The organism is Psychrobacter sp. YP14 (assembly GCF_003209315.1).
GTDB classification, from domain to species: domain Bacteria; phylum Pseudomonadota; class Gammaproteobacteria; order Pseudomonadales; family Moraxellaceae; genus Psychrobacter; species Psychrobacter raelei.
On sequence record NZ_CP029789.1, the window covers coordinates 230,687 to 461,372 of the forward strand.

At 44.8% G+C, this 230,686-nt stretch carries 188 protein-coding genes, 5 tRNA genes, 1 other RNA gene and 1 pseudogene (2 of these 195 cut by a window edge); 112 read left to right on the forward strand and 83 right to left on the reverse strand.

All coding sequences use genetic code 11. The features are described 5' to 3' along the window. The 12 genes from DLE54_RS00975 to DLE54_RS01030 all read left to right on the forward strand — a co-directional run. On the forward strand, nucleotides 1-471 hold the 3' portion of the coding sequence (locus DLE54_RS00975; protein ID WP_110815950.1) for a metal ABC transporter substrate-binding protein. The gene continues 510 nt to the left of window position 1, outside the view; only the last 471 of its 981 coding nucleotides appear in the window; its start codon lies beyond the left edge, outside the window; it ends in the stop codon at nucleotides 469-471. Between the two features lie 154 nt (nucleotides 472-625). Further along, a complete protein-coding gene (locus DLE54_RS00980; protein WP_227535360.1) occupies nucleotides 626-1,075 on the forward strand; it encodes an ATP synthase subunit I in 450 nt (149 codons plus the stop codon). A gap of 355 nt (nucleotides 1,076-1,430) precedes the next feature. Next, the gene (gene atpB, locus DLE54_RS00985) at nucleotides 1,431-2,297 is read left to right on the forward strand and encodes a F0F1 ATP synthase subunit A (RefSeq protein ID WP_110815952.1); all 867 of its coding nucleotides are present in this window, start codon (nucleotides 1,431-1,433) and stop codon (nucleotides 2,295-2,297) included. Between the two features lie 34 nt (nucleotides 2,298-2,331). After that, the gene (atpE, locus tag DLE54_RS00990) at nucleotides 2,332-2,577 is read left to right on the forward strand and encodes a F0F1 ATP synthase subunit C (RefSeq protein WP_007394515.1); all 246 of its coding nucleotides are present in this window, start codon (nucleotides 2,332-2,334) and stop codon (nucleotides 2,575-2,577) included. A gap of 104 nt (nucleotides 2,578-2,681) precedes the next feature. Beyond that, nucleotides 2,682-3,152 (forward strand): F0F1 ATP synthase subunit B, encoded by a 471-nt coding sequence (locus DLE54_RS00995; RefSeq protein WP_011959482.1) that lies wholly within the window; start codon nucleotides 2,682-2,684, stop codon nucleotides 3,150-3,152. 214 nt (nucleotides 3,153-3,366) lie between these two features. After that, a complete protein-coding gene (locus DLE54_RS01000) occupies nucleotides 3,367-3,996 on the forward strand; it encodes a F0F1 ATP synthase subunit delta (protein WP_110815953.1) in 630 nt (209 codons plus the stop codon). 163 nt (nucleotides 3,997-4,159) lie between these two features. After that, entirely contained in the window at nucleotides 4,160-5,704 is a 1,545-nt protein-coding gene (gene atpA / locus DLE54_RS01005) for a F0F1 ATP synthase subunit alpha (RefSeq protein ID WP_011959484.1), read from the forward strand. Between the two features lie 95 nt (nucleotides 5,705-5,799). After that, nucleotides 5,800-6,681, forward strand: a complete 882-nt coding sequence (gene atpG / locus DLE54_RS01010) for a F0F1 ATP synthase subunit gamma (RefSeq protein ID WP_011959485.1) — start codon at nucleotides 5,800-5,802, stop codon at nucleotides 6,679-6,681. Nucleotides 6,682-6,719: 38 nt separating this feature from the next. Beyond that, a complete protein-coding gene (atpD, locus tag DLE54_RS01015; RefSeq protein ID WP_011959486.1) occupies nucleotides 6,720-8,147 on the forward strand; it encodes a F0F1 ATP synthase subunit beta in 1,428 nt (475 codons plus the stop codon). 130 nt (nucleotides 8,148-8,277) lie between these two features. Continuing rightward, nucleotides 8,278-8,694 (forward strand): F0F1 ATP synthase subunit epsilon, encoded by a 417-nt coding sequence (locus DLE54_RS01020; protein ID WP_011959487.1) that lies wholly within the window; start codon nucleotides 8,278-8,280, stop codon nucleotides 8,692-8,694. A 340-nt stretch (nucleotides 8,695-9,034) separates the two neighbouring features. Then, complete coding sequence (locus DLE54_RS01025; RefSeq protein WP_110815954.1) at nucleotides 9,035-9,751, forward strand: response regulator; 717 nt, start codon at nucleotides 9,035-9,037, stop codon at nucleotides 9,749-9,751. A gap of 489 nt (nucleotides 9,752-10,240) precedes the next feature. After that, the gene (locus DLE54_RS01030; RefSeq protein ID WP_110815955.1) at nucleotides 10,241-11,932 is read left to right on the forward strand and encodes an ATP-binding protein; all 1,692 of its coding nucleotides are present in this window, start codon (nucleotides 10,241-10,243) and stop codon (nucleotides 11,930-11,932) included. 56 nt (nucleotides 11,933-11,988) lie between these two features. Here the strand turns inward: DLE54_RS01030 and DLE54_RS01035 are convergent, their stop codons facing one another. Continuing rightward, the gene (locus DLE54_RS01035; protein ID WP_110815956.1) at nucleotides 11,989-13,449 is read right to left on the reverse strand and encodes an ATP-binding protein; all 1,461 of its coding nucleotides are present in this window, start codon (nucleotides 13,447-13,449) and stop codon (nucleotides 11,989-11,991) included. A 121-nt stretch (nucleotides 13,450-13,570) separates the two neighbouring features. Here DLE54_RS01035 and rpsP point away from each other — a divergent pair, with 121 nt between their 5' ends. The 6 genes from rpsP to uvrC all read left to right on the forward strand — a co-directional run bounded on the left by rpsP (nucleotide 13,571) and on the right by uvrC (nucleotide 19,785). Beyond that, on the forward strand, nucleotides 13,571-13,834 hold the full coding sequence (gene rpsP / locus DLE54_RS01040) for a 30S ribosomal protein S16 (protein ID WP_011959493.1): 264 nt from the start codon (nucleotides 13,571-13,573) through the stop codon (nucleotides 13,832-13,834). 89 nt (nucleotides 13,835-13,923) lie between these two features. Then, nucleotides 13,924-14,454: a ribosome maturation factor RimM gene (gene rimM / locus DLE54_RS01045; RefSeq protein WP_110815957.1), complete on the forward strand. Its 531-nt coding sequence runs from the start codon at nucleotides 13,924-13,926 to the stop codon at nucleotides 14,452-14,454. 90 nt (nucleotides 14,455-14,544) lie between these two features. Beyond that, nucleotides 14,545-15,306 carry a tRNA (guanosine(37)-N1)-methyltransferase TrmD gene (gene trmD / locus DLE54_RS01050; protein ID WP_011959495.1) on the forward strand — a complete coding sequence of 254 codons (762 nt, stop codon included), beginning with the start codon at nucleotides 14,545-14,547 and terminating at the stop codon, nucleotides 15,304-15,306. A 273-nt stretch (nucleotides 15,307-15,579) separates the two neighbouring features. Further along, the gene (gene rplS, locus DLE54_RS01055) at nucleotides 15,580-15,996 is read left to right on the forward strand and encodes a 50S ribosomal protein L19 (protein WP_011959496.1); all 417 of its coding nucleotides are present in this window, start codon (nucleotides 15,580-15,582) and stop codon (nucleotides 15,994-15,996) included. 286 nt (nucleotides 15,997-16,282) lie between these two features. Next, the gene (locus DLE54_RS01060; protein WP_011959497.1) at nucleotides 16,283-17,797 is read left to right on the forward strand and encodes a DUF3360 family protein; all 1,515 of its coding nucleotides are present in this window, start codon (nucleotides 16,283-16,285) and stop codon (nucleotides 17,795-17,797) included. A gap of 143 nt (nucleotides 17,798-17,940) precedes the next feature. Continuing rightward, on the forward strand, nucleotides 17,941-19,785 hold the full coding sequence (gene uvrC / locus DLE54_RS01065; RefSeq protein WP_110815958.1) for an excinuclease ABC subunit UvrC: 1,845 nt from the start codon (nucleotides 17,941-17,943) through the stop codon (nucleotides 19,783-19,785). Nucleotides 19,786-19,867: 82 nt separating this feature from the next. On the opposite strand, the gene DLE54_RS01070 is transcribed toward uvrC, so the two are convergent. From DLE54_RS01070 to DLE54_RS01095, 6 genes are all read right to left on the reverse strand, one after another. Then, a complete protein-coding gene (locus DLE54_RS01070; RefSeq protein WP_110815959.1) occupies nucleotides 19,868-20,674 on the reverse strand; it encodes a hypothetical protein in 807 nt (268 codons plus the stop codon). Between the two features lie 68 nt (nucleotides 20,675-20,742). Then, the gene (gene fabF / locus DLE54_RS01075; RefSeq protein WP_011959501.1) at nucleotides 20,743-22,074 is read right to left on the reverse strand and encodes a beta-ketoacyl-ACP synthase II; all 1,332 of its coding nucleotides are present in this window, start codon (nucleotides 22,072-22,074) and stop codon (nucleotides 20,743-20,745) included. 72 nt (nucleotides 22,075-22,146) lie between these two features. Then, on the reverse strand, nucleotides 22,147-22,557 hold the full coding sequence (locus DLE54_RS01080) for a hypothetical protein (protein WP_110815960.1): 411 nt from the start codon (nucleotides 22,555-22,557) through the stop codon (nucleotides 22,147-22,149). A 70-nt stretch (nucleotides 22,558-22,627) separates the two neighbouring features. Next, on the reverse strand, nucleotides 22,628-22,987 hold the full coding sequence (locus DLE54_RS01085) for a SirB2 family protein (protein ID WP_011959503.1): 360 nt from the start codon (nucleotides 22,985-22,987) through the stop codon (nucleotides 22,628-22,630). A gap of 64 nt (nucleotides 22,988-23,051) precedes the next feature. Beyond that, nucleotides 23,052-23,384 carry a BolA family protein gene (locus tag DLE54_RS01090; protein ID WP_110815961.1) on the reverse strand — a complete coding sequence of 111 codons (333 nt, stop codon included), beginning with the start codon at nucleotides 23,382-23,384 and terminating at the stop codon, nucleotides 23,052-23,054. A 221-nt stretch (nucleotides 23,385-23,605) separates the two neighbouring features. Then, a complete protein-coding gene (locus DLE54_RS01095) occupies nucleotides 23,606-24,409 on the reverse strand; it encodes a M48 family metallopeptidase (RefSeq protein WP_110815962.1) in 804 nt (267 codons plus the stop codon). A gap of 285 nt (nucleotides 24,410-24,694) precedes the next feature. On the opposite strand from DLE54_RS01095, the gene DLE54_RS01100 reads away from it, so the two are divergent. From DLE54_RS01100 to DLE54_RS01160, 13 genes are all read left to right on the forward strand, one after another. Next, nucleotides 24,695-24,770: transfer RNA gene (locus DLE54_RS01100), tRNA-Gly, on the forward strand. A 136-nt stretch (nucleotides 24,771-24,906) separates the two neighbouring features. Then, nucleotides 24,907-24,982, forward strand: a tRNA-Gly gene (locus DLE54_RS01105). 954 nt (nucleotides 24,983-25,936) lie between these two features. Then, on the forward strand, nucleotides 25,937-26,089 hold the full coding sequence (locus tag DLE54_RS01110) for a periplasmic nitrate reductase, NapE protein (RefSeq protein WP_083757354.1): 153 nt from the start codon (nucleotides 25,937-25,939) through the stop codon (nucleotides 26,087-26,089). 154 nt (nucleotides 26,090-26,243) lie between these two features. Continuing rightward, nucleotides 26,244-27,479, forward strand: a complete 1,236-nt coding sequence (gene torC, locus DLE54_RS01115) for a pentaheme c-type cytochrome TorC (protein WP_011959506.1) — start codon at nucleotides 26,244-26,246, stop codon at nucleotides 27,477-27,479. Nucleotides 27,480-27,535: 56 nt separating this feature from the next. Beyond that, the gene (gene torA / locus DLE54_RS01120) at nucleotides 27,536-30,058 is read left to right on the forward strand and encodes a trimethylamine-N-oxide reductase TorA (protein ID WP_110815963.1); all 2,523 of its coding nucleotides are present in this window, start codon (nucleotides 27,536-27,538) and stop codon (nucleotides 30,056-30,058) included. A gap of 120 nt (nucleotides 30,059-30,178) precedes the next feature. Next, nucleotides 30,179-30,844 (forward strand): molecular chaperone TorD, encoded by a 666-nt coding sequence (torD, locus tag DLE54_RS01125; RefSeq protein WP_110815964.1) that lies wholly within the window; start codon nucleotides 30,179-30,181, stop codon nucleotides 30,842-30,844. 66 nt (nucleotides 30,845-30,910) lie between these two features. Continuing rightward, the gene (gene glp, locus DLE54_RS01130) at nucleotides 30,911-32,221 is read left to right on the forward strand and encodes a gephyrin-like molybdotransferase Glp (protein ID WP_110815965.1); all 1,311 of its coding nucleotides are present in this window, start codon (nucleotides 30,911-30,913) and stop codon (nucleotides 32,219-32,221) included. A gap of 316 nt (nucleotides 32,222-32,537) precedes the next feature. After that, a complete protein-coding gene (gene moaA / locus DLE54_RS01135; protein ID WP_110815966.1) occupies nucleotides 32,538-33,845 on the forward strand; it encodes a GTP 3',8-cyclase MoaA in 1,308 nt (435 codons plus the stop codon). An 85-nt stretch (nucleotides 33,846-33,930) separates the two neighbouring features. Then, nucleotides 33,931-34,458 (forward strand): molybdenum cofactor biosynthesis protein B, encoded by a 528-nt coding sequence (gene moaB, locus DLE54_RS01140; RefSeq protein WP_110815967.1) that lies wholly within the window; start codon nucleotides 33,931-33,933, stop codon nucleotides 34,456-34,458. 4 nt (nucleotides 34,459-34,462) lie between these two features. Then, nucleotides 34,463-35,275 carry a molybdenum cofactor guanylyltransferase gene (locus tag DLE54_RS01145; protein ID WP_110815968.1) on the forward strand — a complete coding sequence of 271 codons (813 nt, stop codon included), beginning with the start codon at nucleotides 34,463-34,465 and terminating at the stop codon, nucleotides 35,273-35,275. 191 nt (nucleotides 35,276-35,466) lie between these two features. After that, entirely contained in the window at nucleotides 35,467-36,033 is a 567-nt protein-coding gene (gene moaC / locus DLE54_RS01150; RefSeq protein WP_110815969.1) for a cyclic pyranopterin monophosphate synthase MoaC, read from the forward strand. A gap of 223 nt (nucleotides 36,034-36,256) precedes the next feature. Next, entirely contained in the window at nucleotides 36,257-36,499 is a 243-nt protein-coding gene (gene moaD / locus DLE54_RS01155; protein ID WP_011959514.1) for a molybdopterin converting factor subunit 1, read from the forward strand. A 31-nt stretch (nucleotides 36,500-36,530) separates the two neighbouring features. Then, on the forward strand, nucleotides 36,531-37,046 hold the full coding sequence (locus tag DLE54_RS01160; protein ID WP_110815970.1) for a molybdenum cofactor biosynthesis protein MoaE: 516 nt from the start codon (nucleotides 36,531-36,533) through the stop codon (nucleotides 37,044-37,046). Nucleotides 37,047-37,257: 211 nt separating this feature from the next. Here the strand turns inward: DLE54_RS01160 and modB are convergent, their stop codons facing one another. The 3 genes from modB to DLE54_RS01175 all read right to left on the reverse strand — a co-directional run bounded on the left by modB (nucleotide 37,258) and on the right by DLE54_RS01175 (nucleotide 40,513). Beyond that, complete coding sequence (gene modB / locus DLE54_RS01165) at nucleotides 37,258-38,016, reverse strand: molybdate ABC transporter permease subunit (protein ID WP_110815971.1); 759 nt, start codon at nucleotides 38,014-38,016, stop codon at nucleotides 37,258-37,260. Nucleotides 38,017-38,216: 200 nt separating this feature from the next. Further along, nucleotides 38,217-39,143 (reverse strand): molybdate ABC transporter substrate-binding protein, encoded by a 927-nt coding sequence (modA, locus tag DLE54_RS01170; protein WP_110815972.1) that lies wholly within the window; start codon nucleotides 39,141-39,143, stop codon nucleotides 38,217-38,219. A 173-nt stretch (nucleotides 39,144-39,316) separates the two neighbouring features. Continuing rightward, nucleotides 39,317-40,513, reverse strand: coding sequence for an aromatic amino acid transaminase (locus tag DLE54_RS01175; protein WP_110815973.1), 1,197 nt, complete (start codon nucleotides 40,511-40,513; stop codon nucleotides 39,317-39,319). Between the two features lie 331 nt (nucleotides 40,514-40,844). Between DLE54_RS01175 and DLE54_RS01180 the strand changes: the two genes are divergently transcribed. Continuing rightward, nucleotides 40,845-42,188: a Na+/H+ antiporter NhaC family protein gene (locus DLE54_RS01180; RefSeq protein ID WP_110817264.1), complete on the forward strand. Its 1,344-nt coding sequence runs from the start codon at nucleotides 40,845-40,847 to the stop codon at nucleotides 42,186-42,188. A gap of 56 nt (nucleotides 42,189-42,244) precedes the next feature. Further along, on the forward strand, nucleotides 42,245-43,303 hold the full coding sequence (gene galE / locus DLE54_RS01185) for a UDP-glucose 4-epimerase GalE (RefSeq protein WP_110815974.1): 1,059 nt from the start codon (nucleotides 42,245-42,247) through the stop codon (nucleotides 43,301-43,303). An 87-nt stretch (nucleotides 43,304-43,390) separates the two neighbouring features. Here the strand turns inward: galE and DLE54_RS01190 are convergent, their stop codons facing one another. From DLE54_RS01190 to DLE54_RS01285, 20 genes and pseudogenes are all read right to left on the reverse strand, one after another. After that, complete coding sequence (locus DLE54_RS01190; protein WP_110815975.1) at nucleotides 43,391-44,419, reverse strand: hypothetical protein; 1,029 nt, start codon at nucleotides 44,417-44,419, stop codon at nucleotides 43,391-43,393. A gap of 13 nt (nucleotides 44,420-44,432) precedes the next feature. Beyond that, entirely contained in the window at nucleotides 44,433-45,929 is a 1,497-nt protein-coding gene (locus tag DLE54_RS01195) for a capsule assembly Wzi family protein (protein WP_110815976.1), read from the reverse strand. Between the two features lie 60 nt (nucleotides 45,930-45,989). After that, nucleotides 45,990-46,589 (reverse strand): sugar transferase, encoded by a 600-nt coding sequence (locus DLE54_RS01200; RefSeq protein WP_110815977.1) that lies wholly within the window; start codon nucleotides 46,587-46,589, stop codon nucleotides 45,990-45,992. A 152-nt stretch (nucleotides 46,590-46,741) separates the two neighbouring features. Further along, nucleotides 46,742-47,899 (reverse strand): DegT/DnrJ/EryC1/StrS family aminotransferase, encoded by a 1,158-nt coding sequence (locus DLE54_RS01205; protein WP_110815978.1) that lies wholly within the window; start codon nucleotides 47,897-47,899, stop codon nucleotides 46,742-46,744. 53 nt (nucleotides 47,900-47,952) lie between these two features. Beyond that, on the reverse strand, nucleotides 47,953-48,741 hold the full coding sequence (locus DLE54_RS01210; protein WP_110815979.1) for a glycosyltransferase family 2 protein: 789 nt from the start codon (nucleotides 48,739-48,741) through the stop codon (nucleotides 47,953-47,955). 31 nt (nucleotides 48,742-48,772) lie between these two features. Next, the gene (locus DLE54_RS01215; protein WP_110815980.1) at nucleotides 48,773-49,939 is read right to left on the reverse strand and encodes a nucleotide sugar dehydrogenase; all 1,167 of its coding nucleotides are present in this window, start codon (nucleotides 49,937-49,939) and stop codon (nucleotides 48,773-48,775) included. A gap of 181 nt (nucleotides 49,940-50,120) precedes the next feature. After that, a protein-coding gene (locus DLE54_RS01220) for an IS5 family transposase (protein WP_110815981.1) occupies nucleotides 50,121-50,869 on the reverse strand; the annotation gives its coding sequence in 2 pieces (ribosomal slippage) (nucleotides 50,121-50,539 and nucleotides 50,539-50,869; 750 coding nt in all). Between the two features lie 88 nt (nucleotides 50,870-50,957). Then, a complete protein-coding gene (locus tag DLE54_RS01225) occupies nucleotides 50,958-51,977 on the reverse strand; it encodes a glycosyltransferase family 4 protein (protein ID WP_110815982.1) in 1,020 nt (339 codons plus the stop codon). Between the two features lie 57 nt (nucleotides 51,978-52,034). Continuing rightward, on the reverse strand, nucleotides 52,035-53,144 hold the full coding sequence (locus DLE54_RS01230) for a glycosyltransferase family 4 protein (RefSeq protein ID WP_110815983.1): 1,110 nt from the start codon (nucleotides 53,142-53,144) through the stop codon (nucleotides 52,035-52,037). 29 nt (nucleotides 53,145-53,173) lie between these two features. After that, nucleotides 53,174-54,637 carry an O-antigen polymerase gene (locus tag DLE54_RS01235; protein WP_110815984.1) on the reverse strand — a complete coding sequence of 488 codons (1,464 nt, stop codon included), beginning with the start codon at nucleotides 54,635-54,637 and terminating at the stop codon, nucleotides 53,174-53,176. Nucleotides 54,638-54,667: 30 nt separating this feature from the next. Beyond that, nucleotides 54,668-55,924 (reverse strand): oligosaccharide flippase family protein, encoded by a 1,257-nt coding sequence (locus DLE54_RS01240; protein ID WP_110815985.1) that lies wholly within the window; start codon nucleotides 55,922-55,924, stop codon nucleotides 54,668-54,670. Nucleotides 55,925-56,050: 126 nt separating this feature from the next. Beyond that, a pseudogene (locus DLE54_RS01245) lies at nucleotides 56,051-57,187 on the reverse strand (IS3 family transposase). A gap of 190 nt (nucleotides 57,188-57,377) precedes the next feature. Next, the gene (locus DLE54_RS01250; protein WP_110815986.1) at nucleotides 57,378-59,351 is read right to left on the reverse strand and encodes a polysaccharide biosynthesis protein; all 1,974 of its coding nucleotides are present in this window, start codon (nucleotides 59,349-59,351) and stop codon (nucleotides 57,378-57,380) included. Between the two features lie 58 nt (nucleotides 59,352-59,409). Then, nucleotides 59,410-61,665: a polysaccharide biosynthesis tyrosine autokinase gene (locus DLE54_RS01255; protein WP_110815987.1), complete on the reverse strand. Its 2,256-nt coding sequence runs from the start codon at nucleotides 61,663-61,665 to the stop codon at nucleotides 59,410-59,412. Nucleotides 61,666-61,776: 111 nt separating this feature from the next. After that, a complete protein-coding gene (locus DLE54_RS01260) occupies nucleotides 61,777-62,208 on the reverse strand; it encodes a low molecular weight protein-tyrosine-phosphatase (protein WP_110815988.1) in 432 nt (143 codons plus the stop codon). A 72-nt stretch (nucleotides 62,209-62,280) separates the two neighbouring features. Next, nucleotides 62,281-63,429: a polysaccharide biosynthesis/export family protein gene (locus tag DLE54_RS01265; RefSeq protein ID WP_110815989.1), complete on the reverse strand. Its 1,149-nt coding sequence runs from the start codon at nucleotides 63,427-63,429 to the stop codon at nucleotides 62,281-62,283. Nucleotides 63,430-63,647: 218 nt separating this feature from the next. Continuing rightward, complete coding sequence (locus DLE54_RS01270) at nucleotides 63,648-65,861, reverse strand: ATP-dependent helicase (RefSeq protein ID WP_110815990.1); 2,214 nt, start codon at nucleotides 65,859-65,861, stop codon at nucleotides 63,648-63,650. 93 nt (nucleotides 65,862-65,954) lie between these two features. Further along, on the reverse strand, nucleotides 65,955-67,163 hold the full coding sequence (locus DLE54_RS01275) for an alpha/beta fold hydrolase (protein WP_110817265.1): 1,209 nt from the start codon (nucleotides 67,161-67,163) through the stop codon (nucleotides 65,955-65,957). Nucleotides 67,164-67,203: 40 nt separating this feature from the next. Continuing rightward, nucleotides 67,204-68,322: a bifunctional 3,4-dihydroxy-2-butanone-4-phosphate synthase/GTP cyclohydrolase II gene (gene ribBA / locus DLE54_RS01280; protein ID WP_110815991.1), complete on the reverse strand. Its 1,119-nt coding sequence runs from the start codon at nucleotides 68,320-68,322 to the stop codon at nucleotides 67,204-67,206. Nucleotides 68,323-68,524: 202 nt separating this feature from the next. Beyond that, on the reverse strand, nucleotides 68,525-69,844 hold the full coding sequence (locus DLE54_RS01285) for a replication-associated recombination protein A (RefSeq protein ID WP_110815992.1): 1,320 nt from the start codon (nucleotides 69,842-69,844) through the stop codon (nucleotides 68,525-68,527). 411 nt (nucleotides 69,845-70,255) lie between these two features. On the opposite strand from DLE54_RS01285, the gene DLE54_RS12230 reads away from it, so the two are divergent. Beyond that, entirely contained in the window at nucleotides 70,256-70,936 is a 681-nt protein-coding gene (locus DLE54_RS12230; RefSeq protein WP_110815993.1) for a hypothetical protein, read from the forward strand. Further along, entirely contained in the window at nucleotides 70,933-71,991 is a 1,059-nt protein-coding gene (locus DLE54_RS01295) for a hypothetical protein (protein WP_110815994.1), read from the forward strand. The genes DLE54_RS12230 and DLE54_RS01295 overlap by 4 nt, the downstream gene beginning before the upstream one ends. 113 nt (nucleotides 71,992-72,104) lie before the next feature. Here DLE54_RS01295 and gltA read toward each other — a convergent pair whose 3' ends face one another. Further along, nucleotides 72,105-73,385 carry a citrate synthase gene (gene gltA, locus DLE54_RS01300; protein WP_110815995.1) on the reverse strand — a complete coding sequence of 427 codons (1,281 nt, stop codon included), beginning with the start codon at nucleotides 73,383-73,385 and terminating at the stop codon, nucleotides 72,105-72,107. Between the two features lie 1,528 nt (nucleotides 73,386-74,913). On the opposite strand from gltA, the gene sdhC reads away from it, so the two are divergent. The 12 genes from sdhC (at nucleotide 74,914) to DLE54_RS01360 (ending at nucleotide 91,988) form a co-directional block, all read left to right on the forward strand. Further along, nucleotides 74,914-75,291, forward strand: a complete 378-nt coding sequence (sdhC, locus tag DLE54_RS01305) for a succinate dehydrogenase, cytochrome b556 subunit (RefSeq protein WP_011959550.1) — start codon at nucleotides 74,914-74,916, stop codon at nucleotides 75,289-75,291. Beyond that, entirely contained in the window at nucleotides 75,291-75,674 is a 384-nt protein-coding gene (gene sdhD, locus DLE54_RS01310) for a succinate dehydrogenase, hydrophobic membrane anchor protein (RefSeq protein ID WP_011959551.1), read from the forward strand. Before sdhC ends, sdhD begins: the two co-directional genes overlap by 1 nt. Nucleotides 75,675-75,880: 206 nt before the next feature. After that, nucleotides 75,881-77,731, forward strand: coding sequence for a succinate dehydrogenase flavoprotein subunit (gene sdhA, locus DLE54_RS01315; protein ID WP_110815996.1), 1,851 nt, complete (start codon nucleotides 75,881-75,883; stop codon nucleotides 77,729-77,731). 128 nt (nucleotides 77,732-77,859) lie between these two features. Continuing rightward, nucleotides 77,860-78,570: a succinate dehydrogenase iron-sulfur subunit gene (locus tag DLE54_RS01320; protein WP_011959553.1), complete on the forward strand. Its 711-nt coding sequence runs from the start codon at nucleotides 77,860-77,862 to the stop codon at nucleotides 78,568-78,570. Nucleotides 78,571-79,330: 760 nt separating this feature from the next. After that, nucleotides 79,331-82,207: a 2-oxoglutarate dehydrogenase E1 component gene (locus DLE54_RS01325; RefSeq protein ID WP_110815997.1), complete on the forward strand. Its 2,877-nt coding sequence runs from the start codon at nucleotides 79,331-79,333 to the stop codon at nucleotides 82,205-82,207. A gap of 207 nt (nucleotides 82,208-82,414) precedes the next feature. Then, nucleotides 82,415-83,644, forward strand: a complete 1,230-nt coding sequence (gene odhB, locus DLE54_RS01330) for a 2-oxoglutarate dehydrogenase complex dihydrolipoyllysine-residue succinyltransferase (RefSeq protein WP_011959556.1) — start codon at nucleotides 82,415-82,417, stop codon at nucleotides 83,642-83,644. A 221-nt stretch (nucleotides 83,645-83,865) separates the two neighbouring features. Continuing rightward, on the forward strand, nucleotides 83,866-85,323 hold the full coding sequence (gene lpdA, locus DLE54_RS01335) for a dihydrolipoyl dehydrogenase (RefSeq protein WP_011959557.1): 1,458 nt from the start codon (nucleotides 83,866-83,868) through the stop codon (nucleotides 85,321-85,323). Nucleotides 85,324-85,538: 215 nt separating this feature from the next. After that, nucleotides 85,539-86,708 (forward strand): ADP-forming succinate--CoA ligase subunit beta, encoded by a 1,170-nt coding sequence (gene sucC / locus DLE54_RS01340; RefSeq protein WP_011959558.1) that lies wholly within the window; start codon nucleotides 85,539-85,541, stop codon nucleotides 86,706-86,708. Between the two features lie 57 nt (nucleotides 86,709-86,765). Next, a complete protein-coding gene (sucD, locus tag DLE54_RS01345; RefSeq protein WP_011959559.1) occupies nucleotides 86,766-87,641 on the forward strand; it encodes a succinate--CoA ligase subunit alpha in 876 nt (291 codons plus the stop codon). Between the two features lie 207 nt (nucleotides 87,642-87,848). Beyond that, entirely contained in the window at nucleotides 87,849-88,727 is an 879-nt protein-coding gene (locus DLE54_RS01350) for a UTP--glucose-1-phosphate uridylyltransferase (RefSeq protein ID WP_110815998.1), read from the forward strand. A 136-nt stretch (nucleotides 88,728-88,863) separates the two neighbouring features. Continuing rightward, nucleotides 88,864-90,555 (forward strand): glucose-6-phosphate isomerase, encoded by a 1,692-nt coding sequence (pgi, locus tag DLE54_RS01355; protein ID WP_110815999.1) that lies wholly within the window; start codon nucleotides 88,864-88,866, stop codon nucleotides 90,553-90,555. 92 nt (nucleotides 90,556-90,647) lie between these two features. Continuing rightward, nucleotides 90,648-91,988 (forward strand): UDP-glucose/GDP-mannose dehydrogenase family protein, encoded by a 1,341-nt coding sequence (locus DLE54_RS01360; RefSeq protein WP_110816000.1) that lies wholly within the window; start codon nucleotides 90,648-90,650, stop codon nucleotides 91,986-91,988. A 145-nt stretch (nucleotides 91,989-92,133) separates the two neighbouring features. Here DLE54_RS01360 and DLE54_RS01365 read toward each other — a convergent pair whose 3' ends face one another. Both DLE54_RS01365 and DLE54_RS01370 read right to left on the reverse strand, forming a co-directional pair. Beyond that, nucleotides 92,134-93,597 (reverse strand): phosphomannomutase CpsG, encoded by a 1,464-nt coding sequence (locus tag DLE54_RS01365; protein WP_110816001.1) that lies wholly within the window; start codon nucleotides 93,595-93,597, stop codon nucleotides 92,134-92,136. 91 nt (nucleotides 93,598-93,688) lie between these two features. Beyond that, on the reverse strand, nucleotides 93,689-94,957 hold the full coding sequence (locus tag DLE54_RS01370) for a nucleotide sugar dehydrogenase (protein ID WP_110816002.1): 1,269 nt from the start codon (nucleotides 94,955-94,957) through the stop codon (nucleotides 93,689-93,691). 179 nt (nucleotides 94,958-95,136) lie between these two features. Between DLE54_RS01370 and mazG the strand changes: the two genes are divergently transcribed. After that, nucleotides 95,137-95,988, forward strand: a complete 852-nt coding sequence (mazG, locus tag DLE54_RS01375) for a nucleoside triphosphate pyrophosphohydrolase (protein WP_197708896.1) — start codon at nucleotides 95,137-95,139, stop codon at nucleotides 95,986-95,988. Continuing rightward, nucleotides 95,981-96,334, forward strand: coding sequence for a ComEA family DNA-binding protein (locus DLE54_RS01380; RefSeq protein WP_227535364.1), 354 nt, complete (start codon nucleotides 95,981-95,983; stop codon nucleotides 96,332-96,334). Before mazG ends, DLE54_RS01380 begins: the two co-directional genes overlap by 8 nt. A 73-nt stretch (nucleotides 96,335-96,407) precedes the next feature. Here the strand turns inward: DLE54_RS01380 and DLE54_RS01385 are convergent, their stop codons facing one another. The 3 genes from DLE54_RS01385 to DLE54_RS01395 all read right to left on the reverse strand — a co-directional run bounded on the left by DLE54_RS01385 (nucleotide 96,408) and on the right by DLE54_RS01395 (nucleotide 99,294). Then, nucleotides 96,408-96,938 (reverse strand): hypothetical protein, encoded by a 531-nt coding sequence (locus DLE54_RS01385; RefSeq protein ID WP_110816005.1) that lies wholly within the window; start codon nucleotides 96,936-96,938, stop codon nucleotides 96,408-96,410. A 222-nt stretch (nucleotides 96,939-97,160) separates the two neighbouring features. Then, nucleotides 97,161-99,029, reverse strand: coding sequence for a sodium:solute symporter family protein (locus tag DLE54_RS01390; RefSeq protein WP_110816006.1), 1,869 nt, complete (start codon nucleotides 99,027-99,029; stop codon nucleotides 97,161-97,163). Between the two features lie 4 nt (nucleotides 99,030-99,033). Beyond that, nucleotides 99,034-99,294 (reverse strand): DUF4212 domain-containing protein, encoded by a 261-nt coding sequence (locus DLE54_RS01395; RefSeq protein ID WP_011959569.1) that lies wholly within the window; start codon nucleotides 99,292-99,294, stop codon nucleotides 99,034-99,036. 618 nt (nucleotides 99,295-99,912) lie between these two features. Here DLE54_RS01395 and DLE54_RS01400 point away from each other — a divergent pair. Beyond that, a complete protein-coding gene (locus DLE54_RS01400) occupies nucleotides 99,913-101,421 on the forward strand; it encodes an alanine/glycine:cation symporter family protein (protein WP_110816007.1) in 1,509 nt (502 codons plus the stop codon). A gap of 109 nt (nucleotides 101,422-101,530) precedes the next feature. On the opposite strand, the gene DLE54_RS01405 is transcribed toward DLE54_RS01400, so the two are convergent. Then, nucleotides 101,531-103,198 carry an electron transfer flavoprotein-ubiquinone oxidoreductase gene (locus DLE54_RS01405; protein ID WP_011959571.1) on the reverse strand — a complete coding sequence of 556 codons (1,668 nt, stop codon included), beginning with the start codon at nucleotides 103,196-103,198 and terminating at the stop codon, nucleotides 101,531-101,533. Between the two features lie 450 nt (nucleotides 103,199-103,648). Between DLE54_RS01405 and DLE54_RS01410 the strand changes: the two genes are divergently transcribed. The 3 genes from DLE54_RS01410 (at nucleotide 103,649) to DLE54_RS01420 (ending at nucleotide 105,873) form a co-directional block, all read left to right on the forward strand. Next, complete coding sequence (locus tag DLE54_RS01410) at nucleotides 103,649-104,299, forward strand: DUF1285 domain-containing protein (RefSeq protein ID WP_110816008.1); 651 nt, start codon at nucleotides 103,649-103,651, stop codon at nucleotides 104,297-104,299. Nucleotides 104,300-104,371: 72 nt separating this feature from the next. Further along, entirely contained in the window at nucleotides 104,372-105,394 is a 1,023-nt protein-coding gene (gene murI / locus DLE54_RS01415) for a glutamate racemase (RefSeq protein WP_110816009.1), read from the forward strand. 188 nt (nucleotides 105,395-105,582) lie between these two features. Next, entirely contained in the window at nucleotides 105,583-105,873 is a 291-nt protein-coding gene (locus DLE54_RS01420; protein WP_110816010.1) for a hypothetical protein, read from the forward strand. 99 nt (nucleotides 105,874-105,972) lie between these two features. On the opposite strand, the gene DLE54_RS01425 is transcribed toward DLE54_RS01420, so the two are convergent. The 4 genes from DLE54_RS01425 to msrA all read right to left on the reverse strand — a co-directional run bounded on the left by DLE54_RS01425 (nucleotide 105,973) and on the right by msrA (nucleotide 110,118). Further along, nucleotides 105,973-107,397, reverse strand: a complete 1,425-nt coding sequence (locus DLE54_RS01425; protein WP_110816011.1) for a lytic murein transglycosylase — start codon at nucleotides 107,395-107,397, stop codon at nucleotides 105,973-105,975. Nucleotides 107,398-107,705: 308 nt separating this feature from the next. Beyond that, nucleotides 107,706-108,671 carry a D-hexose-6-phosphate mutarotase gene (locus DLE54_RS01430; protein WP_110816012.1) on the reverse strand — a complete coding sequence of 322 codons (966 nt, stop codon included), beginning with the start codon at nucleotides 108,669-108,671 and terminating at the stop codon, nucleotides 107,706-107,708. 70 nt (nucleotides 108,672-108,741) lie between these two features. Then, nucleotides 108,742-109,434 carry a thiopurine S-methyltransferase gene (locus DLE54_RS01435; protein WP_110816013.1) on the reverse strand — a complete coding sequence of 231 codons (693 nt, stop codon included), beginning with the start codon at nucleotides 109,432-109,434 and terminating at the stop codon, nucleotides 108,742-108,744. A gap of 156 nt (nucleotides 109,435-109,590) precedes the next feature. After that, complete coding sequence (msrA, locus tag DLE54_RS01440) at nucleotides 109,591-110,118, reverse strand: peptide-methionine (S)-S-oxide reductase MsrA (protein ID WP_011959578.1); 528 nt, start codon at nucleotides 110,116-110,118, stop codon at nucleotides 109,591-109,593. Between the two features lie 151 nt (nucleotides 110,119-110,269). Between msrA and cmoA the strand changes: the two genes are divergently transcribed. The 5 genes from cmoA to DLE54_RS01465 all read left to right on the forward strand — a co-directional run bounded on the left by cmoA (nucleotide 110,270) and on the right by DLE54_RS01465 (nucleotide 114,798). Continuing rightward, complete coding sequence (gene cmoA / locus DLE54_RS01445) at nucleotides 110,270-111,094, forward strand: carboxy-S-adenosyl-L-methionine synthase CmoA (protein WP_110816014.1); 825 nt, start codon at nucleotides 110,270-110,272, stop codon at nucleotides 111,092-111,094. A 12-nt stretch (nucleotides 111,095-111,106) separates the two neighbouring features. After that, on the forward strand, nucleotides 111,107-111,673 hold the full coding sequence (locus tag DLE54_RS01450; protein ID WP_110816015.1) for a bifunctional adenosylcobinamide kinase/adenosylcobinamide-phosphate guanylyltransferase: 567 nt from the start codon (nucleotides 111,107-111,109) through the stop codon (nucleotides 111,671-111,673). A gap of 25 nt (nucleotides 111,674-111,698) precedes the next feature. Further along, a complete protein-coding gene (locus DLE54_RS01455) occupies nucleotides 111,699-112,274 on the forward strand; it encodes a hypothetical protein (RefSeq protein ID WP_110816016.1) in 576 nt (191 codons plus the stop codon). A 162-nt stretch (nucleotides 112,275-112,436) separates the two neighbouring features. Continuing rightward, nucleotides 112,437-113,498 carry a tRNA 5-methoxyuridine(34)/uridine 5-oxyacetic acid(34) synthase CmoB gene (gene cmoB / locus DLE54_RS01460; protein ID WP_110816017.1) on the forward strand — a complete coding sequence of 354 codons (1,062 nt, stop codon included), beginning with the start codon at nucleotides 112,437-112,439 and terminating at the stop codon, nucleotides 113,496-113,498. A gap of 127 nt (nucleotides 113,499-113,625) precedes the next feature. Beyond that, nucleotides 113,626-114,798 carry a DUF1176 domain-containing protein gene (locus tag DLE54_RS01465; RefSeq protein WP_110816018.1) on the forward strand — a complete coding sequence of 391 codons (1,173 nt, stop codon included), beginning with the start codon at nucleotides 113,626-113,628 and terminating at the stop codon, nucleotides 114,796-114,798. A gap of 34 nt (nucleotides 114,799-114,832) precedes the next feature. On the opposite strand, the gene DLE54_RS01470 is transcribed toward DLE54_RS01465, so the two are convergent. Next, a complete protein-coding gene (locus tag DLE54_RS01470) occupies nucleotides 114,833-115,063 on the reverse strand; it encodes a DUF2788 domain-containing protein (RefSeq protein WP_011959582.1) in 231 nt (76 codons plus the stop codon). 284 nt (nucleotides 115,064-115,347) lie between these two features. Here DLE54_RS01470 and argS point away from each other — a divergent pair, with 284 nt between their 5' ends. The 3 genes from argS to DLE54_RS01485 all read left to right on the forward strand — a co-directional run bounded on the left by argS (nucleotide 115,348) and on the right by DLE54_RS01485 (nucleotide 118,998). Next, nucleotides 115,348-117,177 (forward strand): arginine--tRNA ligase, encoded by a 1,830-nt coding sequence (gene argS / locus DLE54_RS01475; protein ID WP_011959583.1) that lies wholly within the window; start codon nucleotides 115,348-115,350, stop codon nucleotides 117,175-117,177. Nucleotides 117,178-117,324: 147 nt separating this feature from the next. Then, nucleotides 117,325-118,152 (forward strand): SPOR domain-containing protein, encoded by an 828-nt coding sequence (locus DLE54_RS01480; protein ID WP_110816019.1) that lies wholly within the window; start codon nucleotides 117,325-117,327, stop codon nucleotides 118,150-118,152. Between the two features lie 87 nt (nucleotides 118,153-118,239). Beyond that, nucleotides 118,240-118,998, forward strand: coding sequence for an IclR family transcriptional regulator (locus DLE54_RS01485; RefSeq protein ID WP_011959585.1), 759 nt, complete (start codon nucleotides 118,240-118,242; stop codon nucleotides 118,996-118,998). Between the two features lie 93 nt (nucleotides 118,999-119,091). On the opposite strand, the gene mmsB is transcribed toward DLE54_RS01485, so the two are convergent. From mmsB to rdgB, 13 genes are all read right to left on the reverse strand, one after another. After that, nucleotides 119,092-120,033, reverse strand: coding sequence for a 3-hydroxyisobutyrate dehydrogenase (gene mmsB, locus DLE54_RS01490; protein ID WP_110816020.1), 942 nt, complete (start codon nucleotides 120,031-120,033; stop codon nucleotides 119,092-119,094). 113 nt (nucleotides 120,034-120,146) lie between these two features. After that, nucleotides 120,147-121,430: an enoyl-CoA hydratase/isomerase family protein gene (locus DLE54_RS01495; protein WP_110816021.1), complete on the reverse strand. Its 1,284-nt coding sequence runs from the start codon at nucleotides 121,428-121,430 to the stop codon at nucleotides 120,147-120,149. Between the two features lie 49 nt (nucleotides 121,431-121,479). After that, nucleotides 121,480-122,262: an enoyl-CoA hydratase gene (locus DLE54_RS01500; protein WP_110816022.1), complete on the reverse strand. Its 783-nt coding sequence runs from the start codon at nucleotides 122,260-122,262 to the stop codon at nucleotides 121,480-121,482. 191 nt (nucleotides 122,263-122,453) lie between these two features. Further along, nucleotides 122,454-123,620: an acyl-CoA dehydrogenase family protein gene (locus DLE54_RS01505; protein ID WP_110816023.1), complete on the reverse strand. Its 1,167-nt coding sequence runs from the start codon at nucleotides 123,618-123,620 to the stop codon at nucleotides 122,454-122,456. Nucleotides 123,621-123,863: 243 nt separating this feature from the next. Beyond that, entirely contained in the window at nucleotides 123,864-125,351 is a 1,488-nt protein-coding gene (locus DLE54_RS01510) for a CoA-acylating methylmalonate-semialdehyde dehydrogenase (RefSeq protein WP_110816024.1), read from the reverse strand. Nucleotides 125,352-125,501: 150 nt separating this feature from the next. Then, nucleotides 125,502-126,890: a GntP family permease gene (locus tag DLE54_RS01515; RefSeq protein ID WP_110816025.1), complete on the reverse strand. Its 1,389-nt coding sequence runs from the start codon at nucleotides 126,888-126,890 to the stop codon at nucleotides 125,502-125,504. A gap of 127 nt (nucleotides 126,891-127,017) precedes the next feature. Beyond that, complete coding sequence (locus tag DLE54_RS01520) at nucleotides 127,018-129,030, reverse strand: propionate--CoA ligase (protein WP_110816026.1); 2,013 nt, start codon at nucleotides 129,028-129,030, stop codon at nucleotides 127,018-127,020. A 225-nt stretch (nucleotides 129,031-129,255) separates the two neighbouring features. Then, entirely contained in the window at nucleotides 129,256-130,464 is a 1,209-nt protein-coding gene (locus DLE54_RS01525) for an MFS transporter (protein WP_227535373.1), read from the reverse strand. 198 nt (nucleotides 130,465-130,662) lie between these two features. Further along, entirely contained in the window at nucleotides 130,663-131,592 is a 930-nt protein-coding gene (locus DLE54_RS01530; protein WP_110817267.1) for an SDR family NAD(P)-dependent oxidoreductase, read from the reverse strand. A 358-nt stretch (nucleotides 131,593-131,950) separates the two neighbouring features. Next, nucleotides 131,951-133,228: an ATP-dependent protease ATP-binding subunit ClpX gene (gene clpX, locus DLE54_RS01540; protein ID WP_011959594.1), complete on the reverse strand. Its 1,278-nt coding sequence runs from the start codon at nucleotides 133,226-133,228 to the stop codon at nucleotides 131,951-131,953. 204 nt (nucleotides 133,229-133,432) lie between these two features. Next, the gene (gene clpP / locus DLE54_RS01545; protein ID WP_041773439.1) at nucleotides 133,433-134,059 is read right to left on the reverse strand and encodes an ATP-dependent Clp endopeptidase proteolytic subunit ClpP; all 627 of its coding nucleotides are present in this window, start codon (nucleotides 134,057-134,059) and stop codon (nucleotides 133,433-133,435) included. A gap of 548 nt (nucleotides 134,060-134,607) precedes the next feature. Next, entirely contained in the window at nucleotides 134,608-135,945 is a 1,338-nt protein-coding gene (tig, locus tag DLE54_RS01550; protein ID WP_110816029.1) for a trigger factor, read from the reverse strand. Nucleotides 135,946-136,344: 399 nt separating this feature from the next. Beyond that, on the reverse strand, nucleotides 136,345-136,989 hold the full coding sequence (rdgB, locus tag DLE54_RS01555; protein ID WP_110816030.1) for an RdgB/HAM1 family non-canonical purine NTP pyrophosphatase: 645 nt from the start codon (nucleotides 136,987-136,989) through the stop codon (nucleotides 136,345-136,347). A gap of 682 nt (nucleotides 136,990-137,671) precedes the next feature. Between rdgB and DLE54_RS01560 the strand changes: the two genes are divergently transcribed. Next, nucleotides 137,672-138,301: a superoxide dismutase gene (locus DLE54_RS01560; protein WP_011959598.1), complete on the forward strand. Its 630-nt coding sequence runs from the start codon at nucleotides 137,672-137,674 to the stop codon at nucleotides 138,299-138,301. A gap of 98 nt (nucleotides 138,302-138,399) precedes the next feature. Here the strand turns inward: DLE54_RS01560 and DLE54_RS01565 are convergent, their stop codons facing one another. Then, nucleotides 138,400-139,239, reverse strand: coding sequence for a DUF72 domain-containing protein (locus DLE54_RS01565; RefSeq protein ID WP_011959599.1), 840 nt, complete (start codon nucleotides 139,237-139,239; stop codon nucleotides 138,400-138,402). 345 nt (nucleotides 139,240-139,584) lie between these two features. Between DLE54_RS01565 and hemA the strand changes: the two genes are divergently transcribed. Continuing rightward, on the forward strand, nucleotides 139,585-140,940 hold the full coding sequence (hemA, locus tag DLE54_RS01570; protein WP_110816031.1) for a glutamyl-tRNA reductase: 1,356 nt from the start codon (nucleotides 139,585-139,587) through the stop codon (nucleotides 140,938-140,940). Between the two features lie 165 nt (nucleotides 140,941-141,105). Here hemA and DLE54_RS01575 read toward each other — a convergent pair whose 3' ends face one another. After that, nucleotides 141,106-141,726 (reverse strand): rhomboid family intramembrane serine protease, encoded by a 621-nt coding sequence (locus DLE54_RS01575; protein WP_110816032.1) that lies wholly within the window; start codon nucleotides 141,724-141,726, stop codon nucleotides 141,106-141,108. Between the two features lie 445 nt (nucleotides 141,727-142,171). Here DLE54_RS01575 and DLE54_RS01580 point away from each other — a divergent pair, with 445 nt between their 5' ends. Then, entirely contained in the window at nucleotides 142,172-143,785 is a 1,614-nt protein-coding gene (locus DLE54_RS01580) for an OmpA family protein (RefSeq protein ID WP_110816033.1), read from the forward strand. A gap of 163 nt (nucleotides 143,786-143,948) precedes the next feature. Here DLE54_RS01580 and nagZ read toward each other — a convergent pair whose 3' ends face one another. Continuing rightward, a complete protein-coding gene (gene nagZ, locus DLE54_RS01585) occupies nucleotides 143,949-145,019 on the reverse strand; it encodes a beta-N-acetylhexosaminidase (RefSeq protein ID WP_110816034.1) in 1,071 nt (356 codons plus the stop codon). Nucleotides 145,020-145,249: 230 nt separating this feature from the next. Here nagZ and DLE54_RS01590 point away from each other — a divergent pair, with 230 nt between their 5' ends. Next, entirely contained in the window at nucleotides 145,250-147,457 is a 2,208-nt protein-coding gene (locus tag DLE54_RS01590; RefSeq protein ID WP_110816035.1) for a carboxy terminal-processing peptidase, read from the forward strand. Nucleotides 147,458-148,326: 869 nt separating this feature from the next. On the opposite strand, the gene DLE54_RS01595 is transcribed toward DLE54_RS01590, so the two are convergent. From DLE54_RS01595 to DLE54_RS01605, 3 genes are all read right to left on the reverse strand, one after another. Beyond that, nucleotides 148,327-148,530, reverse strand: coding sequence for a CsbD family protein (locus DLE54_RS01595; protein WP_011959605.1), 204 nt, complete (start codon nucleotides 148,528-148,530; stop codon nucleotides 148,327-148,329). 1,305 nt (nucleotides 148,531-149,835) lie between these two features. Further along, on the reverse strand, nucleotides 149,836-151,482 hold the full coding sequence (locus DLE54_RS01600) for a sensor histidine kinase (RefSeq protein ID WP_110816036.1): 1,647 nt from the start codon (nucleotides 151,480-151,482) through the stop codon (nucleotides 149,836-149,838). A gap of 113 nt (nucleotides 151,483-151,595) precedes the next feature. After that, entirely contained in the window at nucleotides 151,596-152,267 is a 672-nt protein-coding gene (locus DLE54_RS01605) for a response regulator transcription factor (RefSeq protein ID WP_110816037.1), read from the reverse strand. 346 nt (nucleotides 152,268-152,613) lie between these two features. On the opposite strand from DLE54_RS01605, the gene DLE54_RS01610 reads away from it, so the two are divergent. Further along, a complete protein-coding gene (locus DLE54_RS01610; protein ID WP_110816038.1) occupies nucleotides 152,614-153,171 on the forward strand; it encodes a Spy/CpxP family protein refolding chaperone in 558 nt (185 codons plus the stop codon). A gap of 152 nt (nucleotides 153,172-153,323) precedes the next feature. Here DLE54_RS01610 and DLE54_RS01615 read toward each other — a convergent pair whose 3' ends face one another. Continuing rightward, nucleotides 153,324-154,067: a YgfZ/GcvT domain-containing protein gene (locus DLE54_RS01615; protein WP_110816039.1), complete on the reverse strand. Its 744-nt coding sequence runs from the start codon at nucleotides 154,065-154,067 to the stop codon at nucleotides 153,324-153,326. Between the two features lie 245 nt (nucleotides 154,068-154,312). Here DLE54_RS01615 and DLE54_RS01620 point away from each other — a divergent pair, with 245 nt between their 5' ends. Further along, nucleotides 154,313-154,663, forward strand: a complete 351-nt coding sequence (locus DLE54_RS01620; RefSeq protein WP_110816040.1) for a zinc ribbon domain-containing protein YjdM — start codon at nucleotides 154,313-154,315, stop codon at nucleotides 154,661-154,663. Between the two features lie 151 nt (nucleotides 154,664-154,814). Here DLE54_RS01620 and DLE54_RS01625 read toward each other — a convergent pair whose 3' ends face one another. Further along, entirely contained in the window at nucleotides 154,815-155,699 is an 885-nt protein-coding gene (locus DLE54_RS01625) for a DegV family protein (RefSeq protein ID WP_110816041.1), read from the reverse strand. 325 nt (nucleotides 155,700-156,024) lie between these two features. On the opposite strand from DLE54_RS01625, the gene ppk2 reads away from it, so the two are divergent. Then, nucleotides 156,025-157,134 carry a polyphosphate kinase 2 gene (gene ppk2 / locus DLE54_RS01630; protein WP_011959613.1) on the forward strand — a complete coding sequence of 370 codons (1,110 nt, stop codon included), beginning with the start codon at nucleotides 156,025-156,027 and terminating at the stop codon, nucleotides 157,132-157,134. A 135-nt stretch (nucleotides 157,135-157,269) separates the two neighbouring features. Here the strand turns inward: ppk2 and DLE54_RS01635 are convergent, their stop codons facing one another. Next, on the reverse strand, nucleotides 157,270-159,084 hold the full coding sequence (locus DLE54_RS01635; protein ID WP_110816042.1) for an amino acid ABC transporter ATP-binding/permease protein: 1,815 nt from the start codon (nucleotides 159,082-159,084) through the stop codon (nucleotides 157,270-157,272). After that, complete coding sequence (gene cydD / locus DLE54_RS01640) at nucleotides 159,077-160,915, reverse strand: thiol reductant ABC exporter subunit CydD (protein WP_110816043.1); 1,839 nt, start codon at nucleotides 160,913-160,915, stop codon at nucleotides 159,077-159,079. Before cydD ends, DLE54_RS01635 begins: the two co-directional genes overlap by 8 nt. Nucleotides 160,916-161,572: 657 nt before the next feature. Between cydD and DLE54_RS01645 the strand changes: the two genes are divergently transcribed. The 17 genes from DLE54_RS01645 to DLE54_RS01730 all read left to right on the forward strand — a co-directional run bounded on the left by DLE54_RS01645 (nucleotide 161,573) and on the right by DLE54_RS01730 (nucleotide 180,231). Next, a complete protein-coding gene (locus DLE54_RS01645) occupies nucleotides 161,573-163,171 on the forward strand; it encodes a cytochrome ubiquinol oxidase subunit I (protein ID WP_011959616.1) in 1,599 nt (532 codons plus the stop codon). After that, nucleotides 163,161-164,300, forward strand: coding sequence for a cytochrome d ubiquinol oxidase subunit II (cydB, locus tag DLE54_RS01650; RefSeq protein ID WP_110816044.1), 1,140 nt, complete (start codon nucleotides 163,161-163,163; stop codon nucleotides 164,298-164,300). The genes DLE54_RS01645 and cydB overlap by 11 nt, the downstream gene beginning before the upstream one ends. A gap of 26 nt (nucleotides 164,301-164,326) precedes the next feature. After that, entirely contained in the window at nucleotides 164,327-164,482 is a 156-nt protein-coding gene (gene cydX / locus DLE54_RS01655; RefSeq protein WP_011959618.1) for a cytochrome bd-I oxidase subunit CydX, read from the forward strand. Nucleotides 164,483-164,696: 214 nt separating this feature from the next. Next, on the forward strand, nucleotides 164,697-166,001 hold the full coding sequence (gene hemL, locus DLE54_RS01660) for a glutamate-1-semialdehyde 2,1-aminomutase (protein WP_110817268.1): 1,305 nt from the start codon (nucleotides 164,697-164,699) through the stop codon (nucleotides 165,999-166,001). Nucleotides 166,002-166,320: 319 nt separating this feature from the next. After that, nucleotides 166,321-167,841 carry an exopolyphosphatase gene (gene ppx, locus DLE54_RS01670; RefSeq protein WP_110816046.1) on the forward strand — a complete coding sequence of 507 codons (1,521 nt, stop codon included), beginning with the start codon at nucleotides 166,321-166,323 and terminating at the stop codon, nucleotides 167,839-167,841. A 52-nt stretch (nucleotides 167,842-167,893) separates the two neighbouring features. After that, complete coding sequence (locus DLE54_RS01675) at nucleotides 167,894-168,700, forward strand: acetyl-CoA carboxylase carboxyltransferase subunit alpha (protein WP_011959621.1); 807 nt, start codon at nucleotides 167,894-167,896, stop codon at nucleotides 168,698-168,700. Between the two features lie 425 nt (nucleotides 168,701-169,125). After that, nucleotides 169,126-169,335 carry a cold-shock protein gene (locus DLE54_RS01680; protein ID WP_011959622.1) on the forward strand — a complete coding sequence of 70 codons (210 nt, stop codon included), beginning with the start codon at nucleotides 169,126-169,128 and terminating at the stop codon, nucleotides 169,333-169,335. 310 nt (nucleotides 169,336-169,645) lie between these two features. After that, nucleotides 169,646-171,982, forward strand: coding sequence for an FdhF/YdeP family oxidoreductase (locus DLE54_RS01685; protein WP_110816047.1), 2,337 nt, complete (start codon nucleotides 169,646-169,648; stop codon nucleotides 171,980-171,982). Between the two features lie 31 nt (nucleotides 171,983-172,013). After that, a complete protein-coding gene (locus DLE54_RS01690; RefSeq protein ID WP_110816048.1) occupies nucleotides 172,014-173,153 on the forward strand; it encodes a formate dehydrogenase accessory sulfurtransferase FdhD in 1,140 nt (379 codons plus the stop codon). Between the two features lie 112 nt (nucleotides 173,154-173,265). Continuing rightward, the gene (gene tilS / locus DLE54_RS01695) at nucleotides 173,266-174,843 is read left to right on the forward strand and encodes a tRNA lysidine(34) synthetase TilS (RefSeq protein WP_110816049.1); all 1,578 of its coding nucleotides are present in this window, start codon (nucleotides 173,266-173,268) and stop codon (nucleotides 174,841-174,843) included. Between the two features lie 296 nt (nucleotides 174,844-175,139). After that, nucleotides 175,140-175,988, forward strand: coding sequence for a pyrroline-5-carboxylate reductase (proC, locus tag DLE54_RS01700; RefSeq protein ID WP_110816050.1), 849 nt, complete (start codon nucleotides 175,140-175,142; stop codon nucleotides 175,986-175,988). Nucleotides 175,989-176,101: 113 nt separating this feature from the next. Beyond that, a complete protein-coding gene (locus DLE54_RS01705) occupies nucleotides 176,102-176,668 on the forward strand; it encodes a YggT family protein (protein WP_011959627.1) in 567 nt (188 codons plus the stop codon). Nucleotides 176,669-176,904: 236 nt separating this feature from the next. Beyond that, nucleotides 176,905-176,994, forward strand: a tRNA-Ser gene (locus DLE54_RS01710). Between the two features lie 139 nt (nucleotides 176,995-177,133). Next, a tRNA-Arg gene (locus DLE54_RS01715) sits at nucleotides 177,134-177,210 on the forward strand. 238 nt (nucleotides 177,211-177,448) lie between these two features. Next, nucleotides 177,449-178,111 (forward strand): RDD family protein, encoded by a 663-nt coding sequence (locus tag DLE54_RS01720; protein WP_110816051.1) that lies wholly within the window; start codon nucleotides 177,449-177,451, stop codon nucleotides 178,109-178,111. A 237-nt stretch (nucleotides 178,112-178,348) separates the two neighbouring features. Next, the gene (locus DLE54_RS01725; RefSeq protein WP_110816052.1) at nucleotides 178,349-178,828 is read left to right on the forward strand and encodes a hemerythrin domain-containing protein; all 480 of its coding nucleotides are present in this window, start codon (nucleotides 178,349-178,351) and stop codon (nucleotides 178,826-178,828) included. A gap of 302 nt (nucleotides 178,829-179,130) precedes the next feature. Beyond that, nucleotides 179,131-180,231 (forward strand): alkene reductase, encoded by a 1,101-nt coding sequence (locus DLE54_RS01730; RefSeq protein ID WP_011959630.1) that lies wholly within the window; start codon nucleotides 179,131-179,133, stop codon nucleotides 180,229-180,231. Nucleotides 180,232-180,348: 117 nt separating this feature from the next. Here DLE54_RS01730 and DLE54_RS01735 read toward each other — a convergent pair whose 3' ends face one another. The 5 genes from DLE54_RS01735 to DLE54_RS01755 all read right to left on the reverse strand — a co-directional run bounded on the left by DLE54_RS01735 (nucleotide 180,349) and on the right by DLE54_RS01755 (nucleotide 186,499). After that, nucleotides 180,349-181,086 carry a pantothenate kinase gene (locus DLE54_RS01735; protein WP_011959631.1) on the reverse strand — a complete coding sequence of 246 codons (738 nt, stop codon included), beginning with the start codon at nucleotides 181,084-181,086 and terminating at the stop codon, nucleotides 180,349-180,351. Nucleotides 181,087-181,313: 227 nt separating this feature from the next. Then, nucleotides 181,314-181,688, reverse strand: coding sequence for a ribosome silencing factor (gene rsfS / locus DLE54_RS01740; protein WP_413775364.1), 375 nt, complete (start codon nucleotides 181,686-181,688; stop codon nucleotides 181,314-181,316). 195 nt (nucleotides 181,689-181,883) lie between these two features. Further along, nucleotides 181,884-182,699, reverse strand: coding sequence for a nicotinate (nicotinamide) nucleotide adenylyltransferase (nadD, locus tag DLE54_RS01745; RefSeq protein WP_110816053.1), 816 nt, complete (start codon nucleotides 182,697-182,699; stop codon nucleotides 181,884-181,886). Between the two features lie 325 nt (nucleotides 182,700-183,024). Then, complete coding sequence (pta, locus tag DLE54_RS01750; RefSeq protein ID WP_011959634.1) at nucleotides 183,025-185,172, reverse strand: phosphate acetyltransferase; 2,148 nt, start codon at nucleotides 185,170-185,172, stop codon at nucleotides 183,025-183,027. Between the two features lie 124 nt (nucleotides 185,173-185,296). Beyond that, nucleotides 185,297-186,499 (reverse strand): acetate/propionate family kinase, encoded by a 1,203-nt coding sequence (locus DLE54_RS01755; protein WP_011959635.1) that lies wholly within the window; start codon nucleotides 186,497-186,499, stop codon nucleotides 185,297-185,299. 423 nt (nucleotides 186,500-186,922) lie between these two features. Between DLE54_RS01755 and lptM the strand changes: the two genes are divergently transcribed. The 4 genes from lptM to DLE54_RS01780 all read left to right on the forward strand — a co-directional run bounded on the left by lptM (nucleotide 186,923) and on the right by DLE54_RS01780 (nucleotide 190,912). Beyond that, nucleotides 186,923-187,267: an LPS translocon maturation chaperone LptM gene (gene lptM, locus DLE54_RS01760; protein ID WP_011959636.1), complete on the forward strand. Its 345-nt coding sequence runs from the start codon at nucleotides 186,923-186,925 to the stop codon at nucleotides 187,265-187,267. A gap of 107 nt (nucleotides 187,268-187,374) precedes the next feature. Further along, nucleotides 187,375-188,712 (forward strand): diaminopimelate decarboxylase, encoded by a 1,338-nt coding sequence (gene lysA, locus DLE54_RS01765; protein ID WP_110816054.1) that lies wholly within the window; start codon nucleotides 187,375-187,377, stop codon nucleotides 188,710-188,712. A gap of 281 nt (nucleotides 188,713-188,993) precedes the next feature. Further along, nucleotides 188,994-189,875 (forward strand): diaminopimelate epimerase, encoded by an 882-nt coding sequence (dapF, locus tag DLE54_RS01775; protein WP_011959638.1) that lies wholly within the window; start codon nucleotides 188,994-188,996, stop codon nucleotides 189,873-189,875. A 29-nt stretch (nucleotides 189,876-189,904) separates the two neighbouring features. Continuing rightward, the gene (locus tag DLE54_RS01780) at nucleotides 189,905-190,912 is read left to right on the forward strand and encodes a tyrosine recombinase XerC (RefSeq protein WP_110816056.1); all 1,008 of its coding nucleotides are present in this window, start codon (nucleotides 189,905-189,907) and stop codon (nucleotides 190,910-190,912) included. Between the two features lie 106 nt (nucleotides 190,913-191,018). Here the strand turns inward: DLE54_RS01780 and DLE54_RS01785 are convergent, their stop codons facing one another. Then, nucleotides 191,019-191,903 (reverse strand): nitrilase-related carbon-nitrogen hydrolase, encoded by an 885-nt coding sequence (locus tag DLE54_RS01785; RefSeq protein WP_110816057.1) that lies wholly within the window; start codon nucleotides 191,901-191,903, stop codon nucleotides 191,019-191,021. 506 nt (nucleotides 191,904-192,409) lie between these two features. On the opposite strand from DLE54_RS01785, the gene rpoN reads away from it, so the two are divergent. Next, nucleotides 192,410-194,155: an RNA polymerase factor sigma-54 gene (gene rpoN / locus DLE54_RS01790; RefSeq protein ID WP_110816058.1), complete on the forward strand. Its 1,746-nt coding sequence runs from the start codon at nucleotides 192,410-192,412 to the stop codon at nucleotides 194,153-194,155. Between the two features lie 494 nt (nucleotides 194,156-194,649). Further along, a complete protein-coding gene (gene hpf / locus DLE54_RS01795) occupies nucleotides 194,650-195,048 on the forward strand; it encodes a ribosome hibernation-promoting factor, HPF/YfiA family (protein ID WP_110816059.1) in 399 nt (132 codons plus the stop codon). Nucleotides 195,049-195,284: 236 nt separating this feature from the next. On the opposite strand, the gene thiS is transcribed toward hpf, so the two are convergent. The 4 genes from thiS to DLE54_RS01815 form a co-directional block, all read right to left on the reverse strand. Beyond that, on the reverse strand, nucleotides 195,285-195,485 hold the full coding sequence (gene thiS / locus DLE54_RS01800) for a sulfur carrier protein ThiS (protein WP_011959643.1): 201 nt from the start codon (nucleotides 195,483-195,485) through the stop codon (nucleotides 195,285-195,287). A gap of 50 nt (nucleotides 195,486-195,535) precedes the next feature. Beyond that, nucleotides 195,536-195,901 (reverse strand): DUF423 domain-containing protein, encoded by a 366-nt coding sequence (locus DLE54_RS01805; protein ID WP_197708897.1) that lies wholly within the window; start codon nucleotides 195,899-195,901, stop codon nucleotides 195,536-195,538. A gap of 158 nt (nucleotides 195,902-196,059) precedes the next feature. Continuing rightward, entirely contained in the window at nucleotides 196,060-196,926 is an 867-nt protein-coding gene (rpoH, locus tag DLE54_RS01810; protein WP_197708920.1) for an RNA polymerase sigma factor RpoH, read from the reverse strand. 308 nt (nucleotides 196,927-197,234) lie between these two features. Beyond that, nucleotides 197,235-197,609 carry a sulfurtransferase TusA family protein gene (locus tag DLE54_RS01815; RefSeq protein WP_011959646.1) on the reverse strand — a complete coding sequence of 125 codons (375 nt, stop codon included), beginning with the start codon at nucleotides 197,607-197,609 and terminating at the stop codon, nucleotides 197,235-197,237. A gap of 363 nt (nucleotides 197,610-197,972) precedes the next feature. Between DLE54_RS01815 and DLE54_RS01820 the strand changes: the two genes are divergently transcribed. After that, the gene (locus tag DLE54_RS01820; RefSeq protein WP_227535393.1) at nucleotides 197,973-199,655 is read left to right on the forward strand and encodes a M48 family metalloprotease; all 1,683 of its coding nucleotides are present in this window, start codon (nucleotides 197,973-197,975) and stop codon (nucleotides 199,653-199,655) included. Between the two features lie 35 nt (nucleotides 199,656-199,690). Here the strand turns inward: DLE54_RS01820 and DLE54_RS01825 are convergent, their stop codons facing one another. Both DLE54_RS01825 and rpsU read right to left on the reverse strand, forming a co-directional pair. After that, nucleotides 199,691-200,140 (reverse strand): GatB/YqeY domain-containing protein, encoded by a 450-nt coding sequence (locus tag DLE54_RS01825; RefSeq protein WP_011959648.1) that lies wholly within the window; start codon nucleotides 200,138-200,140, stop codon nucleotides 199,691-199,693. A 284-nt stretch (nucleotides 200,141-200,424) separates the two neighbouring features. Next, a complete protein-coding gene (gene rpsU / locus DLE54_RS01830) occupies nucleotides 200,425-200,640 on the reverse strand; it encodes a 30S ribosomal protein S21 (RefSeq protein ID WP_007394316.1) in 216 nt (71 codons plus the stop codon). Nucleotides 200,641-201,305: 665 nt separating this feature from the next. On the opposite strand from rpsU, the gene DLE54_RS01835 reads away from it, so the two are divergent. From DLE54_RS01835 to crcB, 4 genes are all read left to right on the forward strand, one after another. After that, complete coding sequence (locus tag DLE54_RS01835; RefSeq protein WP_110816062.1) at nucleotides 201,306-201,731, forward strand: hypothetical protein; 426 nt, start codon at nucleotides 201,306-201,308, stop codon at nucleotides 201,729-201,731. 160 nt (nucleotides 201,732-201,891) lie between these two features. Further along, complete coding sequence (locus DLE54_RS01840) at nucleotides 201,892-202,479, forward strand: c-type cytochrome (RefSeq protein WP_110816063.1); 588 nt, start codon at nucleotides 201,892-201,894, stop codon at nucleotides 202,477-202,479. Between the two features lie 292 nt (nucleotides 202,480-202,771). After that, on the forward strand, nucleotides 202,772-203,815 hold the full coding sequence (gene tsaD / locus DLE54_RS01845; RefSeq protein WP_011959651.1) for a tRNA (adenosine(37)-N6)-threonylcarbamoyltransferase complex transferase subunit TsaD: 1,044 nt from the start codon (nucleotides 202,772-202,774) through the stop codon (nucleotides 203,813-203,815). Between the two features lie 13 nt (nucleotides 203,816-203,828). After that, nucleotides 203,829-204,200, forward strand: coding sequence for a fluoride efflux transporter CrcB (gene crcB / locus DLE54_RS01850; RefSeq protein WP_011959652.1), 372 nt, complete (start codon nucleotides 203,829-203,831; stop codon nucleotides 204,198-204,200). A gap of 18 nt (nucleotides 204,201-204,218) precedes the next feature. Here crcB and DLE54_RS01855 read toward each other — a convergent pair whose 3' ends face one another. Continuing rightward, on the reverse strand, nucleotides 204,219-205,178 hold the full coding sequence (locus DLE54_RS01855; RefSeq protein WP_011959653.1) for a LysR family transcriptional regulator: 960 nt from the start codon (nucleotides 205,176-205,178) through the stop codon (nucleotides 204,219-204,221). A gap of 514 nt (nucleotides 205,179-205,692) precedes the next feature. Between DLE54_RS01855 and DLE54_RS01860 the strand changes: the two genes are divergently transcribed. Both DLE54_RS01860 and DLE54_RS01865 read left to right on the forward strand, forming a co-directional pair. After that, a complete protein-coding gene (locus tag DLE54_RS01860; RefSeq protein ID WP_110816064.1) occupies nucleotides 205,693-207,066 on the forward strand; it encodes a dicarboxylate/amino acid:cation symporter in 1,374 nt (457 codons plus the stop codon). Between the two features lie 210 nt (nucleotides 207,067-207,276). Next, on the forward strand, nucleotides 207,277-208,383 hold the full coding sequence (locus DLE54_RS01865; RefSeq protein WP_110816065.1) for an RNA-guided endonuclease InsQ/TnpB family protein: 1,107 nt from the start codon (nucleotides 207,277-207,279) through the stop codon (nucleotides 208,381-208,383). A 13-nt stretch (nucleotides 208,384-208,396) separates the two neighbouring features. On the opposite strand, the gene DLE54_RS01870 is transcribed toward DLE54_RS01865, so the two are convergent. Beyond that, complete coding sequence (locus DLE54_RS01870) at nucleotides 208,397-209,152, reverse strand: TSUP family transporter (protein ID WP_041773267.1); 756 nt, start codon at nucleotides 209,150-209,152, stop codon at nucleotides 208,397-208,399. Nucleotides 209,153-209,552: 400 nt separating this feature from the next. On the opposite strand from DLE54_RS01870, the gene nhaA reads away from it, so the two are divergent. From nhaA to pdxJ, 11 genes are all read left to right on the forward strand, one after another. Then, entirely contained in the window at nucleotides 209,553-210,752 is a 1,200-nt protein-coding gene (gene nhaA, locus DLE54_RS01875; RefSeq protein WP_110816066.1) for a Na+/H+ antiporter NhaA, read from the forward strand. 141 nt (nucleotides 210,753-210,893) lie between these two features. Continuing rightward, complete coding sequence (locus DLE54_RS01880) at nucleotides 210,894-211,466, forward strand: DUF2799 domain-containing protein (protein WP_227535396.1); 573 nt, start codon at nucleotides 210,894-210,896, stop codon at nucleotides 211,464-211,466. Nucleotides 211,467-211,777: 311 nt separating this feature from the next. Beyond that, nucleotides 211,778-212,167, forward strand: a complete 390-nt coding sequence (locus DLE54_RS01885; protein WP_011959659.1) for an MliC family protein — start codon at nucleotides 211,778-211,780, stop codon at nucleotides 212,165-212,167. A gap of 92 nt (nucleotides 212,168-212,259) precedes the next feature. Then, nucleotides 212,260-212,663, forward strand: an RNA gene (gene rnpB / locus DLE54_RS01890) — RNase P RNA component class A. 138 nt (nucleotides 212,664-212,801) lie between these two features. Further along, nucleotides 212,802-212,878, forward strand: a tRNA-Met gene (locus DLE54_RS01895). 345 nt (nucleotides 212,879-213,223) lie between these two features. After that, nucleotides 213,224-215,026, forward strand: a complete 1,803-nt coding sequence (lepA, locus tag DLE54_RS01900) for a translation elongation factor 4 (protein WP_011959660.1) — start codon at nucleotides 213,224-213,226, stop codon at nucleotides 215,024-215,026. A 158-nt stretch (nucleotides 215,027-215,184) separates the two neighbouring features. Beyond that, complete coding sequence (gene lepB, locus DLE54_RS01905) at nucleotides 215,185-216,330, forward strand: signal peptidase I (protein WP_110816068.1); 1,146 nt, start codon at nucleotides 215,185-215,187, stop codon at nucleotides 216,328-216,330. A gap of 146 nt (nucleotides 216,331-216,476) precedes the next feature. Then, nucleotides 216,477-217,298: a ribonuclease III gene (gene rnc / locus DLE54_RS01910; protein ID WP_110816069.1), complete on the forward strand. Its 822-nt coding sequence runs from the start codon at nucleotides 216,477-216,479 to the stop codon at nucleotides 217,296-217,298. Nucleotides 217,299-217,435: 137 nt separating this feature from the next. Next, nucleotides 217,436-218,455 (forward strand): GTPase Era, encoded by a 1,020-nt coding sequence (gene era, locus DLE54_RS01915; protein WP_011959663.1) that lies wholly within the window; start codon nucleotides 217,436-217,438, stop codon nucleotides 218,453-218,455. A gap of 87 nt (nucleotides 218,456-218,542) precedes the next feature. Further along, on the forward strand, nucleotides 218,543-219,250 hold the full coding sequence (gene recO, locus DLE54_RS01920) for a DNA repair protein RecO (RefSeq protein ID WP_011959664.1): 708 nt from the start codon (nucleotides 218,543-218,545) through the stop codon (nucleotides 219,248-219,250). 100 nt (nucleotides 219,251-219,350) lie between these two features. After that, a complete protein-coding gene (gene pdxJ, locus DLE54_RS01925) occupies nucleotides 219,351-220,118 on the forward strand; it encodes a pyridoxine 5'-phosphate synthase (protein WP_110816070.1) in 768 nt (255 codons plus the stop codon). A gap of 53 nt (nucleotides 220,119-220,171) precedes the next feature. Here pdxJ and DLE54_RS01930 read toward each other — a convergent pair whose 3' ends face one another. After that, on the reverse strand, nucleotides 220,172-220,771 hold the full coding sequence (locus DLE54_RS01930; protein WP_227535398.1) for a Tfp pilus assembly protein FimT/FimU: 600 nt from the start codon (nucleotides 220,769-220,771) through the stop codon (nucleotides 220,172-220,174). A gap of 485 nt (nucleotides 220,772-221,256) precedes the next feature. On the opposite strand from DLE54_RS01930, the gene DLE54_RS01935 reads away from it, so the two are divergent. The 3 genes from DLE54_RS01935 (at nucleotide 221,257) to mscL (ending at nucleotide 225,288) form a co-directional block, all read left to right on the forward strand. Further along, nucleotides 221,257-222,468, forward strand: a complete 1,212-nt coding sequence (locus DLE54_RS01935; RefSeq protein WP_110816072.1) for an OmpA family protein — start codon at nucleotides 221,257-221,259, stop codon at nucleotides 222,466-222,468. A 200-nt stretch (nucleotides 222,469-222,668) separates the two neighbouring features. Continuing rightward, nucleotides 222,669-224,516 carry a translational GTPase TypA gene (gene typA, locus DLE54_RS01940; protein ID WP_011959668.1) on the forward strand — a complete coding sequence of 616 codons (1,848 nt, stop codon included), beginning with the start codon at nucleotides 222,669-222,671 and terminating at the stop codon, nucleotides 224,514-224,516. A gap of 340 nt (nucleotides 224,517-224,856) precedes the next feature. After that, complete coding sequence (mscL, locus tag DLE54_RS01945; RefSeq protein ID WP_011959669.1) at nucleotides 224,857-225,288, forward strand: large conductance mechanosensitive channel protein MscL; 432 nt, start codon at nucleotides 224,857-224,859, stop codon at nucleotides 225,286-225,288. 102 nt (nucleotides 225,289-225,390) lie between these two features. Here the strand turns inward: mscL and mutM are convergent, their stop codons facing one another. The 3 genes from mutM to rlmD all read right to left on the reverse strand — a co-directional run. Beyond that, a complete protein-coding gene (gene mutM / locus DLE54_RS01950) occupies nucleotides 225,391-226,314 on the reverse strand; it encodes a bifunctional DNA-formamidopyrimidine glycosylase/DNA-(apurinic or apyrimidinic site) lyase (protein WP_110816073.1) in 924 nt (307 codons plus the stop codon). 2 nt (nucleotides 226,315-226,316) lie between these two features. Then, a complete protein-coding gene (locus DLE54_RS01955; protein WP_413775365.1) occupies nucleotides 226,317-229,010 on the reverse strand; it encodes a RelA/SpoT family protein in 2,694 nt (897 codons plus the stop codon). 243 nt (nucleotides 229,011-229,253) lie between these two features. Continuing rightward, on the reverse strand, nucleotides 229,254-230,686 hold the 3' portion of the coding sequence (gene rlmD, locus DLE54_RS01960) for a 23S rRNA (uracil(1939)-C(5))-methyltransferase RlmD (RefSeq protein WP_197708898.1). 118 nt of this gene lie beyond the right edge of the window; only the last 1,433 of its 1,551 coding nucleotides appear in the window; the start codon falls outside the window, past its right edge; its stop codon occupies nucleotides 229,254-229,256.

Here is a 230,686-nt window from a genome sequence, read left to right on the forward strand (position 1 = left end):
CACATTTGGCTAGACCCCAATAATGCCAAAGCCATTACCCGAGCACTGGGCGCAATTTACAGTCGTGCCAATCCAGAGTACAAAGCGATTTATGCCGCCAACGTGCAACGCTTCGCACAGCAAATGGACAGAGCAGTACAACAGGCTTTCGTCAGCAGCAAATCGCCTCGACCTTATTGGGCGTATCATGATGCCTTTCACTATATAGAGCCGGCCCTTAATTTACGCTTAGCAGGGGCGCTTACCTCAGACCATCACCTACCACCCAAAGCCAGTCAATTTCATTGGTTAAAACAAAATCGCCCCAAGCCTACCATGTGTATGCTGTTGCAAGCAGACAGTAATCAAGGCGTGCTCAGCAAACTAAAACCTATTAATAGTACAGTGCAACAAGAAGACATGAGCGGCGCCACTGACTTTATCTCAGGCTGGCAAGCTTTGGCCAAAGACATCAATACGTGTATTGGCTAGAGCGGTATAAGCTGACGTTGAGTATTGTTAAGGTTGCTGTTAAATATTGCTTACAGTGTTGTATAAAAAAAGTATTTGACAAAACGATATTTTTTCCTTGCTTTAGGGAAAAGCGCTCTCTATAATAGTCGGCGTTTTGTATTACAGAAAAGCCATGTCAATTCAATCAAAAGCGCCACTACGCGCATCGCAAAGAAAAGAGCTGCAACGCCAAAAACTACGACGACAAGCTCGGCTTAGAGCCCTCGTTCTTCTAGTGATTATTGGTGCTGCCTGGATAATTGACTTTGCTTTTTTTAATAATACGACAAGCAATAACAGCGCTTATGCGTTTATTATCGCCAAAAGCGTGGCTTTAGGGGCGTTATTAAACTGGGTTGCCCAAACAGTCTTTGCTTGGTTTGTATTTCGCTATAGCGGTGCTCAAGCCAGACAAAATATAGTAGGCAGTTTATATTTTGGTCAAATTGTTAAATGGGTGATCGTTATTGCTGGATTTAGTCTTATTTTTATGACTATTAAGTCGCTTTCAGCCGCTGCTATCGTCGTGGGATTTATGACCATGCAGATAGGGCAGTTTTTAACCTTATGGAAAATCCGTTAGGGTCTGTGTATTCAAAGCATTCACCGCTGTCTAAACTTTGTAATCAAAGAGAAGGTGAGCAAGCTTAATACAGTTAAGCTTAAATTAGTGCTTAGCATTATCTGCTTTTAAACTGTCAATTAAAGGCGTAAATAGTGTATGATACGCTGGCAGTTTTGAGTAAGATAAAGTAACAGGTTTACAATCTGGAAATATTTATTAAATAAAATAAACGTTTTCTTTACACTTTTACCTCTCTACTTTAATATAAGTAGTGATTTTTTGAGCGCCGAAATTTAATTAGCAAAGAGTTCGAAATTACTATTTTTTGCTAATTAAATTAAAGGTTAACACACACTTATAAGAAGCTAAGATTATGGCAGCTGAAATAACCTCGACTGATTATATTGCTCACCATTTGACCAACTGGACTTATGGCTACTTGCCTGGCGAAGGCTGGAAAGTAGCTCATACTGCAAAAGAAGCCGGTGAGATGGGCTTTATGGCCATCCATTTGGATTCAATGCTTTGGTCAATTGGTCTGGGTATCGTGTTTTGCGCATTATTTTGGTTGGTTGCTAAAAAGGCGACCGCAGGTGTTCCTGGCAAGCTACAATCAGCGATCGAGATGATTGTTGAGTTTGTTGACACCAACGTTCGCGATTCTTATAACGGCACATCAAAGTTAATTGCGCCATTAGCATTAACAATCTTTGTGTGGATCTTCTTGATGAACTTGATGGACTTAATGCCCATCGACTACATTCCAGTACTTGCCCAAAAAGTGGGTGCTGCTATGGGCCATGATCCCCATCATGTGTTCTTTAAAATCGTACCAACTACTGATCCGAACATCACTTTAGGTATGTCGTTCTCAGTTTTTGCATTGATTATTTATTACAGCATCAAAGAAAAAGGTCTAGGCGGTTTTGTTGGTGAACTAACCCTTCATCCTTTCAGCGCTAAAAACCCAATTGCAAAGATTATTTTAATCCCAATCAACTTCATCCTAGAATTTGTTACTCTAATTGCCAAACCAATTTCACTTGGTCTACGTTTATTCGGTAACATGTACGCAGGTGAGCTGATCTTCGTATTGATTGCCTTAATGCCATTTTGGATTCAGTGGGCACTATCAGTACCTTGGGCAATTTTCCATATATTAATTATTACCCTTCAGGCGTTCGTATTTATGATGTTAACGATAGTTTATCTATCACTAGCGTCACAAACCGAACATTAATTAAAGTTTTTCTTAGGTAAATGAGGATACATCAATGGATCCAGTATTAGGTGGTTACACAGTTATCGCAGTTGCATTACTAATCGGTTTTGGTGCTCTAGGCACAGGCATTGGTTTTGCTATCTTAGGTGGTAAGTTTCTAGAAGGCGTAGCACGTCAGCCTGAGCTTGGCTCACAGTTGCAAACTCGCATGTTCATTGTAGCCGGTCTTCTAGATGCGGTACCAATGATTGGTGTTGGTATTGCGATGTTATTATTATTCGCAAACCCTCTAGCTTAATTTAAACATCAGTGACCCCTGTTGACCATTCGAAGTAATTTTGAATTTTTATCAGATACCGAGTGGTCAATGATACTGATTTTTATTAATAAAGAGGTGATCGTGTGAATATTAATCTTACCCTAATCGGTCAGTCCATAGCGTTTGCAATTTTTGTTCTGTTTTGCATGAAGTTCATTTGGCCCGCTCTTATGGGTGCTATTAGTGAGCGTCAGCAAAAGATAGCTGATGGTCTTAATGCAGCCGAGAAGGCAAAAGCAGACTTAGCAAGTGCTGAACAATCAGTTGAGCAAGAACTTGCGACAGCGAAAGCGAAAGCTGCTGCACTGATTGAGCAAGCGAACAAAAGCGCTAACCAGCTTATCGAAGAAGCAAAAGCGCAAGCCCAAGTGGAAGGCGAACGTATTCGTCAACAAGCCCGTGAATCAATCGATCTTGAGATCAATCAAGCACGTGAAAGTTTACGTACTCAGGTTTCTGAGCTTGCCGTACTTGGTGCTGAGCAAATTCTAAAAGAAAAAGTTGATCAGCAAACGCACGCCAATATGCTTAATGAATTGGCTGCTAAGCTATAATTGATAGAGTTAAATTAAAAGCACTATTGTTCTTTCAGTTGATGTCAATCGGCTGAGCTAAGCGCTAATAATGCTGCAGTTTGCCACAGCGATGTTGTTGACTGTTCGTTATCACCTTAGTCCACAGTAGGGGTTAACTCTTATCAATAATCAATTTCTCATACCTGGTTTGTTTTATATAAAGTTTTACATAAAATATGGCTAAGAGGACATAATGGCTGAATTATCTACACTAGCGAGACCCTACGCCAAAGCAGCATTTGACTATGCCCATGAAAACTCAGTCATTGGTGAGTGGGAAGATTTCTTGTTTATCGCAAGCAGCGTGGTTGGTGATTCTGCCTTTGTGCAAATGCTAGAAAACCCCGCTATTACTGCTGAGCAAAAAGCTGACATGTTAGTTAGCATCTATGACGAGCAAGTAACCTCAACTGAGGAGACACCGCTTAAGTCTTTGCTTCTTAGCACTCAAAGTCATAAAGATGAGGCGCAGTCTAACCAAGCTCTTCCGGCCGCAACCCCTCAAATCAAAAACTTTGTGCACCAATTGGCCGAGCAAGAACGTTTGAGCTTAATACCTCAGGTATATGAGCAATTTCGCTTGCATCGTGCTCAAGCACTCAAACAAGTCAACGCATATGTGACGTCTGCTTATCCGCTAAGTGAGACACAGCGTGTCATGATTCAAAAGCGCTTAGAAGAATCTTTAAAAGCATCTGTTATTATTCATGAAGATGTAGATCCTAGTTTATTAGCGGGTGCCACTGTTAAAATTGGCGACAAGCTTGTTGATGACTCGGTGCGTGGAAAATTAAAACAGTTAAAAACACAGCTAACTGCTTAACGCATAATTAAAAATAATAATAGTGGCCCAACACGGCTTACTGTATACATACAGGCTATTATTAAAGTACTTATAACAGTAACTTTTGCCTAATAATAACAGTTACTAAGTACTAATAAACCGGCGAGTAAGCAGGCAATCACAAATTAAAGGAAACAAGGCAATGCAACAATTGAATCCAGCAGAAATCAGTCAACTGATTAAGCAGCGTATTCAAGACCTTGATACGAGTGCAACCGCTAAAAATGAAGGCACTATTGTCAAAGTATCTGATGGTATTGTTCAGATTCATGGTCTTGAAGATGCGATGTACGGTGAGATGATTGAGTTTGAAGGCGATGTCTATGGTATGGCATTGAACCTTGAACAAGACTCCGTCGGTGCGGTTGTTTTGGGTGATTACCTAGGTCTTCAAGAAGGTCAAAAAGCTTACTGTACTGGCCGTATTTTAGAAGTACCAGTAGGTCCTGAATTATTAGGCCGCGTGGTTGACGCCTTAGGTAACCCTATTGATGGTAAAGGCCCAATCAACGCTAAGCTAACTGATAAAGTTGAAAAAATCGCCCCTGGTGTTATCGCTCGTCAATCTGTTGATGAGCCAGTAATGACCGGTTATAAAGCGGTTGATACCATGATTCCAATCGGTCGTGGTCAGCGTGAGCTTATCATTGGTGACCGTCAGACCGGTAAAACTGCTATGGCCATCGACGCCATTATTGCTCAGAAAAACTCTGGCATTAAGTGTGTGTACGTAGCCATCGGTCAAAAACGCTCAACCATCGCAAACGTAGTACGTAAGCTTGAAGAAACTGGCGCTTTAGCCTACACAACTGTGGTTGTGGCTTCAGCTTCTGAGCCTGCAGCACTTCAGTACATCGCGCCATACTCTGGCTGTACTATGGGTGAATACTTCCGTGACCGTGGTGAAGACGCGCTAATCGTTTATGATGATTTATCAAAACAAGCGGTAGCTTATCGTCAGATTTCGCTACTACTACGTCGTCCACCAGGTCGTGAAGCTTATCCAGGTGACGTTTTCTATCTTCACTCACGCCTATTAGAGCGCGCATCACGCGTAAACGCAGCGTATGTTGAAGAGTTCACTAACGGTGAAGTAAAAGGTCAGACCGGTTCTTTAACCGCACTACCTATTATTGAAACTCAAGCAGGTGACGTATCTGCATTCGTACCAACCAACGTAATTTCTATTACTGATGGTCAGATCTTCTTAGAATCAAGTCTATTTAACTCAGGTATTCGTCCTGCAGTTAACGCCGGTATCTCTGTATCACGTGTTGGTGGTGCCGCTCAGACTAAGATCATTAAGAAATTATCTGGTGGTATTCGTACTGCATTGGCTCAGTATCGTGAATTGGCAGCGTTTGCTCAGTTTGCATCTGACCTTGATGACGCGACCAAGCAACAGCTTGATCACGGTGAGCGTGTTACCGAATTAATGAAGCAGAAGCAGTATCAACCAATGTCAATTGCGGAACAAGCCGCGGTTATCTTCGCCTCGAACGAAGGTTACTTAAGCGCTATTCCTGTTGAGAAAATTGGTGCATGGGAAGAGGCTTACCTACGTTACATGTATGACGAGCAAGCTGACTTGATGCAAGAGATTAACGACACTGCAAACTATAATGATGATATTGCGGGCCGATTAAAATCTTCAGTTGAAACGTTTTTACAAAACCACACTTTCTAAGTAACAAGGGTGCGATCAGCTTAGCTGGTCGCACTATTTGAAGTGTGACGTTTCAAGATTAATCCTCATTTAAACCCCGCCGAATTGGAAATGTTATGGCAAGTTTAAAAGAAATTCGTGCTAAGGTTACCAGCATCAAGAGTACGCAGAAGATTACGCGTGCGATGCAGATGGTAGCCGCCAGTAAAATGCGCCGTGCCCAAGAGCGTATGGAAGTTGGTCGTCCTTATGCTGAAAGTATGCGCCGTGTGGTCTCACACTTAGTGAATGCTTCTTCAGATTATAAGCATCCTTATATGACTAACCGTTCGGTAAATCGTGTTGGCTATATTCTAGTGACTTCTGATCGTGGTTTGGCAGGTGGGTTAAACATTAACTTGTTTAAAAAGTTAATGCACCACGTTCAAGAATTTCAAAATCAGTCTGTTGAAGCTGAGTTTGCTGTAATTGGCTCTAAAGGCGTCAGCTTCTTTAAGAGCTTTGGCGGTAAAGTAACTTCAGCAGTCACTGATTATGGCGATAATCCAACATTTGAGCAGTTAAATGCTCCTGTTCAAGCCATGCTTGATGATTATGCTAATGGTCGTCTAGATCGTATTTACATGGTTTACAATAAGTTTGTTAACGCGATGACGCAACAACCTATTGTTACCCAATTGGTTCCTCTACCAGACAGTGCTATTGACTCTGCAGATGCTGGCATCAATACAGAGCTTAGCTGGGACTATATCTACGAGCCTGATGTGAAGACATTGATTGATGGTTTGCTTAATCGTTATATCGAATCAATTGTTTATCAAGCGGTCATGGAAAATATTGCCTCTGAGCAGTCGGCACGTATGGTTGCGATGAAAGCAGCAACTGATAACGCTGGTGACCTAATTAATGATTTACAGTTAGTTTATAACAAGCTGCGTCAAGCGGCAATTACCCGAGAGATTTCGGAGATTGTCGGCGGTGCTGCTGCTGTTTCCTAATTGACATACCTATATTTTAGAAGTTCAAGGAGAACGCCATGAGTAGCGGTCGTATAGTACAAATTATTGGCGCAGTTATTGACGTCGAGTTTAACCGCACTGACGTGCCTCAAGTATATGATGCATTAGTCGTTGATGGTACTGATACCACACTAGAAGTTCAGCAACAGCTGGGTGACGGTGTTGTACGTACTATTGCAATGGGATCGACAGAAGGCCTTAAACGCGGTCTACCAGTAACCAATACTGGTGCCCCTATTACCGTACCTGTGGGTGAAGCCACCTTAGGTCGTATTATGGACGTATTGGGTCGCCCCATTGATGAGCAAGGCCCAGTTAATTCTGAAGACAAGTGGTCTATCCACCGTCAAGCGCCATCATATGATGAGCAAGCTAACAGCACTGACCTTTTAGAAACGGGTATTAAAGTAATTGACTTACTTTGCCCATTTGCTAAAGGTGGTAAAGTTGGTCTGTTCGGTGGTGCCGGTGTTGGTAAAACCGTAAACATGATGGAATTAATTAACAACATCGCGCTTAAGCACTCAGGTCTATCAGTATTCGCTGGTGTGGGTGAGCGTACTCGTGAAGGTAACGACTTCTACCACGAGATGCAAGAAGCGGGCGTTGTTGATGTTGAAAACTTCACCAACTCTAAAGTTGCGATGGTTTACGGTCAGATGAATGAGCCACCAGGTAACCGTCTACGTGTTGCACTAACTGGTCTAACCATGGCTGAATACTTCCGTGATCAAAAAGATGAAAACGGTAAAGGTAAAGACGTTCTATTATTCGTTGATAACATCTACCGCTATACACTAGCCGGTACTGAAGTATCAGCACTATTAGGTCGTATGCCATCAGCGGTAGGTTATCAGCCGACACTAGCTGAAGAGATGGGTGTACTACAAGAGCGTATTACATCAACTCAAACGGGTTCTATTACCTCTATCCAAGCGGTATACGTACCTGCGGATGACTTGACCGATCCATCACCAGCAACGACGTTCGCTCACTTAGACGCGACAGTGGTACTAAGCCGTGATATCGCCTCTCAAGGTATTTACCCTGCGATTGATCCACTAGACTCAACTTCTCGTCAGCTAGATCCACTGGTTATCGGTGAAGAGCACTATAACGTTGCTCGTGGTGTTCAGGAAGTTCTACAGCGCTATAAAGAGCTTAAAGACATCATCGCCATTCTTGGTATGGATGAGCTTTCAGAAGATGACAAAATGGTGGTATACCGCGCTCGTAAGATCCAGCGCTTCTTATCACAGCCTTTCCACGTGGCAGAAGTATTCACCGGCGCACCTGGTAAATATGTCACGCTACGTGAAACCATCTCAAGCTTCCGTGATATCTTAGACGGTAAGTATGACAACCTTCCAGAACAAGCGTTCTACATGGCAGGTGGCATCGATGAAGTGGTTGCTAAAGCTGAGAAAATGAAGTCTGCAGCTTAATGAGATAGTGCTAAACAGGGTGTGGCATATTTCATATAAAGTATGTCACACTCAGATTAGCGATCAGCTATCGCAATTTAAGACATTTATATCAAATTAGTAAGTTAATGAGTGAATAACGGAGAGTCGCATGGCAACCTTACAGTGCCGAGTAGTCAGTGCTCGTGAAGAGATATATGCTGGTGAAATCAGTATGTTAATTGCGACGGGTAGTGAAGGTGAAGTTGGTATATTAGCAGGTCATACCCCGCTCATCACACTATTAAAACCGGGCTCAATGCGCATTCAAACACCTGATGGCAATGAAGAAGTCATCTATGTGTCTGGCGGTGTTCTTGAGGTTCAGCCTAAGCTTGTGACCGTACTTGCAGATACTGCAGTGCGTGCCCATGACTTAGATGAAGCTAAGATTGTTGAAGCTCGTAAAAAAGCGGAGCAAATGCTGGCTAATCAGACTGAGACTTTACAGACCAATGCGGCATTGGCCTCTTTGGCAGAATCTGTTGCCCAGCTACAAACGATTAGAAAATATCGTAACCGTGCTTAAGGCTTATACTGCCTAGTAGTGTATACATATTAAATACTTATTAAAATAAAAAAACAGCCTATACTAGGCTGTTTTTTTATGTGTTAAGATTAAGTCGATAACTATTAGTTTGTTTATTAATAAAGCTCACGCGCTGAAGTGGCATTAGTATTTGAATAGACTAAGGTATGAATAAATAGGCTTTTGGGCTAACATAATAAACTCAAGCCTGATTAATAAAGGCTTTTATGGCTATACTGATTGATGACAATATAGTTAATCTATATACTAAATGTAATGCATACTTTTAAGTAGAGAAGGCAATCACAATAAACATTGATAACTGTTTTGAGGAAGAATAATGTCTAATATTGAAGAAGAACAAACCCCACGGATTTTAATTGTAGAAGATGATGAACGTCTTGCTATGTTAACCCAAGATTACTTGGTTAAAAACGGCATGGATGTCGCCATCGAAACTGACGGTAACCGTGCTATCCGCCGCATTATCAATGAACAGCCTGATTTGGTTGTATTAGATGTGATGTTGCCAGGTAGCGATGGTCTAACCGTTTGCCGTGAAGTACGTCCACATTACCACAGCCCAATTTTGATGCTGACTGCGCGTACAGAAGACATGGACCAAGTCTTGGGTCTTGAGATGGGTGCTGACGATTATGTCGCTAAGCCTGCTCAGCCTCGCGTATTATTGGCTCGTATCCGCGCTTTATTACGCCGCTCAGAGAATGCACCTTCAGAAGAAGTACCACAGCGCTTAGAGTTTGGTGAGCTGGTTATCGACAATGGTGGCCGCTCAGTAACCCTAAATGGCGAATTGGTTGACTTCACCAGTGCTGAATATGACTTACTATGGCTGTTGGCCTCAAATGCAGGTCGCATCTTATCACGTGAAGACATCTTTGAGCGTCTGCGTGGTATTGAGTATGATGGTCAAGACCGTTCAATTGACGTACGTATCTCACGTATTCGTCCAAAAATCGGTGATGATCCAGAAAATCCAAAACGCATCAAAACAGTACGCAGTAAAGGCTACTTGTTCGTTAAAGAAGGCAACTAATTTTTACCTAAATAGTTGCTGCAGATGGTGTTGCTCATGCGGTGATATAAAGCTGACATAGGCCTAACTGCTATCTGCTGTCTGATTAGCTTTGATTTATCACAAAGCCGGCTATAATAGCTGGCTTTTTTGTGTTTGGCTTTTGATTGATCTTTAGCATAGCGGTCGTGTTCGACTGGTTTTTGTGTACTTTGTGCTAATTAATGGCCTATTTTGACAGTTTTTTTACAAAACTTGTGCCCTGACAACAAAATTTCAAACCATAGTAGTCGGAACTGGCCTTATAATTGAGTATCATTTCCTCCTAAGCGACCTCTTAACGCCAACCGATTATTTTTTAAGTCTTTACCCACTCATTTATGTTGTTAACTACCAATATTAACTCATAAACGGGTAGCTTTAGTAGACACTGGTAGCAGCTTGGTCATCGGTAGGTTAAAAATCCAAATTAGGGTAAACTAGGATAAAATTAATTTTATTAGATGTCATATGCCAATATTCTCATCCTTAAAACATAGTATTTTTCTGCGCATCTATGCCGGCTTATTATTGGTTTGTCTTTTTGTTGCCTTATTTGCCCAGCTGTTGGTGGACACCATCAATAAAGAGCGTATTCAAACCTATAGAGAAAACGTGGCCACAGGCGCTTTGTATTTGGTCAGTTCGGGTCTAAAGCAGCAAGCTTCTGAGACCCAGCGCGAATATTGGCTTAATGATATCAGTCAATTATTTGGTAATAATTTTAGTATTCAGCCAGAGTCAAGTATCGACTTTAAGGCCAGTGAGCTTAAGCGTTTAGAGCAACAAAAAACAGTGGTACGTTATGTCGCTCAGCCGGCCTATGCCGACATTTTTCATCCTATCGAGGGTGAAGATAATGTCATTACTGTGCGTATTAGCAAAGTCACTGAGCAACAAGTGCGTGCCATGGCAGTGCTGCTTTTAAATGATTTGTCCTACTTTCCTGACCTTGAAAGCAAGCGTCAGCGTCTTAGTGAAATTTCAGAAAAATTCGCGTTTCCACTTAGCATTGAAAATGTTGATAAGCTTGAACTAGATGATGATCAACTGCGCCGGCTAGAGCGTGATGAAGTGGTCATGCTATTTCGTGACAGTACCCGCTCTGATGACTCCTCTATTAAGATTATAGCGCCCTCTGAGCTTGAGAATATGGCGTTGGTTATTGGGCCGGTTAGTCTGTTTAAGTGGTTCCCCTTTAATCTGATTATCAGTGTGGTGCTTATTAGCATGTTCCTTATTAGTTTGGGAGTGTATGCACTGATTTTCCCACTTGAGCGCAAATTGCAACTGATTCAGTCCGGTGTTAATGAAGTCGGCGATGGTAATTTAGATACCCGCGTGCAGGTGGTGGGTCAAGATGAGATTGCTCGATTGGCCGCCACCTTCAATGCCATGACTGAGCACATCAAGCGCCTTATTGAGTCACAGCGGGAGCTAACCAGAGCGGTGTCACATGAGCTGCGCACCCCTGTGGCACGTATTCGCTTTGCGGTAGATATGTTGGCCGATACTGAAGATCAAGAATCTCGAGAGATGCAACGCGACTATATCGATGAAGATATTGAGTCGTTAAATGGTCTTATTGATGAGATTTTAACTTACGCTAAGTTAGAAGAAGGCTCGCCTAAGCTAGACCTTGAGCCGGTGAGCTTAAAAGAGCTGGTCGATCAGATTGTGCGTGAGACCAATGCGTTAGGTAAGCCTATTGAGATAGTGGGTATAGCACCGACAGCCAAGGTGACTGCGGTGGCAGACAGACGCTACCTACACCGTGTGGTGCAGAACTTGGCGGGTAATGCCTTGCGTTATGCTGAGTCGAAGATTGTTATTAGCGCCGGCGTACGTAAAGGCGAGGCTTTTGTGTCGGTAGAAGATGATGGCCACGGTATTCCAGAAGAAGATCGCGATAAGGTATTCGTGCCTTTTGCGCGCTTAGATGACAGTCGCACGCGCGCTTCAGGGGGCTATGGCCTCGGGCTGTCTATCGTGTCACGTATTGCGTTTTGGTTTAATGGCACCATGTCTGTGGATGAAAGTCCGAAATTGGGCGGCGCTCGCTTTACCATGAATTGGCCGATTAAGCCGTTAACCCAGACCATTTCAGCCGATCAATTAACGCAAGAAAAAGGCGCTCGTAAACTGATAGACAGCGACAGCTAATTCATTAGCTGTCCTATTGTCTGGTCTTACTCATACTGGTCTTGCTCATGCGGACCTTATTCATGATAGGCTTCTACGTCATCCTCATCGTTAGGCTCCCAGTCCGTAGGCTGGGTCTGAGATAGCAGTGGGATACGCACACATACTTGCAATCCGCCTTCAGGATGATTGATGGCTTCTACCGTGCCATGATGTAGCCCTGTAATGCGCTGTACGATGGCAAGACCCAGTCCGCTACCTTGAGTCGTCCGAGCCGATTCTCCACGCTCAAAGGGCTGCATAATGCGCTCTAATTGATCATTTGCTACCCCAGGGCCGCAGTCGCGCACACAAATGATTAATTGCTCCTTAGCCTTGCGTACCATACCTGGCGTGGACACTGAGGTTTCGTCATCTGGATCCACCTGTTGCGAATTAAAGGTTGGGGTAATGGTAGCGGTCAAATAAATGGGCGGCTTACCATAGCGCTGAGCGTTTACGATTAAATTAATAATAAGACGCTTGATAGACATGGGTCTGACCGCCACCTCGCGCAGTCCATCGGATTGATAGATGAATTCAAGGGGTGCAAATTGCACCATCACCTCTTTAAAAATACTGTCCAAATTGGTCAAGCTGACCGCCTCATCGGAGCCATCTTTCATAAAGGAGATGAACTGCTCTAAAATGGCATCCATGTCTTCGATATCGTAAATCAGCCCTTCTCGAAAAAACTCATCGGGCAGCATCTCAGCGGTAAGCCGCATTCGAGTCAGGGGCGTGCGCAAGTCATGTGAAATACCGGCAAGCATAATGGTACGCTCTTTTTGAGCCTGATTTAGTGTCGTAAATAGGCGGTTAAAGGCCATGTTTACGCGGCGAATCTCAGTGGTGCCTGTATTGGTGGGTAGGGTCGTGGCGCTGCCCAAACTGATATAGTTGGTCGCCGCTTGTTGTAGCTTACGCAGCGGACGGTTTAATTGACGTACCAATAATAAAATGGTCACCAATGCCAATAGCGGAATGCCCAGTAAGAAGAAAATCAGCGAACTTGGGCTATACTGTGCATAAAATATAACAGGTTCACGTATCCAAAACTCCGGTGATGCTGTATCCTGAACCCAGAGCTGCGGCGTGGGTTTAAACTTAAAATAAACCACACTGTCACGGCCTAGCTGCTGGCTGATTTCTTGCTGAATAACATCGGTAAAAAACTCAACCACAGCTTTATCTGAAACATCAGGAAACTGACTGGGATCTTCAACCACCGCAATATGATTGTGGGCGAAAATCCAGCGGCTAACCTCCTCATTGTCTGCCCAATCCTGACGCGTTGCATTGACGAGCTTCAACTCAGTGGTTAGGTAACGAGCATGGTTTTTTAGCTCGGGCAAATACAAACTGCGCCAAAAAAACCAGATTGAAACCGCCACACTGACGGTCACTACCAGCATCACAGCAAGGGTGGTCTGCCAAGTGTTGGAATAAGGCTTCAGTCTAAAACGTGAGCGTATGGAACGAGAGGCTGAGTGGGTCATTGGGATATCGCTTAGTAGTTTATTGTTGGTTACAGTTTTAATTAAGGTAAAGGTTTCCAAGTCATTAGTATTCTGATATAATTATGCCCTTTTTGGTATACCTACGGAAGAGAGAACTCAAATGGTTGTTATTCGTTTAGCACGGGGCGGTGCCAAAAAACGCCCATTCTATCAAGTTGTTGTAGCTGATCAACGTCGTTCACGCGATGGCCGTTACATCGAAAACTTAGGTTTTTACAACCCACTAGCGAAAGGTCAAGAAGTTGAACTTCGTCTAGACATGGACGCTTACAATGCTTGGATCGAAAAAGGCGCACAGCCTTCAGATCGCGTTAAAGCATTGGCTAAAGGTTATAAGCCAACAACTGAAGAAGCAACTGCTTAAGACATCATTTGCCTTGCAATGGGAGTGTATCTCATTGCAACCAAGTTTTGAGTAATTGTTTTTTTATTAATTGTGGCTGAGCAAGTCTTATGACCAAACCAAACGCTGACAGTCTTATGAAAATAGGACAACTAAAAAAACCATACGGCATTAAAGGCTGGTTATGGGTTTTTAGTGAAACTGAGGAACGAGAAGCTATTTTTAGTTATTCGCCTTGGTGGATGAAAACGGCTACAGGCTTTAAACCCCTGACCGTGACTCAGTGGCGCCGACAAGGCACAGGTATTGTGGCTCAATTTGAGCAAGTCCCTGATCGCAATGTCGCCGAAACGATGAACGGGGTTAGTATTTGGATTGATAAAGACAGCTTACCTGGCACTGAAGAGGACGAGTACTACTGGTCTGATTTGGTGGGCTTAAGTGTCATTAATAAGCAAGATGAGTGCCTAGGCACAGTCAAAGAGCTGTTCGAAACTGGCGCACACCCGATTATGAAGGTAGTGCCGAGTCAAGACAGTATCGATGATGAGCCGCGCATGATTCCTTGGCACAAACAAACTGTCGATGTGGTTGATTTGGCTGCCGGACGGATGGTTGTAGATTGGGAACGTGATTTTTAAGCCCATAATTTAGATTAAGGCTTAACAATGATTCCTAGTTATTCAACGATTGTCTGTATTTTGACGCATTAATAAGATGGAGGTGACCTAATGTATTTCGCTGTCATCACCATTTTACCTGAGATGTTTACCGCGATAAGTGAGTATGGCATCACCGGTAGAGCGGTTCAAAATAAGCAAGTGGTTATCGACTGCATAAATCCTCGCGATTTTACGACAGACAATTATCGCCGTATCGATGAGCGCCCTTTTGGTGGTGGTCCGGGTATGGTGATGATGGCAGAACCTTTGGCAAAAGCCATAGCGTATGCCAAGTCGCAAGCAAGCTTACACGGCTGTATCACAGATTCAGAGCACTGTCCGGTTGTCTATCTGTCTCCGCAAGGCGATAAATTAGATGAAGCTGCAGTGGTTTCTATGCGTCATTATGAGGCTATGATTCTGTTGTGTGGTCGCTATGAAGGCATTGATGAGCGACTGTTAGCGCGTTATGTTGATATGGAGATCTCTATTGGAGATTTTGTATTGACCGGTGGTGAGCTACCTGCGATGGTATTGATGGACAGTGTCATACGCCGATTGCCCGATGTTATGGGTGATGCAAAGTCGGCTGAGCAAGACTCCTTTGTTGAAGGGTTGCTAGATTGTCCGCACTATACCAAGCCTCATGACTTTGAGGGGCTACAAGTGCCAGAGGTGTTATTATCTGGACACCATGCCAATATCGCAACGTGGCGGTTTATGCAGCAAGTTGAGCGCACCAAACAAAGGCGTCCTGACTTGTGGCAATCCTTTACCCCAAACGCCGAGCAAGCCCGCTTGCTCAAAAAAGTTAACAAAACGATGAAGTAGAGAGCCGATAGAACTTTCAATATGCTTTGTCTAAGTGCTAACTTTACTGTTTTTTATTATCCCAGATTCTAAACTAGCTGGCTAAACCCGATGATAAACCAACTTAATATCATGGCCTAAGCCGTTAGGGTTATTGGTTCAATATCAATAACAATCGAAAACCGATTTCTTATTCCTGTTTCCCCAGTCCGCTCGTATTGAGCTTAAGGGGTGATTATTATAAACGGGTGGTATGCGTGTTAGCCTATGCCGTCCCATGTGAGGAGCAATCTCATGAGTAATGTACATCCATTAGTACAAGCAGTTGAAAATTCACAACTACTTGAGCGTCCTAACTTCTCTGCTGGTGATACAGTTGTTGTTCAAGTAAAAGTTCGTGAAGGTGACCGTGAGCGTCTTCAGGCTTTTGAAGGTGTGGTAATCGCTAAGCGTAACCGTGGTCTTAACTCTGCATTTACCGTTCGTAAAATCTCAAGCGGTATCGGTGTTGAGCGTGCTTTCCAATTACATTCACCAATCATTCATAGCATTGAAGTGAAGCGTCGTGGTGCTGTACGTCGTGCGAAACTTTACTACTTACGTGAGCGTTCTGGTAAATCTGCACGTATCCGTGAGAAATTATCTGCACGCGTTCAGACTAAAACTAGCGCGAACGTTCCAGAAGCAGTAGAAACTGCACCAGGCATCTAAGCTGATCCTACTTTAGGTTAAAGCATTAATTAGTTGTATACCAAAAAGAGCTAATGGCCCTTAACAGCCATTAGGAAAAAGCCCCAGTCTTAATTGATTGGGGCTTTTTCATTTGACTAGACAATTTTTATTCTATAAATCAGTGATTTAGCGATAAATAGCACTCGTATTATTTGTGCAGTTAGAATACAATAAGCTTACACATGTACTGTATGAATTTATACATCTATTCCTTTTAACATCCTAAGCGTACGGAAGATATTTTTTATTAGTATAAGGAGATACTATGAGTAATGACTCATTGCCTAATTCAGGACACGACTCTATCACTGATGAGGGTCCTGTTTTAACCGGTACTTATGAGCAGCTGCACAAGCCCAGTTCAAGTTTCGCCAGTCGCGATGACTACCTTAATCACGAATTACAAATCATGCAGCCTAAGCGCTGGAAACCCAACTTGCCGTTTCGTGATTATCGCTTTGAATTCGAAGATACCATTCCTGCTTTAGCAGCCACCATTGGTAAAGTGGTCATGGTGGGCGCCATTGCCGCGACTTTCGCCGGTGCTCTTAATTTGGGTGATGCCTTTATTCTAGAAAACGTGCGTTATGAGTTACTTATTGTCTCGTTTTTTGTGGTGCTATTCTCCGGATTTATTCTTCCTACCGCCAACTTGGCCGGTACCCATGGCCCCTTAATTCCGCTTATTCCTATTGTGGTATTGGCAGGCGGTCACCCGATGGCCTTTGGTCTGTTAATTGGTCTGTTTGGTATCTTGCTCGCCATTAGTAAAGGGGGGAGTCTGCTGGCCAACTTGACCAGTAAAGGGGTGTGTGGCGGTCTGCTATTGTACTTGGGCTTTATTGGTACCACCTCTCAGGTGACCAAGCTGCTTAACTGGTCCAAAGACATCAATATGCCGCACATTGCCTTTGTGGTAATTTTGAGCACCATTGTGTTGTATGCGGTACTGGAAAACTACAATAAGCGCTGGCTTGCGGTTCCTTTGAGCTGCTTATTGGGCGGCGGTGTTGCTTTCTTACTGGGTGCGCCTTTTGCATTTGAGACTGCGCCAGGTATGCCGCATATGAGTCCGATGTACTGGTGGGGTGAAAACACAGGATGGATGTTGGGTCTGCCCAATTTAGAGAGCTTCATGGTGGTACTGCCATTCGCGGTACTGGCAGTAGCCATGTGGTCACCTGACTTCTTAGGCCATCAGGTGTTCCAAAAAATCAGCTATCCCAAGCGCACGGAGCGTGTGGTGATGAACATTGATGACACCATGACCAGTGCCTCTATCCGTCAGGTAGTGGGCTCGGTATTAGGCGGCGCAAACTTTACCTCATCTTGGGGAACTTATATTGTGCCTGCAGCAATTGCGAAGCGTCCTATCCCAGCAGGCGCTATTTTGACCGCTGTTTTTTGTGTGATCGCAGCGATTTGGGGCTATCCTATGGATTTGGCCATCTGGGAGCCTGTGATGTGTGTGGCGCTGATTGTGGGCGTATTCATTCCGCTACTTGAGGCGGGCATGGAGATGACACGTGAGGGCAAAACCACTCAATCTGCAGCCATCGTAGTATTCGCCTCTGCCTTGGTAAACCCAGCCTTTGGTTGGTCTTTAACTATGCTACTAGACAACTTAGGGCTTATTGGCTCAAAAGAGCGCAGCGCAGGCCTAAGTAAAATGAGCCGCTGGATTATTCCCGCCTTTATGTTCGTACTATTAACGGTGGTTATGGCCATGGTAGGTATGTTGCCAGGTATCCCTGCATTGATGCCAAGCTTTAGACACTAAGCTCTCACCATAAGTCTAAGCCTCACGTATAGCAAAAAGGTTGTAAAAAGCTGGCGTTATGCCAGCTTTTTTTTGTGCTTGCAATAATGCCCCAAAAGCCCCATAAATAAAGGTATCTTTAATAATTTTTGGTTTAATACGTTATGGTGACTCCGTCGTTAACGGCTCAAGCCGATGACAAGCAAGCCCGTCTAAAGCATCTGATAAAAAGACTGCCTAATTTACCAGGGGTGTATAAGATGCTGGGTAAAAACGGTGATATTTTGTATGTCGGTAAAGCCAAATCGCTTAAAAGCCGCGTCAATAGCTATTTTGCCAAAACCATTGACCACCCTAAGACCCGTGCGCTGGTGTCTCGTATTCATGACATCGAGACCATCATTACCCGCAGTGAGACTGAAGCGTTATTGCTTGAGCAAAACCTGATTAAAGAGCATCGTCCGCCTTATAACGTGCTGCTGCGTGATGACAAATCCTATCTGTATGTGTTTATCTCCGCTGACCAGCCTTATCCGCGTCTGGCTTATGGCCGCGGTAAGGCCAAGCATCAAAAGGGCAAGTTTTTTGGACCCTTCCCCTCAGCACACGCTGCCAAAGAAACCTTGGTGCTGATGCAAAAGATGTTTCAGATGCGCCAATGTACCAATACCTTTTTTCGTCAGCGCAAACGCCCCTGCCTTGAGTATCAGATTAAGCGGTGCCGCGCCCCATGCGTCGGCTTGGTGTCTGCTGAAGAGTACGCAGCCGATGTACAAAACACCATCCGCTTTTTAAAGGGGGACTCAAGCGACATTCACACCACCTTGATTGAGAAGATGGAACACTCTGCTGAAGCGCTAGACTTCGAAAAAGCAGCCTTTTATCGTGATCAACTCTCCATGCTGCGTGAAGTACAATCACGCCAAGCGGTATATACAGTGCAAGGGGAGGCCGATGTTATCTCCATTGCCAGTCAAGCAGGTATGACCTGCGTTAATGTGCTAACCGTGCGTGGCGGGCGGGTATTGGGCGGCAAAAACTACTTCCCCGATGTCGATAGCAATGAGCCGATCAATGACAACTTATCTGCCTTTATCACCTCATTTTATTTTCAAGTTACCGATGATTTGCCAGCAGAGATTATCATTAGCCACGAGCTGCCGGATCAGATGGCACTGCAAGAGGCGCTAAGCACCCACTTTGAGGCTAAGACGGTCATCAAAACCAATGTGCGCGAGCACCGTGCAGAGTGGCTGGATTTGGCCAAACTAAATGCGCACAATGCATTAAAGACCAAGCTTGGCGATTATCTGGAGCTGCATGCCAGATTTGCTGCGTTAAAAGAGGTGCTCGAGCCGGTCAGCCAAAGCAGCATAGACACCATAGAGTGCTTTGATATCTCGCATACCATGGGTGAGGCGACCATTGCCAGCTGTGTGGTGTTCGATCAAGGCGGCGCCCGTAAACGTGATTATCGACAATACGCCATTCATGGGGTGCAAGATGGCGATGACTATGCTGCTATGGCGCAGGCCATTACCCGTCGTTATAAGAAGCATCCTTTGCCAGATGTACTGCTCATCGATGGGGGTAAGGGTCAGCTGTCTATGGCCAAAAATGTGCTTACTGAGCTTGGCCTTTTAAATGACACCTTGCTGATTGGGGTAGCCAAAGGCGAGGGACGTAAAGCGGGTCTTGAGGTGCTGCACTTTATTGAGCATGAACCGCTCGACTTACCGATGGACTCTAAGGCGCTGCATTTAATTATGAATATTCGTGATGAGGCGCACCGCTTTGCCATCACGGCGCATCGCAAAAAACGCGATAAACGCCGCTCATCATCGGTACTTGAAGCCATTCCAGGTCTGGGAGAGAAGCGCCGCCGTGATTTACTCAACCACTTTGGCGGGCTGCAACAGCTACTGGGCGCATCGCAGCAAGAGCTTGAAGGGGTAAACGGTATTGGTAAAGTGATGGCCAACACCATTTATAAAGTGTTGCACGAGTAGACTGAGCAGCAACAAACAACAAAGCGGTAGGCTTGAGGCCTACCGCTTTGTTGTCTGTGCTGTGCTGTGCTGTGATTAAGACTTACTTGCTGCTTAAACGGTGCATGATTTGATCACGCAGCCAAGCTTTTAAATTCTCTGACATATCGGCCAACTGCTCACTTAAGTAGTCATCGATATGCGCCTCAAGACCTTTGATAAACTCCTCATCAAGCTCGCCTTTGAGCGCCGCAAATTCAAAAGCGGGCGGGGTGCTGGTATCGGGGGCAGTGACGTGCTTGCTCGTTTCACCCTTATCGGTTGCTGCCGTGTCAGCTGCAACCGGGCTTGCTACCTCCGCCGCTTGCTGATACGCCTCGGTTTCAATCTCGCTCTGATCTAGCTTGCTCTGGTTTAAGGCTTCTTGATCCAAGTCAGAGAGGGTATCGAGGGTATCAGCTGTGCTGTCAGCAGCTAGGCTAGACTCTGAGGCGGTGTCTAATAAGCGGCTTTCGGCTAAGTTATCTGCTGAATGGTCTTGCTCAATCTGTGCTTCGGCAGCCTGCTCAGCCTGTTGCTGACTTAAAGCGTGCTGCTTAGCTGCCTGTGCTTCAAACGCTAAGCGCTCAGTTTCAAGCTTTTCATATTCTAGTCTCTCAGCTTCTAGACGCTCAGCTTCTAACTGCTCTGCCTGCAGGCGAGCTGCGGCATGCTCAGCTTCGACCTCGGCATAAATGGCTTCAATATGCTCATGCAAATCCGGCACAGTAAACTCAAAGCTGTCTAAGTCGGTCTCAGCCTCTAACAGACGGACGATATCATCAAACTCTTGAAATAAGGCCTCTTTCACAGGCTGAGGCGCATTGCTCCAGCGGTGTGAAAATTGATGCGAGAACGCGACTTGTGACATGCTAACAGGTCTCCTGTTGGATTAGACAATAAGGGTAAATCAAGCCATTAAGCAGCAGGCGTGTAAAGCTACTCTGACCAGCGCCCGAAGATTAATGTACCATTGGTACCACCAAAGCCAAAGCTATTGGACATGGTGTAATTAAGATCTGTGACAGAGCGGGCTTTGTGCGCTACATAGTCCAGACGGCACTGCTCATCGACATTATCAAGGTTAATGGTGGGCGGCACCTCTTGCTCTAATAGAGCCTTAACACTAAATACCGCTTCAATAGCACCGGCGGCGCCCAGTAGATGTCCGGTCATAGACTTAGTGGAGCTGACCAAGATGCTGTCTTTACAGGCTTCAAAGACGGTCTCGATGGCTTGAGACTCAGCGATATCACCGGCTGGGGTACTGGTACCGTGCGCATTGATATAGCCAATGTCACAGGGCTTAATACCCGCATCATTGATGGCCATAACCATAGAGCGGGCAGCACCGTTACCATCGGTCGGCGGCGCAGTGATATGATGCGCATCATCGCTCATACCGAAGCCCACAAGCTCTGCTAAGATTTTAGCGCCGCGTGCTTTGGCATGGGCCAAGCTTTCTAACACCAGTACCCCTGAGCCATCACCCAATACGAAGCCATCACGGTCCTTATCAAATGGACGGCTGGCACGAGTTGGCTCATCATTGCGGGTAGACAAAGCGCCCATTGCAGCAAAACCTGCCATACCCAGCGGGCTTGAGCCTTTTTCGCTACCGCCAGCGAGCATCACATCACAGTCGCCATAAGCGATAAGACGGGCGGCCAGACCAATGGCGTGCGAGGCTGAGGTACATGCAGTGGCAGTGGCTAAGTTTGGGCCACGTAAGTTGTGCTTAATGGCCACCATACCTGAGGCCATATTGATAATGGTGCCTGGCAAGCAAAACGGAGACACACGGCGCACGCCTTGATTGGCCAGCGCATCGCGGTTGTCCTCGATAATCTGGATACCACCGATACCTGAGCCAATGATGGCACCGAAGCGATCAGGGTCTACGTTTTGAACTGGAGCAGGCTCAGCAGACAGGGTATCGATAAAGCCGGCTTGTTTTAAGGCCATGCCCGCTGCCGCTACGCCGTAGTGGACGAAGCTGTCATAACGGCGTGCTTCTTTTACGGCCATATATTGGCTGACATCGAAGCCTTCAATAGTGCCGGCAAATTGTGAGCGATAAGTAGACGCATCAAAATGGGTAATGGGCTTAATACCACTTTCACCCGCAATGAGGCGCTGCCAAGTGCTGTCCACATCCAGGGCAAGAGGCGTGATGGCGCCCATGCCTGTGATGACCACACGTTGATGGTCGCTGCGCTCATAATGGGGGGCTTTTGTTGTTGGATTATTATTATTTATAGGTAGACTCATGATGGTATCGCCTTATCCTTAGCTTTGGCTTTGTTGTTTATTTATTGCCTAGTTTTTGTTTAATGTTGGTGTTTATTCACCATACACCTTTAATTTGGCCGCAAAGGCACAGTTTTTGATACGGGCAGATTGTACGACCGCATCGCTTTCGCCATAAAGACGAGAGAGCTTGGCATCACGGGCAGCATTGTTATTGCTTTTGCCCAGGCCGATATTTATGTTGGGTGAAATGCCCCAGCGTCCTGCCGATACACCGACGCCCACACCTGTGGTGGTGATGCCCGAAGCGCTGGATTTTTCATTATTAATATAAGAGTTGATTCGATTGTATTCTTGAGACAAGCTTGCACAGTCATAGTTTTGATAGGTGCTGGGCGGAATGTACTGCGGGGTGACATTGCCGGTGCTGGCACAGCCGGTTAATACCAAGGTGCCGAGCAGAGCACTTGAGGCCAGTAGCGCATTAAGAGTAAGTTTTGGCATAAGGGTTCCTAGATTTGCTGTTGGGTTCGTCGTGGGGTAACCATTGTGTTAACGGCTAATGTGTTAACGGCTAAAAAAAGTTACCCGGTTTTACGAAAGCTAAGGTAACAATACCGATATAAGCCACTAAGGCAATGAAGATGCCCGCCTTACTTTGTGCAACTGTCGCTGTGGCTCTAAAGGCCTTAATACTAGCACTTATTGCCGCAAGGAGTAATATAATTTTGGCCGCCACCCACTGTAATGGCGCCCCAGTAGACAGAAGTGGCATCACCGTGATTGCGCCTGAAATAATCAATAACGTGTAGACAATGTGAGTGGCAATTTTGCCTTTTTTATCGAAACGCTCACCTTTGGCCAACACCAAATAACTTTGCCACAAAAATAATGCAATGGTTATAAAGGCCATCAACATGTGCATGTGTTTCATAAGTTCCTCAAGCCGATGGGTATGGGACGGTATAGATAATTAGATTTAAGCCAAAATAAAGACGCTAACCTTTGTTTTGTCCTGCACACAAGGGGCTAGCAGGTACAGATTGCTGCTCTTGTAATAAGCTATCCCACTCTTCAGGGGTATACGCATGAATCGCTAGGGCATGAATGCTGCCGCCTTGAGAGGTCATTAACTCACCGGCCTGTGCATAGATGAGCTGGTGACGTGCCACGGCTCTTTTTGACACAAACTCAGGGCTGACTATGGTAAGTTTAAAGTGGCTTTCTTTGCCTTCAAAATAGCCGGCATGATTCATAGACTCGTTAACCAGATCGACATGCGTAGGGCTAAGTGCGTTAAGACGTTCAATAAGCTGATTATGAACTTGCAAAGTATATCTCCTAAACGATACGGCCTATAACTGTGGTCATTAATTTAAGTGTGCACAGTTTTAATATGCCTATATTAGCAGTTAATGGGTCTTATACTCCAGTGTACAAGTGCAAACAAATTGCTACGAGTTTATCACTGAGGCGTTATTTGGACAAAAAAACAGCCAATGCAAGGCAGTTGGCTGTGGTTATAATAAGCGTAGCAGGGTAGGTTAAGCGCTTACTTTTTGTAGTAAGGCATCACTTGGGGAATAAGCGCTTGCAAGGTAGCAATACGGCTAGAGCTTGAAGGGTGAGTGCTTAAGAATTGTGGTGGCTCGCCTTGGCTGGCTGCCTGCATTTTTTTCCATAGGCTGATGGCCGCATTTGGATCATAGCCAGCTTTGGCCATCAGCACCAGACCGATCTGATCCGCTTCTGACTCTTGGGTGCGGCTGTGCGGACGGGCAATACCTAGGTCACCGGCAATATTGGCCAGCTCAGCTTGACCTTGTGATAGGCCAAAGATACTGGCGGCAAGGCCAATGCCGGTCTGGGTAGCATATTGACTCGACATACGCTCACGGGCATGTTCACGTAAGGCGTGTGCCATTTCGTGGCCCATAATGGCGGCAATCTCAGCATCAGTCAGCTTTAGCTTATCGATAATGCCTGAGTAAAACATGATTTTACCACCGGGTAATACAAAAGCGTTCAACTCAGGTGAGTTAATGGTATGCACTTCCCACTGCCAATTTTTGGCATCACCGCGGTAAGCTTCTGCTTGTGGAATGAGCTTACGTGCAATGCTGTTTAGGCGGGCAAGCTGGGCGGCATTGGTATCGAGTACTTTTTGTTTGCTTGCTTTTTGTAGCAGCTGATTGTAACTTTGCGCTGACATTTGTAGTACTTGATCGCTTGAGACCAATAACAGCTGCTGACGGTCACTGCCGATAAGGCCTGAATTGGTGGTTGAGCTACAGCCGGTTAATGCCATAACCGATAAAGAGGCGGCAAGGGTGCTGCGAATTAAAAAGTTTTTCATTATTATCCTCTCAATAAGGAAAGTACTGCGCAAGCCATTAATAGCCAAGGCGCAATGAGTATCCAAGTCATCAATATTGTCGCTATAGTAACGAAATTTTATGTCTGGTAAGGTAATAAAACAGCGGTTTATTGTAAATGTAGAGTTACGGTTTGACAGAATTTTTCGCGCTTCGAACGAAAAAATGCGATAAACCAAAAAAAAGTGTTGACACTGTACAAAATTAATCTATAATAGCCCACCTATCAAGACGCAGCAATGACTATGGTCTAAGCGACTGATTAAGCGGGAATAGCTCAGCTGGTAGAGCACGACCTTGCCAAGGTCGGGGTCGCGAGTTCGAATCTCGTTTCCCGCTCCAATTTGCTTTAATATGATTACCTATTTAGTAATACGTTATTTTAGCTTTAAGCGCACGTTTCAAACGGCCGGTATTGACAGATTCTATTTTTAATCTATAATACCTGTCTTAGCTAGTCAGCACGATCTTACCAAATGCGGGAATAGCTCAGCTGGTAGAGCACGACCTTGCCAAGGTCGGGGTCGCGAGTTCGAATCTCGTTTCCCGCTCCAAATTCGCTCTTAGAGCAAAAAAAGCCCCACATATTCACTATGTGGGGCTTTTTTTATGCCCAGTTTTTGAGCCTGTCTGATCCGATCTACTACTCATACCCAGTTTATTCGATATTTTTTAATCACGTATCTCTTTCTATCCTACTCTCTATCTATCTATCTTACTCTCCATCTATCTCATTTTATCTACCTACTCACACACCTAACCGTCCATACCTGTAACCACCCATATACCTACTCATCCATACATCTACTCATCCATACAACAACGCTGCCTGACGGGCTGTGTTTATAGCAGTTTTGCGAAATACACACGATGTGCAATACAACCTTAGTATTTCGTTCACAAATTAGAAATATTTATGCTTGGTGTTTTTCTATAAAAATTAAGCAGCTTTTCACAAAAATGGCAAAATTTGGTGGCTATTTACTATTACCTTAATTATAATAAGGATATTATCAAATTGTATATATATTTTATAACTATATGCGGTCAGGGCACAAAAAATAAGTGATTATCAGACAAGCCAAATAAATTGGATGACTGTCATAGCGTAATCGAGTTTTATGATAGGCCATTAGCATTGCTTTAATATATCTAAACTTATATTAATCGTAGGTTAAGTTTAGTTTAAAATTAAAGATTACATAAAGTAACATTTATAGTTTTTAAACTTTATGTGGTCACAGCGCATTCGCAAGGACTGTGCTTAGCGCGCCTTAAAGCCTTCTGCTCCAATACCGCGCCTCATTTATTGGCTAAGCAATGTTACCTCCAACGGCAATTGCTATCTGCCGTCACAGTAAGCCTTCTCGCGCTTATGAATTATTAACACTGACGGGTCGTTATCTTTGACCTTATCGGTTAGCCACTATCAGACAGCCATTAGCAAGTCAGCAGTCATTATCGACAACAAACATTATCGAAAATAAAGAAACAAAAAGGGGAGTTGTATGCAATCAAAAGAGCAACCCATCAAGCGTGAGTGGCTTACCGCGCTACTTATGTCTTTTATCGCCTTGCCATTTTTGGCCATATTATTTGTCTGTGCGTATGGCTTTATTGTGTGGTTTGGCCAGATGTTTTTTTGGGGACCACCCACGTAAACTCAGCCAGTTTATTGAGATAAATGGGCTATCAATGAGCGCGTATCGGCTTTGGCCAATGCGCATTACTGATTATTAAAAGGCATCAAGCACCTAATCAGCGAGTGAGCTATTTACGGATAGCAATTGATGCAAACAATGGCAAGGAATCATCATGAACGCAATTAAACGCCTATTTGGTTGGCTGCGTCAGCTTCTATTTAAACCGGCTGCAAAAATTGGGCTTGGTGTATTGATTATCATCGGCTTCGTAGGCGGGGTATGGTTTTGGGCAGGCTTTAACTCAGCGTTAGAAGCGACAAATAGCGAAGAGTTCTGTTTGTCTTGTCATACCATGAAAGACAACATGCTGCCTGAGCTACAAAAAACAGTGCATTGGCAAAACCGCACTGGGGTGCGTGCTGAGTGTCAAGATTGTCACGTGCCACACCAGTTCACCGATAAGATTGCCCGTAAGATGCAAGCCTCGCGTGAAGTGTTGTCACACGTTATGGGCGATATCGGTACACGCGATAAGTTCTTGGCACACCGCGGGGTATTGGCGCAGCGTGAATGGGCTCGGTTTAAGGCGAATAACTCAAAAGAGTGCCGCGCTTGTCACGACTATGACAGCATGGACTTTAGCAAAATGCGCGTGACCTCACAGATGATTATGCGTAGCGCCGCTGAGCGTGATGCCAGCTGTGTTGACTGTCACAAAGGGATTGCGCACGAATTACCAGTTATGGAAGGCATGCACAACCCCGCGTTCGACTCTTTGGTATCTGAGGCGGGCAGCACCAAGATTAATGTGGGCGAAACTTACTATAACATCGTGCCGCAACCTTTATATTTAGATGCTGAAAAAACCAAGCAAGCGGGCACCATTGAAGTGGCGGCGCCTGCAAAAGTTATTGCCCACGAAAAAGGCATGACTCAAATTGAGCTGGATATGTGGCGTAAGAACAAGGGCTTCGGCCGAGTTTGGTACACTCACTTTGGCCTAAACATTGTCGATGCCGTCATTGAAAAAGATCTGTCTCGTGATGAGAGTATTGTGAAGGTAAAAGAGTCCAAAGAGGATCCTTTAACCGGTCTTGAATGGCAAAAAGTCAGCGGTACTTTCTGGGTAGAAGATGGCCTATTAATGAAGAGTCTAGAGCCTGCTTGGGACATCGCCGGACAGACTTATGCAGAGAACTGTAGTGTGTGTCACCGTCAACCAAACCCAGCCTCGCATGATGCCAACCAATGGCCAGGGCTATGGAGTGGTATGGTTGGATTTACCAACCTTGACGCAGATACCGGCGGCTTAGTACTCAAATACCTACAGCTGAACTCATCTGACTTTGCGGGTGCCAAAAATGCCCCAGGCTCACCTGAGAATACGCCTCAGATGGCTCGTCCATAAGGCACCATGCGCATAATAAGACACACAAGAATAGGCAGAATAATAAGGGTTATATTATGAAAAATATCAATCGCAGGGGCTTTTTAAAATCGCTGGCGGCTTTGTCGGGTACGGCGCTACTCCCTACGCCGCTGTTGGCCGATGACAGCGTATTGACCTCAGCCACAGGCGACAAACCGCAGGACTTTAGTGGCTGGAAAATGTCCGGCGCACACTGGGGCGCTTTTCGTGCTCGAGTCGAGGCGGACAAGCTGGTGGAAATCAAACCATTTGAGTTTGATCAATATCCCACTAAGATTTTAGATGGCGTACCGGGCATTATTTACAGCCCTTCACGGGTACGCTATCCGATGATTCGCGTCGACTGGTACAAAAACCGTCAAAACAGCGACACCTCACAGCGCGGCGACAACCGCTTTGTGCGTGTCAGCTGGGATGAGGCGTTAGACATCTTGTATCAAGAGCTTGAGCGCATTCAAAAAGACTACGGGCCTTGGGCACTACACACCGCGAACGTGGGCTGGCGCTCGGTAGGTAACGTGCACAGCTGTGGTAACCATATGCTGCGTGCCATTGCCATGCACGGCCACAGTGTAGGGACAGCAGGGGATTACTCAACTGGCGCCGGTCAGATGATTTTGCCATATATCTTAGGCTCCACTGAGGTGTATTCACAAGGGACGTCTTGGCCACTGATTTTAGAAAATGCCAAAGTGATTATCTTCTGGGCCAACGACCCGATCAAAAACTTACAGGTCGGCTGGAACACTGAGACCCATGAAGCTTATGAATACTACGAGATCTTGCGTGACAAGGTTCGCAACAAAGAGATCGAAGTCATCTGTATCGATCCGGTAAAGAGCAAGACGCAAAACTACCTAGAGTGTGAGCATCAATTCGTCAACCCTATGACAGACGTGGCATTTATGCTGGGTCTGGCGCACACGTTATACACCGAGAATCTGTATGACAAAAAGTTCATCGACATGTATGCGTTGGGGCTAGAAGAATTCACCCCTTACTTGATGGGTAAGACCGAAGACAAGGTGGAGAAGACCCCTGAGTGGGCTGAGAAAATCTGCGGCGTAAAAGCCGATAGAATTCGCGAATTGGCACGTAAAATGGCCAAAAACCGTACTCAGCTTTGCTTTGGTTGGGCCATTCAGCGTCAGCAGCACGGTGAGCAGCCGTATTGGATGGGGGCGATTATCGCAGCGATGCTGGGTCAAATAGGTCTGCCAGGCGGCGGTATCAGTTATTCACACCACTACAGCTCTGTGGGTGTGCCGACCTCTGGCGCCTCTATGCCAGGCGCGTTCCCACTAAACTTAGACACTGGCCGTAAGCCTAAATATGACAATAACAATTACAATGGCTATAGCTCTGTCATTCCGGTTGCGCGTATGGTGGATTGTCTGCTTGAGCCTGGTAAGAAGATTAACTTTAATGGCCATGAAGTGACCCTACCACCGCTGAAAATGGGGATCTTTACGGGCAGTAACCAGTGGCACCGTCACCAAGATCGCAACCGCATGAAAAAAGGCTATCGCAATATGGAGACCGTGGTATCCGTTGATTATAACTGGACCGCCACCTGCCGTTTCGCTGATATCGTATTGCCGGCCTGTACCCCTTATGAGCGTAACGACATTGACGCTTATGGCTCGTACAGTAACCGAGGCGTGATTGCGATGCACAAGCTGGTAGACCCCTTGTATCACTCTAAGTCTGACTTTGAAATCTGGTATGAGTTTACCAAGCGTATGGGCCGCGAGCTTGAGTATAGCCGGGCGATGAATGAGATGCAGTGGATTGAGCAGATTTATGAAGACTGCCGTGCTGAGAACCTAAAAAAAGACTTCTTTATGCCGGAGTTCAAAGAGTTCTGGGAAAAAGGCTATGTGTTGTTCCCAGAAGGGGAGAACTGGGTACGTCACGCAGACTTCCGTGAAGACCCTGAGGTCAACGCACTGGGTACGCCATCAGGCTTTATTGAGATCAGCAGCCGCAAGATAGCCAGCTACGGCTATGCAGACTGTAAAGGTCATCCTATTTGGATGGAAAAAGCCGAGCGCTCACACGGTGGCCCAGGCTCAGATAAGTATCCGTTATGGCTACAATCGGTGCACCCAGACACCCGCTTGCACTCACAGACCTGTGAGTCTGAGGAGCGCCGTGCTACGTATACCGTTCAAGACCGTGAGCCCTGCTATATCGGCCCTGAAGATGCCAGAGCAAGAGGGATTAGCGATGGTGACTTAGTCCGTGTGTTTAATGACCGAGGGCAGCTGCTTGCAGGCGCCGTCATCTCTGATAACTTCCCACCTGGCGTCATTCGTATTCAAGAAGGCGCTTGGTATGGCCCGACCGGCCCTGAAATTGGCGCCCTGGATACCTATGGAGATCCCAATACCTTGACCTTAGATATCGGGACTTCGATGTTGGCGCAGGGCCCAAGTGCCAATACCTGCTTGGTTGAGATTGAAAAATTCGTCGGCAAAGCGCCAGCGGTGACCTCGTTTGGTGGTCCCACTTATGTCAATCCAGACGGCACGCCAGCGGCAGAAGACAAAGGCTAGTCGCTGATATAAGCGGTTCATGCTTACAAGGGCTTTGCTTAAGCGCTAAGCAGGGCCCTTACTTTGTGGTTATGCCGCTTGTTGCGACCACCCATAACTCTTTAGTGTAATGGAATTAAAATGAATAATAGTCAACAATGGCAGGCAGCCAATACTGCCCGTGCTACGCTTTATCGCTGGTTTGCCGAGCTGTTCGCCCGTGAGTTAACTAAGACCAATTTAACGCAGCTGCAAGCCCAATACCCAAGCCTGCATGCCGCTTTTAGTGATCTTAATCTTGAGCCGCAAAGCGCGGCGCTACAAACAACACTGGAGAACCTGCAAGTTATCCCAGCGCCAGATAGAGCATTAGAGCTCGCTGCAGACTTTGCCCACCTGTTTTTGTTAAGTGGTCATCAAAGTGCGCCGCCGTACGCTTCTTATTATCTTGAGTCCGATCAGATGCTTTATGGCAAGCCGGCGCAGCAAATGAGTGAGTTTTTGGCCAGTCATAAGCTCGACTTACACCCTGAGTTTCGTGAGCCCAAAGATCATTTAAGTATTTATTTGCAAGTGATGAGCCTGTGGATTAAAAGCAGCGTCGATGAGCAGGTGAACCTTATCGAGATGGCTGTACAGCAACAGCATTTTTTAGATGATGCGCTGCTCAGTTGGCTGCCTAAGTTTGCAGCGCGTTGCCAACACATTCGGGTAAAAACCCAAGTGTATCCCGCCATCATTGACTTGCTGCTGCATTTTGTACAAGAAGACAGACAAGCCTTGGAAGACATGGCCGAGGCCGAGTAGAATGGGGTATGATGTTAGGACTTATTAAGCCTGTGAATAACCCGATTAATCAAAGAGAGCGTATTTATGATCACTGTTGCTGAGCTACAAGCTGCCATTACTAAGCGTATTAATAGTTACAATCAAACCGATTCAAGCTTGACGCAGCGCACCACTGAGCGCCGTGATCTATTGGCCAGTCAGCATCATATTTTAGCGACCGATATCATCTCGCCCTTTGATGTGCCGCGTCAGAATTTATCGGCCATGGACGGCTATGCGCTTGCCGGTGGCAGTACTCTTGACGCGGGCAGTTACATTGAGATTGTGGGCGAGTCACAAGCCGGCGCGCCTTTTAGCGGCAGTAGTGTAACTGGTGAGGCACAATTACAGCCAGGCCAAGGCGTGCGTATTTTTACCGGCGCAGTCGTGCCCAGCGACTGTGATACCGTGGTGATGCAAGAGAACACCAATTTTGCGGCTATCAAAGACAGCATTGATAAATCCCAAAGCTATCAGATTCAGCTCACCAAAACGGCGGTGGCCGGCAATAATATCCGCCGCCAAGGCGAGGAGATTGAATACGGTGAGGTGGTGCTACACGCTGGCAAACGCTTGAACCCTGCTGATATTAGCCTACTTGCCAATTTGGGCGTGGCCCAAGTCGAGGTGTATCAGCCGCTAACTGTGGGTATCTTAGCCACAGGAGATGAGCTGGTCGCAGTCGGTGAGCCGCTACAAAGCTTGGCACAGATTTACAACTCTAATACGCCAACCCTCAAGAGTATGCTTGCGCATTTGCCCGTACAGATTCATGATTATGGCATCATCCCCGATGACTTAGAGAGCACCAAGCAGGCGGTATTAACGGCGATGCAAGAGTGTGATGTGGTGATCTCAACCGCTGGGGTGTCGGTGGGCGATTATGACTTTTTAACCACCGTGATTGAAGACTTAGGTCAGATTAACCATTATAAAGTGACGATGAAGCCGGGCAAGCCTTTTGTGTTTGGTGAATTAAACAAAGACCTTTCGGTGCCAGTATTATACTTTGGACTGCCCGGTAATCCGTTATCGTCTGTGGTGGGCAGTTTGCAATTTATCATTCCTGCCCTATGGCGCTTGTCGGGTATCGATGTGGCAGACATGCCGCTGCCATTGACCGTTACTGCTACTTTGTCTAGCGATGTCAAAAAGTCGCCAGGCCGCGCCGATTTTCAGCGCGGTATTGTCAGTCAAAATGAGGCAGGGGAGTATGTGGTGACCCCTGCTGGCAAACAAGATTCGCACCGCATCAAGCAGTTAAGCCATGCTAATTGTCTGATTGTGTTGCCCCAGCAGTCGGGCAGTATGAGCGCCGGTGAACAGGTGACGGTGCAGCTGTTTCCTTGGAGTTAATGGGCTTGAAGGAACTGGCTGTGCGCTATATAAGCGCTATCTAGCTGCTATATATGCCCTAGCTAGGCGCTATGCTTGGTCATAGCGCTTATCTAATGTTGGTTTATTACAAATAGCTGTCACCATCATAAATAACGGTCACTATCAGAAATACCTTTAACCGTCATCAATACTCCTAAAGAGGTATCTGGTCTTAAGCAGGGCTTCCTTTAGGGTAAGTATCTATTAGGCCGTAACCTGTTATAATGACGTTATCGCAACTTTTTTAAGTTTTCATTCACAACCTGAGGCAACGCTTAGAGCACATTCACTACTAATGACTACGGTACCCCATATGACCCTTCTTAATTCCAACCTAGGGAAAGCTAGGCTATACACACCTTCCCCCAATTCAGTTATGTTTGATGGTCATGTTCCGCTGTCATCTGCTCATGCGCTCTTGCATCCTACTGTTAACTCTATCAATGCGCTTACCCATTCTACTATACCCTCTGCTGCAAGCGCCTCTTTTGCCTGGCCGAAAGCGATAAAGCCGGCTGACTTGATGTCGCCATTTACCCAGCTTGCGCGCAGTACCTTGACCACACTAAGACCTACCAAAGGCGCAGCGGCTGCCTCTGTGAGCAGTCATGTGCCCCAAACTAATGACAATCTATTGACCGATGGCTTCTCAAGGCGCTTGACCTATTTGCGCCTATCGATTACTGATTTTTGTAATTTTCGCTGTGGCTATTGTCTGCCCAATGGCTATCAAGGCAAGCGTCCGGACAATGAGCTGACTTTGCAAGAGATTGAGGTATTGATTAAGGCTTTTGCTCAAGTGGGCACAAAAAAGGTGCGTTTAACCGGTGGCGAGCCGTCTATCCGAAAAGATGTCACTCAAATTATTGAGCAAGTCAAAGCCACGCCCGGCATCCAAACTGTGGCGATGACCAGCAATGGCTATAAACTGGGCAAGCACATCGCCAATTGGCAACAAGCCGGCCTTGATCAATTAAACATCAGTGTCGATAGCTTTGATCCGGCCACGTTTAAGCAAATGACTGGTTTTGATATGTTGCCGCAGCTGCTACAGGACATGGATACGCTGCTAGAGACGACTGATATTAAGCTAAAGCTCAATGGCATCTTGATGGAAGAGACCGCTTACGACAGTCTGCTTGCGGCCCTAGACTATGTCAAAACGCGTCCGGTCACCTACCGCTTTATTGAGTTTATGCAGACCACCGACAACAGTGATCTATTTTTTGCGCAGCATGCACAGTCAGCGCTGATCACTGATTATTTGCTAAGTCATGGCTGGCAAGCGCAGGATAGAGGCCAAAATGATGGCCCAGCCATAGAGTACACTCACCCCGATTATGTGGGCCGTATTGGTATGATTGCCCCCTATGCGGCGCACTTTTGTGACAGCTGTAATCGACTGCGGGTCAGCAGCCTGGGTAAGGTGCATTTGTGCTTATTTGATCAAGGTAACTACGATATCCGTCAGTATTTACAGCAGCAAGATGTGGCGGGTCTGGTACAAAAACTCCATGAATTTATGCCGATAAAACCTGAGCACCATCACTTGGCAGAATCCAACAGCGGCATTATGCACAACTTGTCGATGATTGGTGGTTAACAGGATTGACGGCTAAGCCAAAAGGTACGTTTCCAAGCCATCTGTTTAAATCTTAATTGTTTTCCCTGTTATTTAAGGCGCTTTTATGTCAAAAGAAAAAGTATTTACTCCGTTAAATGTGGCGGTATTGACCGTCTCTGATAGCCGTACGTTAGAGCAAGATACATCAGGTCAGTATCTGGTGTACTCGCTGCAAGAAGCGGGACACAACCTGGCTGATCGTCAGTTAATCACCGATGATATTTACAAAATCCGAGCCGTGATCAGTGGCTGGATTGCTGATCCTGAGGTGCATGCGGTGATGACCACGGGCGGCACGGGGTTTTATATCCGTGATAGCATGCCTGAAGCGGTCAGCGTGTTATTTGACAAAAAAATCGATGGCTTTGGTGAGATGTTCCGTTTGATCTCCAAGGATGAAATTGGCATGTCAACGGTGCAATCGCGCGCCATTGCTGGTATGGCCAACAACACAGTGATTTTTTGTCTACCAGGCTCATCAGGTGCCTGCCGTACCGGTTGGACCAAGATTATCAAAGATCAGTTAGACAGCCGCACGGGCCCTTGTAACTTTGTGCCGCATTTAATGCGCGTTAACCCAGGCCACGATTAGTTATATGACAGACGCCTTGCTGCGCAGACTGGACGCAAAGCCTTTAGCTTTAGCGGGGGTGGTTATCCTCGCCGGCGGCTTATCGACGCGTATGGGCGCACCTAAGGCGCTATTAAAGCTGCCTTGTGGTGACACCTTGCTACAGTATCATGTGCGCAGTGCGTCGCAGCTTGGGGTGCCAATTTTAATCGCTGATAATGGGCAGGGGTTTGCTACGCACATACAGGCCGAGCACAATATTTTTGATGAGCACAGTGTTGCTAATAACGAGGGCGGTAATAAAGAGGGCGGTATTCGTCATATTGCCGATTATCAGCCGAGCAGCCGCTCGTTACAGGCCAATGCCAATGAGAAACATTCAGCAGGGCCACTGGGCGCTATCTTGGCTGGCATGCAGCAGCTGTTGCAAGATAACCAGACGAATAGTCGCTTTGCTGATATCCATAGCCACTCTGACGCTGGGTCACAATGGATGCTGGTGGTCAGCTGTGATAGCTTAGTAAATGGCGTTGATATTTGGCAGTATCTGACTGAAAAAAAGGCTCAAAGCGTATCAAGCAGTGTTGATGCCGTTAATGAGGATAATGCACCGCCGCAAATGTATTGTCTGGCCGATAACGAGCGAGACTATCCGTTATTGGGCTTGTATCAGTTAAGTCTGCTTGCATCACTAAAGTCTTATTTAGACAGCGGAGAGCGCCGAGTGATGCGCTTTATTTACCCCATCAGCCAGTCGCTGCCCATGCCGCAAGCTTGGTACACGCGCTCTAATTTAAATACCCCGCAGCAGTTTCAATTGGCTTGTCAGCAGTTATAAATAAAGCTCGTACGGTTATCGACTATTAAATGTTAAATGCCGAATATTAAATGTTGAATATTGAAACCAGCCAAGGTTATTTAAAGCCAAGGTTATTCAAAGCTCAGGTTATTCAAAGCTGTTGCAAGCTATTGCCACTTTCTCAATAAAATTTAACCCAGTTAAGCTGAACATTTTAGGTCAAAGCTCTTATGTCACTATCAAACTCTGAATCAAGCTCAGAATTAACTTCTGAACAAAGCACGCCAGATTTAGCAAGTAACTCTGTGCAAACGCATGCCCACAAGCTATCGCACTTAGATGCCGATGGTGATATTCATATGGTGGATGTGGGTCATAAGACAGTGACCACGCGTGAAGCAGTGGCGCAGGGTTATGTGGTGTTTCCACAAGACATCTATAGCCAGATAAAAGCGGCCGATGGCATGACCAAGAAGGGCAGCATCACTCAGACGGCTCATATTGCCGGTATTATGGCCGCCAAGCGCACCCATGATCTAATCCCACTGTGTCATCCGCTGCCACTTGATAAGGTGGGCTTAAGCTTTAGCTATGAGGATGAGGCATGCGCCATTAAAGTCACCTCCACGGTGCGCGTCACCCATAAGACTGGGGTGGAGATGGAGGCGTTAACGGCGGTGAGTGTGGCCTGCTTGACCATTTATGATATGACCAAGGCGTTGTCGCACGACATTATTATCGATGAGATGCGCTTGGTGACTAAGACTGGTGGCAAGTCTGACTATCAAAGCGCTTAGCTAAGCTTAAAATGGGTTGAATTGAACTGGATTGAATTTGCTTCGACGCTAAATAAATGAGGTAGCTGTCACTGGTCGTTATGTTAGAAGCACCCAACAGGTGTGGTTAGATATGCATAAAATAACGACCAGTCACATAGCGTTAAACTGTTTTTTTATATCAATAATTTTTTGTATTAATTTTCTGTATTACTAAAAAGCGACTAAATAGGCTGAGTACACTATGAATATTACGGTTTTATTTTTTGCAAGCTTGGCAGAAAAAGCGCAACAAGGTCAGCAGCAATTAAGCGTAGAGGGTAAGTTAAGCTTGCCTGAGCTTTATGCTAAGTTAACACAAGATCACGGCTTTACGCTTGAGCCTGCCAAGGTGCGTGTGGCCATTAACGATGAGTTTGCCAGTTGGGATGATGTGATTAATGATGGCGATACCATTGCCTTTATTCCACCTGTGGCCGGTGGTTAGCCGTTTAGATAAATAATTGTTGGAGTAACACATGGACAGTCAATCTGCTTTGGACACGGCCAATCAGCCGCATCAGCAGGCAAGTAGCATATCGCACAGCGTAGAGGAGGTATATCAGCTGGCACAGTCTCAAGGCTTTGCGCTGCTTGATGAGGCCATTGACGCTGAGCGCCTAAAAGATATGCTGCAAGATGATCAGTGCGGCGCTTTGGCCACCTTTGAGGGCTGGGTGCGCAATCACAATAACGACAGCCAAGTGACCCGCCTGACCTATTACGGTTATGAAAAATTGGCGATTAACCAAGGCAAACTGATTATTGAGGAAGCCAAACGCTTATTCGATATCGAAAATGCGGTGGCGATTCATCGCATAGGGGCGTTAGAAATTGGTGATATGGCGGTGTGGGTCGGGGTGTCCTCTAAGCACCGTTATCCTGCCTTTGATGCTTGCAAATGGATATTAGACACCATTAAGGCCGATATTCCGGTATGGAAGCAAGAGTATTACCAAGATGAGCCTTCTAAATGGCTAAGTAACAATGGTTAAGTGACAATGGTTAAGTGACAATGGTTAAGTAACAATGGCTAAGTAACAATGGTTAAGTGACAATGGTTAAGAAACAATGGCTAAGTAACAATGGTTAAGAAATAATGGCTAATAAAACAGAGTTAATTTAAGAAACTTAGTCTTAGATCCAATAACTAATAAAAGTCCAGCTTATGCTGGATTTTTTATGGGTGACTGTTCTATAGAGTAGCTATCTTTTGGGCTTACTTTTGGGCTTAGGCGGCGAGCGATTTGTTGTTGTCAGCGAGCCTTCATTGACCTGACGATTGATACTGGCAATCAGACCCACCAGTATGATGCCCAGTAACACCAACAACAGTGACATGGTGTGTGCCATGTCATAGTTAAGCGCTTCGACCTGCTCATAGATGGCAATGGAGATGACCTTGGTCTCTCCGGCGATACTGCCACCAATCATCAGTACCACCCCAAACTCACCAATGGTATGCGCAAAGCTAATCAGGCTACCTAAGATGATGCCAGTCTTAGCTTGCGGTAAGGATACGGCGGTAAATCGGCGCAATCGGCTGGGTTCAAGCAGCAGCGCCATGTCACTCACGCTTTTGGGAATGCGTAAAAACTGGGCATACACCGGCTGCATATAAAAGGGCAGTGAATATATGATGGAGCCCACCACCAAGCCTTTAAAGGTGAATGCCAGAGCGCCGATGTCATGAGCCATAAGCCATTTACCCAGTGCAAAATTGGGGCTGAGCAGCAAGAGCAAATAAAAGCCAAGCACCGTGGGCGGTAATACCAAGGGCATGGCGATGATACCCATCAGCATAATCTTAATACGCGCGATCAGATTGCTAGAGGAAGGTTTGGCCAGCCAATAGGCCAGTGGAGTCGCAAACAGCAGTAGGCACAAGGTGGTGATGGCAGCAAGCTTGAGGCTTAACCATAGCGGAAGCAGCATGTCAGAGAGTTGAGGCGACAGAGGTGACATAAAATCAGCAAGACCACAGGCTTAAAGCAGTAAATGAAAGGGACTCATACAGCATAGCAATATTTGCCCGCTTTACCTAGTGCTAAGCGGGCTCTAAACGGTTATGGCCTTGTCATTTAGCTAATTTAGCTCATCTATGTTGCTTGCTACTATGCTGGCTACCATATTGGCTACTATGTTTATGTTGGCTACTATGCTCGCTACTTTGCTGAGTCAGAGGCGGCATGGCCTGCGTTTACCGGTAAGTATCCGGCGTCTGCAAACAGTTTTTGCGCCGGCTTGGACTGCAAATAATGGCTAAAGTCGATAGCAGCGGCACTGTCACTCACCACGATACCGTCTTGCAAGATGGCCGGATAGCTGCCTGGCTGTAGAATTAGATAGTTTGAGGGGGCCACCTTGGCACTGATCAATTGTGATAACGCCACAAATCCATAGTCGGTACTGGCGGTGTGCGCATATTGGAAGGCCTGACCAATGTTCTCTGATTGGATAATGGTTTTATTGCCATTTAGGCTGTCATAAATGCCTTGCTGCTGTAAAAAGGCTTTGGCCGATGCCCCATAAGGTGCCAGCTCTGGATTGGCTAGGGTAATTTTAATGGGCGTTTTGTTTTGATTGGGCTGGGTGATGAGTAACTGCTGCAGGCTGGCTGTGTCTAAGGTTTTAACGGTGCTGATATCTTGGTTGCTGCTATACAGCGCCAATTGGCCGCGTGCATAGGTAAAAGGTGGCTGTACAGTGACGTTAGCAGTGGCTTGCTGCTGAGCATATTTGGCAGGGAAGTTTTGATCAGCGGATAAAAACAAGTCATAAGGGGCACCGGAGTTAATCTGTGCAAACAGCTTACCCGATGAGGCATAGGTCACTTCAATCTTTGGCTTGGGAGTACTTGCAGCATCTGGGTTATGAGCCTCTTCGCTTTGATAAGCATCAATCACTGCCGGTAATACGCCAGCTAAGTTGGCTGCGGCGGCAATGCGCATGACCTCGCTAGATTGGGCTTTATGGGTATTGCTATCAGCCTGCGGGGCGGCATCGGTTTTTTCAGGGCTATTGGTATTAGAGCAGCTGGCCAGTAGCAATAAAGCGGGCAGGGTAGCGATAAGTTTTAAATGTGTTTTCATAAGCAATCTACAGTGAGAGAGAAGGGAGCGGGCAGCTTTATATTGGTTATATGAGTTATATTCTGCCTGAACTCTTAAGCTTTACCAATAATACTTTAGAGTAGGTCGCTAATTAAAAAAAGCCGAGCAACTGCTCAGCTTTTTGATACTTAATGTTTAAACCAGATTGGCAATTAGTCTTTTAAAACTTCTGCCATGGCATTGGCCACATAGTCGATGTTGTTGCCATTTAAGCCGGCCACACACATACGTGAGTTTGACACCATGTAGATACCGAACTCAGTTTTTAGGCGTTCTACTTGCTCAGGAGTTAGGCCTGTGAAGCTGAACATACCATTTTGCGTGGTTAGGTAGTCGAAGTTGCGACCTGGTACTTTGGTCTCTAGTACTGATTTTAGCTTTAAGCGCATGGCTTTGATGCGATCACGCATGCCATAAACTTCACCAACCCACTGTTTGTGCAGCGCTTCATCATTCATCACGATGTCTACAACGCGGCCGCCATGTGATGGTGGGCTTGAGTAGATGCGGCGAACGGTGAATTTAAGCTGACCGAATACACGCTCGGCTTCTTCTTCAGTTGGGCAGACCACAGATAGGCCGCCGACACGCTCGCCATAAAGCGATAAGTTCTTTGAAAATGAGTTACTGACAAATAAAGGCAGACCCATATCCACCGCTTTACGGATGGCATAAGCATCGCTGTCCATGTCTTCGCCAAAGCCTTGATAGGCGATGTCCATAAACGGAATAAGCTCACGCTGTTGTACTACTTGTAGTAGCTCATCCCACTGGGCTTGCGTTAGATCAACACCGGTAGGGTTGTGGCAGCAAGGGTGCAATAGCACCACGTCGTCTTTGTTTAAGGTGTTAAAAAAGGCGATAAGCTCGTCAAATTTTACAGTGCCGGTGGCTTTGTCATAGTAGGGGTATTTACCCACTTCGATGCCGCTGCCCTCAAAGATAGAGATGTGGTTGCCCCAGGTTGGGTCGCTGACGTAGCATTTGGCTTGTGGGAACCAAGCATTGATAAAGTCTGCGCCGACTTTTAGAGCGCCTGAGCCACCGATGGTCGCAATGGTCGCAACACGCTTGTCTTGTAATACTTGTGCGTCTTTACTAAACAATAAGTCCTGGCAAGCTTTACGATGGCCAGGTAAGCCTTCCATAGGCAAATAAGGGCGGGCAGAGATAGGGTCAGCAATGCGCTGCTCAGCAGTCTTTACACACTCAAGCACTGGCAGTACGTTATTTTCATCGTAATAAACGCCAACGCCAAGGTTTACCTTATTGGGGTTGCTGTCATTAGCATATTCAACCATAAGGCCTAAGATTGGGTCACCAGCATAAAAATCGACACGTTCAAACATTTTATTTCCTTTCAGAAGGTTGTAGGTCACACACTCTAAAAGAATAAACTAGATTGGCGGTTAACTCAATGTTAGATTGAGCCATAATCCAATTGTTTGCATGCTTATTGCGCCAAAGCTTATGTAATTGCTCAAAAAATTGCTATTATGGGCGCTTTTTATGCCACGTCGCTTATCAAACGGATAGTGTATGTCATCAAATACCCCCGCTCAGCCTGATCACACCGACTCTACTCACCACCCCCAGTCAACGCCTAACCCTGCTTTCACTCAGCTATCAAGCCACTCGCCGCATCTCGATCCGCAGCTGTCGCCCATCCAAGCCTTTGTGATGGCTGGATGTGTTGTTTTAATTATGGGCGTGACCATGATTGGCTTTGGCTGGGTGCCGCATCTGTCGTTATTATTAGCGATTTGCTTTTTGTTATTAATGGGGCGGCTAAGAGGATTGGGCTTTACCCATCTACAGTCGGCGATGACAGATGGGGTGGTCAGTGGCAGCGGGGCTATCTATCTGTTTTTCTTTATCGGGCTTATGGTGGCAGCTTTAATGATGTCGGGGGCCATACCCACCTTGATGTACTTCGGCTTTGAGCTGATTTCTCCACGGTTTTATTATATTTCGGCCTTTGTGCTCACCTCGATTATTGGTATTGCCCTAGGTAGCAGCTTGACCACGGTAGCGACGCTTGGCGTGGCCTTTATTGGCATGAGTAATGCCTTTGATGCCAATGTGACCATTGCAGCAGGGGCAGTGGTCTCTGGCGCCTTCTTCGGTGATAAGATGTCGCCGCTGTCAGATACCGGTACCATTGCGTCGTCTGTGGTGGGGATTGATTTATTCGAGCACTTACGCAATATGATGTATACCACGGTGCCGGCTTGGATCATTAGCGTGCTGCTGTTTTGGATGTTAACCGGGCCGATGCAAATCGCCAATTTAGGCCAAGTCACTGTACTACAAAATCAGCTTGTCGCCAGTGGCTTGGTACACCGCTATGCTGTACTGCCCTTTGTGGTATTAATAGTGTTGGCCATGTTTCGAGTCAATGCCATCTATACCATTATTTGCACCATTATCAGTGCCTTGATGATTACTTATATACACAGCTCACCCAGTATTGAGCAATTGGGTGGCTATCTGTTTGCTGGATATGCGCCTGCTGCAAATTTAGAATTGGGCGAAGTAGGCGGCATGCTGACCCGAGGCGGTATTCAAAGTATGTTCTTTACGCAGACCATTGTGATCTTAGCGTTAAGTCTGGGCGGATTGTTAAAAAAACTGGGTATTTTGCCGGCTTTGCTGGCTGGCATGCACGATAAATTGACCACAGCCGGCCAGGCCATTTTTGCCGCGGCTATGTCCGCTCTGAGCATCAATGTGCTTATTAGCGAGCAGTATTTAAGTATCTTGTTATCAGGGACGGCATTTCGCCCGACTTTTGAGCGTTTGAGCTTACATCCTAAGAACTTATCACGTACTATTGAAGATGCGGGTACGGTGATTAATCCTTTGGTGCCATGGAGTGTGTGTGGGGTGTTTATTAGCCAAGCGCTTGAGGTTCCTGTATTAGAGTATCTGCCGTATACGTTCTTTTGTTATTTGTCGCTGCTGCTGACAATTTTATTTGGCTTTAGTGGGGTGACTATTAGCCGGTTGGATAAGCAAGCTTAAGCGAGTACAATTAAACTATTAATTTAAACCTTTAAAATAAAAACCTATCTGGATTGATGATGAGTAATAAAATTTTAGTAACTGGTGGTGTGGGTTATATCGGCTCACACACTTGTATTGAGCTAATAGCAGCAGGCTACGAGGTTGTGGTCTATGACAACTTGTCTAACAGTAACCTTGAAGCGTTAAAACGCACTGAGCAAATTGCCGGTAAAGAGATTGCCTTTATCGAAGGGGATGTACTAGATAGCAAGCTATTGAATCAAGTATTTGAACAACATGATTTCTTTGGGGTGATTCACTTTGCAGGACTTAAAGCGGTAGGAGAGTCGGTTGCTCAGCCATTAAGATATTATAAAAACAATGTCACGGGCACTCTTGAGCTGCTAGAGGTAATGCAAGCGCATAGTGTAAAGAACTTTGTTTTCTCATCCTCTGCTACTGTTTATGGCGATCCTGAGACACTACCTATCCCGGAAACAGCGCCACGCTCTTGTACTAATCCTTATGGGCAATCGAAGTTAACCGTTGAGTATATCTTGCAAGACTTGGCGCAGGCTGATCCGAGCTGGAATATTACTTGTCTACGATACTTTAATCCAGTAGGTGCGCATAGCTCTGGCTCAATTGGAGAGGATCCCAATGGAATCCCTAATAACTTAATGCCGTATATTAGCCAAGTGGCAGTGGGTAAATTAAAGCAGCTGAGTGTCTTTGGCAGTGATTATGACACTGTCGATGGTACAGGAGTTCGTGACTTTATCCATGTGGTGGATTTAGCAAAAGGCCATGTGGCTGCCTTAGACTATATTACTTACAATCAAAGCCAACAAAGTCAGCAAGCATCCAAAACTGGCCTAGGCTTTGAGGCGATTAACCTAGGTACTGGTAATGGCAGCTCGGTGTTGCAACTGGTAGAAGCATTTGAAAAAGTGACCAGTCAAAGTGTGCCTTATCAATTGGTAGACAGACGCCCTGGAGACATTGCGGCTTGTTATGCCAGTGCTGATAAAGCCAAGCAATTATTAGGCTGGCAAGCTGAATTAACGATTGAAGATATGTGTAAGGACAGCTGGCATTGGCAGAGTCAGAATCCGGGTGGGTACAAAGCTTAGGTCAAAATTAAAACTTTCAATCATGTATTAGAAAAGTGCTAAACTGGAGTGGTTTAGCATTTTTTACAAAGATTAATTATACCTAGTTTAACTACTAATGGCTTTAACTAAAGAATTAAGGATAAGTATATCAGGCCTCAAGTATTGATTATAGTATCTAAAGTTATTTAGCATCATTTCATACTTATAATCTGTATTATCAATAATCTTATAAATATTATTAATCAGAGCATCAGTTGATGAGGCTTCTAGATAATTTTTACCTTCTATAAAGTTTTGGGAAGTAAAGAATAGGGGTTCAGATATGATTGCTCTTGACGCAGCTATATACTCCCCAAACTTCCAACCATTAGATTTATGTAACCCCAAAGTACTAATACAAATATCATGCTCTTTAACTGTTTTAACATAACTTAGTTTGCTAGTTTTTTTATTTGGTATGATTAAGTCTTTTGCTAATTTCCTCGATAACTCAGAATCTTGTAAACCTCCTGTAAATATAGCTCCAAACTCTTTTTTGCATTCTCGAATATATTTGATTCGATTGCTATTGATAACTTCTCTCTCTAATCGAGTTTCTCCATCTTTGACATCGTCAGGATTCCATAATCGAGCAGAAAATAATATTTTAGGCTGTGTGTTTTTATTGGGGTAATACTCAAAATCCTTATAATTAATACTTGAATTATAGAAAGGCAGATATTTGCAGGCAGTGTCTTTCATCAGTCTCTTAATATCGAGGGAAACATACTCATATGACATATCATAGTTAAACTCTAAATCATGAATAGTTCTTTGAGATCCATGATTATATTTGAGTAAATTAGAATTATAGCTTCTTTTAAAATAGTGATCACAGTGATAGTTATTCTGAAAAAATATTAAGTTTTCTTCAGTGGATTTATTATCTATCCAGTTAAACCCATCTAATGTGTCATATATAATATGAATGTCGTTATTAATCCATGCTGAAATAATAGGCTTATTTAAACTACCTGTTTTTTTTATAAATTTTAGATCTATTACTCCTTTTTTTTCTAAAATCTGGAAGCCTTTATATATTTGTGATAGGTGGGGAGAATTGAAATATTCGACTATGCAACTTATCTTCTTCATTAATAGAATCTCTTTAAAAATTATCAAATTGAACGCCAATACCACCACCAACTTCTGTTGAATGGATATTGGAATCTGATACCCAAGCACGGCTAGAAATAGTAGTTCTTGGATTTAATTGATGTTCCCAAGCGACGTCTAATACTTTTAGCTTATCTGATTCAGGGAAAGCTCGGTTATTTTTATAAGAGCTGCTGCCTTCTATTCCCGATTGGTTAACTTTGGCATATTGCATCTTAGCATTGATAAAGTTTTGATTATCCACCCATAGCTTACCACCAACCGTAACGCTTTCGGTATCTCCACCCAATGCGTATCCTAGGGGATAGCCGTACTGATAATAGCCATCGGTATATTTACCATGATTATAAGAGATATCTGAAACATCACCACCTGTGCGAGTATCTGTCCATTCCGTATACAGTTGATAAGGCATGCTACCCATGCTATACGTATTGATACTAGAAGCAAAGTCGATACCGGCTAAGTACATATTCTTCGAAGGTAATCCACCAGCTTCATCTTCACCGATATATTGGCCATAAATCCCGACAGGAAGATTAGTTAGGGGTGCTAGGTTCACACGTAAATCGAAACCTGCAAGTTGGTTAGCAGGATCATCATTTGGATCACTACTGTAAGTATTATCTCTTGTTCCTATAAGCGCATCCCAAAACGAACTTAAGTTTTCAGGACGGCCTTCGCCACCCCACATAAAGGTGCGAGAAGCACCCACTTCTAGCCAATCTGTAGGGCTAGCCGTTAGACGCATCCCGATTAGTTTGGTGTCAGGGACAGCTTTATAATCATCTAATTGACCGGCGAATAGTTGATATTGCCAAGGTCCAATCCAGTTGAGATAACGATAACTGGGTGCTGCTTGGATATCACGCTGCATAGTAACACCGACGACAGGTTTACTGGCATCACCGCGGATAAGGCTGCCATCATGTCCTGGTCCCCACCAAGTAGGAATTTGACCAGCAATGAGCCACTGATTGGCATACTTGCCCGCCAGGTATGAGCCATCAAAGCTGACATCTTTATCATCAATATCGTCATCTTTAATGTTGGCTTGTAAGTTAATTTCCCAGTTATCTTCGCTAATTCCAGCACGAGCACTTGCATCAAAGTTCGCCAGTTTATCATCAGCAAAGTTTTGAGGAAGCTGCTTTCTATCTATTTGTCCATAAGCAGATACAGTCGTATTGACTAAGGATTTTGGCTGCTTATTTAATGTATAGCGTATAAACTGTACAATTTGCTGCTGTTCAGGAGTCCTAATATTGGCACTTTCTAAAGCACGATTTATTTCATTAGCTGTTAAAGGCCAAGTACTGGTACTAACCTGGACCACACCTTGAGAGCGTAACCAGTCAAGCTCTGACTTTAAGGCCATATCATTAAGTTGTAGATTTTGTGCTAAAGATAAATTGCTTAATAATATAAAGCCCAATCCAATACTTAACTGATAGAGAATAACTGTCTTATTGATAGATTGTAAAGGCATAATAATAGGGCTCTTTAATATATTTAAATTATATAATATGTATATTTTAAATCATTTTAATTAACGACTAACTATCTTAAATATTGTTTGGGCAATAAGCACTATATCTAGTAACATACTTTGGTTATCTACATACTCTGTATAATACTTTTGTTTAAGAGGTAATATTTTATCAATATAAGCTTGTTTAGGATCTTCATATTGAGCGAGTATTTCATTTTCATCAATCATCTCGATTGAAGCTTTATCAGTAATCCCTGGTCTTACCGAAAGCACTTTTTTTCTTATTTCATAAGGATAACAATCTATGAACTCTTGTACTTCAGGACGAGGTCCAACAAGACTCATCTTACCTGTAAAAACATCTATTAATTGAGGTAGTTCATCAATTTTTAGCTTTCTAAGTATTTTCCCAGATTTTGTTATTCTTTGATCATTATTGCCAATAGTTAATTTGCCACTTTTTTCTGCATTAGAAGTCATTGTTCTAAATTTATGGATACGAAAAGGAACCCCATAACGACCGACACGTGTTTGTCTAAAAAAAATAGGACCCTCAGAATCAAGTTTTATTATGATAGCAGTTGTTACAAGCAATGGAGATAAGCAAACTAATCCGCCAGCTGATAAAACAATATCAAAAACTCTTTTTTTAGACACTGTGCTATACCTTAAAAGTTATGCTTCTAAAAGCATATAGATTAAAATTTCTATTCATATTATCAATTGGAACTGCTGAATTATTATAGAGTAATTATTATTAATAAATGTATAGATATGGAAGTTTAAAATAATTACATATAATATAAAATTTATGTACTTTCAATCACCTGCTTCACAGCAGCAACTGCTCTATCTTGATCTGCTTCTGTCATTTTAGTATACAGAGGTATTGACGCAATTCGCTGGAATGCAGATTCAGCATGTGGAAATTGTTCAGGAGTCAGACTATATGCATCTCTCCAAACGGGCTGTCTATGTAAAGGAATGAAATGGACAGAACACCCAATATTAAACTCAGACATTTTAATAATGAATTCATCACGAGTTATTTTAACTTCGTCATTTAAGCGAATAGGGTATAAGTGCCATGCATGCTCAGATATATCTGAAGAACGGGCAGGTAAAGTAAGAGGGAGATCAGAAAAAGCGTCATCATAAATCTTTGCCATAGCCACACGCTTGTCATGGAAACGATTTATCTTATTCAATTGATGAATACCTATAGCAGCACAAATATCTGGCATATTATACTTAAAACCGGGCTCGATCACTTCATAGAACCAAGCAGGCTTAGTTGAGGAGTAGCGATCAAACGCGTCTCGGCTAATTCCATGTAGTCGCATAACTTTACATCGTTCGATAATATTATGATTTCTAGAAACTAACATCCCACCCTCTGCTGTGGTCATAGTCTTATTGGCATAAAAACTAAAGACAGTAACGTCAGTATCTAAAGTCCCAATGAGTTTCCCCTGATAACGGCTTGGGAAGGCATGAGCCGCATCCTCAATAATTTTAAGATTATGCTTTTTCGCTATGGCTATAATAGATTGCATGTCACAAGACAAACCAGCGAAGTGGACAGGTATAACCGCTTTAGTATGATTGGTAATAGCTGATTCTATCGCTTTAGAGTCAATATTCAAAGTCACTGGATCACTATCTACAAATACAGGCGTTGCACCAAGATATCGCACTACTTCAGCAGTAGCAGTAAAGGTATAACTTGGTACAATAACCTCATCTCCAGGCCCCACACCCACTGCTTCTAATGCAAGATGTAAACCTGATGTAGCAGAGTTAACTGCCAATGCTTGAACATCAGATCCTAGATATTTTGCAAAGTTTTCTTCGAACTTCTTAGCTTTGGGACCGGTAGTCACCCAGCCTGTACGTAGAGAATCTACGACTTCAGAAATTTCTTCTTCACCTATTTCAGGTAGAGAGAAAGGGAGGAAGTTAGACAAAAAAAGCTCCTTATATAGTATTCTAAAATCATTGGGTTCATATAAAGTCTTACTTAATCAGGATGCTTAATCACACCTAATATTTCTCCCAGTTTAGGAGTTTTAGTTCTTAATATTCCATTAATCGCATAGTGAGAAAAATAATATAGCGATTTATAGAAAGGTAATGACTCCACTTGACGATATAATTTCCAAGTATAAGTGGCCGCGCTACGCTTATTTGAAGATATGGAATCATTACGAACTGTATACGTTGCAAGAACCTTATTTAAACCATATGCATATTTCGTTTTCTTTAATATTTTCAACCAAAGTCCCAAATCTTGTCTTTTACGAATTAAGGGCATGTATATTTTTCCTAGTACTTTTGTATCGTACATAGCAGTTAAACAGCCAATTTCGCATTTCTTAAGCAAATCACTATATTTAAGCTTCTTCGAAACACCAAGTTCACCTATAACTTCACCATTATTATTAACTTTCTGGTAAGCCGTAAAGGTAAAGCTATAGTTGTTAGCTTGCATAAATTTAAGCTGCTGTTCTAGCTTGTTGGGAAGCCAAGCATCATCACTATCTAAAAAGGCTATAAAACGGCCTGTAGCAGCTTCAATACCTGTATTACGTGCTACAGCAGCCCCACTATTTTCACTTAGACTAATTAAATTTATCCGAGGATCATCTATACAATACTCATTAACAATTTCGGTAGTTCTATCTGTAGAGCAATCATCGATAATGAGTAACTCCCAATCTTGAAAGGATTGAAAAAGTATAGAGTTGATAGTATGTGATATATATCTTTCAGAGTTGTAACTAGGAGTAATTATGGATACAAGTGGCATTTGTTTACCTTATTAAAATATCTTTTGATTTTTAGTCATTACCAAATAGATCCCTAGTATAAACTTTCTCTAGGACATCTTCTAAATCTTTAGATACTCTATTGGCTAATATTATATCGGATTTTTGTTTAAAGATAGATAGATTACATAATACCTGAGACCCAAAAAACTGTTGCTCTTTAAGACTTGGTTCATAAACAACAACTTCAACTCCTTTGGCTTTAAGTCTTTTCATTACGCCTTGCATAGCACTGGCTCTAAAATTATCAGACCCTGACTTCATAACTAGGCGATAAACTCCTACTACTTTTGGATTACGTTTCAATATCGAGTTTGCAATAAAGTCTTTACGAGTTCGATTTGCATCTACAATAGCTTGAATAAGGTTATTAGGTACTTGCTGGTAGTTTGCTAAAAGTTGTTTAGTATCCTTTGGTAGGCAGTATCCTCCATATCCAAAAGAGGGGTTGTTATAGTGAGTCCCAATGCGTGGGTCTAAACCAACCCCTTCAATAATCTGTTTACTATCAAGACCGAATGATTCTGCATAACTGTCTAATTCATTAAAATAGGCAACACGCATAGCTAAATAAGTGTTAGAAAATAGTTTCACCGCTTCTGCTTCAGTATTATTGGTTAGTAATACTGGGGCATTTCTCTTAACTGAGCCTTGAAGGAGTAAATCAGCAAATAATTGACCTCTAACAGACTTTTCACCTACAATGATTCTAGAAGGATATAAGTTATCATATAAGGCTTTACCTTCACGAAGAAATTCGGGAGAAAAAATAATGTTATTAGTGTTAAATCGAATTTTAGCTTCTTCAGTATAGCCTACAGGAACTGTAGATTTGATTATAATAATTGCTTGAGAATTAATAGATAGTACGGATTTAATGACAGATTCTACACTTTGAGTATTAAAAAAGTTCGTTTTTGGGTCATAATCTGTAGGAGTAGCTATTATTACATAATCTGCATCTTTATAGGCGTCGTGAATATCCAAAGAAGCTTTAAAATTAAGATCTTCTCTTTGCAAGAATTTTTCTATTTCCTTATCTTCTATAGGAGATTTAGATCTGTTAAGCATTTCGACTTTTTCAGGGACGATATCTACGGCCACTACCTCATTATGCTGAGCTAAAAGCATAGCATTAGATAAGCCTACATATCCTGTTCCAGAAACTACTATTTTCATTATATCTTTCCATAATATTTTAAATAAAATTATGTTTAATAGTTTATATATACTATTAAAAAAATATTTTTTATCTCAAAAATTCTAGCTATTTGATACTCAAATTATAACTTACTATATATCATCTAAATCATAATAATGATTAAATAAAAAATTATTTTAAACTAGGGTGTGTTGACAATTACCGTAAATGAATAATCGTCGCTGCTAAATAGATATTAGCAGCAAACGACTCATCTGTTTTTTCGGCACGCATGGCAATTTTCTTAAAGTCTTTGAGCTTACAGAAGAAGTTCTCGATTAAATGACGCCATTTGTACATCTCTTTATCGAAATCTCGTTGCTTTAAACGAGAGCGTTTAGGGGGTATGACCGCTTTGCTACCACGCTCTTCTAAGTCCAGTAGTAGCCAATCCGTGTCAAAGGCTCTATCAGCAAGCAATGCACCAAACTCTTTGTCTTTAATTAAAGGTTTAACACCAGCCATGTCATGCTGCTGTCCTTTCAATAAAGTAAAATCAACAAGGTTGCCTAATGCATCAACCATTGCCATGATTTTAGTGGTCATACCGCCTCTTGATTTGCCAATTGCCTGACGACAAGCCCCCCTTTTGCACCTTGTCCATGACGATGTACTTTAACAATAGTGCCATCAATCATGGCGTACTCTAAATCTGGGTCATTTAGGGCGTTAAATAGGTTACTAAACCTATCGCTTTTTACCCATCGACGGTAGCGCTTATAAACACTGTTCCAGTTACCAAATTCAGGGGGTAAATCTCGCCACGAACTACCTGTACGGACAATCCATAGAACAGCTTCTATAAATAGTCGATTATTTACGGCTGTTCTACCAACATCGGTCTCTTTACCTGCACAATACGGCTCTATCTTTGCCCACTGGGCATCACTTAGTGTTAATCTAGTCATAGCACTATGATTATCAATTATTCTCTATATGTCAACACACCCTAAATTTCAATTTATTAAGAGCTATGAAATATGTAATATATATTTATTACGTTAAAGATTTCTTAAGGATATCCCATGCATTTTCAGCACTATATTTATGACGAATTTTCATAACATTTTCTTTCATTATAGAAATCTGGTCAGGGTTTCTAACTAAATATATTACTTTTTTAATAAACTCCTGATCATTATTAAAAGGCGTAATATACCCAGTTTTACCATTTTCAACAAATTCTATAGCATTTAACCAATTTGTACATATTACCGGTAGACCTGATATATAAGCATCCAAAATCGTTCCTGGAAAGCCTTCAGTATAATATTTAGTTGGAAATAGCAAGAAATCATATTTTTGTAAAACAGTATTAATATCTTCTGGATTTAGCACTCCAAGATAATTAACAGAGCTATTTTCCAACATACTATAAAATTGTTCTGAATAATCCGTGCTAATAGGTCCATAAATATCTATATTTACATTCTTTAAGCCTTCATCTTCAATAGCCTTTGCCAAATCGAAAACTAACCTTACTCCCTTTTGAGGGTTAATACGAGCCATGAAAACTATATTAATTTCGTTATTTAATACTTGTTTATTTTGCAAAGCGGGGTAAGACGTTATCCTGAAATTATGGAGTTTAAAGACATTATTAAAACCAATGGCTAGTAAACCTTCATACAAAGTGTCTGTTTCAACGTATATTCCATTAATTCTTGAAAGCAAGTATTTATGAATAGTTTGTTTTTCTAAAAACTCCATAAGCCAGCCGCCAACAACTAAATAGTTTAGTTTAGTTTTGAATGTTTTAGCGACTACCCATACTATTGGAAAAATATACTTTAAATTTTTTTGAGCAGGAAGGTAATAAATAATATCTGCTTCTATAATAGTTTTTATAAGTTTAAGTAGATTTAATTTCGACTTTTGAAATATTTGAGTATCAAAATATGATATCTCATTATCAGAACTCTTCTTAAATAAAGAGTAGATATTTCTAGTTTTAATAGTTTGACCATCTAACTGGTTGGTCATATAACCTAAATAACCTAATACTAATATTTTCATTAAGTAATATTCCTATGCAATTCTGATTAAGTATAAATTGTTATTATGGAAGTAGGACTATTTTTTAGCCAAGACTTGATCCCAAATTTCATCAATTTTTTCAATTTTATATTTAATCACTGAATTGCGAGTATGACGCGACATAAATTCTATTTTATGAGGAGCATGTATTAAATGAGTTAGTTCCTGAACATATCTATCAATATCTCCATCCGGCACTAATATTCCATTTTGAGAATCTTTAATTAACTCTCTAGGTCCCGTCGGACAATCAAACGCAATTACAGGTAGTTTAAATGACATAGCTTCTGCAATTACCATTGGTAGACCTTCCCAAAGAGAAGTCATTAATAATATATCTGCTTTAGAGTAGTAATCTTGTATATTACTTACAGCTCCTTTTAACGAAACCTTATCAAATAAATTATTTTTATCAATAAAGTCTTCTAAATACTTTCTCAATGGACCATCACCGCAAATGCTCAATTTCCAATCTTCATGTCTTATTTGATATAGTATAGAACATAGCCTTTCAATCCCTTTCTCCCTATTCAATCTACCTACGAAGAGAAATTTAGTGGTAGAATTAGCCAATCCATCTTTAGAAAAATCTCGGATTTTTTCTGATGATAATTTGAACCCATCCACTCCTAATGGATTTGGAAGGATAAAAATCTTAGACCTAAGGTACTTAGGATAATTTGATAAATCGCGTTTAGTTAATACAGTAATTTTATCAGCAAGTAGAAAATACAAAAAATTTCTTATACATCGACTTACCTTGTTCCCATAAGAATAATAGTTAGTATGTTCACAGCAGACGATTCTCTTATTGAGTCCAACTGAAGCTAGTAAAATTAAAATAGACGGAGTAGTTAAAAATGAAATTATGAAATCTTCATTACTATTTGATAGAGTCTTTCTTAACTTTCGTATTCTACTAAATTTCTCTTTTATTTTTCCAAAGCCTTGCTTATTGTAATTAAAATCGAGAAATATTCTAGATATTTGCGGAGATATGGTAAAGAAATCTTTATTCTTAGGCAAAGTATTTACTATTTCAATTTCATATTTCTCTTTAGAGTTCCAGTAATTAATCATCACAGAAGCAACTCTTTCTGCACCGCCGCTTTCAAAAGACGGTATATAAAATAATATTTTTCTCATTATATTTCCCGTATACGGATAATTGAAATTTAGTAAACACTTCTTTTAGGGGATAAAATCTTAGAAATTTTAATTATTACGTAAATTAGTACAATATCTGCAAATACTTGCATAATTGAAGATCGAGCTAAGAAAACAGCATTACTTATGTATAGTAAAGCTAAAATTTGCACTAATAAGTTGTTATTAAGGTATCTCTCATAAGTAACAGCATCCAACCTAGAGAGCAAAGCACCAAAAAGTAAAAAAATAATGATTGAGCCGATAAAGCCATAATCAATATATACATCCGCTAAAACTGTGGTTCCCATTCCATGGTCGGCACCCATCCATTCAGTAATCAAAAGGGAGCTAGTAGTTAATTTTATAGATGTCATACTTTCCACTAATAAACCTAGTCCAGGAATGATACTTATTAGATAGCCCACGGTACTAAGGCCAAATACTCCTTTATTTTCTTCCATATGCATGACAGTACTGTGATACGCTCTTAATGAATTTGCTAATTCTGTAGTAAAGGGTAAGATACTTGGTTCAGTATAATTAGCGCTTTCAGCCTTATTATTTATTGCTAGTTCTATTCTTTCACTTAAACTTCGATGACCATCTACTAATCTTAGGAAACTTGTAAGTTGTAATGCACTTGCAGCAACTAATATGATTACTACCATATTTTTTAACTTAAGTTTCTTTACTTGGGAGATATAATAGCCACAAGCCAGTAAGGTTAAGATTGCAATAAGAGGTCGTCTATTTCCTGCGATTAAACATGAACATAAATATATCCCTATAATAGTTAAAGCTGTTGGGCCAATGATTCTGAAATATTGAGATATGTTTAGCTTCATTTTCTTTTTTAAGATCATATTGATCATACAGATAATGTAAGCTGCAATTGATAGATAGAATATATGAGCAGATTTATAGTGGATGTAGGAAAGACTACCATTATTCATTAACTCATTATAACCACCTTGAAAATAATACAGGGGAGTACCATAGAAATATAACGCTAGCATAAATGCCATAATTAATTTTATGATTCGAAGGGATTGGATTTCGTTACCTATATCTACATCGAAATCTATATCGAATTTGCGACTTTTTGGAGGGGATAATAATGCGAATGTACTACCGATAAAAAATGCTATAGCACTAAGAGCTGCTAAGCTAATAGCCTTAGGTACTATATCATAATTTAAATATATCATACCTAAATTTAGATCTTGTCTCAAGCCAAGTGCATAATCTAAATAAAACTGAAAGTGAACTATAAGGAAACTTAGACTAAAAAGAAAAGTACTTGTTAGGTAATTACCTTTTAAAGAAGGTGGTAACTTCCTAATTGAGAAGAGAATTAATGAAATACCTAATATAATAAGTATAACCACTATGTAAGTATAACTAAAATAGGCAGGCATACCTATTAGGTAAACGCTAACAAGACATATAAAAACTATTAATTGGGCAATTAAGACAATTACATTATACATATCAAGCTCTTAGATAAAAATAGTTTAATGTCATAAGGTAACGATTCTTTTTGCAAAAAAAGTAGTATGTAATCCAAGGAAAATTTTAACCGTCAGAATAGTGATACAAGTACCTATATAGCCAAAATAATATATTAAAGGGATTGCAATTATTAAACCCAGTATTGACCAAATTGTAGTTATATTTCTTAACTGTTTTTCATATCCCTTTATTATCATAAAATTTATGCCATAAATACTGTTAAGGGCTGAAAACACAGTACTAACTGATAAAATTCTTAAAACGATTTTAGCGTCATCAAAAGCAGCAGTATAGAATATGTTAACAATAATGTCAGCAAGACAAAATAAAGAGAATGAGATAATAATTGCGCTATAAAGATATATTTTCTGATATAAATTATGTAATGAAATTTTTCTTGAAAGTAATGGAAATGCTGCTCTAGAAATAAGCCTTAAAAATTGATCGCTAATTTCTATAAATTTATTGCCAGCATCAAATATACCAGTAGCAACACTTCCTCCAAAAAAGCTTAATAGAACTATGGAAAAACTATTATATAAATTTGGCAATAGATTATTAAGAAAAACATCTGTACTTTTCTTAATGGTAGTAAAAATTTTAATAAGGTTAGGAGGATGTAATTTTACTTTCCACTTGAATATGATTATATACATAGCTATCGAACCACAAAGAATTTGTCCTAACCCCATGAATAAAGGTTGAAAAATATAATCATCTTCATTATTTATATAAATAAATACTAAGCCTGTAGAAATGGCTCTACTAATTAAGCTAAAAACTGTGATGAATTTCATTTTCTCTACAGCTTGGAAAAACCACTCAGGAAAAAAGATCCATCCAGGTACAAGCAAAAATGATGTTAGTAAAATAATTCTATTTTCATAAAAGAGAGGTATTATATATATAGTTATTATTAGAATAATTAATGAAAAAAACATCAATAAAATTCTAGCCCATAATACATTACTAAATATTTCTGAAACTTTTTTTGGATCATCTCGATTGAGTGATAAGTCTCTAGTAGCAGTATAATTGAATCCCCAATCTGTAACAGTATGAAACCATACCATTACAGCACTTGCAAATGCTATCTTGCCGAAGCCATTAGTTCCTATAACTCTTGCTAAATAGGGTATAGTTAATAAAGGAAATATATAGCCGCTAACTTGTAATACTAGTAAGTATCCAAAATTAACACTAACAGTTTTTCCATCCTTATTACTAGAAATGCTCTTAGAAATATTTTTTATTTTTTTTAACATTAAGGGGCTTATTTTTTCTTAGTAGTAATAGTTAAGTGGATTAAGTTTTATACAGTTAAATAAGTATTTTAATTTATCAAGCTATTGTAACTACCCCATTCTTAACACAACATCATCGTAGAATAATTAAGCCACCTGTCTGTACTGGGCAGGTGTCATATCATTAAGTGAATCATGGGGTCTTTCAGTGTTATAAACCTTGATCCAGTCCTCAGTCAGCTTATTAACCTCGTTTAAATTATTAAAAAGATAACAGTCTAAAACCTCATTGCGGTAACTGCGATTAAACCGTTCAATATAAGCATTTTGATAAGGACAGCCAGGCTCGATATAATCAATATAAATACCATGAGCTGATGCCCAATCAGTGAATGTGCTAGATGTAAACTCACTGCCGTTATCCACACGAATTTGCTTAGGATAACCATGCCATTCGGCTAACTGGTCGAGGTAGCGAATCACTCGGAGTGAAGGCATACTGGTACCAATATCAATGCCTAATACTTCACGGTTGTAATCATCAATCACATTAAAGGTTCGAAAGCGAATATTGTTGTGCAGCTTATCGCTCATAAAGTCCATAGACCAAGTATGACCCAATGCGTTTGGCACACTTAGCGGCTGGGGGTTACGTGTTGCTAGCCGTCTTTTAGACTTACGGCGTAGGTTTAAGTTTAACGCGGTATAAACACGGTGTACTCGCTTATGATTCCATGAATAGCCAAGCTTGCGTATACGCTTAAAACACTTTGGGAAACCCCAACAATGGTGCTTGTCAGTAAGCTTGTTTAAGACATCAATAATCTCACTATCATCAGATAGCTTAGGCTTATAGTAGTAAGCGGTTCGACTCATGCAGACAACCTGACAACTTACCGCAATACTGACACCATACTGCGCCTGTAACTCTTGTGCCCAGACTTTGCGCTCAAGGGCAGGCGCTATAGCTTTTTTATGATCTCTTCGGGCATTTGCGTTTTGAGGCTTAAATCAGCATACATCTGTTTTAGCCTACGGTTTTCTTCTTCAAGCTCTTTTAGTCGCTTAACATCAGAGGCTTCCATGCCTCCATACTTGGATCTAACTTCGCTATCGCTCCGTCTTGCGTCACTAAAACAGTCTCCCAGACTGTTTCTTGACGTTCCTCATTATAAAAGTCGAGCTAGCAATACCGTATTTACGGCACAGCTCTTTAGCAGGTACTCCAGCTTCTGCTTCTTTTAATATCGATACTATTTGGGTCTCAGTCATTCGTTTGCTCATATTAAAACTCCTTATGGGTATTTTATAAGAAATTCTACGTTTGAGCTGTGTTATTTTAGGGGATAGTTACACTATCGGATTAAAAAAATTAAAGATTTATATTTAAATTATAAATCAAGGTTAGGCCTTTAAGAGAAGTAATAGGGAAAAATCTAATAGTTGACAACGAATGGAAACTCGTAGTTAGAATTCATACGTTATAACCTTCAACATACTGAGATAGTTTATGTTTTAGCCAAGTTGTGTCGTGTAACAATGAACGTTGGTTAAGCTCAGTAAGAGTGTTTTCTATAACTGATATTTCAAAATAATCTTCACGTGCTTGCATAATTAAAGGATGTTGAGTATTTTCAATATTATCACCTCCTATAATTAATTCTTCATATAATTTTTCTCCAGGACGTAACCCACTGAATATAATTTCAATATCCCCTAATTGGTTATATTCGTCTTTTACTTCATAACCACTTAAGTGAATCATACGGCGCGCCAAATCGACAATTTTTACCGGTTTACCCATATTCAATACGAAGACTTCACCGCCTTGTGCCATAGCACCTGCCTGAATGACTAGGTTTGCTGCTTCTGGGATGGTCATAAAGTAGCGGGTTACCTCTGGATGAGTCACCGTGATAGGGCCACCTTTAGCGATTTGTTTGGTAAATAGTGGCACTACTGAGCCCGATGAGCCCAAGACATTACCAAAGCGTACCATGCTAATTTTTGTGTTAGGGTGCTGATTGCTGAAGCCTTGGCATACCAGCTCTGCTAGGCGCTTAGAAGCCCCCATGATATTGGTAGGGCGTACTGCTTTGTCTGTTGATATCAATACAAAGGTTTCAACTTTCGCTTCAATTGCAGCTTTAACACAATGATAGGTGCCTTTGGTATTGTTAATGACCCCTTCAAAGGGGTTGTGCTCTACAATAGGTACGTGCTTATAAGCTGCTGCATGATAAACAGTGTTTATAGTATGCATATCAAACACTTTCTTTAACTTCTTTTCATTTTTAACATCGCCTAGTAGCGCTATAATTTCTGTTTGGATTTGGTTTACGTTTGTTGCTTGCCAAGCTAATAATTCTTGATGAACAGCGTAAAGTGCATATTCAGACAACTCGTATAATACCAAGCATTTAGGCTTGTTTTTTATAATTTGACGGCACAGTTCACTACCGATTGAGCCACCAGCACCAGTTACCAATACATTCTTACCTTCAATATTCTTAGCAAGCAATATAGGATCAGGATCAACGGTCTGGCGATCTAATACGTCCAAAATATCGACGCGGCGCATGGTGCTGACGGTAACCTTACCTTCAGCAATATCTTGTAGACTAGGTAGTTCTTTAATTTTTACAGACAGATTGGTTAAATTATTAATAATCTCACGACGACGCTGGCGATTGACCGAGGGCATAGCTAAAAATATTTGAGCGATGTTGAGATCATCAACCAGTTGCTTGATATTGGTCGCTGGATAAATACGTTTATTAAGGATATGGCCGCCAGTTAAGCGGTTGTCATCATCGATAAAAGCAGCGACTTGATAGCGGGGAGAGTCCTGTAATGCTTCTAATAGCACAGTACCTGATGAGCCAGCCCCATAGATAAGCACATTGTCGCGCTCGATAGAGCTTTTACTTAAATCTTGATAGACAGGTTTACCTTGTAAGCGCAATAATAAGTCGCGTAGGAACAGTCTACTGCCCCATAGCCAGATAAACAGCATAAATAGATAAAGCAGTGGCACTGAGCGCGGAATACTGGTAATAAAGTCGAATAGGTAGACAACGGTAAATACAATTAAAATAATGACAAATAGCTTAAGCACGCGGCGCATATCGGTATCGAAGAAGATACGAGTCACACCGCGGTAAAATCCGACCACATATAAGCCTAAAATTGGTACTAAAGCATATAAAGCGACCAGTAAAGGGCTGGCATTAACATCCAGTACGCCTTGACGCAGTGATAATGCTAGAAACAAGCAAACAATAGAAATGACATAATCCCCAATCAATAAAACAGCTTGTTTTATCGGTCGTGGTAACCCTAATAATCCTTCTGCGACTCCACTCAACTTAGGAGATGAATGAGAAGCGCTACCTAGGTTGTTATCAGAATCTTTATTGCTATGATTGCCTTTATGATTGTTTTGCATCGCTATATCGCTATGTTGTTTGCCATCAAGCTAATCTATTAAATGTAAAAAATTGCAATTACTCTTTTGAATTACCATAAGCGTAACTATAGTGATAACTGTACTTATCGGTGATGCCTTGTACCACATCGTTTAGGATAATACCATCTACGGTGATATTTGACTTATTCATCTGTCTCACAGCGTAGGTTAACTGTCCTTCAATAGAGCTGTTGTAGCGGGTTACCATCAGTACTTTATCCGCATACTGTGCAGTGATAATCGCATCAGAGACTGCTAATACTGGTGGGGTATCAATGATAATATAATCATAGATATCGATCAGCTGAACCATCATATTGCCAAACTTCTCAGTGGACAGCAGTGATGCTGGGTTATGCGGATGCTTACCACGTGGCATAAAGTCAATAAAATCAAAACTGGTGGGATGAATGAACTCTGATAGAGTGGCATTACTCTCAGTTAAATAATCACCTAGGCCGCTATTTTGGTTCACACTAAATATTTTATGCAGCTCGCCACGGCGCATATCACCATCGATAATCAGTACCTTTTTATTGAGTTGAGAGAAAGTCTCAGCCAGGTTTGAAGAAATAAAGGACTTGCCTATACCTGGCGCTTCACCAGAGATGACAATCACCTTACCTTGTTTATGAGCATCGATAGCATCAGAGCCTAACACAGTTGCCACTTTACTCACTTTTGGCATCGCAAACATTAAAGAAGTGCGTAAGCTTTTAATACCCTCATAGCTGAGCCCATCATGTTCGACCATCGCCAGCAAGCGACGATTGCTGTCTTTCTTCTTGCTTAAGTTAAATGAGGTCTTAGAGCGTGGAATGGTCGCAATAACCGGAACGCCAGTTTTGGCCTCCAAACGCTCTGGATCTTTAACTGTATTACGTAGCAAGCTTTTAAGAAAGACTAATAATGTGCCTAGCATAGTGCCCAATAATAGAGCCAGTACCCAGATTTGCAGCTTCTTCGGTGCTATAGCCTTATAGGTATTGATAGGCATATCCACCACACGCACATAGCCGATTTCACCAGCACGCGCAATCTTAAGCTGCTCATAGTTCTTGAGCATGGTCAGATAAATCTCACGGTTTATCTCCATATCTTGTGACAGCTGCAAGAATTCACGCTGTACTTCTGGCATACGCGTGACGGTATCTTTGATTTCTTGGCGTCTGGCATTTAATACCGCTAATTGATCATTAATCTGTATGACCAACGGATGATCTTCAGTATAGTAAGTTAATAGCTCTGCCTGTTTCAGCTGAAGCTCGCTAAGCTGCTGCTCAATTTGAGAGCTTTCAGTGAGCAGCAGTTCAGCTTCTTTGCTCACATCGATCGTACCGTATTGTTCACGGAACTTGTTAAAAGCCTCTTCTGATTGCTCAAGCTTTTGCTTTAGCTGTGGAATCTGTGATTCCATAAACTCAATAGTGGTGGTCGTCTGCTGTGAGCCGCGGGCTAAGTTTTGATCAACGTAAGACTGTACGACATTGGCAAGGACGCGGCTGACCTGCTTTTGATCTTCACCGGTCAACGTTAACTGAACAATACCGGTTTGTTTACCGCGCTCGGTTACTGATAAGCGGCTGCTTAATGCATCAATAGCCGAAGGCGTTGAGAGCTTGGTTAAGCGAATAGGATGCCCTGCCGATGGTAGAGCAGCCACTGAAAGTTTGATATCCCCTTCAGGGGTAGTTATGGTAGTAGGGGTACCGATAGCGCCAGAATACTGAGTCAGCTCTTCATTGATCTCAATACTTAGCTCAAAGCCTTTATCCGTTTTTACTAACGTAAACGGCTTATCTAAATAAGCCAAAGGCACCTCAAAGCTAGTGATCTGTGCTTCACCATTTTTGGTGTCTAAAAACACACCTTGCTCAGTACTGATCTGAGTAGGGACTTCTGATTGAGCAATACGGTCTAATGCGCCTATCTCTGGATTACTAATGCGTAAGTCTAAGTGCAGCTTATCAACCACAGGGCCTAGCACCATACGTGATTTGATTAGTTCACGTTCAGTTTCTGCTTGGCTTTTGGCTTCGCCGACCAGCTCTGAGATGTTCGCGCCTAACGCGGCAACACCTTGAGATTTTTCATCTATTTGTAGTAAGGCGTCAGTTTGATAGGTTGGCTGTACATAGCGGCTATAAGTAAACCCCAGTGCCAACCCTAATAGGGCACAGGTCAAAATAGTCTTCCAGCCACGTAACAAAGTTAATAACAGTGCAATTAGGTCAATCTCATCATCTTTTTGAGTGGCGTCATTGATAGAAGTGTTTGGCACAGTTTTACTCATAAGGCTTCGCTATTCGTTAATTACTAATTAATCAGGTAAAAGAATCGGGTAAAAGAATCAGGTAGAAAAAGGTCAAATAGTAGGGCAGCCTAGCTATTTGGCATTTTTGTTCTAACCCAGTTTGTCTTGCCACTCATCTATACTGCTTATGATGTCTTGGTAAGCGGTTATAAAGGCACTCATTTCATGCTTATAAGGGTCAGAAATATCTTTATCACGCCAATGACCCAGTTTAAAGGTTTTACCGCGGCAAAATGGAAAGCGCTCTTCAATCCACTTAGTCTGTCCATCAGACATGGTCAATATTAACTCATATTTTAATGCCAGTGTTTCATCGATTTGCTTAGCAACATGACCGGTAATATCAATATTTTGCTGCTGCATAATTTCGATAGCCGCAGGATCAGCACCATGGCCGACCAAGGCACCCACACCTGCTGAGTCAATATTTTTATCAGGAAAGCGCTGCTTTAATAACGCTTCTGCCATCGGGCTACGGCAGATATTACCCACACAGACTACCAATATATTTTCAAAAGCCATGACTGATTCCTAAACCACAAAACAGATAGTTAACATCAACAATATATACTATTTATAGTAATATTAAAGCCGTTATAAACCTGATAGCTGTGTAATAGCCGTGCTCGAGGGGAGTATTGAATTAACAAATCTTGACCAACGGGTTAGGCCCGTCGGATCGACATAGACAATATCATCTGGCTGCATCTCGAAGCGATTGGCTAACGCTAAGTTAGTGACCGTCTGTAAGTTGACATAATAGATATCAGTATACGAGGCATTACCATGATCACGCACCACATAGACTTTGGCCGCATTGGCTGTCAAGGGGTTTAAGCCTTTAGCTTGTCCAATAACTTGCGATAAGCTAATCCCTTGCTCTGGAATCTCTAATGGCTTGATATCGCCAAACTCGCCCAACACATAGACTTTATTGCGATCCAAGCTATTGATATGGATAGAGTCGCCATCTTGCAGATAGATTTGATTGGCAGATAGCCCCATGTTTTGTAGATCACGCAGTCCAAGCTCATATCTCGTACCGCGGCGCATCAACACCACGTTATTAGAGTCTCCTTCTGGCGTGGCGCCGCCTGCCATAGAGATGGCACCATATAAAGAAACAGGCGCATCGGCAATATTGAACTCGCCCGGCTGACGCACTTCACCATCGATAAAGAATTTATTACCGCGATAATTCACAATTTTTACTTGCGGATCAGGATACTTTAAATAGCGCTGTAATTGACTGCGTAAATTATTAGTAAATTGAGTGACGGTCAGGCCACTGGCTTTTACTCGGCCTACCAAGGGGAACTGAATATAGCCTTGCTGGTCCACAGGATAGCCTGACGCATAAGGGTTGGTGGCTGTGGTAATGGCAGTACTTGGAATAGGCGGCGTAATCTCTGGATATCCAATAAGATTGATGCTTAAGATATCACTGGTAGAGATCCTATAGTCTGCTGCACGTGAATTAGTTAATAATTCACGCACTCGCGCATTCTTCATGGTCGATTGATTGCTACGGCTAGTAGAATAAGCAGGTGAGGCTGGCAAATTAGCCAAGCTTAAAGGCTGAACGTTAAACTGCATGCCATTTTCAGCAATAAAGGCGCCTTGTGGTGGCAGTTCACCGGATTGTAAGCCAGAATTGACGCTGGCACAGCCTGAAGTTAAGCCTATCAACACCGCAAGACAGGTACTGGCAAACAGTGATTTTGGGCTTTTTAAAACATTCATGTTAACTTCTCTACCTTTAATCTAAATTCTAACAACCCTGACCCGTGATACACCGAGCAAAATATTTAATAGGCAGCAATTATATTGGCAAAACCCGCCCACTATTACGCACATTTTAACATTAAATTAAGAGTGCAACCTAAATATGCTGATATATTACTATAAAACTACAGAATATATACTATAAAAGTAGGGAATTTTTTTAATGTCTATGCTTGCTACCACCATTCGGGGTCATTTGATTGAGAGTCATCAGATTTTCTTATAGATTCTGCAGTATCAACTTGTAGGGTATCTGTGGCCACTTCACTGACAAAGCGGGATATCTTATCGAAGTAACCGGCAAAGCTTGAAAAATAATCAGGGGCGGTTAAATATAGGTGGGTTTTGGCGCGGCTACAGGCCACATAAAACAGCTTACGCTCTTCTTCTAACGCCTCAAACTCATGCAAAGAGCGGTGATGCGGCATTAGGCCATCGACTAAGGCATTAACAAAGACCACCGGCCATTCAAGACCCTTGGCGCTATGAATGGTAGAAATAGTCACCGCATCGGTCTGTTTGTCCTCAGGATTAGTCATTACCGCGACTGAGTCATTGGGCGGATCGAGTGCTAAATTCTCCAAGAAGTTATCTAAGCTGCTGTGCTCTTGCGCTAAATTAATCAGTACTCGAAAGTCCTCAGAGCGTTCCCGCCAATTGTCTTCCAAGGTTTTTAAAATAGGCGCATAAAAGTCAATCAGGGTTTGCAAGATATCGGCGACAGTGGCTTGCTGCTGCGCTTTGATTAGCACATGGTATAGCTCGTTAATGGGCGCTTTGTTTTTGGTCAGCTTGGGATCGAGTAGCGGCTGTAACGAGTCATTGCTGCTGGTAATGGCTTGGGTAATCTTAGATGCGGTCACATCACCAACGCCACTGAACAAGGTTAAAATACGGTGCCAAGCAATGGTGTCATTGGGGTTGTATAATATCTTAACCAGCCCCAAGATGTCTTTGATATGGCGCTTTTCAATAAATTTGATACCGCCTACCACGATAAAGGGGATATTGCGCTGCATAAACTGCAGTTGAATCTCGTTGGACTGAAACGAGGTGCGGCTTAGTACCGCAAAATCATTAAAATCATACTCTGGCTTAAGCTCGATAATTTTATCAGCAATATAAACCGCCTCTTGCTTGTCATTACTGCGCCGACACAGTGTCGGCTTTTCACCTTCAGTCGCTAGGTTAGAAAACAGCTTTTTTTGATAGCCCAAAGTGATGTGTTCAGACAGCGCATTGACGTAGTCTAAAATGGCAGGCGTGCTGCGGTAGTTTTGCTCAAGTTTAATCAGCTTAGCGTCGGGATAACCGTCGGCAAACAGTAGAATATTTTCGTAATTGGCGCCGCGAAACGCATAAATACTTTGGTTGTCATCACCGACCACCATCAGCGACACGTTATCAGGCTCACAGAGATAGTCGATTAACTGCTTTTGGGGAATGTTGGTATCTTGATACTCATCTACCATGACATGACGGTAGGTGTCTTGAATCAGCTTGCGAAATTGCAGGTTGTTTTTTAGATGATAAACCACCTGGCTGATAATATCGTCAAAGTCGTATAAATGATTGGCACGCTTATACTTGTGATACGCTATTGCCAGATCTTCAATCAGCGGAATATGGATGGCGATATCAGGATAGTCATTTTCAATCAAATCGCGCAGTAAGATATGACGGTTGCGAGAGGTGGAGATGAGATTTTGTAGGGTCTTTTTGCGCGGAAAAGCCTGCTTCATGTTTTTGCGCACAATGCCTTGCTCTTTGCAAATCATATCCAGCGCATCTTCGCTATCACCGGTGTCCAAAATCGTAAACTTAGGGTTGATGCCCAGTAAGCCTGAATAGCGGCGCAGCAGCATATTACAAAAAGAGTGAAAGGTGCCGCTGGTAATGGCATTCAGATCCAGGCCGCTTAACGCGCGATTATCGGCAAAGCTTTCGGCCAACAGGCTTTTGACACGGCCCTTGATTTCGTTGGCTGCTTTTCGAGTAAAGGTCAGCAGCAGAATACTGCTTGGAGACGCCCCGCTTTCAATCAAATAACTGGTGCGGTAGGTGAGGGTTTTGGTCTTACCAGAGCCGGCGCCAGCAATGACCAATACCTTACCTTCGGTGGTGGTGGCGGCCAGTAGCTGGCTTGGGTTGAGTTCGCCAGCATAATCAACTTCGCTTTGTGCCAATACGCTGTTGTGTGAAGCTAAGTGCTTATCAGCTATTTTATGATCATCTACTGTGTTTGATAAGCGTTTACTCATGGACTCTGGGGTGATTAAATTCGACTCAAGCTTGGCGATAGACTGCTGTAAATGCGCCATTTTTTGACGAATGGTGTCATCAAGCGTAGGGTAGCTGTAATGGTGGGTCGAAAATAAAGAGTCGGTCATAGCGTCCAATAGTAAAATATAGTAAACATTAGGGCATCTGCTAAGCCCACTTTTTAAGCCTGACTGCTTTTTAAGCCTGATTAAGCCTGACTTTTAGGCTGAAACCAAAAACTGCTTTAACACACGTGAGAACTGCAGCGGTGCATCCAGTGGAATGGCGTGACCAGAGCCTGCAATCTCAATCACCTGAGCATTGGGCAAAATATTGGCCACCTGGCGTTGCCATTTGGGGTCATACAGCTGTGACTGAGTGCCGATCAGCATGGTCACCGGAGTCTGGGTAACCGGCAGAGCATCTCGGTAATCATACGGTAGGTCAAGATACGCCTGAAGACCACGCAGTTTTTGTTGCCAAGTGGGGTGCTGATAAACCGCCAGTTTATGATCGGGCAGATAACCACTGGCTTTAATAAATAATTGCGACGCAAGGCGGCCGGCTGACAGTAATGAAAACGCAGTTTCCATCTGAGTGATTTGCCGTTTTACCTGATGCGGCAATTGGGTAAATGTCAGGGGTGCTTGCCCACTAGCACTTTGCCCATTAGCATTTTGCTGATTAACATAAGGCAAAGTTGCTTGCAGTACCGTATTAAATTGTTCAAATACTTCGGCCTGCTTCTCCCCAAACACCCCGCCTTGCCAGTCAGCATGATTGTGCACGATAGGCGATTGATCAATGTTCAAATAACGCTTAACTCTAGATGCAGTTTCAAACGCGGCTTCTGCTTTGGTTTCACAGTTACTTTTTGCTTTGGTTTCACAGTTGCTTTCTGCTTTGCCTTGTAGCTTACCTGCTAGGTTATCTTCTGCCTGTGCGCTGTTTGTCTGTGTATGCTGTGCATGGCGATTAAAATGCGCCCACATGACCAAAGCGCCCATAGAGATGGCGGCCACATCGACTGACTTGACCTGATGTTTACTGCAAATATGAGTCAGAATAACATCCACATCATCGGCATACTGCTCGATAAAGTTAAACTCACTGCTGGGCGTGGCAGCGGCTAACCCAAAGCCGCGAAAATGAGGCAGATAAAAGCAGTATTGGCCAGCCAGCGGCAGCACAAAGGGTAAAAACTGACGGGCATCCATGCCAAATGCATGTAGCAAGAGTACAGGTGTGGCGGATGGATTACCAACGACCGTCACAGGAATTTGGCTGCCATCGTAGCTGACCCAGTGCTGCAGCTGAATGTGATATGGCTGCAGCAACTGATTTGCCACTCCCAAAGGCTTGGTAAGTAGCGTCTTTGAGAGCAAAGGCTTAAGCTTAGATTTAGGCATCTTGGCAGAGGCTGCCGTCATCGAAGACGGCTTTAAAGCAGATGCCTTGTTTTTGAGCGTATTAAGCATTTGGCGCATCAGGTGAGTCAATGCACTCGACGACATTTAAATCAAAGCCTGACAACGCATTAAATTTGAGCGGGGTAGATAATAAGCGCATGTCACGTACACCTAGGTGACGTAAGATTTGTGCGCCCACGCCGATGCTGCGGTAAGGCTGATTGGATAGCGTAGAGACAGACTGATTGTTGCTGGCAAGCTCAAGCGCTTCGCCCAGATCAACCGGCTGATTGTTGCCAATCCAGACCAGTACGCCGCGCTCAGACTGACTGATTTCTTGTAAAGAGTTTTGGATACTCCAACCACTGCGGCCAGTGGCATCGCGTTTGGCGGCAAATAAATCACGTAGCGGATGGAAGCCATGCACACGTACGGTACTCACGCCTTCGCTAGGATTGCCTTTGACAATGGCTAAGTGAGTCTCTGACGCACCGTATTCTTTAAATTGATATAGGGTAAAGGTGCCAAAGTCGGTTTCAAATGGACGTTTGCTGACTTCATTGACCGTTTGCTCATTGGCAATGCGGTAGTTAATAAGATCGGCAATGGTACCGATTTTTAGATCATGTTCGGCGGCGAATTTTTCTAAATCATCACGGCGGGCCATGGTGCCATCGGGATTGATGATTTCTACGATAACCGCGGCAGGCTCAAGGCCGGCTAGGCGTGCTAAGTCACAACCAGCTTCGGTATGGCCAGCACGGTGCAATACACCGCCTTTTTGCGCCATGATGGGGAAGATATGGCCAGGCTGCACAATGTCTTCAGCCTTGGCTGTGGCAGACACTGCCGCTTGCACAGTACGTGCACGGTCAGCAGCAGAGATACCAGTCGTCACGCCTTCAGCCGCTTCGATAGACACGGTGAAGTTGGTGCTGAATTTGGCCTCGTTACGGTCACTCATCAGCGGCAGCTCAAGACGGCGGCAGCGCTCTTCAGTCAAGGTCAAGCACACCAAGCCGCGGGCATGGGTAATCATAAAGTTAATGGCTTCAGGGTTGACATGAGTGGCGGCCATAATCAGGTCGCCTTCATTTTCGCGGTCTTCATCATCCATTAAGATGACCATTTTACCAGCGCGAATGTCTTCAATGATGTCTTTAATATTATCTAGTGCCATGATGTGTTGTCTCTTTTATTGTTCGTTAAATATTGTTCGTTCAGTTAAGGGCTAATTATAGCAACCATTGTACCTGTAACTGAGTCTCAGTGCCATTCACTACAGTCAATCAATGTGATTGAAAAATCTGTGAGCGGCTGATTATCATCAGCGCATACCCTTATTTATTAACGCTTATTCGGTTTATTGCTTATTTGGTTTATTAAGGGTTGTTAGAAGGTGTCTGCGTCTGCAACCACTGCATAAACTGTAAACTGTGTTGCTCCCGTTGGTTATCGGCATACTCATAAAAGCGAGTACCCACCAAGTTATCCGGTAGATATTGCTGCGGCTGATAATGATTGGGATAATCATGCGGATAAATATAGCCCTCACCATAACCTTGGCTTTGCATCAGCTTAGTGACCCCATTGCGCAGGTGCATCGGCACAGGTGATTGATCCTGTTGTGCCAATTGCATCGCTTTATTAATTGCCAAATACGTGCTGTTACTCTTAGCGGAGGTGGCCAGATACACCACCACTTGGCCTAAGATAATCCGCGCCTCTGGCATGCCAATGGCTTTTACCGAGCGTAAGGCGGCATCGGCCAGCAGCAAAGCATTGGGGTTGGCATTTCCGATATCTTCACTGGCCAAAATCACCAAGCGCCGAGCGATAAACTCCGGCGGCTCGCCAGCTACCAGCATCCGCGCCATCCAGTACAAAGCAGCGTCAGGATCTGAGCCACGCACCGACTTAATCATCGCTGAGATAATGTCGTAATGCTGGTCACCATCTTTATCATAGCGCTGCAAGGTGGTCTGTGCCACGCTTGATAACAGCGCATCATCAATCACAATCGGCTGCTTGCTGTGGTCAGAGGCCTGTACCGCCATCTCTAATAAGTTAAGCGCCTTGCGGGCATCGCCTTGGGCTAAGTTGGCTATTTGCGGCAGCGCTTGTAGATCAATGCTGAGCTGAGATAAAAATTCATCTTGGTTAAGCGCCCGCTGCAACAATTCACCAATCTGGGTGTCATCGAGCGGCTGCAAGCGATATACCTGACAGCGTGACAGCAGCGCATTATTAACGCTAAACGAGGGGTTTTCGGTGGTGGCGCCAATTAGGGTAATGTCGCCTGATTCCACCGCTCCTAGCAGCGCATCTTGCTGCGCCTTGTTAAAGCGGTGAATCTCATCGATAAATACCACGGGCGACGCAAAATCCAGCCCCCCTTGACCAGAGCTACTGCCTGCATCGAGTACTTCTCGCAGCTGCTTTACCCCCGTGTTAATCGCTGATAATGGGTAAAACGGGCGACCCACGGCATCGGCCAACAGCATGGCAATGGTGGTCTTACCGATACCCGCTTCCCCGTGCAGGATAAGAGAGGGCAGATGACCATGCTTGACAAAGCGCTGGATGGGCGCACCCGGCGCTAGAAGATGGGTCTGACCAATGACCTCATCTAGGCGCTTAGGGCGCAGCCGCTGAGCCAGAGGAATATCAGGATAAATAGCAGAGTGGGGGTGAGTGGCCATAATGGGCAATGATTACCTTGTTTTATAACGTTTTTAACATGCGTAGCGACAGTCTTTGTGGTATCCATAGCATAGGACGATAGCATAAAACAGTCGCCATAAGATGACAGGACAATGCGTGTTAGTATGCCTTGTCGCGTTGTAAACTTCAGTGCAATTAGCGTGAAGGCGTGTCAATCAGTCACGATTACAGCCCAAAATCAGCCTAATTGCAAGCTAAGTCCCACCTAATTGCAAGCTAAGTATAGCTAAGTTAAGCCTTGGTAAGCGTTTATTAAAACTGTGGGATTAGCGTGAGATATCCGAAGCGTTCACTTGTAGTTATGGCCGCTTGCACTCATTATTAGGGTGTGGTCATCTTTTTCATATCCATCACCTTAATCTATACCTTAATTTATAAAGAATACGTATATGTTGCCCAAAAATAGGCTATCAAAAATAGCGCCCTTAAAAATAGCGTCAAAAGCCATCATCCCATTAAAAACCTTAGCGCATCGCTCCGTGAGCAGCTTGCCTTTAAGTCAGCTAAAGTCTGTGGCAAGTCAGCTAACGCCTATGGCTGAGCAAAAAAGTCGGCCGTTAAATGCTGATGAGATTGCCATGGCGCACTCGGTATTCGGTGCTGACTTTGATGTCTCACAAGTGCGATTAAAAACCGCGTGGTGGGTGCTAAAAACCTATGCGGTAAGCCCCAATGGCAATATTTATTTTAATCCAAAAGACTGGATCGAGGACTTTAGCAAGCAGTCTTTGGGTAAAAAAAGCTGGCTGATTCATGAGCTCACCCACGTGTGGCAACTGCAGCAAGGCCTTAAGGTGGTGCGCGGGGCCATGATGAACCGCCGATACGATTACAGACTTGCTGAGGGCAGACCGTTTTTTAGCTATGGTATTGAGCAGCAAGCCCGCATGGTGCAGGACTATTTTGTGCGCCGAGAGCAGGGCAAAGACTGCAGCGCCTGGCAGGCATGTATCCCATTTTTGCAAAACCAAGCGCTTGGCAATAGTGCGTTGTTGCAAGCGCAGCGCCAGCATCAGACTCAGGCCGATGCTCAAGTAGACAAGCTAAGCACCCAGGAGACCAATACATGAGCTTTATCGCATCCGATGTTGTCAAGCCGTCCAATAACAAATCACAGCCCATAAAAAAATCTTTTATGGCATTGGCGCTGCTTTCAAGCTTGGGAATGGCCGCTTGCCAGCCTAGCACTGAGCAGTCGGCCACCAATAAAGCCCCAGACAATAGCACCCAAAGCAGCGAGGCGGCGCAAACCTCAGATACTCAGACACCCACGCCAATGAGTGCAGAAGCTGCTGCCCAGGTGAAAACCTTCGAGGCAGAATTTGTGAATAAAATGCTGGATCTACAGCAAAGCCAGCAGGCTGAATATGAAGCGCTGCAAGCGGCAGATGCTGCAGAGCAGGAGGTGGCTACCAAACAGGTCGACGCGTCCAATCCAAAAACTGGCCTTGAAGCTGGAACTGGCACTGGTTCTGAAGCTGGCTCTGGTTCTGAAGCGACCACCAAAACCACTGACCCTGACATGACAGGTATAACGGGCAGCGGTGAGGCACAGGCGGCGACCCAGCAAGAGGCAGAGCCGTCCCAAGAGCTACCCAGCTTACCGCTTGTAGACTTGGCTATTAAGCCGCCTGAGCAGCTAACGCCCACCGAGATTAGCAGCCGTTATAACGTGGCCATGCAGTCGTTGTATCTAGAGGAGGGCATACCGCTACCGGCTCAGGCCATTGATACCTTGCTTAATATCGCCACGTTAACCCCAGGTGTGTTTCATAATACTGAGCTTGCTGAGCATTTGGTGGCAAAAAGTCCGGCATTGGCCAGAATGCTCAAACAGTATCAGGCATGGGATCAGATTGAGCGTCAGCAAAGCGCCGAGCTTGAAGCGCTCAAACAGTCGCAGATTGAGGCTCAGCAGAAGCAGCAGGCCGAGTTTGATGCGTTGGCCAAAGAGTTCAATGACAAAATTGCCGCGTATGATGAGCAAATTAAAAACTATGAACAAAAGCTGAGACGTTTAACTAGGCGAGTGCGTGTGGTGGGCAGGTGTTTATGGGCTGGCCATTTAAAAGCAGCTATTCAAAAGCAGCCATTTAAAAGCAGTTATTCGAAAATGGCCATTTAAAAGCGGCTATTTAAAAACAGCTTAAATTGAATACCCAATAAAAAAGCGCCCGATAGTCATATCGGACGCTTTTTTTAGCACAAGCTAAATTTAAATTTTAAACGAACACTCGCTTATTTGCGGTCTTCAAGTTTTACGAAGTCACGTTTGGTTTTACCAGTGTATAACTGACGTGGACGACCGATCTTGAATGGTGCTGAGTGCATTTCTAACAAGTGGCTGATCCAACCTGACGTACGTGCTAGAGCGAAGATAACGGTAAACATTGAAGTTGGGATACCGATTGCTTTTAGGATGATACCTGAGTAGAAGTCAACGTTTGGATATAGGTTACGTTTTACGAAGTACTCATCTTCTAGAGCGATTTTTTCAAGTTTCATCGCTAGCTCAAGCTTAGGATCAGTGATACCTAGCGCCTCTAAAACTTCGTCACAAGTTTCTTTCATCACTTTGGCACGTGGGTCGAAGTTTTTGTAAACGCGGTGACCAAAGCCCATTAGCTTCACTTCTTTACGCTTAACTTTTTCCATGAACTCATCAACGTTCTCTACGGTACCGATTTCATCAAGCATCTGTAGTACCGCTTCGTTAGCACCACCGTGTGATGGGCCCCATAGCGCTACGATACCCGCTGCGATACAAGCGTAAGGGTTGGCACCAGTAGAGGCGGTTAGACGAACGGTAGAGGTTGAAGCGTTTTGCTCGTGGTCTGCGTGTAGAGTGAAGATCTTGTCCATAGCTTTCACTAGAACAGGGTTCACTTTGTAGTTTACATCTGCAGGGGTGGCGAACATCATGTATAAGAAGTTTTCTGCGTAACTAAAGTCGTTACGTGGGTACATGAACGGTTCGCCCTTGGTGTACTTGTAGCTCATTGCCGCAATGGTTGGCATTTTTGCAATTAGGCGAATGGCGGTGATGTCACGTTGTTTTTCATCAGTCACATCTAGGTTGTCATGATAAAAAGCAGATAACGCACCTACCACACCGACCATAATGGCCATAGGGTGAGCATCACGGCGGAAGCCTTCGAAGAACTTACGTAGCTGGTCATGAACGCCAGTGTGGCTACGTACTTTTTCATAAAAGTCCGCTTTTTGTTCAGCGTTTGGTAGCTCGCCATGTAGTAGGGCATAACACACTTCTAAGTATTCAGCATTGTCAGCCAGTTGATCAATGGGGTAACCACGGTGCAATAACTCACCTTTATCGCCATCAATATAAGTGATTTCTGACTCAACAGGAGCAGTTACTTTAAAGCCTGGATCATAGGTCCAGTAGCCTGCGGTTTGGAAAGCTGAAACGTCAACTACTGACGGGCCTAAAGTGCCCTCAATAATAGGTAATTCATATTCCTTTCCATCTACCTTTAAATATGCAGTTTCGTTAGCCATAAGATCCTCTTAATTGTTGGAATAAATAATTAGTTTTTGGGGTGATAGCCTAAAACTAAGCCAGTTACCCATCGAATGACAGTAACTGGTATTTTATAAAGAACACCCGCTATCAGGGTATGACACTATTACTCTACGTAGGGTCTACGTATTTTCTTGGAAGAAACTTGGTCATATAAGCTTGCATTAAATCTCTTAAAAAACCAACGCTAACAACAGGTTACCTTTTTAAGAGATAGGTTGTTTAACACAAGATTATGGGGGTAATACTATTGTTATGAAGTAACTGGCGGGCAGTGGCAATGATTTACTATCTGCACACAGTCCTTGTGACAACACTAAGAGAGGCTGCTAACAGGGACGATCGATATACTACCAGTTAATACAGACAATTGAAAAAAACATTTATAACGCAGATTCCCCCCGCTAGTCAATGATTGTTGACCATATTGCCGGATTTGCAGCACAGCCTTAGCGCAGATTCATCACTGATTTTTTGACAGGTGTGGTGAAAAATAATGTTGTTAAATCTAAAGTAAAACAAAGAGGGTGCCAGATTTAATTTTAAGGTTGCCCTTAATCTATCAAGGCGGCCGTCGTCTTGTCAGTGTTTAGCCCTACTTTGTAAAGGGTGATAACTAAAGCGTGAGCACCCAGTGGATTTTCAGGTTTTTGGCGTAACGGTGAGGACAGTTTTTAGAAACATTTAGTTACGTATTAGTTTGGTCAAAACCAAGCGGTGCTGTGTCCGTATTGGCGGGGCAAATTCGACCAAAGCGGCTGTGATTGATAGCGCCTAATGTAGTCAATAACCCTTAAGTTCTATACCAACTTAGCCGCAGCGCTCAGGCCTTGCACTGATTTTGACCAGCAAATAAACAACACAGACAATCTAACCGGCAGCAATGGGTAATAGTCGGTAATAAAGTCTCACAAAGCGTTAATTTGGCAATTTATTTGTAATTGACAGCAACAAACTCTATAATTACAGCGTTATAGATGCTGGCTTGTCATTTATCTAATTGATTGGTCACAGAGAATTTACCCAGATTTCTAATTAATATCTAATCAGACCTAAGTGGTATTAAGGTATATTTAATATTAATTATAAATTTTTCGTATAAAATTATTTGTGATTACAATAAGTTAGCTTTATGTCAGCCGCCAACGCCTTTCAAGCTTCAATTCTGTATTTGTTAACACTCTGTCTGGTTTTTTGATTGGATGGGCCTACCAGGGTAGGAGGATTTGAGTGACGGCGTAAGCTTTAGCATCAACTCCAACTGCTCTAAGTCTTTTTTAACATTAAAATATATTTAGAGTGCTGTAAGCTTTACAGTACGGCTAGGTATGAATTTAGCCAGTTAGCAACTCCTTAACTTATCCGTCTCGTGTCCGTTTTATGCGTCAGAGCTGGTAATGAATTAACTAGGTGAGTGTTTGACAAGCCCTTATTAATCGCATTACATCTTGGTTTTTTGGCGTTAAAAGCGTATCCACGAGTGTCAACCGCAAAAGGACGCCCGCTGTGAAAAGCAACCGACCGATTAATCTGCCACTTAGCCAAGTGATAAGCGTTAACAGTTCACCGACGGCCAGAGCTTCGATTTTACATCGTATCTCAGGAATTATTCTTTTCTTATTAATTCCGGTGATGCTGTGGCTTTTGCAAACCTCATTATATTCTCCTCAAGATTTTCTCGCTGTGTTTGACAATGTGCTTGTGCGCTTTGTTGCGTGGATCTTTGTCGCAGCAACGGCTTACCATTTTGTGATGGGTATTAAGCACTTATTTGCCGACATGGGTTTTAACGAAGAGCTTCAGTCAGGTAGAACTGCGTCAATTGTGAGCTTTGTTATTGCCGCTATCTTGATAGTGCTGTCATTTGTATGGGTGATGTTCTAATGAGAAGAAATGATTCTGGAATTAAAAGTGCGACAGGCCTAACCGGCTCAGGCTCGCGCGACTGGGTAATGCAGCGTATCAGTGCCGTCGTATTGGCCATATATGCTGTGGTAATGGTAGGGTTTTTCTTAATTAATGGTGATGTATCCTACCAGCAGTGGGTTAGCTTCATTATGAGCCTGCCCATGCGCCTATTAAGCTTGGTCGCAATTATTGCGCTAGCGGCTCATGCTTGGGTAGGGATGTGGACGGTATTTACCGACTATGTTAAATCTACTGGCCTACGCCTTGTGCTTCAAGCTGCTATGATTATCGCAATTTTGGTATACCTATTCTGGGGCGTCATGATTTTCTGGGGTCCAGGTTTACTAAACCTAGGTTAACAGACCAGTTTGGGCGGTTTTGGCTATATTGTTAATTAGTATTGTATATAGCGCGAACTGCCCTGATTTAGGTTTGGGGGCTTAAGCACCTGTTAGCGACTTTAGATTTAAGTGAGCCTGTCTGGTAATGTGAGGCTATGATAGTGATATCTATAGCGCCCATCGCCAGCTTATATGACGACTAACGTATTCATTAGGAAAACGTAATGGCAACTAGACAAGACAATACAATTAGTAATATTAAAACCCTAAATTATGACTCTGTTATCGTTGGCGGTGGCGGCTCAGGTATGCGTGCAGCGCTGCAATTAGCAGAAGGCGGCATGAAAGTAGCTGTTATTACCAAAGTATTCCCAACCCGCTCGCACACCGTTGCAGCTCAAGGTGGTATTGGGGCAAGCTTAGGTAACATGAGTGATGACAACTGGCACTTCCACTTTTATGACACCGTAAAAGGGTCAGACTGGTTGGGTGACCAAGACGCTATCGAATTTATGTGCCGTGAAGCGCCAAAAGTAGTGTATGAGCTTGAGCACATGGGTATGCCGTTTGACCGCAACCCAGATGGTACGATTTATCAGCGTCCATTCGGTGGTCACACTTCAAACTACGGTGAAAAAGCGGTACAACGTGCTTGTGCGGCCGCTGACCGTACTGGCCACGCATTACTACACACTCTATATCAAAAGAACTTAGAAGCGGGTACTGAGTTTTTCATCGAATGGATCGCGCTCGATCTTATTAAAGATGAAAAAGGCGACATCAATGGTGTGGTAGCCATTGAGCAAGAAACCGGCACTGTTGCCGTATTCCAAGCCACTAATACCGTATTAGCGACGGGTGGTGCAGGTCGTATCTTCTCAGCTTCTACCAACGCTTACATCAATACCGGTGACGGCCTAGGTATGGCAGTACGTGCTGGTATTCCATTACAAGATATGGAATTCTGGCAATTCCACCCCACCGGTGTATTCGGTGCAGGTGTACTTCTTACTGAAGGTTGCCGCGGTGAAGGCGCTATCTTACGTAACAAAGATGGTGAAGCCTTCATGGAGCGTTATGCACCAACGGTTAAAGACTTGGCACCTCGTGACCTAGTATCACGCTCAATGGACCAAGAGATTAAAGAAGGCCGTGGTTGTGGTCCAAACAAAGATCACATCGTAATGGACATGACTCACTTAGGTGTTGAGACCATTATGAAGCGTCTGCCTTCTGTATTCGAGATTGGTAAGAACTTTGCCAACGTCGACATTACTAAAGAGCCTATCCCAGTTATCCCAACCATCCACTATATGATGGGCGGTATTCCAACCACCATTCATGGTCAGGTTATCGTGCCAGATCTTGACGGTCATGTGGATGAAGAAGGCCTATACACAGAAGGCAAAATCGTTAAAGGCTTATACGCCATTGGTGAGTGTGCTTGTGTGAGTGTTCACGGTGCCAACCGTTTAGGTACCAACTCATTACTTGACTTGGTGGTATTCGGCCGTGCTGCGGGCAAACACATCATTGATAACTTCGGTAGCTCAGATCATAACTACCATCCAATGAACCCCCGTGTACTAGACTTCACTGTGGGCCGTTTGAACAAGCTACAACAGTCAACACAAGGCTATAACGCTCAAGAAGTGGCTGATGAAATCCGCGCCCTAATGCAAAAACACGCCAGTGTATTCCGCACTCAAGCGTTGATGGATGAAGGTGTTGAGAAGTTATTGGCTCTAAAAGATAAAGTAGATAACATTCATTTGGCAGATAAGTCGCAAGTGTTCAACACCGCGCGTATTGAAGCCTTAGAAGTTGCTAACCTTTACGAAGTGGCCAAAGCCACCATGCTATCAGCGGCCAAGCGTCATGAATGTCGCGGCGCGCATACCGTGTTAGATTATGATCGTCCAGAAGATGATCCAATCGCACCAAACGGCCGTAACGATAACGAGTGGATGAAGCATACTGTTTGGTACTCAGAAGGCAATAAGATTGTTTATAAGCCGGTTCGTAAAGTACCGCTTACTGTTGATTACGTTGAACCTAAAGTGCGTGTTTACTAATTACCGCTTTTGTTTGCCGTCGTTTAACGTTAATTATTTGAATTTAATTTTTTAAATTAGTAAAGCTGTTTTACAGATACTGTGACAGGTTATGCAAAAACAGCTTTACGCCGTGTGGAGTTAGCACTATGAGCCGAGGTACTCGCACCATTGAGATTTACCGCTACGATCCTGATAAGGACGCAGCCCCTTACATGCAAACTTATACGATTGAGCTGTTAGACTCAGATCGTATGTTGCTTGACGTTTTATTACGTTTGAAAAAACAAGATGAATCCATCACCTTTAGACGCTCATGCCGTGAAGGTATTTGTGGCTCTGATGGGGTGAACATCAATGGTAAAAACGGCTTGGCATGTTTGATTAACATGAACACTTTGCCTGAGAAAATTACCATTCGTCCACTACCTGGCCTGCCTGTTGTGCGTGACCTTGTTGTGGATATGAACCAGTTTTATGAGCAGTATGAAAAAGTACATCCGTACTTAATCAACGATCAGCCTGCACCGCCTACTGAGCGTCTACAATCTCCAGAAGATCGTGAGAAGCTAAACGGTCTGTATGAGTGTATCTTATGTGCGTGCTGTTCAACCAGCTGCCCATCATTCTGGTGGAACCCTGATAAGTTCTTAGGCCCATCAGCGCTATTGAACGCTTATCGCTTCGTGGCAGACAGCCGTGATAGTGATACGCAAGCGCGTCTTGCTCGTATGGACGATCCGTTTAGCTTATTCCGTTGCCGTGGTATCATGAACTGTGTGGCCGTATGTCCAAAAGGCTTGAACCCAACCCGTGCTATCGGTCATTTACGTAACTTGTTATTAGAGCAGGCCGGTTAATATCTAATTAGCCCGTTTTAATACAGTAATTAATAGCATTAATTAATATTACAGGTTTAAGTTATCGGTTAGCATTACTTACGTGAATACGACAGACCTCTATTTGTTGATAGGGGTCTTTTTTTGTTAAAATTAGACACATTCGAATAATCATCATTTAGCAACTAAATACATACTATTGAAGAAACAAACGCTGCTCGGTTCGATTCCATGTTACCCTTATACTCAGTGTGCAACTGTATCCTGTTAAGGGATAACCACCTAGCAACAACAGACAATACTTCAATAGATATGGCACACTATGTGCAATATTTCAGACGCTAACCCATAATTATTCAAATTATTAGATCACTGCCTAATTTAATGAGCACTATGGCCATTTTGGCTGTAAGGCTTGACTGAAATTTAACCATGACGCCCTGATGAGATTTGGCAAGCGCATTGGCCAAAGAGCTGAAGGCTGAGACAAACGTTAACGGTTAATGCTTTAGTAACAGTGAATACCTGGGTAATGAGCAGTAGATCACAGGTTTTGATAAAAATATCCGCTTTGCCCTTGATATTTTATTAATATCCTATAGATACGAGACTAAGGTTAAGTCAGTTTGATTTATAATAATGCAAATAAATCTGGCTAGAAAATGGCCCAGTTTTTTTATTTATAGCAGACTATTCATAAAAGACGTGAATCACCCATAGCGATAGCATGAAATAAATGTGTTTTATTTTAATTAAACTTTAATGTAAATAAGAAAAGACTATGAATACTATGACTAATGATACCTTAAAAGCCGATGCTACAGAGCTTGCAGGGGACAACGCTACCTATATCGAGTCTCTATACGAGCAGTATTTACAAGACCCAAGTAGTGTAGATGCTGATTGGCAAGCTTATTTCAAAAACTATCAAAGCGACAATGATGCCCTGCATCATGCCATCCAAGATCAGTTCTTACTGTTAGCCCGTAATCAAACGGCTAATAAAGGCGCTGCCGCTCCTGCTACCTCAGGCAGCTTAGATGCCAACTGCGTTGATCCAAGACATATGGGCGTACAAAAGCTAATTTCAGCTTATCGCCGTCGTGGTCATCGCCGTGCTAAGCTTGATCCTTTAGGTCTACAGCCACGTGCGGATGTAGAAGACCTAACCTTAGCGTATCATGGTCTATCAGAGGCGGATCTAGACACCATCTTCTCAACCAGTGACTTAAACATTGGTAAGAGCGAGGCGAGCTTACGCGAAATCATCGAAATCATGGAGCGTGTGTACTGTGGCCACATCGGTCTTGAGTACATGCACGTGACGACCAGCACTGAGAAGCGCTGGTTTGAAAACTACATGGAAACCAACCTAGGCTACATCAAGTTTGACAACGAGAAGAAAAAAGAGATTCTTGAGCGTCTAACTGCGGCCGAAGGCCTAGAGAAATACTTAGCACGTAAATACACCGGTGTTAAGCGCTTCGGTCTTGAGGGCGGTGAAAGCTTTATTCCAGCGGTTCACGAAATTATTCAGCGTGCAGGTGGCTACGGTACCAAAGAGATGGTTATCGGTATGGCTCACCGCGGCCGCTTAAACCTATTGGTTAATATCTTGGGTAAAAACCCAGCGGACTTATTTGATGAGTTCGATGGTAAAGTCATGCCAGAAAAAGGCTCAGGTGACGTAAAATACCACAATGGTTATTCATCAAACGTGATGACACCAGGTGGTGAGGCGCACTTAGCATTGGCCTTTAACCCATCACATCTAGAAATCGTTTCTCCTGTACTTGAAGGCTCAGTACGTGCCCGTCAAGTTCGCCGCAATGACAAAGATGGTAACCTAGTATTGCCATTGGTAGTACATGGTGACGCTGCGATTGCTGCGCAGGGTGTGGTTCAAGAAACCTTCCAGATGTCACAGACCCGTGCTTACACCACAGGCGGTACCGTTCACATTGTTATTAACAACCAAGTGGGCTTTACTACCAGCCGTCAAGAAGACGCTCGCTCTACAGAGTACTGTACTGACATCGCTAAAATGGTGCACGCACCAATCTTACACGTCAATGGTGATGATCCTGAAGCGGTCGTATTTGCCGCTCAAATGGCATTAGATTATCGTCACGAGTTCCACAAAGACATCGTGATTGACTTATTCTGCTACCGCCGTAACGGTCACAACGAAGCCGATGAGCCATCAGCCACTCAGCCACTGATGTACTCGATCATCAAAAAACTGCCAACCACGCGTACTCAGTATGCCCAAAAGCTAATGTCACAAGGTGTTATCTCTGAAGGCGACGACAAGACGCTTGAAGATGAATACCGCGAAGCATTAGACAAAGGCGAATATGTTGCTAACTCTTTAGTACAGCAGCCTAATGAAGAGCTGTATGTGGACTGGAGCCCCTACTTAGGTCATGAGCTAAAAGATGACTGGGATACCAGTGTTGATATCGAAAAACTAAAAGCCTATGGCCGCCGCATGGCAGAAATGCCTGAAGGCTTTAAGCTTCAGCGTCAAGTTCAAAAAGTAGTCGAGCAGCGCTTAGCGATGCAAACTGGTGAAGAGCCTTTAAACTGGGGTGCTGCTGAGACTTTAGCTTATGCCTCACTAGTAGACGAAGACTTCTTAGTGCGTATTACCGGTGAAGACGTGGGCCGTGGTACTTTCTCACATCGTCACTCAGAGATTTTCAACGTTGAAAATGGTGATATGTATGTGCCGCTAGCGCATTTAAATGACACCCAAGCTCGCTTTGCCACTTACAACTCATTGTTGTCAGAAGAAGCGGTATTGGCGTTCGAATATGGCTATGCAACGACAGTACCAAAAGCACTTATCATTTGGGAAGCTCAGTTTGGTGACTTCGTAAACGGTGCGCAGGTCGTGATTGACCAGTTCATCTCAAGTGGTGAAACCAAGTGGCAGCGTGTGTGTGGTCTAACCATGCTTCTACCACATGGCTTTGAAGGTCAAGGTCCTGAGCATTCATCAGCCCGTTTAGAGCGCTTCTTGCAACTGTGTGCTGAAGACAACATGCAAGTGATTACCCCAACCACACCTGCACAAATCTTCCACGCCTTACGTCGTCAAGCGGCACGCCCAATTCGTAAGCCACTAGTGGTAATGTCACCGAAGAGCTTACTGCGTCACAAACTTGCGACCTCAGAGCTTGAAGAGCTTGCTAACGGTAAATTTGAAACTGTACTACCAGAGATCGATCAGCTAGATAACGATAAAGTGACTCGTATCGTCATGTGTGGTGGTAAGGTCTATTATGACCTACTAGAGCAGCGTCGTGAGCTGGGCCTAGACCATGTGGCCATCGTTCGTATCGAGCAGCTGTACCCATTACCACAACAAAGAATGGTAGAAGAGGTTCAAAAATATGCCAACCTTGAAGAGATTGTATGGTGTCAAGAAGAGCCATTAAACCAAGGCGCATGGTACTATTTAGCACCGCATATGTTCCGTATCTTTGGCCCACAAGCTGACAATCAGCCTCGTGTGACCAAGGCACGTGTGGTAGACCCTGTCGCGCGTCCTGCGTCAGCAGCGCCAGCAACTGGTCTTCCTTCAATCCATGTGCGTCAGCAGCGTGAGCTGGTTGCCGGTGGTCTTGGTGTCTCAGTAGACCAACTAAAATAAGCCAAAACAAGGTCTAAGCGGGTAACTGCTTAGACCTTCGGCATTTGTTTAGAACCAACCGAATTTATTTTTTACCGTAAACAACCTCTTAATCCAAAAAGCTTTATGCATAAGTTGTTTATTTGCCAATCATAAAAATAATGTGCTTATTTAACCCTTATCAATAAGTCATTAACACTTTATATTAATATAACAGGAGCAATTCCCATGGCAGAAATTAAAGCGCCCGTATTCCCAGAGTCAGTTGCTGACGGTACCATCGTAGAATGGCACGTAAGCGAAGGCGAACAAGTTAACCGTGATGACATTTTAGCTGAAATCGAAACAGATAAAGTGGTCTTAGAAGTGGTTGCTCCAGATGACGGTGTGGTAACTAAAATTGTTAAGCAAGTAGACGACACTGTGTTGTCTGACGAGCTAATCGCTGAATTTGAAGCTGGTGCAACAGGCAGCGCTGCTGGTGCCTCTGAAGACAAAGCAGAAGAAAGCAGCGACACGGCTACTGAAGAAAAACCAGCAGCTAAGCCTGCCGCAAGCGCTGACAGCGCCGACGATCATAAAGATCAAAGCCCAGCGGTTCGTAAAGCAGCCAAAGAGTCTGGTGTAGATCCTAAAAATGTAGAAGGCACAGGCCGTGGCGGTCGTGTGACTAAGCAAGATATGGCCAGCCCAACACTGAAAGCGGACAGCTCTATCAAGTCTGACAGTGGCCGTCCTGTCGCAGAATCAGTAGGTGAGCGCACTGAAAAACGCGTGCCTATGACTCGTCTACGTAAGACTGTGGCCAACCGTCTGTTAGCTGCTTCTCAAGAAACTGCGATGTTGACCACGTTCAACGAAGTGAACATGAAGCCTCTAATGGATCTACGTGCTAAGTACAAAGATCAGTTTGAAAAACGTCACGGCACTCGTCTAGGCTTTATGTCTATGTTCGTTAAAGCCGCTACTGAAGCACTAAAACGCTTCCCAGCTGTTAACGCGTCAATCGACGGTGATGACATCGTTTATCACGGTTACTATGACGTTGGTGTTGCGGTATCTTCAGACCGTGGTCTAGTGGTGCCTGTACTACGTGATACAGATCGTATGAGCATGGCAGACATCGAAGGCGGCATCCGCGACTTCGCTGGTAAAGCCCGTGATGGTAAATTATCACTACAAGAGATGACAGGTGGTACCTTCACGATCACTAACGGTGGTGTATTTGGTTCATTAATGTCAACGCCTATCTTGAACCCACCCCAAACTGCCATCTTAGGTATGCACGCGATCAATGAGCGCCCAATGGCGGTTAATGGTCAAGTTGAAATCCTACCTATGATGTATCTAGCGTTATCATACGATCACCGTATGATTGATGGTAAAGATGCGGTACAGTTCTTAGTCACCATCAAGCAGTTGGTTGAAGACCCAGCAATGCTACTACTTGACCTATAAGGTCAACGGGCTTGTATCGGAGAGATTCTGATACAAGCTTTTTCGTTATGGATTGATTGATTATTAAGTTATTTAGCACACAGTTTTTTGAGTGATGATTTTGATTCAGAGGCTCGAAGCTTCGCTAAAGACTTAACAAGCATAGCTAAGTAGGTCATTTCATAATTCAAACTATAAATAAAGAGCTTTTACAATTCTTTGATTAAAAGACGGAATATACTATGAAAGACAATTATGATTTAGTAGTTATTGGCGGTGGTCCAGGTGGTTATGAAGCCGCTATTCGTGCCGGTCAATTGGGTATGAGCGTAGCCTGTATCGAAAAACGCGTTTATAAAGGTGAGCCTGCATTGGGCGGTACTTGCTTAAACGTCGGTTGTATCCCATCAAAAGCTTTACTAGACTCTTCACACCGTTATGAAGCCACCAAACACGAGCTTGCAGAGCATGGTATCACTACCAGCGATGTTGAGATTGATGTGGCCAAAATGATCGAGCGTAAAGAAGGCATCGTTAAGCAGTTAACCGGCGGTGTTGCTATGCTACTTAAAGGCAACGGCGTAGACTGGTTACAAGGCTGGGGTACGCTAGTTGACGGTAAAGGCAGCGACAAAAAAGTTAAATTTACGGCGCTAGCAGATGAGTCTGAGACTGTTATCACCGCTAAAAACGTTATTTTAGCAGCCGGTTCTGTGCCCATTGATATCCCTGTTGCGCCAGTCAACAACGAAGAAGGCATTATCGTTGACTCAACAGGTGCGCTAGATTTCACTGAAACACCTAAGCGTCTAGGCGTGATTGGTGCTGGTGTTATCGGTCTTGAGCTAGGCTCTGTATGGCGTCGTCTTGGCGCTGAAGTGGTGGTATATGAAGCGCTACCTGAGTTCTTAGCAGCAGCTGACAAAGACATTGCTAAAGAAGCGGGCAAATTACTTAAAAAACAAGGTCTAGATATCCGCGTTGATACCAAAGTAACCGGCACTGAAATAAAAGATGGTCAAGTGGTTGTGACCAGCGAGAAAGGTGGTGAGTCTGCTGAGGAAACCTTCGACAAGCTAATCGTTTGTGTGGGTCGCCGTGCTTACTCTGAAAAATTACTGGGTGAAGATTCAGGCATCACGCTAACTGACCGCGGTTTGGTTGAAGTTGATGATCAGTGCAAAACTAACCTAGATGGCGTATATGCTATCGGTGACTTGGTACGTGGCCCAATGCTTGCGCATAAAGCGATGGAAGAGGGCATGATGGCCGTTGAACGTATCCATGGCGAAAAAGCACAAGTGAACTATGATACTATTATCAACGTTATCTATACCCATCCAGAAATCGCTTGGGTAGGCTTAACTGAGCAGCAAGCGGTAGAGCAAGGTTATGAAGTAAAAACCGGTTCATTTAACCTAGCAGCTAACGGTCGTGCTTTAGCACAAAGCGAAGCTCAAGGTAGCATTAAAGTAGTGGCTGATGCTAAGACTGACCGTTTATTGGGTATGCATGCTATTTGTGCTGGTGCCGGCGATATCGTTCACCAAGGTATGATTGCGATGGAATTTGTTTCAAGCATTGAAGACCTACAGTTAATGACCTTCGCTCACCCAACCATCAGTGAAGCGGTACACGAAGCTGCTTTATCTGCTGATGGCCGTGCTATCCATGCGATTCAGCGTAAAAAACGTAAATAACAAAAACAGTTATAGACACCAATAAATCACTCATAGGCGGTTAATAGTCTATGAGTGATTTGACAAAGTCTGTTACTAAAGTGAGTTGCTGAGTGTAATTGTTTTAAGCCATAAAGCAGTAAACGGCCGTGGTATTAGGTCATTTATTTGCCGCTATTGCCAAAACATTTAAATCAGCTTTACCCTGCTAAATAAAAAAACTAAAGGATAACTTTATGAATTTACATGAGTATCAAGCAAAACTATTGCTAGAGAGCTATGGACTACCTATCCAAAAAGGCATCATTGCTTATAACGGTGAAGAAGCGGCTGAAGCCTTTGATAAAACCCCAACTGACGTAGCCGTAATTAAAGCACAGGTTCATGCTGGTGGCCGTGGTAAAGCAGGCGGTGTTAAGCTTGTTAAAACTCGTGAAGAAGCCAAAGAAGTTGCTGAAAGCTTAATCGGTACTAACCTAGTGACTTACCAAACTGATGCAGAAGGCCAGCCTGTAAACTTCGTATTAGTTGCCGAAGACATGTACCCAGTAAAAACTGAGTTATATCTTGGTGCCGTTGTTGACCGCGCTACTCGTCGCGTAACCTTCATGGCCTCAACTGAAGGTGGTGTTGAGATTGAAAAAGTAGCTGAAGAGACTCCTGAGAAAATCTTTAGCATTACCGTTGATCCTTTAGTCGGTCTATTGCCTTTCCAAGCGCGTGAAGTAGGTTTCAAATTGGGCCTAGAAGGCAAACAAATCAATCAATTCGTTAAACTAATGACTGGCGCTTACAAAGCGTTCGTTGAAAACGACTTTGACATGATTGAAATCAACCCACTAGCCGTTCGTGAAAATGGTGAATTGGCTTGTGTTGACGGCAAAATCGGCGTGGATTCAAACGCTTTATTCCGCCAGCCAAAAATCGCAGCACTTCATGACCCATCACAAGAGAACGAGCGTGAGCTTAAAGCTGCTGAATTTGACCTAAACTATGTGGCTCTAGAAGGTAACATTGGTTGTATGGTTAACGGTGCCGGTCTTGCTATGGCAACTATGGACATCATCAAGCTATACGGCGGCAAGCCAGCTAACTTCCTAGACGTTGGCGGCGGCGCAACCAAAGATCGCGTTGTTGAAGCTTTCAAAATCATCTTAGAAGATTCAAGCGTACAAGGCGTTCTAATCAACATCTTCGGTGGTATCGTACGTTGTGACATGATTGCTGAAGCCATTATCGCGGCAGTTAAAGAAGTTAACGTTACTGTACCTGTTGTGGTTCGCTTAGAAGGTAACAATGCTGAATTGGGCGCTAAGCTATTAGATGAGTCTGACGTTGAAATCATTTCAGCTCAAGGCCTATCTGATGCTGCACAAAAAATTGTTGATGCTGTAAAAGCGGCATAATTCGCCTATCACAACTGTATCAAACCTATAATAAGTGAATCCTACTAGGAGTAAATAATGAGTGTATTAATTGATAAAGACACCAAAGTATTGGTGCAAGGTTTTACTGGTAAAAACGGTACTTTCCATTCAGAACAAGCCATCGAATACGGCACCAAAGTAGTTGGCGGTGTTACCCCAGGTAAAGGCGGTCAAACTCACCTAGGTCTGCCTGTATTTAACACCATGGCAGAAGCGATGGAAGCAACTCAAGCTGACGCGTCAGTTATCTATGTACCAGCACCTTTCGTACTAGATTCAATCATCGAAGCGGTAGACGCAGGCGTTAAGCTAATCGTTGTTATCACTGAAGGCGTACCTACTTTAGATATGCTAAAAGCCAAACGCTACATCGAAGAAGCTGGCGATGTGAAAATGGTTGGTCCAAACTGCCCAGGCGTTATCACCCCAGGTCAGTGCAAAATCGGTATCATGCCAGGCCACATCCACTTGCCAGGTAAAGTAGGTATCATCTCACGTTCTGGTACCTTGACTTATGAAGCTGTGGCTCAGACCACTAAGCTTGGCTTCGGTCAGTCAACTTGTATCGGTATTGGTGGTGACCCAATCCCAGGTATGAACCAAATCGATTGCTTGAAGATGTTCCAAGAAGATCCTCAAACTGAAGCCATCGTACTTATCGGTGAAATCGGTGGTACTGCTGAAGAAGAAGCTGCCGCTTACATCAAAGAGCACGTCACTAAGCCAGTTATCGGTTACATCGCTGGTGTGACTGCCCCTAAAGGTAAGCGTATGGGCCATGCCGGCGCTATCATCTCTGGTGGTAAAGGTACTGCAGAAGAAAAATTCAAAGCATTCGAAGATGCGGGCATCGCGTACACTCGTGACCCATCTAAGATTGGTGAGACGGTTAAACAAGTTACTGGTTGGTAATTTGCCCGTCTCGGTGTTAACGGTAAGTTAACTCAAAGAGCATCCTTCGGGGTGCTCTTTTTTTTGTCGTATATTTAATTGTCTGACTAAGTTTTTAGTAAGCTTTGTGCGCTTGTTGGTGGTGCTGAGCGCTAAGTTTGCTACAATAGAGTGATAATTAGGGCTTACTCTATGTTTATAAAAAATTAAACTGATATTTTAAATTGGATGCTTATGACCACTCAAGTTACTCATGCCGTTATCCCTGTTGCCGGCTTCGGTACCCGTATGTTGCCTTTATCAAAGTCTGTGCCCAAAGAGCTGTTACCACTTGGCAATCGTCCAGCCATTCATTATGTGGTAGAAGAGGCGATAGCGGCAGGGATTAAACACATCGTCTTGGTGGGCCATGCTCAAAAAAGCGCCATTGAGAACTACTTTGATGTCAATGCTGAGCTTGATAATCAATTGCGCGCTAAGGGAAAAGATGAGCTGGCCGATAGCCTAAACTGGCTGCCTGAGGATGTCTCAGTATCTGTGATTCGTCAAGGCAAGCCCTTAGGTTTGGGTCATGCGGTTTTAAAGGCGCGTCCTATTGTCGGTGACAATCCTTTTGCGGTGCTGCTACCTGATGTGGTGCTAAACCCATTTACTACCAAGATGGATAAAGACAATCTGGCCTATATGATACAAGCCTTTGCGCAAACCCATCACTCACAAATCCTAGTTAGCCATGTTGCTGATGAGGATGTACAAAAATATGGCATTGCTAAGCTAAAAGATGCTGATCAATTGTCGCAGCTAACAGGAGACAAAAACGCCAATTTCGCAGTGGCAGGTTTTGTCGAAAAGCCGAAGTTAGCAGATGCCCCCTCTAATCTGGCGGTAGTGGGACGCTATGTATTTAACGCCGCTATCTTTGACTACTTGGCCAATACTCAGCCCTCTGTGGGCGGTGAGATTCAGCTAACGGACGCCATTGATGCGCTTATTAGTACTCAAGGCGTTGATGTCACGACCATGCTCGGTGATAGCTTTGATGCCGGTGATATGACCAGCTATATGCAGGCCTTTATTTACTTTGCTCAGCAGCAGCTACAAGCCTAAGCCAGCCAGCCTTAAGACTTATAACGACCTAGACCTGATAAATAGCACTGTGCGCATATAGCTTTAGCTGTCTATGAGGTTAGGGATACAGACATTAAACGCTTTTTGTAACACTTAATTTTTGAGTACTCTGTTTATGGATAAAACCTTGCCCAATCAGCTGCCCCAATGGCAAAGGCTTCAGCAATTAGCGCAGCAGCCTTGGTCAATCACTGAATTATTTGCCAAAGATACCCATAGAAGTACCAACTTTAGCCTCAGTGCTCAAGGCATGTTTTTTGATTACTCCAAGCAGTGCTTAGATGAATCGGTGAAAGCAGAGCTGTTTGAGTTGGCTAAAGCATGCCGATTGCCACAAAAGCTGGCTGCGTTATATCAAGGCGATAAAGTCAATACCAGTGAAAAACGTGCAGCCCTGCACACCGCATTGCGTCTGCCTAAGTCGGCTCGTCTAACCGTAGATGGGGTGGATGTGGTGGCTGAGGTGCATGACAGCTTGGCCAAAGCAGAAGACTTGGTTGATCGCATTCGTAGCGGTCTGTGGCGTGGCTATTCAGGCAAAGCCATCACTGATGTGGTCAATATTGGGGTAGGCGGCTCAGATTTGGGTCCGGTAATGGCCAATACCGCGCTCGATGAATGGGCAGACAGTAATATTCGAGTGCACTTTGTGTCTAACATGGATGGCACGCAATTGGGCAGCCTGCTCGATAAGCTAAATCCAGAGACCACCCTGTTTATCATCTCATCTAAGTCTTTTGGTACCGTCGATACCTTATCGAATGCGCAGACAGCCCGAGCTTGGCTATTGACCACCGGTGCCAGTCCAGCTACTTTGTTGCGCCGTCATTTTATTGGGATATCAGCCAATACGGAGCGAGTAAGTGCGTGGGGGATTGCCAAAGAGCATCAATTAAAGCTTTGGGACTGGGTAGGTGGCCGCTTCTCTATGTGGTCAGCCATTGGTCTGGCTGTGGCCATCCGCATTGGGATGCCGCGATTTTATGAAATGCTGGCGGGCGCTCACGCTATGGATGAGCACTTCAAGCACGCGGACTTTGAGCATAATTTACCCGTCTTGCTGGGGCTTATCGGCGTATGGAACAGCAGCTTTTTGGGGATTAATGCCCATACCGTATTGCCGTATGATGGCCGTTTAAAATATTTTCCAAGTTACCTAACCCAGCTTGAGATGGAAAGTAACGGTAAGTCGGTCACGCATGGCGGCCAGCCTGTGCCTTACGCCACCTGTCCTATCTTGTGGGGTGAGATTGGCTCGAATGCTCAGCATGCTTTTTATCAGCTATTGCACCAAGGTACTCAAAAGGTGTCTTGTGACTTTATTGCCTGTGTTAATTACTATCAAAGTCGTGAAGCTGACGAGCTCAAAAAGCAGCATGCGTTATCTTTGGCCAACTGCTTGGCACAAAGCCGAGTACTGGCCTTTGGTAACGATGCTTTAGCCGCTAAGCCTGATCAGGTGGCCACTGAGCTTGATAAATTTAAGCGTTACCGTGGTAATCAGCCCTCGACGACGTTGCTACTCGATGAGTTGACGCCAGCCAGCTTTGGCGCCTTAATCGCGCTGTATGAGCACAAAGTATTTGTCATGGCCAGTATTTGGGACATCAACCCCTTTGATCAGTGGGGAGTGGAGATGGGCAAACAGGTGGCCAATGAGGTGTTTGCTCATATTCGCTTGGATACATCTGTGGCCTCTGACGCAGCAGCAGATGACGCTCATAAACAGACTCAGCTTGCTGCAGAAGCCTTTGATGGCTCGACTCAAGCATTGCTGCAGCACATTAATCAGCAGTTAGACAGCTAAACGCACAAAAGCTTGCTGTTGGCCATCACTGCTGGGCACAATGTGCCCCACTGACTCTATTACCATTAAAAAATATTAAGGATATGCGTATCATGGCAACGTCAACTCATTCGCCTGCTGACCCTAGCAAAGCTGTTACCGACCACTGCGTTATCGTGGGTCATTCTATCGATGCCATCACCACCGCGACAGTCATGGTCAGTCTTGGCAATCAGGTGTGCCTGTATGCAGACCAACAAGCCTTGCAGCATACGCTTGAGACTTACACCTTTGAGCATCAACAGCAAGCGCTATGGCAGCTGTATCTCAATCAAAACAGCATTGTTCTGCAGGACATGCCACAGCTTGCAAGCCAATTATTTAGCGATACTAAGGCCAGCTTCTACTGGCTGTTTTATGGCGATTTGCCCAGCAGCTGGCACGCTTTGGATGGGGTGCAGCAAGCATGGGTCAGTCAGCTGAATGACAGCCAAGTACCCAGTCAAACGCCAGTTATTTTCAGTGGTATCAGCACCCTAGGGGTATTTGCAAGCCTGGCCAAGCAGTGCCAAAGACCATGGGTGTATTATGTCCCCTTTGTGTTTTTACAAGACGGCAGTGCCTATCCTTCGATGCTATCGCCAAAATTATGGCTGATGGGCGAGAAGACTGCAGATTCTATCGATAAAGTGGCGGTGCTGCAGCCGCTAATAGCGCAGGCTCAGCAACGCTATATTAGCGATATTGCCACCATTGAGTTTTCTCGTAGTGCCATTATGAGCATGCTGGCCACCCGCGTCAGCTTTATGAATGAATGGTCGAGACTGGCCGATCAGCAAGGCGTCGATATCCTTGAGGTTGCCAATATTATGGGGTTAGATACCCGTATCGGCAGGAGCTATCTAAAAGCAGGCTGGGGCTTTGGCGGTCAAACCTTGCCGGCTGAGATTAGCGCCCTACAGCAAACCTTACAAAATACTCAGGTTGAACATCGCCTAATGCAGGCGGTCAATATCATTAATGATGACCAAAAAGAGCTGATTTTCCGTAAATTCTGGCAGCATTTTGATGGTGCCATTGAAAACAAACAGGTGAGTATATGGGGCGCAAGCTATAAAGCAGGCTCAGGGCGCACTTCCGCCTCTGCCATTCATCCGTTACTACGCCTATTGTGGTCATACAACATTACCACCCATATCTATGCGCTAGAGGCACAGTCTGAGCTGGCAAGTCTATACCCTGATCAGCCGCTGTTACAGTTCATTGACTCTGCCACCGATAAGTTGGCCGATAGCGATGCGTTATTTGTGCTGTCTTGGCCAAGCACCAAGCGTCTACCTATCAGTGCCATTAATGAGGTGGTGGTGCCAGTCTTTGATGCCCAAAATGCCTTTGCAAAAAATCAAGTGGCCGCTTTAGTAGGAACGTATCAAGGAATTGGCCGCAGTAAATAACCACCCTGATTTTAAATTCATGTCACTAAAAAACCCCGCGACTTATGTAAGTCGCGGGGTTTTAATTTACCTATCTAGCGGCTGATTGAACGGGGTAATCATTGGATGCCCTGCTAAGCAGCTAAACAACTAAGCAGCTAAACAGCTAAGCAACTTGAGCGCCTTGTGTGGCAAGCCACTGTTTAATCTCAGATGTCTTCTCAGTAAGCAGACCCTCATCGCCTTTGGTTTCTATATTTAAGCGAATCAGTGGCTCTGTGTTGGAGGCACGGATATTAAAGCGCCACTGACCGAAGTCTAAGCTTAAGCCATCTAAAGTGTTCTTTTGAGGGTTTTGTCCACTAAAATATGCCTCAATCGCCTTAATGATGTCATCACTGCTAGCTTCAGTGAGCTTAAAGTTAATCTCACCAGAGCTGGGGTAAGCATGGATACGCTCATCGACCAGCTGGCCTAGAGACTTGCCGGTGGTCGATAACAGCTCGATGGTAAGCAGCCAAGGAATCATGCCGCTGTCGCAATAAAAGAAGTCACGGAAGTAGTGGTGGGCGCTCATTTCGCCGCCATAAACTGCGCCAGACTCACGCATCACTTGCTTGATAAACGAATGGCCGGACTTACTGATGACCGCTTCACCCTTGCCTTCTTCGATAAGCGCTTCGGTGTTATATAGGACACGTGGGTCATAGACGATGGCGGCACCTTGATGTTTTTGTAAAAAGGCTTGTGCCAACATACCGACCACATAGCTGCCTTCTACAAACTCGCCTTGGGCATCAAATAAAAAGCAGCGGTCAAAGTCACCATCAAAGGCAATACCTAAGTCCGCTTTATTGTCGATTACCGCTTGCTGGGTAGACTCACGGTTGGCCAAAATCATAGGATTAGGGATGCCATTGGGGAAGCTACCATCGGGTGTATGATGTACTTTGATGATTTCAATGGGGGCGTTTTTTTGCTGTAAACGCTGCTCTAATAAGTCCACGGTGGGACCTGCACTGCCATTGCCTGAGTTGATGACAATCTTTAATGGCACCAGCTTATTGGTATCGATAAAGCGCATTAAATGATCGACATAGGCGGTTTTATCAAACTTTTCTACCACTGTGCCTGCGTGAGTGATAGCGGCAAAATCACCTTGCTCTGCTAACGCTTGAATCTCTGCTAGGCCAGAGTCGGCACTAATGGGCCTTGAGCCTTCACGCACCAGTTTTAGCCCGTTGTAGTTAATTGGGTTATGACTGGCGGTGACTTCAATGCCGCCTAAGGCATGATAGTGACTGGTGGCAAAATACACCTCTTCGGTACCGGTCATGCCCAGGTCAATGACATCGACGCCGGCATCGATGATGCCCCGAATGGTAGCCTGCTTGAGCGTCTCGCTTGAGTCACGGATATCGCAACCTATAACAATGCTGTTCTCTAAGGTGTCATTGCCCTCACTGTCGGCTTTTTGACTGGCCAAAATCTGGGCAAAAGCTCGGCCGATACGATAAGCAATGTCTTCATCAAGGTTAACGCCCAGCTCACCACGAATGTCATAAGCTTTAAACGAGGTAATAGGACGATGTGGCAGATTATCAGCAGAAATAACAGGATTTGTGGTCATTGGTGGCCTTTTTTAATCGCATATAAAATTAGTAAACTTAATTAACTGAATCAGGGGGGCTTAATTTTTGGTCACAGAGTCGCTGCGGCGATCAACTATAGCCAAACACATCTCGTGAGTAAACCTTGTCTTTCACATCGGATAACTCATCATGCCAGCGGTTGGCAACAATCAAGTCGTTTTGCTGTTTAAACTGCGCCAAATCATTGATCACTGGGCAGCCCTCAAAGCTGTCAGTTTCTAAAGCCGGCTCATAAATGCTAATGCTGACCCCATGCTGCTTTAGGGTATTGATCACATCGAGTACCGCCGAGTCTCTAAAATTATCAGCGTCTTTTTTCATGCTCAGGCGATAAATACCCACTTGATTGGGGTTTTTGTCGATGATTTGACGGGCGATGAAACGTTTGCGGGTATTGTTGGCATCGACCACAGCATGGATTAAGTTGGCAGGAATACCGGCATAATTGGCCTTTAACTGCTGGGTATCTTTGGGTAGGCAGTAGCCGCCATAGCCAAAAGAGGGGTTGTTATAATGCTGGCCAATACGTGGGTCTAAGCCGACGCCGGTGATGATGGACTGGCTGTTTAATTGATGCTTTTCAGCAAAGCTGTCTAATTCATTAAAAAACGCAATGCGGGTGGCCAGATAACTGTTGGCAAATAGCTTGACGGCTTCAGCTTCCGTCGGCGGCATCATCAGCGTCGCCACCTCAGGCGCTAGGCTGGCTTGTTGATATAAGTGCATTAAGGCCGATGCCAAATCTTGCTGCTCTAAGCTTGCGCCCACAATAATACGAGACGGATATAAATTGTCATACAGCGCTTGGCCCTCACGCAAAAACTCCGGCATAAACAAAATTTGATTATCAAACTGCTGACGCATGTTGTCGGTAAAGCCAATCGGAATGGTTGATTTAATCACGATGGGTACCGTCGCATTTTGCTGTCGCACTGCGGCAATACTGGCTTCAACCGAGGAGGTATCAAACTTGCCTGAGGCCACATCGTAGTTCGTCGGGGTGGCAATGATCACCAAATCGCTGGCTTGATAAATACCTTGATCTTCTATCACCGACTTCATCGTGGCAGTTAGGTTGAGCGGCTTATGCGCCAGATAATCACAAATCTCGGTGTCTTGTAGCGGTGACTGATTTTGTTGTAATAACTGTATTTTGTTTTGGTCGATATCAAACAGCATTACTTGGGTATGTAAATGAGCCTGCGCCAATAAAATAGCATTGGATAGGCCCACATAGCCTGCACCGATGACCACAATCTTGGATAAGCCAATAGCAGCAGCGTGCGCAGATGAGGGGTGTAAATGTGAGGCAGTTTCAGGGCTGTCAGAGTTGCTCATATCTTTATTCTTGTGTGTTTTAACGTTATTGGATCTGTAATGTTACAGTTTACTATATTCTGATGGGGTCATAATTACAATTTCAAAATGATACACTGCTGATATGACAAATTAAAAACGCTGCCATAAGCAGATAATATGAACAACGAGAGTCCACCCTTATGTTAAAGACACCTGATATGCACGATAAAAAAATGATAGCGCCAAAACCTGTGAGGGGTGTGCCTGAGCCAACGGCCAACATGCACGACTTGTTGGCTTTGATGGCCAGACTACGCGCTGATTGTCCCTGGGACATTAAGCAGACCAATCACAGCTTAATCCCTTATGCGATAGAGGAGGCGTACGAGCTGGCAGAGGCCATTCAAGAGGGCGATATTGAAGACATCAAAGGTGAGCTTGGTGATGTGTTACTGCAGGTTGTTTTTCATTGCCAAATCTATGCCGAGCAGCAGCAATTCGACTTAGGCGATGTGATCTATACGCTACAGAGTAAACTGATTCGTCGCCATCCCCATGTGTTTGAGGCCGATCAACTGCCCGATGAGGAGGCAGTAAAAAAACGCTGGGATGAGATTAAAGCCATCGAGAATGCAGAGCGTGAACGCCGTGGCAAACCCAAACGAAGCCTAGATGCGGTCAAGGCGGGCAGTGCTTTAATGCAGGCGCAAAGCTTACAACAAGCGGCCAGCAAATTGGGCTTTGACTGGGAAGGAGTGGCGGGCGCAGTAGAGAAGCTGGAAGAAGAGATTAGCGAGTTAAAGCAAATTCTGCCGCAAGCCGGTGAGAGTATGGATGCAGCACATAAGCAAGCGCTTGAAAAAGAGCTTGGCGACTGTGTGTTTGGCTTAGTCAATGTGGCGCGAAAGCTTAATTTAGATGCAGAAGCGGCCACTTTGACCTGCGTGCATAAGTTTCGCTCACGCTTTGGATTTATTGAAGCCCAGCTGGCCAAGCAAGGTAAGACGGCACAAACCAGCAGTTTAGAGGAGATGGATGCGCTATGGGAGCTGGCCAAACAGCATGAATAGGCGTACTAGCGCTTTAATTTTGGGAATGCTGTGCATGATGCAGGTGGTGTTAATGCCCGGTGCTTGGGCGCAGCAATGCTTTGCCGATGCCCATCAAGCCTATGCACACCTAATAAATGAGCAGCAAAATCAGCAATTGGCAGAGCAAAGCGTGACGGTTCATTTAAATAGCGCAACCGAAGGTGAACTGACTCAGCTCACCGGCATTGGCAGCAGTAAAGCGCAGCAAATTATCTTGTATCGAGACGCCTTTGGGCCATTTGGCTCGGTGGATGATTTGGCAAAGGTAAAAGGCATCGGGGATAAAACCGTTGCCAAAAACCGTGCCCGAATGAGTATAGAGTAGACCATGCATGGCATTCATCAGATGAGCCGTACTTATATGAGCCGTACTTATATGAGCCTTACTGACATGAGCCTTACTGGCAGACTGCCTGTAATAAGTCATCATCAGTGGCCAACGGTTGCCATTGCAGCTGTTGAAAGTTGGTTGCAGACAAAGGAGGGGTGATGGTGACACTGGTGATGGCAGGCTGACTGCAATTAACCAGCTGCGCAATGACTTTGGTGCTGATGCGTCTTTCAAATAAGTAGATGTTGGTGCTTCTGATGTCGTCTGTGCTTGATGTGATATCTGTGGCTACAGGCTTGCCTGACTCTGCGGCCATAAAGCGGATCACTTGCGGTTTTAGGTAACTCCAAGGTCGATACCACACTTGACCTTCGACGGTTTTGACCACTTTTACCTGTGCAGGCAGTCTATCTATTTGCTGCTGTTGCCAGTGGTATTCTTGATGAATTTGGAAGCCTAACATACCGATACCAGCAAAAATGGGAATCAGCCATTTCGGGGCTTGTTTGCCAGTAAGCTTAGTCAGGTGACGTATAATCATGGCAATACCGGCCATACCAAAGCCTGCAGTTACGGTGGCAATAAATTCATAAATCATAAGCAGGGGTCCAAAATAAGTGGGTCGAAAATGGCCAGTGGCAATAAACACTCATACTAATAAATACTAGCACCAATCAGTACTAGCACCAATAAACACTCGTGCTCATAAACAAAAGATGAATAAGTCGATTTACTGACCTATTCATCTTGTGTTGGTCACTCAGTGGGCCGGCCACTGAGTGCGTTTAATTTCATATAAATATACCGCGGTTGTCTAACATTAATGATCGATAGCAGCACCAGCACCACGAGGAGAGCGTACGCTTTCTACCAATTTTTGAATGTGTACAGGAGGCGCTTGGGTCATTGATGACACTAAGAAAGCCACAACAAAGTTGATCAGCGCACCAATAGCACCAAATGACATGGGTGATACACCGAACAGCCAGTATTCTGCAGTGTCAGGAAAATTGGCGGTATGTGGAATAAAGAACCAGCCTTTGTATACGAAGATATAAACTAAGGTAGTAATTAGACCTGCCAGCATCCCTGCGATAGCGCCGTAGTTGTTGATACGCTTTGAGAAAATACCCATCATCAGTGCTGGGAATAAAGACGCACCCGCGATACCAAAGGCTAATGCCACCACTTGCGCGGCAAAGCCAGGTGGGTTAATACCTAAGTAAGTTGCCACCACAATAGCCACCGCCATTGAAATACGGGCTACCAGCAGCTCACCTTTATCGGTGATGTCAGGATTGAAGTTACGTTTTACCAAGTCATGACTAATGGCAGAGGAGATGGCCAGTAACAGACCGGCGGCCGTAGATAGTGCTGCAGCCAAACCACCTGCTGCAATTAGACCAATAACCCAAGGTGGCAGATTGGCAATCTCAGGGTTGGCCAGTACTAAAATATCATTGTTCACATCAAGCTCATTGCCTTGCCAGCCGGCAGTGACAAACTTGCCTTCTAACTCGCCAGCGTGCGCGGTAGTGGCTTCTTCAACGGCGGTAGTGGCGGCAGCAACATCGCCACCTTCTGCTTGTGCTGTGGCCAGTGCCGCCTTAGCAGCGCCCAGACCTGAGTCATTATACAGCTGAATACGGCCATCGCCATTTAGGTCATTGTATTTGATAAGACCGGTCTCTTCCCAAGTCTGCATCCAGCTTGGACGCTCATCATAAGGTAGAGCAGGGGCATCAACACCTTGAGGATAGACGGTATCCATCAGGTTCAAACGTGCCATAGCGCCCACAGCAGGGGCAGTAAAATATAATAAGGCAATAAATACCAGTGCCCAGCCTGCCGACCAACGCGCATCGGCTACTTTAGGAACGGTAAAAAAGCGAATAATAACGTGGGGCAGACCCGCGGTACCGATCATCAGTGATAAGGTGAATAACACCATATTAAGCTTGCTAGGTACATCGGCGGTATAGGCGGTAAAGCCTAAGTCTGTGACCACTTGATCAAGTTTAGTCAGTAGCGGAATGCCAGATTCAGTATGGTTTGAGAACATACCTAGACCAGGAATCGGGTTGCCGGTTAATTCAAGTGAGATAAAGACAGCAGGAATGGTGTAGGCGATAATCAGTACCACGTACTGCGCCACCTGAGTGTAGGTAATGCCCTTCATACCACCTAATACAGCGTAGAAGAAAACCACAACTGCGGCGATAATAAGCCCGGTGGTATTGTCCACTTCCAAAAAGCGTGAGAAGGCAACACCGGCACCGGTCATCTGACCGATAACATAAGTGGTAGAGGCAATAATCAAACAGGCCACGGCCACTAAAGCCGCCGTTTTTGAATAGAAGCGATCGCCGATAAAATCTGGTACGGTGTATTTACCGAATTTGCGCAAATAAGGCGCAAGTAACATGGCTAGTAACACGTAGCCGCCGGTCCAGCCCATCAGATAGGAAGAGGCACCATAACCGCCGGCTGCCAATAGGCCTGCCATAGAGATAAAGGACGCCGCACTCATCCAGTCAGCGCCCGTTGCCATACCGTTTAACACAGGGTGAACGCCACCACCGGCCACATAGAATTCTTTTGTAGAGCCTGCACGCGCCCAAATGGCAATGCCAAAGTACAACAGAAAAGAAGCCCCAACGAATATAAGATTGATAGTAAATTGGCTCATAGGGTTACTCCTCGTCTACGCCATATTGTTTGTCTAACTTATTCATACGCCAAGCGTAGAAGAAGATAAGAAGGATAAAGCAGATGATTGAGCCTTGTTGTGCAAACCAAAACCCAAGATCGGCCCCGCCAAACTTAATACCGGCCAGAAGAGGACGAAATAAGATGCCGCAACCATATGAGCAAAAAGCCCAGATAAACAAACAGATGAGGATAAGACGGACGTTGGCTTTCCAATAGCCTGACGAATCTTGTGAGGGATTCATAAGACAAACTCCTTTTGTCAGTAGGGGGTGGCCCCTCTAGTGGGAGACTGCTTCCTGCAGCCTGATAGTTTCTTGTGAAAGTGTGTAAGTAACCTTTCAATTCATCTCTAAAACGACCTAAAATGTATCAGGTTAGTTACAGACTCATTTAAGTTTACAGATGTAATCTTGGGATAGCAATCAACTATTTTCATATTTTGCATTTTTTAGTTAAATAATTTCACGATAAGCATCCTTTCAAGATATATATTTTATTCTTCAAAATAGCTAAGCCTTCTCAATTAAAGTTTAGTTTTTTCACAGTATTTGTTGTACTCAGCTCGACATTTTCTTAGAATGACCGGCTTGTCTGTACAAGTTGACACTTGGCTTGGCAGTCACTATCTGATTATCTAGAGATGGGGGCGTTGGCGCCAGCCCATTTGCGAGTCTTAATCGATGCAAACGGCGTCTCCACGTATCATGTATTAAAATTAAGCACACTTAATTGCTCTAAACCTTGCCTATATTGAATAAAGCTTGGTGCCTGGGTTTTGCTTGGCTTTTTAAGTATTAGAAAATCAAGCCAAAGCCAGTTGCATTAAGCACTTGGAGGGTTTAGACACAAGGAGAATTGCTATGGTGGAATCAACGAACGTCTTCGCAGAAGGCTTTAATGCGTTTGTAAATTGGGGAAATGGGATTATCTGGGGTAATGACTCTTGGCTAATCATGGACAACCCCTGGTATGGTTTATTAATTTTTATTCTAATTGGTGCCGGTATCTTTTTTACCATTGCCACCCGATTTGTACAGTTTCGTCAGTTTGGTCATATGTGGAATCTACTGCGTAGCTCAGGTCAGGGCCGTAAAGATGGGGGGATTAGCTCATTTGAAGCCTTAATGACCTCACTGGCTGCTCGTGTGGGTACGGGTAACTTAGCGGGTGTAGCCATTGCCGTCTATATCGGTGGTCCAGGTGCGGTATTTTGGATGTGGATTACTGCAATTTTGGGGATGTCGACCAGCTTTATTGAATCGACCTTGGCGCAGGCTTATAAAGTGCCACACAATGATAATGTATACCGCGGTGGTCCAGCTTACTATATCGAAAAAGGCTTGGGTCAGCGCTGGATGGCGATCTTTTTCTCATTATGTTTGTTGGTGGCCTTTGGTCTGGCCTTCAATGGCGTACAAGCCAACACCATCGCTCAAGCCACGCATCAAGCGTTCGGTGCACCAACCTGGTTGACTGGTCTGGTATTGGTGGTATTGGTAGCACCGGTGGTCTTTGGTGGTCTTCGTTCAGTGGCGCGTGTGGCAGGTAAAGTGGTACCAGTAATGGCCATCTTATATGTGCTATTGGCGCTGTTTATTATTGTGACTAATTTTAGTCAGTTCCCGGCTGCCATTGCCTTAATCATCAAATCTGCCTTCGGTTTAGAACAAGCCGCTGGCGGGGTACTTGGCTATGGTATCGCTCAAGCAATGATTAACGGTATCAAACGTGGTCTGTTCTCAAATGAGGCGGGTATGGGTTCTGCACCAAACGCAGCAGCAACGGCCAAGAGTCATCCTGATCACCCTGCCGTACAAGGCTTTATGCAAATGCTGGGTGTGTTTATCGATACCTTGGTTATTTGTACTGCTACCGCATCGATTATTATCTTATCGGGCGTTGTGAATGATCCCAATGTTGAGCAAGAAGGTATTAAACTCACTCAGCTGGCCTTATCTCAATATGTGGGCGACTCAGGTATTTACTTTATTGCAGTGGCTATTTTCTTCTTTGCCTTTACCTCTATCATTGCCAACTACAGCTATGGTGAGTCAAACTTAGAGTTCATATCTGGTGAAAAAAGTGCTAAGTCTGCGATTATGATTTTCCGCTTTATGGTATTGGCCATGGTATTTATTGGCTCAGTGGCCAACTTGCCTGCCATCTGGAACTTTGCTGATTTATCTATGGGTTTAATGGCCTTAACCAACTTGGTGGCGATTATCATCTTATCTCCTGTGGCACTGCGCGTATTACGTGACTATGAGCGCCAGGTAAAAGAGGGTAAGACCCCTGATCAAATCACCTTTGATCCAGATCAGTTTGTGAAGTTAAAAGATGAAGCCAACCGTGATGCGTGGAAGGATTAACTCATCAATTAATTAATTAATTTACACGCTATTTTGCTACAAAAAAACCCAGTCACGTGACTGGGTTTTTTTAGCGATAGGGTAAAGCAATAGCTTATATCCTGATGGGTTACATGTTGGGGTAGTTGGGGCCACCGCCACCTTCTGGTGCGACCCAAGTGATGTTCTGTGAGGGGTCTTTGATATCACAGGTCTTACAATGCACACAGTTTTGGGCATTGATGACGAACTTAGCACCTTCAGCGTCTTTCACGATTTCATACACGCCAGCTGGGCAGTAACGCTGTGCCGGCTCAGCATAAATCGGTAAGTTGACGGTCACGGGGACCGTTGGGTCTGTCAGCTTTAAGTGGCTTGGCTGATCTTCAGCATGGTTGGTGTTTGAAATAAACACAGACGACAGCTTATCGAAGGTCAGCTTACCATCAGGCTTTGGATAATCTGGCTTATAGGCTTGCGCCGCTTTATCCAGCGCCTTGTAATCAGGGGTGGTGTCATGGACAGTAAAGGGCATTTTGCCTTTGAGTAAGTTGTGCTCAATAAAGGTGAATGCACCGCCCATAAGTGGGCCCATACGGTGAATAGCTGGCGAGAAGTTGCGCGCTTCATGGTTGTCTTGATACAACCAAGAGTCTTTGTACATCTTGCTGTAGCTGTCGACTTCATCATGCTGACGACCAGATTGAAGCGCCGCAAAAATGGCTTCAGCAGCCAACATGCCTGACTTCATTGAGGTGTGTGTGCCTTTAATCTTAGCAGGGTTTAAGAAGCCGGCATCATCACCGACCAAGACACCGCCTGGGAAGGTCAGCTTAGGTAATGAGTTGAGACCACCTTTGGTCAATGCACGCGCGCCATAAGACAGACGCTTACCGCCTTCTAATACCTGCTTAATCACCGGGTGTGTTTTTAGACGCTGCATCTCATCAAAGGGCGACATATAAGGGTTGTGGTAGGCCAAGTCGATCACCAAACCGAAGCTGACTTGGTTATTCTCATCATGGTACAACCACCAGCCACCGGTAGAGCCGGTCTCAGTTAACGGCCATCCTAAACCATGCATAACCACGCCTGGCTCATGCTTGCTTGGGTCAACTTCCCAAAGCTCTTTTAGACCGATGCCATAATGCTGTGGGTCGCTGTCTTTGTCTAGGCCAAAGCGGCTAATAAGGCGCTTACCTAAATGACCACGGCAGCCTTCAGCAAAGATGGTGTATTTGGCGTTTAGCTCATAGCCTGGCTCATAGCCTGACTTGTGTGAGCCATCAGCGGCCACACCCATATCACCCGTTAATACACCACGTACTGAGCCATCATCGTTATACAAGATATCAGAGGCAGCAAAGCCTGGGAACATCATAACCTCAAGCTCTTCGGCTTGTTCGGCCAGCCAGCGTACCACGTTGCCCAATGACACAATATAGTTGCCTTCATTGTGCATAGGCGCAGGTATCAATGCGTCCGGCGTCTTGATAGATCGGGTGGCTGAATTGAGATAGTACACACGGTCTTCAGTCACTGGAACATTTAAAGGCGCGCCTTTTTCTTTCCAATCTGGGATAAGCTCGTTAATAGCACGAGGCTCAATCACAGCGCCAGATAAAGTGTGAGCACCGAACTCAGAGCCTTTTTCTACCACACAAACCATAAATTCATCTAGGCCAGCTTCAAGCGCAAGTTGACGCAGGCGAATAGCGGCAGATAGCCCAGAGGGACCACCCCCAACGATAACAACGTCAAACTCCATCGATTCACGTTCTATTTGTTCATCTTGCATTTCAGACTCCTTATAGCTGGCTCAATAATGCCAACACCAGACCCTATAGTTGGTGTGGATTATGTTAATTTAATCGCTAGCAAATGTTTGTTTGAACTCCTATAAATATACCCAATTGTATCCCAATAAGCGACCACAGTCGGGTATAAAAATAAGTTCTTATGACTTAGGCTGGCGGAAATATAAAAAAAGGGTTGCAGTTGGTTACCCATTATAAAATAAAAGTTGGATAAAGACGACACGATTTGTGACTCAGCCGTGGTAAAGTAAATGTCGCTGTCGCCTGCATAGGCCTTGTAACAGCTGTCTGTGTCAAGCTAACGGCAGTTTGACTCATCAGTAAAATTTCATAATCTTAGTATCAAGTGAGTCAATAATACACAAATGATCAACGCCGATAACAATAGATAGCAATAACAGATAATAACTATCAAATAAAGGTAGCCTAATATGTCACACTCTTGTTCTAATCCAAAAATAACGGCAAACCCAGATAATCAATCAGAGACAAACAGCACTTTAGCCAAAGCCAGTATAGACTCGCTTTCGGAGTATCTTAAACATCAAGTCACAGACCGCCGTGGCCGCTCTATTCCGCCGCTGGATAAGTGGCATCCTGAGCGTGTGGGCGAGATGGATTTGGTGATTAAAGCCAATGGTGAGTGGTGGCACGAGGGCAGCAAAATTAGCCGTCAATCCTTGGTGGACTTGTTCTCCACCGTACTTTGGCGAGAAGGGACTGACGAGAATAGTGCGTATTATTTAAAAACTCCAGTTGAAAAACTGCGCATTAAGGTAGAAGATGTGCCTTTTTTAATCACTGAAGTCAATGTCATCGAACAAGAGGGTACTCAGACCATAGAATTTATCACCAGCACCGGCGATGTGGTCCATTTAGATGAGGATCATCCCCTACAAATGGGCGAGTATCAAGGCGAGCAGCGCCCTTATATCGAGGTGCGCTTTGGCATGAAGGGTTTGCTGTCACGCACGGTGTTAATGCACCTGGTGAAATTAGGGGAGCTGACTGAGCAGGACGCTCAAACCAGCCTAATCCTACAAAGTGGTGGTAACGCTTATTCGATGACGGTCGCCAATTAACTTATGTGTACTTGGGCCGCAGTAGAGGTGACTGCAGCGGCTCAAGTACCTTTAGCGTAGTAAGCCTAGGCCATGACAACTCAAGCTGTAGCTATCAACCAATCCCAAGATGCCAGTCAAAAAGTGGCTGCCGATGACGATAAGGCGCAGATGCCGCCTTCTGTTACTGGTCCCGCGCCCATAGGGATCTTTGACTCAGGTGTGGGGGGGTTGTCGGTGTATATGCACCTCAAGCAGGCACTGCCCCAAGAGCATTTTATTTATTATGCCGACACCTTAAATGTGCCTTATGGGCCTCGGCCAAGCAGTGAAATTCAGCAGCTAAGCCTGACGGCAGTTGACTGGCTGGTGGCTGCAGGCTGTAAGCTGGTGGTGATTGCTTGCAACAGTGCGTCGGCGCATGCGCTGCATTTGGCACGGCAAAAATACCCGCACATACCTATTGTCGGGTTGGTTCCCGCACTTAAGCCTGCCGTATTAAATAGTACCAGCAAAAATGTGGCGGTACTGGCCACCAAGGCTACCTTGGATGGGCCGCTATTAAATACAGTTATTGATGAGTATGCGCGGCCCTCGCAAGTGACCGTGATTAAATGGTTTGATCCTGAATTGGTGCCTTGGGTCGAGGCGGGCATGCCCATGGACAGTGACACGCCGATGCGATTAAAGCAGCAGCTGTATCAATTTGCTCAGCAACAAGTTGATCATCTGGTGCTGGGCTGTACCCATTATCCATTTTTTAGAGAGTTTGTTTTAGCTGAGGTAGCCAAGCAAGGACTGGATATTAAAGTAGTCGATTCAGGTGCTGCCATTGCGGCCCGAGTTAAAGCCTTGCTGCAGCAGCAAGCGGCGGCTGAATCCAGTACTGCGCGCTTGCGCCATAAGTTTCTTTTGCCCACTCAATCTGTCCTACACAGCATGCAAGGGCTGTCTGTGGGGCATACCACACAACGTCACACAGACCGTCTTAGCGATTTAGAGCCGCAACACGCGTCAAGCTTAGCGGTGCCCAAGCTGGCATTTTTCGTCTCCGACCCCAAAGCAGATTTGGCACAGGTATCAACTATGGTGCAGCGATTAATCTATCCGGTGTAAAGCGATCGTCATTTACCCTATGTTTTACCATATGCTTTACCAAACCCTCGGATTAGTAATATAAAGTATACGTGTTGTCATTGTAGTTGCGCTAAGCTTAAAGTAGAATTTCATCATATCCCATGCTAATAATATCTAAACTAATAATATCTAAAAATAAGCGACTCTCAAGGTCTAAGGACAACACTATGAGCAACCAAGACAATTTAAAAAACGAAATCGATCATCTAGAACAAGTCCTACATCAAGCAGAAGGCGGCCACACGCTAGAAGAGCAAATTGCTGATATGAAGCGCCGTGGTATTGACCCAAGCGAGAACTATAAAAAGTGGGACGATGAAGAAGAAGAGGACTGGGGAGATGCCACTTGGAAAGAAAACGGCAAGTGGGAGCCCAAAACCCCAGCAGACTTAGATGAAAAAGCCCGTGAAAACTGGGATGGTGAAAACGGTAAACCGACGCCGCCACCTATCGTTTAATCATCAACATAATTTTAAAAAAAGCCATGCAATTGCATGGCTTTTTGTTGGCGGTATTGTTGGCAATATTTAGTTAAATACTCACGTATGGCCTTGGGCTTATTGACCTTTATCCACTCTAATTAAACGGATGGTGCCATCACTTTGAAGCTCACGGCGATAGCCATCTTGCTGCTCAATTAAGCGGGTGATGCTGTCATTGGTCGCACTAGGCGCTTGGCTTGGCTGCGCCGGATAAGAGGATGAGGCGTAGGTTGACGCCGGACGTGGGTTATTGGCGCTACCTCCAGTATTGCCCATAATCAAGCGATAGAACTTCTGACCGGCACGGCCATCGGCAGGGAATACGCCTTTACTGGTCTGATATTGCTGAATGGCCAGACGGGTGTTATCACCGATGATGCCATCAACCTCTCCAATGTCATAACCGGCATTAAGCAGTGCTTGCTGAATGTCTTTGGCTTGCTGACGGCTGATGCCTGGGTCATCGGTCGGCCAAGCGGTGATGAAGTCGGTCTTGCTGCTGTCCTCTTTAGTGATCAAATCAGACAGGTGGGCAATGGCTAACGCATAGTTCTCTGAAGCATTATAAGAGTAGAAGGTATCGAAGTTCTTACCCACTAAGAAGGCAGGGCCATTTAGGCCGGCAGGTAACAGTAAACCTGCGCTGCTTAAGTCATAAGGTAGAGGACGACCATCGGCTAACGTGAAGCCTTTGTCGCGCCAGTAGCTCATAGACTTTTTGTCTTTGCGGCTATTGCTGCCCCAGAATCCTTGTGGAATTTTTACTTCATAACCCCATGGCTCTCCGCTGCGGTAGCCACGTTTGGCTAAGAAGTTGGCAGTTGATGCCAGCGCATCAGCCTTACTGTTGACCAAGTCTCGGCGGCCATCACCATCGAAGTCTACCGCCAAATCAAGGAAAGTACCGGGCATAAACTGAGTCTGACCAAAAGCGCCTGCCCAAGAGCCTGTCATATCTTGTGGACGAATGTCGCCTTGTTGTACGATTTTTAGGGCATTGGCATATTCGCCGCGGAAATAAGACTGACGGCGGTCAAAGCAAGACAAAGTAGCCAGTGACTGGAACAGATCTTTTTTGCCTAAGGTTTGACCGAAGTTTGACTCGACACCCCACACGCCCAGCACGTGCTCAGGCTTCACCCCGTAACGCGCCTCAATGCGGCGTAAGGTATCTGCCATCTCATGCTTGGCACGAATACCATCTTCAACGCGCTCTTTATCCACCAATGATGACAGATAATCCCACACATCTTTTTGAAACTCAGGTTGATAGTTTAACGAAGCAATCACACTCGGATCCGGCTCGATGGGGCGATAGTTTTCAAAAGTTGAGCTGCTTACGCCGCGAAAAGTACTTGAGTTTTTTAGGCCACTTAAGCACTGTTGAAATTCAGCATTTGATAAGTTAGGGGCCGGCGGCTTGGCGGCGTGTGCTGAGGTGGCCGCCAAAGAAATGCCAAGGGCCGTGGTCAAGGTAGCAGCAAGAGGGGTACGCAGCATAAAGGAATTCCTTAAAATAAAGTAACGGGTTATGAGATATTTGTTGGGTGTCCTAAGTGACCAAAGTCTATCCTGTAAGGTTAGGCACCCTAAGTATTGGGGGCTATGTTATTAACCGTTTTATTAACACATTGATAAAAAACGAGTAAGCAAATCCAGCCAACTTAAGACATGGGCTTTTTAAATGGTTTATAAGATTATAAACAGCGCCAGGTTAGGGTAACCAAAATACAGCGTAAATAAAAGGTATACAGCAGTTTGGTTACCATAACAAAACGACGGGACAAGGTGAGGTTAAGGTAGGCAGGCTAATGAGCTTGGGATAGGCTTAAGCTTAAGCTGTGGGTTTGGCCTGATTGCAAGGTGACGGCATCCAAATGGGCATTGGCGGTCTCGATACACAGCATACGTAGGTAGTCATCCTCGGCAAATTGGCTGACCTGCTTGGCCTTTTTGATCCACGGATTCCAAACAACCGTACTATTGCTGCCTGTAGCGATAAGCTGATAGCGCTGGGTAGGGGTGGTGAGGGTGATGTCTGGCGCGCCGTGATAGATACGGTCAACTTCACCCTGAAAGCTGATATCACCTTGCTGGGTCTTGGTTTGCCAGCCACCATTTGTCGCATCTGTCTGTAGCGTATCACTATAATTGACACCATCAAAGCCACCAATCACCGTTTGCGTAATATCTGCAGTGGGCAAATAGGTATGCAGCGCCTGCGAGAAATGCACAGTATGCGCCTCTTGATTTTGTGTGGTCAGCTTAATGTTAACGCCCTGATCATTAAAGCTAAATGTCACTGTCAAATCCAGCTTGGGCGAGCTGGATCCTGTCAGCGTTAATACCAGCTCTGAGCTCTTACTATCACCAATCTCACTGCTAAAGCGCTCAAAATCAAAAACCTGTGTGCGGGCATAGCCATGCTGAGTTACATCATACGGGCTATCTTTAAAGCTTGTTTTAACCGCTTCAGGATTGGCACTAAACAGCCCAAATACCGGCCAACATAGAGGCACGCCGCCTCGCACTGAATCTTGAGTGTCGTATTGGGCCTGCGCGCTGACCCACAGCCAGTTATCGCTAACATGCTGCGGCGCTAATTGCTCAAAGTCTTTTGTGGGCAGCTTGCCGCTAGAAAAATAAATCAGCTGAGCACCTTGTAGTAATACAACCGCTTGATACGCCGGAGCACGGATATCTAGGGCATCTAGTGCGCCAATTTTAATACGTTTAACTGTGGCGGCTGGGCTGGACAAAACAGTATGCGGCATAGGTAAATAGTCATCAAGTCTGTGGTAAATGCAGGGAGAGAGGCGCTATAAATGCAGGGAGATAGGCCGGTTACGATTGGTTAATTAATCGCCAAGCTTGGTTAATCAAGCGGTCAGTCGGTTCAAAAGCATCTTGACCTAAAAACTCAACCTGATACGCCTCTTGATAGTAACCATAAATGGCGTCATCTGATACCACAAAAGGCGGCCCACCTTGCTGGCGGCTCAGACGCGTGGCCTCATCCATCGCTGGCGCATTCAGCGCAAAATTAAGCAGCAATTGCGGCGCAGTTTGGGTTAGCTTTATGACTTGCTGTACGTATTGACGGCGCAAGTGAGTGGGCGCTTTATCGGGCATGGCCACCAAAGCGGCTCTATCATAAACGGCATCGATAGTGCCCACATCAGTAGGGCTCAGCTCAAAGATATCGCCTGCAAAGATTTGGATCAGTCGTCCGGCATATTGGCCTTGATAGATATTCATAGACTCATTTTTAGGATGCTTAGTGATACTCATCTCGATATTGTTTTCTGAAAAAAACTGCTGTACTGCGCTATCTATCAGCTCTGAGCCAATCACATCATAGCCTTGCTCAGCCAGCCAAAGCATATCTATGCTCTTGCCACACAAAGGCACAAAAACACGGCTGGCAGGGACTAGGCTAAGAGACTTAAAGTAGCTGACCAAAAGCTGGTTTGGCTTTGCTTGATGAAAGCCTGGCTGCGGGTTTTGCCATTTTTCTTGCCAAAATTCAGGATTCATAATGACTCGCTTAGTAACAAAGGTATTTTTGTGGTGAGACAATACAGTGAGATTAATGATAACCCATTATCTATATATTGACTCACAAAAAAATGCTGGCGCCATGATTCATGATGCCAGCAACAGTGTTCAACATAAAGGTGTTAACACGCAGCCCTATTTGGCCATATATTGCTTAAATTCTTTACGTAGTTTGCCTAACTTAGGCGGAATAACCGCTTGGCAATAGCCTTGGGTTGGGTTTTTATTAAAGTAATCTTGATGATAGTCTTCTGCCACATGGAACTCATGAACAGGATGCACTTCAGTGACGATATCAAGTCCCATGTCACGCAGTTTATTGATGGTACGGTCGATGGTTGGTTTTTGAGTTTCTTCATCGGTATAGAAAACCACTGAACGATATTGACTACCGATGTCATTGCCCTGACGGTCACGAGTGGTAGGATCATGCGTGGCAAAGAAGATATCTAACACCACCTCTAAAGGCACAATAGTGTCATCAAAATCAACGCGCACCACTTCGATATGTCCGGTAGTGCCAGAGCAGACGTCTTTATAATTGGCCAAGTTGGCATCTTCGCCGCCCATATAGCCTGAGGTGACTTTTTGCACCCCTTTTACCGACTGAAAAACAGACTCGGTGCACCAAAAGCAGCCGCCGCCTAAAATAATTGTTTGCATGGTTTGTCCTTATTATTCGCTTATTTTATTCACTTACTCTATTCACTGATTAACGAGCTCGGTGTTAATTCTAACAAAATACAATCAGCCGATAAGTTAAAAACAGTAATGTTATAATACAGTGTGTTCAAAATTGAATAAGAGACTTGATATGTCTAATACAACAGATGCCGATGCTAAGCACCCTCAGTCCAATATCCTTGTTGAAGAAACTGTGGTGTATGACAATGTGTTTACCACACCGTTAGACAAGGCCGCGCGCTTTTCATTTGATGAGCAAGTGGTGGCCTGTTTTCCTGATATGATTCGCCGCAGTGTGCCAGGATACGGGCAAATGCTGGCAATGTTGCCGATTTTTGCCAAGCGTCATTGCCAGGCTGGCCAAGTAAATGCTGAGGGTAAACGGGTCAGCCGAGTCTATGACCTGGGGTGCTCGCTGGGCGGGGCCACCATGGCGCTGCTGAATGAAAAAGGCGGCTTTAGCAAAGAAGAGCTACAAATTAAAGCGGTAGACATCTCGCCGGCAATGACTCAAAAAGCTGAGGTATTGCTGCAACAGAACTATCCAGAGCACGATATCGAAGTCATTACGGCTGATATTCGCGGATTTGAGCTTGAGCCTTGCGATATGGTGATATTAAACCTAACCTTGCAGTTCTTACCGCCTGCTGACCGCACTCAGGTATTAAAAAACATATATGATGCGCTTAATGACGGCGGTATTTTGGTATTGACTGAAAAGACCCACACCGGCGATGAGCAAGATGATGCGTGGTTGGTTGAGCGCTATTATGACTTCAAGCGTGCCAATGGGTATAGCGAGCTTGAGATTAGCGGCAAACGTAATGCGTTAGAAAATGTGCTAATTACCGACGCTTTAGATCAGCATCATCAGCGTCTAGCAGAAGTAGGCTTTAATCGTAGTTTGACCTGGTTCCAGTTTTTAAACTTTGCGTCTATGATTGCGTTTAAGTAGGGTGGCGTTTGAGTGATTCACTACATAACCGGCGGCGAGCGCTCAGGCAAAAGTAGCTTTGCACAAAGCTTAGCTGAGCAGATGAGCGCCACGCCTTATTATCTGGCGACTTCTCGGGTGCTCGATGAGAATTTTGCTAAGCGTGTTCAGCGCCATGTCCATGACAGAGCAGAGTCGAGCTGTCAATGGATAACCATTGAAGCGGATTTGAATTTAACAGAAGCATTACAGCGCTATTTTAATCAGCACAAGTCTGATTCAGAGCAATATAACCACATACCTGTCATTGTTATCGACTGTGTTACTTTATGGTTGACCAATTATGTGATGGATTACAACTATGACATTGAGCAGTGCTTGACGCTTGCCAAGCAAGAAGTTGACTCTCTAGTGACTTTTGCCAATCAACACAGCGCCACCCTGTTTATTATCTCCAACGAAATCGGTATGAGCTTGCACGCCAGCACCGCTGAGGGTCGACAGTTTGTGTCGTTACAAGGCTGGGTTAATCAATATCTGGCACAAGTGGCGGATAAAGCGACTTTGGTGGTGTCAGGGTTGCCTGTGGTTTTGAAGTGAGAAGTATATTAAATAAGGTCATAATATGGTGCCATTTTCACTTGAACAAAAGATTCATCAAGTTATTACCGGAAAGTTGAGCCTAAAAGACTTTGAGCAATGGATGTATCAAAATGAGGATTTGGCGTCTGTAAATCCAGACTTATACCTTGAACTGATTTCTTTTGATTATAGCCATGAGTATAGTCTTAAAGCATTTCAGCTTAGCTTTGCAAAATATGTTGGTTTTCATAAATTTGAAGCAGATTTAATAAAAGAATACTTATATTCAATTATTAATAGAGACGGTGATTATATTCACTCTATTCGAATGTTATATGAGTTTTATTTTATAGGATATGAGTTTTTACAAAAGCTAGGCTTGAGTTACGGGCTCTGGGTTATGCATGCCCAAACCTCGGATTCACATGGTGATGTTAACGATATTGTTGAAAGTTATTATCCCGATATTGTTTACGATACTAAAAATGCATTGCATTGGTTAGAGTCTGGTAACATTGTCTTTAAAGCAGAAAAATGTGATTTAGGTGGTTTTGAATATGATGATTTGCGTAGTGAAGATGAGAAGATAAAAGGGTATGTCATAACGACGGAGATTTAATTTAAGTAGCACTATTCTATCCATTGTTTGCATTTATATTTTCACCCAAAATTTTTTCAAAGTTCACCCTAAGCGCATTACCCTTTATAATAGCGACCTTTATTATCAAGCCGAACACCAAACATAACGCCGAATTAAACATATCAACACAACGAAGCCTCTATGACAAACCAAACCATCGCCACTGCCGAACGTGAACTGTACCTTGCCTTGATAGGGCGCGCGAAATATCGGCCTATTGCCAATGAATGGTTGGCAAATCTACCCAAATGGCTGTCTGATATTAAGGACAAACGCCGTTATGCGCATGCACCGGCTTATCTGTCTTCGGTTGAAAACCTACCGACAATTGATGTCCAAAGCGTTGATTTAAACAGCGATATTTTGACCATCAATGCAGAGTTGACAGACGGTCAAAACAAGCAAATTACCGCTTTAATGAAGCAATTAATGCCATGGCGCAAAGGCCCGTTTCAGATTGGGACAGGTGAGAACAAAGTGTTTATCGACACTGAATGGCACAGTGATTGGAAATGGAATCGCATAAAGCCTCATTTAGGTACTTTACAAGGCCGTTATGTGCTTGATGTCGGTGGTGGCTCAGGCTATCACGGCTGGCGCATGGCAGGGGCAGGGGCTAAGCAAGTGGTTATCATTGACCCCTCTTGCCTTTTTTATCATCAGTTTATGGCCATTCGTCACTTTGTGGCAGGCTTCGATACTGATATGGACAGTGATAGAACAGGCGTCGGCTACCGCACTCACTATATTCCTGTTGGCTTAGAGCAGTTACCCTCAAGCTCAGATCAAGGCAATCAATTGTTTGATACCGTATTTTGTATGGGGGTGCTATATCACCGTCAATCACCATTTGAGCATTTGATTCAACTCAAAAACCAGCTGATAAATGGTGGGCAATTGGTGTTAGAAACCCTAGTTATCGAAGGCGATGCCAATACCGTACTGGTGCCGCACAATCGCTATGCGAAGATGAATAATGTTTATTTTATTCCCTCTGTAGCAGCGTTAACCGGCTGGCTAGAAAAGGTTGGTTTTAGTGAGGTTAAGTGTGTGGATATTGATATTACCTCAACCAAAGAGCAGCGCGCCACAGACTGGATGAGCTATCAATCGCTCAAAGACTTTTTGGATCCCAATGACCCCACCAAAACGGTTGAAGGGTATCCGGCGCCCATGCGAGCAACATTAATCGCCACTAAGTAGCCCGCCCCACTTATTTGGCAATTCATTTAAAGAGCTTATTGCAACTGCATGTACCGTGCTACAGTTAACATATAAATCAATGCTCGTCGACATCTCTTGTCTAGGCGACACAACAGGAGCATGCCCCATGAATAAATTGCATTTGCTAAGCACTGCTTTATTTGGATTGTCGACGCTGATCACGTTACCTGCTGTGGCCGCAGAGGGCTATGGCAAGCCATTTGAGGATGGTGGCTACAGCAAAGACGACTGGCAATTGGTCTGTGATAATACGTTAACTTGCCGAGCGGCGGGTTATTCAAGTGAGGATAATCTGGATAGACCAGCTTCAATTTTAATCACGGCGATACCCAGGCAGAGCATCCCGAAAGTTGAGGTGCAGTTTGCAAGCGAAGAAGATGATAACGGCAACAACGAGATTGAGCTGTGGTTAAACGATAAGTTTTATGGGCAACTCAGTGCTGGTTCAGATGGGGCAGATGGTGGTGTTTATCAATTAAACCAAAAGCAGGCCCAAGCGCTACTTAGGCGAGCGCGTCAAAATACTAAAATAGACATAGTCGCCGTCTCTAATGTGGGTAGTAAACGTTGGCAAGTTAGCGATAAAGGTATGAGTGCGGTACTGCTTAAATTAGATGAGGCACAAGGGCGAGTCGGTAACGCATTGGCTTTAGTCAGTCATAGCCATCTGAATAAACAAGTGCCCAAATCAGCAGTAGCAAAACCCATTATTCACAAAGCGTTCGCTTATGCTGATGCAAAACAAACGACACTGTCGCCCTCAGCGCTTAACTATTTTAACGCTAATATTGAAAAATGGGTGAGGGTAGGCTCTAAACCATTAATGGGCAGCTCAGATGACATGGGGGCGTGTGAACTGGCAAATCCTAAGTCTGAGCAGTCTCAATCTTTTAGGGAGTATGCCACAGAGGGTCTTGACTGGAGCTTTGAGCGGGTAGATGCCACGCATACGCTGGCCAGTCATTTGTGCTGGCGTGGTGCTTATAATATGGGATATGGGTATTGGCTGATAGACCATGCCAAACCGAGTTCGCCTCAGCTTATCACCACCTCTGGCTCAGAGTATTCTGACGGTGAGATTTGGGCAATTCATAAAGCTCGCGGGATAGGGGACTGTTGGGGACAAAAACAGTGGGTATGGAATGGCCAATCTTTTGTACTTGCCACAGAAGCAACTACAGGTATGTGCCGCGGCTTTGCAGGTGGTGCATGGCAATTACCCACTCATGTCGCTAAGATTATCGAGCATAACAGTACCCAAGCGTCGATAGCAAATTAGCCGGTGACGCTTGGGCTGACTTGAAGTAGGGACTCTAAAGCACCCATTTTTCGAACACAACTTCTAGCACCAGCTTTAATAAAAAGCCGACGAAGCCTGCGCCTAGGGCCAAAAAAATCCAAAAAGTGCCGGCACGACCTGCATCAGATTTTTTGGAAATGTCCCACATAATAAAGAACAAAAAGGCGATAAAAATAGGCAGTAAGACGTACAGGCCCCACTTGGTTACGGTTTCAGCGGCAATAGCAAACACGGCAGCAAGCATAAATGCATTCCAAAAATAATGATAAAAATAGGAGGGTACTGTCTAAAACAGTGCTCAGAGTGTGATAAGTCAGTCTAGAGTGCCCCATTATAGAGGAGAGTGACCCCATAATGCCATTTTGGTGGGCGACTGATAACAAAACAACAAAAATGAAAGTTGATGGAAAAAGTAAGCTAACCTTGATATATTAAAGGGTTGCTCCAAATATATGAGTACCCTTTCAAATTTTGTATCAAAACCTTATCTCAATCCCAAATTCACTTAACTTCAGAGTTTAATAAATTATGTCGCAAGCTCAAATTGATGAAATCTTTGCATTACTAGATAGCGCCGCCAAAGTATTGATTGATCAAGGCGTATTGCCGGCCGATTGGCAGAATAACAGCCAGATCACGCGCAGCAAAAGCCCTGAGCACGGCGACTATGCCAGTAATATCGCCCTAACCGCTGCTAAAGCCGCCAAATCCAACCCACGCGCCTTAGCGGAGCAGTTGACAGCGGCCTTACCAGCCAATGACAGCATTGCTAAGCTAGAGATTGCAGGGCCTGGCTTTATCAACATCTTTTTAAATACTGATGCAAAATTTGCGGTATTGGATGCCATTTTTGCTAAAAATCAGAAGTATGGCTTAACCGATGAATTTGCGAATAAAAAAATTCAGGTTGAGTTCGTATCTGCCAACCCAACTTCTAGCTTGCATGTGGGGCATGGCCGCGGTGCCGCCTTTGGTATGAGTGTGGCAAACCTGCTTGAAGCTGTGGGCTATGAGGTGACTCGTGAATATTATGTCAATGATGCCGGTCGTCAGATGGATATTTTGGCCACCAGTACTTATTTGCGTTATTTACAGTTAAATGGCGAGCAAATTCACTTTCCAGTGGGCGGTTATCAAGGCGATTATGTGACCGACATTGCACAAACCATTAAGACCCAGCAAAACGACGCCTATGTGCACAGCTATGCTGATATCAGCGCAAATGCACCAGAAGATGAAGTCTCTGAGGTGAATGACGCCGGTGAAAAAGAGGTGGTCTCAGGGGATAAAAATGCACACATTGATGTGATAATTGCCAATAGCAAGCAAGCACTTGGCGATAACTATGCTGTCTTCTTAAATGCAGCTTTGAGTGAAATCTTGGGAGATATCAAAGACGATCTTAATGAGTTTGGGGTGCGTTTTGAGCGCTGGTTTAGCGAAAAATCCATAGCAGATGAAATTGAGCCGGTTTTGGCTGAGCTTGACAGCAAAGGCCATTTGTATGAAAAAGACGGCAACATTTGGTTCCGTTCTACCGACTTCGGTGATGAAAAAGATCGTGTGGTGCGCCGTGCTAATGGCCTAACCACTTATTTTGCTTCGGACATCGCTTATCACAAAAACAAATTTGAGCGCGGATTTGACACAGTAATTAACGTATGGGGCGCTGACCATCATGGTTATATCGCCCGTGTTCGTGCCGCTTTGACTGCACTGGGTATCGATGAAAAACGTTTGGAAGTTATTTTAGTTCAGTTTGTGGCATTATGGCGCGGTGAAGAAAAAATCCAAATGTCATCACGCTCAGGTAAATTTGTGACGCTGCGTGAGCTGCGTGAAGAAGTGGGTAATGATGCCGCCCGTTTTTATTATGTGGCACGTAAGCCTGAAGTGCACATTGACTTTGACTTAGAATTGGCAAAATCACAGAGCAAAGATAATGCCGTGTATTACATTCAATATGCTCATGCCCGCGTGTGCAGCGTACTTGAAAAATTAGCAGCCAAGGGTTTCGATGTGGACGACGCTCAAGGCAGTGCGCAACAACACTTATTAACCGCAGACGCCGAAAGTGAGCTGATTAAACTGCTGGCCGCTTATCCTGCGACCTTAAAGCGTGCAGCCACTGGTTACGATCCACACGTATTGACCAACTACCTAAAAGACTTGGCCTCCTTATTCCACGCTTGGTATAACGACAATCGTATCTTGCCGGTGAGCATTATTGCTGATGAGACACCAAGCCAAGAGGAGCTGGATATGATGCAGGCTCGCTTGCGCCTATCAAAGGCGGTGCGTCAGGTATTGGCCAACGGCTTAAGCTTACTGGGCTTGTCTGCACCTACTAGCATGTAGCAGGCTTTTGGTAGAATAAAAAGCTGCTAAAGTGATTAATTTAGCATTATAAGTTATTTGATATACTCGCTCATGTTAGTGACTTAATGGTTAACTTATAAATTGCCAACGAGCATGGCCTGACTGATTCATAAATGGAGAAAATTTATGTTAGCAAAAAAACCTAAAGGCGCGGTACAAAAGCGACAGGGCGGTGGGGTTGCAAGCTTACTGTGGATGTTCGTTGGCGCCATATTGACTGTCATGTGTTTGGGTGTGCTGTATCTTTGGAACCCGTTTGACTTAGGTAGCGAGACCAAAGCGGAGCAAAAAACCGTTGAGCCGATCAATCAGCCTAAGTCTGAGACCAATGACTTTGAGTTTTATGACTTGCTGCCCGATCAAGAGATGATCAGCGTGCCAGATGAAGCGGTGTTTGATCAAGATACGCAGACCACGACTGCCCCAGATGTGTTACAACCTGATGTGGTGGTAACCACGCCAAGTACCCAAACTCGTGATAATAGCATTCAATCTATTGATGATTTGGCCGGAGTACAAGACAACTCTACTCAGACACCGGTAAAACCAAATGCGCCGGCAGCCAGTGGGGATAATGACATTGTGATTGTGGAGGAGGAGGGGACTTATGATGACCCTACGCCGTCCACCAGTAGTGGCAACCAAACCAGTCAGAGCACAGGCCAAGCCAACCGAGTGACTCAAGCTGGCGTTAAGCCTGCTGCTGTTAGCAGACCACCGAGTTATATTCTGCAAATTAACAGCTTTAGTAGTGCTGATGAAGCAGATAAGCGCCGCGCCCAAGTGCTGATGGCAGGCGTAGATGCCAAAGTGGTTAAAAGCAAAATGAACAATGGTCAGGTGTTTTACCAAGTGGTGTCACCCACCATGACCAGCCGTCAAAATGTCGTGGCCGCACAGCAAAAACTACAAAATAATGGCATTGACTCGTTGATTGTTGAGCAGCGCCGCTGAGTCGTCTCTAAGCCAATGAGAGACATTAAGTAAGCCCGTTAGTTTTTATATTCAAAGGTATTTCTTACATTTAAAGGTATATGGATCATGCCCAAAGTCTCCTCTATTACTCGAGTGCTGCAAATCATTGAGGCGGTCTCTTATGCGGCAAAGCCCATCACACCTTTAGAGTTATCACAAGAGCTCGATATCCCCAAGCCCACCATCCATCGGCTGCTACAGCAGCTGGTAGATGAGGGGTTTGTCACCATAGACATTACCGGCGGCATCATTGCAGGACGCCGAGTGCGCAATTTAAGCGTTGAGCTGTGGCAACAGCGTCAGTTCTATAGTGAGCGTCATGTCATCTTGCAGCGTTTGGTGCGTGATGTGAAAGAGACGTGCGGAATTAGTGTGCCGCACAATATGCATATGATTTATACCAACCGGGCGAAGACGGATTTGCCGCTACAAATCTACTTGCCTGTGGGCGCTAAGTCGCCGATGTGGTGTACCGCAACCGGTAAGCTGTATCTGAGTCAATTATCGCCTGAGCGGCGCGATAAAATGCTACAAAACTTAAGCTTGGATAAATTCACCAAAAACACCATCACCGATGTTGATAAGCTTAATATTGAACTTGATGCGATTGCTAAGACGGGTATCGGTATCGACAATGAAGAGTTTATCTCAGAGATGGTCGCAGTCTCTGTTCCTATTTTGGATAAAAAAGATCGCTATTTGGCCTCGTTATATATGCACGCACCGACCGTTCGGGTGTCACTTGAGGACATGATGCAGTCGGTGCCTCGCTTGCAGGAAGCGGCGCTGGATATCCAGGCTTTGGTATATGAGCTACAAAGCTAACACCGCCCTCACCACAAGTATCATATACATCAATAAGCCCAAGTCAGTGACTTGGGCTTATTGTTTTAGCAGAGGGACTGTTAAATGTTAAAGTTAACGAAGTACACTGCTGTCAAAATGAGCCATGATACTCGAGAAGTCTTTTGTATTGTGCTCTTTGATATGCTCATCATACAAGGCTGCAGCTTGGGCACCCATAGGCACTTCGGCATTGATGTCTTCAGCGGCTTGTAAGGCCAAGTGCAAATCTTTGTGCATGTGCTGACTCATAAATCCGCCGCTATAGCCTCGGCTAGATGGTACAGTTTCAGATACACCAGGATAAGGGTTGTACACCTCTAGTGTCCAGTTGCGTCCTGAGCTTTGTAGCATAATATCTGACAACACTTTGGCATCTAATCCGTTTTTGACGCCCAAGTTTAAAGCTTCTGCTGTACCGCTCATTAGGATGCCCAACAGCATGTTGTTACAGATTTTGGCCACTTGTCCGGCGCCATTACTGCCGGCATGAAATATGTTTTTGCCCATGGCCTTTAAGATAGGTTCAGCGCGGTTAAAGGCACTGTCTTCACCGCCTACAATAAAGGTGAGCGTGCCAGCTTCTGCACCTGCGGTTCCCCCTGACACCGGAGCATCTACCATATCGATGCCTTTGGTGGTGGCGATACGAGCCACGTTTCTGGCGGCGGCAGCATCAATGGTAGAGCTGTCAATGACTAAGGTGCCACTGGGTAATTCTGACAGTAGCCCGTCGGCGGTCAGATGTGTTGCTTCAGCATCACCCAGATAGACCGTATTCACATGTTTGCTGGCCGGCAGCATGGTAATCACCACATCCGCACCTTGCACTGCTTGTTTTGGTGAGCTTGAGGTTGATGCGCCAGCGTCAGATAATTGCTGCTGCGCGGCCTCTGATAGGTCATAGACGGTGACCTGGTAGCCGTTTTTTAGCAAGTTTTTTGCCATAGGGCCGCCCATATTGCCCAGACCAATAAATGCAATTTTGGGGGTGTCTTTGGGGGTGTTTTGGGTCATATCATCGCTCCTTGATGAAAAAATAAAGAAATGAAAAAGTGAAAAAACAAAGAAATCATTTAAGTTATAAATTTGGGGTTAAGCAGTTTTTATAGCCCAAAGTAAGCGTGGTGTTAGCTTTGCGCCTCATGGGTTAGGTTCTGTGCCATCAATGAGCCTTTGCACTCAAAGCTCAGCCACTCTTGGAAAATATGCTCACCTTTTGGGTAAGGGTTGTCAAAGTGGCTATTGATATAAGCGCGACCTTCTTGGCTTAAACAGTGTTGCAGGGTGCGTGACCAATTAGGGTTTTTATCCTTATCGATAAGCAGCGCGCGTACCCCTTCTTTAAAGTCTGGATTATTGGCACAGTGCACTGCCACATTGGCCTCTACATACAAAATCTGCTCAAGCGATAAGTCTTTAACGCGGTGAAACAGCTCATAGGTTAACGCGGCAGTCACTGGGCAGCCAGCACGATAAGTGGCCAATGCCCGCTGAGTCCAGCTGTCTTCGGCGAAGTTTGGATCGATTTCGGCCAAGGCAGCATCGTCTTGTAGGCGTGCATCAATCTCTTTGAGCCCGCCGCTGACCATCAGCGTCTGAATGCTGGCCCAGTGCTCAGCCAATTTGCTCGGTTTGAATACAACATCTGCATTATCTGCAGCATTAGCCGACCGCTCAAGCTCCGCTAAGCTGTGATGAGCGACACGATGCGCTTGGCTGTAAAGCGCGCTGGAGGCTGGGGCATCTTCCCATGCGGCCGCTGCTAAGGTGTCAATGACTTGTTGATATTGGCTACTGGGCAGGGCATATTCGGCAAGGCTTGCAAACTGTGCATCACTGCCGTTACACATCGCACCGGTTAAGCCTAAAAACAGTCCAGTTTTGGCTGGCATGCGCTGTAAGAACCAACTGCCTGAGGCATCAGGGAATAGACCAATGCTAATCTCTGGCATGGCAAACTTGGTGGTCTCAGTCACAATACGGTGACTACAAGCGGCCATTAGGCCCATGCCGCCACCCATGATGATGCCATTGCCCCATAAGATAATGGGCTTGCCATAAAAATGCATTTGGCGATATAGCGCATATTCACTACCAAAAAAATCAGTGGCATAAGGGTTAGGCATCGGCGGATTATCTAGCATACTGTCATACAGCTTACGGATATCACCACCGGCGCAAAATGCTTTATCTCCTGAACCGCGCAGTAGCACAGCCACAACTTTGCTATCATTTTGCCACTGTGTGAGCTTCGCGCTCATTAGCTGACACATATCGATGCTCAAGGCGTTCAGCGATTTGGGCGAATTAAGCGTCATCTCACCAATCACATGACCTGACTGAGTGGTATGTGTGGCAAATAGGACAGAGGCTTCAGTAGAAGCAGCAGTTGATGCGATGTTATCGGACATATCGGTCACCTTGTTATAAACCATGAGCAAGAAGGGCTATGTGTGCAAGCTATTTGTTTTGCCAAGTGGGTTTGCGCTTTTGTAAAAATGCATTGACCCCTTCGGTTTGATCGGCAGTATCAAACAATTTGACAAACGCTTCACGCTCATTAATCAGGTTATACGCCGGCGGTGTGTGGCGAGCTGACTGCACCAGTTGTTTGGATAAGGTGACTGCGACTGGTGATTGATTGGCGACTTTTTGAGCAAGTTTTAGTGCTGTGCTTAAGCCTTCACCTTTTTCGACCACCTCTTCGACTAGACCGATACGCAGCGCAGTGTCTGCATCGACACGCTCACCGCACAAAATCATACGTTTTGCCCAGCCTTCACCGACCAGCCAAGGTAGGTTTTGCGTACCACCGGCGCAAGGCAATAAGCCAACCCCAGCTTCAGGTAGCGCCATAACCGCATGTGCCTCGGCAATACGGATATCACAGGCTAGAGCAGCCTCTAGGCCACCGCCCATCGCATAGCCATTAATGGCGGCAATGCTCACGCCGCGATAGTTCGATAGCGCTTCAAACGCTTCACCAAAGGCAATCGCCATTGAAATCGCGTTGCCTTTATCGCCATCCGCAAAGGTATTTAAATCGGCACCGGCTGAGAAGAATTTTTCGCCATCGCCATGGATGACTAGGGCATAGACCGAATCATTGTTATTTAAATCAGTGACCAGCTGTTTTAGAGCGGCTAGACTCTCTGCCGTCCAAGTGTGGGCAGGTGGGTTATTTAAGGTAAGGGTGGCCACATGGCCGTCAATCTTAAGATCTAGGTTGGTGTAGTTGCTCATAATATCCCTATTTTTTATATTCACTATTTTGTATGCTTACTAAGCGACTGGGCATCATTTTTTAAGCTTCTGGCTTTATCTCTCAGACAGTGCAAATAAATGAGTTCCAGTCATCATACCGCTTTAGTTTACGCATCTACTGTTACGATTATTGTAGCCAATAAGCTGCTGTCGACAGTCTGCTTTTATCACTAACGTAAGCTATCCAACGCGCCGTCACTCAACATTTTACGTGACACGATGACACGCATAATCTCGTTAGTGCCTTCTAAAATTTGATGCACACGTAAATCTCGTACATGACGCTCAAGCGGGTATTCGTTGAGATAACCATAGCCACCATGCAGTTGCAGTGCTTCATTGGCTACCGCAAAGCTTAAGTCTGTCGCTAGGCGTTTGGCCATAGCACAGTAAGTAGTGGCGTCTGAATGTTTTTTATCGACTTTATTGGCGGCCAAATATAGCATCTGACGTGCGGTAATGGTTTGGGTCAGCATATCAGCCAATTTAAATTGCACCGATTGCAGCTCGGCAATAGCGCTACCAAACTGTTTGCGTTCTTGCACATAGTTCAGTGCTGTCTCTAATGCCGCTTGAGCGGTACCGACGGCGCAAATACCGATATTAATACGGCCACCATCAAGGCCTTTCATGGCAAATTTAAAGCCTTCGCCCTCACTGCCAAGCAAGTTTTTGGCAGGGACTTTGACGTCTTTGAAATGGATGGTGCGGGTAGGCTGAGCTTTCCAGCCCATTTTGTGCTCATTTTTGCCGTAGCTGATGCCTTCACTGTGTGCATCGACCACAAAGGCAGACACGCCTTTAGGGCCGGCATCGCCAGTACGCGCCATAACCACTAAAATATCGGTTGAGCCTGCACCTGAGATAAAGGTTTTTTCACCGCTGAGTAGATAATAATCTTCGCCGTCTTGTTTAATGGCTTTGGTAGTCAAAGAGCCTGCATCAGAGCCGGCATTGGGTTCGGTTAGGCAGTAGCTTGATAATAACTCGCCGCTGACCAGTCTAGGAACAATGTCAGCGCGGACGTCATCTTTAGCATATTCGCCAATCATCCAAGTGACCATGTTATGGATGCTGATATAGGCGGCAACAGCGGTATCGCCCCATGCCAGCTCTTCAAAAACAATGGCAGAGTCTAAACGAGGTAGGCCGAGTCCGTCATAGTCTGGGTTGGTGTATAGTCCTAAAAAGCCAAGCTCGCCGGTTTTTTTAATCACATCCACAGGGAAGTGGCTGTTTCTGTCCCACTCGGCAGCGTTGGGTTTCAATTCCTTTTGGGCAAATTGGCGTGCGGTTTGCTGATACGCCAATTGGTCGTCGGTCAATGCAAAGTCCATGATGCATCCTGTTTAACAATTTAATGAGGTCGTGCGTTGTTAGTATTGTGTTTCTGACCTAAGTATAACAAGTAAACTATAGTGGAGTAGCTAATATATGAGCCGCCTCAAACGATAATGAAGCGTAAGCCAGATAGTGATTGAGCAGCCTATTTATATAACCATTAAAGAGTATATAAATGTTACCGACTATATGGCCATTATAGACTCAATCACTATCAAAGCTTGGGTTTTGCGTCAAATCTACATCGAAATCGTGGTGTTTACTTTACCTTTACTGGCTTCATCATCGAACCAGCGCGCGGTGACCGTCTTGGTCTGAGTATAGAACTGTACCGCTTGTTTACCATAAGGGCCTAAGTCGCCAAGCTTGCTGGCACGTGAGCCTGAGAATGAGAACATAGGTAGTGGCACAGGAATTGGTAAGTTAATACCCACCTGACCTACATCGATATCCTGCTGGAATTTATGCGCCGCTGCACCAGATTGGGTGAAGATAGCGGTACCATTGCCGTTCGGGTTGGCATTGATGATTTCAATGGCCTCATCAAGAGAGTCGGCACGCATGATGCACAGCACAGGGCCAAAGATTTCTTGACTATAAATTTGCATGTCTGTGGTGACGTTATCAAAGATGGTTGGACCCACAAAGTTACCGTTCTCATAACCTTCCACAGTAATGCCGCGGCCGTCTAGTAGCAGCTTAGCGCCTTCATCGACACCGGTTTGGATCAAACGCTCAACCCGCTCTTTGGCTTGTGGGCTAATTAGTGGACCTAAATCCTTGTCATGCTTACCGGCGGATACTACCAAGCCTTCAGCTTTGGCTTTAATCTCATCAATCCAGTCTTTAGCATCACCGACCAATACCACAACCGACAGTGCCATACAGCGCTGACCGGCAGCACCAAAGGCGGCACCCGCTAATTGGTTTAGGGTTTGCTCTTTGTTGGCATCAGGCAGGATTACCGCATGGTTTTTGGCGCCCATCATACACTGAACACGTTTGCCGGCTTTGCTGGCACGGTCATACACATGGTGACCGACATTGGTTGAACCCACAAAAGATACCGCTTTGATGTCTGGATGATCACAGATGGCATCGACCGTTGGTTTACCGCCATGCACCACGTTTAGCACGCCTTTTGGCACGCCCGCTTCAATAGCAAGCTCAACCAAACGCAGGGTGACCATAGGGTCTTGCTCTGATGGCTTAAGAATAAAGGTGTTACCGGTAGCAATCGCCATTGGGAACATCCACAGCGGAATCATAGCAGGGAAGTTAAATGGGGTAATACCAGCACACACACCTAAAGGTTGCCAGATGCTATAAGTATCCACACCGGTTGCGACGTTTTCAACAAAATCACCCATTTGTAAGTTGGCGATACCCGCTGCATGTTCAACCACTTCTAAACCACGGAACACATCACCGCGCGCATCGGCAATGGTCTTACCTTGCTCTGAGGTTAATAGCTCAGCCAACTCATCCATGTGCTCACGGATAAGGGCTTGATAGGTTAAGAAGATGCGGGCACGGGTAGTAATCGGAGTTTTGCGCCATGTTTTAAATGCTTCTTTGGCGGCAGCAACCGCTTCATTAATCTCGTCATTGGTGGTTTGTGGTACTTTGGCAATGACTTCTTGGGTGGCAGGATCGGTTAAATCAATCCATTCAGAGGTTTTAGAGTCGACGAATTGACCGTTGATGAGTTGTTTAACGTGATGCATGAGATGTCCTTATCTTTAATGGTTTCTATATAATGATACAAAGCATATCACTTTACAAGAAAAATTTTTTAAAATATACCCTATTTTATGTGCTATAGAGTGAAGCAATATATATGTTGTTTTGAAATAATTTATTTCAGGTAAAAATGGTTAGAAAGAGCCAAATACAGTTCCTAATATAATTACTACGATTAAAGCGATAATTGGAACCACTACAGCAGTGACAAAGATATCTTTATAAGATTCTCTATGTGTCAGGCCACAAATAGTCAACATAGTGATTACTGCGCCATTATGCGGTAAAGCATCTAAACCACCAGAAGCCAAAGCTGCTATACGATGCATTAACTGAGGGTCTATGTTGTACTGTTGGGCAAGCTGCATATAGTTGGCGCCCATAACCTCTAAAGCAATACCGAGACCTCCAGATGCTGATCCAGTAATACCCGCTAAGACGTTAACAATAATTGCTTCTGAAATAATTGGATTGTTTGGGGCAATACCCATCAAAAAGTGTTGGATAATTGCAAAACCTGCTAAGCTAGCAATGACAGAGCCATAACCTACTTCAGAGGCGGTATTAAAGATAGGTAAAAGTGATCCTGTTGCGCCTTTGTTTAGACTATCTGCTATGTTTTTAATGCGCTTAAAATTAAATGCTATAACAAATAAGCAAGCAATGGCTAAAGATATAATAATAGACCAAAGTCCTAAAACTGAGCTTAAGGTAACCCCACCAAATTTTTCATCTGCAAGATAACTGTTATCCCACAAAGGAATAATTATTTTAGAAAATAAGTAGTTTCCTCCTACGACTATAGCGATAGGTAGTAAGGCAACCCAGAAATTAGGAATTTTCCCACCCAAATCTAATTCTTTTTCATTTAAGGTATGAGTTCCATATCCTTCATTATTTTGATGAGCTAAACGTAACTGATGATTCATCCAAAGCATCCCACCACCTAACATTAGAACTGCAGAAATGAGACCTAGTCCTGGTGCTGCAAAGGCATCGGTTTGGAAGTAAGGCATAGGAATAGCATTATGAATGGCAGGTGATCCAGGAAGTGCAGTCATCGTAAAGGTGAATGCACCGATACTTATAGCACCTGGAATAAAGCGTTTAGGAATATTGACTTGTTTAAATAGTTCAGCGGCAATAGGGTAAACAGCAAAAGCTACTACGAAAACTGATACACCCCCATAGGTTAATATGCCACAAGCAATGACGACAGCAAGTAATGCATGTTTGTCGCCTAACTTATTAACGATATATTGAGCAATACTGTAGGCATAGCCAGAGTCTTCCATTAATTTTCCGAAAATAGCCCCTAATATAAATAATGGAAAATACTTAACTGCGAAACCACCCATACCTTCCATAAAGACCTGAGTGTATATACCCATTGATTCGCTGCCTTGACCGCTTAACACTACGGCGAGTATTGCTAATATAGGTGCAAGAACCAATACGCTTACGCCTCTATAAGCAAAATACATAAGTAAGGCTAAAGATAATAAAATCGCAAAAATACTCATATTTAGTTCCTTCTAAATGGTATTGCGAGTCCATAAAGCAGAGTGCTCAGACAGCACTCCCTCCAAACGATAAAGTTTAGTGACTGATAATAAATATTGGGTGAATACTTGGTAGCTAAGCGAGTGCTTAATAATTCTCAATAGCCGCTTTCACCGCATCAATGGCTGTCGGATCATCTAAGGTGGACATGTCACCTGTGTCCTGTCCTTCAGCAAGGGCGCGGATGGCACGGCGCAAAATCTTGCCGGAGCGCGTCTTAGGTAGGGCTTTGGGGAAATAGATGGCGGCAGGTCGAGCCAGTGCACCTAAAGACTTGGCCACCACACCCATGATTTGCTGCTCGACACGGAAGCGGTTTTCGGTCTCTTCAATAATTGATGGGTCGCGCAGGATACAAAATGCGATGGGCAGCTCGCCTTTTAGCTCATCTTTGATGCCCACCACACCCACTTCGGCAACTTCAGGGTGCTCGCTGATGGCCGCTTCAATCTCTTGGGTGCCTAAGCGGTGGCCGGCGACGTTAATGACGTCATCGGTACGACCTAAAATATGATAGTAGCCATCTTCATCAATCATGGCATAGTCTGAGCTTGAGTACTGTTTGCCATTAAATAGGCTGTAATAGCTTTTCATAAAGCGTTCATCATTGCGCCACACTGTGGTTAAGCAGCCAGGCGGTAGTGGTGCTGAGATGGCAAGCAGGCCTTTTTCACCAGGCTGGCAAGGTTCGCCGGTTTCTTCATTGAGTACTTTGGCGTCATAGCCATACATGGGGTAGCCTGGGGTGCCGGGTCTGTGCGCTTTATAGTCAAATTTGGGCACATGGCTTAAGATGGGCCAACCGGTCTCGGTCTGCCAATAGTGATCAATAATGGGGACGCCCAAATGACCCGATAGCCATTCGCCTGTGGGCTCATCGAGAGGCTCACCAGCTAAGAAAAAGGATTTGACGCTGCTGGTGTCATAGCGGGTCAGCCAAGATTCATCTTGTTTTTTGAGCATGCGCACCCCAGTAGGTGCAGTGAATAGGATATTGACCTTATTGGCCTCAACGATACGCCACCAAATCCCTGGGTTTGGGTTGTGCGGTAGGCCTTCATACATAATACTGGTTAGGCCGGCAAGCAGGGGCGCATAGATGGTATAGGAGTGTCCGACTGCCCAGCCGATATCTGAGATGGCCCAAAAGGTCTCGCCTGGATTGCCATCATAGATATAATCCATGGTAGTGGTCAGTGCCACTGCATAGCCGCCAGTGTCACGCTGAACGCCTTTTGGGGTACCTGTGGTACCTGAGGTATACAGCAAATAAGATGGCTCATTAGATTCAAGCCACACCGGCTCTACCACCGCGCGATTGTCACAGCTGATACGGCGCTCAGTGGCATAATCTACATCAATGGCTTGGCGCTCATAAGGCATAATCCCGCGGTTGACGACCAGCACATGCTCAGGCTTATGCTCAGCTTGCTCGACGCCTTGATTGACCAAGTTTTTATAGTTAATGACCTTACCACCACGCAGACCGGCATCTACGGTGATTACCAGTTTGGCCTCGGCATCGCTCATACGCACCGCTAAGTTATGCGCTGCAAATCCGCCAAAGACGACCGAGTGAATGGCACCAATACGAGTACACGCCAGCATGGCGTAAGCGGCCTCTAAAATCATCGGCATATAGATCACGACGCGGTCACCTTTGCCCACCCCTAAACGCTGTAAGACATCGGCGAAGTAGTTGACCTCTTTATACAAGCGGTTGTAAGTCAAGCGTCGCTTGGCATAATCGGTATAAAATTCGACATGATTATCAAGCGCTTTAAAGGCTTCGGCGACGCCAGGGTGGTTATCAAGCAGCTCTTGGTTAATCTCAGAGGACACCCAGACGAAGGCATCTTGCTCAGCACGCGCCTCTAAATGACGATCAACGCAGTTATAACAAAGATTGGTCTCACCGCCGACGAACCATTTGGCAAAGGGCGGATTACTGTCATCTAAGACTTGCTGTGGCGGCTTATGCCAATAAATGCGCTCGGCCTGTTTGCCCCAAAAAGCATTGGGGTCGCTAAGCGAGTTTTGATGCAGTTCAGCAAAAGATTCGGTGGCGGAGGTGACGTAGGGAGAGTGGGAGTGATTCATGGTGCTGTCCTTAGCTGATTAAAAATAGGCGCAAGTTGGCCCACGTAGATAGGCCACTGGCTCTGTTAGCAGTCCTTGCTAATACACAAAAGAAATGACAGTTAGCGGTCATTGTTATAAACGATACATATTTTATCGTTTTAGTGATATTCAATTTAACAAAATTGGTTGTCGTCGGTCAATTAAAATTATTGTTTTCATGGCTAAGTGCCGCTTAAATGGTCATTAATCTGCCGGGTTATTTGAGGTTTTTACCATGCCAATAGAGGCAATTAATAAGGCGATTACTTGTACCGTCAATAACACCCAGACCGTAAAGTGCCATTGGCCATAAGCATAAGCCAGACCACATAACCAGGCCCCTGCGGTGCCGCCAGCGTAATAGCCCATATAGTAGATACCTGAGGCCAATGAACGGCCATGGTGCACATTGGTGGCGATATAGCCTATGGTCGCTGACTGGGTAATGAACACCCCCGATGACATAATGCTAATACCAATTAAAATCAGCCACAGCGGTCCGCTAAGCGTAATGAGCACGCCCAGCATAGACATCAATACCGCGGTAATGATGGTGCGCACTGAGCCGAAGCGCTGCAACAGCTTGGTAGATAAAGGGGTAATGATGACACCAATTAAATATACCGCAAAGATGTTGGCCAGCTGTCCGGTAGTTAAATGGTAGGGCTGCTGTGCCAAATGCAGATTAATAAAGGTAAAACAGCCTACCAATGAGAATAACACACAAAACCCAAGCAGTGAGGCGGAGACCACATAGCGGTTGGTCAAGTGATTGCCCAAAGTGGTCAGCGAGGTGCGAAACTTGGGGCTGGCAACGAAATGCTGTGAGGCAGGTAAGGTCTTAGCCACCCAAAGCGCGCCGGCCACAGTTAATACAGCCATAAAATAATAAGCAATACGCCAGCCAACCCACTCATGCAGATGACCCAAAATAAAACGCCCTAAAAATCCGCCCAGTACCGATCCTGAGACATAATAAGACATTAATTCTGCAACCGCATGACCTTTAAATTCCTCGCCCAAATAGGCGATGGTCACCACTGTAATGCCCGGCACCGATAAGCCTTGCAAAAAGCGCCAAATGGTCAGACTCTCTATACTCTGACTGTGCGCAATCAGCGCTGTTGGTATCGCCAAAAATAACAACGCACCGACAATAATAGATTTGCGTCCCACCGCGTCAGAGAGCATGCCCAAAAAGGGCGACATGATTGCCACGGCCATCACTGTGGCGCCTACCGCCATACCGACTTGCACTTCGCTGGCCTTAAAATCAAGCATCAGCACCGGCAAAATTGACTGAATAGAGTACACCTGCAAAAACGCAAAGACGCCAATAAGCATGGCGGTCATTTTTAGTACAAAAGAAGGTGCTTGAAGAGAGTTAAAGGGGGTGGAAGAGTCAGTCTGCATAAAATAACCAATGTGTCTGTAACAAGGCTACACCAAGCATCAAAGCCATGCCCAGTACAAGCTGATTTATCAAGGTGAGTCGTCAGTTAGGGTTTATTGGCAGCAGCACATAAACTGGCAGGCACTGGCTCTTATTGCAAGTGCAAGACAGACCTAACTAGGATAGCTCATCATTGTATAGTGCTTGGTGCATTTGAACTATTGTTTCTGCGTAGTTGTGTGCTTGCGGCGCGATTTTTTGGCTTTGGCAGCAAGTTTGTTGGCTTTGTTCATGATTTTGCCATAATGCGAGGGGCAAAGGCGCTGCAGCAAATCAATTAACTTGGCGTCATCACCGATCAGGCAGCGGGGCTGATTTTTGGCAGCGGCCATTAGAATAATCTTTGCCGCCATATCGGGGTCAAATTTAAGTAATTTGTTAAAGCTTTTAAGGCCCTTAACACCGGTTGCCATCCCCAAGGCGCTGACGCTTTCGTTACCACGGGCGTTGTTGGCAATATTGGTCTTGATGCCGCCAGGATGCACTGAGGTAATAGACACACCGCTGCGCTCGATATCAAGCTCTTGTCGTAGACTTTCGTTAAAGCCGCGGATGGCAAATTTGCTGGCGTTATAGGCAGATTGTGCTGGCTGAGCAATAATACCAAATAGACTTGAGATGTTAATAATGTGACCGTGCTTGGCGTTGCCCGCTTGCTGCATGCTTTGTTTAATCAGCGGTAAAAAGGCTTTGGTGCCGTATACCATGCCCCAAAAATTAATGCCCATTACCCACTCAATATCCTCAACGCTCTCACCCTCAACTGTGGACGACAATGCCACGCCAGCATTGTTAAAAATAAAGTTTACCTGAGTGTGATCTTGCATGACGTGATCGGCCCAGCCAAATACAGCCTGTTTATCAGAGACATCTAGAGCTTGGGTAGTGATTTTAATCTCAAACGGCTTTAATAACTGCTCAGTCTCAGCCAAGTTTTTGGCGTTAATATCAGATAAGGCCAGATTGCAGCCGGCCTGAGCCAAGTTTAAAGCCAGCGCTCGACCGATGCCTGAGCCTGCACCGGTAATGGCTGCCACATGGCCTTGGTAGAAATGAGTAATGACCTCTTGGTCTATATATGGCGCCATAAAGGGGGCAATGGGGGATAAGCGCTGTTTTAAGGGCTGAGTGACTTGATGGACTAACGAAGATTGGGGGAGGGTCAAGCGAATTGACATGCGGTATCATCCTTGAGCGTTCATTGGGCAGTGTATGTAAAGCTGCTTAAAATTATTGCAATTGTGCCTGTCATCATAGGCCAGTTGATAGCCAGTGACAATAAGAAAGTGGCAATAAAAAAGTGGCATAAGAAAATAACAATTAACAAGTGGCATCAGAAAATAGCCATAAAAAAACGCTCACCGATTAAGGCAAGCGTTTTTTGGATAAAGCTAGGGCCGCTAAGATAACAGCGGTCATAAAGGCTTATTACAGCTTAAGGGCTGATTAAGCAATCTTAGGGGCTGCGCCCTCATTGATAACATCTTCATCGACCACAACCTGCTTCGCATCGCTCATAGAAGGCAGCTCATACATGGTATCTAGCAGTGCGTTCTCTACGATTGAGCGCAGACCACGGGCACCTGTTTTACGCTCCATTGCTTTGTGAGCAATGGCTTTTAGTCCCGCTTCAGTGAAGCTTAACTCAGCATCTTCCATTTCAAACAAGTACTGGTACTGTTTAACAATGGCGTTTTTCGGCTCAGTTAAAATCTGCATTAATGCCTCTTCATCGAGCTCTTCAAGCGTTGCTATGACTGGTAGACGGCCGATTAATTCTGGAATAAGACCAAATTTAATCAGATCTTCAGGTTCTACTTGCTTAAACAGTTCAGACAATTGCTTACCATCATCTTTTGACTTAACTTCAGCGTTAAAGCCAATGCCAGTTTTCTCGGTACGCTGCTGAATGACTTTATCAAGACCTGAGAAAGCACCGCCAACAATAATTAAGATATTACTGGTATCAACTTGGATAAGCTCTTGATTGGGATGTTTGCGGCCACCATGGGGTGGAATGGCAGCAACCGTGCCCTCAATTAATTTGAGTAGCGCTTGCTGCACGCCTTCGCCCGATACGTCACGGGTGATAGACATGTTCTCGCCTTTTTTACTGATTTTATCAATCTCATCGACGTAGATAATGCCTTGCTCCGCTTTTTCGACATCATAATCAGCAGCTTGCAACAGCTTTTGTACGATATTTTCAACGTCTTCACCCACATAACCGGCTTCGGTTAAGGTGGTGGCATCGGCCATCGCAAACGGCACATCCAGCATACGTGCTAGGGTTTGCGCCAATAAGGTTTTACCCGAGCCGGTAGGACCAATCAACAAGATGTTACTTTTTGACAGCTCAACCATGGCATCATCAGCGCCCAATTTGGCCTGCTTTTTATCTTCGGCCAATTTAGCGGCTACTTTTAAGCGTTTGTAATGGTTATAAACGGCCACTGATAATGCCTTTTTGGCGGTTTCTTGACCGATCACATAACCATCTAGATGTTCACGAATCTCTTTTGGCGTAGGCAGCTTTTTGGTCAGCCACGTGTTCACTTCACCGTCTTCTGAGTCGACAGTATTTAAGTCGCCCTCTTCAATTAAGTCTGTGCATAGCGCCACACATTCATTACAGATATTGGCGTCATCCGCTGCAATCAGCTGGGCAACTTCGTCTTTCTTTTTACCACAAAATGAACACTGTGGTGTTTTGTCCTTTGCCATGCTTGGCGCTCCTTAATAAGTGCTTCGCCCTCAAAACCCAGCTTTGAATGCCATAAGCCTAATAACAGGGCCATCACTCAAGGTGGGTGCAGGAGGGGTAAATTTAATACGATTTTAACCGGTTAGGCAGCCATTTATCTGGCTGCTTCCGGCTCTGCGAATCATCCATATTGATCATTAGCAGAGCTTACACGGGGTACGGGGTTATTTGGCTTCTTCTGGGCGACGCTCTAATACTTCGTCAACTAAGCCGTATGCTTTGGCTTCTTGAGCATCTAGCCAGTAATCACGCTCAACATCTCTTTCAATTTTTTCTAGTGGCTGGCCGGTGCGCTCAGCTAAGATGCGGTTTAGGCGGTCACGGATTTTTAGGATTTCACGAGCATTAATCTCGATATCAGTTGCCTGACCTTGTGCGCCACCTGAGGGCTGGTGAATCATCACACGTGAGTTGGCTAGGGCATAGCGTTTGCCTTTTTGACCAGCGGCCAATAAGAATGAGCCCATGCTGTAAGCACCGCCCATGCAAATGGTTGATACGTCAGGCTTGATGAAGTTCATGGTATCGAACATGGCCAGACCCGCACTCACTGAACCACCGGGTGAGTTGATGTATAAATGGATGTCTTTTTCTGGATTTTCTGCTTCCAAAAACAGCATCTGCGCCACAATTAGGTTGGCCATATTGTCTTCAACTTGACCGGTCAAAAAGATAACCCGTTCGCGAAGTAGGCGCGAGTAGATATCAAATGAGCGCTCACCACGGGCAGATTGCTCCACAACCATAGGCACTAATGCTGCTTGCGGAACGCTAACCGTCGCATCACGCATGTTTCTTAATACCACATCATGGGCAGCAACCAATGTCTCAAAGTGAGGGTTGTTAATAATACGTTCGATATCTTGTTGGGTGTTTTGGTGAGTCATATATATTCCCTGTGGATTGGTCAATTTTACAATTTTTTGATGATCATTCTAAGTAAGCGGCTGTGTTAATCAGGCTTTTATAGCGCCGAATGTCGGCTTGAGCCTGTCTGATATAGTTATATTTTGGGGTGGTTGGCGATAAATCAAGCGCCAAGCTTATATTAACCTGGTTATCTTACTTGATGATGACCGATTAATACATAATTTTAATGGGCTAATGGGTTCCCCCACTTTATCACATAGTGTCATAAAGCTCATCTTGTCAGCTCATGCAAGCCTGAGGCTGATGAAAGGGAGTTGCCTGCACTGACCGTCAGTTATTGCGGCATGCTATAACTAGTGTGACAGGCCATAACTCATGTGACAGGCCATAAAAAATGCCCCAACTAATTTAGCTGGGGCATTTTTGGTTTCAAAAGTTAAGACCTAACGCCAAAACAACTTTTGAATGATTACATCATGCCTTGTTGCTGAGAGGCTAGAAGCTCTTGGTAACCAACTTCTTTGTCAGTGACTTTGCCTTGCTCAAGTAAGAAGTCGACCACTTGGTCTTCTAATACTACAGACTCGATGTTAGCGCGCTGCTGTGCATCATTGGTGTAGTACTCGATAACCTCTTGAGGATCTTCGTAGTTTTCAGCCGTTTCTTTGATGAAAGTCTCAACACGCTCTTGGTCAACTTTCAGATCGTTTTCTTCGATAACGCGTGATACTAGAACGCCAAGACGGGCCGCACGGATGGCTTGCTCTTCAAATAGCTCACGTGGCAACATGTCTTTGTCGATGCTGTTAGCATTGCCGCCGAACTGCTGAGCAAAGCGCTGCATCATTAGGTTACGTTGACGGTCAACTTCTTGGTCAACCATAGCGCTTGGTACGTCAAATTCGTTCTTTTCAAGTAGCGCATCAAAGGCAGCTTGTTTGACTTGATTACGGGCAGCGTTTTTGATTTCGCGCGTCATGTTTTTGCGAACATCAGTTTTAAGCTGTTCTACGCCGCCTTCTTTTACGCCGAATAATTCTAAGAATTCGTCGTTGATTTCTGGCAGTTTGGCTTCTTCAACTTTTTTCACGTTGATTTTGAACTGAGCTTCTTTACCTGCTAAGTTTTCAGCTTGGTAGTCTTCTGGGAAGGTCACGTCGATGGTTTTTTCTTCACCAGCAGCAAGACCTTTGATACCGTCTTCGAAGCCTGGAATCATTTGGCCGCTACCTAACACAAGTTTGAAGTCTTCAGCTGAGCCGCCTTCAAATTTTTCGCCGTCGATAGAACCTTCGAAATCAAAAGTAACTTGATCGCCTTCATCGGCAGCGCCTTCTTTTTCAGCGAATTCTTGACGCTGTTTGCGAAGGTTTTCAATCATGGTGTCAACGTCTTCATCAGTGATGGTCGCTGTGTGACGCTCAACTTTGATGTCGCTCATGCCTTCAACTTTGATTTCTGGGAAGATTTCAACTGTGGCTTGATATACTAAGAATTCATCTTCTAGTTTTACATCATCAATGTTTGGCATGCCAACAGCGCGCACGTCTTCAGCTTTAATCGCTTCAAATACGGTGTCACGGATCACATCGTTGATCACTTCTTGCTGAATACCAGCACCATATTGGGCACGGATGTGTGAAACAGGCACTTTACCTTTACGGAAACCATCAATTTTGGCAGTTTTTGCCACATTGCGGATACGGCCTTCCACTTTGTTTTGGATTTGTTCAACAGGCACTTTTACAGTAAGTTGTGTTTGGTTGTCATTGACCTTGCTGGTCGTTACTTGTAGATCTTTTGCCATGGTTATTAACCCTGTATGTTAATCGTTTGATTTTAATGATAAGCAATACCCATTTTATATCAGATCAATCAATTTGATATATAGAGCATGAGAATTGCCAAGAATATAACGCTAAAACTGGTTTTAATAAATAGATAGCCAAAAAGTGGTGACTCATCTGTGAGTAAATACCACGCATCCCACTAGCCATCTGATCTAAAAGGAGGTGGCCTTGGTGACTCAAGGGGCACACACTTAAGGCTCAATAGCAGCAAAGCACGCACAGCTTATGGTGTAGCCGTGGTACAACTGGTACCGCTATAAAATTATAAAAGTAGAACAGTATAGTCTATCAGCCTATCAAAGTAAAAATAAAGTAAAAATTACTCAGTTTTAAAGCCGATTATAAGCTGTGTAGCGCTACTGTGCGGACAACTGTTGTAGCAAGCTTTGCATGGCGCGTCCTCGGTGACTGATGGCATTTTTTTGCTCGGCCGGCATTTGTGCTGCAGTCAATTTCAGCTCAGGTACCCAAAATAGCGGGTCATAGCCAAAGCCATGCTCACCTTGAGGCGCCTCAAGTATCTCGCCTTGCCACAGGCCTTGGGCAAGAATAGGTAACGGGTCATCGGCGTGACGCACTAAGGCCAACACGCAGACGAAATATGCTGTGATAGGGGCATTTGGGTTTTTATGACGCAGTGGCAGTAAATCTGCTAACAACTTGGCATTGTTATTGGCATCATTGCCGTGCTCGCCGGCATACCGTGCAGAATAGATACCAGGCGCATTACCTAGGGCAGGTACACATAACCCTGAGTCATCAGCAATAGCGGGTTTGCCACTTAAACGACTGGCATGGCGCGCTTTAATAATGGCGTTTTCCACAAAGCTTAAGCCATCCTCAACCGCGTCTTCTATATCAAGCTCACCTTGAGGTACGATATCAATATTAAGATCGGCCTGATTAAACAGACGCTTAAACTCACTGAGTTTGCCTTTATTATTACTGGCTAATATCCACTGCATAGCTTGGGTCGTTGAGCCATTGGCTTGGTCATTCATTGTTATAATCCTATTGCTTATTAAAAGATTGCTAGTTATTAAAAAATTGCTTGTCAAAAGACGGATAAATAATGTTATAAAAGAGGATGATGAATTACAGTATGAGATAAAAGGTTAGATTTTATTTTGATTATATTTGATAACTTTATCTGTCATGGACTTTGTCATTTTACATCATCATGAAAACCACACATTTGTCGATAAACCAAGGTGTGATTGATTTTACTAATCGTAGAAATTAATAAATTAACGCAAGATATAACATTCAGTAACTGAGTTTGATGATTTGCTTTGCTATAGTATACGGCAAGACTTAGCGATCATAATCTTTAGTTGGTAGTTAAATATCAGCTTAAAGTAATCAGCTTTCAACCAGCTAGATTGTTTAGGTCTCGTTTAGAGACTATGCTCGTTTAGAGGTTATGATTGTAGTAGTAATGCACACTTGATTGACTAATTAAGAGTGCATATATTAGTAATGGTCTTTCAATTATTCGCTTATATTTGTGCGATTTCAATGTTTCATATAAGAGAGCGGATGAGTAGTAAAGACATTACGACATTAGGAATTTTTAATAAAAACAAGCCACTTAGCCTGATGTGATATGCGTTTTAGCATGAGCATCATAACAGTCAAAAAGATTGTTAAGAACAGGCTAACACAGCCAAAGGATAATATAATATGTCAAACATTACTCTACCAGATCTTCCTTATGCAAAAGACGCACTTGAGCCACACATCAGTGCTGAAACTTTAGAATTTCACCATGACAAGCACCATGCTGCTTATGTCAACAAGCTAAATGAATTGCTACCAGGTTCTGGTCTTGAAGGCAAAGCGCTTGACGAAATCATCACTGCCACTGCTAAAGATGACAGCAAGCAAGGCATGTTCAACCAAGCTGCTCAAGTTTGGAACCATACTTTTTACTGGAACTGCATGACTCCAGATAATGGTGGCGGCGAACCTACTGGTGATCTAAAAGCAAAAATCGAAGAAGATTTCGGTTCATACGACAAGTTCCGTGAAGAGTTCAAAAACGCAGCCACTTCACAGTTCGGTTCAGGTTGGGCGTGGTTGGTAGCAGATTCTGTAGGCGGCAAACTGTCTATCATGAAAACTGCCAACGCTGATACACCACTAGCACACGGTAAAGTAGCGGTTCTAACTTGTGACGTATGGGAACATGCTTACTACATCGATTACCGTAACCGTCGTCCTGACTATGTTGACACTTTCCTAGAGAAGTTGGTTAACTGGGATTACGCAAACGCTAAGTACAAAGGTCAAGACGCAGGCGTTGAAGAATAAGTTATTTACTCTCAATGTTTCAGTGTTAGACTCAATAAAAAAGGATGCCCTCGGGTATCCTTTTTTTATACCAGCAGCACTTTCAGCACTGATAGCGCTTATAGCACTTGAAACTGCAAGGCTTGTAATGCTTCACGTAACATGGCGATATTATAATAAGCATGGGCGTTGGTGGAGTTTTGAAAAAACACGTACAACTCATCGAAGTGCTGGCGCTGATTGGCAATGGCTTGAGCCCAGTTTTGCATCTCTTGAGGCGTATAGCGATAATCATGACGCTCACTGGCTGACATAGCATCCCACCAGTTGAGATTGTTGCCATGCATCCTCAAATAGCCGATACGCTTAGCCGTGTTGTGTTGCACAGTGCTTTGGGTGAATAGCAGCCGAGAGTTGGGCAGACCCTTAACTTGAGGGTAGTCGACACTGCACCATATCAGCCCAAATTTTTGAAAGCTGTGCTCTACTTGAGCGATGTGCCAGCTGGCATGACGAAACTCAACAGCCAGTGGATAGTCATGAAACCAATCGGCAAGCTTGGCCAAATACAGGCGGTGCTCACGGGTACGATCAAAGCCGTGTGGAAACTGAATTAATAAAGGCGCTAAACAGTCGGCCTCAATTAAGGGCTGAATTGCCTCAATAAAGGCCTCGGCATGCTCGGGTGTGGCTTTTAGGGTATGACTAAAGTCTTGATGCAGTTTTATGGCAAATTTTATCTTAGCTTCCGATTTTCTCAGCATGCCCTCATACGCCTTTTGTCCGAGCGGAGCATAAAAGCTGCTGTTAATCTCAACCGCGCCGTAGTGCTTGGCATATTCGCTTAAAAAGTCGGTTTTTTTGGTACCAAGTGGATAGAGCGTACCCAGCATATCTGTATCGCTATAACCCCCTGTGCCAAGATAGACAGTGGGGTGAAAAGTATTTTGTGCGCTCATAATGAAAGTAACCTAAGCCAGTCGAAGCTGACGGTGATGAGGGGATATATTGCCCACGCTTTTATTGAATCGTGTTGATATTTAACGTTTATTCCGCTAGGGGTCATTATTAATCAGCCGGCTGTATAGGATAAACTGTACAGACCGTGATTGAATAGGCATTCAATGCTATAATTACCGGTTTAGAGCATCTGTTATACTACCGCATTTATTAAGCGGTGATAAATGGGTGCGTGTCTGTCCGTACAGGTATCACAGTGAATGCCCATTCATGGTATGCAGTTAGCAAAGGCTAATTGCACGGAATGTTGACGGCTTAATCTCTAACTAATGGGTAGATTTTACATGAATCTTGTTGTCATCGGTGTGAACCATAAAACTGCCCCCGTCGCCTTGCGTGAACGGTTAGCATTTGTGGGCGGCGACATCCAGGTGGCGCAAGCACAATTGCAACAAATCACCGCAGGCAGTTTGATCATCTCAACGTGTAACCGTACTGAGATTTATGCTTTAGCGCCCAGCACCCAGTTACTTGCCAATTCTGATGCTGCCTTGAGTAAGCAAAGCGATTTGTCGCTGGCTGATGAGCCTGTGAGCACCGTTGATTTAACGGAGCAACTGATCACGTGGCTGGCAGACTTTAAGCAAGTACCTCTTGAAGAGACCCGCCCTTATTTATATGACTACGTCGATGGTCAAGCGCTCACCCATATGCTGCGCGTAGCAGCCGGTTTGGACTCTATGATTTTAGGGGAGCCACAAATCTTCGGTCAGATCAAACGATCGGTCAACCAGGCCAAAGAACAAGGTTTTTTGACCAATCAGCTAAACTGGGTAGTGGAGCAAATATTCGCTGCGGCAAAAAGAGTGCGAAATGAGACGGATGTGGGTACTCAGGCCATCTCCTTGGGCTACGCGGCCTCTAAGCTTGTCACCCAAATTTTTGATCGTCCGGAAGAAACTACCTTTTTATTGATTGCCGCAGGTGAAATGAACCGCTTGGTGGCACAGAATATCGCTGGGCTTGGGGTTAAACGTATCTTAATCTGTAACCGTACGCCGGAGCGTGCCAATCTTCTGGCGCAAGAGCTTGCGCACTTGGGTATACAGATTGAAGTGCACCCGCTCACAGAGCTGGACTCTTTGTTGTATCAAGCCGATATCGTGAGCAGCTGTAGCGGTAGTATGGACATGCTCATTGACAAGGCCATGACTCGCCGCGCATTAAAAAAACGCCGCTATAAACCCATGCTCATGGTAGATTTAGCAGTGCCTAGAGACATCGATCCAAGCGTAGGTAAGCTTGATGATGTGTACTTGTATTCTATTGATGACTTGCAACATGTGATTGCCGGCAACCTAGAGAAGCGTCGTCAGGCGGCGGTAGAGGCAGAGCTTTTGGTTAGTCACTTGGTGGTTGAGATTGAGCGCCGTTTCCAGGTACGCAAAGTAGGTCAAGATATCCATGATTACCGTGCCCTTGCTGCACAAAAGGCCGAAGCTGTATTAAATGAAGCATTGCATGAGCTGAGAACCTCAGAGGCGACTGCAGAGGAGGTCATGACAGAGTTGACCCGCCGTCTTACTCAGACGTTAGTGCATGCGCCATCTTCTTTAATGCGCCGAGCTGCTCGTGACGGCAATAACGAAGCGATTGATTTGATTATTCTGGGTCTGAAAGATGCTTATCGCAAAAAGTAAGCTGGTCACATCACGCTTTTAAGTCGCCGAGTCAAACGCTAAATTAATAAACACACCCATTGTCCACAAAAAAGGAGCGCTTAGCGCTCCTTTTTTTTGTGGACGTCACTAACGTTGTCACTAACTTAGATACTTGATTGTGAGTCACGGTGTCATTAGGCACTGCTAAAAACTTGGATGCATCAAGGCATTAAAGAAGTGACCCAAAACACTGGGCGATAATAAAATGGTGGCCACCACACCAAAGGCACCGCCCCATAAATGAGCCAGATGGTTGATGTTTGAGTTGCCCTTGTTGTTGGCATAAATGCTATAGCCAACATAAGCGATGGCAAATACGATGGCTGGGATGGGCACAATAGCAAACAAATACAGCATGCTCCAAGGTGCCATTAATATGAAGGAGAATAAAATGGCCGATACCCCGCCCGAAGCGCCAAGACTGCGATAGCGTGGATCATTTTTGTGCTGCAAATAGCTGGGTATCATGGCCACGATAATGGCGCCTAAATACACAGCAATAAACCCAAAACCACCTAAAAATTGATTAAAAAAGCGTTCTACTGCGCGGCCAAAGAAATATAAGGTAAACATGTTAAACAGTAGGTGAGTACTGTCAGCATGAACGAAGCCGTGGGTAATAAAGCGATACCATTCGCCTTTATTCACCGCAGGTGGATAAAAAATAAGCTTGCTCATCATCTCTTTGTTTTGCCAGGCCAATAAGCTGACAATAACGGTGATGATAATAATCAAGGTGGTATGGCTACTAAGTAAACTGTTCAAAAGATGTCCTTACTAAAATGAGATGTCCTATGATATATGATATATGCAGCGATATAAGCCAAATTGATGGTGCTATAGGGTTATATCAACTCATCATTAGGCTAGGATACTTTTTATCTAAGAGGTTAGTTGTTATTTACACCAGTTTTAGTGTGAGATTCTAGGTTCATTTATTATCAGTTTGTCACCATTTCACGTTTCTGTAACAAGCCTTAACTTAGACTTTACTTTACTATAACGGAATTTGAAAAAAGATAGCGTATTGTAGTATGCAAGTTTGGTAAACAGCGCTTTAGTTAAATACATCAATAGGGTTTAATTGGTCGTAATAACTATAAACAACCTCGGCTTTAGGCGTTCATTAGACGTTAAGTTAATAACAATTAATCTGCTCCCTTTAACTGCTGTTTACCCGATATTTTTTAATTTTTTAGGAGAGTTACTCATGGATATTATTGGTCACTTGGCTCGTACCGTTACCCCAGCTGTTCTGGCTGACAATCATAACCCACAAAACGAAAGCTTATTAAAGCAGTTTTACGCTTTATTCATCGCTAAACTAGCCGATCAGGAGAGCTTTACTCGTGTAGGCTCACAAGAGATTCATCGTGATGACTTAGGTCTGTTCGATCGTCTATGGACTGATGAAGGCCAAAAAAATCACATTTCTGAAGAATTAGCGGCTCATAATAACGTAGATACCATTTCAGTAAAGGGCCTGATAGCTTCAGCAGCGCCTTTGGCTTTTAATGAAATCAAAAGCTTAGCGGGTAGTGTACCTATTCCTCAGTTTTTACGTGATAACCTAGAGTCATATCGTAATCATATCCCTACTTGGGCAACCAGCGTTCTGCCTGCCGGTCTACTAGGCCTAGGCGCTAGTGCAGCCGGTGCTCATGCCGCTCATGCCACCACAACCAATACCACAGCGACACCTGCTGGCCATCGTATTTCTGATACCACCAGTACTGAGCCTTTGGTACGTGAAGAAAAAGAAAGTGGCGGCTTCTTAAAAGCATTATTGCCTATTATTGGTTTAATTATCCTAGCGGCGCTAGCGTGGGCACTATTAAAAGGTTGCCAAAAAGATCCTGCACCTGTGGCTACACCAGAGCAAACGGTACAGCAGCCTGCTGAACCTGCAGTTACCGGTAATACCGCGCTAGCACCTGCAGTGTTAAGTCTTGCTACTGGCGAAGGCAATGAGTTATTCGCTTGTCGTATCAATGCAGGTAATGAAGAGTTAAGCAACACAGTAATGACGGCTGTAAAAGATGTGTTTGGCACAGGTGGTGATAACTGCCGCGCAGACATCGATGATGGCTTTGCCACTGACATGCCAGCGGCACCGCACTTAGCTGCTATTTTACCTCTCATCAAAAATACACCTAATGCTAACGTGATTATCGAAGGCAATGATGTGCGTATTGATGCGCCAGATCAAGCTCAGCTAGACAAGCTAGTGGCTGATATTAAAGCCGCTGCTCCGGAGCTTAATGTCGTTGCAACCGGTCCTGTAGACTTTGATGCTGAAGTGAAACAAAGTATCGCAGATGCTACGACAGCTATGGATAACCTAGGTGAAAATCCAGATCCAAAAGATGTGGCTCGTGCACTAAGCTTACAAGTTATTAACTTTGCAGTAGATAAAACAGACATCCCAGCTGAAAACCAAGCGGTACTAGATCGTGCGGTAGAAGTTATGAAGCAAGTACCTGATATGCAGCTGCTAATCTTAGGTCATACTGACAGCGATGGTGATGATGCTTATAACAAAGATCTATCTCAGCGCCGTGCAGAAGCGGTAAAAGCCTACTTGGTATCTAAAGGTGCCGATGCTGCTAAGCTAATGACCAAAGGTATGGGTGAAACAGACCCTATGGCCACTAACGAAACAGAAAACGGTAAATTCCGCAACCGTCGTATCGAGTTTACGGTATATGATGAAAGTGTAGCGGGTATGGATACACCGATTACTGTAACACCATCAGACAGTGCAGATATCAAAGCACCTACTGCTGAGGCCACAACTGAGCCACAAGCTGACACTGCTCAGTAATCAGTAAGTGGTTAGCTTTAAGCGCCATAAAATAAGTAGCCATAAATAATGTATCGTCAGTATTGCTTGCTGTGGTTGGTCAAGCAGCTGACACAAAAAGACCGCCTTTAGAGGCGGTCTTTTTTATGGGTTGTCTGTTATACAGTTATCAGTTTTAAAGGCTTTAGCGCTTATAATCAGTGGGATCGGTTGCTTGCGCAGCCACTAATGGTTCGTTAAAAAAAGCCTGCGTAATATTTTGTTTCGCCACTGCCCAATAATCAAATTGGGCGCAAGTGGCCTCTAGTGAGCCTTGCCAAGTAGGCAGCTGACTACGCATCGCTTCAAGCCGGGTTTGATTGGGCTTGGGCAACTGGGCTGCGGTCTGTATGGCTTGCAGCGCTGCCTCTCTATCATTACACACTAAGGCCATGTCGCAGCCAGCTTCTAAAGCTGCGGTAACTCGAGCACTGACATCACCGGCCACGTGTGCCGCTTTCATAGATAAGTCATCTGAGAATAACACCCCATTGAAGCCCAATTGCTCTCGAGCAATGTCTTGTAGCCATACTTTGGAGAATCCTGCCGGCTTATCATCTACTTGAGAGAAGATAACATGGGCGGGCATAAGGGCATCAAGCCAAGGCTGACACTGAATAAAGGGCTGCAGGTCTACCGCTTTAATCTGCTCAAAGCTGCGATTGTCAATGACATCTGCCACATGTGAATCAGGGGCAATGGAACCATGACCTGGAAAGTGCTTGCCTGTGGTTGCCATGCCTGCAGCTTTCATACCTCGCATAAACTGAGAAGAAAGCGCCACGATGGCTTCGGTGCGCGCATGAAAGCTGCGATCGCCGATAACTTGACTGACCCCATTGATATCAAGCACGGGCGCAAAGCTTATGTCAATGCCCACCGCCATGACCTCTGCGGCCATAAGATAGCCGCAGTCGTAAGCCAAGCTAAGCGCCCCACAAGGGTTTGAATCAAATAAATCACCCAGTTTTCCCATTGCTGGTAGCGGGGTAAAGCCTTGACGCAGTCTTGCCACCCGTCCGCCTTCTTGATCGACACCGATGATGATATCGGGCTGCTGTTGATGAATCTCATCACATAACCGCCGTACTTGCTCGGGGGTCTCGACATTACGGGCAAATAAAATAACACCCCCCACCTGCTCACAGCTTAGGACGTCGCGATCTTCGGCAGTCAGTTCGGTGCCTGCCACATCTATCATTAATGGCCCATACATAAAGCTTCCCCTTAGAATTTATTTCAAATAAAAAATGAATTGGTTATTATTACCCTAGGCATATTATTACAGCAATATCCAACAACTGCCGGCGTCATTTGAGCTTCAAAACCGTCAGTAATAAAATTAGGTAAGAATGCTTATACAGTTTTAGACACTCAAGGGCAGTTTGTTATGCTAATATCAAGGCATTATATCCATAATGTAACAAGAATAAGAGAGAGTAATTGATGAGATTTCAACCAACCCAGCTGGTGTTAAGTGCCGCCGCCATTGGTATGGCCGGTGTGGTGTTATCACACAGCTATAGCTCTGCTGTGGCTGCGGATAAAAGCGCCTTTGTTGCCACACCCGAGCAAAAGCTTACCACACGCCAAGTAGCCGCTTTATTAGACAGAGCGCATTATTCCAATAAGCGCTTTGATGAGGCGATGGGCCGTAAAGTGTTGGATATGTATTTTGACCGTTTGGACCCCAATCATACTCTATTTTTGCAATCAGATATTAATGAATTAACCACCAAATACGGTGCAACTTTTGCCGATAGATTAAAGCAGGGCGATCTCAGCGCAGTACAGGCAATTTTTAATCGTTATACCCAGCGATCAAATGAGTACTATAACTTCGCCGATAAGTTCTTAAGTAAGCCTGTCAATCTTAATCGCAATGATTCTGTGGTGCTTGACCGTGAAAAAGAACCCCGCTTTAAGAGTGCTTCAGAGCAACAAGGCTATTGGGGCCGTCAATTAACTTTGCAGATTATCAATCTAACTTTGGGTCAAGAAGAAGACAAGGCTCGTGATGAGCTGTATACCAAAAACCCTGAGCTGACCAAAGGTAACGACTTAATCTTAGGAGAGGACAGAAGCCCACAAGAGATTTTGTTAAATCGTTTGCATCGTCAGCAAGAGCAGCTACAGCGCATTAAGAGCGATGAGATCATGGAGTCGGTGCTAAATACAGCCACCTTAACTTATGATCCGCACAGCAACTATTATGCCCCTGTGCAATCGGTCGAGATGCAAGTGCAGTCCAACTTGCAATTAGAAGGTATTGGCGTGTCTATTCGCCCTTATCGTAAAAACCCAGATTATACCCAGATTGTGACCCTGGTTGATGGTGGACCCGCTGCCAAATCAGGCAAAGTGCAGCCCAATGATTTGATCATGGCTGTGGCCAAAGATGGCGAGAATATGCAAGATGTGGTGGGCTGGTCAACTCGTGAAGTGGTGGCCTTAATCCGCGGCAAACGTGGCACAGATGTGACCATCAAAGTTAAGCAGCCCAATAGTCCTGACGCCTCAGCACGTACCATTGTCATCACCCGTGATGTGATTGAGCAAGAAGATGCGGGCGTGACTCATCGGGTGATTACGGTAAAACCTGAAGGCAGCACGGAAGAAAAACGCATCGGTGTGCTTGAAATACCAAGCTTCTATCTAAACTATCAAGCCCGCCGCAGTGGTCAAAACTACCGCAGCGTGAGTATCGACACTCAAAAAGAGCTTGAGAAGCTTAATAAAGAAAACATTGACGGCCTGGTGGTCGATCTACGCAATAACCCTGGCGGCTCCTTAGATGAAGTGGCTAAAATGCTAGGATTATTTATTAAAGAAGGGCCGCTGGTTCAGATTCGTGACAACCAGGGTAACGTGCAAGTCTATCAAGACGAAGATGGTGGTAAGCAGCTGTATTCAGGCGATATGGTGGTCATTACCAATATGGCATCAGCCTCTGCCTCTGAGATTTTCGCCGCTGCCATTCAAGACTATGGCCGCGGCTTAGTAGTGGGTAGTACCACCACCGGTAAGGGCTCAGCTCAGATTCAGTTAGATAGTCTGGCCTTAGGCTCAGCCACGTTGACTCAGCGTAAGTTTTATCGCATTACAGGCGGCAGTACCCAGAATAAAGGGGTAGTGCCTGATGTATCTTTAGTCAATATCTATGAAGGTGCTGAGTTTAGTGAGCGCGACCAAAAAAATGCCATGGCTTGGGACACCATCAAGACCTCGCCTTATAAGCCTGAAGGCAAATTTAGCAGTAAGACGTTAGCGACCTTAAATCAGCAGTCCAAGATTCGTCAAACCACCAATCCGCAGTTTGTTTATCTAGATACGCTAAATAAATTACGCAATATGGAAGATGACAAAAATGCGGTTAAGCTAAATATCACTGAGCGCCGCGCACATCAAAAACAGATTGAGCAAAAAACTTTAGATGCAGAGAATGCGCGTCGTAAGGCCACCGGTCAAAAGCCTTATGCCAGCTGGACTGAGTATCAAGCTGCTGTCGAAGCCATGTTCGAAGAGCGCAGTCGTCTAAAAAATGATGAGCGTCCTAAGCTACCAGAAGAAGAGGCATACGTGATTGAAGCGGCCAAGCTGATGCTTGATGCCCGTAAGCTACAAAAGTTCGATGAGCTACGCAGCGCCAAGTAGTCACTAATCAAGAATAATGACGTCTCAAGGCCCTAGTATTTAAAATACTAGGGCTTTTTTGCGGTTTGGCACTGTATTTTTAGCACTGTACTAAGGACGATTTATTTCATTCGACTTATATTTTTAAAAAATGAGTCATCAAATTTTTGTGCCGTTAACCACAAGTTAGGGTGCTTAACGCCCTAAATAAAAGGGCTAACCAATTTTTTTAATCGTGTCTTACTCAAAAAATAAGGCTTTGTAAGCATATGCTTACATCACATGACGCTTTGGCGACTTACGCGCACAGCGCTTATTTGAGATTATAGCTTAACGGCATCAAGGATGATGACTCAAAGGATTGAGTGCTTAACCGCTACCGTATTATGGATAAATCGCTAAGAACAAAATTTGACTTCGATTAAATTTTCTAATTAGCATCTATGAACAGAGTGTCTAGATTGATACTGTGTCATGGGTTTGGTAAGGATACATACTTTTTACTTTATTCTCATAGGATGTGAGAATTAAGGATAAAAAGAAAAGGAATGATCAGAGCAGGATGCTCACTTGCGTGACCTAATCTAGGATGGAGCAGGTAACAATAGACTGTCAGGATGACAACAATAAAAGCCGCATAGCGAAAGTTATGCGGCTTTGTTGTTTTTGACCTATATGTATGCTCAGCTTAAAGCTCATTGAGTGCCGTAAGCAGTCCACTTTCAACGGAAAAAACGACCTAAAATAGATCATTTTTTCTCATTCATAGCGATCATACAGCTTGCTGGGAGGCAGATAGCCTCCTTTATTAATTGATGAAATGATTAATTGATGAGATTATTAATTAATAAAATGCTAACTGGTCAAATTAATCAGTCAATAGCCATGACTTAGACGTCGTGCTTGGTACGCCAGTCATGTACTTGCTGCTCAACTTTTTCTTTAGTGTCACCATAACGCTCCTGGATTCTACCTACTAATTTGTCAAAGCTGCCTTCAGCATGGGTCAAATCATCGTCAGTCAGTTCGGCCCACTGTTGTTTGATATTGCCTTTTAGCTGCTTCCATTCGCCTTTAAAGGTATCTTTATTCATGATAGTTCCTTGTTTTTATTAATAATTTATTAATGAGTTATTATGGGTAAAAAATATGCGATGACTTTTACTTCATATTTTGGCTATATTCAAAAGCCACTATTCAAAAATCTTAAAATTCACTAGGTTAAGGTAAGTCTTGTCTTAACCTGCTCAATCATTATGCGCTTTAGTGAGCTATGCTGTGTATCAACTGTGTTTATCATCAGTGGCTTCTTATGAGGTTTTGGTTTCTATTGTGACTTTAGCTAACAATTATGTTGACGCAGCCCTTTAAATACCGATGTAAGCATATGCTTACAACACATGACGCTTTGGCGACTTACACTTACCTACGTAATTTGAGACTATAGCTTCACGGCATCAAGGATGATGACTCAAAGGATTGAGTGCTTAACCGCTACCGTATTAAGGATGAAGGTTAACAAGTAAAGACGAAAAATTTATTTCAAGCTTTATGAGTTAAGTAGGGAAACCCAACTTGAGACGAGATAATCACAGGATGTGATATTAAGTTAAGAGTAAATGACGTAAATAGAGCAGGAAGCTCGCTATTATTAACTATTCTAGGATGGGGTAGTCAATAACAGACTGTCAGGATGACAACCAGCGAAAGCCGCATAACGAAAGTTGTGCGGCTTTGTTGTTTTTGCGGATTTGTTATTTTGATGGATAAATATAATAGATAACCCCAGCTATTGTTTGCGCCCAAAAAATAAAGCATAAAGATGAGCCGTAGAAAAGTCCAGATAGCTTACATATCTTATTGGCGCTTACCCCTTATTAACTCTGGGTATGAGGCGCGCTTAGCAACAATAAAGCACACAAGAGGGGGAGATAACAGGATAAGGTTGTTAATTTTGTAAGCATAAGCTTACACCACAAAGCGCTTTTTGCGTCTTATGCTACTAAGGTTAATTTGAGACTATAGCTGTACGGCATCAAGGATGGTGACTCAAGGATAGAGTGGTGACATTGTTTGCAATGAAATCTTCCGTACTAAGGATAAATAATTGTCTTCAAGGGTTAATTGGTTTTAGCCATTAAAGATAACAGTCATGAACAAAGCATCTAGGTTGGTGCAGCGTCATGAAGGGTTAAGGACACAACATGACCTATACTGCGCAGGCTTGCAGGGATAGGGCGCATTACCAGAGCAGGATGCTCGCTATGATTAACTATTCTAGGATGGGGTAGCTAATATAGACTGTCAGGAGGACTAACAGCAAAAGCCGCATAGCGAAAGTTATGCGGCTTTGTTGTGTCTACTGCTTTTATTTGTAGCTTTAGCCTACGATTCAAGGGCTACGATTCGAGCGTGCTGTGAATGGGTAAAATGGCCTCAATAACCAGACCGGAGTGTCCATCTTGGCGATTGTAAGCGACCAGTCTGCCTTGATGCGCGATGACAATGGCTTGAGCTATTGCCAGACCCAATCCATATCCACTGTATTTTTGCGGCGAATTGACAGACGCTGTGGGCGTTTGACTTAAGCGCTCTCGTGACGCACTAAGGCGCACAAACGGCTGAAAAATGCGTTGTAAATCGGTGTCTGCAACCCCATCACCAGCATCCATCACTTGCAGTTTTATGGCTGGGTTTTTTGTCTTTTCATCGATGATTGACTGCAGCACCACAGTCACGACTGAATTTGGTGCTGTGTGAGTATAGGCATTACGGATAATGTTCTCAAATGCGCTGTGTAGCTGCTCTTGATCACCTAGTAGGGTGTAAGCTGTAGCTTGACGGCTGATTGCAGCTGATCGTGATTCATGACTTGAGCTGACAGCCGAGGGCTTAGGGTGTGAGGACGTACTGAGGCCTAAGATAGTGGATGAGGTTTGCCACTGCCAGGTGACCCTTTTATCTTGAAACTCAAAGCAAACATCTTCTCTTATTTCATCGAGCAGTGCATACAAGTTCACTGGCTGATAGGCTTCAATATCCAAAGCATACTGACGCATCTGTAGTGACTGAATACGAATGATGTGCTCGATAAGCTCATTCATCCGTGCTGACTCTTTTTCGATTCGATCCAAATAATGACTGGCCTCAGGCGCAAAGTCGCGCGTGAGTTCTGTGGCCACCTCTAATCGAGCCAGCGGCGAGCGCAGCTCATGAGATATGTCACTGAGCATCTGCTTACGCGCAAGCTCACTGTCAGCTAGGCGAGTCGATAGCTTAGAGACATCCTTAGCCAGTGCCCCAAGCTCATCATTGCCCAAGTCGGTCAGCTCCTCACCAGCCTTAAATCGGCCTTCACTCATTAAGTGCACCGCCTTTTGTAATCTATGAATACGGCGGGTGAGTGCCTGACTGAGCCAATAACACACTAAAATACTAAACACCAAAATAAGCACCACTCGGATTAAAGTATGGTCCTTACGCAGTGAAGCCAAATCACGCAGCGACAATCGAGGCTGCAGCTGCACGGTGTAAGTTTGACCACTGGCAGAGGTCACGGTAGTGTCTTGAAGCTCTGGGTAATTTAGCACGTCTGCGCTTACCTGCTGCCAAGATGGCTCAGATAAGGGGGGTGGTAATTCTGGAGGTGGTCTGCTATCAGAGTCCCTATCTGGCGGGGAAGGAGGGCCTAAAGGCTCATGCTCAGAGCGAAAGCGGCCAAACTTTGGAAATAAAATTTGTCCTTGTTGATCGATAATACGCATTTGCGCCATGAGCCGGCGCTCATCACGATACAGTTGGCGTACTGTGTCTAAATCATCCTCGCTTAACGCCGCCATAGTATTTTGACGAGCAACAAGCAAGCGTGCTATCTGTAATTGCATCCGGTTATTGAGCTCTTTGGCATTCATCCAGCGTTCAATACCCACAGACAGGGCTGAGGTCAGCAGCAAGATGGTGAGCATGCTCAAAAAAAGCCACCAAAATAAGGTTAGGGGCTGGTTAAGCTTATGATGCAAAGGTGGTTTGGTAGTAGGGTTACTCATGAAAACCTACGGATTAAGAGACTAGAGAGCTAAAAACATCAAAAAATAAAAGCAGTGACTTTAGATGTAGGGTGAATGGACGCCAACATAAAGCCGTAACCGGTAGCATAAGATTATAAAACCAGTTGGTAGCCTTTACCGCGCACCGCTTTTATTGGGTCTTCATGATAAGGTTGTAGTTTTTTTCTAAGCCGTGAGACATGCACATCTAGGCTTCTATCTAAAGGCTGTAGCTCGCGTTGTAGCACAGTTTGCGACAACCACTCCTTACTTGCCACATTGCCTTGCTGCTGTAATAAGGCCACCAACAGGTCAAACTCAGTTCCGGTTACTTGCAGCGTCTCGCCATCTACCGTGCAGATACGGTGCACTTGATCCAACTGTAGGCGCTCATGCTCCAGCGGTACAATATCACTTTGCTGCATAGTGGTGCGTTTGATAACAGCATTGATGCGAGCCAACAACTCACGTGGATTACAAGGCTTGGCAATATAATCATCTGCGCCCAGCTCAAGGCCAATGATACGGTCAATTTCATCACCTTTAGCCGTGAGCATAATAACGGGCGTCTGGGTCAGGGTCGGTAATTGACGCAGCACATTTAACCCATCAATCTTGGGCATCATGATGTCTAACACGATTAAATCATAAGGCTGAGATCTTATCTTATTGAGCACCTGTTCCCCGTCATAAGCGCAGTCACAGCGGATACCGTGATTGGTCAAGTACTCCTGTAACAAATCGGTCAGCTCTTTATCGTCATCGCCTAATAAAATATGTGTCATACAAAATTCCTAAAAAGTGAGTCAATAAGCGTCTACAAAAAGAGGCTTGTCTGAGCAAAACCGCAAAATCAGCCTGTGCCTAGAATACTAAACATGGCTCTTAGCACAAGCAAGTGCGATGAGAAGTATTGTTGCAATTGTTACCTTTCTTAAAGTTTCATCAACCTACGTTACGTTGGATTGACTTATTATGGCACACATAGACAGCAGGCCTGCTCTGAGCGACCTGTGTAACCGGCCTATTTAATCACTTATTACGCCAGTTATTTAATGTGTAGCTAACGATGAGACAAGTGCTAGATATTAAGCTTGGCCCACCAACAAATAGTAAATTATGGAGATTCATATGAAAAAATTCGTACTAGGTTCAGTATTGGCCCTATCAGGTAGTTTGGCAATGGTAGGCTGCACGCAAGCCAGCGCTGTTTCAGAGTCACAAGCCAATCCAGCCACTCAAATGCAGCATAAACAAGGTGGCCATGGTCAGTATAAAGGCCATAAAGGTGGCCATGAAATGGGCCGTATGGGCAAAAAAGGTGCAGGTTTTGAGAAGCTAAACCTAACTGAGCAGCAAAAAGCACAGATGCAGGCTTTAAGAAAAGCGCAAATGGAAAAACGTCAAGGTGAGCGTGCACAGCGTCAAGCACAGATGCAGCAGACCCGTGCTCAAACCGAAGCTTTGATTAACAGTCCTACTATCAATGCCACTGCCTTAAACACGCTAGCCGATCGGCAGGCGGCCATTGCTAAGCAGCAGTTCGTTGAGCGCATTCAAGCTCAGCACGCAATGGCACAAATCTTAACCCCTGAACAAAAAGCGACGCTAAAACAGATGCGTGAAGAGCGTCAAGCTAAGTTCAAAAACAAAGCCAAAGGCGAGCACAAAGGCCAAACCGCTCAATAATTAAGGTTAGACAATGGGATTAACTGAGCTCATTGGGTTAATTTTGATACAATCTAGCTAACAAAAAGCGATCCTCGGATCGCTTTTTGTGGTATCTGACCTGAGTCAGCTTAGATCTGATAGCTTAGACAGTGGCCTAAGTGGTGCTTGGCTTAAGCGTCACGTGCCACGCTGGCTTGTAGCGCTGGTGGTAAGTCCAATACGTGTAACTGCTGCGCCTGCTCAAGCTGTTCTGGACGCGCCACTACTAAGGCCTCATAGCCTGAACCATCGGCCAAATCAATGGCATTAACCACTTGAATTTTGTCCAAGCTCTCGCCTGCTTTGGGGGCAGCTCCTGTGCCTTTTACTCGGTGCAAGAAGGCTTTTGGCGCCGCTTTAAAGTAAATACGGGCGATGACCTCTTGGCCCAAATAACAGCCTTTGTCGTAGTCTACGCCGCCACGCTGATGCAAGCGTAGCTCTTGCGGCTGAAATAACGTCTGAGTTGCCTCAGTAATCCAGTAGTTACCAGTAGCGATACTGGCAGACATCCAATCGGTCATGTTCTGCTCATCAGCGTTTTCGCTAAAGGTGGGCTGTGCTTGTCCTGCTTCATCCCCCACATAGGGATAGATGTCGATGGGCTCTGAGATAGTAAATTTAGAGAAGGCACCAAATTTTTTTAGATGCGCCTGAAGCGGTGCTAAGCAATCACTGCTGATGACGATATCAAATTGTTTGTCATCTTGTTTTTTTATCCAAAGTCCAAATTCAATGCGGCCTTTGAGATTGGCGATGGCCGCCGGCTGATAGCTTGCAGTGAGCCTATTAACGTTTACTGTGATCTGGCTTTGAAGAAATTTTGCAGCATCATCACCTTGTAGCGTGATTTGCTTAAAGCTTAAGTTACTCATAACTCTATCCTTTTTAGTAGATGTCTTATTTAGTGAACTGGATTTAATAGATATTTTGTTTGAGGTTTAATCAGCTGTGTACTGGCATCTTTTATTATAAGCGTTTTAATGGGTAATGACAGTTTGGGGTATTGAGAGATTAATTTTGGCAACGCTGAGATATTTCAACCGCTGTTTGAGCAAAATTTTGTGGTTTGCGCTACAATACTAAGCGAAATTAATTCAATGATTCAAATGAGGATAAAATGAGCTTACCTAATTGCCCTAATTGTGATTCTGATTTAACGTATGAAGATGGCGCTTTATTGGTGTGTCCTATGTGTGCCCATGAATGGACAGCTGCCGAAGCAGACGGTAACAGTGCAGAGACTGAAAACGTTATCCGTGATGCCGTAGGTAATGAGCTACAAGATGGCGACGCTGTAACTGTTATCAAGGACTTAAAGGTAAAAGGGTCATCGACACCGCTTAAAGTGGGAACCAAAGTAAAAAGTATTCGTCTCATCCATGACGCGCCTGATGATCATGACATCGACTGCAAAGTAGAGGGCTTTGGTCAAATGAAGCTTAAGTCATCTGTGGTGAAAAAAGCCTAGTTTTAACTGCCTTATCGTGTCATGACAGGCACCGATACTTATACCCTCAAAAAACCTCGTTACGATGAACTGACCCCCAAATCTTGGACGGTTTAGTTCAGTCTTGGCGAGGTTTTTTAGTTGTCGTATCTGATTGTCTAGTATTACAAGCTTAAAATTTAGCAAACAACTTGGCAGCAGAGGGCACATCGCTTTCAAAGACACACAGGCCTAAGCCGCTAGGGCCATGATTGGCTAAGGATATGGCGGATACTGGCAATACCGCAATGTCTGTCACGCCTGTTTTTTGCTTGAGCATCGCAATAAAACGGCTATCTAAATCGGGTCGTCCGGCGCTTAGGACATAAGCGAAAGAATCGGCGCGCGGTATCACGTTTTCAAACTGGTTGACCATATATTCAAAGGCTTTGTCTATTTTGCGGATTTTGCTAATCGGCACCACGTCACCTGCATCAGAGACTTGCAACACCGGCTTGATGCTAAATAAATTGGCAAAAAATCCTGCTGTGGTAGACACCTTTTTGTTTTTTATTAAGTAGGATAAATCATCGGCAGCAAATAGCATATGATGGCTGCGGCGTAGGGCATCTAAGCGTGAGGCGATGTCTTGCATAGCATAGTTTTGCTGCATCAAATAATCTGCTTCTAAGGCAAGTAGCGCTTCACACGCATTCAAATCCTTAGTGTCATAGACGTAGATGTCCATGCTGTCTTTAAAGCTTTGGGCGACCTCACTGATAATCTGATAGCTGTCACTAACCTGTGATGATAAGGTGGTGATAAACACCTCCTTTACGCCTTTATTTTGTAAGCCGCTTAGCATCATAGCCACTTCATGCGCAGGCGCTGGAGAGGTGTGTACTGGGGAATGGCTCACCTCATTCATAAGATGCTGCAAGCGCTCGCTACTGATATTTTTTCCATCAATAAATTCAACATTATTGACGTGTATGCGCAACCGAATAAGCTCAATGTTATGTTTGATATCCATATCATCAAGCCCAGAGGAGGATGTGCTTAAAACAATGCGACTCATAGGGGCACCTAGTATTTCCATAATCGAGATAAAGCGCTCATTGCTTTGGATTATAGAGGGTTAAATTCAGTTCGCATAGAGGCAACACCAAGCAGCCATACTCATTATCAGCATTTCATTGGCTTCTAGCTGCTTAACGACGCTATGTTAGCGGTTAAAATTTATCTTGATAGTTTAAACCATAAAATTTTTAAGGGTTTAGTTGAGGTAAGCATAAAACATGTAATGAGTAGTAGAATTTGATAATAGCCACTATAAATACTTGCTATAATAATTAAATAAAACTATGTAATGTTTTTTTTAAAGCTAACAGCAAGGGGCGACTATGTCAAAAAAAAGTAATAAGTCTGAGAAAATTAGCGACGCTTATGTGACCAATCCCAAAAAGATTGAAAAGTATGAAACCCAAAAGAAAAAAGACAGCTCACGTATAAAGACCAAAGAAGTCATTGATCAGGTACTGCTAAAACAACTAGCAGAGGGCAATATCGAAGCGATATCAGATCGCATTCAATCGCTCATTCATGATGCTTCTCCAGATGACCTAGAAAAGCTAAAAAATCTATTTGCCAATCATGCGTTGGCCAATGCTGTCAAAACAGGCACCAAAAGAGACGATGAGTTATCTGATAACTGGCGTGAAGGCGGCTATCCTTATAAAAACCGCTTATCGCGTAAAAACTACGAAAAACAAAAGTATCACCTGCAAGTTGAGCTCTTAAAGCTACAAAAATGGGTGCGTGAAAATGACAAAAAAGTGGTCATTATCTTCGAGGGGCGTGATGCGGCCGGTAAAGGCGGCTCTATCAAGCGCTTTATGGAGCATTTAAACCCTCGTAGCTCACGAGTTGTGGCCCTAGAAAAACCCACCGAGCGTGAGATGGGGCAGTGGTACTTCCAGCGCTATGTGCAGCATTTGCCCTCAGCTGGAGAGATGGTGTTCTTCGACCGCTCATGGTACAACCGCGCTGGCGTTGAGCGGGTAATGGGCTTTTGTACGGAAGAAGAGTACGCTACTTTTATGCGCCAAACTCCTGAGTTTGAGAAACACTTAATTGACTCGGGCATTCATTTAATCAAGTTTTGGTTCTCAGTGAGCCGTGATGAGCAGCGTCGCCGCTTTGCTCAGCGTGAAGCGCATCCCTTAAAGCAGTGGAAGTTATCTCCCATTGATTTGGCTTCCCTGGATAAATGGGATGAATACACTTTGGCCAAAGAAGCCATGTTCTATAATACTGACACCGCAGAATCCCCTTGGATTGTCATCAAGTCAGATTGTAAAAAACGTGCCCGTCTTAATGCCATGCGCTATGTGTTAAATAGACTTCCCTACGATGGCAGAGACAAGAGTCAGGTGGGGAATGTTGATCCGCTTATTGTCGGTCGTGCAGGTGCATTATATGAATTGGGAGAAAAATCGGACCTAGAGATTTAACACAAATTGGTCGAAGTCCCACCACCTTACAGGTGGTGGGATGAAGGCCATAAGATAAATATGATAGATACGATAAAAGATTAAATTCGCCCGTATCTGAGTCAACACAGCAATTGGCCAAGCCCAGCAGCTGGCTTAAAGCTGGGTCTCAGGTAGGCTGATGCTGTCACAGAGCCCCATATCCCACTGATGATGGCTGACCACAATAAGTAGGTTTTGCTGTTGATGCTCACGCAAGTTTTGCCACAGCTGTGCTCTGGTAGGCGCATCAAGACCTGCAAAAGGCTCATCTAATAATAGTACGCGGCGCGGCTTTAACAGCAGACGCGCTAAAGCAATGCGGCGTGCTTGCCCGCCTGAGATGGCGGCACCATATTCGCCCAAAGCGGTGTCCAGCCCTTGTGGCTGCGCTTGTAGCCAGCCCAGTAGTCCCACCTTATCTAAGGCGGCGATTAGCTCTTCATCACTGGCTTCAGGTTTGCCTAGGCGCAGGTTGGCCGCCAAGCTTTGATCAAAGATATCAAGCTGCTGTCCTAAGTAGCCCAATTGGTCTTGCCAGTCATACTCAAACCAGTTTTTACCATTTAACTGAATCTCACCTGACTGCAGCGGCAGCTCACCAGCTAAGGCCTGCAGCAGGGTCGATTTACCACAGCCAGAAGGGCCTTTGATAATCAACGGCGTACCTGAGTTGACCGTGACACTCACCTCTTTTGCTCCGACTAAGGCCCCTTCAATCTTTGCTGAGACATAAATCAGCTCAGCTTGTAACGGCGCTTGGGGTAAGCGGTGCAGCGGCTTGGGTGCAGAGGTAGAAACCGTGTCAGTGTCAGTGTTAATGTTAATGTTAATGTTAATGTTAGCTTGATTGGGGGTAAGGGTCGGCCTTGAGCTTGATAACAAATCATTTAGCCGGTCTTTGGCAGCGATACTATTGCCTAAAGCCAAATAATGCTGACCCAGCGGCACGACAATCTCTTGAATACCGAGCAGCCCCAAGGTCACTGCCAATACCAATGGCACCTCAATCACCGATTGCAGCTTAGGCAGCAAGGTTGTCTCAGAGCCGCCTTGAGTGACGCTATAGATGGCGAACAATACGGTCAGCACTGCCAAATAAAACAGCCACTGAATCAGTAGCATATATACAGAGCGGCGCTTTTGGGCTTGCCATTGTAGTTTTTGAAGCTGATTGTCTTGTGCCACATAGCCTTGAGTTTGCGTCTGCCACTGCTGCCAAAGTAGCAGCTGGGTGATAATGGCCAGCGGCGATAGCAGCTGCTGGCGACGTGCTTCAGAGACTTGAGATAACTGCTTGGCCTGAGCGATGCCGTTATAACTGGCCAGTAAGGCAATCACTAGGCTTAAAGCCAGCAGCACATAAATAATGAGCTTAAAGCTTGACGCAATCGGAAGTGCCCAGCCTATAAAAACCCCCAATAGCAATACGCTTAAGCCGCCAATCAGCCAAGGCGAGATAACGCGTAAGATAAATTCGTCCAACTTATCGATGTCGCTGACCAATCGGTGCATATATTGTGAGGCTTGTAGGGCACTGCGCTGCTGAGTAAGCGGTAGTGCAGCTAAGCGGTTAAAAAAGCGAAGGCGCAGCGTTTTTAATAAATCAAACACCGCATGGTGTGACACCATCAGCTCGCCATAGCGCCCAGCGGTACGTGCCATGGCCAGCATCCGGATAATACCGGCCGGCAGCATATAATTAAAGCTGTGCGAGCCGACTGCAATCATTCCGGCCAGCGCCGCACCCGTAATAAACCACCCAGAGATCATCAGCAGCGCTATCATAGATAATGCAGTGATCAGCCCTAAGCCCCAAGAGATGAGCCATAAGTCAAACGAGGGCTTGAACATATCCCGAAGACGAAAAGCAGGGGTGTGGCGGGCTGCGCTATCAAGCTCGCTGTGTGAGCGGATCGGATGTTTACTCATGGTCTGCTCCTTGTGCCACACTTGCTGTAACCGGAGCGCTGATGGCAATCACCTTATCCAGCCAAGGCAGCTGCTCTTTGGCGTGGGTGACCCAAATCACCGTTTTGCCGAGGCTCACGTGCTGCAAAAGCTGATGAATGCGCTGCGCCGTATCAGGATCTAGATGTTCGGTAGGCTCATCAAGCAGCCACAAGCTGTCGTTTCTTAATAACAACTGAGCGATGCCCAGCCGCTGCTGTTGTCCCCCAGATAATCCCTGTCCTCGTTCACCTAACAAGGTGTCCATGCCTTGTGGTAGTCGTTCAATTAATGACCACAGCTCAACTTGTTTGAGTACTTCAATCAACTGAGCATCGCTGGCATCAGGATTGGCAAGACGTAGGTTCTGAGCAATGCTTAGCGGCATCAGCGCCACTTGCTGAGCCAAATATCCAAGCTTTTGGCGCAACTGCTCCGGCGCGATGTGCTGTAAGTTTTGACTAAAATTCTCAGCAGCATTATAAAGGGTGATATCACCTTGGTAGCTGACAAAGCCCATCAAAGCCTGTAACAGGCTTGACTTACCGCTGCCGCTTTCGCCCACTAAGGCCACGCGCGCTCCCGGCTCTATCTCTACCGTTAACGGCGCCAGACGGCTGCGATATACAGCAGCCGTACAGTCATTATCAGCTAAGGGCGCTGAATCTTCCTGTGGCGCTTGGATATCCACCACCGCTGTCTGAATACTAACCTTACTTAACTGTAGGCCAAAGCTTTGTGGTAATGTCGTGGTAGAAGTAGGGGGTGTGTTTGGCTGTTGAGGGATAACGACAGCATTGGTAGATTCGGCCGCGTTAATAATAGGCAGCAAGCTTTGGACAGCGCCTTCTGCTTCAGCTTTGGCGTGATAGTCTGCGCCCAGTTGACGCAGCGGTACATAAAACTCAGGTGCCAGCAGCAAGATGAATAAGGCACCGAAGTAAGGTACTGGCACATCACCTTTATCCCACGGCAAAATGCCCATTAGCCCAAAGCCTAAATAGACCGCGACCAAGGCAATGCTGAGCGCTGCCAAAAGCTCAAGCACCGCCCCATTTAAAAAGGCAATCTTTAACACATCCATGGTGCGGCGGCGATAGTCTTCGCTGCTTACAGCCAAATCATGCTCAGCAATAGGTGTCGCCTGTAACCGCTTAAGGGTGGGCATACCGCGGATCCAGTCCAAAAACCGGCCGCTTAATTGCGACAGGGCGCCAAACTGAGCGGCGCTTTTGCGGGCAGTTAAATGCCCAATTAAAATCATAAATATAGGCACCAAAGGCGCGGTCATCAATAACAAGGCTGCGGCAAATTTGCTTTGCCAAGCCACAGCGACAAGCAAGATGAGTGGGGTGCTGACCGTGACTTGTTTTTGGACACTAAAGCGGCTGATAAATCCATCTAAGGCATCGGTCTGATCAATGATTTGGCTAGAGAGGCTGCCATCACTGCCGAAGTGGCGCAGATTGGGTCCAAGCTTGGCCATAGTGATAAGTAGCGAGCTGCGTAAATCACTGCGTACTTGTAAGCTTGCCTGAGTGCTGAGCAGCTCACGGCCAGTATTGAGCAGTGGGCGCAGGGCAAAGCAGATGATCAGCCCCACAAACCAGCTGCCCGACACCCCGCTTGATAACGGCACTTGATTAAAATAGTTGCTCAACCAATGGCTAAATAAACTGGCCAATAACCACGCTTGCCACACAAATAATAAGCTGCTGATAACCGTCAGCAGCCACGCCATCGTTAACGGGCGACGCACTGTATTTACCAGCTTTTTTAAAAAGTCTTTTTCGGCAGTAGAAAGTGTTGCCATAGTGTCATCAATCTTAGGTAAGAAAACAGAAAGTTACTAAATACAAAACATAAAAGAGAAGGGCGTAAATTAGGTATAACATTTACCAATTATTGTAAGCTTACTGCAATCAAAAGCAAATGTAGCCACTGTGTGCTAATGTATCTAAGTTATTGATAATATAAGAGTGTAGAAAATTTAATAATTATTAGCCGAAGTCGCAGATACATAAAAGGCCAAACCAGCCCTAGCGAAACATTATATAATTATGTATTATATCCCCAGATTAATTCCATAATTAAACTATGGTTTTCAAAGAATGAGCCGTTCAGCTCATTGTCTGGCCAACAATCAAGTTAAGTTTCTTAAATAGTATTGATAAATATATTTTATCAGTACCCAAGCTGTATAGGCGTATAGTGTAGTAAAAGGTTTGCCTGTTTACCATTTGAGTTTAGTAAGGTGAGTGGGTAATGTTTTAGTATTTTCCTGACATCTAACGATTCTGAAAGATGTTAAAAATTATGGGTAACGCAGGATTGATCACTCAGTTGGTTTTTAGTGCATAGTAGGATGAGTAATTAGGGCGGATGAGCAAGGATGTGAGTGGACAGTGGGCCCTATGTTGTGCAGCTCAAATGATGGTGTGAATTAGTCCTTCTTTTTAGGAGGTTTGGTATGATTACTGAACATCTCGTTGATATATCCCGCTTGCAATTTGCGGTAACAGCGCTTTACCACTTTTTATTTGTTCCGTTAACCTTGGGTATGGTTTGGATTCTGGTGATTATGGAATCCGTCTATGTCACAACCGGTAATCCAATCTGGAAGGACATGACCAAATACTGGGGGAAGCTCTTTGGTATTAACTTCGCTTTAGGGGTGACCACAGGGATTACCATGGAGTTCCAGTTCGGGACCAACTGGGCCTATTATTCTCATTACGTTGGGGACATCTTCGGTGCGCCACTGGCCATTGAGGGCCTTATGGCCTTCTTCTTAGAGTCTACCATGGTGGGCCTATTTTTCTTTGGTTGGGATAGACTCTCGCGCGCTCAGCATTTGATTGTCACTATGCTAATGGCGCTTGGTACCAACTTGTCTGCGCTGTGGATATTGATTGCCAACGGCTGGATGCAAAGCCCTGTAGGCGCATCATTTAGCTACGAAACCATGCGTATGGAGATGGACAGCTTCGCAACCATCTTATTTAACCCTGATGCCCAAAACAAATTCGTACATACGGTATCAGCCGGTTATGTCACCGCCTCTATGTTCGTTTTATCCATCTCAGCTTTATACCTACTACGCAAACGTGACGTGCCTTTTGCCAAGCGTAGCTTTCAGGTAGCCTCAGCCTTTGGTATGGCTTCAATCTTAAGTGTTATCGTGTTGGGTGATGAATCAGGCTACTCTATTGGCGCCGCTCAGCAAACCAAGATGGCGACCATTGAAGCCATGTGGCACACCGAGCCTGCCCCTGCGTCCTTTAACCTGATTGCAGGTATTAATGAAAAAGAGCAAAAAAACGATTGGCAAATCCAAATTCCTTATGCGATGGGCATTATCGGTACGCGATCTTTAGATAAAGAAATCCCAGGTATTCATGAGATTAAAGAGGTCAACCGAGGCCGCATTATGAATGGGATGCAGGCAGTGGACTTACTTGAGCAGCTACGTGAAAATCCACAAGATGCCGCCTTAAAGACCCAGTTTGAAGCGGTAAAAGAAGACCTAGGCTTTGGCTTATTGCTTAAAAAATACACCGAAGATGTCACTCAAGCTACCCCTGATATGATCCAAAAAGCAGTGGATGACACCATTCCAGCGGTGAAGCCTATGTTCTGGTCATTCCGTGGTATGGTGGGGCTAGGCTTCTTGATGCTGGCGTTATTTGCAGTGAGCATGTGGCATACCATTAAAGGCAACTTTGCAGAAAAAACTTGGCTATTAAAGTGGGCGGTAATTATGTTGCCTGCACCTTGGATTGCCATTGAGCTTGGTTGGTTCGTGGCCGAGTATGGCCGTCAGCCTTGGACTATTTATGGGGTACTTCCGACCTATTTATCAGTAACTAACTTCAGTGTGGCCAACGTTTATGGCTCATTGGCAGGCTTTGTCGGTTTTTATACCATCTTGCTAATTATCGAAGTCTATCTGATGGTGAAGTATGTCAAGCTAGGCCCAGCCAGTTTAGGCACCGGCCGTTATGATGGGGAAACCCCACGTAATGTGACCCCAGTGCATAGCAATAAGGAGGTCAACGATGTTATTTGATTATGCAACTTTAAAATTAATCTGGTGGCTATTGGTTGGCGTATTGCTTATCGGCTTTGCCATTATGGATGGTCACGACATGGGCGTAGGCTCCTTACTGCCTTTCGTTGGTAAAAACGATGACGAGCGCCGTGTGGTAATTAACAGTATCGGTGCTCACTGGGAAGGCAACCAAGTGTGGTTTATTACCGCCGGTGGTGCACTGTTTGCCGCTTGGCCTATGGTTTATGCTTTAGCTTTTAGTGGGTTTTATTGGGCGATGATGGCGGTACTTTGGGCGCTGTTCTTCCGTCCTGTGGGCTTTAAATACCGCAACTTGGTCAAGGATCAAAGATGGCGTAATGCTTGGGACTGGGGTCTGTTTGTCGGCTCGTTTGTGCCAGCAGTGGTCTTTGGTGTGGCCTTTGGTAACTTATTCTTAGGCGTGCCTTTTAGCTTCGATCAAATGATGCGCTCTACCTACACAGGTAGTTTCTTCCAGCTATTAAACCCCTTTGCTTTATTGTGTGGTCTGGTCAGTGTGACCTTATTAATCATGCAAGGCGGCGCATATTTAGCACACCGTACCGAAGGCGTTATCCAAGATCGCACGGTCAAATACGCGATGATTTCAGCGATAGTCATGGTGGTGTTGTTCGTGGGTGCAGGCGTGTGGATCCAATCTATTGATGGCTACGCGATTACCTCTCAGATTGATCCAGCTGCTTTGGCCAATCCTTTGACCAAAGAGGTGGTGGTACAGCCGGGTGCATGGATGGCAAACTATGCAAAATACCCAATGGCTTGGGCTTTTCCAGCACTTGGTATCATTATGCCACTATTGACCGCTGTGCTCTTAAAAGCGCGTAAGACATTGACCGCTTTTGTTACCTCAAGCTTGGCCATTGTTGGGGTTATCATGACCGCAGGCGTCTCACTATTTCCGTTTATCATGCCATCATCGACTACCCCCAATGCCAGCTTAACCATCTGGGACAGTGTCTCAAGTCACTTAACGTTAATGGTGATGTTGTATGTCGTGGTGCTGCTACTGCCCATAGTGGTGTTCTATACCAGCTGGGCGTATAGCGTGATGCGCGGTAAAGTAACTGTGGCCTATATTCGCGAAAACGATCACACTTCGTACTAAGCTATCTACTTATCTAGGAGAAAATTATGTGGTATTTTGCATGGATATTAGGGCTTGGATTCGCTGTGTTATTGGCGATTGTCAATGCCGTTTGGCTTGAGCATGAGCAAGGCCGCCTTGACTCTTATAAACCTAAGCCTAAACCGAGTGAAAACCCAAATTTGAACAAAACGCTTAAATAAGCGCTAAGCTCAAATAAAGGTTAAATCGACAAAGATACAAAGTGGGCTCATCAGAGCTCACTTTTTTTTGTTAAGATAGTCAACATAAGTATTGATGCCCTTTTTTTAGCCCCTGTTTTTAGAACCCGTAACCTTTAAAATCAAAAAAGATAATAAGGTTTTTTTATCCATAAAATTAAGAGTGACTGTGATGAGTGAGACTATGAATATAAAAATGAGTACAAAGAACGAACAACTTTTTTTGCAAGCCAAAAAACACATTCCAGGTGGGGTAAACTCTCCTGTGCGCGCTTTCGCTGGCGTGGGCGGCACACCAGTATTTATGCACAAAGCAGCGGGTAGCAAAATCTATGATACCGAAGACAATGAGTATATTGATTATGTCGGCTCATGGGGCCCTATGATCTTGGGTCATGCCCATCCTAAAGTGATTGAAGCGGTAAAAGCTGCGGCCGATGATGGTCTAAGCTTTGGTACCCCAACCACGTTTGAGACCTCAGTGGCGGACATCATTTGTGATATCGTTCCAAGCGTTGAGATGATTCGTATGACCAGCTCTGGCACAGAGGCCACCATGAGTGCCATTCGTTTGGCTCGTGGCTACACTGGCCGTGACAAGATTGTTAAATTTGAGGGCTGTTATCATGGTCACTCAGACAGCCTATTGGTAAAAGCGGGCTCTGGCATGTTAGATATTGGCGAGCCTACCTCACAAGGGGTGCCTGCAGACTTTGCCAAGCACACCATCACCTTGCCATACAATGACCCACAAGCGATTAAAGACTGCTTTGAGAAATGGGGTGATGAGATTGCCTGTGTGATTGTTGAGCCTATTGCGGGCAACATGAACATGATCGTACCGAGTCAAGAATTCCACGATACTTTACGTGCGCAGTGTACTCAAGGCGGCGCTGTGTTGATTTTTGATGAAGTAATGACGGGCTTTCGCGTGGGCCTAAAAGGCGCGCAAGCACACTTTGGTATTGAGCCAGATTTAACCTGTTTTGGTAAAATCATCGGTGCTGGCCTGCCAGTAGGTGCCTTTGGCGGTAAGCGTGAAATCATGGAGTGTATAGCACCTATGGGCGGCGTGTATCAAGCAGGTACGCTGTCAGGCAACCCATTGGCGATGCGTGCCGGTATCGCTATGTTTGAAGATTTAACTGTGGAAGGCTTCTATGAGGGCGTGGCTGATAAAGTCACTTATCTGGTAGAGGGTATCCAAGCCGCGGCACACAAGCATGGCATTAAGCTACGCTCAACTAAGCTTGGCGGTATGTTTGGCCTGTTCTTCGTCAAAGATGAGGCCACGGGTGTTCCCCAAAACTTCGATGAGGTGACCGCTTGTGATATGGATAAATTTAACACTTTCTTCCATGGTATGTTAGATCGTGGTATTTATCTGGCACCATCGGCTTATGAAGTGGGCTTTATGTCTTCAAAACACACGACCGAAGACTTAGATGCGACCATCAAAGCCGCTGATGACGTGTTCGCTGAGATGTCAGCTGCGTCATAAATCGCTGATGCGCTGTTGGGCCTTTTTTGTTCTAGTCGCTTGCATGTTTTTTGCGGATTGGAATAAAAAAGGCTTTTTTTTTAAAGCGGTAATAGGCGCTTTGAAAAAAGGATTTTTGCTTAAATGTAAATGGACTTGGCCAATTATATTAAGACTTTGGTAGAATGGGGCAAGGCTTCGTTCTAGATTGGTATAATTGGCCCATAGCGCTGATTTAAAACTGCCGAAATAGGGCATGATTTAATTCAAAACATGATTTAATTCAAAAATAGCCACTAACTTTTAATCGTTGCATTCACTTAAGGTAAGACACCCGCCTATGCCAAATAACTTTTTAGCGAATGATGAACTCATGGCGGCCATTGATATTGGCTCAAACAGCTTTCACCTTGCTATTGCTCGCTTAGATCATGGAGAGGTGCGCAAAATTGCCTCTATGTCTGAAAAAGTGCAATTGGCTGCCGGCCTGGATAAAAATAAAATCTTGAGCGAAGACGCTCAGCAGCGTGGACTAGAGTGCTTGGCCAGGTTTATGGGGCGGCTTGATTCAGTATCGCCTGATAGACTGCGTATTGTCGCCACCAACGCCTTGCGTCAGGCCAAAAACTCTGATGAATTTATCCGCCGTGCGAATGAAATCTTACCAAAGCCCATTGAAATCATTGCTGGACGAGAAGAGGCACGCTTGATCTATTTGGGTGTGTCGCACACCAATGCCAGTAGTGATAAGCGCTTGGTCATTGATATCGGTGGGGGCTCAACTGAGTTTATCATTGGTCAAGAGTTCGATCCGTTATTGACCGAAAGTCTACAAATGGGCTGTGTGGCCTATACCCAGTGGTTCTTTGAGTCTGGCGATATTACCGAAAGCGCTTTTCAAGAAGCCATAGCCGATGCGCGCAAAGAGATTTTACGCATTAGCACCACCTATCAAAGAACCGGCTGGACCAGTGTGGTGGGCTCAAGCGGTACGATTAAAGCTGTGCGTAATGTCTTGGTCTCTCAAGGTTGGTCGGATGAGCAAGAGCGCATTACCTACCAAGGTGTGAAAAACCTACAAAAGCATTTACTAAAAATTGGCCGTGTAGAAGACATTGATTTAGAAGGGGTAAAAGAGCACCGTAAAGCAGTATTCCCTGCTGGTGTGGCGGTGCTGCGTGCGGCGATGAAGGTGCTGGGTATTGAAACCATTGCCTACTCAGATGGGGCGCTGCGTGAAGGGGTGATGTATGATATGCTCGGCCGCTTCGCTAGTGAAGATGTGCGTGATCGCAGCGTACAGGCATTAATTGAGCGCTATTCTGTTGATAAAAGACAAGCTCAGCGCGTGGTGAAAAGCTGTGAGAACCTCTATGATCAGACCCATGACGCTTTAGGGCTAAGCGGCGAAGACAATGACCTGCTACGCCGCACCGCTTATTTACATGAGATTGGTCTGGCAATCAGTCATAGCGGCTATCATCATCACAGCGCCTATTTGCTGCTGCATTCAGATATTCCTGGATTCTCCCAAGTGGATCAAGGCCGAATGTCACAGTTGGCACGCAATCACAGACGCAAACTAAAAACCGAAAATTTTGAACAAGCGCTGGAAGTAGGGGGCCCGAGTTTGGTATATTTGTGCCTCTTATTAAGGCTGGCCGTGTTGGTACATCGTAGCCGTAATGATCTAGATAAAAGTGCGCTCAAACTGACAGTTATTGATAAAAATCACTGGCAAGTTAGTGTAGAATCGGACTCCGAAGACTATGCGTTACTGGTATTTGATCTAAAAGACGATATTGATCAATTTAAGAAGTGGGGCGTTGAGCTTAGTGTGACTTGTGCTGGCGCCTACTAATTCATCAAACATCACACTATAAAATAATATAATTATAATTTAAGGATAAATCATGAGTTCTGTTTGGGAAAGTGTTGGACTGGCAAGGCATGCAAAGCGCCCGCTATTTTTAGACTATGTGAGTCAGCTATTTACTGAGTTTGATGAGCTGCATGGCGACCGAGCTTTTGCTGATGATAGAGCCGTTATAGGCGGGCTGGCCCGTTTTAATGGTGAGCCGGTATTAATTATCGGTCAACATCGAGGTCGCAGCACCCGTGAGCGTATCGCCCACAACTTCGGTATGGCCTATCCTGAAGGCTATCGTAAGGCCATTCGCTTAGTCAAGCTTGCTGAGCGCTTCAACCTACCCGTAATGACCTTTATCGATACCCAAGGTGCTTATCCGGGTGTGGGTGCTGAAGAGCGCGGTCAGGCTCAGGCCATTGCCGAGAGTATTGCCACTTTTAGTAGTCTAAAGACGCCAATTATTGTCACCATTATTGGTGAAGGTGGCTCAGGTGGTGCACTGGCTATCGGTGTGGGTGATAAGGTAAATATGCTTGAGCACAGTATTTACTCGGTCATCTCACCAGAGGGCTGTGCTTCTATTTTATGGAAAACTGCCGAAAAAGCCCCTGAAGCTTCTGAAGCACTGAAGCTCAATGCAAGTAACTTGTATAATATGGGCTTGATTGATGCCATTATTCCAGAAGGGGAAGGCGCGCATGTTGATGCCAAACCAGTTATGGAAAAATTACAAAAACTGCTTACTGAGCAGTTAGCAGAGCTAAAACAGCTAGACAGTGTCAGCTTAGTTGAGCAGCGTTATCAGCGTTTAAAAGGCTTTGACTCTACTTTAAATTTAGTAGAAGGCTAAATTAACTGACGCCATGTGATGACAGCCCATCTGCTTAAGCAAAAGTGAGGTCACAGGCTTTTTTACGGCATTAACATTAGGGTATTAATATCATTAGGGTATTAATATATAGTTAGATGCGTTAAGACAGGCTTAGGCCTGTCTTTTTTTTTGCCTAAAAACCCGTGTTAGAGTAATAAATACAACGGTCTAGGTTATATTTTTAAAATTTTTTAAAATTTAATCGGTATTATTTTAAGTTATTTTAAAATAAAGCTTGCTTAACGGTTCTAATCCACCTATACTGCAGTCCTGCTTGAGAGAAGCCCACAACAAATCATTACCTCGTAGTATTAGCATTAATCCTCCGTTTTAAGATTTACCGTAGTTGCTCAGAGCGTTACCGACCAAATTGGTCATTATGTTTTAAAATTAGGATTATATATATGTCAGATACTATCAAAGGTACAGTAAAGTGGTTTAACGAAGCTAAAGGTTTTGGCTTTATCGCTCCAGAAACTGGTCCAGACGTTTTCGCTCATTACAGCGAAATCGCAAGCTCAGGTTTCAAAACCTTAGCTGAAGGCCAAGAAGTTGAGTTCACCGTAACTCAAGGTGCTAAAGGCCCACAAGCCCACGGTATCACAGCTATCTAATTAGCGATGATGATTTAAAGTGGTGATCATTAAACACTCATTACTTTAGATGAATCAAAAAAAACGAGCCTTTGGCTCGTTTTTTTTCGTCTTAATTATTTATAATCTTCGGTCAAGGCCAAACAGTTTTGAAGATTTTTGTTAATCGTCCTGCCAATATAAATACCGCCTTGTATACTGGTTAGTTAGCATATTGGCCAAATGGCCTTTAGCCAGCCTTTGTGTGAATACGACTCATACAATACAGTAAATATAAGGCGTTATACTAAACTTGGGTTAATAAACACTGTTTTTGGTAATAAGGATTGTTATGCGAAAGATACCGGTTTATAACCACCCCGCTGCGGGTTGGTCGGCGTTGATTGATTCTTCTCGTGTGCTTATGGATTATAAGGCTTTTTTGCGCGGCAGCTTAAGTGTGTTTGGCAGCAACCAGCCCAATGGCGGTTTTGATTGCCCAGGCTGTGCATGGCCTGATCACAAATCGCATAAGACCATAGATGTCTGCGAGACGGGCATTAAGGTATTAGCCAGTGAGGTCATGAGCGCTAAGGCCGATGCTGATTTTTTTGCCAAGCATACCGTCAGCGAGCTGCAAGGCTATAGTGGTCATGAGCTTGAACAAGTAGGTCGTTTGGCTCAGCCCTTACAATACGATGCCAGTCAAGATAGGTATGTCCCCATTGCGTGGGAGGCAGCTTTTGAGCGTGTGGCTGAATACTTACACCGTCTTGAGTCACCGCATCAAGCGATGTTCTATACTTCGGGACGAGTGACCAACGAGCCGGCCTTTTTATTTCAACTGTTTGTTCGCAGCTTCGGCACCAATAACTTACCTGATTGCTCAAACATGTGCCATGAGCCAACCTCAGTAATGCTCAGTCGTCAGCTGGGCGTGGGCAAAGCGACTGTGGTATTAGAAGATTTCGAGCAGGCCAAATTGATATTGATGTTCGGCCAAAACCCGGCTACCAATCATCCTCGTATGCTCGAGATGCTGGCACACGCTCATGAGCAAGGTTGCCGCATAATCTCGATTAATCCGATGCGCGAGCAAGGGCTTAGCCGCTTTAGAAATCCACAAAAAGTGACCCATATGGTCAGTGGTGGCAGTGACCCCATGGTAGATGAGGTCATCCAAATCCAAATTGGTGGTGATGTGGCACTGCTCACGGGCCTTGCCAAATGGCTGATTGAGAATGACAACATAAACCATGAATTTATTGATCAGCATACTTCAGGCTTTGATGCCTTAAAAGCATGGGTTATGACCCAAAACTGGGCAGATATTGAGCGTGGCTGCGGCATTGACCAAGCTAAGATTGTGAGTCTTGCACAGCTGGTGGCGGATAGCCCCGCGACCATTTGCACTTGGGGTATGGGGATTACCCAGCACGTGCAAGGTGATGACAATGTGGCCATGATTACAAACTTGCTGCTTATGATGGGTATGATAGGCATAACGGGTGCCGGCGCTTCTCCGGTACGTGGCCACTCCAATGTGCAAGGCGATCGCACTATGGGTATTCATGAACGCCCATCTCAGGCGCTGTTAGACAGATTACAGCAGGTATTTGAGCGCCCGATGCCACAAGAGCACGGCTACGATGTGGTGTCCGGTGCTAAAGCCATGATACAAAAAAAGATAAAAGTATTTATGAGTATGGGTGGCAACTTCTCAGTGGCTGCGCCTGATACGCATGCCATCCAGCACGCTTTAACTGACAATCAGCTCAATGTCTTTGTGGGTACCAAGCTTAATGAAAGCATGCTGTATCCAGGCGAGGACAGTTTAATTCTACCGTGCTTAAGCCGCACTGAACGCTATATTACTGGCCGCGGAGAGCAGTTTGCCACTATTGAGGATTCGATGTGTCAAGTGGTCAGAACTCAAGGCCGCCTAAAGCCAATGAGCGATCATCTAAAGTCGGAGGCACAGATTGTGGCCGGTATAGCGAACGCCTTTTTTGGTAAAGACACCTCTATTAATTGGTCGATGATGGCAGAAGACTATGATGTGACACGCAATTATATTTCTCAGGCAATCAAAGGCTTTGAGAACTTTAATCAGCGCATTCGTGAAGTGGAGCGCGGATTTCATCTGTATCACCCAGCCCGTCATCATAAGTGGGAGACTGAGTCGGGTAAAGCGCAGTTTGAGGTGCCAAAATACGACATTACGTATGTGGCAGATGAGATGGCCAGCCAAGCAGATACCAAAGCGGATCCTGCCCGAGCGCAGATGGTCTGGCAGCTGACCACAGTACGCAGCCATGATCAGTTTAATACCACCATCTTTGGTCTTGAGGACAGGTATCGTCAGACCACGCATCGTGATGTGCTATTTATGCACCCTGATGAGATAAGCCGTCTGGGTTGGCAAGCGGGTGATAAAGTAGTGGTATCACGAGTCGACAGTCAAGGCGGCGCTCGCAGCTTAGGCCCTTTGGTATTGACCCAAATGGACATTGCGGCCAATGCGGTGGCGGCTTATTATCCTGAGTGTAATGACTTGATAGACTTAGACAGTCATGCCTTGGAGTCTTTGACGCCCTCCTACAAGTCGGTTACGGTTACCTTAAAAAAGGTAGACTTAGATGAACAACAACAAGCGATATCCGAGCCCAGCACTACAGCGACCGCTTAATGATGACCGATTTAACACTAATTAAGACGATATGGACAATACAGCAGCACATTTTGACTCACAGATAGGCGTGCCGGCGGAGTTACAACGCCGGTTGACTCGAGAGCACAGTGCGCAAATGCACCGTTTTACGCGCAGTGATGAGGCGTCTATAGGTGGTGGCAGCTGTGTTAGCAGTCGTACCCCCACTAAAGATGCTCAGCCATTACAGATTGAGACCCATCTGGCTACGTTAGCAGTAGAGGCGGCAGTGGCTTTGGTCATCAATGGTATTCATTATGCGGTGCTGATGGCTAGCCCCGCTCAGCTTGAGCATCTGGCACTGGGGTTTTTGTACAGTGAAGGCTTGATACAGCACAGTGGTGAGCTGCTCGACTGGGAGATTACCGCCATTAATAGTGTTGAGGATTTACAGGCTTTCGCACCCGCAAAGGAGTCACGTCTTATTGAGTCACAAGCTGCCGTAAACTGGGCGCATCTGCTCAGTGATTATGAAGCGTACGTCGTCACCTTAGTGCTCAATCAGCGCTGCCATCAGCGTATTTTAGCGCAGCGCCGGCAACTGGCTGGGCGTACAGGCTGCGGAATGTGCGGAATGACCGGATTGCAGCAGGCTTTGCCGGATCTAAGCGCCTATAGTCGTTATGCTACAAGCGATGAAGCATCAAGCTCCCCCAACTATCCAGTACAGCCTGTCAGCGTAGAGCAAGCGGCGTATGGTCGTGGTGATAACGCTATTAATGGCCGTGCTGATAATGGCTCGCCTAATAGCAGTGCCGACAAGCAGACACGTCCAAACCTAGAGCAGTTATTACAAATTAGAGCACTAATTGAGTCGACCCAAGCCACGCATCAGCTAACGGGCGCAGTACATGCAGCAGCAACTTGGTATCAAGGAGAGCTGTACTTGTTTGAAGATGTCGGTCGACACAATGCACTGGATAAGCTTATTGGGTGGCAGCTGCGCAATCAAGTGGCGTTAGAGTTTGTGGTCATGACCTCAAGACTGTCGATTGAGCTGGTTCAAAAAGCAGTGCGTTGTCGTCTGCCTTGGCTGGTTGGTATGTCAGCACCAACCAGTACTGCGGTACGGGTGGCACAGCGTTATGGGCTGGGCTTAGCCGGCTTTTTGCGAGATAATAGAGTGACTTATTATGGTGATAATGTGTAGGCGTGCTTTTTAAGCCGTTATTTTAATACGTTACTGTTTGCAGATTAGTTTTTTGTAGAGCAGCGCTTGCAGTGCAATGGCTGACAGACTGGCTAAGAGGCCGCAATTTATTATGACTACCCCTGTCTGTATTTCACAGGCCTTTATGGACAGCTTTCATGCCCATCACGCACAGCTACTTGGTAAACGGGTTTGGCTGGCTTGTAGTGGGGGGCGTGACTCTTTAGGACTGGCGCTATTGTGCCGTACTTTGTTCGATCAAGGCCGGCTGCCTTTTTTGCCGCAGCTCATTCATGTCAATCATGGGATGCAAGCTGCCAATGATCAGTGGGCGCAGCAAGTGGCTCAGTGGGCGCAGCAGCATGATATGGCCTGCCAAATTATTGGTCTTAATTTAACTCATAAAAGTGAGCAAGCGGCGCGCGATGGTCGCTATCAAGCCATGATGCAGCTGATGAATCAAGATGATGTCTTAATACTGGGCCATCATCAAGACGATCAGGTCGAGACTTTATTGATGCGGCTGTTTAATGGAGCCGGGGTGACGGGTTTGGGCGCCATGCGTGAGTGGACCTCAAAGCAGGCTCATACTGCGCAGTTGCCATCAGATGTTAATAAGCCGCGTAAACGCATCTTTTTGTGGCGGCCTTGGCTAGAGATTAGCCGAGCTCAGATTACTGAATATGCCCAGCGCCACAATCTAAAGTATATCGATGACCCAACCAATGTGGCACAGTCGCCATCAAAGCTTGCTTTGCAGACGCTAAATGATAGAGCTTGGCTGCGCAGTGTGTTGTTGCCGCATATCACTGAGCGCTACCCGCAAGCATCTGAGGCCATGGCGCGTACGGCGCAGCTTATGCAGCAGGCCAGTGACAGTATTGATGAGCAAGTGACGCAGGATTTGGCGCAGGTGGCTCTAGCCGCTACTGAGCAGCAGTCTGTGATTGCCTTAGATAAGCTGGCAGGGTTATCTGCACCACGGCAAGCGGCGCTTATTCATCACTGGCTCGCCCCGTACCCTAATCAATTGCCGCCCTCAAAGCGCCTAGTGGATGAGGTGCTTGCACTTAGCTTTCGCCAAGACAGCAACCACCAAACTTGTCTTTATTTCGATGCTGGCAGTGAGCAGTATCAAGTACGCCGTTATCAAAATAAACTGTATCGCTTACAGCACGCCTATGCCCAGTGGCTACAGATGATGCCGCATCAAATACACTTACCGCTGGCGCACAATGCTGAGGAGCTATCTTTAAACCTAGCAGATACCGATGTTTTATCTTTAAAGCAGTCGGGGCTAGAGTTTGATTGGCAATTAACTGGGGTGAGGGGGTTGATGGCACATTTAGCCCGTTTGTTAAATAGCGCGGATGCTAAAGTAACCCCCTGCCAGCTTATCTTTGAGCCCTTGCCTCGGACAATTAAACTGGCTCTGGCGGGGCGTAGTGGGCGTAAGTCGGGCAAAAAGCTGCTACAAGCTTTAGATCAGCCAAGCTTTAAGCGTGGCTCTGTGGTGCTGTGCCGCTTAGATATGATGGGCTCTGATGGTATTTTGCAGGACTCATCCACTGCTGTCCCCTTATTTATTATCTGTATCGATAGAATTTGGGTGCTGCAAAGTCAGTTTACCGCTTTAATTAATCAGCTTTTGGCCACTGAGGTTCTAAGCACTCAGATTTTAGAGTGTTAATGTCTAAATAGCTGATGTCTAAACGTCAAAACTTTAAGCGCTTAAATAAAATCATATCCGCCTAACTTATGTGCGAAATCATAACCATATCTATTCATTAAAATCTTAAGAAAAGCGCCGCGAGCATTTGCCTGCTGCGTCAATACTATAATCTGTAAAGTGATGTGATACACTAGCAGCCATATCAGTACAAATTTTGTGCGCCAAAATAAACACACAGATGTGACGCGTAGTGTTAGACCGGAAGTCTAATTTCGCCCAAAAAATTAGGGTGCGTGAAACCAACAGGAGTAATCATGTCAGAGCTTAAAGGTAAAAAAATCAGCTTCATCGGTGGCGGCAATATGGCCCAAGCCCTTATTAGTGGTTTATTAGCAAGAGGCATTAAGCCAAACGATATTACCGTAGCCGACCCTTCACAAGATATTCGCGATGTCTTAAAAAGCCAAAAGATAAATACCGTAGATCCGACAGGCACGACCGATACCAACAATCCCCAAATTGCCGCAAAAACAGCGGATGTGATTGTGCTGGCAGTTAAGCCTCAAGTTATGGATAAAGTGGTGGCTGATTTTGCTGACGTCTTGGACAGACAATTGGTTATTTCTGTGGCGGCAGGTTTGTCTACCGACAGCTTAAGTAAAATGCTTGGCGGCTATCAGAACATTGTCCGCGCTATGCCCAATACCCCAGCTATGATTCAAAAAGGCGCAACCGGTCTTTATGCCAATGACAGCATTAGTGAGACCGACAAGCAGCTTGCCGCGACACTTATGGCCGCTTCAGGTTTGGTCAGCTGGGTAGAACAAGAAAAGCAGCTGCATGCCGTAACGGCCGTATCTGGCTCAGCGCCGGCTTATTTCTTTTATATGATTGAGTCGATGATTGAAGCAGGCCTGGAGCAGGGACTAGATAGAAAACAGGCGGCTGCTTTGGCGATGCAAACTGCTTTGGGTGCCGCTCAAATGGCCATCACCAGCGGCGAAGCACCCGCTGAACTGCGCCGTAAAGTGACCTCTCCAAACGGCACTACGCAAGCGGCTATTGAGTCACTACAGCAAGATGATTTTGCCGGTATCATTAAAAAAGCGATGCAGGCTTGTTACACGCGTAGTGAACAGATTAGCCAAGAGCTGGCCGACTAATGATGTAGCGCTAATTTTTTACCGCTTTGCTTTAAGCGCACAGTTATTGTTTAAGCAACTAAATAAACCTGGTCGTCGCCCCTTTATATAACGAATGAGTAAGAGTACGCTGAATGAGTCTTTCGTATGCCCTATTTAACATGGTTGTAAACTTTGCCATGCTACTGGTTTTTATCCGCTTTATGCTGCAATTTGCAGGTCTTGAGCGCAATCATCCTTATGTTGAGCCTGCGTATAAAGCCACTCAAATTGTGGATCTGTTTGGTCGTATCTTCCCTACCGTTGGTGCAGGACGGGTGAACTTAGCGGCGGTGATGCTGCTATTTTTATTAAAGCTCATTGACATCTCAGGCAATGCAGCGATTGTGGGCCACAGTTACACGCCCATTCGTTTGTTCTTTGAGGGCACACTGCAGTTAATTCTAAGCTTCTTGAGTGTGGCACGTTATTTGATTATTGGCTCAATTATTATTAGCTGGATAGTGGTATTTACCCAAAAGATGCACCCGATCTTTGAGCTGATTATGCAAATGGCTGAGCCCATCTTAGCGCCTTTTCGCCGTATCACACCAAGCTTAGGTATGTTAGATCTATCGCCTATGATAGCTATTTTTGGTCTACTGTTGATTGAGATTTTCGTTCAGATCATTGCCAATAACTTGTTGCCGATGATTGGCTAATTGCCAACCCACCTCTCTTTCCTAAATGCTATTTGTGATGGGGAAGAAATGAAAAGGCAATAAAATAGGGCGAGTAGGGCAATAAATGAGACGATATGGGCTTTATTTGCAGAAAGTTTGCAGAAACTTTGAAATCTGGCTTGCAAAGTCGATTTAGTTTGTTATAATACTCGCCCACAACATGAGGTAACTGGTTAAGTTAGCCAATGATCAAATGTTGTCGTTTTAGCAGTTTCGGTGAAGTGGGTGAGTGGCTGAAACCGCACCCCTGCTAAGGGTGTATACGTTAACGCGTATCGAGGGTTCGAATCCCTCCTTCACCGCCATTTTTTTTGAAAGATTTAAATTTTTAAAAAAATTCAAAAAAAAGGTTGACTACTAAAAAAAACTGGCTATAATAGCCATCCTGTTAACAACGAGTGGTAACACACCAGCAGTTGCTAACACAGTAAGTTAGATAAATATGCGCCTGTAGCTCAGTTGGATAGAGCACTTGGCTACGAACTAAGGGGTCGGGAGTTCGAATCTCTCCAGGCGCACCATCTAACATTACATTAAATCAATCGCCCTTGTTTGGCGATTTTTTTATGCCTGTTGGTTTTTCAGCAGCGCAGTCTTTCTCTTTTCTCTCCTCTCTCTTTTTTTTGTCTACCTAACCGTCGTCTACTTATTGAAAAAACAGCTGGGTGTATCGCCACTACCAGTTTGTGTAAAATACGCTACAATAGCGGCTTTGCTTCTTTTTTTGTCACTTATAAATATCGGGTGGTCTGTACAACCATGTCAAAACAACGTCGTTCTAACCTGTCTAAACCTCCCACAGCATCCTCTGAAAAGGGGTTACGTCCTACGGGCATTGAGGGAGTTAGCGTCTCAGGTGAGCCTGAAATCGCCAAAGCAGCCACTCGTGTTATTGCCATTGTCTATGATGGCATGTTGATCTTGGCCTTGTTGTTTTTGGTGGGGACGGTATTGACGGTGCTTGGCACTATGATGACGATGGAGACGGGGGTGACCTCAGATCAGGCGCAGACTTTGCCTGCGTGGTATCGCAATCTGGTGCTAACGCCAGCCTTTATTGTGACCTTAATTGGCTTTTATGGGCTATTTTGGCGTAGAGCAGGGCAGACGCTAGGCATGCAAACGTGGCGCTTAAAGACGGTCGATAGCCAAGGTCAACTGCTGACTTGGTCTAAGACGGTGAAGCGTATTTTGGCGGCCTGCGTGGTACCTGTGATATGCGGCATGATTGGCTATGCTTTTCATAATTCACGTTCAGCGATGCTGTTTAGTGCCTTTTTTGGTCTGATGTTTAATTACCTGTTTTGCCTGTTTAATCGAGGTGGGTTGGCGGTACATGACATGCTCTCTGGTACTGTGACCCTAAAAATGCCTAAAATCCATCACGAAGGCTTATTTAAATCGCTTAGAAAGAAAAAATAGTTTTTTGTTTATTCTGTTTTGGCCAAAATCACGCCATGTTTTGGGTAGTGAATACGGCATAAATAAGAATGGCTTTCATTAGTCACACGCCCACACAAAACTTAGTCTAACTAAGACAGCAATTAGCCCCTGTTATGTCTATAATAATTTGATAAGCCGCTGGTTATAATATAGGTTTTTAGGTTATAGCCAGCTTAGCTAATTTGAAGCATTTATGGATAAATTTTGGAGAGAGCGATGAGTAACAGTAGTGGTGTGGACTTTGATCAAGATATTTTTGCTGCGTTAATTGCTAAGCATGACATTCAGCGCGATCTGTGTGATCAATTAGAAAAACAAAGCGATAACGATAAGCGCAAAGCACTCTATCAAGAACTGAAACTTGAGCTGCAAGCGCATGCGGCGGCTGAAGAGCGCCATCTATATATTCCGGTAATGCAGCACGATGAAGGCCTAGATTTATCACGTCATGCCATCACCGAGCATCATGAGATGGACGAGATGATGGAAACGCTAGATGATGGTCGTATCAGTCAAGAGACTTGGGACACCACCTGTGCTGACTTAATTGAAAAAGTACGCCATCACCTAACCGAAGAAGAACAAAAATTCTTTAAACAAGCCCGCAAAATCTTGGATAGCGATTTGCAGCAGCGTCTGGGGGCATTGTATCAAGTAGAGCATGATGAATTTGAAAAAACCCATGCCAATGATTAAGCTTGTGTGGCCAAAGCAAGTTCAAAAACCCACTTTTTAGTGGGTTTTTTATGGTCAGTATACAAATAAATTGTAACGACCGGTCTAATCTGCTTTAAATTTAAAAAGATAACCGCCATAATAGCAGCCACTCCCGCTCATCTTTCTGCCCTTATACGGTTGCCATTAGCTATTAAGCCTTAATAGTGATGGCTTTTGTGTTAACTATGAGCCATTATGGCGCTAAATTATCCAACTCATAAACCGATAGGTTTAGTGCAGTAAGACAGTGAAACTTTATGAATAACTAAAAAGGAAGTCGCATGGCATACGCCCCGTTATTTAACCCCATTAAGATGGGCAACCAAACCTTTAAAAACCGTGTATTTATGGCGCCTTTGACCCGTCTGCGCTCTATTGAGCCCAGTGATATGCCCACCATATTAGCCGCTGAATACTACTCACAGCGTGCAGGCTCAGGTCTGATTATTACAGAGGCCACTCAAGTGTCGTTGCAGGCCAAAGGCTACGCAGGTGCACCAGGTCTGCATAACGAGGAGCAGGTAGCAGCATGGAAAGTCATTACCGATGCTGTACATGCCAAAGGCGGCAAAATTGTGGTGCAGCTGTGGCACACCGGCCTGGTATCACACAACAGCGTACAGCCTGATAATAAGGCGCCTATTTCAGCCTCTGATGTTGATGTTGGTGTCCGTACTACCTTACGTGATGACCAAGGTGCTCCTATCCGTGTTGAGGCCACAACGCCTCGTATGGCAAGCTTAGAGGAGATTAAACAAGTCGTCGCAGATTTCGCTCAAGCGACCCAATATGCCAAGCAAGCCGGCTTTGATGGTATAGAGATCCACGGTGCCCACGGTTATTTATTACATCAATTCTGGGCGGAGCATACCAACAAGCGTACAGACAACTATGGTGGTAGCCGTGAAAACCGCGCCCGCTTAATGCTTGAGGTTATCGATGCTTGTGTGGCTGCTTGGGACCAAGATCATGTGGGCATTCGCATCTCGCCACTGGGTAGCTTTAACAACGTTGATGTGGGTTATAACGAAGATGAGGCGATTTGGTTGGTTGAGCAAATCAACAGCCGTAACCTTATGTATTTGCATATGTCTGAGCCAGACTGGGCCGGTGGCACGCCTTATTCAGAAGCGTTTAGACAAAAACTACGGGCGGCTTTTAACAACCCTATCGTGGCCGCTGGTGGCTATAGTGCCCAAAAAGCGCAGGATTTAATTGAAGCGGGCTATATTGATGCGGTGGCCTTTGGTCGTGATTATATCGCCAACCCAGATTTAGCAGAGCGTCTCCAAAAAGATGCCGCGTTAAACGAGCAGCATCCTCAAACCTTCTATGGTGGTGGTCTACAAGGCTATATTGACTATCCATTTATGAGCCAATAAGCGTGTCATAGACGCGCTCTTAATAGCGGTCTATATTAAATAACAGCGCACATAAAAATCCCCAGTCTAGGCTTATAGGCTGGGGATTTTTTTGGCTAAGTATTTGATTTTTGCCGATTAGTTTTGGCGGCTTGGCTCATCAAAATAACGCATTAACCCGTTTAGCAATAGGCTTTCACGGATATGAATGGGGACGGTGAGGTGCTGAGCTAGAATAGGCGCATCTCCTCCTGTCAAGATAAACTCATAGTTGGGGCTGCGGCGTGCAATCTCATTTATGGCACCAACAATGGACAATAAAATCCCGCGGTGCACCGCATCTGAAGTCGTGGTGCCCTCACTGATGCTATTAAAAGTGCCCTCAACAATGCTAATTTGTTTGGTGCCAGAGAATAAAGCTTCACGTTGCAGATAAATACTGGGGAAAATATAGCCACCCAAATGATGGGCATGATCGGTCAAATCTATGGTCAAAGCTGTACCGCAGCCTACGATACATTGGCGTTTTTTATTGTCTACCGCGCCCAAAATCTGCAACCAGCGGTCCACCCCCAATTGACTGGCATCATAATCACTACTGAGCAGTGGGTGGCAGGCATCCACATGCACAAATTCAAAAGCAATATCGAGCGTAGACAGCGACTGAGCCACTTGCGCGTTCACCTCGTTACCAAGTACCGAGGACACACCAATAAACTCAGGTGCCAAATTGGCAAAGCGGTCAGTTAGACCGATTAACAGCTCAGCGGGCGCCTGCAAATGTTGCTTGGCATCTGAGGTGATGATTTGTCCCACATCATCCGTGAGCCAGTATTTTAATCGGGTGTTTCCCAAATCAAGCCATAGCTTTGCCATAATTGCATCCTTACGGTTTTGTTCGCCTGACAGGGCATGTGTGGCCACAAAAAGTCCTGAAATAGCCCCCTTAAATAAACAAGGGAGCAATAAGAGACGAACAAGCTTTTAAAAAGAGGCCAATAATAGCAGTTTATGCTTAAATGGGGCAAAGCGAAGACAAAAAAAGACGCCATAAGGCGCCTTTCATAACACAATAACGACTTGGGGGTCGCTGAATAGATGCTCTAGCGCTCGCTTAAATCACGCGCTACTAACTTCTTAAGCTCTTCTGGTGAAGACCATAGACCTTCTAAATCATAAAACTCACGTGCTTGGCGAGTCATGATATGTACGATAACACCGCCTAAATCTACTAAGGTCCAGTCGCTGTCTTTCTCACCTTCACGGCCCAGTGGCATAAAGCCTGATTTTTTTGCGGTGGCGCCCACTTCATCTGCCAAGGCGCTGACGTGGCGCTTCGAGGTGGCATCTGCGATAACCATATAATCGGTGACGTCAGTTAAATCGGCCACATGCAGTACGGTGATGTTCTTAGCTTTTAGGTCATCTAAAGTTTCTTGAACCATGTTTAGACAAAACTGTAGTCTCTCGTCACTCATGGGGGTTCTTTGGGTTGCGTCTAATGTCATAGCTATCCTATAAATTATTTTGGGTTTTCTTATATCCGCTTGCTGCCAAAAGCGCTCGGCTAAAGCAGACTAGGCTAAAAGAAAGTTATACAAGCTTGGGTTGAAAATTTAGGTCATTAAGAGGGTATAAGGTTTGCACGTAGAGGTGTTGTAACAGCCATTAACTCAGTAAGAATGATATAAATTATTTTTCATAATATACGAATAAACAGAGCGTGGCAAAGCAGATTTTGCAATATCAAAGCTGCCCTCAGTTATAGCTTGGCGTATGGCGCTACTAGAAATGGGGTCAACACGGTGCGAATCTATGTATATATGGCCCTTTGCGGCGTATTTCAAGTCCTCAATATGTTCAGTGAGCGCAGATTTTAGTTTATTTGGCAGTAAATTAGCAATGTGTTGGTGCGTTTGTAAGTGATCACGAGGGATTACCCACAGATGAGCAAACTCAATAAGCCGGTCGCCATCTCGCCATTGGGGCAGGCTTTGGACATTATCGGCGCCAATGACAAACACCAAGCTGGCCTCAGGATTGGCCTGACGCAATGCTCTGAGCGTATCTATGCTATAGGTGGGCGGGGTTTGCCAAATTTCGTGGTCACAGATTCTAAAGTCAGCGGGACTGATTGCCGTCTGCGCTTTAGCTGCAGTCATCTCATCAATAGCCAGCTGTAACATGGCCATACGATGCTCAGGACGACTGCTGTTGTCTTTGAGCGGTGAGCGTGAGGTGGGCATAAAATAGGCACTCAGCTTTGAGAGAGGCTTGGCTGTGTGTAGATGCTGATAAACATGGGCAAGCAGAGCCAAATGGCTGTTATGCACCGGATCAAATGAGCCGCCCAAATAAATTTGGATGGGCCGGGTGGCGCAAGCATGGCGCGGATAAGCATCCGTCTCTAAATGACGACAAGATGAAGGGCTAGAGGCTGGGGTTGTAGTTGTGGTTGTGGTTGTGGTTGCAAGAGTAGGGGCAGGCATGACATATCCAGTCGAAAATCTAGCGATAGTAAGACCAATTTGGCCATCAACAGACACAGTAGCTTATCACAGCGCCTCTATGTTAAAACAAAAAAGGTTAAAGCAAAAAAAGGTTAAAGCAAAAAAAGGTTAAAGTAAAAAAAGGTTAAAGTAAAAAAAGCCATAGGGTAAGATGGGGTGTCGCTTGTCTGCCAAACCGCTTGGCTAATATGTAATAGTATCAATAAAAATAGCCGGCAAAGCGCCGGCTATTTTTAGGCTATGAGGTTATCTCTTTGGCAGTTGCCATTAAAATGCCTGTAGCTATTAGCGATACCAACAGTAATTAAATCTCAGAGCTGCTGGCTTGAATGGCGGTTAAGGCGATGGTGTACACGATATCATCAACCAAAGCACCGCGTGATAAGTCGTTAACAGGCTTGTTTAAGCCCTGTAGCATCGGGCCGACGCTGACGACGTTGGCACTGCGCTGTACCGCTTTGTAAGTGGTGTTGCCGGTGTTTAAGTCAGGGAAGATAAACACGTTAGCTTGACCCGCTACAGGTGAGTCAGGCGCTTTTTGTTTGCCCACGCTAAGCACAGAGGCTGCATCATACTGTAGTGGGCCATCTACCATTAAATCAGGCGCACGTTCACGTACAATTTGAGTGGCTTGTTTGACTTTTTCTACATCGTCGCCGGTACCAGAGGCGCCGGTTGAGTAGCTAATCATCGCCACTTTGGGCTCAATACCAAAGGCTTTGGCAGAGGCGGCCGACTGAATGGCAATCTCTGCTAGCTGCTCAGCATTGGGGTCTGGGTTAATGGCACAGTCGCCATAGACCACCACTTGTTCAGGCAATAACATAAAGAAGATAGAGGAGACAAGAGAGTACTGAGGGGCTGTCTTAATTAACTGGAAAGCCGGACGTACGGTATTGGCAGTGGTATGAATAGCACCCGATACCAGACCATCCACCTCATCCATATGCAGCATGGTGGTGCCCAATACCACGGTGTCTTTTAGCTGTTCAGCGGCCTGCTCTGGAGAGGCTTTGCCTTTACGGCGCTCAACAAAAGCGGCAACGTATTTGTCTAAATTGAGGGTGGCCGGATCGATGATTTCGATGTCTTTTGGCAGATCTACGCCGCGGTTTTTGGCCACTTGCGCAATCTCATCGGAGTTACCGATAAGTACACACTGGGCAATGCCGCGGCTTTGACAGATGGCGGCCGCTTCGATGGTGCGTGGCTCTTCGCCTTCAGGGAGCACCACACGCATTTTGGCTTGTTGTGCTTTTTTGACCACTTGATGACGAAACGCTGAGGGAGACAAGCGAGGCTTGTAGTCGCGCTCAAAGTAAGACTTCAGCCAATTTAGATCTAAGTGCGCGGCCACGAAGCGGGTCACAGTCTCAGCACGCTCCACATCATCTCGTGGAATCTCATTACTGATGTTAAATAAGTTGGTCACTGTCTCTAAGCTATTGGTCGGTACGCTCATAATGGGCAAGCCGGTTTTTAGCGCAGGCTGACACAGCTCAAATACAGTATCGTTGGGGATGATACCACCGGTTAATACGATACCGGCCATGGGGATACCATTCATGGCAGCCATCGCTGTGGCCAATAACAAGTCATCACGGTCGCCTGGGGTCACAATCAAGGTGCCGCGGTTGAAGATTTCACCCACACGCGAGATGGTACGCGCCGCTAGGCTGGTTTTTAACACACGGCGCTGTTTTGCCTCACCTTGGTTAAGCCAAGTGGCATTTAACTGCTGGGCGATGTCCCATGTGCGCGGCACAGACAAGCTGTTGCTAAACGGTACCACACCAATGAGATGATATTTTTCGGTGGCAAAGTTTGGAGAGTACTTTTGCATCGCTTCGATAAATTCAGCATCCAGCTCAAGTGTGGCCTCACCTGGTGCGACTGGCTGCGTATCAAAGGTATTGGGTACGTTATTGGCACGCATTAAGATACTGCCCAAAGTACGCTCACCGGTTAAGCCGCCGAACGCACGCGCGTGTAAGTCTAATTTATCCGCCAATTGCTTGGGGTTTTCAAGGTCAGCCATGCTCACAAAAATAACCTTGGCATCAAGCGCAGTGGCCAACGCATAGTTGACTTGCGAGGCGTAATTGACTTCCTCTGTGGGCACCAAGCCTTCACAGACCACCACGCCGTAGCCGTCATCTAACTTATGAAAATTGGTAACCACATCTTCCATTAAGTCATCAACATTGCCCGCATTCATCATGCGCTCAACACGCTCACGGGGGATAGACTCAGGCGGTGTTAAGCCAAAAGCTTTGTGCGCAAGCTCACTTGAGCTGTCTAAGGTGTGCTGTGAATCATACGAGTCATCTTGCAAAAATGGCTTCATAAAGCCAGCTTTTATGCCCAAGTAATCGAACGCTTTAATCAGACCAAGACCTGCAGATGTAAGGCCAATACCACGACCGGTAGGGACCAGCAAAATAGTTTGCATCAATCAATCCTTAGTTATTTTTTAAATGAGTTATTTTTAAATGAGTTGTTTTCAAAAAGTGCATCAAGCCAAAAATCAGCTTTGTGATATAAACCTGCCCGCCCATCGCTAAGCAGGTTTATGCTTATAGTCCCAATACGGCTCGAGTCTCTTCAGCGATTTGATACTCTTCATCAGTTGGAATGACCCATAATTCATAGCGGCTGTCAGCGGTATGAAAACTGCCTTCTTCTCCGCCATATAACTCAGCATTTTTTTGTTGATCTATATCTAGACCAAAATGACGCATCACATTTAAGATACCGGCACGGATGGTGGCTGAGTTCTCACCGATACCGCCTGAGAATACAATACCCGTCATATCAGGTAGGGCGCAAGACAATGACGCTAAATATTTACCAGCGCGGTAGCAGAACATCTCTACCGCTAATTTGGCGTCTTGTTGGTTGGGATGTGAGTCATCATTGGCGATGGATTCAACAGTACGCATGTCGTTTGAGACACCAGAGATGCCAAGTAGCCCACTTTCTTTGTTCAAAATAGTGTCGATTTGCTCTAGATTTAGCCCCAACGTGCGCTTGAGGTGAATGTGTAAGCTTGGGTCGACATCGCCGCAGCGGGTTCCCATCATTAACCCCTCAAGTGGGGTAAGACCCATGCTGGTGTCTAAGCTTTTGCCATCATAGACCGCTGTTTCCGAGCTGCCATTACCTAAGTGAGCGATCAGCCAGCCGTGTGGCCCTGATTGTGTGGTTAACTCGCTTGCACGGTGAGACAGATAAGCGTGTGAAGTGCCATGGAAGCCATAACGACGAATGAAGTCTTTTTCATACATCTCTTTTGGAATGGCATAGCGGAAGGCTTTGGGCGGCATGGTTTGGTGGAAAGCGGTATCGAATACCACTACTTGGGGCAGCTCAGGATGGATGGCTTGAACCGCTTCAATACCAATGGCGTTGGCAGGGTTGTGTAGCGGTGCTAGAGCTTTTAGGCGTTTGACTTCTTCGATAACGTGCGGGGTAACTTTTTCGGCATGGCTAAACTCGCGTCCCCCATGCACCACACGGTGACCTACTGCGATAGGAGATTGGTCGCCCAACAAATCCATGATACGCACCAAAGCCGCTTGGTGGTTGGCACCTGGAATGGTCACCTCGGTTTTTTTACCTTCAAGGCATTTGTGAACAATACGGGCATTATCTAACCCTAGGTTTTCGGCTAAGCCGGTGATTCTGTGCTGATTGTCTTCACTAATTAAAGCATATTTGATCGAAGAGGATCCGCAGTTAACGACTAACGTTGGGTTACTGATAATGGTATTGCTCATTTTGTGTCCTTACATTAAAAAGTGAAAAGAAAGTAAGCAAAAAAATACACCACAAGAGGTGTGCTCTTTAAGCCATAGGCGCATAACGCCCTACATTATCTTCTACCAACACATAACATCCTATTGGGTGTGGCTTTATATTTGGCCAAGCCAAATTTATTATAATTTCTACACGAAATAAAATATAACTGAGTTGGAGAGTGCCCTAAATACAGCTATGAGCGACTTATGGTATGCGCCTATATTAAGTATAGCTCAGATTAATTTTAAAAACAGCGGGTAAGTGCTTAAAAATAAAAACTTTCTTTAGAGGGCTTATGAAAAACCATCAAAACCCTTTAGGCAAATTTTCAGAAGTTTGGTACCATAGCCTACACTTAATTTAGCAATATCGGCCTAGTTGGGCCCCATAGGAAGCTGCTCATGGCAAACCGTTACCCAAAAATTTTATTTAACTCAAGCTTAACTGATTTAGTCTGTGAGCGCCTATATTTTGACAATAATGGTGCTCAAATGAGCGGTAAAAATGCACAAAAAAAGGCGCGTAAAAAAGCCAATACCCCTATTATAACTATGGTTATGATGTTGGGGACGCTGATGTTAACCGGCTGTGGTCAAAAAGGGGCGTTATATTTGCCCGAAGAGGCGCCTAGCAATACTGATTTTATGATTTATAAAGGCAATAAGAGTGAGGCTAATAAGGTAAAAGAGGCACAAACCCGCGAGCAAGTTGAACAAGCGGCTGAGCAGGATCCTGAAGATTATTAATGTGCTTTGGGTGCACCGCTTTACCTGCTTTGACATTAATGGTTTAATAAGTTGATTAAACTGCTTTTTTGTTGATTTATACTCTCTGACTTGGACACCTTTATATTATGAGCAACCCCGACTTATCTCAAGCCGCCGTACAACATAGCGAATCTGGTCTACGCATCAATCCTGAAGTCTTTGTCAAAAAACTGCCCACTTTAAGCTATCAGCAAGGGACCTTGTTTGTGGAGCAAGCCTCTGTACAGCAGTTGGCTGAGCAGTATGGTACGCCTTTGTATGTGTATTCAAAGCAGGCTATTTTGGATGCTTATACGGCATACACTACCAGTTTTGCAGCCATTGACCATCAGGTCTGCTATGCGGTCAAAGCCAACTCAAACTTAGCGGTGTTGTCGGTATTGGCCAAAGCCGGTGCAGGCTTTGATTTGGTGTCCTCAGGGGAGCTGGCTCGAGTACTGGCCGTGGGCGCTGACCCCAGTAAAATTGTATTCTCAGGTGTGGGCAAAACCGTCACTGAACTCACAGCGGCGCTTAAAGCAGGTATTGGCTGCTTTAACGTAGAGTCATTAAGTGAGCTTGATACGCTAAATGCGGTGGCAGCAGAGCTGAATGTTAAGGCGCCGATCTCCATTCGGGTCAACCCAGATGTCGATGCCAAAACCCATCCTTATATTTCAACCGGCCTAAAAGACAATAAATTTGGTATCAGTCATGACATCGCTGTGGCAGCATATCAACATGCCGCAAGCCTAGAGCACTTACAGATTGTCGGTATCGACTGCCATATTGGCTCACAGTTGACCGAAATTGATCCGTTTGTGGCCGCTTTGGATAAGGTGTGTGAGCTGATTGAAGCGCTCAAACAAGTAGGCATTGAGCTACAGCACATTGATTTGGGCGGTGGTTTGGGCGTTATCTATATTGATGAAGAGGTGGCTAAGGTCAGTGAGTTTGCCGCCGCTTTATTACCAAAACTACAAGAGCTTGGGTTAAAAGTATTTTTTGAGCCGGGCCGCAGTATTGTTGCCAACGCTGGCATGCTGGTTACCAAGGTTGAGGTGTTAAAACCCACTGAGCATAGAGACTTTGCTATTGTTGATGCGGCTATGAATGATTTAATTCGTCCAGCGCTGTATCAAGCCGAAATGGCGGTCATTCCGGTACAAACAGCGTCGCAAGCATCACAGAAGAGCTGGGATATTGTCGGCGCTGTGTGCGAAACCGGCGACTTTTTGGCCAAAAAACGTCTGTTAAGCCTAGCAGTTGGCGATATCTTGGCCATTACCGGTGCTGGCGCTTATGGCTTTGTGATGAGTAGCAACTACAATTCGCGCCCACGTCCTGCTGAGGTTATGGTGTCAGGGGATAAGCACCAAGTGGTACGCGCCCGTGAGACCGTAGCACAGTTATTTGAGGCGGAATCAACGTTTGATATAGATTAAGCCATCAACGCATTAAAAAAATTAATCATAATTATCTGCTCAACGTGCATTGATAATTGACAAAAAAACCTGCATTTACTGTGCAGGTTTTTTTATTTTTTAGCGCATCATTCAGCGCTGCCCTTGTATTCATTGGCCATCTAATAACGGCTGTGTGCTGTATCGCTAAGCAAAACTTAAGGGCAGATAAGCCAATTGCCAATACAGCACAGTTAGGCATTATCATTGTGATATTGTGCATGTTAAGATAAGCCATAAATAGAATCTAAGGAATATAAAATATGCTTATAGAGTTTACAAAAATGCATGGGCTGGGTAATGACTTTATGGTCATTGACTTGGTCACTCAGCGTTTGGAGCTGACACCAGAGCTGATTACATTATTGGCTGATCGCAACTTAGGTATTGGCTTCGATCAGCTGCTGGTGGTTGAGCCACCCATGCGTCCAGATGTTGATTTTCGCTACCGCATCTTTAATTCAGATGGTAGTGAGGTGGAGCAATGTGGTAATGGGGCACGCTGTTTTGCCCGGTTTGTACAGGCGCGCAAACTGTCATTCAAGCAGCGTATTCGGGTTGAAACCAAGTCAGGTATTTTGACGTTATCGACTGATAATTACGGCTGGGTAGAGGTGGATATGGGCAAGCCGCGCTTTGAGCCGGCAGAGATTCCTTTTACGCCCAAAGCCATTACTAAAATACAAAACGCTTATCACCTAGATGTCGAGGGGACGCCGGTACAATTGTATGTGGCCAATATGGGCAACCCACATGCGGTTATTAAGGTCGATGATATCTTGACGGCCGATGTTGAGAAGCTTGGCAAAGCCATTGAGTCGCATCCGGCATTTCCTGAGCGGGTCAATGTTGGCTTTATGCAGGTGATGAACCAGCGTCACATTCGTCTGCGTGTCTATGAGCGCGGTGTGGGCGAGACCCAAGCCTGTGGTACAGGTGCTTGTGCGGCGGTCGCTACAGGCATTCGCGAAGGCTGGCTGGATGAGGGTGAGGAGATTAGAGCGCAGCTTTATGGCGGCAGTTTACTGATTCGCTGGTCACCTGGCTATTCTGTGATGATGACCGGCCCGACCGCTTTCGTCTATGAAGGTGTGTTCAGTCCTGATGGTATTATGGCGCAGGCCGGTCTTAAGCCATTAAGCTAGGTGTAAGCAAGGTTAGGTCAACCACAGTCATGACAAATAAAGTGCTGGAGAAGCAGCAGCTAGAGGATTCTTTGGCCACCAAACCTGTTTTTGCTGAGCTAGAGGCCTTATTGCCACCAGTGGAGCAGTGGTTAAGCGAGCTGTCGGTGCGTCAGATGTCAGAGCATACCATTGATGCCTATTATGCAGGCCTGTATCAATTGGCCTGCTTTTTGGCGCAGGCTCAGCTCAACTGGACCCGCTGTGATAAACGGCAATTGGCCAAATATATCGCTAAGCGCTTAGATACTGATGCGCTGGCCATCTCTAGCGTGCAGCAAGAGCTGTCGGCCATTCGCCACTTTTATAGCTGGCTTATTGAGCAAGGCCAAGCCCGCATCAATCCCACCACCGGTTATCAGCTCAAGCGTGCGCCTCGGCCGCTGCCCAGTATTGCTGATGGCGACTTAATTGCTCAGCTACTTGAGCAGCCCATGCCAGATACACCAGAGCAGGCTCGGCTGTGGATACGGGATAAGGCGATGTTTGAGCTGCTCTACAGTAGTGGCCTACGTGTGGGGGAGCTGGTCGGGCTGAATGTGGCTGATCTGCGTATCGATGCCAAAGGGGAGCGTGGCGAGGTGCGGGTGACAGGTAAAGGTAATAAAACCCGCTTAGTGCCAGTGGGGCGCCAAGCATTAAAGGCCATTAATAGGTATCTGCCACATCGCAATCTGTGGGAAGAGCGTGGTGATAGGGCTTTATTTATCAGTGAAAAACATGGTACTCGATTGACCACACGAGCGGTGCAGCAGCGCCTAAAAGTTGCCGCTGCCCGAGCTGGTATTGCCCAAAATATGTATCCGCATTTGCTGCGCCACTGTTTTGCCTCGCACATGCTGTCAGGCAGTGGCGATTTGCGGGCAGTGCAAGAGATGCTTGGCCACAGTGATATCAGCACCACGCAGATTTATACCCATGTAGACTTTGATAGACTGACTCAAGTGTATGATAAAGCGCATCCTCGAGCCTCGCAGGAGAAAAAAACGCCTCGTTAACGCTTAACCAACGTGGCTAACATACCGCCAGTACTTACCCATAACCCAGTACTTACCCATAACAAAGCCAGATAGCCACCTGCCATCTGGCTTTGTTATTTAGGGTTTATGCCAAGCGATGACAGTGATGGATGGGCATGTTTTGGCGCCAATTTTGCTGCTTTGTGCGCTCAAAGGGAGCAGTAATTAATTCAAATCCCTGCTCAGGCTGCATAAGCTCGGTCTGATTGGTGCCGACCAGCTGCTCACCATTAGCATTCATGATGCTACTGTGCCCCCAAGTCTGCCGCTGCCCACTGGGGATATCGTGCGTGCCGCCTTGAGCTGAGCCTACCACCAAGCACTGAGCATCCAAGGCACGTGCTTGTAATAACAACTGCCAATGCGCCTTACCCGTTTGATAAGTAAAGGCGGATGGTGCGGTTAGAATCTCGGCGCCTGATTGCCGCAGCTTTTGCGCTAAGGCGGGAAAGCGCAGATCAAAGCACACCATCATCCCCACAGACAGAGGCTGAGTCTGAGCTGATTGGCCAAGCAGGTTGGCCATATCGCACTGTGCGACTACCGTGGTATCACCAGGCTCAAAAGTTCTGCCCTCATCATAGCTTCCGGTGTTATCGGCCACTTGCGCTTTAAATAAATGAATCTTGTCATAACGCGCCACTCGCTTGCCCTCAGGCGAGAATAATTGACTGACTTGGCGCAAACGTTCACCAGGTACTGGCGTACCATCAGGACGATACGCACAAGGCAAACTGCCAGCGACAATGAACATCTGATGCTCGAAGGCCAATGTGGCATACCACTGCGACAGCTCATCGAAGCGCTCGGCAAGCTGCTGCTGTCCCCCCATCCGGCAAGCATTCTCAGGCAGCACCAATAGGTGGACATCTTGCTGCTTAGCGGCGATTACAGCACGTTGTATATTCGCTAAATTGGTCTCGATATCAAACTGACTGCTCAGCTGCACACATCCAATGATAGGGTCCATTATAATCGCCTTGTCCTTTTATCTGTGGTTCAAATAGCCTGTGGCTTAACTAGCAATTTGTAGTTTAACTAGCAATTTGTAGTTTAACTAGCAATAGTTACCTTAAAAACTCACGGCCAGCTTATTTGTTTTTTGGTTCAATATTGTATTTAGAGTAGCATGTTCGCTGGTTAGAATCTATCTAGAACCGCTGGCATTAAACGGTGTGTTTGTAGAGCAAAGCCACGGGTTATCCATGTCAAGCCCCCAAACATTAGTAGGCCAGCTTGACCAAAAAAACAACCATAAATAATCAACAAGCTTGTTTACTAAAACAAAGACTTAAGGTATTTTTTAAAAAGCCCATCGCCCAGATATTACCGCTGATTTATGGCAGCAGTTTGTGTTAATGCGTTTATTACAACTAACTAATTTTCGTGATTTTCTAAATAATATGTGCTACTAATAAAGCGGCGTGTCCGGCCTGAGTCCGCCAGTAGTCCTCCCTAATTGAGATAAATACCCTTATGATAAGCACTTCCTTTAATTTAGGCTTTAATCTATCCACCACCCAAAAGCTGACACCTCAGATGCAGCAAGCCATTAAGCTGTTGCAGTTATCAAGCCTTGAGCTTGAGCAAGAGGTGCAGATGAAGCTTGATAGCAATCCTTTATTAGAGCGGGTAGAGGATGATGATATTGATGCTGAGGATTTTAACAGTATTGAGGAGCTGACTCGGTTGGAGCTTGATGCCGAAGCACAAAAGGAGGTGTATGACCCTTATAATGACGACTATGGCTTAGAGTATCAGGAAGGGGCGACTGAGGATGTATTTAGCGAGTTAGATGGCGATGGCTTAGGTAATTTAGGTGACTTAAATGACTTAAACGACTTAAACGAGAACGCGCTGGATGACACAAATAAAGCGGAGGGGGATATAGAGCAAAACCAAGCTTTAATCAGTATCACCACCACAGCAGATAACGATCTTAAGGCTGAAGCATCAAACCTAGACACCAGTCTCGGTGAGCTGCCGATAGACACTGAGTGGGATGATATCTATACCCATAGCCCCACTGGACTTGCCGCACCAGACACCCAAGGCATGAGCGATTATCAAGGTGCAACCTCCGTCAGTTTGCAAGACCACATTCGCTGGCAGCTCACTTTTAGTAAGCTGTCCTCAGTGCAGTCGCTTATCGCTGATTATTTGATTGATGCTTTGGATGATCACGGTTTTATTCAAATAGACATGGCTGAGCTAAAAGACAGCTTTGATGAAATGGCCAGCTTCTATCAGTGGCAGCAAAAAATTGAGTTAGAACATATCCAACAGGTCATCGAGCTGATTCAAAGCTGTGAGCCATTGGGAGTGGGGGCGCGCAATTTGGCCGAATCATTACAAATTCAGCTGCGTGCACTGGATGAGAATACCCCTTATATGCGTCAAGCGCTGCGTCTGCTAGATGAGCATCAACTGCTTGTGAGTAACAATATTAAAGAATTGATGAGTCGCACGGGTCTAAAAAACAATGAAATCAGCCCCGCACTCGAATTGATTCGTACCCTGAATGCCGCGCCAGGATTGGCTTTTTCTAAAGCGCAGCCAGACTATGGCAGCACTCCTGAGGTGTATGATATCCCTGATGTGATTGTACAACTGGTGCATAACCAAGGCGGCAGTGAGGCGGTGTGGAAGGTCGAGCTGAATCCAGAGACCCTGCCTAAGCTAAGAATCAATCAGCAATATGCAAGCTTGGTTAAGCGCGGGGATGACAGCCCAGACAACGTGTATCTGCGTGATAATCTAATGGATGCCCGCTTATTTATCCGAAGCATCGAAGAGCGCAATCACAACCTACTTAAAGTGGCCACCTGCATTATAAAAATGCAGCAAGATTTTTTATTACAAGGTGCCACTGCCATGAAGCCATTGATTTTAAAGGAAGTCGCTGAAGAGGTAGGTCTGCATGAGTCTACCGTATCACGGTTGACCACCAGTAAAAGCATTTTAACCCCGCAAGGGCTGTTCTCCCTCAAGCACTTTTTCTCCTCCCACGTCTCAAGTGATCAAGGTGACGTCTCCTCCACAGCCATTAGTGCCATGATTGAGGCATTAATTGACGCTGAAGACCCCAAAAAGCCGTTGTCGGACAGTGCCATTAAGCAGCATTTACAGCAGCAAGGTATAGATATTGCTCGGCGCACAGTGGCCAAATATCGAGAAGCCATGAATATTGGCTCTTCTACACAGCGCAAGTTAAAGTTCTAGTCGTTAGCGCTTAGCGGTAAGTTTTTTTGAAAATAAGTTTTTGCTGTTTTAGCCTAAACATAACCGAGGCGTAGACCTCATCAAATCGTCACAAAGCCCCATTAGACAAGCAATAGCCGTTATTTAAAAAATAAAAAAATTTCAGATTATAAATGATATGGAGAAAATAACCTTATTTATTTACATTTATTTACAATAATTGTTCTTGTGCAAATGTGTTTTTCATGTCAAATTAAAGCTGTCCCAACAAATGTTTAACTTAACCTAAGTTGCGGGCAAGCGATTCTAATACGGATTTTAGAAGACGCTATAACCAATAATGCTGGAGTGCTATCTTATAGGTTTTTTAAAAAGCTTAGATAATACAAAGGTTTACACAATGACTTAGACAGGAAAAATGCCATTTACTAAAAAAATGCCATTGAATCGGTCATTATAAAAAAGTCTCCTTGAGTCAGCGGTAGCTGCTCAAATCAAAAAAGGATGTAAGCATTATGAACATTTCAATTACTGGCCATCACATCACTATTACTGACGCTATGAAAGACATGGTTATGGACAAGCTTTCAAAAGTTGAACGCCATTTCGATCAAATTCAAAGCATTAAAGTGATTCTTTCGCTGGACAATCATCGTACAGATGCCAGCCACAGTGGTAAAAATAACCACAAAGCAGAAGCGCTGATGCGGGTAGCGGGTCAAGAAATGTTTGTACAGTCGTATGATGATGATATGTATAAGGCCATCCATGAAATGGCAGATAAATTAGACCGGCAAGTCCGTAAATATAAAACACGTATTGACCGTAAGACCCGCTCTTCTAAACGTAGAGAGCGCTTGGTTGCTAGCCTACCGGTAGTAGAGCCCGCCTCCGAAGAGTCTTTTGCTTATTAGGTTCTAGCTTAGGGTGATAGCTTAGGATTATTTGATAACCTTAAGCTTGATAATCTTAAGACTGATACCCCTAAAAGCGGTTAAAAAAGCAAAAATAGGTCATAAACAGGACAAGTTATAACTAATAAAGCCCCTATTCGAAAGAGTAGGGGCTTTATTGATAGCTTAAAGGTGTGTTTGGATTGGTATACGACTTGAGATATAACTAGATCTATAAAAAGTGCTCAGTCCCCAATTTAGCCGCCGCCGACAGCTTGTACCACTTCAATACTCATATTTTGCACTAACACAGTGGCCATAAGCTCAGACTTAGGGATAAGCGCCCCATCAATCTCTACTGCATAACGACCTTGGGTAAGCTCAAGCTCATCTAATACAGCTTTTACGTTGTCTTGCTCAGTGCTAATTATTTGCCCGTTGACGGTAATGGTGTACATGGTTAATCCCTGTCTTTAGTGATAACTGTCCAAGTTTAAGATTTTGTTATTTAGCGAGGTACCAACTTAAAGGCGGTGATGGCCAGCCACACCCAGCCAATAATCATTAAACTGCCGCCAATAGGTGTAATCGCACCAAACCAACGTGGTGCCCCCAAGGTCATCGCAAATAGACTGCCTGCAAAGATAATAATCCCAATTTGTATTAGCCATGCTGTAGTCTGAGTGGTATAACCCAGCTTGATAAGCAGACCGACCAGTAACAAGCCTAGCGCATGATAAAACAAATACTGGGCACCTGTGTGCCACCACGCCAGCTGTTCTGCTGATGCTATGGCCTTAATGCCATGAGCGCCAAAAGCGCCTAATGCAACCGCCATTGCCAAGTTAATGGCTGCAATAGCAATCCAGTTCATAATATGTGCCCTGTTATTGAGATATTAAGTCTGATTAATCTTATAAATGCCTTATAAAATTAAGTCTAATTGACAGTGATAAGGGGATATCCCAGATATGCCAAAGGCTCTCACTGTCTCACCAGTAAAAGCCTTTATTGCCTAAATGCTGTATCTGCTTAATAAGCATCATCGCTTGGCATAATGACGCTGTCGATGGTCATGGCCTCACGGATTTTATCCATGGCATTTTTTTCGATTTGGCGCACGCGCTCAGCTGAGATATTGTACACCGCTGCCAACTCATGCAAGGTGGATTTTTGTTCGGACAACCAGCGCTGTTCAACGATATCACGAGAGCGCTCATCTAAAGTATCCATAGCATCCATCAAGGCATTGGTGTTGTTCTCTTCCCAGTCAGCATCTTCCACCATCTCTGCCGGATCAACGCCATCTTCCAAGAAAAGCTGAGGCGCATAGTGGCCGTCTTCATCATCAGTGGACTGTGCTTCAAATGACGCATCATAAGAGGTCAGACGCGACTCCATCTCCAGCACTTGCTTGCGGGTGACGTTTAAGTCTGCGGCAATGGCATCGGCCTCCTCTAAAGTCAGCTGATTGTTGGTCTTTTTTAGACTGCGTAAGTTAAAGAACAGCTTACGGTGTGCCTTGGTGGTGGCCACTTTGACAATGCGCCAGTTACGAATCACAAACTCATGGATTTCAGCCTTGATCCAGTGCACAGCAAAAGACACCAGACGCACGCCTTTATTGGGGTCAAAGCGTTTTACTGCTTTCATTAAGCCTAAATTGCCCTCTTGGATTAAGTCTGCTTGCGGCAAGCCATAGCCTGAATAACTGCGCGCAATATGAATCACAAAGCGTAAGTGTGACATAACCAAGATACGCGCTGCCTCCACATCGCCATCGTCGTAATAACGATGCGCCAATTCTTGCTCTTGCTCTGTGGTCAAGATAGGTATCTGATGCACAGAATTCATATAAGCACCCAAGTTGATACCGGGTGCTGATAGGTTCACCGGCATCGCAGGCACTAAGTCGCGTGTGCTGGTGTTGGGATAGTCGCTTACCCAGTCATCGGCTTTGGCAAGCTCGGGGGTCAGCAGATCATCGTCTATCCCATCACCAAGCTCGTCATAATCTAGAGCCAGATCATCGTCATCTAACTCCGCATCGATATCTAAATCGATTGGATCTAATTCAGAGGTGACCGCTGTAGGTGGGCTGCTTTTAGCCGTCTCTTTTTTAGTTGTTTTGGTTTTTTTTGGAGTAGCCATGTTTTGACCTTCAAAGTAATAACTTTATTGAGATCTATTGTAAAGGATAGCGCACCCTAGTTACCATTGGTTTTGGTAATGATGAGGTGAAAGATTGTATCGAGTTTTTCTAAACTATCGACTGACCCTTGAACACTACTGGTATTCAGGGCTAATTGCAAATTGGCATGGTCACAAAAAGCGGCCAAATCATGTTGTGAATTTGGATCAGTGGCCAGAACATAGATGCTCTGCCCAGGCTGCATACTGCGTAAGGCAACCTTGGTTTTTAGTAGCGGCATCGGGCAGGCAAGGCCGCGACCATCGACCAAGGCGCTAATGGGCGCCGCTTGGCTAACCTCAGCGATGGTGTTCTGATCGGCGGTAGATAAAGGCGTCATTTGCTCGCTCAAAAGCTGTTCAAGTTGCGGATTTAAAGTATTATTTATCATAAATAAGTAGTTTCACTAATGAATAAAAGAAGTTGTGGGTTGTTATAAAGGGGTTATACACTGCGCTGAAAAGGTCAGGGTATTATAAAAAATTACATCCCAGAGATGATGGCATAAGGTTAACCGGTTATGATGTTATCATCAAAGTAAAATCACCTTTTACTATAATAAGTGCATACGAGGTTAGCGGTTACAGACGGGATGTAGGTCATAAGATATTGACAATAGCTCAATATAACTGCATCGTTAATGGCTATAGATAATAATAAAAGCGCTAAAATTCAAGCAGCCGCAGCGCTTTGTTTGCTAAAGTTACAGGCAGACAAGCGTATGATCACTATTAGCAAGGATAACAAATAGAGGTTGAATCTATTGAACTTACCGTCAGGTTTTAGACGTTTTGTCACTTCTCATCAGCGTGACAGTCAGCAAAGCGGGGCAGCCGTGCGATTTGTAAAAGTTACTTATCGCTGTTACTGCACAGCCGCTGTCCCTTTATTACTGCTTGGTTTGCCGCTGATGGCCACGGCGGCGCCAACTGCAGCTATCAATGCCACCTCCGCTTCAGCGATAGGCTTTGATAATCCAAATTTTAGCCTGCCTGAACTGGGCAGTGGGGGTGGACGCTTTATTGAAGCCAATCAGCACAAAGTGCTGGGCGAGTGGTCGCTACAGCAGCTTGGCAAAAGTGCACCCTTGTTAAATGATCCGTGGTCACAGGAGCAGCTAGAGAGCTTGGCTTGGCAGATTAATGCCCAAGCACGTAGCCAAGCGCCACTTGCTTTGATGGTCATTAACAATGCCAGTATTAATGCCTTTGCCATTCCCGGCGGAGTCATGGGTATTCATACTGGCACCGTTATTGATGCCAATAGCATGGATGAGGTGGCCAGTGTGATTGCCCACGAGGTGGCGCATTTAAGTCAGCGCCATTATGAGCATAGAGATGAGGCCAGTCGAAAAGCGTTAATGATGCAAATTGGCGGTTTATTGGCTGCAATCGCTGCCTCTGCCGCTGATGGAGATGCAGCGGCGGCGGTGATGATGGGCAGTCAGACCGCCGCGTTAAATGCGCAAATGGCCTTTAGTCGTAGTAATGAGCGTGAGGCAGATCGCATCGGTATGCAGCTTATGGCCAAAGCCGGCTATGACCCTAGAGCCATGCCGCGATTTTTTGCCACCTTAAATCAAAAAACGCAATTAAATATGGTCAAAAACGCCTATTTGCCCAGTTTTATCATGACCCATCCGCTAAGCTCTGAGCGATTAAGTGAAGCACAAAGCCGTGCTAATAGCTATGCCACAGTTGGCCTGCACAACCAAAGTGATCCGCTGACCTTTGATCTTTTAAGGTGGCGTTTAAAGGTGTTGAGTAATCAAGTGACTGAAGGCGATTTATTGGCGGCTGCAAAGCAAAGTACAGGTGCCACGATGGCGCTGGCTTTTTGGTATGGTAAGCAGGGGCGCTATAATGAGGCGGCGGCTCAATTCTCAAAGCTGAAAAATACAGCTATCAGCTCGACCAAAGACAAAATGGCATTTGATGTGCTGCTTGCTATCAGTCAAGGCCAAGTGGCCGGCATGCAGGGCAATTGGCAACGTACAGAGTCACTGATTACTCCTTATTATAATCTGTATCCTGAGCGCCGTGATACCAAGATGTTATTGGCAGATGCTTGGCTGCAATTGGGTAAATATAATGAGGTGATCAGCTTAATGAAGCCATTGGTTCAAAGCCGTGAATATGATGTTGAAGCCTTATTTAGAATGCAAAGAGCCTATGAGCTACTGGCCACTAGCAACCGGCAGTCTAATACCACGTTGAGTCAAATCTCAGCCGTCAATGCTTTGCGCTATAGAGCCAAAGGTGAGCTGTGGCAAGGAGAGTATAATGATGCCTTGGTGTCATTGCAGCAGGCTAAAACATTGGTGCAGAGCTTTAGTAAAGCCTCCGGCTCAAGCTCAGGCTTTAATAGCCGTCCACTGCTGGCCAGTATTGATAGCGAAGTTGCCCAAGTAAAAACAGCCAAGGAGGTTCGTCCTTAGCTGTTATTGTTGATAGCTTTAGGTGGCTGTCAGTACTAGCCCATTAATGCTTTTTTGACCAGCTGTGACATGACCGCCGCATCAGCACGCCCAGCAGTTTTAGTTTTTAAGGCGCCCATAACCTTACCCATGTCCTGCATTGAGCTTGCGCCTTGGGCTGCGATTTCTTGATTGATAAGTGCTGCTAATTCTTCATCACTCATCTGCTGCGGCATAAACTGATTGATAATATCAATTTCAAACTGCTCTTTTTGAGCCAGATCATCACGGCCATTATCTTGGAAGACATGCAATGACTCTTGGCGCTGCTTGAGCTGCTTTTGTAAGATCTCTAATACCCCTGCATCATCTAAGTCAACTTTGCGATCAATTTCAATTTGTTTGATGACTGATTGAACATTACGCAGTACTTTTACTTTTTCAAGCTCACGAGCTTTCATAGAGGTTTTGACTTGTTCGGTAATGGTGTCTTTTAACGCGCTCATAATAGTGTCCTATTGTTATGATTATAAAAGGGCGTGATTGCCTTAACTTTAGTAAATGTTGACAGACAGTCATGCTAGATTAAGCCCATAGGCGCAAAGCTGTCTAGTGGGCTCTTGTAAGAAAAGTAGACAAAAACATAAGGGCATAAACAAGCTATTTGCCAAAATTTTAGCACAAAAAAACCACCTATATTATGGCGCCATTAGCAATGCATGCAAGTAGGCGACAAAATAAGGTGGTTTTTTAATCAGTATTTAAAGCAATAAGCTTTAATGGCTACTGATTAGTACATACGAGTGGTACGGATAGACTCGCGCTGTAATTTCTTTTTGTAGCGTTTTACGGCTGCTGCCTTTTTACGCTTACGCTCTTGCGTTGGCTTTTCGTAAAACTCGCGCTTACGTACATCAGATAAAACACCAGCTTTTTCGCAGGCACGCTTGAAGCGACGGATAGCGATATCAACAGGTTCGTTTTCTTTAACCTTAACTGAAGGCATGCAGACTCCTTAAATAAGTAGTGGAAATAAGAGACTAAGGACATTAGTAATGCTGTGTGGTTGGTATTAGCCGCAGTGTCTCAAAAGGATGCGGCATCAGCTATTACTAGGATAAAAACTTAATAATCTCAATACGTATATTAGATTAAGAGCGAGATTATACTAAAAAATGTGCCTTGTGTCAATGTGCTGCAGCCGCCAATGCTCATAGGCTGACTGCTTTATAGGCTTTATTTTTTCTAGGCTTGGCAAAAAAAAGACAGGCCATTTACAATAAATAGGTTTGAAGCAAATATTTAAACAGTTTATAATGCGATAAAACATTCATTTATAATGAATGATTATAATTGTTTTTTGATATGTCCTCATAGAAGTAACTGATTTTTGGCGACCGCTTGGGTAGTGAGATCGGACAAATTATTGTAGTCAATGCGCTAAAATCTTAGCTGGGTGATAGTGAGAGGCCAGCGGTTGTGATATTATTGCAGAGTCGATTTAGCAGACCTTTATGCCTGATATCATTAGGCTACTGTCCTTATTTTAATCAACCGATGCATCTAGATACTTAACGCTTATGTCCTAGATTGACTGTTTTAACTTAAATAAGACAGCTTTATTAACATAACTTGCGCTTAGCGTATCTACAATCCTTTTAGGAGTTCGTAATGTCATTAATTGCTCAGCAAACCCCAAAAAAATCAGCCGCTTTTCGTGTGACCGCACTGGCTTCTATTATGTTAAGTGCCGCAGTAACTTTGACAGCCTGTGGTGGCGGTGAACATGAAGCCAAAGCGGTTGATAAACTAGATGAGGCGGCGGAAATGGCTAAAGCCAATGCGCCTAAGCCTGAGCCATTAAAACCTGAAGATATTGCGCCAGCTTCTTCAGCCCCAGCTGCCACTGCTGCTGCCGAAGGTACGGCTACCGCTGATGCTGCAGGTACTGATGCTGCTGCGCCTACGGCTGAAGGTGCAGCCACTACCACAACAGATGCTGCTGCGACGACTGACAGTGCGACAGCGCCTGCTACTACAGATACTACAGCCGATGCCGCGGCTCCTGCTGCTGACATGGCACCTGAGGCTAAATAGCACAATAGGCGAGTGCTAATAAGTGCTAAAGCGGGCGCAGTAGATGAGTGGTTTTGGCGTGACAGGATGTGGTATTAAAGATTAAATAGGGCGCCATCACGGACGCTACTATAGATGTAACATGGACTTTTAACCAGATTTAGCAAAGGCGAGGTTTCTCATGCTAACCATTAACAATCAAAACAACGCTCAATCAAAAGTGGCACCCAAGCTTTATTCAGCCAAAAGTGGCTGGCTTCTTATTAGCGCCCTAACTTTAGGCTTGGCTGTGGGCTGTAGTGGCGGTAATGATACCGAGGCACAGAACCAAGCTGAGCCTAGTGCGAGTGAAAGCATTCCTGCTGATCCTGCAGCCACCCAAAGCGAGGCACCTGAAGCAGAAGCTTCTGAGACGATAGAGTCTTCAGAGTCTACTGAGCAAGCACCTACTGCTGCCAGTGAGGGCTCAGAAGCTAAACCTGCTGAGGAGACAACAGCAGCTGCACCAGCACAGTCTGCGCCTTTAGCTGCAGATGCCGGCCAAAAATTGTATGAAGTAAAATGTAAGCAATGCCATGAGCCGGGGTTATTAAATGCACCTAAGTTTGGTAATAACGCGGACTGGGCGCCGCGTATTGCGCAAGGTAAAGAGGTGCTATATAAGCATTCTGCTGAAGGATTTAAAGCCATGCCAGCCCAAGCAGACGGTACGGCAAGTGTCGAAGAGGTGCATGCTGCTGTAGATTATATGGTTGAGCACGCCAGCTAAATGGCCGTTTGAGGGTAGAGGCATTATTGCGCACCGCCTAAGAAGCCATGACCTGCTGATCGGCAACGTTCGGCGGTAAAAATCGCCTTGATAATCTGATAAACTACCGCCATTGTGTATTCACCATGGCGGTTTTTTATCACTGATTAAATAGTGGCATAAATTAAATAGTGGCATAAATCATTTATTAATAGTGAGAGGGTTAGACACAACCAGACTGTTAATAAGTGATAAAGATAAGCACAAGCCGCTTCAGAATATACCCTTTAATCACTTAACAAGTAGGTGCTAATTGAAAGTATTAGGTTTAGAGACTTCCTGTGACGAGACAGGCTTGGCTATCTTTGATAGCGAGCTATTGGCTGAGGGCAAAAATGGCCTACTGGGTCAAGTACTGTATTCACAAATTGAGCTGCATGCTACCTATGGTGGCGTGGTGCCTGAGCTTGCCAGTCGTGACCATATTCGTAAATTGGTGCCACTACTTGATGAGCTGTTGGCGCAGTGTGATATCAGTAAAGATGAGATTGACGCCATTGCTTATACCAAAGGCCCAGGTCTGATTGGCGCTTTAATGACTGGGGCATTATTTGGTCGTAGCTTAGCTTATGGCTTAGACGTGCCAGCCATTGGCATTCATCATATGGAGGGGCATTTATTATCGCCTTTATTGGGGCCTAATCCGCCAAAGTTCCCTTTTGTGTCTTTGTTGGTATCAGGGGGGCATACGCTATTAGTGGCCGCACATGGTATCGGTGAGTATGAAATATTAGGTGAAAGTATCGATGATGCCGCCGGTGAGTGTTTTGACAAAGCTGCCAAGATGCTAGGATTGCCTTACCCAGGTGGCCCAAATGTGGCGCGTCTGGCAGAACAAGGTGACCCTCTAAAATATGAGCTGCCCCGACCTATGTTGCACCGAGGACTGGACTTTTCATTTAGCGGCATGAAAACGGCGGTGCACAATCTGATTAAAGACACTCCAGGCTCAGATAATGACGAGCAAGTCAGAGCCGATATTGCCGCAAGCTTCCAACACGCAGTGGTCGATACCTTAGTCAAAAAATGCGTCAAAGCCTTAAAGCAGACTGGTATGAAACAACTGGTTATCGCTGGCGGGGTGAGTGCCAATTTGCATTTGCGTCAAACTTTGGAGCAGCAGCTTGCCAAAATTGGTGCCACTGTACATTATGCGCCGTTAGAGCTGTGTACCGATAATGGGGCAATGATTGCCTATGCCGGCTATCAAAGATTGCAAGCAGGTCAACAAGATGCGCTGTCTGTCAGCTGTGTACCCCGCTGGAACATTAGTGATTTGCCCGCTTTAGCTCAATAACAGGAGAGGCCAGATGCAGTGGATAGCCATCGGTATGGGCGCAGCGTTTGGGGCTTGTTTGCGGGCACTGCTGGGCCGACTTAATCCTTTGCATGCCTGGATTCCACTGGGCACGCTGGGCGCTAATGTGCTTGGCGGGCTATTAATTGGGATGGCCATGGTGGTATTTATGAAAGCGGGCCAGCTGTGGCATCCCAATGTTAAGCTGTTTGTGATGACCGGTTTTTTAGGCGGTCTTACAACCTTTAGTACCTTTAGCAGTGAGGTGTTTGCACTGCTTAATAGTGGTAAGGTTATGGCTGGATTGGTACTGATCGCAGTGCATGTGTTGTTGACATTAACCGCGACCGCCATGGGCTATTACCTCACCCGTTTATGCTTCTAAAAGTAGTTGATTGCAGCTTTAAGGCTTAACCAATTCCTCAAGTAATTTAGCAAAGCCTTGCATGTAAGCGGTGTCTTGGCTGCTTTGGCGGGTGGCGGCAAATAACTGACAATAAATCCCAGTTTTTGGCAAAGAGTGTGCTCGACTGCTGGGATGTGTGATGGGGTTAAGCCTATTATCTGAGCCTTCAGGCGCCACAAAAGGTCGAGTGACCACCCATCCTTTTTTCTCATATTCTGCAGCTACCCAGTCAGGTAGAGCAGCCACGCCGCGCTCACTTGCTACCAACTGAATCAGCATGGCTGTTAGTTCAGTGGTACGAATTTTGGCAAAGCTGGCCTCAGCAGGCGCCATAAACTTAGCAATCACATCCAGCCTTTTGGTTTCTACCGGATAGGCAATCAAGGTTTGATCAACCAAGTCATCAGGTACGATACTTGTTTTGCTGGCCAAAGGATGCGTCGGCGACAATACCAATCGGCTTTCGTAACTAAAAAGCGGCTGATAACAAATCCCTTCAATATCCAAATCACTGGTGGTAATCAGCAAATCGATATCGCCTTCACTGAGTAGATGATGCGGCTCAGGCTCAAAGCCTGTGGCAAAATCTAGCTCCACATCTGACCATTCGCGCCGGAACTGATTCAAAATCGGCATCAGCCAATCAAAGCAGCTGTGGCATTCAGAAGCCAGTCGCAATCGGCCGGCTTGCCCATGTGCCAGTCTTTTTAGGTTGTTTTTGGTACGAGTGACTTGAGGTAATATGCTGTCTGCCAGCTTTAGCACTACTTTTCCTGCCGGCGTGAAGGTTAAGGGGCGAGTACGGCGATTGACCAGTTTTACCCCATAATAGTTCTCCAGCTCTTTTAATTGGTGCGAGACTGCAGACGCGGTAACGTGCAGCTCATCGGCGGCAGCGGCAAGTGAACCGTGGGCACGTAAGGCAGTTAGTGTTTGTAGATGACGAAGCTCAAGCATAAGGGTTAAATCATTGTTATTAGAGTGGTCTCTATTCTACCGCATTCCCCCCTGTATATTCATCCGCTTAATCTATTGACTTGGCCTGTACCATTTAATAAGACGGGCGATAAGTTATCACTTCTTAGAATGTGTATGGGTGTGTATTATAAAAATAACTTGCGATAAGGGTAACTTTTACTTTATATTGGCGGCATACGGTCGAGACACATTACTTTACATTAGGGTAACTATTTATAGAACGCTGCATTGGCGCCTATAAAGACTATTTGAAGTGCCCTAATCTGATTATTAAAAAGTAGGTGGCTTGATAGACACAAGGAGTGTGGCCTGCAACTGTCTTTAACTCTATAGGGATGATAAGGCGAGTTATCGCGGATGTTTCGGTACAACATTGCTTGTTGTACTTATGAATTGATTCGGCAGACCATAATTAGTAAGGGATTGATAAGTTATTGTGTTTTAATGATGGTCAAACAACTTGCTAGACAGGTCTTGCTTTAAGGACAAAGTTATGTGGAAAAATATGGGTTTAACCAGTAAGATTCTGGTGGCTATGTTATTGGGTATCATCCTAGGGTTGATTTTTAACTATACAGGATTGAATGCCGAAGGTGGGTTTGTTAATACCTATCTAGTAAATGGCTTATTTAGTATTGTCGGTAAGCTGTTTGTAAACTCACTAAAAATGTTGGTGGTACCCTTGGTTCTTATCTCACTTATTTGTGGGGTATGTGGTATTGGCGACATTCGTCTATTGGGCCGTATCGGTACCAAAACCTTCTTTATTTATATGGTCACCACAGCTATTGCTATTGCAACTGCTATTGGCCTCGGCTCAATCTTTGGTATCGGTAAAGGCATGAACCTAAAGCCTGAGAATGCCTTTGAAGCCAAAGATGCACCACCATTGATTGATGTTTTCTCAAATATTATTCCCTCTAACCCAATCAGTGCCATGGCCAATGGCGATATGCTGTCTATCATTTTCTTCGCCATCTTAATTGGGGTGAGTATTTTGATGGTGGGCAAGCCGGCCAAAGGTCTGGTACAAAGCCTAGAGCTGATTAATGAAGTTATCTTGAAAATGGTAACCATCATTATGAACCTAGCGCCTTACGGGGTGTTTGCCTTGTTGGTCCAAGCCATGTCTGATTTAGGCTTAGACTTGATGCTCTCGTTATTTGGTTACGTCGCCGTGTTGGTTGGCTCTTTGGCGTTCCACTTCTTCGTCACCATGATGATTATCCTAAAGCTTACCTCCGGATTATCGGTGAGAACCTTTTTATCAAAAATGCGCGAAGTGCAGATCTTTGCCTTTAGTACGTCAAGCTCAAACGCCACCATCCCCGTTAGCTTACGCACAGTGACCAAGCGTATGGGTGTGGATAACTCGGTGGCGTCATTTACCATTCCTTTTGGTGCGACCATCAACATGGATGGTACGGCCATTATGCAGGGTACCGCCACTATCTTTATCGCCAATTTATATGGTATTGATTTAAGTGCGGGCCAGTATTTGATGGTTATCCTAATGTCAGTACTGGCTTCAGTCGGGACAGCTGGGGTACCTGGTGTGGGCCTGATCATGCTATCGATGGTGTTTGCTCAAGTGGGTCTGCCTATCGAAGGTATCGGTCTTATCTTAGGTGTAGACCGTCTGCTTGATATGTTACGTACTGCAGTAAACGTCGGTGGTGATGCGGCTGTGACTGCCATTGTGGCAAAAGCAGAAGGCAAGATGGACATTGATGTGTATAACGATCCTGAAGCGGGTACTAAAGAGGTATTCGATGGCCACATTGATCCAGAAAGCGAGCAAGAGTTTGCTAATGTGATGAGTGATGGCATTATGGGCAGCGAGTATGATGACCTAAAAAAAGGCTAAGCACTCACGGTAACTCATAAAAAAAGCCCCAATTGGGGCTTTTTTTGTGTCTGGTCTGATTTAGCGGCTACCTAAAATTCAAGCAGATAGCCTTTATCACCGGTCGCCGTAAAACCACCCACTTCAGGGGGTGGATATAAGGCGACATGTACTGTCGTGAGCAGTACTTAAAGGGTTGTAAGCTAAGATTAATCTCGCCATACTAAAGGTATGAAAACCCTCAAACTACGCATTAAAGACAAGCACATAAAAGAGCTGAATCGGATAAGCGGTTCGGTAAACTTCGTGTGGAACTATGTCAATGCGCTGTGCTTTGAGCATCTAAAACGTACCGGTAAGTTTTTTAGTGCTTATGATCTAAGTGAGTACACCAAAGGAAGCGGTGAGTATTTAGGATTACACAGTCAGACTTTACAAGCTATCAATGAGACTCACGCCAAGGCTCGCAAACAGTTTAAAAAAGCCAAACTTAACTGGCGCAGCAATCGTCCTGATGCCAAACGTAAATCCCTTGGGTGGATACCTTTTAAGAAATCGGCTATTAAATACCTAAGCACAAGACAAACAGGCAAAAAGGCGATTAAATCAACAATACAGCTATCACTATCCAAAGGTCAAAAGCTTATTATAGATGTATTCGATAGCTACAACCTCAGTCTATATCAAATAAACACCTTAGAGATAGTACAAGACAGCCGTAATCGTTGGTATGCGTGTATTACCGTTAAAGACTTTCCTAAGCAATTTAGTGGCAAAGGTAGCGTTGGTATTGATTTGGGCTTAACAGAGTCTGCCACTACCTCAAATGGCGACAAGCTAATTATTAAGCAAACGCAAAAGTGGGCGAATAAATTAGCAGTAGCCCAGCGTGCTAAGAATAAAAAGCATGTCAAAGCAATCCACGCCAAAATCAAAAACACAAGATTAGACTTAACTCATAAATTCACCACCAAACTTGTGCAGGGCAATGCTTTGATAGTGGTTGGTAATGTTAAATCACGCTCATTTACAACTAAAAAGACCAAACTCGCTAAATCGACATACGATGCAGGTTGGTTTGAACTTAAACGACAACTGGAATACAAATGCAAGCATGCAGGTTGTCAGCTTGAGATCGTAAATGAGAGTTACACTACCCAGACCTGCTCGTACTGCCGCCAAATAAGTGACAGTAGTCCGAAAGGTAGAGCGGGACTTGGAATAAGAGGATGGAGGTGTGCTGAGTGTGGCACATGGCATGATAGAGATATCAATGCTGCTAAGAACATCCTTGCGGTCGGGCTTGACCGTCTAGCTGTAGGAATCCCCTCGGTTTAGCGAGGGGAGGAAGTCAACCCATCACATACTTAGTCACCATGGCCAGACAGACCAGTACAATAACCGGCCGAATCAGCTTGCTACCGCCTTTGACCACCATGTGAGAGCCGGCATAAGCGCCTATGGTTTGACCCACCATCATCGCCAGACCCACTTTCCACAGCACATTACCGCCTAAGATAAAGAAAATCAGCGAGGCAATGTTGGTCGATAAATTAAGCACTTTGGCAGTTCCTGTGGCCGCAATAATGGCTCTACCCCGCAGTGCCACATTACCTAGCGCAAAAAACATACCGGTGCCCGGGCCGACATAGCCATCATAAAAGCCTATCAAGGGTGCCACCACACGCTGCCACGTGGTCTCCTTAATTCTAGGCTCAGCCTCCACATCCCCCAAGCTTGGCGCAAATAAGGTATAAATCCCAATAGCGGCAATCAAAAAGGGAATGATCTTTTCAAGCATATCCGGTGGTGACATCTGCACAGCGATGGTGCCCAATACCGAGCCAAAAAAAGCGCCGGCAATGGCCATTTTCATAGTGGCTGGCTTCACCACGCCTTTTTTTATCATAGTAATGGAGGCGGTCAGCGCCCCAGAGGCTGCCTGAAGCTTGTTGGTGCCCAAAGTCATAACTGGGGGAATGTTGGCCAATAACATAGCGGGAATGGTGAGCAGTCCGCCGCCACCGGCAATGGCATCAATAAATCCTGCCACGGCTGCTACGGCAGTTAACATTAAAATTACTTCAAGGGTTAAGGAAAAGTCCATAAATGACATCCACAAGTGGGGTAGACAAAAAAAATCAACAGCATCACGGCTAAGACCGATAACAAAGGTAGTTAGCTAAGGGTGCTAAAAGAGTGCTAAGAGGATACTAAACGAAAATTTTTAGCGGCCTATTTTGATAAATGGGCCCAAAAAATGCAGCAAATTATAGCACGCCAATCAGGTCAGTTAGGCGCCGAGCTGCCTATCTATTCAAGATAAATGCCGAGTAGCTTTGTCATAAGTAACCATAAGCGTATTTAAAGCTGTACTTAAATTTTATCTCGTTGCTGGCCACTTTTCTGCTACCATAATTGCAACTAACTTATTCGTTAAAACAATAAACTAAATCATTTGATGGGCCGATAGAGTTTGCCCATTGGTAAGAAAGTGAGGATATACGGTGTACCAGAAACTAAAAAAATTCTTTGAGTATGAGGCGGCAGGAGGCATTGTGCTGGCACTGGCAGCCATCGCAGCCATGATCGTTGCCAACTCTCCCTTACATGATTGGTATGAGTCTTTTATTCACGCCCCTGTGGTGGTTCAGGTGGGCGAGCTAATTATCAGCAAAGATGCGCATCATTGGATTAATGATGGTTTGATGGCGGTGTTCTTCTTCTTAGTCGGCTTAGAGCTTAAGCGCGAGGTATTGATTGGTGAATTATCTAATATCAATCAAATTGTCCTGCCTGCGGCGGCGGCCGTCGGGGGCATGATAGCGCCAGCTTTGGTCTACGTCGCTTTTAATGCCAGCCACCCCGAGTACTTGGCAGGCTGGGCAATTCCTGCTGCCACAGACATCGCTTTTGCCATTGGTATCTTAAGTTTGCTTGGTAGCCGTGTACCGAACTCGTTAAAGATATTTTTAGTGTCAATTGCCATCTTTGATGACATTGGCGCCATTTTAATTATCGCTTTGTTTTATACCAGTGACTTGTCGTTGTTATCTTTATTGATAGCAGGATTGTGCTTGCCGTTTTTATACCTGCTCAATCGCCGTAATGTCACGGCAATTACCCCCTATTTATTTTTTGGGATTATCATGTGGATTGCGGTATTAAAATCCGGTATTCATGCCACTTTGGCGGGGGTTATCCTAGCGCTATTTATCCCTATGGTGAATACAGATGACCCTGAGCACTCGCCCCTTGAAGACTTAGAGCACGACCTACATGGCACGGTAGCCTTTGCGATTTTACCGCTATTTGCTTTTGCAAACGCTGGTATCTCATTGCAAGGTGCTGGATTTGGTCAGCTGTTACACTCAGTGCCCTTTGGCATTGCGGCCGGTTTATTTATCGGGAAACAGGTGGGTATTATGCTGATGACTTGGAGCATTATTAAAGCAGGCCTAGCCTCATTGCCTAATGGCACCAACTTTAAGCAAATCTATGGTGTTTCTTTGCTGTGCGGTGTGGGCTTTACCATGAGCTTGTTTATCAGTGGCCTAGCCTTTGGCGGCGTTACCGAAGGTTTCGATCCACGCTTGGGTATTATCCTAGGCTCTATCATCTCAGGCATTGCCGGCTACATGCTGCTAAAGCGTACTTTAAAAGAAGACACTGCCACTGGCATCACTTCACTGGATTTAACTCGATAGCAGCCATAAGCTAAGGTTGCTGATCCAAGATTCGTTCAGTGGTAGCAGATAACGGTGTTATTTGTATTCATACAAGCCAACACAGCCGGCCGGCAAGGGCATACGCCTTTGTTGGCCGCTTTTATAAGGGAGTAAAATATTGTGAAAAAAGGATATCTACTGCTAAGCATGGCTGTTGGGATGTCAGTGCTGACAGGCTGTGCAACGTTATCAGAGCAAGAGTGCCGCACGGGCAATTGGCAGGCTATCGGTTACGCCGATGGGGCAGCAGGGCGCTCTGCTGATTATTTGAACAATCACAACAAAGCTTGTGCCAAAGCAGGGGTGGCCACAGATTACGAGGCGTGGGCGCAGGGCCGAAAAGAGGGTTTGACCCAATATTGTACGGCGACCAATGCTTACCAAATCGGCCGTAGAGGTGCACAGATGAATGCAGTCTGCCCAGCCAATGTGACCGCCAATTTGGAGCGTATTAATGCCGACGGCCGCCACTATTACTCCTTAAATAAACAGCTGAGTATCGAGGAGGACAGACTGCATAACTATCAAAAAGAGTATGAAAAGCTGCGTGGTGGTGACAATCTTAATTTTGCTACTGAAAAACAAGCGCGTACTTATTTGGTAGAGCTGCCTAATAAGGCAAGTCAGGTCAATCAGCGTATCGAAAATATCAAGCAATCACTGGCGCAGTTACAGCTCAAATATGGTTATTGAGACGTATACAGATAAGCCTTTAGTGGACACAAAAAACTCAACAGTTAAAGCAGATTAATTATTTTGTTACATAACTTAATCAAAATCATGAAGAGAACACTAACAGAGCTGACAAGAGGTAACAGACACAGCTTTTAGTGTGGATATAATAGAAAGCAGATTAATTATCTTATTGCCTATTATTTGTGTCATTGGCTTTTGAATAATTGGCTTTGAATAATTGGTTTTGAACATAGCAAGATATTGATGCTAATTGTTGTATTTTTTATTTTGTTACCTTAATTGATAACAACCGCTACTGGAGTTCGTTTATGAAAAAGTTATTAACTTTATTACCTCTAAGCTTAGTTATGGCCGCTTGTGCGACTAGCCCAACCACCACGACTACCACTCAGCAGACCACCAACAAAGCTTATGACCGTATGGCGCCAGAGCAGTTTGTTTGTGAAGATAATGCTACTGTCCAAGCTAAGTACTCAATGGATGGTGAACAAGCGATGATCAATGCAAGCCTACCTAAAGCCAACTGGAACAACCAGACCTTAACCATGAATATTGCTACCTCAGGGTCAGGCGCTCGCTATGTAAACAGTGATAGTCCAAATGTGACTTATGATTGGCACACCAAAGCAGACTATGGCATTATGAGCCTAAAATGGGCAGATGGTAATGAATACGCTGTACAATGTGAGCGTAGATAATTAGCTAGATTTTAAAATAAATCCGCTTGTAAATAGCCACTATTTAATTAAAGTAGTGGCTGTTTTTTTTGGGCTCTGTTATACTCTGCCGCTTGGTAAACCAGACGATCGCCGTTTTAAGTTAAATATTGATGCGTTAAGTGTGATTATTTAAGACAAAAGGGAGGAAAGTCCGGGCTACATAAGGCAGCGTGCCAGCTAACGGCTGGGCGGGGTAACCCGACGACAAGTGCAACAGAGAGCAGACCGCCTCAATTTAAGCTCTACAGCCTAGCTGTAAAGTGGTGAGGTAAGGGTGAAAGGGTGCGGTAAGAGCGCACCGCGTGGCTGGCAACAGTTCATGGCAAGGTAAACTCCACGCGTAGCAAGACCAAATAGGTGTCCATTACTTGTCGCCTGCAGGGGACACGGGTAGGTTGCTCGAGCGTACTGGCAACGGTGCGCCTAGATGAATGATCGTTCACGACAGAACCCGGCTTATCGGTTTACCAAAATATTTTATATTTTCCCTAAAAAAAGTGTATATAATAGCGGCTAGCTAACGAAGTAGCAGAGATTATTCTCTAAATTGAAAATATTTTTAATTTAGGGGTTGACGGCTAACAATGTTTTAGGGATAATACTGCCCTCAAATGGCGATGTAGCTCAGCTGGTTAGAGCGCACGACTCATAATCGTGAGGTCAAGAGTTCAAGTCTCTTCATCGCCACCATATATTTGGCCACCGTGCCTAAAATAGCCGATTACTTTGCCATATTAAGCTAAGTAGTTGGCTTTTTTTATGTCTCATCGTTTTGTTAGCCACTCAGTTTTTGCCGCATAGGCTCTTTAATTCTCACCGCCAGAATGCCTGACCATAAAAAATCTTAGGTACTATCATGGGTGGTAACTCTCAGCTTAGGCCACAAAACCAATCTTTTTTGACTTCTGTCACTCAGCATTGCATTTCTATCACTTACAAGCTGAGTTAAAGCTGCTAGAATAGCTAACCTTACTATATTTTTTACTTCATTTTTTTATTTTATTAATGAACCCAACAACTAGGTAGCCGCAAGACGTGACCGCATTATCAAATATTCGAAATTTCTCAATCATCGCCCATATTGACCATGGTAAATCCACCTTGGCCGATCGCTTTATTCAGACTTGTGGTGCGCTGCAGGATCGTGAAATGCAGGCCCAAGTCTTAGATTCAATGGACATTGAGCGTGAGCGTGGTATTACCATTAAAGCGCAATCGGTGACTTTGTATTATGATCACCCCAATGGTGAGCGCTATCAGCTAAACTTCATTGATACCCCAGGCCACGTTGACTTCTCTTATGAGGTGTCACGTTCTTTGGCGGCTTGTGAAGGGGCGCTGTTGGTAGTGGATGCTGCACAAGGCGTTGAGGCGCAGTCAGTAGCCAACTGCTATACCGCGGTAGATTTGGGCCTTGAAGTATTGCCTGTGCTCAATAAAATTGACTTGCCGCAAGTAGAGCCTGAACGTGTTATTCAAGAGATTGAAGATATTATCGGTATTGAGGCCGATGATGCACCTCGGGTATCTGCCAAATCAGGTTTGGGTGTCGATGAGCTGTTAGAAGCGTTGGTTGAGCGTATTCCTGCACCGACCGGTGACCGTGATGCGCCGCTACAAGCCTTGATTATTGACTCTTGGTTTGACAACTACTTAGGCGTTGTGTCCTTGGTACGTGTGCGTCAAGGTAGCCTCAGTAAAGGCGATAAGATTTTAATTAAATCTACGATGGATTCACACTTGGTCACCTCAATTGGGGTATTTACACCAAAGCCGCTAGAAACAGGTAAATTAGAAGCTGGCGAAGTGGGCTTTGTGATTGCTGGTATTAAAGACATTCATGGCGCGCCTGTGGGTGATACCATGACCCATGCCAAAACACCCGATGTGGACTTAATTCCAGGTTTTAAACAGATTACCCCGCAGGTTTATGCCGGTCTATTCCCGGTAGATTCAAGTGATTTTGAGAAGTTCCGTGAAGCGCTACAAAAGCTGCAGATTAACGACTCTGCCTTGTTCTTTGAGCCAGACACCTCAGATGCACTAGGTTTTGGTTTTCGCTGTGGTTTCTTAGGTATGCTGCACATGGAAATCATTCAAGAGCGTCTAGAGCGTGAGTACAACCTTGATTTGATTACCACAGCGCCTTCTGTGATCTACGAGATCAAAAAGAAAAATGGCGAGATTTTGCTGATTGATAACCCATCAAGACTGCCTGATCCAGGCTTTGTTGAAGAGTTCCGTGAGCCTATCGCTCGCTGCCATATTCTTGTGCCGCAAGATTATCTAGGCAACGTCATGACCTTGTGTATGGAGCGCCGCGGTACGCAAGTTGATATGCGCTTTATGGGCAAACAAGTTCAATTGATTTTTGATATTCCACTAGGTGAAGTGGTTATGGATTTCTTTGACCGCTTAAAATCTGTTTCTCGTGGTTTTGCCTCCTTAGACTATGAGTTTGATCGTTATGAAGTCGATAAGCTGGTTAAAGTAGATGTGTTAATCAACGGCGACAAGGTGGATGCTTTGGCCATGATTTGTCACCAAGAACAGGCCCGTTACCGCGGTGGTCAATTGGTCGAAAAAATGAAAGAACTGATTCCGCGTCAGATGTTCGATGTCGCTATCCAAGCGGCCATTGGCAGCCAGATTATTGCGCGTAGTACAGTAAAAGCCATGCGCAAAGACGTACTTGCCAAATGTTATGGTGGTGACGTTTCTCGTAAGAAGAAACTACTATCGAAGCAGAAAGAAGGTAAGAAACGCATGAAGCAAGTGGGCAGTGTGGAGATTCCACAAGAAGCCTTCTTAGCGGTACTACAGGTAGACAACCAATAAGCTTTTTAACATAAAATGAATAGGGGCAGAGCCTAGGTTGTAGGCACTGCTATCTTAATATCAACACAGTAAGAAGCATCAGCACAAGCCTGTCGTTAGTAAGTGTGACAAATTGCACCGTAGGCTTAGGATGATAATGAAGCGGTTAAGGCAGCAGTATGGACTTTGATTTTAATGTGATTTTAGTGCCAATAACCTTAATTTTAGGGGTGGTATGGCTGCTCGATAAGCTGTGGCTAAAGCAACATAAGCGTGGCGGTGGTCTGGCAGGCGGCGTTCATAGTAAAGAAAGCCAAGCTGCCCAAGCCAACCTTGCCACAAAGAAGCACGCTTATTTGACCGCTTTGGCTGAGCATAATCTTGTGCCTAAAGATAACAGCACGGTAGATGTTGATAATATTGATATCGATGATGCCCCTATGCCCGTTAAACAGGCACATAGAGAATACCGCGAAGCCAAGCGTCAGGCCAGTATCGCAACCACAGCCAATTTGCCAAAGCAGTCAAAAAATGAGAATTTCTTGGTACGTTGGGCATATGATTATTTTCCGGTGTTGGCTGCAGTATTGATTGTGCGCTCTTTTATTGTTGAGCCTTTTAATATTCCGTCATCTTCTATGGTACCGACCTTATATACCGGTGACTTTGTTGCGGTGAATAAATACGCTTATGGTATTCGTCTGCCGCTCACTTATAATAAAGTTATTGATGTAGGTGAGCCTGAGCATGGTGATGTGGTGGTGTTTCGCTATCCACAAAACCCGAAGATTTATTACATCAAGCGTATCATTGGCTTGCCAGGTGATGAGGTCAGCTTTAGCCAAGGCAAGCTTTCAGTAAATGGCCAGGTAGTGCCGAGTGAGCCGGTTAGCTTTACGGCTGATGAAGCTATGGTTGATCAACTTTATACACCAGTGAAAGGCAGTGACCCAAGCCGTGAGTGGGATTTGTCACCACAAGATGCGGTGGCGGTGGCGCGCAATGAAGAGCAGGGTGCCCGTTATTTTCAAGAAAAGTTGGGTGAGCATCGTTATTTGCGCCGCTACTTAGCGCCTAATTTACTTGGTTCAGAATATTCTAACTTTTTACAACAGCCCATTACTCATGAGGGCAGTTGGCAAGTCAAGGTGCCTGAAGGCAACTATTTTGTGATGGGAGATAACTCAGATCGCAGTGAAGATGGTCGCTATTGGGGCTTTGTCCCTGATGAAAACCTAGCGGGTAAAGCGGTCTACGTGTGGATGCATAAAAAGCCGGGTCTAAGTAATCTACCTACCTTTAGTCATAACCGTTCTATTGATTAATCAAGTCTAGAGGTTGATCGATAGAGCGACTGATTTTTAATTTATTTTTTCACTTTATTCAACAAGTGCTGCTGTATTTAATCCAAATTTTTATAAGTTTATATAAAAGCTTGAGAGAATAACGGCGGCTAACGTGCCTAATTAATATGCCAAAAGTTTTTAGAAAAGCCAGTGGTGATAACAGTAAGATGACAGAAACGGCTGAAATAGCCCATACGAGCAAGCAGTCGCCCAAACAGCGCTATACCAGCTTTGAGCTGGGACTGCTAAGCTTACAAAAACAGCTCGGTTATAGCTTTAACGACACCAGTTTGGCTAAGCTTGCACTGACGCACCGCTCTTTTGATGGCAAAATAAACTACGAGCGTTTGGAGTTTTTAGGCGATGCCCTGTTAGGGATGATTATCGGTGAAGCTTTGTACTATCAGTACCCCAAACAAGATGAAGGCCGTTTGACTCGCATGCGTGCCACTTTGGTGCGCCAAGAATCCTTGGTAGTCGTGGCACAAAAGCTTAACTTATCGTCGTATTTGATATTGGGTGTGGGCGAGCGAAAAGGCGGTGGCCGAGAGCGTGCCTCAATTTTGGCAGATACGGTGGAGTCTTTAATTGGCGCCATTTATTTAGACAGTCAAAGCGTGGATACGGTCAAAGCCTGTGTGCTAGATTGGTTTGCGGAGCTGATAGACAACGTCAATGATCAACGCGTGCTAAAAGATGCCAAAAGCCGGCTACAAGAATGGTTACAAGGCTATAAGTTTGAGCTGCCCAATTATGACTTGCTCGAGACGCAAGGCAATGCGCCCAACCAAGTATTTATTGTGCGCTGTGAGGTAGATGTACCGCACACTACGCCCATTGTAGAGTCTGGTGAAAGCCGCCGAATTGCGGAACAAAAGACGGCTGAAAAAATGATTAATCAGCTCAATAAATTGGTTAACGACCGCATTATTAAAGTCAAAGCTTAGCTTAGGCTGACTTGATAAAAATCCTCTATTCTTCCTAATTTTATTTTTTATAAATCTTTTATTTTTTATAAATCAACTCACATTCAAAGCGCCACTAATATAGCGCTTTTATATAACGACATCGGATAAACAGATATATGGCAAATGCACCACAAGACAATCAAGACATCACTCCTGAAACAAATTTGGGAACAGATAACTTACTAGACAGCTTTTTTGGCGACGACAATGCCCTGCCAGAAGATTACCGCGCAGGCTATGTGGCCATCGTGGGCCGTCCAAACGTCGGCAAATCAACGCTAATGAACCACATGTTGGGTCAAAAGCTATCTATTACTTCGCGTAAGCCGCAAACAACCCGTCATCGTATTCATGGGATCTTATCTCATGAAGATATGCAAGCGGTGTTTGTCGATACTCCAGGTATTCACAGCAATGAAGTCCGCTTGATTAATGAGCGTATGAATAAAGCTGCTTTTTCTGCGTTGGTGGACGTTGACTTAGTATTGTTCGTGGTAGATGGCGATCAGTGGCGTGAAGATGACTTATTGACCTTAGAGAAGATTGGTGAGACCGATACGCCTGTGGTACTGGTGATTAACAAGGCGGATACCATTAAAGATAAAGGCTCAATTCTGCCACTTATTGAAACCTATCATGAAAACTTTGATTTTGCAGATATTGTTCCGGTTTCTGCCTTAAAGAACCAAAACCTAGAGCGTTTGCAGCAAGTGATCCGCTCACATCTGCCTCAAGGCGCACCCATTTATGACACTGAGCAAATCACCGATCGCAGTGAGCGCTTTTTGGCCAGCGAAATTATTCGTGAAAAAATCATGCGTCAGTCAGGTGACGAAGTACCTTATGATTTAACGGTACAAATTGACGAGTTCAAAGATGAGCCGGCGCACATTGATCCAAAAACTGGCCGTAAGCGCAAAGCGGTAACCTTTATTGATGCCACTATTTTTGTTGAACGTAATGGCCAAAAAGCCATTATCATTGGTGATAAAGGCAGCCGCATTAAACAAGTGGGTACAGCCGCTCGTGAAGATATGGAAGCTTTGTTTGAGCGCAAAATTATGCTTAACTTGTGGGTAAAAGTGAAGCAAGGCTGGTCAGATGATGCGCGTGCGCTCAGCAGCTTAGGGTACTAATACTTAGCCTGAGCCAAGTGGCGATCACTATCAAGACAGGTGCGTTAAGGGTGTGCTTAGTTAGTCAGTTTTTTGAGGATGACAGCCATGCGTAATGAACCCCTACAAGCGTATAGCTTACATCAGCGGCCCTTTCAAGAAAAACGCAGCATTTATTATCTGTTGACAAAAGAGCATGGTGTTTTGCATGGGGTGGCCAAAAAGGGTATCCCGCAGTTTGTGCCTTTAACGCTATTTGCTAGCGGAAAAAAATCCTTAAAAACCCTGCAGCAAGTACACATTGCTGAGTCTGTGCCAAGTCTCATGGGTCAGCAGCAATATGCTGCTTTGTATGTGAATGAGATTACCCTTAAGCTCTTACCCGTTGAAGACAGTGTACCGATTATTTATGAGCAATATAGCCAGACCATGCGGCAATTACAGGGTGTACTTAGTAGAGATGACTTAAAGATGGTGCTGCGCGCCTACGAGCAGGTTTTATTTAATGAGCTAGGCTTTGCCATTGATTTGGATCAAGACTGTGATCAATACCCCATTGAGGCTGAGCCGCTATACCGTTTTGCCCCAGACAGGGGGTGGGTCAAGCAGCTTGAGTCTGATGAAAAATTAGACTGCGCTCATATCAAGGCATCATCTGCACTGCTAGGTCGATCCATTATCGCCATGCGCTCAGGAATAACCACCCATACTGTCAATGATTGGTCACAAATCCATCGCCAATTAATTGACCATCTTTTTGACTATCAGCCGCTGCAAAGTCGTATACTTTGGCAGCAGTTTTTTCGTTATCAATAAGTCACAGTTTCTCATATTGCCTGTACTTGCAAAAGGGTAAGTGTTAGGCAATAAAGGCATATTACAGCCACTTATTGCTTTTTTTATAGGGTGATATCTTATGACGACTCGTACTCAATCTACGGCATCTCAACCTTTATTAGGCGTTAATATTGATCATGTGGCCACTTTGCGTCAAGCACGCGGCGTGGCTTATCCTGATCCTGTTGAAGCTGCTTTATTGTGTGAAAAAGCAGGTGCTGATGGTATTACCTTGCATTTGCGAGAAGACAGACGTCACATTCAAGATGCCGATGTTTACCGCATGAGACCTTTGTTAACCACACGCATGAATTTAGAGATGGCCACTACCCAAGAGATGCTAAGCATTGCGTTAGAGGTCAAGCCGCAATGGGTCTGTTTGGTACCTGAAAAGCGTGAAGAGCTCACGACAGAAGGTGGCCTAGATGTCGCCGCTCAAGTAGATGGCCTAAAGCATTATGTGGCGTCTTTGCAACAAAATGGCACAAAAGTGTCGTTGTTTATAGACCCTGAGCCCATTCAAATTGATGCAGCTATTGCTTGTGGCGCTGATGCCATTGAGCTGCATACTGGCCAGTATTCAGAAGCCACGCTTACGAGTGAGCCGTCAACCCAAAAAGAGTTGCTGAGAATTCAGCAAGCCACAGCTTATGCTTTAGCCGCTAATGATAAATTAATTGTTAACGCAGGCCATGGCTTGACGCGAGATAACGTGGGTCCTATTGCTGCCATTGACGGTATTTACGAGTTGAACATAGGTCATGCCCTAATTGCAGACAGCGTATTTATGGGGCTTGAGAGCGCTGTCAAAGCCATGAAGCAGGCCATAGAAGCCGGTCATAAATGAACAGTACAGTAAGAATGGACTAAGACAAAAGTAGACAAAAAAAGAGCGATCCTTTATGGGCAGCCAGTCTTTTTAAAGCGATAAGGCTTGAATCGATGGTTGCCTTGTTGGTTTATTGATATCTGATACATGTTTTGCTTATTACCATTATTAGGACAGTACTTTATGTGACCAAAATGTCCGCGTGGTAATCCGCTATCACCAAAGAACTTAATATAGTGACGCCGCCCTGCATTAAGATACACCCGCCCATAATTTAAATTCAAAGCTTGCTTTAACAAGAGCTGATCTGCTTGCAAGTCAAATTTATGATTGTCATCACTGTCGCTAAAGACCAGTAAATAGTGAGCGGCTTGTTTGTGACACACTTGATGAATATCGGCCAAACACATCACTGTATTGGTGCGCTGGGTGAAACTGTGAGCTTTAGCAACACGAAAAGTATTGATAATATCAGATCGTATCTTATGTGCTTCCCATCTTTGCTGAGCGGTAACAAAGGAGGGTAGGGCTATTGAGCTGATAGTGGCTAATATGAGCACTGAAATTATGGCCTCAATTAACGTGAAGCCGGATTGATAAATAGGCAGATTATTTGAAGTTTTTATAACATGATCAAAGCCATTTATCGAAGCATTGTTAAGATGGCTCATATGGCTTAGCCCTTTAATATATTGAGTTTTGAACCAATCATAATTTAAGTCCATTATAATGCTAAGGTAATAGAATATATCCTATTGTCAAATTTTGTTACATTTGGTGAAAAACTTAGCGTTTAGGATAGAACTCTCGCACTTAATGTATTAGAATTGGTTTCAATGAATTGTGTATCACATTTATTTGTATCTAATTACATATCATTTAATCACATCACTAGAACGTTTAGTTAAGTAATTATCATTTTCTTTTAGCAGTATTTTTTAGAAAAAATTACAATGTAACGGTGCGTTTTTTTGTGTGATTATCATGTGTACTAGATGGCTGGGTCACAAAAATATGTTGTAACTTATTTAATTTATATATAAGCTATTATGCGAAAGTATAAATTAGTATCCGGCTTTTCTTTGATAAGTTAGGGTATATATATTAGAGATATTAAGTGTTTTTTGCACACAAACCGTCCCTTTGGAGGAAGTTTATGAAACTTAACAAAATTAATCTAGCAATCCTAGCTGCTGCTGTTGCTGCACCAGTTATGGCTACTGCTGGTGTAACTGTAAGTCCACTATTACTGGGTTATCACTACAGTGAAGCTAACAAAACTCAAGAAAAACAAGGTGAGTTGTTCGGCGCACAAGGTAACACCGGTACTTATAAAAATGCTGACGACACCAAAGGTGGCGTAGCTCAAGAAGACGGTTTATACACTGGTGCCGCTATTGGTATCGAACTAACCCCTTCTACTCAGTTCCAAGTTGAATACGGTGTTTCTAACACTGATGCACAAATCGGCGACACCAAAGTTGGCGATATGGAACAAGAAATGATCTCTGGTAACTTCCTAGTGGGCTTTGATCAGTTCACAGGCTACCGTGACACAGCTTTCCGTCCATACGCTCTAATTGGTGCTGGTCAGTCTAAACTTAAATATGACAGCGACAACAGCAACCGTAAAGCAGAAACCAAAGACACTATCGGTAACCTAGGTCTAGGTGCTATGTATCGCATCAATGACGCATTAAGCCTACGTGGTGAAGCGCGTGCGATTCATAACTTCGACAACAACTGGTGGGAAGGTATGGCTCTTGCTGGTCTAGAAGTTGTTCTAGGCGGTCACTTAGCACCTGCAGTAGTAGCACCACCACAAGCCACTGTTGAACCAACTCCAGTTATCGTTGTTGAAGCAGACCAAGACAGCGACAATGATGGCGTAATCGACAGACTAGATCAGTGCCCTAACACGCCAGTTAACACCGTTGTTGACGAAAACGGCTGCCCAGTACAAGTTCAGATCGACGACGAACTGAAAATGGAACTACGTGTATTCTTCGATAACGACAAATCAGTTATCAAAGAGCAGTACAAACCAGAAATCGCTAAAGTAGCTGAAAAAATGCGTGAGTATCCAAACTCATCAGCTAGCATCGAAGGTCACGCTTCAAAAACTGGCCCATCAGCTCGCTACAACCAGCGTCTATCTGAAGCCCGTGCTATCGCTGTTAAGACAATGCTAACCAACGAATTTGGTGTTGCTCCTAACCGTCTAAGCACAGTTGGTTACGGTTATGACCGTCCAATCGCACCAAACGACACTGAAGAAGGTCGTGCAATGAACCGTCGTGTATATGCTGTTATCACTGGTAACAAAACCATGACTGTTGATCAAACTAAAGACATGAACGTTCAATAGAATCTTGTCTATGTTTTAGTAGTTATTTAAAAAAAAGCTGCCACATTGGTGGCTTTTTTTGTTTTATATTATGAGTAACCTCTTCATTTTTCTTAAAGCATTTTTAAAATCAGTTTATTAACTGTTATATAATAATGCTATACTGCAGCGGTGAAAAAGAGTTACTGGTTATTACCCGAAAAATATTGAGTCTTTAAAATATGTCTAACGAAATACAAAACTTACGCAATATCGCTATCATAGCGCACGTCGATCACGGTAAAACTACCTTAGTTGATAAACTATTACATCAATCTGGTACTTTTGGTGACCGTGCAAATATTGCGGAACGCGCAATGGATTCAGGCGCAATTGAGCAAGAACGTGGTATTACGATTCTTGCCAAGAACACAGCCATTAAATGGCAGCATCCCACAAATGGTATTGAATACCGCATTAATATTGTAGATACCCCAGGTCACGCCGATTTCGGTGGTGAAGTTGAGCGTGTTATGTCTATGGTTGACTGTGTACTATTGGTAGTAGATGCTATCGATGGCCCGATGCCACAAACTCGCTTCGTAACTCAAAAGGCATTCGAACAAGGTTTGAAGCCAATCGTTGTAATTAATAAAATTGACCGTCCAGGCTCACGTCCTGATTGGGTAATGGATCAAATATTCGATTTGTTTGACAATCTAGGTGCCACTGACGAACAGTTAGATTTCCATGTGGTTTATGCCTCAGCACTAAATGGTATCGCTGGTTTAAGTCCTGATAACCTTGCTGATGACATGACGCCATTATTTGAGACCATTGTTGATGTGGTAGAGCCACCTCAAGTGGATGCTGACGCACCATTTCGTATGCAAATCTCAAGCCTTGATTACAACAGCTTCGTTGGTGTAATTGGTATTGGTCGTATTGAGCGTGGTCGTATTTCAACCAACACACCAGTTACTGTGGTTGATAAAGACGGCAATACTCGTAACGGTCGTATTCTAAAAATCATGGGCTACCATGGTCTAGATCGTATTGATGTTGATGATGCTCAAGCTGGTGATATCGTATGTATTACAGGTATTGACGCGTTAAACATCTCAGATACCATCTGTGATCCTAGCCATGTAGAAGCATTACCACCATTAACCGTGGATGAGCCTACAGTTTCTATGACTTTCCAAGTCAACAACTCTCCATTTGCCGGTCGTGAAGGTAAATTTGTGACCTCACGTAATATTCGTGAGCGTTTAGAGCGTGAGTTGATTCATAACGTAGCATTACGTGTGGAAGATACTGAATCAGCTGAGAAGTTTAAAGTTTCTGGTCGTGGTGAGCTTCATTTATCTGTATTGATTGAAAACATGCGCCGTGAAGGCTTTGAGCTTGGTGTGTCTCGTCCAGAAGTTATCGTAAAAGAAGTAGACGGTAAACTACAAGAGCCCTATGAAAACGTTATTTTTGATGTAGAAGAACAGCATCAAGGTGCTATCATGGAGCAAGTAGGTCTACGTAAAGGCGAAATGACTGACATGCAATTAGACGGCAAAGGTCGTATGCGTATTGAAGCGGTTATGCCTGCTCGTGGCCTAATTGGCTTCCGCTCAGAGTTCTTAACCTTGACTTCAGGTACAGGTATTCTCACCTCAAGTTTCTCACATTACGGTCCACAAAAGATCGGTGAAGTGGGTGGCCGCACTAACGGTGTACTGGTTTCAATGGCGAACGGTGTTTGCTTAGGTTACGCACTATTTAACCTACAAAAACGCGGTAAACTATTTGCTGAACCTCAGCTTGAAGTTTATGAAGGTATGATTGTTGGTTTAAACTCACGCAGTGATGACATGGTAGTAAACCCAACCACGGCTAAACAGTTAACCAACGTACGTGCCAGTGGTACTGACGAAGCATTGACTTTGGTACCTGCTATTAAGTTTACCTTAGAGCAAGCACTTGAGTTTATTGAAGATGATGAATTGGTTGAAGTAACGCCAAAGTCTATTCGTTTACGTAAGAAATATTTGTCTGAAAGTGAGCGTAAGCGTCACGGCCGTAAAAAAGAGAAATAATTCAGTAACTTATCTGGGTTATTAAAAATGCATGAGTATAAAAGTGTAATTTGGTTTTATTTTTTGCGATAAAAATGAAGAAAAATTTTACATTTTGACTACTGAACCGCATTTTCAAAAGGTTAATATAGGCGCAATGTCTATGTTAACCTTTTTTTATTATGTATTAATAAACCTTAACATATAACAGTAACCAGTAAGATAACTCCGTCTGTCTTGATGGGTTTCTATTCAGTTTTAATCCCTATTTAAGTACTGCTTTTAAGCGCTAAGCACGTTAAGTGTGCTTACTATATTAGTCGGTGCTATTTTGTTTGCTTTATATTTTTGGAGAAAATTTATGAGTATGATGTCAGAGTTTAAAGAGTTTGCCCTAAAGGGTAATGTCATGGATTTGGCAGTGGGTGTGATCATTGGGGGTGCTTTTTCAGGCATCACAAATTCACTGGTTGAAGACATCATCATGCCGATCGTTGCATTTATCGCCGGTGGTGAACTAAACTTCAAGAACATGTTTATCTTATTAGGTGATGCGCCTGAAGGCGTGGCCATGACTTATGATGCGCTAAAAGAAGCCGGTGTTCCCTTATTGGCCTACGGTAGCTTCATCACAGTATTGATTAACTTCTTAATCTTAGCCTTCATTATCTTCATGATGGTTAAAGGCATGAACAAAATGCGTCGTAAGAATGAAGTGGAAGAGGTAGTTGAAGAGACCCCATCAGAAGAAGTGTTATTGCTACGTGAAATTAGCCAGAAACTAAGCAAATAGCACGCTTATGGCTATCGTAACTTGATACAAGTTAGATGTCACATAAAAAGAGACTCACCTAGGTTAGTCTCTTTTTTTAATGTTAGGTGACCGTAATCGAGATTAAGATGGCTCAGGCTGACAAGTGGGACAAAAGGTACTGGCGCGGCCGGTTATCACTATCTTATCAATACCAGCACCACAAGTCGGGCAAGGTGATTTATATTTGCCATAGACCAACAGTGTTTGCTGAAAGTATCCGGTTGTACCACTGGCTACGGTAAAGTCTTTTAAAGTTGAGCCACCTTGAGTGATTGACTGTTTTAAAATCTCTTTGATGTATTTTACCAGTTCAGCTAACTGCACTTTACTCAGCTGATCGGCAGGGGTGATAGGATGGATGCCTGATAAAAACAAACTCTCTGTGGCATAAATATTACCGACTCCGACCACAACTTCTTGATCCATAATCACCGCTTTGATAGGCCGACTAATGGGCTTTAACAGCGGTTTGTTATGACAACTGCGGATGGCATTCTCAGCGACTCTATGAATCTTATCAAACAGGTAGTCGCCTGAAAATTGGTCATCTAAGGGCTCTATACCTAGATGATCAAACAGTTTTTCGGCATAATCATCGAACCATAAAATTGCCCCAAAGCGGCGAGGGTCATGATAGTGCAGCTGTATGGCTGGCTCTGTATCATCCGCTTTATATTGCATAATTAAATGATCGTGTTTGCGCTTATCCGTGCCAACTTGGAATTGTTGCAGACTGCCTGACATACCTAGGTGGATGATTATCGACTTGGTATCAGGCATATTAGCTGTTTTAGCGCCACTTTGAGAGGGAAGGCGTTGAAATTGTAAAATTAAATACTTAGCACGGCGCTCTACCTGCTGCAAAGTATAGCCCTGTAAGCGATGAATATCATCGGGTACCGGCCAGCGCAATTTGGGCTGATACACGTCAACCTGCGCCACTTGTTTCTTGAGCAAAGGCTTAAGGCTGGTTTTAGTGGTTTCGACTTCAGGTAATTCAGGCATAACTAGATTGCTCTTCTGGCGTGTAAAATTCCAGGCTGCTGCTCAAGCTTGGCCAGTAGCTTTGATAACTGAGATAAGCCGGTGACCTCTAAGCGAAATTTTAGATGTGCCACGTTGTCATCATCGCTATTGGTATCCACGCCGCGAATATTGACATTCTCTTTGTCAATCACTTGGGTCAAATCTCGCAGTAAGCCCCGTCTGTCGTAAGCTTCGATAATAATCTCAACCGGCTGATAGCTGGTCTGCTGAGAGACCCAGGAAGCTGAGATCTGACGTTCAGGCTCACGTTCAATTAAGCGGGCATATTCTGCACAGCCGCGGTTATGAATAGAGACGCCACTACTTTGGGTGATAAAGCCGGCAATAGGCTCGCCATATACTGGCTGGCAGCAATTGGCAAAGCGCATTTCGATATTATCTAGCCCATCAATATTGATCTTATACGCATCGAGCTTACCGGTGACTTTAGGATGTACGCTGGGCGCATAGTCTTGCTCTTCATTATCAATAACCAGATCAAGCTCACGGGAGATATGACCTGTTAACTGGTGTAGGCCAATTTCTCCGGTAACCAATCCTACCAAGATATCATCGGGGGAGTTGACGTTATTAAAATGTTTAACGTAATCTTTTAGGCTAATGCTGTTGGGGTGCACTGACAGACGAGTCAGCTCTTTGGCCAGCATTTGCTTACCAATATCGATGTTTTTGTCACGGTCTTGTTTGTTAAACCACTGGCGCAGTTTTGAGCGGGCACGACTGGTTTGGATATAGCCAAGTGAGGGCACTAACCAATCCCGATTGGGCTCACGGGAAGACTTGGTAATAATCTCCACCTGCTCACCGGTTTTGAGCTGATAGGTGAGTGGTACATAGCGCTGGTTAACCCGTGCTGCCTGAGCACGGTTACCCACTTGGGTATGCACATAGTAGGCAAAATCAAGCACGGTAGCGCCTTTAGGCAGCTCAGTAATGTCCCCATCTCGGCTAAACACATAAATATGCTCAAGCTCACCAAAGTCAACCAATTGCTCTTCTTCATCAAGCTCATGGTCAAACTCGTCAGTTAAGCCCTCATGTGGCCCTTTGTTAATCCCGTCTTGGATTAAATTTTTATTGGTGGTATCACTGCCAGCCAGTAACAGCTGGCGTAGTGAGTTGATTTTTTGACTCAAATAAGCATCTTGCTTGTTTTTGCCGCCCTCTTTGTAATTGACATGGGCGCACATACCCAGCTCAGCTTCAAAGTGCATCTGATGGGTACGTATTTGAATCTCTAGTGATTTGTTTTCGGCAATCACGGCTGTGTGTAGCGAGCGATAACCATTGGCTTTAGGGTTGGTAATATAGTCGTCAAATTGCTCAGGAATATGACGCCACATGCCATGTACTAGGCCTAAAGTATGGTAACACTCAGCTTGCGTGTCGACCAAAACGCGCAATGCACGGATGTCATAAAGCTGATGAAACGACAAGCCTTTTAATTTCATTTTGCGATAGATGGAGTAAATGTGCTTAACGCGGCCTGAAACCTCACCTTTAATGCCAGCTTCAGCCAAAGCCGCTTCTAGCTGAGCTTGGACTCGCTCAATGTATTCTTCACGCTCACTGCGTTTTTCGGACAGTAATTTGGCAATTTCTTTATAGCGCTCAGGCGCCAAATAACGGAAGGCTAAGTCCTCAAGCTCCCATTTAATCTGAGCAATACCTAAGCGATGTGCCAAAGGGGCATAGATGGTCATAACTTCCCGTGCCACACGCTGTCGACGCTCTTCACTGGCATAGGACAGCTCACGCATAGCAAAGGTGCGCTCTGCAAGTTTAATGAGCACCACACGCACATCATTGGTCATTGAAATAAGCATGCTGTAAATATTTGACAGCTGCTCACGCTGATTATTAGCGAAGTGATCCTCTAAGCGTTTGTTGCTTTCTATGGTTTCTGACAACTGTCCCAAGGCCAGTGCATCTCTGACGAGTGTGGCGACTTCATTGCCGAATATCTCTTGAATACGCTCATGAGAAATCAGCTGGGTACGAGCCGCTCGATATAACATGGCTGCGGTGAGCGCATCTTCATCTTGGTAGAGGTAGGTTAAGATATCGGTCATGCCGATACCTGTCATATAGGCACTAGAGCGGTTGTCCTCTTCTCCTAGGCTAGACTTTGTGCCGATTAAATCACAGGCTTTGGCCAAATGAGGAAGTTCAGGAATATTAACCCGTAAAGACACCGCTTTTAGCCAAGCGGGCAGATCAATAATCGTATTATCAGCCAGCTTCTTATCTTTGCTTGGCTCATCAGTTGTGGGGGCTTCATTTTTGGCAGGGCTGTGCTGAGTTGACATACTACCGGGTATGCCTATCTCATTGGTAGCATTGTTATTATTGCTGTCATTATGACAATAGGTGAGGGTATCAAGCTGAAGTCGCTTGACTAAGGCGGCATCATTTAGAGGCAAATAATCCGCTTGTATTGAGCGATCCATAGCCGTCGTCAGCTTTGAGGTTGCTAACTGTTTTTTTAGATCTTCGTTGAGCATCTCAAAAGATAAGCGGCTGGGATTGTAATAGCCGTGCTGCTGCTGAGCAATCATTTGTGCAGCTAGGGAGGCACTATCTTCTGTTGTTGTCTGACCGTCAATAAGGGGCAACCCTTCACGAACTTTTACCAAGTAATCCTCCCTTAGCACACCACACCGGGGCTGACACAATGTCGCCCACTTCCAATGACCATGCGCTTACTGTTACCTAACTCTTATTTATTATTATCTTATTTACAGATAAAAATTCAAGCTTAGCTGTGTGAACTGTTGTGAACTAAAGGTAACATGAGCGCGGCCCATACTAAGGCAAAACCCAATTTGATAATAAAGGTTTTAATGCCTTAGCTTAGGCGCATTTGTCATATAAGATTAGGTTGAAAGTTCTAAACGCTAAACGGTTTGTAATTTTTCAAAACGTGCAATAGATTCTACATGACCTGTATGACAGAACATGTCCATTACGCCGGCATCTGTTAAACGGTAGCCTTGCTCAAGTAACGCCTTGGTATCCCGTGCTAAAGTGGCAGGATTACAAGACACATAAACAATGCGTGAGGCGTTAAAGCGGGGTAGATACTGCATAACCTCCCAAGCACCTGAGCGAGGCGGGTCAATCAAGATGGCATCAAAACCTTGCTGCGCCCAAGGCTGCTCGCTAAAGTCTTGAGTTAAGTCTTGATTATAAAACTCAGTGTTGCTAATGCCGTTGCGTTTGGCATTATCAGCGGCACGTGCTGTCATAGCATCTGAGCCTTCTACCCCAATGGCCAGACCTTGTGAGCCATCTTCACCGCCCACCAAACGGGCTAAAGGCAGACTAAAATTGCCTAGACCACTGAATAAATCAAGCACACGCTCACCAGGTTTTAAATCCAACAAGTCGCAAGCCAGCTTGGTCATCTTGCGATTAACCGATAAGTTAACTTGGGTAAAGTCGGTTGGAATAAACTCATAAGTTAAGTTAAATTCAGGTAATTGATAATACAAGCGGCCAAACTGCTCACTGACATCGTCTGTGTCATGTAGAGCAATACGCTCAATACTCTCCGGGCCTTTAGACTGCAAATATAGCTGCCAATTGCGTGCTTTAAAGAACGCCTTTAGCTGATCAATATCACTTTTAGATAGCGGCTCTAAATGACGTAAAATTAAGGCCACAGGTTGATTGCCATCTTTAAGCTCAGGGATGGCTTCGCCCATCGCCAATTCAATCTGGGCAATGTGCGCCCGCGCCTCTAAACTGCTGATTAAGCTCTTGAGGTTCTCAAGCTCAAAGCCAATGCGCTTATCAAGAATGTGACACTCGTTTAGCTCAGCTAAGAAATTGCTATTACGTTCGCGAAAGCCGACCAAGGCGGTATCTTTTTTGGCCACATAACGCACGCCCATACGCGCTTTGGTACGATAGCCTAGGCGATCAGCCACCACTGGCTGCAGCCAGTTATCGGGCTGGATATTGGCTTGGTGTTCAAGTAGCTCAGCCAATACCGTCTGTTTAAAGGCAATTTGGCCCTCAGGTTGCCAGTGCTGCAAGCTACAGCCGCCACAGGTCCCAAAGTGTGGACAAGGTGGGGTTTGGCGCTCAGGATGAGTGTTGGCGATAAGCTCAACCGCATCGCCTTCTTCAAAGCTTTTGCGGCTGTTGGTCAAGCGTACCTTGACTGACTCATCGGGCAGGGCGAAGCTTACGAACACCTTTTTGCCATGTTTGTCTTCACTGTGGCCATCTTCTACGCCAAACTCATTGCCATAAATAGCCACACCACGTCCGTCATGGGATAAGCCGTCAATTTTGAAGGCAAGAGGTGGCGCATCTTTTAGGC

What these genes read in the sequence shown, in the direction of transcription:
- DLE54_RS00980 (WP_227535360.1), top strand. Translation starts at nt 626, where the DNA reads ATGTCAATTCAATCAAAAGCGCCACTACGCGCATCGCAAAGAAAAGAG.
- atpB (WP_110815952.1), top strand. Translation starts at nt 1,431, where the DNA reads ATGGCAGCTGAAATAACCTCGACTGATTATATTGCTCACCATTTGACC.
- atpE (WP_007394515.1), top strand. Translation starts at nt 2,332, where the DNA reads ATGGATCCAGTATTAGGTGGTTACACAGTTATCGCAGTTGCATTACTA.
- DLE54_RS01000 (WP_110815953.1), top strand. Translation starts at nt 3,367, where the DNA reads ATGGCTGAATTATCTACACTAGCGAGACCCTACGCCAAAGCAGCATTT.
- atpA (WP_011959484.1), top strand. Translation starts at nt 4,160, where the DNA reads ATGCAACAATTGAATCCAGCAGAAATCAGTCAACTGATTAAGCAGCGT.
- atpG (WP_011959485.1), top strand. Translation starts at nt 5,800, where the DNA reads ATGGCAAGTTTAAAAGAAATTCGTGCTAAGGTTACCAGCATCAAGAGT.
- atpD (WP_011959486.1), top strand. Translation starts at nt 6,720, where the DNA reads ATGAGTAGCGGTCGTATAGTACAAATTATTGGCGCAGTTATTGACGTC.
- DLE54_RS01020 (WP_011959487.1), top strand. Translation starts at nt 8,278, where the DNA reads ATGGCAACCTTACAGTGCCGAGTAGTCAGTGCTCGTGAAGAGATATAT.
- DLE54_RS01025 (WP_110815954.1), top strand. Translation starts at nt 9,035, where the DNA reads ATGTCTAATATTGAAGAAGAACAAACCCCACGGATTTTAATTGTAGAA.
- DLE54_RS01030 (WP_110815955.1), top strand. Translation starts at nt 10,241, where the DNA reads ATGCCAATATTCTCATCCTTAAAACATAGTATTTTTCTGCGCATCTAT.
- DLE54_RS01035 (WP_110815956.1), bottom strand. Translation starts at nt 13,449, where the DNA reads ATGACCCACTCAGCCTCTCGTTCCATACGCTCACGTTTTAGACTGAAG.
- rpsP (WP_011959493.1), top strand. Translation starts at nt 13,571, where the DNA reads ATGGTTGTTATTCGTTTAGCACGGGGCGGTGCCAAAAAACGCCCATTC.
- rimM (WP_110815957.1), top strand. Translation starts at nt 13,924, where the DNA reads ATGACCAAACCAAACGCTGACAGTCTTATGAAAATAGGACAACTAAAA.
- trmD (WP_011959495.1), top strand. Translation starts at nt 14,545, where the DNA reads ATGTATTTCGCTGTCATCACCATTTTACCTGAGATGTTTACCGCGATA.
- rplS (WP_011959496.1), top strand. Translation starts at nt 15,580, where the DNA reads ATGAGTAATGTACATCCATTAGTACAAGCAGTTGAAAATTCACAACTA.
- DLE54_RS01060 (WP_011959497.1), top strand. Translation starts at nt 16,283, where the DNA reads ATGAGTAATGACTCATTGCCTAATTCAGGACACGACTCTATCACTGAT.
- uvrC (WP_110815958.1), top strand. Translation starts at nt 17,941, where the DNA reads ATGGTGACTCCGTCGTTAACGGCTCAAGCCGATGACAAGCAAGCCCGT.
- DLE54_RS01070 (WP_110815959.1), bottom strand. Translation starts at nt 20,674, where the DNA reads ATGTCACAAGTCGCGTTCTCGCATCAATTTTCACACCGCTGGAGCAAT.
- fabF (WP_011959501.1), bottom strand. Translation starts at nt 22,074, where the DNA reads ATGAGTCTACCTATAAATAATAATAATCCAACAACAAAAGCCCCCCAT.
- DLE54_RS01080 (WP_110815960.1), bottom strand. Translation starts at nt 22,557, where the DNA reads ATGCCAAAACTTACTCTTAATGCGCTACTGGCCTCAAGTGCTCTGCTC.
- DLE54_RS01085 (WP_011959503.1), bottom strand. Translation starts at nt 22,987, where the DNA reads ATGAAACACATGCACATGTTGATGGCCTTTATAACCATTGCATTATTT.
- DLE54_RS01095 (WP_110815962.1), bottom strand. Translation starts at nt 24,409, where the DNA reads ATGAAAAACTTTTTAATTCGCAGCACCCTTGCCGCCTCTTTATCGGTT.
- DLE54_RS01110 (WP_083757354.1), top strand. Translation starts at nt 25,937, where the DNA reads ATGCAATCAAAAGAGCAACCCATCAAGCGTGAGTGGCTTACCGCGCTA.
- torC (WP_011959506.1), top strand. Translation starts at nt 26,244, where the DNA reads ATGAACGCAATTAAACGCCTATTTGGTTGGCTGCGTCAGCTTCTATTT.
- torA (WP_110815963.1), top strand. Translation starts at nt 27,536, where the DNA reads ATGAAAAATATCAATCGCAGGGGCTTTTTAAAATCGCTGGCGGCTTTG.
- torD (WP_110815964.1), top strand. Translation starts at nt 30,179, where the DNA reads ATGAATAATAGTCAACAATGGCAGGCAGCCAATACTGCCCGTGCTACG.
- glp (WP_110815965.1), top strand. Translation starts at nt 30,911, where the DNA reads ATGATCACTGTTGCTGAGCTACAAGCTGCCATTACTAAGCGTATTAAT.
- moaA (WP_110815966.1), top strand. Translation starts at nt 32,538, where the DNA reads ATGACTACGGTACCCCATATGACCCTTCTTAATTCCAACCTAGGGAAA.
- moaB (WP_110815967.1), top strand. Translation starts at nt 33,931, where the DNA reads ATGTCAAAAGAAAAAGTATTTACTCCGTTAAATGTGGCGGTATTGACC.
- DLE54_RS01145 (WP_110815968.1), top strand. Translation starts at nt 34,463, where the DNA reads ATGACAGACGCCTTGCTGCGCAGACTGGACGCAAAGCCTTTAGCTTTA.
- moaC (WP_110815969.1), top strand. Translation starts at nt 35,467, where the DNA reads ATGTCACTATCAAACTCTGAATCAAGCTCAGAATTAACTTCTGAACAA.
- moaD (WP_011959514.1), top strand. Translation starts at nt 36,257, where the DNA reads ATGAATATTACGGTTTTATTTTTTGCAAGCTTGGCAGAAAAAGCGCAA.
- DLE54_RS01160 (WP_110815970.1), top strand. Translation starts at nt 36,531, where the DNA reads ATGGACAGTCAATCTGCTTTGGACACGGCCAATCAGCCGCATCAGCAG.
- modB (WP_110815971.1), bottom strand. Translation starts at nt 38,016, where the DNA reads ATGTCACCTCTGTCGCCTCAACTCTCTGACATGCTGCTTCCGCTATGG.
- modA (WP_110815972.1), bottom strand. Translation starts at nt 39,143, where the DNA reads ATGAAAACACATTTAAAACTTATCGCTACCCTGCCCGCTTTATTGCTA.
- DLE54_RS01175 (WP_110815973.1), bottom strand. Translation starts at nt 40,513, where the DNA reads ATGTTTGAACGTGTCGATTTTTATGCTGGTGACCCAATCTTAGGCCTT.
- DLE54_RS01180 (WP_110817264.1), top strand. Translation starts at nt 40,845, where the DNA reads ATGGCTGGATGTGTTGTTTTAATTATGGGCGTGACCATGATTGGCTTT.
- galE (WP_110815974.1), top strand. Translation starts at nt 42,245, where the DNA reads ATGATGAGTAATAAAATTTTAGTAACTGGTGGTGTGGGTTATATCGGC.
- DLE54_RS01190 (WP_110815975.1), bottom strand. Translation starts at nt 44,419, where the DNA reads ATGAAGAAGATAAGTTGCATAGTCGAATATTTCAATTCTCCCCACCTA.
- DLE54_RS01195 (WP_110815976.1), bottom strand. Translation starts at nt 45,929, where the DNA reads ATGCCTTTACAATCTATCAATAAGACAGTTATTCTCTATCAGTTAAGT.
- DLE54_RS01210 (WP_110815979.1), bottom strand. Translation starts at nt 48,741, where the DNA reads ATGCCACTTGTATCCATAATTACTCCTAGTTACAACTCTGAAAGATAT.
- DLE54_RS01215 (WP_110815980.1), bottom strand. Translation starts at nt 49,939, where the DNA reads ATGAAAATAGTAGTTTCTGGAACAGGATATGTAGGCTTATCTAATGCT.
- DLE54_RS01225 (WP_110815982.1), bottom strand. Translation starts at nt 51,977, where the DNA reads ATGAAAATATTAGTATTAGGTTATTTAGGTTATATGACCAACCAGTTA.
- DLE54_RS01230 (WP_110815983.1), bottom strand. Translation starts at nt 53,144, where the DNA reads ATGAGAAAAATATTATTTTATATACCGTCTTTTGAAAGCGGCGGTGCA.
- DLE54_RS01235 (WP_110815984.1), bottom strand. Translation starts at nt 54,637, where the DNA reads ATGTATAATGTAATTGTCTTAATTGCCCAATTAATAGTTTTTATATGT.
- DLE54_RS01240 (WP_110815985.1), bottom strand. Translation starts at nt 55,924, where the DNA reads ATGTTAAAAAAAATAAAAAATATTTCTAAGAGCATTTCTAGTAATAAG.
- DLE54_RS01250 (WP_110815986.1), bottom strand. Translation starts at nt 59,351, where the DNA reads ATGCAAAACAATCATAAAGGCAATCATAGCAATAAAGATTCTGATAAC.
- DLE54_RS01255 (WP_110815987.1), bottom strand. Translation starts at nt 61,665, where the DNA reads ATGAGTAAAACTGTGCCAAACACTTCTATCAATGACGCCACTCAAAAA.
- DLE54_RS01260 (WP_110815988.1), bottom strand. Translation starts at nt 62,208, where the DNA reads ATGGCTTTTGAAAATATATTGGTAGTCTGTGTGGGTAATATCTGCCGT.
- DLE54_RS01265 (WP_110815989.1), bottom strand. Translation starts at nt 63,429, where the DNA reads ATGAATGTTTTAAAAAGCCCAAAATCACTGTTTGCCAGTACCTGTCTT.
- DLE54_RS01270 (WP_110815990.1), bottom strand. Translation starts at nt 65,861, where the DNA reads ATGACCGACTCTTTATTTTCGACCCACCATTACAGCTACCCTACGCTT.
- DLE54_RS01275 (WP_110817265.1), bottom strand. Translation starts at nt 67,163, where the DNA reads ATGACGGCAGCCTCTGCCAAGATGCCTAAATCTAAGCTTAAGCCTTTG.
- ribBA (WP_110815991.1), bottom strand. Translation starts at nt 68,322, where the DNA reads ATGGCACTAGATAATATTAAAGACATCATTGAAGACATTCGCGCTGGT.
- DLE54_RS01285 (WP_110815992.1), bottom strand. Translation starts at nt 69,844, where the DNA reads ATGGCCACTCACCCCCACTCTGCTATTTATCCTGATATTCCTCTGGCT.
- DLE54_RS12230 (WP_110815993.1), top strand. Translation starts at nt 70,256, where the DNA reads ATGTTGCCCAAAAATAGGCTATCAAAAATAGCGCCCTTAAAAATAGCG.
- DLE54_RS01295 (WP_110815994.1), top strand. Translation starts at nt 70,933, where the DNA reads ATGAGCTTTATCGCATCCGATGTTGTCAAGCCGTCCAATAACAAATCA.
- gltA (WP_110815995.1), bottom strand. Translation starts at nt 73,385, where the DNA reads ATGGCTAACGAAACTGCATATTTAAAGGTAGATGGAAAGGAATATGAA.
- sdhD (WP_011959551.1), top strand. Translation starts at nt 75,291, where the DNA reads ATGAGAAGAAATGATTCTGGAATTAAAAGTGCGACAGGCCTAACCGGC.
- sdhA (WP_110815996.1), top strand. Translation starts at nt 75,881, where the DNA reads ATGGCAACTAGACAAGACAATACAATTAGTAATATTAAAACCCTAAAT.
- DLE54_RS01320 (WP_011959553.1), top strand. Translation starts at nt 77,860, where the DNA reads ATGAGCCGAGGTACTCGCACCATTGAGATTTACCGCTACGATCCTGAT.
- DLE54_RS01325 (WP_110815997.1), top strand. Translation starts at nt 79,331, where the DNA reads ATGAATACTATGACTAATGATACCTTAAAAGCCGATGCTACAGAGCTT.
- odhB (WP_011959556.1), top strand. Translation starts at nt 82,415, where the DNA reads ATGGCAGAAATTAAAGCGCCCGTATTCCCAGAGTCAGTTGCTGACGGT.
- lpdA (WP_011959557.1), top strand. Translation starts at nt 83,866, where the DNA reads ATGAAAGACAATTATGATTTAGTAGTTATTGGCGGTGGTCCAGGTGGT.
- sucC (WP_011959558.1), top strand. Translation starts at nt 85,539, where the DNA reads ATGAATTTACATGAGTATCAAGCAAAACTATTGCTAGAGAGCTATGGA.
- sucD (WP_011959559.1), top strand. Translation starts at nt 86,766, where the DNA reads ATGAGTGTATTAATTGATAAAGACACCAAAGTATTGGTGCAAGGTTTT.
- DLE54_RS01350 (WP_110815998.1), top strand. Translation starts at nt 87,849, where the DNA reads ATGCTTATGACCACTCAAGTTACTCATGCCGTTATCCCTGTTGCCGGC.
- pgi (WP_110815999.1), top strand. Translation starts at nt 88,864, where the DNA reads ATGGATAAAACCTTGCCCAATCAGCTGCCCCAATGGCAAAGGCTTCAG.
- DLE54_RS01360 (WP_110816000.1), top strand. Translation starts at nt 90,648, where the DNA reads ATGGCAACGTCAACTCATTCGCCTGCTGACCCTAGCAAAGCTGTTACC.
- DLE54_RS01365 (WP_110816001.1), bottom strand. Translation starts at nt 93,597, where the DNA reads ATGACCACAAATCCTGTTATTTCTGCTGATAATCTGCCACATCGTCCT.
- DLE54_RS01370 (WP_110816002.1), bottom strand. Translation starts at nt 94,957, where the DNA reads ATGAGCAACTCTGACAGCCCTGAAACTGCCTCACATTTACACCCCTCA.
- mazG (WP_197708896.1), top strand. Translation starts at nt 95,137, where the DNA reads ATGCACGATAAAAAAATGATAGCGCCAAAACCTGTGAGGGGTGTGCCT.
- DLE54_RS01380 (WP_227535364.1), top strand. Translation starts at nt 95,981, where the DNA reads ATGAATAGGCGTACTAGCGCTTTAATTTTGGGAATGCTGTGCATGATG.
- DLE54_RS01385 (WP_110816005.1), bottom strand. Translation starts at nt 96,938, where the DNA reads ATGATTTATGAATTTATTGCCACCGTAACTGCAGGCTTTGGTATGGCC.
- DLE54_RS01390 (WP_110816006.1), bottom strand. Translation starts at nt 99,029, where the DNA reads ATGAGCCAATTTACTATCAATCTTATATTCGTTGGGGCTTCTTTTCTG.
- DLE54_RS01395 (WP_011959569.1), bottom strand. Translation starts at nt 99,294, where the DNA reads ATGAATCCCTCACAAGATTCGTCAGGCTATTGGAAAGCCAACGTCCGT.
- DLE54_RS01400 (WP_110816007.1), top strand. Translation starts at nt 99,913, where the DNA reads ATGGTGGAATCAACGAACGTCTTCGCAGAAGGCTTTAATGCGTTTGTA.
- DLE54_RS01405 (WP_011959571.1), bottom strand. Translation starts at nt 103,198, where the DNA reads ATGCAAGATGAACAAATAGAACGTGAATCGATGGAGTTTGACGTTGTT.
- DLE54_RS01410 (WP_110816008.1), top strand. Translation starts at nt 103,649, where the DNA reads ATGTCACACTCTTGTTCTAATCCAAAAATAACGGCAAACCCAGATAAT.
- murI (WP_110816009.1), top strand. Translation starts at nt 104,372, where the DNA reads ATGACAACTCAAGCTGTAGCTATCAACCAATCCCAAGATGCCAGTCAA.
- DLE54_RS01420 (WP_110816010.1), top strand. Translation starts at nt 105,583, where the DNA reads ATGAGCAACCAAGACAATTTAAAAAACGAAATCGATCATCTAGAACAA.
- DLE54_RS01425 (WP_110816011.1), bottom strand. Translation starts at nt 107,397, where the DNA reads ATGCTGCGTACCCCTCTTGCTGCTACCTTGACCACGGCCCTTGGCATT.
- DLE54_RS01430 (WP_110816012.1), bottom strand. Translation starts at nt 108,671, where the DNA reads ATGCCGCATACTGTTTTGTCCAGCCCAGCCGCCACAGTTAAACGTATT.
- DLE54_RS01435 (WP_110816013.1), bottom strand. Translation starts at nt 109,434, where the DNA reads ATGAATCCTGAATTTTGGCAAGAAAAATGGCAAAACCCGCAGCCAGGC.
- msrA (WP_011959578.1), bottom strand. Translation starts at nt 110,118, where the DNA reads ATGCAAACAATTATTTTAGGCGGCGGCTGCTTTTGGTGCACCGAGTCT.
- cmoA (WP_110816014.1), top strand. Translation starts at nt 110,270, where the DNA reads ATGTCTAATACAACAGATGCCGATGCTAAGCACCCTCAGTCCAATATC.
- DLE54_RS01455 (WP_110816016.1), top strand. Translation starts at nt 111,699, where the DNA reads ATGGTGCCATTTTCACTTGAACAAAAGATTCATCAAGTTATTACCGGA.
- cmoB (WP_110816017.1), top strand. Translation starts at nt 112,437, where the DNA reads ATGACAAACCAAACCATCGCCACTGCCGAACGTGAACTGTACCTTGCC.
- DLE54_RS01465 (WP_110816018.1), top strand. Translation starts at nt 113,626, where the DNA reads ATGAATAAATTGCATTTGCTAAGCACTGCTTTATTTGGATTGTCGACG.
- DLE54_RS01470 (WP_011959582.1), bottom strand. Translation starts at nt 115,063, where the DNA reads ATGCTTGCTGCCGTGTTTGCTATTGCCGCTGAAACCGTAACCAAGTGG.
- argS (WP_011959583.1), top strand. Translation starts at nt 115,348, where the DNA reads ATGTCGCAAGCTCAAATTGATGAAATCTTTGCATTACTAGATAGCGCC.
- DLE54_RS01480 (WP_110816019.1), top strand. Translation starts at nt 117,325, where the DNA reads ATGTTAGCAAAAAAACCTAAAGGCGCGGTACAAAAGCGACAGGGCGGT.
- DLE54_RS01485 (WP_011959585.1), top strand. Translation starts at nt 118,240, where the DNA reads ATGCCCAAAGTCTCCTCTATTACTCGAGTGCTGCAAATCATTGAGGCG.
- mmsB (WP_110816020.1), bottom strand. Translation starts at nt 120,033, where the DNA reads ATGACCCAAAACACCCCCAAAGACACCCCCAAAATTGCATTTATTGGT.
- DLE54_RS01495 (WP_110816021.1), bottom strand. Translation starts at nt 121,430, where the DNA reads ATGTCCGATAACATCGCATCAACTGCTGCTTCTACTGAAGCCTCTGTC.
- DLE54_RS01500 (WP_110816022.1), bottom strand. Translation starts at nt 122,262, where the DNA reads ATGAGCAACTACACCAACCTAGATCTTAAGATTGACGGCCATGTGGCC.
- DLE54_RS01505 (WP_110816023.1), bottom strand. Translation starts at nt 123,620, where the DNA reads ATGGACTTTGCATTGACCGACGACCAATTGGCGTATCAGCAAACCGCA.
- DLE54_RS01510 (WP_110816024.1), bottom strand. Translation starts at nt 125,351, where the DNA reads ATGCATCACGTTAAACAACTCATCAACGGTCAATTCGTCGACTCTAAA.
- DLE54_RS01515 (WP_110816025.1), bottom strand. Translation starts at nt 126,890, where the DNA reads ATGAGTATTTTTGCGATTTTATTATCTTTAGCCTTACTTATGTATTTT.
- DLE54_RS01520 (WP_110816026.1), bottom strand. Translation starts at nt 129,030, where the DNA reads ATGAATCACTCCCACTCTCCCTACGTCACCTCCGCCACCGAATCTTTT.
- DLE54_RS01525 (WP_227535373.1), bottom strand. Translation starts at nt 130,464, where the DNA reads ATGCAGACTGACTCTTCCACCCCCTTTAACTCTCTTCAAGCACCTTCT.
- DLE54_RS01530 (WP_110817267.1), bottom strand. Translation starts at nt 131,592, where the DNA reads ATGGCGCCATATATAGACCAAGAGGTCATTACTCATTTCTACCAAGGC.
- clpX (WP_011959594.1), bottom strand. Translation starts at nt 133,228, where the DNA reads ATGGCAAAGGACAAAACACCACAGTGTTCATTTTGTGGTAAAAAGAAA.
- clpP (WP_041773439.1), bottom strand. Translation starts at nt 134,059, where the DNA reads ATGCGTGATGCGACGGTTAGCGTTCCGCAAGCAGCATTAGTGCCTATG.
- tig (WP_110816029.1), bottom strand. Translation starts at nt 135,945, where the DNA reads ATGGCAAAAGATCTACAAGTAACGACCAGCAAGGTCAATGACAACCAA.
- rdgB (WP_110816030.1), bottom strand. Translation starts at nt 136,989, where the DNA reads ATGAATGACCAAGCCAATGGCTCAACGACCCAAGCTATGCAGTGGATA.
- DLE54_RS01560 (WP_011959598.1), top strand. Translation starts at nt 137,672, where the DNA reads ATGTCAAACATTACTCTACCAGATCTTCCTTATGCAAAAGACGCACTT.
- DLE54_RS01565 (WP_011959599.1), bottom strand. Translation starts at nt 139,239, where the DNA reads ATGAGCGCACAAAATACTTTTCACCCCACTGTCTATCTTGGCACAGGG.
- hemA (WP_110816031.1), top strand. Translation starts at nt 139,585, where the DNA reads ATGAATCTTGTTGTCATCGGTGTGAACCATAAAACTGCCCCCGTCGCC.
- DLE54_RS01580 (WP_110816033.1), top strand. Translation starts at nt 142,172, where the DNA reads ATGGATATTATTGGTCACTTGGCTCGTACCGTTACCCCAGCTGTTCTG.
- nagZ (WP_110816034.1), bottom strand. Translation starts at nt 145,019, where the DNA reads ATGTATGGGCCATTAATGATAGATGTGGCAGGCACCGAACTGACTGCC.
- DLE54_RS01590 (WP_110816035.1), top strand. Translation starts at nt 145,250, where the DNA reads ATGAGATTTCAACCAACCCAGCTGGTGTTAAGTGCCGCCGCCATTGGT.
- DLE54_RS01595 (WP_011959605.1), bottom strand. Translation starts at nt 148,530, where the DNA reads ATGAATAAAGATACCTTTAAAGGCGAATGGAAGCAGCTAAAAGGCAAT.
- DLE54_RS01600 (WP_110816036.1), bottom strand. Translation starts at nt 151,482, where the DNA reads ATGAGTAACCCTACTACCAAACCACCTTTGCATCATAAGCTTAACCAG.
- DLE54_RS01605 (WP_110816037.1), bottom strand. Translation starts at nt 152,267, where the DNA reads ATGACACATATTTTATTAGGCGATGACGATAAAGAGCTGACCGATTTG.
- DLE54_RS01610 (WP_110816038.1), top strand. Translation starts at nt 152,614, where the DNA reads ATGAAAAAATTCGTACTAGGTTCAGTATTGGCCCTATCAGGTAGTTTG.
- DLE54_RS01615 (WP_110816039.1), bottom strand. Translation starts at nt 154,067, where the DNA reads ATGAGTAACTTAAGCTTTAAGCAAATCACGCTACAAGGTGATGATGCT.
- DLE54_RS01620 (WP_110816040.1), top strand. Translation starts at nt 154,313, where the DNA reads ATGAGCTTACCTAATTGCCCTAATTGTGATTCTGATTTAACGTATGAA.
- DLE54_RS01625 (WP_110816041.1), bottom strand. Translation starts at nt 155,699, where the DNA reads ATGAGTCGCATTGTTTTAAGCACATCCTCCTCTGGGCTTGATGATATG.
- ppk2 (WP_011959613.1), top strand. Translation starts at nt 156,025, where the DNA reads ATGTCAAAAAAAAGTAATAAGTCTGAGAAAATTAGCGACGCTTATGTG.
- DLE54_RS01635 (WP_110816042.1), bottom strand. Translation starts at nt 159,084, where the DNA reads ATGAGTAAACATCCGATCCGCTCACACAGCGAGCTTGATAGCGCAGCC.
- cydD (WP_110816043.1), bottom strand. Translation starts at nt 160,915, where the DNA reads ATGGCAACACTTTCTACTGCCGAAAAAGACTTTTTAAAAAAGCTGGTA.
- DLE54_RS01645 (WP_011959616.1), top strand. Translation starts at nt 161,573, where the DNA reads ATGATTACTGAACATCTCGTTGATATATCCCGCTTGCAATTTGCGGTA.
- cydB (WP_110816044.1), top strand. Translation starts at nt 163,161, where the DNA reads ATGTTATTTGATTATGCAACTTTAAAATTAATCTGGTGGCTATTGGTT.
- cydX (WP_011959618.1), top strand. Translation starts at nt 164,327, where the DNA reads ATGTGGTATTTTGCATGGATATTAGGGCTTGGATTCGCTGTGTTATTG.
- hemL (WP_110817268.1), top strand. Translation starts at nt 164,697, where the DNA reads ATGAGTACAAAGAACGAACAACTTTTTTTGCAAGCCAAAAAACACATT.
- ppx (WP_110816046.1), top strand. Translation starts at nt 166,321, where the DNA reads ATGCCAAATAACTTTTTAGCGAATGATGAACTCATGGCGGCCATTGAT.
- DLE54_RS01675 (WP_011959621.1), top strand. Translation starts at nt 167,894, where the DNA reads ATGAGTTCTGTTTGGGAAAGTGTTGGACTGGCAAGGCATGCAAAGCGC.
- DLE54_RS01680 (WP_011959622.1), top strand. Translation starts at nt 169,126, where the DNA reads ATGTCAGATACTATCAAAGGTACAGTAAAGTGGTTTAACGAAGCTAAA.
- DLE54_RS01685 (WP_110816047.1), top strand. Translation starts at nt 169,646, where the DNA reads ATGCGAAAGATACCGGTTTATAACCACCCCGCTGCGGGTTGGTCGGCG.
- DLE54_RS01690 (WP_110816048.1), top strand. Translation starts at nt 172,014, where the DNA reads ATGGACAATACAGCAGCACATTTTGACTCACAGATAGGCGTGCCGGCG.
- tilS (WP_110816049.1), top strand. Translation starts at nt 173,266, where the DNA reads ATGACTACCCCTGTCTGTATTTCACAGGCCTTTATGGACAGCTTTCAT.
- proC (WP_110816050.1), top strand. Translation starts at nt 175,140, where the DNA reads ATGTCAGAGCTTAAAGGTAAAAAAATCAGCTTCATCGGTGGCGGCAAT.
- DLE54_RS01705 (WP_011959627.1), top strand. Translation starts at nt 176,102, where the DNA reads ATGAGTCTTTCGTATGCCCTATTTAACATGGTTGTAAACTTTGCCATG.
- DLE54_RS01720 (WP_110816051.1), top strand. Translation starts at nt 177,449, where the DNA reads ATGTCAAAACAACGTCGTTCTAACCTGTCTAAACCTCCCACAGCATCC.
- DLE54_RS01725 (WP_110816052.1), top strand. Translation starts at nt 178,349, where the DNA reads ATGAGTAACAGTAGTGGTGTGGACTTTGATCAAGATATTTTTGCTGCG.
- DLE54_RS01730 (WP_011959630.1), top strand. Translation starts at nt 179,131, where the DNA reads ATGGCATACGCCCCGTTATTTAACCCCATTAAGATGGGCAACCAAACC.
- DLE54_RS01735 (WP_011959631.1), bottom strand. Translation starts at nt 181,086, where the DNA reads ATGGCAAAGCTATGGCTTGATTTGGGAAACACCCGATTAAAATACTGG.
- rsfS (WP_413775364.1), bottom strand. Translation starts at nt 181,688, where the DNA reads ATGAGTGACGAGAGACTACAGTTTTGTCTAAACATGGTTCAAGAAACT.
- nadD (WP_110816053.1), bottom strand. Translation starts at nt 182,699, where the DNA reads ATGCCTGCCCCTACTCTTGCAACCACAACCACAACCACAACTACAACC.
- pta (WP_011959634.1), bottom strand. Translation starts at nt 185,172, where the DNA reads ATGCAAACTATTTTGCTGGTCCCTACCGGTCGTGGTATTGGCCTTACA.
- DLE54_RS01755 (WP_011959635.1), bottom strand. Translation starts at nt 186,499, where the DNA reads ATGAGCAATACCATTATCAGTAACCCAACGTTAGTCGTTAACTGCGGA.
- lptM (WP_011959636.1), top strand. Translation starts at nt 186,923, where the DNA reads ATGGCAAACCGTTACCCAAAAATTTTATTTAACTCAAGCTTAACTGAT.
- lysA (WP_110816054.1), top strand. Translation starts at nt 187,375, where the DNA reads ATGAGCAACCCCGACTTATCTCAAGCCGCCGTACAACATAGCGAATCT.
- dapF (WP_011959638.1), top strand. Translation starts at nt 188,994, where the DNA reads ATGCTTATAGAGTTTACAAAAATGCATGGGCTGGGTAATGACTTTATG.
- DLE54_RS01780 (WP_110816056.1), top strand. Translation starts at nt 189,905, where the DNA reads ATGACAAATAAAGTGCTGGAGAAGCAGCAGCTAGAGGATTCTTTGGCC.
- DLE54_RS01785 (WP_110816057.1), bottom strand. Translation starts at nt 191,903, where the DNA reads ATGGACCCTATCATTGGATGTGTGCAGCTGAGCAGTCAGTTTGATATC.
- rpoN (WP_110816058.1), top strand. Translation starts at nt 192,410, where the DNA reads ATGATAAGCACTTCCTTTAATTTAGGCTTTAATCTATCCACCACCCAA.
- hpf (WP_110816059.1), top strand. Translation starts at nt 194,650, where the DNA reads ATGAACATTTCAATTACTGGCCATCACATCACTATTACTGACGCTATG.
- thiS (WP_011959643.1), bottom strand. Translation starts at nt 195,485, where the DNA reads ATGTACACCATTACCGTCAACGGGCAAATAATTAGCACTGAGCAAGAC.
- DLE54_RS01805 (WP_197708897.1), bottom strand. Translation starts at nt 195,901, where the DNA reads ATGAACTGGATTGCTATTGCAGCCATTAACTTGGCAATGGCGGTTGCA.
- rpoH (WP_197708920.1), bottom strand. Translation starts at nt 196,926, where the DNA reads ATGCCGGTGAACCTATCAGCACCCGGTATCAACTTGGGTGCTTATATG.
- DLE54_RS01815 (WP_011959646.1), bottom strand. Translation starts at nt 197,609, where the DNA reads ATGATAAATAATACTTTAAATCCGCAACTTGAACAGCTTTTGAGCGAG.
- DLE54_RS01825 (WP_011959648.1), bottom strand. Translation starts at nt 200,140, where the DNA reads ATGAGCGCGTTAAAAGACACCATTACCGAACAAGTCAAAACCTCTATG.
- rpsU (WP_007394316.1), bottom strand. Translation starts at nt 200,640, where the DNA reads ATGCCTTCAGTTAAGGTTAAAGAAAACGAACCTGTTGATATCGCTATC.
- DLE54_RS01835 (WP_110816062.1), top strand. Translation starts at nt 201,306, where the DNA reads ATGTCATTAATTGCTCAGCAAACCCCAAAAAAATCAGCCGCTTTTCGT.
- DLE54_RS01840 (WP_110816063.1), top strand. Translation starts at nt 201,892, where the DNA reads ATGCTAACCATTAACAATCAAAACAACGCTCAATCAAAAGTGGCACCC.
- crcB (WP_011959652.1), top strand. Translation starts at nt 203,829, where the DNA reads ATGCAGTGGATAGCCATCGGTATGGGCGCAGCGTTTGGGGCTTGTTTG.
- DLE54_RS01855 (WP_011959653.1), bottom strand. Translation starts at nt 205,178, where the DNA reads ATGCTTGAGCTTCGTCATCTACAAACACTAACTGCCTTACGTGCCCAC.
- DLE54_RS01860 (WP_110816064.1), top strand. Translation starts at nt 205,693, where the DNA reads ATGTGGAAAAATATGGGTTTAACCAGTAAGATTCTGGTGGCTATGTTA.
- DLE54_RS01865 (WP_110816065.1), top strand. Translation starts at nt 207,277, where the DNA reads ATGAAAACCCTCAAACTACGCATTAAAGACAAGCACATAAAAGAGCTG.
- DLE54_RS01870 (WP_041773267.1), bottom strand. Translation starts at nt 209,152, where the DNA reads ATGGACTTTTCCTTAACCCTTGAAGTAATTTTAATGTTAACTGCCGTA.
- DLE54_RS01885 (WP_011959659.1), top strand. Translation starts at nt 211,778, where the DNA reads ATGAAAAAGTTATTAACTTTATTACCTCTAAGCTTAGTTATGGCCGCT.
- lepB (WP_110816068.1), top strand. Translation starts at nt 215,185, where the DNA reads ATGGACTTTGATTTTAATGTGATTTTAGTGCCAATAACCTTAATTTTA.
- rnc (WP_110816069.1), top strand. Translation starts at nt 216,477, where the DNA reads ATGCCAAAAGTTTTTAGAAAAGCCAGTGGTGATAACAGTAAGATGACA.
- era (WP_011959663.1), top strand. Translation starts at nt 217,436, where the DNA reads ATGGCAAATGCACCACAAGACAATCAAGACATCACTCCTGAAACAAAT.
- recO (WP_011959664.1), top strand. Translation starts at nt 218,543, where the DNA reads ATGCGTAATGAACCCCTACAAGCGTATAGCTTACATCAGCGGCCCTTT.
- pdxJ (WP_110816070.1), top strand. Translation starts at nt 219,351, where the DNA reads ATGACGACTCGTACTCAATCTACGGCATCTCAACCTTTATTAGGCGTT.
- DLE54_RS01930 (WP_227535398.1), bottom strand. Translation starts at nt 220,771, where the DNA reads ATGAGCCATCTTAACAATGCTTCGATAAATGGCTTTGATCATGTTATA.
- DLE54_RS01935 (WP_110816072.1), top strand. Translation starts at nt 221,257, where the DNA reads ATGAAACTTAACAAAATTAATCTAGCAATCCTAGCTGCTGCTGTTGCT.
- typA (WP_011959668.1), top strand. Translation starts at nt 222,669, where the DNA reads ATGTCTAACGAAATACAAAACTTACGCAATATCGCTATCATAGCGCAC.
- mscL (WP_011959669.1), top strand. Translation starts at nt 224,857, where the DNA reads ATGAGTATGATGTCAGAGTTTAAAGAGTTTGCCCTAAAGGGTAATGTC.
- mutM (WP_110816073.1), bottom strand. Translation starts at nt 226,314, where the DNA reads ATGCCTGAATTACCTGAAGTCGAAACCACTAAAACCAGCCTTAAGCCT.